At 46.8% G+C, this 230,686-nt stretch carries 209 protein-coding genes, 1 tRNA gene and 1 pseudogene (2 of these 211 cut by a window edge); 151 read left to right on the top strand and 60 right to left on the bottom strand.

The genetic code is table 11. From position 1 onward, the window contains the following. The 4 genes from EL173_RS14515 to EL173_RS14500 all read right to left on the bottom strand — a co-directional run. Positions 1 to 433 carry the 5' end (the start) of an MFS transporter gene (locus EL173_RS14515; protein WP_005690620.1) on the bottom strand. 989 nt of this gene lie to the left of the window's left edge, so 433 of the gene's 1,422 nt are visible here — the first part of the coding sequence; its start codon is at positions 431 to 433; the stop codon falls past the left edge of the window. Positions 434 to 588: 155 nt separating this feature from the next. After that, positions 589 to 1,212 carry a hydrolase gene (locus EL173_RS14510; protein WP_005690622.1) on the bottom strand — a complete coding sequence of 208 codons (624 nt, stop codon included), beginning with the start codon at positions 1,210 to 1,212 and terminating at the stop codon, positions 589 to 591. 256 nt (positions 1,213 to 1,468) lie between these two features. Further along, positions 1,469 to 1,987, bottom strand: a complete 519-nt coding sequence (locus EL173_RS14505) for a kinase (RefSeq protein ID WP_005690624.1) — start codon at positions 1,985 to 1,987, stop codon at positions 1,469 to 1,471. Beyond that, complete coding sequence (locus EL173_RS14500) at positions 1,987 to 2,451, bottom strand: NUDIX hydrolase (RefSeq protein WP_014571712.1); 465 nt, start codon at positions 2,449 to 2,451, stop codon at positions 1,987 to 1,989. Before EL173_RS14500 ends, EL173_RS14505 begins: the two co-directional genes overlap by 1 nt. A gap of 543 nt (positions 2,452 to 2,994) precedes the next feature. Between EL173_RS14500 and EL173_RS14490 the strand changes: the two genes are divergently transcribed. Next, the gene (locus tag EL173_RS14490; RefSeq protein ID WP_005690628.1) at positions 2,995 to 3,546 is read left to right on the top strand and encodes a GNAT family N-acetyltransferase; all 552 of its coding nucleotides are present in this window, start codon (positions 2,995 to 2,997) and stop codon (positions 3,544 to 3,546) included. Between the two features lie 126 nt (positions 3,547 to 3,672). On the opposite strand, the gene EL173_RS14485 is transcribed toward EL173_RS14490, so the two are convergent. Both EL173_RS14485 and EL173_RS14480 read right to left on the bottom strand, forming a co-directional pair. Further along, complete coding sequence (locus EL173_RS14485; protein WP_005685021.1) at positions 3,673 to 4,002, bottom strand: PTS lactose/cellobiose transporter subunit IIA; 330 nt, start codon at positions 4,000 to 4,002, stop codon at positions 3,673 to 3,675. Continuing rightward, entirely contained in the window at positions 4,002 to 4,331 is a 330-nt protein-coding gene (locus tag EL173_RS14480) for a PTS sugar transporter subunit IIB (protein ID WP_005712085.1), read from the bottom strand. The genes EL173_RS14485 and EL173_RS14480 overlap by 1 nt, the downstream gene beginning before the upstream one ends. Positions 4,332 to 4,545: 214 nt before the next feature. On the opposite strand from EL173_RS14480, the gene EL173_RS14475 reads away from it, so the two are divergent. The 4 genes from EL173_RS14475 (at position 4,546) to EL173_RS14460 (ending at position 8,285) form a co-directional block, all read left to right on the top strand. Next, complete coding sequence (locus EL173_RS14475; protein WP_005685019.1) at positions 4,546 to 5,256, top strand: GntR family transcriptional regulator; 711 nt, start codon at positions 4,546 to 4,548, stop codon at positions 5,254 to 5,256. Between the two features lie 90 nt (positions 5,257 to 5,346). Next, positions 5,347 to 6,708 (top strand): PTS sugar transporter subunit IIC, encoded by a 1,362-nt coding sequence (locus EL173_RS14470; RefSeq protein ID WP_005690633.1) that lies wholly within the window; start codon positions 5,347 to 5,349, stop codon positions 6,706 to 6,708. Between the two features lie 39 nt (positions 6,709 to 6,747). Next, complete coding sequence (locus tag EL173_RS14465; RefSeq protein ID WP_005685016.1) at positions 6,748 to 7,167, top strand: DUF3284 domain-containing protein; 420 nt, start codon at positions 6,748 to 6,750, stop codon at positions 7,165 to 7,167. Positions 7,168 to 7,184: 17 nt separating this feature from the next. Continuing rightward, entirely contained in the window at positions 7,185 to 8,285 is a 1,101-nt protein-coding gene (locus EL173_RS14460; RefSeq protein WP_005690636.1) for a DUF871 domain-containing protein, read from the top strand. Positions 8,286 to 8,415: 130 nt separating this feature from the next. Here the strand turns inward: EL173_RS14460 and argH are convergent, their stop codons facing one another. The 4 genes from argH to EL173_RS14440 form a co-directional block, all read right to left on the bottom strand. Then, positions 8,416 to 9,819 carry an argininosuccinate lyase gene (gene argH / locus EL173_RS14455; protein WP_005690638.1) on the bottom strand — a complete coding sequence of 468 codons (1,404 nt, stop codon included), beginning with the start codon at positions 9,817 to 9,819 and terminating at the stop codon, positions 8,416 to 8,418. Continuing rightward, a complete protein-coding gene (locus tag EL173_RS14450; RefSeq protein ID WP_005690639.1) occupies positions 9,812 to 11,032 on the bottom strand; it encodes an argininosuccinate synthase in 1,221 nt (406 codons plus the stop codon). The genes argH and EL173_RS14450 overlap by 8 nt, the downstream gene beginning before the upstream one ends. A gap of 60 nt (positions 11,033 to 11,092) precedes the next feature. After that, on the bottom strand, positions 11,093 to 12,541 hold the full coding sequence (locus EL173_RS14445; RefSeq protein ID WP_005685011.1) for an ABC transporter substrate-binding protein/permease: 1,449 nt from the start codon (positions 12,539 to 12,541) through the stop codon (positions 11,093 to 11,095). A 93-nt stretch (positions 12,542 to 12,634) separates the two neighbouring features. Further along, positions 12,635 to 13,309, bottom strand: coding sequence for an alpha/beta fold hydrolase (locus tag EL173_RS14440; protein ID WP_005690640.1), 675 nt, complete (start codon positions 13,307 to 13,309; stop codon positions 12,635 to 12,637). Positions 13,310 to 13,677: 368 nt separating this feature from the next. On the opposite strand from EL173_RS14440, the gene yycF reads away from it, so the two are divergent. From yycF to EL173_RS14385, 11 genes are all read left to right on the top strand, one after another. After that, complete coding sequence (gene yycF, locus EL173_RS14435) at positions 13,678 to 14,391, top strand: response regulator YycF (protein ID WP_005685008.1); 714 nt, start codon at positions 13,678 to 13,680, stop codon at positions 14,389 to 14,391. A 15-nt stretch (positions 14,392 to 14,406) separates the two neighbouring features. Beyond that, on the top strand, positions 14,407 to 16,317 hold the full coding sequence (gene walK / locus EL173_RS14430) for a cell wall metabolism sensor histidine kinase WalK (protein WP_005712091.1): 1,911 nt from the start codon (positions 14,407 to 14,409) through the stop codon (positions 16,315 to 16,317). Then, complete coding sequence (locus EL173_RS14425; protein ID WP_019728425.1) at positions 16,307 to 17,710, top strand: YycH family regulatory protein; 1,404 nt, start codon at positions 16,307 to 16,309, stop codon at positions 17,708 to 17,710. Before walK ends, EL173_RS14425 begins: the two co-directional genes overlap by 11 nt. Before the next feature lie 55 nt (positions 17,711 to 17,765). Then, complete coding sequence (locus EL173_RS14420; protein WP_005690644.1) at positions 17,766 to 18,563, top strand: two-component system regulatory protein YycI; 798 nt, start codon at positions 17,766 to 17,768, stop codon at positions 18,561 to 18,563. 72 nt (positions 18,564 to 18,635) lie between these two features. Continuing rightward, positions 18,636 to 19,454 carry an MBL fold metallo-hydrolase gene (locus tag EL173_RS14415; RefSeq protein WP_024305740.1) on the top strand — a complete coding sequence of 273 codons (819 nt, stop codon included), beginning with the start codon at positions 18,636 to 18,638 and terminating at the stop codon, positions 19,452 to 19,454. Positions 19,455 to 19,893: 439 nt separating this feature from the next. Next, positions 19,894 to 21,228 carry a S1C family serine protease gene (locus EL173_RS14410; protein WP_005690646.1) on the top strand — a complete coding sequence of 445 codons (1,335 nt, stop codon included), beginning with the start codon at positions 19,894 to 19,896 and terminating at the stop codon, positions 21,226 to 21,228. Between the two features lie 591 nt (positions 21,229 to 21,819). After that, on the top strand, positions 21,820 to 22,224 hold the full coding sequence (locus tag EL173_RS14405; RefSeq protein ID WP_005685001.1) for an iron-sulfur cluster biosynthesis family protein: 405 nt from the start codon (positions 21,820 to 21,822) through the stop codon (positions 22,222 to 22,224). Positions 22,225 to 22,384: 160 nt separating this feature from the next. After that, entirely contained in the window at positions 22,385 to 22,825 is a 441-nt protein-coding gene (locus EL173_RS14400) for an Hsp20/alpha crystallin family protein (RefSeq protein ID WP_005684999.1), read from the top strand. 450 nt (positions 22,826 to 23,275) lie between these two features. Then, the gene (locus EL173_RS14395; protein ID WP_005690649.1) at positions 23,276 to 25,102 is read left to right on the top strand and encodes a heavy metal translocating P-type ATPase; all 1,827 of its coding nucleotides are present in this window, start codon (positions 23,276 to 23,278) and stop codon (positions 25,100 to 25,102) included. 294 nt (positions 25,103 to 25,396) lie between these two features. Continuing rightward, positions 25,397 to 27,442 (top strand): glycosyl hydrolase 115 family protein, encoded by a 2,046-nt coding sequence (locus EL173_RS14390; protein WP_005690650.1) that lies wholly within the window; start codon positions 25,397 to 25,399, stop codon positions 27,440 to 27,442. 75 nt (positions 27,443 to 27,517) lie between these two features. Further along, positions 27,518 to 29,128, top strand: a complete 1,611-nt coding sequence (locus tag EL173_RS14385; RefSeq protein WP_005690651.1) for an MFS transporter — start codon at positions 27,518 to 27,520, stop codon at positions 29,126 to 29,128. A gap of 341 nt (positions 29,129 to 29,469) precedes the next feature. Here the strand turns inward: EL173_RS14385 and EL173_RS14380 are convergent, their stop codons facing one another. Together EL173_RS14380 and EL173_RS14375 are read right to left on the bottom strand one after the other, a co-directional pair. Then, the gene (locus tag EL173_RS14380) at positions 29,470 to 31,542 is read right to left on the bottom strand and encodes a helix-turn-helix domain-containing protein (RefSeq protein ID WP_005690652.1); all 2,073 of its coding nucleotides are present in this window, start codon (positions 31,540 to 31,542) and stop codon (positions 29,470 to 29,472) included. A 242-nt stretch (positions 31,543 to 31,784) separates the two neighbouring features. After that, positions 31,785 to 32,993, bottom strand: coding sequence for a hypothetical protein (locus EL173_RS14375; RefSeq protein WP_014571709.1), 1,209 nt, complete (start codon positions 32,991 to 32,993; stop codon positions 31,785 to 31,787). A gap of 930 nt (positions 32,994 to 33,923) precedes the next feature. Here EL173_RS14375 and EL173_RS14365 point away from each other — a divergent pair. Continuing rightward, positions 33,924 to 35,534, top strand: a complete 1,611-nt coding sequence (locus tag EL173_RS14365) for a peptide ABC transporter substrate-binding protein (protein ID WP_005690654.1) — start codon at positions 33,924 to 33,926, stop codon at positions 35,532 to 35,534. Between the two features lie 24 nt (positions 35,535 to 35,558). Next, complete coding sequence (locus EL173_RS14360) at positions 35,559 to 36,887, top strand: M20/M25/M40 family metallo-hydrolase (RefSeq protein ID WP_005690655.1); 1,329 nt, start codon at positions 35,559 to 35,561, stop codon at positions 36,885 to 36,887. A gap of 149 nt (positions 36,888 to 37,036) precedes the next feature. On the opposite strand, the gene EL173_RS14355 is transcribed toward EL173_RS14360, so the two are convergent. After that, the gene (locus tag EL173_RS14355; RefSeq protein ID WP_019728569.1) at positions 37,037 to 37,894 is read right to left on the bottom strand and encodes a hypothetical protein; all 858 of its coding nucleotides are present in this window, start codon (positions 37,892 to 37,894) and stop codon (positions 37,037 to 37,039) included. A 249-nt stretch (positions 37,895 to 38,143) separates the two neighbouring features. After that, the gene (locus EL173_RS14350) at positions 38,144 to 39,244 is read right to left on the bottom strand and encodes an SLC13 family permease (protein ID WP_005684993.1); all 1,101 of its coding nucleotides are present in this window, start codon (positions 39,242 to 39,244) and stop codon (positions 38,144 to 38,146) included. A 147-nt stretch (positions 39,245 to 39,391) separates the two neighbouring features. Between EL173_RS14350 and rlmH the strand changes: the two genes are divergently transcribed. The 9 genes from rlmH (at position 39,392) to EL173_RS14305 (ending at position 44,951) form a co-directional block, all read left to right on the top strand. Further along, positions 39,392 to 39,871, top strand: a complete 480-nt coding sequence (gene rlmH, locus EL173_RS14345) for a 23S rRNA (pseudouridine(1915)-N(3))-methyltransferase RlmH (protein WP_005684992.1) — start codon at positions 39,392 to 39,394, stop codon at positions 39,869 to 39,871. A gap of 43 nt (positions 39,872 to 39,914) precedes the next feature. Then, entirely contained in the window at positions 39,915 to 40,361 is a 447-nt protein-coding gene (locus EL173_RS14340; protein ID WP_014571706.1) for an ASCH domain-containing protein, read from the top strand. A 272-nt stretch (positions 40,362 to 40,633) separates the two neighbouring features. Further along, a complete protein-coding gene (locus EL173_RS14335; RefSeq protein ID WP_005690662.1) occupies positions 40,634 to 41,305 on the top strand; it encodes a hypothetical protein in 672 nt (223 codons plus the stop codon). 52 nt (positions 41,306 to 41,357) lie between these two features. Beyond that, the gene (locus EL173_RS14330) at positions 41,358 to 41,837 is read left to right on the top strand and encodes a GNAT family N-acetyltransferase (RefSeq protein WP_005690664.1); all 480 of its coding nucleotides are present in this window, start codon (positions 41,358 to 41,360) and stop codon (positions 41,835 to 41,837) included. Between the two features lie 62 nt (positions 41,838 to 41,899). Further along, the gene (locus EL173_RS14325) at positions 41,900 to 42,649 is read left to right on the top strand and encodes a tyrosine-protein phosphatase (RefSeq protein ID WP_005690666.1); all 750 of its coding nucleotides are present in this window, start codon (positions 41,900 to 41,902) and stop codon (positions 42,647 to 42,649) included. A gap of 13 nt (positions 42,650 to 42,662) precedes the next feature. Further along, the gene (locus EL173_RS14320) at positions 42,663 to 43,193 is read left to right on the top strand and encodes an HAD-IIIA family hydrolase (protein WP_005690668.1); all 531 of its coding nucleotides are present in this window, start codon (positions 42,663 to 42,665) and stop codon (positions 43,191 to 43,193) included. Between the two features lie 3 nt (positions 43,194 to 43,196). Further along, positions 43,197 to 43,697 (top strand): GNAT family N-acetyltransferase, encoded by a 501-nt coding sequence (locus EL173_RS14315; protein ID WP_005690670.1) that lies wholly within the window; start codon positions 43,197 to 43,199, stop codon positions 43,695 to 43,697. A 196-nt stretch (positions 43,698 to 43,893) separates the two neighbouring features. Continuing rightward, positions 43,894 to 44,517: an alpha/beta fold hydrolase gene (locus tag EL173_RS14310; RefSeq protein WP_005690671.1), complete on the top strand. Its 624-nt coding sequence runs from the start codon at positions 43,894 to 43,896 to the stop codon at positions 44,515 to 44,517. A 185-nt stretch (positions 44,518 to 44,702) separates the two neighbouring features. Further along, positions 44,703 to 44,951 carry a hypothetical protein gene (locus tag EL173_RS14305; protein ID WP_005690673.1) on the top strand — a complete coding sequence of 83 codons (249 nt, stop codon included), beginning with the start codon at positions 44,703 to 44,705 and terminating at the stop codon, positions 44,949 to 44,951. Positions 44,952 to 45,058: 107 nt separating this feature from the next. Here the strand turns inward: EL173_RS14305 and EL173_RS14300 are convergent, their stop codons facing one another. Continuing rightward, complete coding sequence (locus EL173_RS14300; RefSeq protein WP_019728568.1) at positions 45,059 to 45,388, bottom strand: hypothetical protein; 330 nt, start codon at positions 45,386 to 45,388, stop codon at positions 45,059 to 45,061. Positions 45,389 to 46,204: 816 nt separating this feature from the next. On the opposite strand from EL173_RS14300, the gene EL173_RS14295 reads away from it, so the two are divergent. From EL173_RS14295 to EL173_RS14280, 4 genes are all read left to right on the top strand, one after another. Next, entirely contained in the window at positions 46,205 to 47,818 is a 1,614-nt protein-coding gene (locus tag EL173_RS14295; RefSeq protein WP_014571705.1) for an ATP-binding cassette domain-containing protein, read from the top strand. A gap of 286 nt (positions 47,819 to 48,104) precedes the next feature. Next, on the top strand, positions 48,105 to 48,359 hold the full coding sequence (locus EL173_RS14290) for an AbrB/MazE/SpoVT family DNA-binding domain-containing protein (RefSeq protein WP_005684981.1): 255 nt from the start codon (positions 48,105 to 48,107) through the stop codon (positions 48,357 to 48,359). A gap of 278 nt (positions 48,360 to 48,637) precedes the next feature. Next, a complete protein-coding gene (locus EL173_RS14285; protein ID WP_005690679.1) occupies positions 48,638 to 48,955 on the top strand; it encodes a DMT family transporter in 318 nt (105 codons plus the stop codon). A gap of 174 nt (positions 48,956 to 49,129) precedes the next feature. Then, the gene (locus EL173_RS14280; RefSeq protein WP_005690681.1) at positions 49,130 to 49,876 is read left to right on the top strand and encodes a hypothetical protein; all 747 of its coding nucleotides are present in this window, start codon (positions 49,130 to 49,132) and stop codon (positions 49,874 to 49,876) included. A 127-nt stretch (positions 49,877 to 50,003) separates the two neighbouring features. Here the strand turns inward: EL173_RS14280 and EL173_RS14275 are convergent, their stop codons facing one another. The 3 genes from EL173_RS14275 to EL173_RS14265 all read right to left on the bottom strand — a co-directional run bounded on the left by EL173_RS14275 (position 50,004) and on the right by EL173_RS14265 (position 52,484). Then, positions 50,004 to 50,435: a MerR family transcriptional regulator gene (locus EL173_RS14275; protein ID WP_005690683.1), complete on the bottom strand. Its 432-nt coding sequence runs from the start codon at positions 50,433 to 50,435 to the stop codon at positions 50,004 to 50,006. Between the two features lie 50 nt (positions 50,436 to 50,485). Beyond that, positions 50,486 to 51,343 (bottom strand): aldo/keto reductase, encoded by an 858-nt coding sequence (locus EL173_RS14270; protein WP_005690685.1) that lies wholly within the window; start codon positions 51,341 to 51,343, stop codon positions 50,486 to 50,488. Positions 51,344 to 51,551: 208 nt separating this feature from the next. Continuing rightward, positions 51,552 to 52,484 (bottom strand): DHH family phosphoesterase, encoded by a 933-nt coding sequence (locus EL173_RS14265; protein ID WP_005690687.1) that lies wholly within the window; start codon positions 52,482 to 52,484, stop codon positions 51,552 to 51,554. A gap of 147 nt (positions 52,485 to 52,631) precedes the next feature. Between EL173_RS14265 and EL173_RS14260 the strand changes: the two genes are divergently transcribed. The 15 genes from EL173_RS14260 (at position 52,632) to EL173_RS14190 (ending at position 67,124) form a co-directional block, all read left to right on the top strand. Then, positions 52,632 to 53,699: an endonuclease/exonuclease/phosphatase family protein gene (locus EL173_RS14260; protein ID WP_014571703.1), complete on the top strand. Its 1,068-nt coding sequence runs from the start codon at positions 52,632 to 52,634 to the stop codon at positions 53,697 to 53,699. Positions 53,700 to 54,016: 317 nt separating this feature from the next. Further along, positions 54,017 to 54,847, top strand: a complete 831-nt coding sequence (locus EL173_RS14255) for a PTS mannose/fructose/sorbose/N-acetylgalactosamine transporter subunit IIC (RefSeq protein WP_005690692.1) — start codon at positions 54,017 to 54,019, stop codon at positions 54,845 to 54,847. Beyond that, positions 54,840 to 55,676, top strand: a complete 837-nt coding sequence (locus EL173_RS14250) for a PTS system mannose/fructose/sorbose family transporter subunit IID (RefSeq protein ID WP_005690694.1) — start codon at positions 54,840 to 54,842, stop codon at positions 55,674 to 55,676. Before EL173_RS14255 ends, EL173_RS14250 begins: the two co-directional genes overlap by 8 nt. 109 nt (positions 55,677 to 55,785) lie before the next feature. Further along, entirely contained in the window at positions 55,786 to 56,271 is a 486-nt protein-coding gene (locus EL173_RS14245; RefSeq protein WP_005690696.1) for a PTS sugar transporter subunit IIB, read from the top strand. Beyond that, complete coding sequence (locus tag EL173_RS14240; protein ID WP_005690698.1) at positions 56,268 to 57,215, top strand: MurR/RpiR family transcriptional regulator; 948 nt, start codon at positions 56,268 to 56,270, stop codon at positions 57,213 to 57,215. The genes EL173_RS14245 and EL173_RS14240 overlap by 4 nt, the downstream gene beginning before the upstream one ends. Then, positions 57,124 to 58,044 carry an N-acetylmuramic acid 6-phosphate etherase gene (gene murQ, locus EL173_RS14235; protein WP_015764772.1) on the top strand — a complete coding sequence of 307 codons (921 nt, stop codon included), beginning with the start codon at positions 57,124 to 57,126 and terminating at the stop codon, positions 58,042 to 58,044. Before EL173_RS14240 ends, murQ begins: the two co-directional genes overlap by 92 nt. After that, positions 58,028 to 59,053: a serine hydrolase domain-containing protein gene (locus tag EL173_RS14230; protein ID WP_005690702.1), complete on the top strand. Its 1,026-nt coding sequence runs from the start codon at positions 58,028 to 58,030 to the stop codon at positions 59,051 to 59,053. The genes murQ and EL173_RS14230 overlap by 17 nt, the downstream gene beginning before the upstream one ends. A 129-nt stretch (positions 59,054 to 59,182) precedes the next feature. Next, on the top strand, positions 59,183 to 59,968 hold the full coding sequence (locus EL173_RS14225; protein WP_005690704.1) for a serine hydrolase: 786 nt from the start codon (positions 59,183 to 59,185) through the stop codon (positions 59,966 to 59,968). Positions 59,969 to 60,128: 160 nt separating this feature from the next. Next, a complete protein-coding gene (locus EL173_RS14220) occupies positions 60,129 to 61,418 on the top strand; it encodes an MFS transporter (RefSeq protein WP_005690706.1) in 1,290 nt (429 codons plus the stop codon). 226 nt (positions 61,419 to 61,644) lie between these two features. Continuing rightward, on the top strand, positions 61,645 to 62,760 hold the full coding sequence (locus EL173_RS14215) for an ABC transporter ATP-binding protein (protein WP_005690708.1): 1,116 nt from the start codon (positions 61,645 to 61,647) through the stop codon (positions 62,758 to 62,760). Further along, positions 62,750 to 63,682 (top strand): carbohydrate ABC transporter permease, encoded by a 933-nt coding sequence (locus EL173_RS14210; RefSeq protein WP_005690710.1) that lies wholly within the window; start codon positions 62,750 to 62,752, stop codon positions 63,680 to 63,682. Before EL173_RS14215 ends, EL173_RS14210 begins: the two co-directional genes overlap by 11 nt. Continuing rightward, positions 63,679 to 64,494, top strand: a complete 816-nt coding sequence (locus EL173_RS14205; protein WP_005684959.1) for a carbohydrate ABC transporter permease — start codon at positions 63,679 to 63,681, stop codon at positions 64,492 to 64,494. The genes EL173_RS14210 and EL173_RS14205 overlap by 4 nt, the downstream gene beginning before the upstream one ends. Next, on the top strand, positions 64,491 to 65,864 hold the full coding sequence (locus EL173_RS14200) for an ABC transporter substrate-binding protein (RefSeq protein WP_005690712.1): 1,374 nt from the start codon (positions 64,491 to 64,493) through the stop codon (positions 65,862 to 65,864). Before EL173_RS14205 ends, EL173_RS14200 begins: the two co-directional genes overlap by 4 nt. Positions 65,865 to 65,958: 94 nt before the next feature. Then, positions 65,959 to 66,369, top strand: a complete 411-nt coding sequence (arsC, locus tag EL173_RS14195; RefSeq protein WP_014571700.1) for an arsenate reductase (thioredoxin) — start codon at positions 65,959 to 65,961, stop codon at positions 66,367 to 66,369. A gap of 56 nt (positions 66,370 to 66,425) precedes the next feature. Next, a complete protein-coding gene (locus EL173_RS14190; RefSeq protein ID WP_014571699.1) occupies positions 66,426 to 67,124 on the top strand; it encodes a glycerophosphodiester phosphodiesterase family protein in 699 nt (232 codons plus the stop codon). 126 nt (positions 67,125 to 67,250) lie between these two features. On the opposite strand, the gene EL173_RS14185 is transcribed toward EL173_RS14190, so the two are convergent. From EL173_RS14185 to EL173_RS14175, 3 genes are all read right to left on the bottom strand, one after another. Then, positions 67,251 to 68,684 carry a nicotinate phosphoribosyltransferase gene (locus EL173_RS14185; protein ID WP_019728566.1) on the bottom strand — a complete coding sequence of 478 codons (1,434 nt, stop codon included), beginning with the start codon at positions 68,682 to 68,684 and terminating at the stop codon, positions 67,251 to 67,253. Between the two features lie 33 nt (positions 68,685 to 68,717). After that, positions 68,718 to 69,278: a cysteine hydrolase family protein gene (locus EL173_RS14180; RefSeq protein WP_005690722.1), complete on the bottom strand. Its 561-nt coding sequence runs from the start codon at positions 69,276 to 69,278 to the stop codon at positions 68,718 to 68,720. Between the two features lie 112 nt (positions 69,279 to 69,390). Continuing rightward, entirely contained in the window at positions 69,391 to 70,101 is a 711-nt protein-coding gene (locus EL173_RS14175) for an NUDIX hydrolase (protein ID WP_014571696.1), read from the bottom strand. Between the two features lie 995 nt (positions 70,102 to 71,096). On the opposite strand from EL173_RS14175, the gene EL173_RS14170 reads away from it, so the two are divergent. From EL173_RS14170 to EL173_RS14150, 5 genes are all read left to right on the top strand, one after another. Continuing rightward, on the top strand, positions 71,097 to 76,481 hold the full coding sequence (locus EL173_RS14170; protein WP_005690728.1) for a TIM-barrel domain-containing protein: 5,385 nt from the start codon (positions 71,097 to 71,099) through the stop codon (positions 76,479 to 76,481). A gap of 330 nt (positions 76,482 to 76,811) precedes the next feature. After that, positions 76,812 to 77,381 carry a helix-turn-helix transcriptional regulator gene (locus EL173_RS14165; protein ID WP_005690730.1) on the top strand — a complete coding sequence of 190 codons (570 nt, stop codon included), beginning with the start codon at positions 76,812 to 76,814 and terminating at the stop codon, positions 77,379 to 77,381. Positions 77,382 to 77,394: 13 nt separating this feature from the next. Beyond that, positions 77,395 to 77,607 (top strand): DUF3923 family protein, encoded by a 213-nt coding sequence (locus tag EL173_RS14160; protein WP_005690732.1) that lies wholly within the window; start codon positions 77,395 to 77,397, stop codon positions 77,605 to 77,607. 125 nt (positions 77,608 to 77,732) lie between these two features. Continuing rightward, a complete protein-coding gene (locus tag EL173_RS14155) occupies positions 77,733 to 78,362 on the top strand; it encodes an NUDIX hydrolase (protein WP_014571695.1) in 630 nt (209 codons plus the stop codon). 177 nt (positions 78,363 to 78,539) lie between these two features. Beyond that, positions 78,540 to 79,040 carry a GNAT family N-acetyltransferase gene (locus EL173_RS14150; RefSeq protein WP_005690736.1) on the top strand — a complete coding sequence of 167 codons (501 nt, stop codon included), beginning with the start codon at positions 78,540 to 78,542 and terminating at the stop codon, positions 79,038 to 79,040. 65 nt (positions 79,041 to 79,105) lie between these two features. Here the strand turns inward: EL173_RS14150 and EL173_RS14145 are convergent, their stop codons facing one another. Continuing rightward, on the bottom strand, positions 79,106 to 80,140 hold the full coding sequence (locus EL173_RS14145) for an alpha-L-fucosidase (RefSeq protein ID WP_005690738.1): 1,035 nt from the start codon (positions 80,138 to 80,140) through the stop codon (positions 79,106 to 79,108). A 25-nt stretch (positions 80,141 to 80,165) separates the two neighbouring features. Then, positions 80,166 to 81,368 carry an MFS transporter gene (locus EL173_RS14140; RefSeq protein WP_005687931.1) on the bottom strand — a complete coding sequence of 401 codons (1,203 nt, stop codon included), beginning with the start codon at positions 81,366 to 81,368 and terminating at the stop codon, positions 80,166 to 80,168. A 361-nt stretch (positions 81,369 to 81,729) separates the two neighbouring features. On the opposite strand from EL173_RS14140, the gene EL173_RS14135 reads away from it, so the two are divergent. Genes EL173_RS14135 through EL173_RS14120 form a run of 4 tightly spaced genes read left to right on the top strand, consistent with a single transcriptional unit; the run spans position 81,730 to position 85,675 of the window. Beyond that, complete coding sequence (locus EL173_RS14135) at positions 81,730 to 82,449, top strand: GntR family transcriptional regulator, LSA1692 subfamily (RefSeq protein ID WP_015764770.1); 720 nt, start codon at positions 81,730 to 81,732, stop codon at positions 82,447 to 82,449. A 20-nt stretch (positions 82,450 to 82,469) separates the two neighbouring features. Continuing rightward, positions 82,470 to 83,789, top strand: a complete 1,320-nt coding sequence (locus tag EL173_RS14130; RefSeq protein ID WP_005690744.1) for a Sapep family Mn(2+)-dependent dipeptidase — start codon at positions 82,470 to 82,472, stop codon at positions 83,787 to 83,789. After that, entirely contained in the window at positions 83,786 to 84,748 is a 963-nt protein-coding gene (locus EL173_RS14125; RefSeq protein ID WP_019728563.1) for a glycosylasparaginase, read from the top strand. The genes EL173_RS14130 and EL173_RS14125 overlap by 4 nt, the downstream gene beginning before the upstream one ends. A gap of 30 nt (positions 84,749 to 84,778) precedes the next feature. Further along, entirely contained in the window at positions 84,779 to 85,675 is an 897-nt protein-coding gene (locus tag EL173_RS14120; protein ID WP_005690748.1) for an ROK family protein, read from the top strand. 200 nt (positions 85,676 to 85,875) lie between these two features. Here the strand turns inward: EL173_RS14120 and EL173_RS14115 are convergent, their stop codons facing one another. Both EL173_RS14115 and EL173_RS14110 read right to left on the bottom strand, forming a co-directional pair. After that, entirely contained in the window at positions 85,876 to 86,142 is a 267-nt protein-coding gene (locus EL173_RS14115; RefSeq protein ID WP_005690749.1) for a hypothetical protein, read from the bottom strand. 49 nt (positions 86,143 to 86,191) lie between these two features. Further along, entirely contained in the window at positions 86,192 to 90,676 is a 4,485-nt protein-coding gene (locus tag EL173_RS14110) for a S8 family serine peptidase (RefSeq protein WP_005690751.1), read from the bottom strand. Between the two features lie 855 nt (positions 90,677 to 91,531). Between EL173_RS14110 and ulaG the strand changes: the two genes are divergently transcribed. The 7 genes from ulaG to EL173_RS14070 all read left to right on the top strand — a co-directional run bounded on the left by ulaG (position 91,532) and on the right by EL173_RS14070 (position 97,762). Then, positions 91,532 to 92,602: an L-ascorbate 6-phosphate lactonase gene (gene ulaG / locus EL173_RS14105; RefSeq protein ID WP_005687773.1), complete on the top strand. Its 1,071-nt coding sequence runs from the start codon at positions 91,532 to 91,534 to the stop codon at positions 92,600 to 92,602. A 23-nt stretch (positions 92,603 to 92,625) separates the two neighbouring features. After that, positions 92,626 to 93,084 (top strand): PTS sugar transporter subunit IIA, encoded by a 459-nt coding sequence (locus EL173_RS14100; protein ID WP_005690757.1) that lies wholly within the window; start codon positions 92,626 to 92,628, stop codon positions 93,082 to 93,084. Between the two features lie 19 nt (positions 93,085 to 93,103). Next, positions 93,104 to 94,624 carry a PTS ascorbate transporter subunit IIC gene (locus EL173_RS14095; protein ID WP_005690759.1) on the top strand — a complete coding sequence of 507 codons (1,521 nt, stop codon included), beginning with the start codon at positions 93,104 to 93,106 and terminating at the stop codon, positions 94,622 to 94,624. A 72-nt stretch (positions 94,625 to 94,696) separates the two neighbouring features. Further along, positions 94,697 to 94,990: a PTS sugar transporter subunit IIB gene (locus EL173_RS14090; RefSeq protein WP_005690761.1), complete on the top strand. Its 294-nt coding sequence runs from the start codon at positions 94,697 to 94,699 to the stop codon at positions 94,988 to 94,990. Positions 94,991 to 95,201: 211 nt separating this feature from the next. Beyond that, positions 95,202 to 95,843: a 3-keto-L-gulonate-6-phosphate decarboxylase UlaD gene (locus EL173_RS14080; protein ID WP_005690763.1), complete on the top strand. Its 642-nt coding sequence runs from the start codon at positions 95,202 to 95,204 to the stop codon at positions 95,841 to 95,843. Positions 95,844 to 95,910: 67 nt separating this feature from the next. Next, complete coding sequence (locus EL173_RS14075) at positions 95,911 to 96,690, top strand: DeoR/GlpR family DNA-binding transcription regulator (RefSeq protein ID WP_005690765.1); 780 nt, start codon at positions 95,911 to 95,913, stop codon at positions 96,688 to 96,690. Between the two features lie 184 nt (positions 96,691 to 96,874). Next, positions 96,875 to 97,762 carry an L-ribulose-5-phosphate 3-epimerase gene (locus EL173_RS14070; protein ID WP_014571690.1) on the top strand — a complete coding sequence of 296 codons (888 nt, stop codon included), beginning with the start codon at positions 96,875 to 96,877 and terminating at the stop codon, positions 97,760 to 97,762. Positions 97,763 to 97,828: 66 nt separating this feature from the next. Here EL173_RS14070 and EL173_RS14065 read toward each other — a convergent pair whose 3' ends face one another. Beyond that, on the bottom strand, positions 97,829 to 98,650 hold the full coding sequence (locus EL173_RS14065; RefSeq protein ID WP_005690770.1) for a Cof-type HAD-IIB family hydrolase: 822 nt from the start codon (positions 98,648 to 98,650) through the stop codon (positions 97,829 to 97,831). A gap of 196 nt (positions 98,651 to 98,846) precedes the next feature. Between EL173_RS14065 and EL173_RS14060 the strand changes: the two genes are divergently transcribed. Next, entirely contained in the window at positions 98,847 to 99,575 is a 729-nt protein-coding gene (locus EL173_RS14060) for an L-ribulose-5-phosphate 4-epimerase (RefSeq protein WP_014571689.1), read from the top strand. 210 nt (positions 99,576 to 99,785) lie between these two features. On the opposite strand, the gene EL173_RS14055 is transcribed toward EL173_RS14060, so the two are convergent. Then, a complete protein-coding gene (locus tag EL173_RS14055; protein ID WP_005687756.1) occupies positions 99,786 to 100,046 on the bottom strand; it encodes a Txe/YoeB family addiction module toxin in 261 nt (86 codons plus the stop codon). Next, positions 100,039 to 100,308, bottom strand: coding sequence for a type II toxin-antitoxin system Phd/YefM family antitoxin (locus EL173_RS14050; protein ID WP_005687754.1), 270 nt, complete (start codon positions 100,306 to 100,308; stop codon positions 100,039 to 100,041). Before EL173_RS14050 ends, EL173_RS14055 begins: the two co-directional genes overlap by 8 nt. 195 nt (positions 100,309 to 100,503) lie before the next feature. Here EL173_RS14050 and EL173_RS14045 point away from each other — a divergent pair, with 195 nt between their 5' ends. The 20 genes and pseudogenes from EL173_RS14045 to EL173_RS13945 all read left to right on the top strand — a co-directional run bounded on the left by EL173_RS14045 (position 100,504) and on the right by EL173_RS13945 (position 118,698). Further along, positions 100,504 to 101,520 carry an IS30 family transposase gene (locus EL173_RS14045; protein WP_019728331.1) on the top strand — a complete coding sequence of 339 codons (1,017 nt, stop codon included), beginning with the start codon at positions 100,504 to 100,506 and terminating at the stop codon, positions 101,518 to 101,520. A 605-nt stretch (positions 101,521 to 102,125) separates the two neighbouring features. Next, positions 102,126 to 102,926 carry an SDR family oxidoreductase gene (locus EL173_RS14040; protein ID WP_005690776.1) on the top strand — a complete coding sequence of 267 codons (801 nt, stop codon included), beginning with the start codon at positions 102,126 to 102,128 and terminating at the stop codon, positions 102,924 to 102,926. Between the two features lie 26 nt (positions 102,927 to 102,952). Further along, a complete protein-coding gene (locus tag EL173_RS14035; RefSeq protein WP_014571687.1) occupies positions 102,953 to 104,821 on the top strand; it encodes a BglG family transcription antiterminator in 1,869 nt (622 codons plus the stop codon). After that, entirely contained in the window at positions 104,822 to 105,331 is a 510-nt protein-coding gene (locus tag EL173_RS14030) for a transcriptional regulator GutM (protein WP_005690780.1), read from the top strand. Between the two features lie 12 nt (positions 105,332 to 105,343). Beyond that, a complete protein-coding gene (srlA, locus tag EL173_RS14025) occupies positions 105,344 to 105,913 on the top strand; it encodes a PTS glucitol/sorbitol transporter subunit IIC (RefSeq protein WP_005687747.1) in 570 nt (189 codons plus the stop codon). Positions 105,914 to 105,965: 52 nt separating this feature from the next. Next, on the top strand, positions 105,966 to 107,081 hold the full coding sequence (gene srlE / locus EL173_RS14020; protein ID WP_005690782.1) for a PTS glucitol/sorbitol transporter subunit IIB: 1,116 nt from the start codon (positions 105,966 to 105,968) through the stop codon (positions 107,079 to 107,081). A gap of 27 nt (positions 107,082 to 107,108) precedes the next feature. Beyond that, on the top strand, positions 107,109 to 107,492 hold the full coding sequence (locus tag EL173_RS14015) for a PTS glucitol/sorbitol transporter subunit IIA (protein WP_005714186.1): 384 nt from the start codon (positions 107,109 to 107,111) through the stop codon (positions 107,490 to 107,492). 3 nt (positions 107,493 to 107,495) lie between these two features. Then, a complete protein-coding gene (locus EL173_RS14010) occupies positions 107,496 to 108,167 on the top strand; it encodes a transaldolase family protein (RefSeq protein ID WP_005690785.1) in 672 nt (223 codons plus the stop codon). 592 nt (positions 108,168 to 108,759) lie between these two features. Then, positions 108,760 to 110,631, top strand: coding sequence for a BglG family transcription antiterminator (locus tag EL173_RS14005; protein ID WP_014571685.1), 1,872 nt, complete (start codon positions 108,760 to 108,762; stop codon positions 110,629 to 110,631). Beyond that, entirely contained in the window at positions 110,606 to 110,962 is a 357-nt protein-coding gene (locus tag EL173_RS14000) for a PRD domain-containing protein (RefSeq protein ID WP_005690787.1), read from the top strand. Before EL173_RS14005 ends, EL173_RS14000 begins: the two co-directional genes overlap by 26 nt. Positions 110,963 to 111,048: 86 nt before the next feature. Continuing rightward, a complete protein-coding gene (locus tag EL173_RS13995) occupies positions 111,049 to 111,408 on the top strand; it encodes an SFCGS family glycine-rich protein (RefSeq protein ID WP_005687737.1) in 360 nt (119 codons plus the stop codon). A 15-nt stretch (positions 111,409 to 111,423) separates the two neighbouring features. Next, the gene (locus tag EL173_RS13990) at positions 111,424 to 111,792 is read left to right on the top strand and encodes a DUF4312 family protein (RefSeq protein ID WP_005690789.1); all 369 of its coding nucleotides are present in this window, start codon (positions 111,424 to 111,426) and stop codon (positions 111,790 to 111,792) included. Between the two features lies 1 nt (position 111,793). Then, positions 111,794 to 112,573, top strand: a complete 780-nt coding sequence (locus EL173_RS13985) for a DUF4311 domain-containing protein (RefSeq protein WP_005687733.1) — start codon at positions 111,794 to 111,796, stop codon at positions 112,571 to 112,573. Between the two features lie 14 nt (positions 112,574 to 112,587). After that, positions 112,588 to 113,283: a DUF4310 family protein gene (locus EL173_RS13980; RefSeq protein WP_005690792.1), complete on the top strand. Its 696-nt coding sequence runs from the start codon at positions 112,588 to 112,590 to the stop codon at positions 113,281 to 113,283. Between the two features lie 277 nt (positions 113,284 to 113,560). Further along, positions 113,561 to 114,682 (top strand): amidohydrolase/deacetylase family metallohydrolase, encoded by a 1,122-nt coding sequence (locus EL173_RS13970; protein ID WP_005690794.1) that lies wholly within the window; start codon positions 113,561 to 113,563, stop codon positions 114,680 to 114,682. Further along, a complete protein-coding gene (locus EL173_RS13965) occupies positions 114,679 to 115,779 on the top strand; it encodes a DgaE family pyridoxal phosphate-dependent ammonia lyase (RefSeq protein WP_005690796.1) in 1,101 nt (366 codons plus the stop codon). Before EL173_RS13970 ends, EL173_RS13965 begins: the two co-directional genes overlap by 4 nt. Before the next feature lie 14 nt (positions 115,780 to 115,793). After that, a complete protein-coding gene (gene dagF / locus EL173_RS13960; protein WP_005690798.1) occupies positions 115,794 to 116,558 on the top strand; it encodes a 2-dehydro-3-deoxy-phosphogluconate aldolase in 765 nt (254 codons plus the stop codon). 224 nt (positions 116,559 to 116,782) lie between these two features. Beyond that, the gene (locus EL173_RS13955) at positions 116,783 to 116,902 is read left to right on the top strand and encodes a putative holin-like toxin (protein ID WP_005690800.1); all 120 of its coding nucleotides are present in this window, start codon (positions 116,783 to 116,785) and stop codon (positions 116,900 to 116,902) included. Between the two features lie 499 nt (positions 116,903 to 117,401). Further along, positions 117,402 to 117,886, top strand: a pseudogene (locus tag EL173_RS13950) (PTS sugar transporter subunit IIA). 47 nt (positions 117,887 to 117,933) lie between these two features. Then, entirely contained in the window at positions 117,934 to 118,698 is a 765-nt protein-coding gene (locus tag EL173_RS13945) for a MurR/RpiR family transcriptional regulator (RefSeq protein WP_005690805.1), read from the top strand. Between the two features lie 65 nt (positions 118,699 to 118,763). Here the strand turns inward: EL173_RS13945 and EL173_RS13940 are convergent, their stop codons facing one another. Next, positions 118,764 to 119,630, bottom strand: a complete 867-nt coding sequence (locus tag EL173_RS13940) for a helix-turn-helix domain-containing protein (RefSeq protein ID WP_005690807.1) — start codon at positions 119,628 to 119,630, stop codon at positions 118,764 to 118,766. Between the two features lie 131 nt (positions 119,631 to 119,761). Between EL173_RS13940 and EL173_RS13935 the strand changes: the two genes are divergently transcribed. The 3 genes from EL173_RS13935 to EL173_RS13925 all read left to right on the top strand — a co-directional run bounded on the left by EL173_RS13935 (position 119,762) and on the right by EL173_RS13925 (position 124,594). Continuing rightward, positions 119,762 to 121,354, top strand: coding sequence for an ATP-binding cassette domain-containing protein (locus EL173_RS13935; RefSeq protein WP_005690809.1), 1,593 nt, complete (start codon positions 119,762 to 119,764; stop codon positions 121,352 to 121,354). A 238-nt stretch (positions 121,355 to 121,592) separates the two neighbouring features. Next, positions 121,593 to 123,197, top strand: a complete 1,605-nt coding sequence (locus tag EL173_RS13930; protein ID WP_005690811.1) for a PTS transporter subunit EIIC — start codon at positions 121,593 to 121,595, stop codon at positions 123,195 to 123,197. An 11-nt stretch (positions 123,198 to 123,208) separates the two neighbouring features. Further along, positions 123,209 to 124,594, top strand: coding sequence for a 6-phospho-alpha-glucosidase (locus EL173_RS13925; RefSeq protein WP_014571681.1), 1,386 nt, complete (start codon positions 123,209 to 123,211; stop codon positions 124,592 to 124,594). Between the two features lie 364 nt (positions 124,595 to 124,958). Here the strand turns inward: EL173_RS13925 and EL173_RS13920 are convergent, their stop codons facing one another. Next, a complete protein-coding gene (locus EL173_RS13920) occupies positions 124,959 to 126,035 on the bottom strand; it encodes a GntR family transcriptional regulator (protein WP_014571680.1) in 1,077 nt (358 codons plus the stop codon). 204 nt (positions 126,036 to 126,239) lie between these two features. On the opposite strand from EL173_RS13920, the gene EL173_RS13910 reads away from it, so the two are divergent. The 4 genes from EL173_RS13910 to EL173_RS13895 are packed head-to-tail and all read left to right on the top strand — an operon-like array spanning position 126,240 to position 128,823. Next, positions 126,240 to 126,647 carry a PTS sugar transporter subunit IIA gene (locus EL173_RS13910; RefSeq protein WP_005690818.1) on the top strand — a complete coding sequence of 136 codons (408 nt, stop codon included), beginning with the start codon at positions 126,240 to 126,242 and terminating at the stop codon, positions 126,645 to 126,647. 14 nt (positions 126,648 to 126,661) lie between these two features. Beyond that, on the top strand, positions 126,662 to 127,468 hold the full coding sequence (locus EL173_RS13905; protein WP_005690820.1) for a PTS mannose/fructose/sorbose/N-acetylgalactosamine transporter subunit IIC: 807 nt from the start codon (positions 126,662 to 126,664) through the stop codon (positions 127,466 to 127,468). Continuing rightward, the gene (locus EL173_RS13900) at positions 127,461 to 128,300 is read left to right on the top strand and encodes a PTS system mannose/fructose/sorbose family transporter subunit IID (protein ID WP_005690822.1); all 840 of its coding nucleotides are present in this window, start codon (positions 127,461 to 127,463) and stop codon (positions 128,298 to 128,300) included. Before EL173_RS13905 ends, EL173_RS13900 begins: the two co-directional genes overlap by 8 nt. Positions 128,301 to 128,331: 31 nt before the next feature. Then, on the top strand, positions 128,332 to 128,823 hold the full coding sequence (locus EL173_RS13895; RefSeq protein ID WP_005690823.1) for a PTS sugar transporter subunit IIB: 492 nt from the start codon (positions 128,332 to 128,334) through the stop codon (positions 128,821 to 128,823). A 64-nt stretch (positions 128,824 to 128,887) separates the two neighbouring features. Here the strand turns inward: EL173_RS13895 and EL173_RS13890 are convergent, their stop codons facing one another. After that, the gene (locus tag EL173_RS13890) at positions 128,888 to 130,303 is read right to left on the bottom strand and encodes an IS5-like element ISLrh2 family transposase (protein WP_019728464.1); all 1,416 of its coding nucleotides are present in this window, start codon (positions 130,301 to 130,303) and stop codon (positions 128,888 to 128,890) included. Between the two features lie 185 nt (positions 130,304 to 130,488). Here EL173_RS13890 and EL173_RS13885 point away from each other — a divergent pair, with 185 nt between their 5' ends. The 3 genes from EL173_RS13885 (at position 130,489) to rpiA (ending at position 136,756) form a co-directional block, all read left to right on the top strand. Further along, positions 130,489 to 132,522, top strand: a complete 2,034-nt coding sequence (locus tag EL173_RS13885; protein WP_020752314.1) for a glycoside hydrolase family 36 protein — start codon at positions 130,489 to 130,491, stop codon at positions 132,520 to 132,522. 279 nt (positions 132,523 to 132,801) lie between these two features. After that, a complete protein-coding gene (locus EL173_RS13880; protein WP_014571679.1) occupies positions 132,802 to 135,861 on the top strand; it encodes a polysaccharide lyase 8 family protein in 3,060 nt (1,019 codons plus the stop codon). Positions 135,862 to 136,066: 205 nt separating this feature from the next. Continuing rightward, positions 136,067 to 136,756: a ribose-5-phosphate isomerase RpiA gene (gene rpiA, locus EL173_RS13875; protein ID WP_014571678.1), complete on the top strand. Its 690-nt coding sequence runs from the start codon at positions 136,067 to 136,069 to the stop codon at positions 136,754 to 136,756. A gap of 116 nt (positions 136,757 to 136,872) precedes the next feature. On the opposite strand, the gene EL173_RS13870 is transcribed toward rpiA, so the two are convergent. From EL173_RS13870 to EL173_RS13850, 5 genes are all read right to left on the bottom strand, one after another. Beyond that, the gene (locus tag EL173_RS13870) at positions 136,873 to 137,892 is read right to left on the bottom strand and encodes a sugar kinase (protein ID WP_005690831.1); all 1,020 of its coding nucleotides are present in this window, start codon (positions 137,890 to 137,892) and stop codon (positions 136,873 to 136,875) included. Between the two features lie 4 nt (positions 137,893 to 137,896). Further along, positions 137,897 to 138,550: a bifunctional 2-keto-4-hydroxyglutarate aldolase/2-keto-3-deoxy-6-phosphogluconate aldolase gene (locus tag EL173_RS13865; RefSeq protein ID WP_005690832.1), complete on the bottom strand. Its 654-nt coding sequence runs from the start codon at positions 138,548 to 138,550 to the stop codon at positions 137,897 to 137,899. A 119-nt stretch (positions 138,551 to 138,669) separates the two neighbouring features. Continuing rightward, the gene (gene kduD, locus EL173_RS13860; protein WP_005690834.1) at positions 138,670 to 139,494 is read right to left on the bottom strand and encodes a 2-dehydro-3-deoxy-D-gluconate 5-dehydrogenase KduD; all 825 of its coding nucleotides are present in this window, start codon (positions 139,492 to 139,494) and stop codon (positions 138,670 to 138,672) included. Positions 139,495 to 139,527: 33 nt separating this feature from the next. Beyond that, on the bottom strand, positions 139,528 to 140,373 hold the full coding sequence (kduI, locus tag EL173_RS13855; RefSeq protein ID WP_005690836.1) for a 5-dehydro-4-deoxy-D-glucuronate isomerase: 846 nt from the start codon (positions 140,371 to 140,373) through the stop codon (positions 139,528 to 139,530). Between the two features lie 231 nt (positions 140,374 to 140,604). Then, the gene (locus EL173_RS13850) at positions 140,605 to 141,372 is read right to left on the bottom strand and encodes an IclR family transcriptional regulator (RefSeq protein WP_005690838.1); all 768 of its coding nucleotides are present in this window, start codon (positions 141,370 to 141,372) and stop codon (positions 140,605 to 140,607) included. A 223-nt stretch (positions 141,373 to 141,595) separates the two neighbouring features. Between EL173_RS13850 and EL173_RS13845 the strand changes: the two genes are divergently transcribed. The 10 genes from EL173_RS13845 to EL173_RS13800 all read left to right on the top strand — a co-directional run bounded on the left by EL173_RS13845 (position 141,596) and on the right by EL173_RS13800 (position 151,867). Beyond that, positions 141,596 to 142,426: a hypothetical protein gene (locus EL173_RS13845; protein WP_014571676.1), complete on the top strand. Its 831-nt coding sequence runs from the start codon at positions 141,596 to 141,598 to the stop codon at positions 142,424 to 142,426. After that, positions 142,423 to 143,601, top strand: a complete 1,179-nt coding sequence (locus tag EL173_RS13840) for a glycoside hydrolase family 88 protein (RefSeq protein ID WP_005690842.1) — start codon at positions 142,423 to 142,425, stop codon at positions 143,599 to 143,601. The genes EL173_RS13845 and EL173_RS13840 overlap by 4 nt, the downstream gene beginning before the upstream one ends. A 12-nt stretch (positions 143,602 to 143,613) precedes the next feature. Beyond that, complete coding sequence (locus EL173_RS13835) at positions 143,614 to 144,114, top strand: PTS sugar transporter subunit IIB (RefSeq protein WP_005690843.1); 501 nt, start codon at positions 143,614 to 143,616, stop codon at positions 144,112 to 144,114. Positions 144,115 to 144,142: 28 nt separating this feature from the next. Next, positions 144,143 to 144,955, top strand: a complete 813-nt coding sequence (locus tag EL173_RS13830) for a PTS mannose/fructose/sorbose/N-acetylgalactosamine transporter subunit IIC (protein WP_005690844.1) — start codon at positions 144,143 to 144,145, stop codon at positions 144,953 to 144,955. Then, positions 144,945 to 145,760, top strand: coding sequence for a PTS system mannose/fructose/sorbose family transporter subunit IID (locus EL173_RS13825; RefSeq protein ID WP_005714176.1), 816 nt, complete (start codon positions 144,945 to 144,947; stop codon positions 145,758 to 145,760). The genes EL173_RS13830 and EL173_RS13825 overlap by 11 nt, the downstream gene beginning before the upstream one ends. A gap of 85 nt (positions 145,761 to 145,845) precedes the next feature. Continuing rightward, the gene (locus EL173_RS13820) at positions 145,846 to 146,313 is read left to right on the top strand and encodes a PTS sugar transporter subunit IIA domain-containing protein (protein ID WP_005717674.1); all 468 of its coding nucleotides are present in this window, start codon (positions 145,846 to 145,848) and stop codon (positions 146,311 to 146,313) included. Continuing rightward, the gene (locus EL173_RS13815; protein ID WP_005690847.1) at positions 146,313 to 146,660 is read left to right on the top strand and encodes a preprotein translocase subunit YajC; all 348 of its coding nucleotides are present in this window, start codon (positions 146,313 to 146,315) and stop codon (positions 146,658 to 146,660) included. The genes EL173_RS13820 and EL173_RS13815 overlap by 1 nt, the downstream gene beginning before the upstream one ends. Continuing rightward, positions 146,599 to 148,524: a heparinase II/III family protein gene (locus EL173_RS13810; protein WP_015764761.1), complete on the top strand. Its 1,926-nt coding sequence runs from the start codon at positions 146,599 to 146,601 to the stop codon at positions 148,522 to 148,524. Before EL173_RS13815 ends, EL173_RS13810 begins: the two co-directional genes overlap by 62 nt. A 119-nt stretch (positions 148,525 to 148,643) precedes the next feature. Beyond that, complete coding sequence (locus EL173_RS13805) at positions 148,644 to 149,582, top strand: hypothetical protein (RefSeq protein WP_014571673.1); 939 nt, start codon at positions 148,644 to 148,646, stop codon at positions 149,580 to 149,582. A gap of 14 nt (positions 149,583 to 149,596) precedes the next feature. Continuing rightward, the gene (locus EL173_RS13800) at positions 149,597 to 151,867 is read left to right on the top strand and encodes an FIVAR domain-containing protein (protein WP_014571672.1); all 2,271 of its coding nucleotides are present in this window, start codon (positions 149,597 to 149,599) and stop codon (positions 151,865 to 151,867) included. A gap of 761 nt (positions 151,868 to 152,628) precedes the next feature. On the opposite strand, the gene EL173_RS13795 is transcribed toward EL173_RS13800, so the two are convergent. Continuing rightward, positions 152,629 to 154,311 carry an alpha-glucosidase gene (locus EL173_RS13795; RefSeq protein ID WP_005690857.1) on the bottom strand — a complete coding sequence of 561 codons (1,683 nt, stop codon included), beginning with the start codon at positions 154,309 to 154,311 and terminating at the stop codon, positions 152,629 to 152,631. A gap of 359 nt (positions 154,312 to 154,670) precedes the next feature. Here EL173_RS13795 and EL173_RS13790 point away from each other — a divergent pair, with 359 nt between their 5' ends. Beyond that, complete coding sequence (locus EL173_RS13790; protein WP_005686587.1) at positions 154,671 to 155,336, top strand: hypothetical protein; 666 nt, start codon at positions 154,671 to 154,673, stop codon at positions 155,334 to 155,336. A 321-nt stretch (positions 155,337 to 155,657) separates the two neighbouring features. Continuing rightward, entirely contained in the window at positions 155,658 to 156,047 is a 390-nt protein-coding gene (locus EL173_RS13785) for a YxeA family protein (protein WP_024305731.1), read from the top strand. Between the two features lie 117 nt (positions 156,048 to 156,164). Here the strand turns inward: EL173_RS13785 and EL173_RS13780 are convergent, their stop codons facing one another. Together EL173_RS13780 and EL173_RS13775 are read right to left on the bottom strand one after the other, a co-directional pair. Further along, positions 156,165 to 157,286 (bottom strand): NAD(P)-dependent alcohol dehydrogenase, encoded by a 1,122-nt coding sequence (locus tag EL173_RS13780; RefSeq protein ID WP_005686583.1) that lies wholly within the window; start codon positions 157,284 to 157,286, stop codon positions 156,165 to 156,167. Positions 157,287 to 157,478: 192 nt separating this feature from the next. Beyond that, positions 157,479 to 158,501, bottom strand: coding sequence for an AraC family transcriptional regulator (locus tag EL173_RS13775; protein ID WP_005686581.1), 1,023 nt, complete (start codon positions 158,499 to 158,501; stop codon positions 157,479 to 157,481). Positions 158,502 to 158,623: 122 nt separating this feature from the next. On the opposite strand from EL173_RS13775, the gene EL173_RS13770 reads away from it, so the two are divergent. The 6 genes from EL173_RS13770 (at position 158,624) to EL173_RS13740 (ending at position 164,612) form a co-directional block, all read left to right on the top strand. Further along, the gene (locus EL173_RS13770; RefSeq protein WP_005686579.1) at positions 158,624 to 159,976 is read left to right on the top strand and encodes an MFS transporter; all 1,353 of its coding nucleotides are present in this window, start codon (positions 158,624 to 158,626) and stop codon (positions 159,974 to 159,976) included. Between the two features lie 33 nt (positions 159,977 to 160,009). After that, complete coding sequence (gene rhaB, locus EL173_RS13765) at positions 160,010 to 161,488, top strand: rhamnulokinase (RefSeq protein WP_005690864.1); 1,479 nt, start codon at positions 160,010 to 160,012, stop codon at positions 161,486 to 161,488. Between the two features lie 2 nt (positions 161,489 to 161,490). Next, positions 161,491 to 161,805: an L-rhamnose mutarotase gene (gene rhaM, locus EL173_RS13760; protein ID WP_005714163.1), complete on the top strand. Its 315-nt coding sequence runs from the start codon at positions 161,491 to 161,493 to the stop codon at positions 161,803 to 161,805. 63 nt (positions 161,806 to 161,868) lie between these two features. Beyond that, positions 161,869 to 163,149, top strand: a complete 1,281-nt coding sequence (locus EL173_RS13755; RefSeq protein ID WP_019728362.1) for an L-rhamnose isomerase — start codon at positions 161,869 to 161,871, stop codon at positions 163,147 to 163,149. A 28-nt stretch (positions 163,150 to 163,177) separates the two neighbouring features. Further along, positions 163,178 to 164,068, top strand: coding sequence for a rhamnulose-1-phosphate aldolase (rhaD, locus tag EL173_RS13750; protein ID WP_005690869.1), 891 nt, complete (start codon positions 163,178 to 163,180; stop codon positions 164,066 to 164,068). Positions 164,069 to 164,348: 280 nt separating this feature from the next. Next, positions 164,349 to 164,612 carry a bacteriocin immunity family protein gene (locus EL173_RS13740; RefSeq protein WP_005690873.1) on the top strand — a complete coding sequence of 88 codons (264 nt, stop codon included), beginning with the start codon at positions 164,349 to 164,351 and terminating at the stop codon, positions 164,610 to 164,612. Between the two features lie 92 nt (positions 164,613 to 164,704). Here the strand turns inward: EL173_RS13740 and EL173_RS13735 are convergent, their stop codons facing one another. After that, a complete protein-coding gene (locus EL173_RS13735; RefSeq protein WP_005690875.1) occupies positions 164,705 to 165,499 on the bottom strand; it encodes a DeoR/GlpR family DNA-binding transcription regulator in 795 nt (264 codons plus the stop codon). 205 nt (positions 165,500 to 165,704) lie between these two features. Between EL173_RS13735 and EL173_RS13730 the strand changes: the two genes are divergently transcribed. From EL173_RS13730 to EL173_RS13710, 5 genes are all read left to right on the top strand, one after another. After that, positions 165,705 to 166,184: a PTS sugar transporter subunit IIA gene (locus EL173_RS13730; RefSeq protein ID WP_005712286.1), complete on the top strand. Its 480-nt coding sequence runs from the start codon at positions 165,705 to 165,707 to the stop codon at positions 166,182 to 166,184. Positions 166,185 to 166,205: 21 nt separating this feature from the next. Beyond that, positions 166,206 to 166,526, top strand: a complete 321-nt coding sequence (locus tag EL173_RS13725) for a PTS sugar transporter subunit IIB (RefSeq protein ID WP_005690878.1) — start codon at positions 166,206 to 166,208, stop codon at positions 166,524 to 166,526. A 72-nt stretch (positions 166,527 to 166,598) separates the two neighbouring features. Continuing rightward, the gene (locus EL173_RS13720) at positions 166,599 to 168,167 is read left to right on the top strand and encodes a PTS galactitol transporter subunit IIC (RefSeq protein ID WP_005690880.1); all 1,569 of its coding nucleotides are present in this window, start codon (positions 166,599 to 166,601) and stop codon (positions 168,165 to 168,167) included. Continuing rightward, on the top strand, positions 168,160 to 168,396 hold the full coding sequence (locus EL173_RS13715) for a hypothetical protein (RefSeq protein ID WP_005714162.1): 237 nt from the start codon (positions 168,160 to 168,162) through the stop codon (positions 168,394 to 168,396). Before EL173_RS13720 ends, EL173_RS13715 begins: the two co-directional genes overlap by 8 nt. Continuing rightward, positions 168,393 to 169,121 carry a class II aldolase/adducin family protein gene (locus EL173_RS13710; protein ID WP_005690883.1) on the top strand — a complete coding sequence of 243 codons (729 nt, stop codon included), beginning with the start codon at positions 168,393 to 168,395 and terminating at the stop codon, positions 169,119 to 169,121. The genes EL173_RS13715 and EL173_RS13710 overlap by 4 nt, the downstream gene beginning before the upstream one ends. A gap of 231 nt (positions 169,122 to 169,352) precedes the next feature. On the opposite strand, the gene EL173_RS13705 is transcribed toward EL173_RS13710, so the two are convergent. Continuing rightward, positions 169,353 to 170,735, bottom strand: coding sequence for a DHA2 family efflux MFS transporter permease subunit (locus EL173_RS13705; RefSeq protein ID WP_014571670.1), 1,383 nt, complete (start codon positions 170,733 to 170,735; stop codon positions 169,353 to 169,355). Positions 170,736 to 170,867: 132 nt separating this feature from the next. Here EL173_RS13705 and EL173_RS13700 point away from each other — a divergent pair, with 132 nt between their 5' ends. Further along, positions 170,868 to 171,305, top strand: a complete 438-nt coding sequence (locus EL173_RS13700) for a MarR family winged helix-turn-helix transcriptional regulator (RefSeq protein WP_005690887.1) — start codon at positions 170,868 to 170,870, stop codon at positions 171,303 to 171,305. A 62-nt stretch (positions 171,306 to 171,367) separates the two neighbouring features. Here EL173_RS13700 and lpdD read toward each other — a convergent pair whose 3' ends face one another. Continuing rightward, entirely contained in the window at positions 171,368 to 171,799 is a 432-nt protein-coding gene (lpdD, locus tag EL173_RS13695; protein WP_005690889.1) for a prenylated flavin chaperone LpdD, read from the bottom strand. Positions 171,800 to 171,828: 29 nt separating this feature from the next. Here lpdD and EL173_RS13690 point away from each other — a divergent pair, with 29 nt between their 5' ends. Next, positions 171,829 to 172,728: a LysR family transcriptional regulator gene (locus EL173_RS13690; RefSeq protein WP_014571669.1), complete on the top strand. Its 900-nt coding sequence runs from the start codon at positions 171,829 to 171,831 to the stop codon at positions 172,726 to 172,728. Between the two features lie 145 nt (positions 172,729 to 172,873). Here the strand turns inward: EL173_RS13690 and EL173_RS13685 are convergent, their stop codons facing one another. From EL173_RS13685 to EL173_RS13675, 3 genes are read right to left on the bottom strand one after another with little or no spacing between them, the layout of a single operon-like run. After that, a complete protein-coding gene (locus EL173_RS13685) occupies positions 172,874 to 174,265 on the bottom strand; it encodes an SLC13 family permease (protein ID WP_005690892.1) in 1,392 nt (463 codons plus the stop codon). Beyond that, on the bottom strand, positions 174,262 to 174,834 hold the full coding sequence (locus EL173_RS13680; RefSeq protein WP_005686513.1) for a UbiX family flavin prenyltransferase: 573 nt from the start codon (positions 174,832 to 174,834) through the stop codon (positions 174,262 to 174,264). The genes EL173_RS13685 and EL173_RS13680 overlap by 4 nt, the downstream gene beginning before the upstream one ends. A gap of 9 nt (positions 174,835 to 174,843) precedes the next feature. Next, on the bottom strand, positions 174,844 to 176,319 hold the full coding sequence (locus tag EL173_RS13675) for a UbiD family decarboxylase (RefSeq protein ID WP_005690895.1): 1,476 nt from the start codon (positions 176,317 to 176,319) through the stop codon (positions 174,844 to 174,846). Between the two features lie 562 nt (positions 176,320 to 176,881). Here EL173_RS13675 and EL173_RS13670 point away from each other — a divergent pair. Together EL173_RS13670 and glpK are read left to right on the top strand one after the other, a co-directional pair. Beyond that, the gene (locus EL173_RS13670; RefSeq protein WP_005690800.1) at positions 176,882 to 177,001 is read left to right on the top strand and encodes a putative holin-like toxin; all 120 of its coding nucleotides are present in this window, start codon (positions 176,882 to 176,884) and stop codon (positions 176,999 to 177,001) included. Between the two features lie 285 nt (positions 177,002 to 177,286). Next, positions 177,287 to 178,819 (top strand): glycerol kinase GlpK, encoded by a 1,533-nt coding sequence (glpK, locus tag EL173_RS13665; protein WP_014571668.1) that lies wholly within the window; start codon positions 177,287 to 177,289, stop codon positions 178,817 to 178,819. 61 nt (positions 178,820 to 178,880) lie between these two features. On the opposite strand, the gene EL173_RS13660 is transcribed toward glpK, so the two are convergent. After that, on the bottom strand, positions 178,881 to 179,633 hold the full coding sequence (locus tag EL173_RS13660) for a MurR/RpiR family transcriptional regulator (RefSeq protein WP_005690899.1): 753 nt from the start codon (positions 179,631 to 179,633) through the stop codon (positions 178,881 to 178,883). A 148-nt stretch (positions 179,634 to 179,781) separates the two neighbouring features. On the opposite strand from EL173_RS13660, the gene pfkB reads away from it, so the two are divergent. The 4 genes from pfkB (at position 179,782) to EL173_RS13630 (ending at position 184,091) form a co-directional block, all read left to right on the top strand. Beyond that, positions 179,782 to 180,711 (top strand): 1-phosphofructokinase, encoded by a 930-nt coding sequence (gene pfkB / locus EL173_RS13655; RefSeq protein WP_005690901.1) that lies wholly within the window; start codon positions 179,782 to 179,784, stop codon positions 180,709 to 180,711. 3 nt (positions 180,712 to 180,714) lie between these two features. Next, positions 180,715 to 182,697 (top strand): fructose-specific PTS transporter subunit EIIC, encoded by a 1,983-nt coding sequence (locus EL173_RS13650; RefSeq protein ID WP_005690903.1) that lies wholly within the window; start codon positions 180,715 to 180,717, stop codon positions 182,695 to 182,697. A gap of 194 nt (positions 182,698 to 182,891) precedes the next feature. Then, entirely contained in the window at positions 182,892 to 183,125 is a 234-nt protein-coding gene (locus tag EL173_RS15180; RefSeq protein ID WP_005690905.1) for a hypothetical protein, read from the top strand. 492 nt (positions 183,126 to 183,617) lie between these two features. Continuing rightward, a complete protein-coding gene (locus EL173_RS13630; RefSeq protein WP_005690906.1) occupies positions 183,618 to 184,091 on the top strand; it encodes a DUF7679 family protein in 474 nt (157 codons plus the stop codon). A gap of 63 nt (positions 184,092 to 184,154) precedes the next feature. Here EL173_RS13630 and EL173_RS13625 read toward each other — a convergent pair whose 3' ends face one another. Beyond that, positions 184,155 to 184,856: a DUF554 domain-containing protein gene (locus EL173_RS13625; protein ID WP_005690907.1), complete on the bottom strand. Its 702-nt coding sequence runs from the start codon at positions 184,854 to 184,856 to the stop codon at positions 184,155 to 184,157. A gap of 248 nt (positions 184,857 to 185,104) precedes the next feature. Here EL173_RS13625 and recA point away from each other — a divergent pair, with 248 nt between their 5' ends. Beyond that, positions 185,105 to 186,292 carry a recombinase RecA gene (gene recA, locus EL173_RS13620; protein WP_005688163.1) on the top strand — a complete coding sequence of 396 codons (1,188 nt, stop codon included), beginning with the start codon at positions 185,105 to 185,107 and terminating at the stop codon, positions 186,290 to 186,292. Positions 186,293 to 186,497: 205 nt separating this feature from the next. On the opposite strand, the gene EL173_RS13615 is transcribed toward recA, so the two are convergent. Next, the gene (locus EL173_RS13615; RefSeq protein WP_005688165.1) at positions 186,498 to 186,824 is read right to left on the bottom strand and encodes a hypothetical protein; all 327 of its coding nucleotides are present in this window, start codon (positions 186,822 to 186,824) and stop codon (positions 186,498 to 186,500) included. A 361-nt stretch (positions 186,825 to 187,185) separates the two neighbouring features. On the opposite strand from EL173_RS13615, the gene EL173_RS13610 reads away from it, so the two are divergent. Beyond that, a complete protein-coding gene (locus tag EL173_RS13610) occupies positions 187,186 to 187,491 on the top strand; it encodes a hypothetical protein (protein ID WP_005690910.1) in 306 nt (101 codons plus the stop codon). Positions 187,492 to 187,877: 386 nt separating this feature from the next. On the opposite strand, the gene EL173_RS13605 is transcribed toward EL173_RS13610, so the two are convergent. Then, a complete protein-coding gene (locus EL173_RS13605) occupies positions 187,878 to 189,080 on the bottom strand; it encodes an aminotransferase-like domain-containing protein (RefSeq protein WP_014571663.1) in 1,203 nt (400 codons plus the stop codon). 287 nt (positions 189,081 to 189,367) lie between these two features. Between EL173_RS13605 and EL173_RS13600 the strand changes: the two genes are divergently transcribed. Beyond that, positions 189,368 to 190,270 carry a LysR family transcriptional regulator gene (locus EL173_RS13600; protein WP_005685159.1) on the top strand — a complete coding sequence of 301 codons (903 nt, stop codon included), beginning with the start codon at positions 189,368 to 189,370 and terminating at the stop codon, positions 190,268 to 190,270. A 5-nt stretch (positions 190,271 to 190,275) separates the two neighbouring features. Here the strand turns inward: EL173_RS13600 and EL173_RS13595 are convergent, their stop codons facing one another. Beyond that, positions 190,276 to 190,758 (bottom strand): ribonuclease H family protein, encoded by a 483-nt coding sequence (locus EL173_RS13595; RefSeq protein ID WP_005685160.1) that lies wholly within the window; start codon positions 190,756 to 190,758, stop codon positions 190,276 to 190,278. A 93-nt stretch (positions 190,759 to 190,851) separates the two neighbouring features. Here EL173_RS13595 and EL173_RS13590 point away from each other — a divergent pair, with 93 nt between their 5' ends. Both EL173_RS13590 and EL173_RS13585 read left to right on the top strand, forming a co-directional pair. Then, complete coding sequence (locus tag EL173_RS13590; protein WP_005690913.1) at positions 190,852 to 191,664, top strand: Cof-type HAD-IIB family hydrolase; 813 nt, start codon at positions 190,852 to 190,854, stop codon at positions 191,662 to 191,664. Positions 191,665 to 191,707: 43 nt separating this feature from the next. Continuing rightward, on the top strand, positions 191,708 to 192,397 hold the full coding sequence (locus EL173_RS13585) for a histidine phosphatase family protein (RefSeq protein ID WP_005690914.1): 690 nt from the start codon (positions 191,708 to 191,710) through the stop codon (positions 192,395 to 192,397). On the opposite strand, the gene EL173_RS13580 is transcribed toward EL173_RS13585, so the two are convergent. Both EL173_RS13580 and EL173_RS13575 read right to left on the bottom strand, forming a co-directional pair. Further along, positions 192,394 to 193,083, bottom strand: a complete 690-nt coding sequence (locus EL173_RS13580; RefSeq protein WP_005690915.1) for a YoaK family protein — start codon at positions 193,081 to 193,083, stop codon at positions 192,394 to 192,396. The two genes, EL173_RS13585 and EL173_RS13580, sit on opposite strands and share 4 nt — an antisense overlap. Positions 193,084 to 193,372: 289 nt before the next feature. Further along, positions 193,373 to 193,636: a hypothetical protein gene (locus tag EL173_RS13575; protein ID WP_005690917.1), complete on the bottom strand. Its 264-nt coding sequence runs from the start codon at positions 193,634 to 193,636 to the stop codon at positions 193,373 to 193,375. 491 nt (positions 193,637 to 194,127) lie between these two features. On the opposite strand from EL173_RS13575, the gene EL173_RS13570 reads away from it, so the two are divergent. The 3 genes from EL173_RS13570 (at position 194,128) to EL173_RS13560 (ending at position 196,588) form a co-directional block, all read left to right on the top strand. After that, entirely contained in the window at positions 194,128 to 194,472 is a 345-nt protein-coding gene (locus tag EL173_RS13570) for a hypothetical protein (protein WP_005685172.1), read from the top strand. Positions 194,473 to 194,662: 190 nt separating this feature from the next. Then, the gene (locus tag EL173_RS13565; RefSeq protein WP_014571660.1) at positions 194,663 to 195,475 is read left to right on the top strand and encodes a Cof-type HAD-IIB family hydrolase; all 813 of its coding nucleotides are present in this window, start codon (positions 194,663 to 194,665) and stop codon (positions 195,473 to 195,475) included. 108 nt (positions 195,476 to 195,583) lie between these two features. Then, on the top strand, positions 195,584 to 196,588 hold the full coding sequence (locus EL173_RS13560) for an aldo/keto reductase (protein ID WP_005685175.1): 1,005 nt from the start codon (positions 195,584 to 195,586) through the stop codon (positions 196,586 to 196,588). Between the two features lie 109 nt (positions 196,589 to 196,697). Here the strand turns inward: EL173_RS13560 and EL173_RS13555 are convergent, their stop codons facing one another. Together EL173_RS13555 and EL173_RS13550 are read right to left on the bottom strand one after the other, a co-directional pair. After that, positions 196,698 to 199,226 carry an excinuclease ABC subunit UvrA gene (locus tag EL173_RS13555; protein ID WP_005690922.1) on the bottom strand — a complete coding sequence of 843 codons (2,529 nt, stop codon included), beginning with the start codon at positions 199,224 to 199,226 and terminating at the stop codon, positions 196,698 to 196,700. Positions 199,227 to 199,394: 168 nt separating this feature from the next. After that, on the bottom strand, positions 199,395 to 199,811 hold the full coding sequence (locus EL173_RS13550; protein WP_005714141.1) for a MarR family transcriptional regulator: 417 nt from the start codon (positions 199,809 to 199,811) through the stop codon (positions 199,395 to 199,397). A 151-nt stretch (positions 199,812 to 199,962) separates the two neighbouring features. Here EL173_RS13550 and EL173_RS13545 point away from each other — a divergent pair, with 151 nt between their 5' ends. The 4 genes from EL173_RS13545 to EL173_RS13530 all read left to right on the top strand — a co-directional run bounded on the left by EL173_RS13545 (position 199,963) and on the right by EL173_RS13530 (position 203,399). Further along, positions 199,963 to 200,607, top strand: coding sequence for an HD domain-containing protein (locus EL173_RS13545; protein ID WP_005690927.1), 645 nt, complete (start codon positions 199,963 to 199,965; stop codon positions 200,605 to 200,607). A 211-nt stretch (positions 200,608 to 200,818) separates the two neighbouring features. Further along, positions 200,819 to 202,420: an ABC transporter ATP-binding protein gene (locus EL173_RS13540; protein ID WP_014571658.1), complete on the top strand. Its 1,602-nt coding sequence runs from the start codon at positions 200,819 to 200,821 to the stop codon at positions 202,418 to 202,420. 138 nt (positions 202,421 to 202,558) lie between these two features. Continuing rightward, positions 202,559 to 202,631 (top strand) — tRNA-Thr (locus EL173_RS13535). A 120-nt stretch (positions 202,632 to 202,751) separates the two neighbouring features. Further along, the gene (locus EL173_RS13530) at positions 202,752 to 203,399 is read left to right on the top strand and encodes a CPBP family intramembrane glutamic endopeptidase (RefSeq protein WP_005685184.1); all 648 of its coding nucleotides are present in this window, start codon (positions 202,752 to 202,754) and stop codon (positions 203,397 to 203,399) included. 143 nt (positions 203,400 to 203,542) lie between these two features. On the opposite strand, the gene EL173_RS13525 is transcribed toward EL173_RS13530, so the two are convergent. After that, on the bottom strand, positions 203,543 to 204,241 hold the full coding sequence (locus tag EL173_RS13525) for an ArsR/SmtB family transcription factor (RefSeq protein WP_005690931.1): 699 nt from the start codon (positions 204,239 to 204,241) through the stop codon (positions 203,543 to 203,545). Positions 204,242 to 204,394: 153 nt separating this feature from the next. Here EL173_RS13525 and EL173_RS13520 point away from each other — a divergent pair, with 153 nt between their 5' ends. From EL173_RS13520 to EL173_RS13500, 3 genes are all read left to right on the top strand, one after another. After that, the gene (locus EL173_RS13520; RefSeq protein ID WP_005690933.1) at positions 204,395 to 205,153 is read left to right on the top strand and encodes an ABC transporter ATP-binding protein; all 759 of its coding nucleotides are present in this window, start codon (positions 204,395 to 204,397) and stop codon (positions 205,151 to 205,153) included. Further along, entirely contained in the window at positions 205,134 to 205,898 is a 765-nt protein-coding gene (locus tag EL173_RS13515; RefSeq protein WP_014571657.1) for an ABC transporter permease, read from the top strand. The genes EL173_RS13520 and EL173_RS13515 overlap by 20 nt, the downstream gene beginning before the upstream one ends. Positions 205,899 to 206,439: 541 nt before the next feature. Beyond that, positions 206,440 to 207,411 (top strand): TDT family transporter, encoded by a 972-nt coding sequence (locus EL173_RS13500; RefSeq protein WP_005690937.1) that lies wholly within the window; start codon positions 206,440 to 206,442, stop codon positions 207,409 to 207,411. A gap of 66 nt (positions 207,412 to 207,477) precedes the next feature. Here the strand turns inward: EL173_RS13500 and EL173_RS13495 are convergent, their stop codons facing one another. Together EL173_RS13495 and helD are read right to left on the bottom strand one after the other, a co-directional pair. Continuing rightward, a complete protein-coding gene (locus EL173_RS13495; protein WP_005690939.1) occupies positions 207,478 to 208,305 on the bottom strand; it encodes a LysR family transcriptional regulator in 828 nt (275 codons plus the stop codon). A gap of 123 nt (positions 208,306 to 208,428) precedes the next feature. Then, positions 208,429 to 210,717 (bottom strand): RNA polymerase recycling motor HelD, encoded by a 2,289-nt coding sequence (gene helD, locus EL173_RS13490; RefSeq protein ID WP_005690943.1) that lies wholly within the window; start codon positions 210,715 to 210,717, stop codon positions 208,429 to 208,431. A 691-nt stretch (positions 210,718 to 211,408) separates the two neighbouring features. Between helD and EL173_RS13480 the strand changes: the two genes are divergently transcribed. The 8 genes from EL173_RS13480 to EL173_RS13435 all read left to right on the top strand — a co-directional run bounded on the left by EL173_RS13480 (position 211,409) and on the right by EL173_RS13435 (position 222,417). Continuing rightward, positions 211,409 to 212,941, top strand: a complete 1,533-nt coding sequence (locus EL173_RS13480; RefSeq protein WP_005690947.1) for an ABC transporter permease/substrate-binding protein — start codon at positions 211,409 to 211,411, stop codon at positions 212,939 to 212,941. Then, positions 212,941 to 213,900 carry an ABC transporter ATP-binding protein gene (locus EL173_RS13475; protein ID WP_005690949.1) on the top strand — a complete coding sequence of 320 codons (960 nt, stop codon included), beginning with the start codon at positions 212,941 to 212,943 and terminating at the stop codon, positions 213,898 to 213,900. Before EL173_RS13480 ends, EL173_RS13475 begins: the two co-directional genes overlap by 1 nt. 5 nt (positions 213,901 to 213,905) lie before the next feature. Next, positions 213,906 to 215,231: a dihydrolipoyl dehydrogenase family protein gene (locus EL173_RS13470; protein ID WP_020752310.1), complete on the top strand. Its 1,326-nt coding sequence runs from the start codon at positions 213,906 to 213,908 to the stop codon at positions 215,229 to 215,231. Positions 215,232 to 216,112: 881 nt separating this feature from the next. Further along, complete coding sequence (locus EL173_RS13465; protein WP_005690953.1) at positions 216,113 to 217,339, top strand: MFS transporter; 1,227 nt, start codon at positions 216,113 to 216,115, stop codon at positions 217,337 to 217,339. Positions 217,340 to 217,875: 536 nt separating this feature from the next. Continuing rightward, entirely contained in the window at positions 217,876 to 218,892 is a 1,017-nt protein-coding gene (trpS, locus tag EL173_RS13460; RefSeq protein ID WP_005685198.1) for a tryptophan--tRNA ligase, read from the top strand. A gap of 152 nt (positions 218,893 to 219,044) precedes the next feature. Then, a complete protein-coding gene (locus tag EL173_RS13455; RefSeq protein WP_005685199.1) occupies positions 219,045 to 219,653 on the top strand; it encodes a LemA family protein in 609 nt (202 codons plus the stop codon). A gap of 8 nt (positions 219,654 to 219,661) precedes the next feature. Beyond that, positions 219,662 to 220,519 (top strand): TPM domain-containing protein, encoded by an 858-nt coding sequence (locus EL173_RS13450; protein WP_005690959.1) that lies wholly within the window; start codon positions 219,662 to 219,664, stop codon positions 220,517 to 220,519. A 542-nt stretch (positions 220,520 to 221,061) separates the two neighbouring features. After that, complete coding sequence (locus tag EL173_RS13435; RefSeq protein WP_005690961.1) at positions 221,062 to 222,417, top strand: MATE family efflux transporter; 1,356 nt, start codon at positions 221,062 to 221,064, stop codon at positions 222,415 to 222,417. 133 nt (positions 222,418 to 222,550) lie between these two features. On the opposite strand, the gene EL173_RS13430 is transcribed toward EL173_RS13435, so the two are convergent. The 3 genes from EL173_RS13430 to EL173_RS13420 all read right to left on the bottom strand — a co-directional run bounded on the left by EL173_RS13430 (position 222,551) and on the right by EL173_RS13420 (position 224,915). Further along, positions 222,551 to 223,045 (bottom strand): GNAT family N-acetyltransferase, encoded by a 495-nt coding sequence (locus tag EL173_RS13430; protein WP_005690965.1) that lies wholly within the window; start codon positions 223,043 to 223,045, stop codon positions 222,551 to 222,553. A gap of 18 nt (positions 223,046 to 223,063) precedes the next feature. Further along, a complete protein-coding gene (locus EL173_RS13425) occupies positions 223,064 to 223,888 on the bottom strand; it encodes a methyltransferase domain-containing protein (RefSeq protein WP_005685204.1) in 825 nt (274 codons plus the stop codon). 94 nt (positions 223,889 to 223,982) lie between these two features. Then, the gene (locus EL173_RS13420; protein WP_019728536.1) at positions 223,983 to 224,915 is read right to left on the bottom strand and encodes an aldo/keto reductase; all 933 of its coding nucleotides are present in this window, start codon (positions 224,913 to 224,915) and stop codon (positions 223,983 to 223,985) included. Positions 224,916 to 225,275: 360 nt separating this feature from the next. Between EL173_RS13420 and EL173_RS13415 the strand changes: the two genes are divergently transcribed. The 4 genes from EL173_RS13415 to EL173_RS13400 form a co-directional block, all read left to right on the top strand. Further along, positions 225,276 to 226,805, top strand: coding sequence for a Ppx/GppA phosphatase family protein (locus tag EL173_RS13415; RefSeq protein WP_015764751.1), 1,530 nt, complete (start codon positions 225,276 to 225,278; stop codon positions 226,803 to 226,805). Next, positions 226,802 to 228,964 (top strand): RNA degradosome polyphosphate kinase, encoded by a 2,163-nt coding sequence (locus EL173_RS13410; RefSeq protein ID WP_005685209.1) that lies wholly within the window; start codon positions 226,802 to 226,804, stop codon positions 228,962 to 228,964. Before EL173_RS13415 ends, EL173_RS13410 begins: the two co-directional genes overlap by 4 nt. After that, complete coding sequence (ppx, locus tag EL173_RS13405) at positions 228,961 to 229,902, top strand: exopolyphosphatase (protein WP_005690971.1); 942 nt, start codon at positions 228,961 to 228,963, stop codon at positions 229,900 to 229,902. Before EL173_RS13410 ends, ppx begins: the two co-directional genes overlap by 4 nt. Before the next feature lie 92 nt (positions 229,903 to 229,994). Beyond that, a protein-coding gene (locus EL173_RS13400) for a DUF1002 domain-containing protein (RefSeq protein ID WP_005685212.1) crosses the window boundary here: on the top strand, positions 229,995 to 230,686 show its 5' portion. It continues 292 nt past the right edge of the window; only the first 692 of its 984 coding nucleotides appear in the window; its start codon is at positions 229,995 to 229,997; its stop codon lies beyond the right edge, outside the window.

Genomic DNA, 230,686 nt, shown 5'->3' with positions numbered 1-230,686 from the left:
CAAAGGTGCTCACGACGCCCATTGCCCGACCGCGTTCCGCCAAAGCAAAGGTGGAAGTCACGATGCCATAAGTGTTCGCTAACGTCATCGCCCCACCCAGCGCCTGCACCATGCGGCCCAACATCAAAAAGTTAAAACCCAGATTAATCCCTGCCATTAAAGAGCCAAGCACAAAAGTCCCTGTGCCCCATTTGAAAATCCGGCGTTTACCAATGCGATCCCCGAGTTTACCAAAAGGCAGCAGCAAGGCACTTAAAACAATCAGATATAACGACACAGTCCATTCCATCCGGCTAGCGGAGACATGAAGGTTCTTGGCCATCAGCGGGATTGCAATGTTAACGATTGAACCGTCAAGATTCGTCATAAACGCAAAAAAGCCCAGCGCAATCAGTAACCACCAGCGTTTAGACGTGGTTGTAAGATGTTGCATATGAAATACCTCCGCGACCCACCCATTATTTATGTGGGAACGATATTTTGACTGATCTGGTTAGAACAAGGCGTATGCGAAAAGAGAAATCGGCCTTAGAGACATATTTCGTCTCTAAGACCGATTCAACCTGCAAATCCTTGTAGCACCTTAAACTAAGCGCCCAGATTGATGAAGTCGCCTGATTCAAGCATCAATTTAACAAAGTCCGGGACGGTCTCGGTTCGATTCCAGTCACGCTGCCACTCGCAAGCTAACTGGGCATTCGTGGTCAACTGGGCACCGGCTTGTTCGATGCGGCGCAATGCAGTTTCGTGCGCAATCGTTGATGTGCCACCGACTGCATCAACAACAGGAAAGACATGGAAGCCTTCTGCTAAAGCATCAAGGGTTGGAAAAGTCAGACAGGCTTCGGTCCATAAAGCTGCCATAACCAGATTCTTGCGGCCCGTTGCTTTGACTGCTTCAACAAAGTCCTGATCCTGCCACGCATTAATCGATGTTCGATCAATACTCGGCAGATCACCAAGGACTTTTTTCAGATCAGGAATCGTGTCCTTATTCCGACCGCTTTTGACGTTAACAGTTGAAAGGATGATCGGCACTTTGTAGACTTGAGCCAACTTGGCCGTCATCACCACATTTTGAATGAGCGTATGGTGATTCATCGAGCCAATCGACTCAACTTGGGTCGGTTGGTAATCAATTAAAATCAAAGCAGAATTTTCCGGGGTTAACAGCTGATCTGTCACGGGATCGCGACGTGGATAACTTGTCATGAAAAACACTCCTTAGTGGGCGTCAACTGCGAAAACGACAGCCAACAGGTAGGCGATTTAAACCCTCAGCCCAATATGCTGTTCGGTCCTTACTTGCTAGCTGCCGTACCAGTTAACGCAGTCTCATGAATGCCAATACTTACCAAGAACATCATTACGCCATCATTCTAGTCCGAAACAGACGAAAGCAGTAATATTTTGCCCTGAGGAGGTTATACAACGTCTTTAAACCAAAATTCCGAAGTGGGCTAAGGTTTCAGTCGGAATAGCGCGCTTGATCAGAGTTTCGCTTGTTAAGATCGGCCAGTATTCGACTGACGACAGTGTCTTGTGATTGATCAGCCTGAATCAAGTGCTCATTGGGGACACCCAGATAGTCATGCGGTCGAAACCACCGATGCATAGCCTCTGCGCCAAAAGCGGCTGCTTTCGGGCGGTGGGCGTGGCGTCGGAGAGTTTCGTCAAACGATAGATCAAAGTAGTAAACCAGACTTTGATCGGCAGTGTTCATGAGCGCTTTAAGCATTTGGCCATAGCGAGCCGCACTTAAGATACCCTCAACAATCACGATTTGTTGATGAGAAAACCCAAAACGGGCAATCAGATCAATCAATTCAATGTTAGGACTATTGGGCTTATCCTTCTCGGCTAACATGTCGCGACGAACAACATCTTGAGAAATTAGCAGCGAGTTAGTCAAATGCTTACGTAAGGCCTTTGCGGTGGTTGTTTTTCCACTACCTGAATTACCTCGGAGGATAATAAGTTGTTTCATCAATCGAAGTACCCCGTTTCGCCAGCAATAAAATGGGCCAATGCGGCACGATGCTGCTGATTAAAAAGCCGCGGTGCCTCGCTTGGCGCAAAGTATTGCAACTGTTCAGTTTCGTCGTTATCGGCACTAAGCTCGCCGCCTAATTGTTTCACGAGAAACACCGGACAAAGCCATTGCGCAACATCGCCATTGGGATAAGTAAGGGTGAGGTCACCATCAACCCCGAGCAAAGAAACAACCTTGACCGTTAAGTTCGTTTCTTCTTTAAACTCACGAATCATGGTCTGTGCCGGCGTTTCACCATACTCAATGGTGCCACTGATAAGACCCCATTGACCTTTAAAATCGCTACGTTGCTGAAACAAAACCCGTCCCGCTTCGTCAGTCAAAATACCAATAACCCCAGCCATAATCAGTGGCGTATGGCCAACTTTTGCACGAATCTGTTTAATATAATCTGCCAAGGGAAAACCTCCTAAAAAAAGTAAGCGCGAACCGACGCGGTTAGAAACCGGAGCATAAGTGGCCTTGGTCGTAATGGCCCGGTTTTGGCCATTACGACCAAGGTCCTTATGTGCAGGTTTCTGCGCCGGTGAGCGCGTTATGGGCGTAAACCAGAACATAAGCGGGCATAAGCGAGCTGCCCGGTTTTGGCCATTACGACCAAGGTCCTTATGTGCAGGTTTCTGCGCCGGTGAGCGCGTTATGGGCATAAACCGGAACATGAGCGGCCTTAAGCGTGACAACCGGGTTTTGGCCATTGCGCTTAAGGTCCTTACACGCAGGTTTCTGCGCCGGTGAGCGAGCACCACCTGCAGCACCCAAAACACAAATCACCAAACCTAGCTACAGCATACGCCAACCAGCCTACAGGTTAAATATGGTCTAACACCAGCACCAAATAAGTGTCATACTAAAATTTAGATTAACATAGATACAACTTGGATTATTTCCCGGGCAATAATTGTGGTATGTTGTTAACAAACATAAAAGAGGAGTGCTGAGGCATGACAGTAACGCTAAAACATTTTCAAACCGAGGATCTTGAAACGTTGTGGAAAGTTGCCTTTTCCGATCCCGATGCAGAATGGCACAAATGGAATGGACCTTACTTTAACGATAAAGTTCCGACACTGGAAGAGATGCAGGAGAATCAGGCTAATCAAACAGGGTACCAATGGGTGGCGAATCCTTTTGTCAATGGTATTTGGGTCGATGGCATTCTGGTTGGGGATGTATCTGCGCACTACGAAGATGGCGACTTGCAACGGTGGCTGGATTTAGGCATTGTGATTTACGATGAAACTTATTGGAGTAAAGGTATTGGCAAGCAGGCATTAGATCAGTGGATTGATCGTATTTTCGGACTCATTGATTTGCCACATCTGGGGATCACAACTTGGTCCGGCAACGAACGCATGATCGGCCTTGCCAAGTCTGTAGGAATGAAACAAGAAGCCCGCGTGCGGCAGGTTCGCTACTATCAGGATCGGTATTGGGATTCCGTGAAGTACGGCATCTTACGTGAGGAATGGCAAGCACAGCGTCAATCAAAGTAAAATAAAGCAAGCAAAGAGGCGACTTCAAGCGAGTCGTCTTTTTGCTTGCTTTGAATTTCTGGAGGTATCGATATATCGGAAATTAGACACAACAAATAAGCCTTTGCAGGTGACTACGGTGTGTTGTCAGGCCTCTTTTTCGGCTAACCGTTTGTACAGTGCGACAATTTCTCCGGCTAGGTCGCGGAAGGTAATGGCATTCATTAAATGATCCTGACTGTGAACCATGAGCAGGGTGACTTTGGCGTGGTCACCTTGCGCTTCAGCCGTGAGCATGCCGGTCTGGACGTTATGCGCTTCGGTGAGGAAATGATCCGATTCTTTTAGTTTATCGTCAGCCAGCTTGAAATCACCGGCCTTAGCAGCGTGAATGGCTTCAAAGGCTGAACTTTTGGCATTGCCGCCATTCATGATCAAGCCCATAACGGTTTCAAGATTTTGGTCGTCTTCTGGCATTAGGCTTCTGCTCCTTTGCTGTCATCAATGGCTTTAAGTGAAGCTTTTAACACTTTTTCACCGTTCATCAATCCGTAGTCCTGCATGTTGATGACACTAACCGGAATATCGAGGTCGCGTTTGAACTGACTTTCAAGATAACGGACTTGCGGGCCCAACATTAAGACATCTGGTTTTTCGCTTTCAAGCTTGTTGTCTGCATCAGAGGCAGCTGTAGCAAAAATATGAACCGAAAGTCCATCTTTTTCGGCGGCCTTTTGCATCCGCGTTACTAACATACTGGTTGACATACCAGCTGCACAAACTAACATGATCTTTTTTTCTGCCATAAAAATCGGCTCCTTTTTTAAAAAAATGTAATCGTTTTCCGTTTCATGTGCTATTATAATTCGTAGGTACAAATTTTACAAGCGCTTTCAGAACATTGTACCGTGCTCATTAACTTGTCAGGCTGCGGATCATGCCGTTAGCGCGCAATGGCAACTGCCCGTGGCTGATAGGTTTGAAAATAAATGAACACTTTAAGTTTGGAGGAGGACTTTGATGTATCACGATATTGCCGAACAACTCATTCAAGATATTCTGGCTGGTCAGTATCCGGTTAAGCTACCGACTGAACAGGTGTTGATGGATCGTTATCAAGCCAGCCGCAATACGATTCGGAAGGCACTGGATGTGGTATTTGCCCATGGGTTGGTTCGCCGGGTTCAAGGTAGCGGGTACTATGTCATTGATCATTCGGCTCAATCCGATGCTGTCCTCAATATGTCGATAGGCTTTGATCAGACAGCCATGGTGAAAGGCGGACCGCTGACTTCCAAAGTGGTTAAGTTTGCGCTTATCCCAGCGACAGCAGCCTTGGCGCAACGAGGAAATGTCAGCCGCGGCGATATGGTCTATCAAGTCGTGCGGTTGCGCTATTTAAAAGGGCAGTTGTACGACTTGGAAGAATCGTATTTTCCGCAAGCAATTGTGCCACATCTTTCAGCTGAGATTGCGGCGGGTTCGATCTTCACCTATTTGCGTAACACCTATGCCATGGTTGGAAGCACAACGGAAAATTATATCCAATCGCGACCATTACCAGCCGAGTATGCCGAGTTGATGGCGATGTCGGCACAGACTGATCACCTGTGCTTAGACGGGATCAACTATCTAGCTAGTGGCAAAGTCTTCAACTTTTCCCGAACTTATTTTGTTTATCCGGGTCTAACGTTGTACTACCATACGACCAATATCGATTTGAACCGGTAGTTAAAACCGAAGTTGGTTCAAATGAAATCATTATGCGCTGGTGTGCCAAGAAGCGGCCGGCGTGCTTAAAACTCAAGGAGAGTGTACAAGATGAACGGACTTATCAATTGGCTCAATAAACATGTTGTCCCAATCGCAGCGCGTATCGGATCAATCCGGTGGCTGGTGGCCTTACGTGATGCTTTTATTGCGATCATGCCAGCCATGATGGCAGGGGCGGTTTCCACCGTGCTGAACGCTTTGATTCGGGATATTCCGACTCAATTTGGCTGGACCGGTTTCGTTAACTCAATGCAGTGGCTTATCGGCATTAACGCTGTTGTCTGGACCGGAACCTTAGCTATTCTTGGTTTAATCTTCTCATTCACGTTTGGCTATCAGCTCGCGGTGCAGTACAAGGTTGAACCTGTGACGGCAGGAATCGTCACCTTGGGCACCTTCATTATGAGCTTGCCGCAAAACTTCACCATGACGTTGAAGGCCGGGCTGGCAAAAGGTGCCGTAAAAACATTGACCGATGCCGGAACGGTTGTTTCCGGTAAAGATGTCAGCATGTGGGGATTCTTCAACTTTGGCAAGTTCTTCGGGGCGTATGGTTTCTTCACCGTTATGCTGATGGGCGCGATTGCCGCAACTATTTACATCTGGTTGATGAAGAAACATATCACCATTAAAATGCCGGATTCGGTTCCACCGGCTGTTGCTAATGCGTTTACCGGGATTGTACCGGCGGCGGTTGCCTTGTACGGCGTGGGTATTATCAACTATCTGTTTACTCAATTTGGTACGACCGTGATTGAATTTATCGCTAAAGTTTTACAAGAACCTTTGTTAAGTTTGAGTCAAGGTTATGGTTCCGTGCTGATTATGACGATTTTGGTTCAAGTCTTCTGGTTCTTCGGCATCCACGGGACCAATGTATTAGGACCGGTGCTTGATAGTATTTGGTTAACGGCGCAGTTGGCGAATATCAATGCCTTTCACAAAGGCCAAGCACTGCCGTATCTGTGGACTCGCAATTCATTTGACTTATATGCGTGGATTGGTGGCGCCGGCTCAACTTTGCTGCTGCTGATTGCGATTCTGATGTTCTCAAAGCGCGATGATCAGCGTGCAGTTGCAAAGCTGTCGATTGCGCCAGGGTTCTTCAATGTCAATGAACCGGTTATGTTTGGGATGCCGATTGTGCTTGATCCCATTTACTTCATTCCGTTTATTTTGGCGCCGGTAGTGATGGTTTCCATTGCTTATGGCGCGGTAGTGAGTGGCTTGGTTTCACCGATCAAGAATCAGATTGTATGGTCGATGCCGCCATTTTTAAATGCTTTAGTTGCAACCATGGACTGGCGAGCAGCTGTGTTACAGGCGGTGAATATGATCATCGGCTTCTTAATCTATGTACCATTTGTTAAGGCGGCCAATCGAATTAAACCAGCCCAGCTTGCTGATTAACGGTTATAGGAAAAATTGTTTTAGAAAGGCGGTTTTCAGTTGAAAATTCAGATGACACTCAAGGTTCCGGCGGCGTTCATGTATGGGCAACTGATTCGCTCGGCTCAGGCGGACATCAAGGCGCACACTGGGCGAGAAGTTCTGGTGGGCAGTCTTGATGGGTTCACGTACCAGAAGAAGTGGGCGAATGGCATGACGGGGAAGCTGACGATTACGCATGCCATTGCCAATCAGCGTTACGCGTATGAACTAGACACTGACCGCGATCATTATCATGTGGATTATCAATTACGCGATCTCGGTGATCAGCAGATGCAGCTGGATTACACTGAAATCATTGAAGGCAAAACCGCAAAAGGCAAAGCTAATAATCGCACGGCCGGGTTTTTATTAAACTGGCAACGCAAACATCGCTTTAAGAAGATGTCACGGCAAATGGCAGCACAGTATTTTAACTAAGAAGGGATTCTTGTGAAATGAAACGATTAGGTATCTCGCTTTATCCGGATCAAAGCAGTTTCGAGGAGAACAAAGCCTATCTTGATCTGGCACATCGGTATGGTTACACCCGCATTTTCACCTCACTCTTGCAACTGCTGGGAGAAGATGGTGAAGATCTGTTGGCTAAGTTTCGCCAGACAATCGATTATGCCAATCAGCTTGGGTTTAAGACGATCGTTGATATTAATCCGGCGTTGTTCAAGGAGCTGAAGATTAGCTATGACGATCTGAGTTTTTTTGAAACGCTTCATGTTTGGGGACTGCGACTGGATGAAGGCTTCACCGGCGCAGAAGAAGCGCGGATGACCCGCAATCCATATGGCTTAAAAATCGAATTGAATATGAGCCATGGAACCAATTATCTTGCAAGCATCATGGCTTATGACCCTAACCGCGATAACCTAATCGGCTGTCATAACTTCTATCCGCAGGCGTTCACAGGTCTGAGTGAGGCTATCTTTACCGAATACTCCCAGCAGTACCGAGAGTATGGATTGCATACCGCCGCATTTGTGTCGTCATCCAGCGGTAAAATCGGGCCTTGGCCGCTGCATGATGGGTTGCCGACAATGGAGTCTGATCGCCATCGCAACATTGCCAGTCAAACAACGCATTTGTGTCTGACCGGCTTGATTGATGATGTGATCATCGGTAATGCTTTTGCGACTGAAGCGGAACTTAAAGCCGTTGCCGATACTTTTCTGGCGCCATACCCGATCTTGCATGCCGAAATGTTGGCAAGTATCACGCCGCTTGAAGAAAAAATAGCATTTGCCGCGCCGCATTTATATCGTGGGGATGCATCGGCGTATTTACTGCGGGATACCCAGCCTCGTATCACGTATAGCACGGCCAGTATTCCCGCCCACGACCATGGCCAACCCTTCAAACGCGGCGATATTGTGGTCGTCAACGATGCGTATGGCCGCTATAAAGGCGAGTTCCAAATCGTTTTGACACCATTTAGCGATGATGGCCAGCGGAATTTAATTGGCCATGTTGCGGCTGATGACGCAGATCTGTTAACGCTAATCAAACCGTGGTCAACGTTTAGTTTGCAAAAACGCACAAGATAATGATTGAAGTCGTTGTGTCCTTGTTGATTCAAATGTCGTAAGGAAAGCAAAATCGGTCTTAGAGCGTCTTGCCACTCTAAGACCGATTTTATTTTGTCGTGATGCACAACTTCAAATATCGTTGCTTTACTTACATGGAAGGTGCCGCGTTTTCATGATCGGCAATGATTTTCTCATCGCGGGTAACTTCTTTCAAAACGTTGCTAACCGCTGTGCCGCCAAGGGAGGTACGGCGATTGACCGCTGCTTTTGAGGTGAGTTCTGCGTAAACGTCTGCTTGGATTTGCGGTGCGGCTTCCTGAAGTTCGCTTAATGGCATTTCCTGAAGCGCCGTGCCGGTTTTGATGCCTTTTAGTACCAGCTCGCCGACAATTGCGTGGGCTTGGCGGAAAGGAACGCCCTTTGTTGCCAAGTAGTCTGCCAGCTCGGTTGCATTGCTGAAGTCATGCGTTGTGGCGGCGGCCATGCGCTGTTCATGCACCGTGAGATCACTAAGCATGCCGGTGAAAATATGCAAGGAGCCAAGGATCGTGTTATAAGCATCAAAAATCGGTTCCTTATCCTCTTGCATATCCTTGTTGTACGCCAGCGGAATGGCCTTCATGGTGGTGAGCAGCCCCATCAGCGCACCATACACGCGCCCGGTTTTGCCCCGAATCAGCTCGGCAAAATCCGGGTTTTTCTTTTGAGGCATAATCGAGCTGCCAGTGGAAAAGTCATCACCGAGTTCGATGTAATTAAACTCAAATGTTGACCACAAAATCAATTCTTCGGCCATGCGACTTAAATGCTGCATCAAAATCGCACTGTTACTGAGAAATTCCAGTGCAAAGTCGCGATCTGATACGGCGTCCAGACTGTTGTGATACAGCTGATCGAAGCCTAATTCTTGGGCCACCAGTTCGCGATCAATCGGGAAAGTCGTGCCAGCCAGTGCAGCCGCGCCTAATGGCAAGATGTCGGTGTGCTTTTGGGTAAAGTCGAAACGTTCCCAGTCGCGCTGGAACATTTCGAAATACGCCAACAAATAATGGCCATAGGTGATTGGCTGGGCGTGCTGCATGTGGGTGTAACCAGGCATGATCGTGGCGGCGTGGGCTTTTGCCTGACCAACGAGAACGGTTTGCAGGTTCGTCAAGGCCTCTTTAATAGCAGGTAGGCGATGTTTGAGCCATAGATGGAGGTCGGTCGCTACCTGATCATTGCGGGAACGAGCCGTGTGCAGCTTGCCGGCGACTGGCCCGATTTCGGCTGTCAGTAAGGCTTCCATGTTGAGATGAATATCTTCATTTTCAACGGTAAAATGCAATTTGCCTGCTGCCAGTTCTTTTTTCAGGTGATGTAAGCCAGCGGTGATCGTGTCGGCGTCGGCTTGCGGGATGATGCCGGTTTTGCCTAGCATTTTGACATGGGCTAGCGATCCTTCAAGATCCTCTTTGGCCATTTGTTGATCAAAACCGATGGATGCGCCGAATGCATCAACCCAGTGCGCGGCTTTTTCGGTGAACCGGCCGCCCCATAGCTTATCAGTCATGTTGCTTTTCCTCGGAGTGAACATGGTTGACTTGCTCAAAGACAGTGGTCGGCAGCGTCCAAAGCTTGATGAAGCCCGCGGCCGCTTCCTGATCAAAGGAATCGGCACTGGTGTAGGTTGCCAGGTCTTCATCGTAAAGTGAGTTGTGAGTGGACTGACGCGCGACTGGGACGGCACTGCCTTTGTAAAGCTTCATCTTGACGGTACCGTTGACGACGGCTTGGGTTTTATCGATGAAAGCCATCAAAGCATCGAATAAAGGTGAGATCCATTGGGCTTCGTAAATCATATTCGTCAATTTATTCTCAATGGTTGGCTTGAAGTGTTGGACATCGCGTTCGAGCGTGAGGTTTTCCAGATCGTGGTGCGCCGTCATGAGGACTGCTGCAGCCGGTGCTTCGTAGACTTCACGCGATTTAATGCCAACGAGACGATTTTCGATTTTATCAATCCGACCAATGCCATTTGCACCGGCGATTTGATTAAGCTGTTTGATCATGGCAGCCAGCGGCATGGGGTTGCCATTTAATGCTACTGGAACCCCTTGTTGAAAGGTCAGATCAAGAAAAGTCGGCTTGTCCGGCGCTGCTTCAGGGGCAACGGTCATCCCCCATGCGTCATCCGGCGCCTGATTCCAAGGATTTTCGAGAATTCCGGCTTCGTTAGCACGGCCCCAGAGATTGGCGTCGATTGAGTACGGTGACTTTTTGCCGATTGGGACTGGCACATGATGTTCTTTGGCGTAATCAATTTCTTCTTCTCGTGACCAGTGAAAATCACGAATCGGTGCTTCGATTTTCATTTCGGGATCCAAGGCGTGAATTGCGGCTTCAAAGCGAACCTGATCGTTGCCTTTACCCGTCGAACCGTGCGCAATTGCGGTGGCATTTTGGGCGTGGGCGATTTTAACCAGATGCTCGATGATTAATGGGCGTGACAACGCTGATACTAACGGATAGTCGCCTTCGTATAACGCATTGGCCTTGATGACCGGCGCAACATAGTGATCGGCGAACTCGTCTTGGGCGTCAACGACAATCGAATCAATGGCACCGACTTTAAGTGCTTTTTGTTGAATCGCGTCAAAATCCGCATCCGGTTGACCGACATTCAAGACGACCGCAATCACTTCATAACCCTTGTCCATGAGCCAAGGAATCGCAACGGATGTATCAAGACCACCTGAGTAAGCTAGTACAATTTTTTCTGTCATGAAAATATATCCTCCTTTAATAAATGTGAGCGCGTTATGGCAGGCGTGCTAAAGCAAATGTTAATTAAACCGTTTTTCAATCAGGCGTAGTAGTCGTGATAGGGTAAACGTCATGATGAAGTAAAGAATGGCGACAACGACCAGTGGCAGGAATGGCTTGAACGAGGCCCCTTGCACAACGGTACCTTCAAACATTAATTCGGTGGCACCGATAACGGACAAGACCGAACTTTCCTTAATATCGGTGACGAACTCATTGCCTAATGCCGGCCAGATGTTCTTCATCGCTTGTGGCAAAATGACGTATCGCATTGCCTGGCTTTGGTGCAGACCCAAAGACCGAGCCGCCTCGGTTTGACCGACAGGGACGGAATTGATCCCGCCACGAATGATTTCTGCAACGTATGCGCCGGAGTTGATGGCCATGGCGATCGCGCCGGCAACAAACGCGCTGAGATCTAAACCGAGAATCTGCGTACCGAAGAAGACAATGAATGCTTGAACCAACAACGGCGTGCCCCGAATAAACTCGATGTAGATGTTAGCCACCACTTTAGCCAGCCAATTGCGACTGAGTTTCATCAAGGCAAGCAGCGTGCCGATGATAGTTCCGAATAAGACTGTTAAGACCGCGAAGACCAAAGTATAAATAGCGCCGCGGATAAAGTAGTTACCGTACTTAGCCCAGAAGCCTTGATCCTGATCCTGTAGTTTGTAGGCGGCTTGCAGATAACTCTTGTATTTGGCACCTTTAACCTTGCTGATCGTCTTATTGACTTGTTTTAACAAGGCAGGCGATTGCTTGCTGACGGCGATGGCGGTTGGGGCTTTGTCAGTCGCAAAATGCGGGTCAATCACGGTTAAACTCGGTGTCCGGGCAACATAGGAGTCGGCAATGGTACTAGCCAAAACCCCGGCATCCAATTTGTTGTACGAAATTTGTGCAACCACATCATTTGCTTTATCCAGGCTCGTGACTTTTGCACCGGGCAGTTGAGTCTTGGCAAGCTGTTCCTGCGTCGTTTGCTTTTGTGCCCCTACTCGTTTTCCGGAAAAGTCGGCAATCGATTTATACTTGGCTTTATCGGCCTTGCGAATGACCATGACTTGCGTTTCATACAGGTAAGGCGTTGAAAAGTTAACCTCTTTTTCCCGTTCAGGTGTTTTGGACATACCGGAGACGATCAAATCAATCTTGCCGGTTTTTAAAGCCCCGATCAGCGCCGTGAAGTTCATTTCTTTGATTTGTAGTTTCACGCCCATGTCCTTAGCGATTTGCTTGGACATGGAAATATCTGCGCCGACGATTGTGTCAGCACCGTTAATCGTGGCGTGGAACTCCAATGGGGCGTAGTCGGCGGACAGACCAACGACTAAATAGCCGCGTTTTTGAATCGCCGCTAAGTCTTTGCTGGCAGCTGCCGTTGGAACCGGCTGATAACTGGTGAAGCCGACGATCATAGCGATCAGCGCAATGATCGCGACCGCCCAATGTTTGATTCCCCGCATATAGTTCACTCCTCATTAATGATTATGGATTGAATATATACTCATTGGAGTGAATATGCAAGTAAAATGTTAAATATACAAAAATAATTCATTTTAATCGACCGCTTGCAGTCCGGCCAGAAACGGTCTGATAAGGTGCCAAAGCTTGTGGTTGTCGCGAATATATGAGTTGTGGTTTTCGCCGGGGAGAATATGCAATTCGGCATTTTGAATCGAACTGGCAATCGTAAAAGTTTCTTTACGTGTAATCAAGTCGCGGCTGCCCGCTAGCACTAAGGTTGGCACGGTGATCCTATGCAGCATTTGCGGGGTGATTTGCGGTTCATGGAGCATCATGGCTAACTTAGGAGACGGCCGATGACCAGCGGCAATACGAAAAAGAATGCGCGAATACCAGCGTAAACCTTGAGGCGTCAGATTCGCCCCGGCAACAATCAAAGCGCCGACTTGTTCGGGATGCCGAATTGCCAGCAGCAAAGCAATAATGCCACCATCAGAAAAGCCGAGTATGATCGGCCGGGCTAACTCCAATTCAGTGATTAAAGCTGAAACGTCGGACGTCATTGCATCATAACTAAGCCGGTCCGTAGCCGAACTTTGACCGTGATCACGACTGTCCAAGGCAATCACAGTATAATGCGGGGCGAGATACGTGATTAAGTCGGCGAAGAGTGTATGATCCTCACCGTTGCCATGTAGCAATATAATCGCCGGTCCGTGGCCGCTTTTTTGATAGTAGAGCTTCAGATGATCGTGGTGGAAAAACATAAAATAACCTCCAAAAATTCATGCGTGGGGTGTTAACTTACGGTAAGTAGCGGCGGGAAGGGTACCTTGTTTCGGGATCTGGGACGGAAAGTAAGAGCTGGCGGAGCGGGGGGCTGCATCTATCACCGCGGAGTCGGATCGAAGCAGCGGAAGTCACTTAAAGCGTAGACCGAGGAAGGGATGACACTTTCCTAAACGCGCTCGCAGTCGCAGCAATCTACGTGTAAGGACCTCAAGCCTAAATGGCCAAAGCCCAGCCATTTAGGCTTAAGGCCGCTTACACTCCGATTGCTAACCGCTCCTGCTCGCGCTCTTGCTTTAAAACCGTTATACTATAGAAGTGTATCTTAAACCAAGGAGGGCCGATGATGGCGAAAAAAATCTTGGTCGTTGACGATGAGAAGCCTATCTCTGATATCGTCAAGTTTAATTTGGATAAAGAAGGCTATGATGTCGTCACTGCATATGATGGCGAAGAAGCCTTGAAGAAAGTCGAATCAGAATCACCTGATTTGATTTTACTTGATTTGATGTTACCGAAAATTGATGGGCTTGAAGTTGCCCGACAAATTCGTAAAGAACATGACACGCCGATTATTATGCTGACGGCGAAGGATTCCGAAATTGATAAAGTGTTAGGACTGGAGCTTGGGGCAGATGATTATGTTACCAAGCCGTTTTCCAATCGAGAACTTGTTGCGCGGGTGAAAGCTAACTTGCGCCGTACCTCATCAGCCAATGCTGCCGGCAGTGAGGAAGACGAAGCCAATCGTGAATTGGAAGTTGGCGATTTAACGATTCATCCGGACGCATATACGGTATCCAAACGCGGTGAGAATATCGAATTAACCCACCGCGAGTTTGAATTGCTGCATTACCTTGCCCGCCACTTGGGACAGGTTATGACCCGCGAACATCTGCTACAGACAGTTTGGGGCTATGACTACTTTGGCGATGTCCGGACTGTGGATGTGACGGTTCGCCGCCTCCGCGAAAAGATCGAAGACAATCCGTCCCATCCTGAGTGGTTGGTGACCCGACGCGGCGTAGGCTATTATTTGCGAAATCCTGACGCTGAATAATTAGGAGCACCACTGTTGAATAAAAAGATTCGCTTCTTTCAGTCAATTCACTTTAAAATCGCGATCGTCTTTATTCTTTTGCTGGTCGTGACACTGGAAATGATCGGGGCTTATTTTGTTAAGACCTTAGAGCAGCAAAACATTGAACAGTTCAAGACGAGTGTTAACGTGGACAGCTATATTCAAGATAAGCTGGCCGCGGATTTGTTGCGCACCGATACCGACAATGCCAATGACGATATTAAAAGCACCTTGAGTCAGGCAGATATTGCCAATTCGGCTGATCTACAAGTGATTGACGCAAAAGGAACGATTCGCGGTGACAGTGATATTAATGCCCAGACTAATGTTGGCCAAAAGTCAGCTAATTCCAACATTAAAAACACGTTGTACTCTGGCCAACAATACGAAGGATATGAATATCGGGAGCGTACAGGGTCGACTTATTACAAAGTTGTGCCGATTAAGAATCCGAACGCAACCGGCGACAATAATTCGGTCATTGGCGCAATTGCCATTTCAGCATCAATGGAGCAAGCCTACGATAGTATTAATAAAATCGTTGGTATTTTTCTGATTTCCAGTTTAGTCGCTGGCTTATTGGGTACGTTACTTTCCATTGTCATTAGTCGCGCGATTACCCGGCCGATTGACGAAATGAAAAAACAGGCGATTCGGATGGCTCGTGGTGACTATTCCGGCCAGGTTCGAATTTACGGGCAGGATGAACTTGGGCAGCTTGCAGTCGCCGTCAATAATCTAAGCGTGCGTGTTGAAGAAGCCCAAGAAGCCTCCGAAGCGGAACGGCGCCGGTTGGATAGCGTGTTGGCGCATATGACCGATGGCGTGATTGCTACTGATCGTCGCGGTAATGTCATCATTATTAATCAGACCGCGTTGAGTTTCCTCAATACCAAGAATGAGGATGTTATTGGTGTTTCGATTTTGAAGTTACTCAATATCGCCAAGGATTATACCTTGCGTGACTTACTTGAGCACCAGACTGAATTGTTGTTGGATTTTTCGGAGCAGCTTGATCATGATCTGATTTTGCGGGTTGATTTTAGCTTGATCCAACGCGAAACCGGCTTTATTTCGGGACTGGTCGCGGTTTTGCATGACGTAACGGAGCAGCAAAAGATTGATCGCGATCGTAAGGAATTTGTTTCCAATGTGTCACATGAATTGCGCACACCGTTGACTTCAGTGCGCAGTTATATTGAAGCGTTAAGTGATGGTGCGTGGAAAGATCCTAAGCTGGCACCGCAGTTTCTAAATGTTACGCAAGAGGAAACTGACCGGATGATTCGAATGATTAACGACTTGCTGAGTCTGTCGCGTTTAGATTCCGGTACCAGTAAGTTCAACCTTGAAACCGTCAATTTAAATGAGTTCTTCAACTATGTGTTGGATCGGTTTGACATGATGCTCAAGACGGATAACGAACACACCGGTGAGGCGCGGACTGCACAACCGTTGCCACAGCCGGATGGCCAAAAGAAGCGTTATTCGATTAAGCGGGAAATTACCCACGAAGATCTTTGGGTTGAAATCGATACAGACAAGTTCATGCAAGTGATCGATAACATCATGAATAACGCAATTAAGTATAGTCCGGATGGCGGCGTAATCACCGCGCGCCTATTCCAGACGCATGACCACGTGATTTTGTCCATCAGCGATCAAGGGTTAGGAATTCCGCGTCAGGATCTGGGTAAAATTTTCGATCGCTTCTATCGCGTTGATAAGGCACGCTCCCGCAAACAAGGCGGAACCGGTCTAGGCTTGGCGATTTCAAAAGAAGTCGTTGAAGCCTTACATGGCCGCATTTGGGTCGATTCACAAGAAGGCCGTGGCAGCACATTCTATATCTCACTGCCATACGAACCGATTACCGATGGAGGAGATGACTGGGATGAAGCTTAGTAGTTGGATTTTGCGCGTGAGTCTGATCGCCATGGTTATTTTAAGCCTCGTCTTTACGTCATTGATTTGGCGAAATCCATCGCGGCTGGAGCGCCGAAGTACATCGAACGTGCAGGTAACAACCGAAAATGATCCGAATGTTAAAAAAATGGAAGGCAACGTTTACCTGCCTAACCAAGTTTATTACACGCATCGTGGTCAAAAGCAGCTGCTATTTAAAGCCAATGCCAATATCGGCCATGAAGTTCAACAAGCAATGGCGGATTGGCATATGACGCAGGTTAAAGCGGTGGGCAAAGTCTCGCCGGCTAATTATGAAACTTACCTTGAACAAGATGGCAACTTGCAACTTATCTATCAAGACGTCATGAGTTTTAAACAGTTTGAACAGTGGTTTTTTAGCAAGCAAGATCAAATCAAAGCCTCTGATTTTCATTTTAATCGGGTTTTGGTGAACTTAGACGGTGCGGTTAAAAAACTGACCTTAATAAACGATGCCACGCGCAGGGTTTACGAAGCCAAGTTAGCCAACGTCTCACAGGATCAGCTCCAAAAGCTTGTGACGACTCAGGTTACCCGCGCTTTTCCGATTGAAGAAAAGCGGTTAGGCAATCACGAAGTTGCGTTCTTTACGCAGCCAATCAAACTGCCGCCATATGCTTATCTGATGGATCAACAAAGTGCCAATTATTATGTCTCCCTGCTAATGCCATCGAAAACCGCCAGCAATGTCGATGCACGTGAAATTGGTGATATCACGCTTTATACTGCGGGTTCAACTCGACGAATGACCGCTGATTCGGGAACTGGTGCGATTGAATTTGAAAACTATACGGCAACATTTCCTGACAGTGGCTTAACTAATTTCCTGCACGCAACCTTCAAAGGACTTAGCGATTTACAGATGACAAACCTGGCTAGTATGCGGTATTTTCAATATGATGCCAGCCGTGGTGAAGTGGTTTATAAAACCTATGCGCAAGGGTTCCCGATCTTTAATGTGGATCAAAAAGGCGACGTTACTGTTCGGTATACGCAGACGTCACAGGAGATTAATTTCTCTAATACCAATCTGACAGTGCCGATTCCTACAAATCAACCGGCACAAACCTTACCGGCAACTGCTACCGTGGTGAATCAGTTAGTGGCTGCGGGCTATCGTGCCAGTCAGATTACGGATATCCTGATTGGTTACCAGTGGACCGGTAGCAGCAATGATCAGCAAGTGGTCGATTTGCAGCCGACTTATTATGTTGAGATGAAAGGCGAATATCGGGATTATCAAAGCTGGCTGAATCATAGTAGCGATGCGTCTGCCAATGCCGCTAGTGGCCAGACTGCGACGCCGAGCAATGATGATAGTAGTGCGAGCGAATCTGAGCCAACGCAATAACGGATCTTTAACTAACTGACAAGCTAATAAACTGCTTGCTGAGGGAGGCGATTTTGTGGATTTTCGACGGATTGAATGGATCTTTCTAGTTGTGTTTGTCGGCCTGAATATTTTCCTGGGAATTAGCTATTTTCAGGCGCAGCAGGTTGACTTGGCAACGATTAAAAGTGGCGATGCGGCAACCATCACGGACATTACGCGCGATCAAATTAAGCTGCCACGTTTAAGCAAAAAGACACCCAAAGGCGATTATCTTGCAAGTCAAGCCAACTCAGCATTAACCGCGGCACACACGAACCTGGTGAAGCAGCAGGTTTCCATTAGCGAAGGCGATTATCAGGAATTGCAGGCCAATCTGGATGTGCCCATAACGTTAAAGAAGAATCAGGAACTGCGCCAGATGAAGACTTTTGTTAAAAACAATGTCTACCATGGCAAGGAGTATGAGTATGCACCGGCGCTCTCTAATGACGAACGCGTGGTGTTTGCCCAGCATCCCCAAGCCGGACTGATTTACGATCGGCGTGCGGCAGTGACATTGCATGTATCCGATAATCGTCTGGTTAGTTATACACAGACTTATCTGACCAAATTAAACATTTTGCGGGATCATTTAAGCTTGATGAGTGAACAGGATGCTGTCATTGCTTTATATCGTGACAATGATATCCCTAATAATTCGGCGATTGTGTCCACACAGTTGGCTTATAGTTACCTGCTTGATGCAAAAGGCAGTACGGTTTATGTCCCGGCTTGGTACATTGGCGTCAAGAATCGTTCGACCGGAAATGTCACGGTAAAACGTGTCAATGCGATCACTCGAACAGTTATGAAAAACCGTAATGACAGTTAAGTGGTAGAATGGACGGCAGTGAGAGCCGATTGCTTAGATCAGGCAGTTGACTAAATGGTAAAAAGTTTGGAGATGGTGATCGTGGGCGAAGATTTTGGGATGCGTGTCAGTGTCCTTGCCAGCAGCAGCTCAGGTAACGCAACCTATATTGAAACGCCTGGTCACAAGGTGTTAGTGGATGCCGGTTTGTCAGGCAAGAAAATAGAAGCACTGATGAAGAGCATCGGTCGAGATCTAACCGATGTTGACAGTGTTTTTATCACGCATGAACATAGCGATCATGTGCGTGGTGTAGGCGTGTTGGCGCGACGTTATCCGCAGCTCAACGTTTATGCGAATGCCAAGACGTTTGCAGCTTTACCAAAAAGTGTGGGCAAAATCCCTGAAGCACAGCTGCGGTTGTTTGATATGGGGACAACTTTGACGTTAGGTGACTTGGATGTGGAAAGTTTTGGCGTTTCGCATGATGCTGCCGCGCCTCAGTTTTACCAATTTCATCATGACGGCAAGGCCTTCACTATCCTAACCGACACGGGCTACGTTTCAGATCGGGTTGCCGGGACGATTCGCGATGCCGATGCGTATGTGATGGAATGCAATCACGACCTTGAAATGTTGCGGACGGGTCCGTATCCGTGGCCGTTGAAGCAACGGATTTTAAGCGATCAAGGGCACCTGTCCAATGAGGATGGTGCGGATGCCTTGATGGATGTCATCGGTTTGCGGACGAAGCGGATTTATCTGGGGCATTTATCACCGCATAACAACAATAAGCCACTGGCGCATTTAACCGTGGCGTCGTTGTTGGCACAGCAAGGTCTGGCGGTGGATCATGACTTTCATATTTATGACACTGACCCGGCAGTTGCCGACCCGTTGTTTGTTGTGTGAAGCGGTTTGAAAGCAGTTTTAGCAGTGTGGAAAAGCGGACGACTTAGATGGAAGCATGTAAGCTGGCCGGTTTTTTTGTGGGTTGGGGAGGATGCGCGTGGCAGTTTGCGCTCGTTGTAACGCGTTTACTGGTGTGGGAGTCGGAGTGTAAGGGCCTTGGTCGCAATGGGTAAGCTCGGGTCATTACGTCCGAGGCCACTAATGTTCTGATTTACGCCCATAACGCGCTCACCGGCGCAGGGATCTGCGTGTAAGGACCTCAGTCGCAATGACCAAGCCTGGGTCATCACGCCTGAGGCCACTTACACTCCGATCCCTAAACGCGCCGGTTCGCGCTCACGAAAAAATACCGATGTTGTTCATAGTTTCGTCAAAATCGTCACTTACAATAATCTTTGTAAACAGGGTGAGTTAGAATGCCCGTAAGGAGGAAACCGTTATGGATAACGGAAGTCATAACTTTCAGGAGACGCCACAGGATCAGAAGCCGCAACGGTCGGCGGAAAAACCGAAGAAGAATGGTTTGAAGCAGACTGCAATTGTTGCTGTTGTGGCTGCCTTGATTGGTGGCGGTGTTGGTGGTGGTACTGCCTATTGGGCGATCAACCATACGACAAGCCTTGGCGTGACCGACACCTCTGGTAAAGCCGGAACGACCAAGATTTCCAATGTTTCAGTCAATCAAAGCAGTGCTTCAGAGCAGGCTTTTGCAAAGGTTAAAGGCGCAGTCGTCTCAGTTGTTAACATGCAAAAGGCTGAAAGTAACAGCGATGGGCTGGATACTTTTGGCGGGCTTGAAGGCATTTTTGGCCAGGATAACCAAAATAACAGTAGTTCGAGCAGTAGTTCATCAAGTCTTGAAGAGGCCAGCGAAGGTTCTGGTGTTATTTATCAAAAGAAAGATGGCAAGGCTTATATTGTCACCAATAACCATGTGGTGAGCGGTTCGGATAAGCTTGAAGTTATTTTGAGCGATGGAACCAAACTGACAGCCAGTTTAGTCGGAACCGATTCAACGTCTGACTTGGCGGTTTTGACAATTGATGGCAGTAAGGTTAACACAGTTGCCAGCTTTGGCGACTCTAGCAAGATTGAAGCCGGGCAAACTGTCTTGGCAATCGGGTCGCCGCTGGGCTCACAATATGCTACCAGTGTGACGCAAGGGATTGTCAGTGCGAAGAGTCGTACCGTTGATGTGACCGATAGCAGTGGTAACACCACCGGACAGGCAACGGTTATTCAAACGGATGCCGCGATCAACTCAGGGAACTCAGGTGGCCCGTTGATCAATCTGTCAGGTCAGGTTATCGGAATTAATTCAATGAAGCTATCCGGAAGCTCGAGCAGCAGTTCTGAAGGAGCAACGATTGAAGGGATGGGCTTCGCGATTCCAAGTGATGAAGTCGTTTCGATCATCAATCAACTGGTCGAAAATGGTAAAGTTGTTCGGCCAGCGCTAGGCATTGAAGTGCGCGACTTGTCCACCGTTTCTGCTAGTCAGCAAAAATCCGTTTTGAAGCTACCTGAAAGTGTTACCGGTGGGGTCGTTGTCGGCGGCTTTACCAGTGGTAGCAGTGCTAAGGCGGCAGGATTGAAACAGTATGATGTCATCACTGCGCTGGATGGTGTCAGCGTCTCCAATACCGCTGCGCTACACACGCAACTGTATAAGCATAAAGTCGGCGATACCGTCAAACTGACCTTGTATCGTAAAGGTGAGCAGCAAACCGTTTCTATAAAACTTTCACAGACAACAAGTGATTTGAAGAATTAAATGATGAGAGCCTCGATTAAAAGATTCGTCTTTTGATCGAGGCTCTTTTGCTCTTTCAGCGAAATTAGTCGAAAGCGGTTTCTTCAGAATTTCACGAAAGTTTTAGCGCTAATCTGTGGAAAAGTTCAAGTAAAAGATTTGTCAAGAGTGGGTAACTTTTGCGTAAAAAGATGCCCTAGCCTGTGGATAACTCTGTGGATACTGTTCATAACTAAGATTTCCGGGTGTGAGTAAGTTGTCCACCAAACTGGGGATAACTTGTGGATAAACTTTTTTGACTTGTGACAAAACGTTTGTTCCCGGCTGCTGGAGCGGGATTAAGCGGCTGAACTTTGTGAAATCGAACAATTAAAAACTGTGGATGAACGTTGTCGAAAAATTTTTTACTTGAATTTTTTGAATCGTCTATTTAGTGTCAATGGACATACTTAATACTATATTTTGGGCCTTTAGTTTTGAACATGTGGATAACCGGTGTGGACAACCTGTTGTTTGCTGCGAAAAACTTAACATTTGACTTCGGTTGCGGAAGTGGTTACGATGAAATAGGTAAAAGAATTGTGCACAATGTATTTGAAAGGATGGTCCGTCATGAAAATCACGATTAAACCAGCTGCAGTGACGTACTTGAACGAGCACGTTGCAAAGGATCAACATTTGTTTCTGGCATTAGATGATGGCTCAAGTAAGTATTCGAAACTAGGCGGCTCCTGTGCTATTGGCAATAAGTACCAAATTGTTGTGACCAATCAGGACGACCAAGACTATGCACTGCCACTGGAAAATGATGCGGGCTTGAAGCTGACCACAGGCGATCCGGAAACCGATTATTTCGGAAGCGGCCTGACGCTTGATTTTAAAAATGCTTCGTTAGCCTTGCGTGATGATAGTGGTATTTTAGACGGTGCCGTTACCCTTAATCAGGTAACTTCAACGCCGCAAAACGATGACAAACGCCGTGAGGAAATGAAATCGCTAGGCGGCAAGATTTGTTAATGTACGATCATAATCCGCTGAACCTGTAAAACGACAAACAATCAAAATAGCAGAAAATTCAAATTAGCACTCTAACATGACGAGTGCTAATTTTTGTGTTATACTAAAGATGTTCGGAAGAGGAAGTCGTAACCTTCAAAATGAAAGGAAGTTTTCGATGATGGCTAATGATCTTATGCGGCGGAATGATTGGTTGAATGATCCATTCTTCAATGATTTGGGACGGCATATTTTTGACAGCTTTACGCCAACTCGTGGGGTTGACAACAGTCGCCTGCTGAAAACGGATATTCAGGAAAATGACGAGTCATATGTTGTGAAGGTTGATGTGCCTGGAATCGAGAAGCAAAATATCAATTTAAGCTATGACCATGATGTTCTCAGCATTGCAGTTAAACATGAGGAACAGGCTGATCATTCAGACAAGGAAGGCAATATGCTAATGTCTGAACGCAGCTATGGCCGCATGAGCCGCAGCTATCGGTTGCCAAGCGTTGATGAAGGTAAGATTAGTGCTAAAGTCAGTGATGGCGTTTTGACCATTGATTTACCAAAGATGGCAGCTGAGCAGCAGGAAGGGCATCAGATTACGATCGATTGAATCGGATCTGTTTGTCTAGTATGAATACCTTGAGGAGCCGGATCGGGAAACTGATCCGGCTCTTTTTCGAGCGTGAGCAGGGGCGCTTAGCAACAACTAGCTACCGGTCATTCGATCCTGACGAAGAAAGTAACAGCAGTAGCAGCTTCTTCAGAGCAGATGAGGTCACTGAAAACAGGAAATAAGTTCAAATTAATGATTCGTTTCGCTGTAAAAGCGTATAATAGAAGGTAAACATTTAGGATAACCGAAAAGAGAATTGTCTAGGTGAAGGCCTAGAAAACAGCTCCGAGCTAACACTTGCCATCCTTATCGTTTACTGAGTTAGCCTAGACTGAATTATATCGGTTACAGGATTTGAACGTCCAGATTATATTCGTTCTAAAAAGGGTTGCGTTTTTAAATTGTAATGGTTATAATTGGGGTACTTAGGAAAAGGGGTTGGCAACAATGAAGAAGAACTGGCAGCTTATGATGGTGCTTGTTGTGAGTGCTGTGGCGCTGGTCTTTGCGTTCATATTAAAACAGCCATTGATTGCTCAGGGACTGATTACAGTCATGGGGTCAATTATTGCTTTGATTATGTTCGGCGGCATGGTCAAGACCATTCGTTCAGGTAATTTCGGGGTTGATTTGTTAGCAATTACGGCGGTAGTCGCCACTTTGGCAGTCAGTCAGTATTGGGCAGCGATGATTGTTTTGCTGATGCTGACTGGTGGGGACGCCTTGGAAAGTTATGCTGCGACAAAAGCCAGCAGTGAACTGAAGCAGTTATTAGAAAACGCACCAACGACAGCTCATCGGTTGGTTGATGGCCACGTTGAAGATGTTGACGTTGATGCCGTTCAAGTGGGCGAGACGATTTTGGTTAAGCCTCAAGAAGTTGTTCCAGTCGATGGTACGGTTTTGGAAGGCGAGAGTTTGGTGGATGAAGCCAGTTTGACCGGTGAATCCAAACCAGTTGCCAAAAACGCAGGTAGTGACATCATGTCTGGGACGATCAACGGGGATTCGGCATTAACCGTTAAAGTTACGCAGCGAGCAGAAGACAGTCAATATCAGGGAATCATTAAACTTGTTAAGGAATCCGAAGCTCGTCCGGCTCATTTCGTCCGGATGGCAGACCGGTATGCGGTACCATTTACGTTAGTTGCTTATGTCATTGCCGGCTTGGGTTGGGTCTTATCTGGCGACCCGGTTCGGTTTGCACAGGTACTGGTTGTCGCATCGCCTTGTCCATTGATTCTGGCGGCACCGATTGCCATGGTTTCGGGTATGAGTCGCAATAGCCGTAACGGGATTATTGTGAAGTCGGGGACCACCCTTGAAAAATTGAGTGACGCTCGGACTTTCGCTTTTGATAAAACCGGAACCGTCACCCGTGGTATTTTGAAAGTCGCGACAGTTTTACCGCAGGCCGGTTTTTCCCAAGATGAGCTTTTGAATCTAGCTGCCAGTGCAGAAGGCCAATCGACCCATATCTTGGCGCGCTCGTTGACAGACGCAGTGCCAGCAGCAGATCGGCTGCCGGCAAGCGAAGTCAGTGAAGCAACTAGTTTCGGTGTTTATGCAACCGTTGACGGGCATAAGGTTAAAGTCGGCAAGGCTGAGTTCGCCGGTGCAAAAGAGACTTTGGATACAACGGCGGTTTATGTCAATGTCGATGGCCAATATGCCGGTGCCATTACCTTTTCCGACCAAATTCGGCCTGAAGCAAAAGAAACCATGACCAAATTGCACGAATTAAACGATGCCAACTTGATCATGATCTCTGGTGACCAACAATCCATTGCCGATAAGGTCGCTCGAGAAGTCGGTATTGACCAAGTGTATGCTGAGCAATTGCCGCAGCAAAAGATTGAAGTGCTGGACAATGTGCCTAAGGATGATCGTCCCGTTGTCATGGTGGGTGACGGGGTCAACGATGCACCATCGCTGGCGATTGCCGATGTTGGGATTGCCATGGGTGCACATGGCGCAACGGCTGCCAGTGAATCAGCAGACGCGGTGGTGTTACGCGATGATCTAGCAAAAGTGGCAGCAGCAACCTTGATTGCCAAAGAAACCATGGTCATTGCCAAGCAGTCAGTGCTGATCGGGATTGCGATTTGTACCGGATTGATGCTCATTGCCAGCTTCGGCGTGATTCCAACGATTATTGGCGCCATGTTGCAAGAAGTCGTCGATACGGTCACCATTTTATACGCGCTGCGGGCACGTAATGGCTTGCATCGGCAGGCGTTGGTTGATCCGGTTCGCGCAGAAGCACGTGCTTAATTAACAATTTAAGATCAAGAGATTTCAGGGTCCAATCAGATACGCGCGATATAAGCGCATCTGATTGAACCTTTTTTTGTACATAGGATGTTAAACAGTGAACAACAGTAACGAGTGCAATGGTTGCAGAAACTAGTTTATTGGAAGCGGTTACTGCAAGCGCTACAATCTTTTTGTAATTAAGGTTTTAATATATCAGTTCACAAAAGTTTCAAGACACCTCATGACAACGGGTGTTCAAGCAATTATTGAAAGCAGAAGTTTAAGTAAGTTACATGAAAGAAGGAGTTGTGTATGTCAAAAGACACCTTTGTTATTTCTAGAAAAACGGATGTTCATACCGATAATATGGCAAATCCGGTTTTAAAAAACGCTGTGGATATTTTACAAAGAGATATTCAAAAAGCAACCACTGGCGAGGCAGATGCGAATCAAATTACTTTGGTATTGAAAAAAGATGCCGATCAAAAAGTTCCTGATACGTTCACGATGCATTATGTTAGCCCACGGAAAGTTGAAATTGTTGCAGCAACGACCCGTGGCTTGATGTATGGTGCCTTAGCTGTTTCTCGTGAAGTGCTTGGAATTGATGACTTCTGGTACTTTATGGATACGCCTATTAAGAAGCAATCGACAGTTAGTTGGACCGACTTCAGTCAACATTTACCCGATTTCCAGACAAAGTATCGTGGTTGGTTCGTTAACGATGAATTGCTGGTTGCAGCTTGGCAGGATCACGATTCCAAAGATTACGTTTGGGATCGCATCTACGAAACCTTACTTCGGGTTGGCGGTAATCTTGTCGTTCCGGGGACCGATAAAGAAAGCCGTTATCATCGTAATGGAGCTCGTGACATGGGTCTTATCATCGCCCATCACCACGCTGAACCACTTGGATCGGAAATGTTTGCCCGTGTTTATCCTACCCTTGAAGCTTCTTACTTGAAATATCCTGAACTCTTTAAAAAGCTTTGGCGCGATAGCATTTTAGAACAGCGTGGGCATGAAGTGGTTTATGGATTAGGGTTCCGGGGTCAGGGCGATCGACCGTTTTGGTTGGATGATGCGTCACATCAGTGGACTGATGAGGAAAAAGCGAAAGTCATTAATGATACCATCAAACTTCAATACGATATGGTTCAAGAACTTGATCCAGGTGCGCAATGCTCAGTTAGCATTTACGGTGAATTGACGGGTTTGTTCAATAAAGGCTTGCTTAAATTGCCACAAGACGTGATTGAGATCTGGGCTGACAATGGCTATGGCAAGATGGTCTCTCGGCGGCAATGGGATGATGATCCGCGTTCACCAGTTTTGACCATTCCTAATAAGGCACACCGCGCTCGGGGTATCTACTATCATGTCACCTTCCATGATTTACAGGCATCCAGTTTCCTGACATTATTGCCAAACAGTCCGCATTTTGTGGCTGAAGAGCTTGAAAAAGTTCGCAAAGCTAAGATGGATACTTTGGAATTAATCAACGTCGGCAATGTTAAACCGCATATCTTATTTATTCGCGAAGTTGCCCGTTCATGGCGCCGAGACTATCAGGTACATAGTGAAGAAGCGATCATTAAGGACTATGTATCACATTACTATTCCGAAGCTCAAAAAGAAATTACAACGATCTACGAAGATTATTTCAAGGCACCCATCCAGTATGGCCCACACGATGACCAAAAAGCCGGCGATGAGTTCGCTACTTATCTAATCCGGAAAGTTGTCAAAGCTTGGATGGGTCATTACCCACAACTTGAAGAAATGAAATGGTTGACAGGCGATGTTTCACTCGATGATCAGCTTACCAAGGTTACAGAGTTGATTGATACAAAATACGCGGAATGGGATCGCCTGTATCGCCGAGCCGTTCAAGTTTACGCAGATATTATGGGTCAACAACCGCAGCGGCTTTTCTATAACGACATGTTGTTGGGAATTGCTGTCCACGCATGTTCACTCCATGCCTTACGTGCTAGCATTCAGGCCTACCGTCATTATCAGCAGGCAGAAATTGTCCATGCCTTCCTTGGTGCAGATGAGGCTGTGCGTGCCAATGATGAAATTATCCGTTTGCGGCGGGACAATCCATCACCAAAATGGGTGGACTTTTTCCATAATGATGCCTATTCAAACATCGAATTGAATGCAATCAAGTTACGGCGCTTGCGTTCTTATCTGCGCGTCTTAGGCGACGGGTCAGATGAGGATGTATGGGAACGTAAATATCTGATGGAGCCAGCAGATGCCCGGGTTATGTTACTTTCTAACACCCACTTGGCACTTTCGGATGATCAAATTGCTAAGAAGTTACGTGAACAACTCATTGACGAAAAGTAGTTAATTGACAAGTAAGTTCTCGGCATCCACATTTTGCCGTTAACTGTACAAACTTTATAAAAGAGGAAAAAAACAATGCAAAATAAAAAAGGCGTTGTCCACGACGGTTGGGACGAATACGCTTCTAAGAGTATTTACCATGCTCGTGGTAAGAAGATCGGAATTGGCCGATCATTAGGATTCGGTGTCTTTTCAATGTTCAGTATTTCCATGCAAGGTTTGGTTGGTGCGTGGTTGCTGTTCTTCTACACCACATTTTGTGGCTTGTCAGCTGGTCAAGGTGCGACTATCTTCCTGATTGGCCGGGTTGCCGATGCAATTGCTTCACTGGTCATGGGCAATATCTCTGATAATATTTACAAGTATAAGATCGGCCGGATGTTTGGCCGTCGCCACATCTTCATTTTGGCAGCTGCACCATCTGTCCTGTTTGCAATCACTTTATGGGTTGCCGGGATGAGTTACTGGTACTATCTGATCACCTACGTCATCACGACTGTCTTGATGTCAGTGTTACAGATTCCTTGGGAAACACTGCCAAATGAAATGACCAAGGATTACAACGAACGGACGACCCTGTCAACAACGCGGATGGTGATTGCCGGTTTGGGTAACATGTTAGCTCAATTTGTGCCAGCCCAACTGTTCCGCTTCTATCCGAAAACGTCCCCGATGCCATATCTGATTATGCAGATCATGTTCTCAGTTGTCACTTTCTTCTTGATTCTGATTACCTATAAGACAACATGGGAACACTTCGTAACCAAGAATGAAGCTAAGAAGTTAGCAGCTCAAGCGCTTGAAGATAACGGCGGTAAGAAGAGTTCACTGAAGTCAGAACTACGCAACTACTTCTCTACCTTCAAGATTAAGAGTTTCCGTACGCACATGGGAATTTATCTGAGTTCTTACTTCGCTTCGATTCTATGGTCCACCACATTTGTTTACTACATTGTCTTCGTACTTGGTAAATCAACAAGTGTATCCGGTATGTTGCAATCGTTAAGTATTGTATCTGTACCAGTTACCATTTTAGCTGGTTACATTGTGACTAAGATTTCACCACGTTCCTTGTACCTGTTTGGCTATTCCTTGATTTTAATCAGTGCTATTGACTGGGTCTTCATTGGTTTAACTAAGCCAGCCGGCATTATGATCTGGCTGATTGTTGGCACGTTGCTTTATGAAATTGGTTTGTACATCCTTTACTTTGTTCCGTGGAATGTCTTTCCGTTCATTCCTGATGTGGATACCTTGGTTACTGGTAAGAACCGTGCTGGCTTGTTTGCGTCAGTCATGGTCTTCATCAACCAGATCAGTCAAGGCCTGGCCTCAGTTGTTGCTGGATACCTGCTTGATGTTTCCGGTTTCCGCCAGTCCACAAGCGGTGCGGTTAGCCAGCCTGCAAGTGCCACAAATATGATTCTGTTTATCGTTTCTGGCGGCGTGGGCATTATGATCCTGATCGCGATGTTCTTTGCGAGCCGGTTCCACCTCAGTAAGAAGACCTTTAATGTCTTAGCCGCTGAGTTAACCCGTTTACAAAAAGGCGGCAGCATGAAGGACGTTAAGCCTGATACCAAACGCGTTTGTGAACAATTGACAGGGGTACCATACGATTCAATTGAATTCTGGCGCAGAAACGATCAGAAGACTAGCACACCTGCTGACACGTCAACTAAATAAGCGTTTGTCAGTCACAAATACCTAATTTAAGGAGGTGATGCTACCCCGAAAAAGCCATTCTTTTCACGCTTATGAATTCGCTTAGATCATCATAAATGCCTAGCAACGTCTACTCCCAGGGTTGCTAGGTTTTTTTGAATAGTCATAGTTGATAGTCGGAACAAACTTAAAAGAACGGCAAGATTGTGTTCGATTTAAAAAAGTTAAAAAGAACGTGATTATTAAAAAATCGATTCTGACAGTAGTATTTAAGCAACTTTCATACTGTCTGGATCGATTTTTGCTTAGCTGCAGAGTAATCAAACGTTGACAGACCTTGAACCAAAGCGACACCGGCTTTGTCACGAACGTAATTGATGGACAACTGTGCGAAATTGCCCTGGTGTCAAGTTTTCCTGGCGTTTAAATGCACGAATCATATAAGTTTCGGAGTTAAATCCTGCTTGTAAAGCGACTTGCAATAATGGTAGATCAGGTTGTTCGATCAGCAATTGTTTTGCCTTAATAATCCGATAGATCGTTAGAAGACGCCGCGGTGTTGTTTGATATAACTCATGAAAAGTTTGCAACATATATTGCACACTATAATTTGTCATTTCCGCAAGCTGGTCATTGGTTAGGTCTTCTTCAAAATGCTGCTGTAATAAAGTTAGAGTCTGTTCAGCTAGTTTTTGCTTGGTAGGATCAGCCTTTAAACGTGCGGTATAAGGTTTTAGCTTGGTTAAGAAATCTTGGATGATAGATGAGGCATGTTCGTCTTGGTAATGATGTTCATGACGATGGCGCATTTGGGTATGGATAAAACCCAACACTTCTGAGCCAAGGACTGGAAAGAAGATTGAATTTGAAGTGTGAATACCCGGGATCATTGCGTCAATGATCGTACCGCCAAAACTAAGATAACTGGTCTGCCAAAGGGATGTAACCGGGTGATAAGCGTAACTAGTGTGAAGATTAATGAGGATGCCTTGACCCGGTCGCAAATGAATTTGTTGGTCGCCAATGGTCAGCTCCCCTTCGCCAATGTCACTTTGCAGCCATTGGTAATAAGCACTGCCTTCAGGTCTTGCCACTGCTGATTGCGTCCAGTGATGGCCCATTTTATGAATCATAAATGCCTGTTTACTAGCGTGGTAGGTCACAGCGGCTTTAGTATCTTTATCAGTGGGGTTATCAATACTGTAACCGCTGATCGTTACATGATTACCGTCACTCCCATAGCGTCGACGCGACTTATCATACCAGTCACCGTGAATGCCCATTGCTTCAATCAATAGTTGATAATGGTCGGGTTGCTCAGTGGGTGAACGGAAACAGACCGTCTCCTCGGTCAGGATACTGTAAAAGTCTGTATAAACTTGAGATCTGATATGCCCTTCTTTATCACGAAGCGTCATTTTAGCAAAACCGCCTTGGGGACTGGTCTGTCCGGTGATCGTAATATTGGTGCCATAAAAAGAAAGGGTTACGCTAGCATCACTTGTCTGGCCAGTCCATGCCAAGGAATTAAAAGTCATCGGTTGGGCATCTTGTTCATACCAATCCCATCTTGGCCAATAATGAGGAATTGATAACTCAGTACCGTTGACCGTTAATGGTAACCAGACATGGGTGCTGTTGTTCAGGTAAGGGTAAGTGTGGCGATCACCTAAATATAAAGGAACCGTTCCCTTTGCAGTCGTGATGAGTGTGACAAAAGCGGTTTGCGAGTTGTAAGTCAATGTTCCTGATGGGCAAAATGGGCCGTGTGGTGTCCAAGGCCCGTTTAAACGGTCAGCGGTAAAATAAATATTATCGTTATGATCCCAGCTGGTTTTTTGTGATGCCAGAAAGAAATAATGATCGTTGAAGTGAAACATTGCAGGAGCCTCGGTGCCAGGAGCAATATTACTAATGACTTTAGCTTCAGCTGTTTTTCCATCAGCAGCTAGGCGATAGATGTCACCTTCATGCGTTAACAGATAATTAGTACCATCATCGTCTGTAAAACTACCGATATGCCACATGCGGATTGTTTGGTTCTCATAACGTAGCGGGCCTTGAAACTCAAACGTATCGGTTAAATGATCGGCTGTAGCATACGCCACAACCGGATCAAATGTACGTTCATCATCGGTGTGCATCAGCATGATATACTGCCCGGTTTTGGCTTGAATCACTTTGACACGGTCACCAATTCGATGCGGACCTAAAAGACCAGACGGCTGAGGAGAAAGTGCGAGACCGGTATCTTTCCAATGTTCTAAGTCGGTTGACACGTACCGTGAGAATCCGGCAAAGGTAATTGAATCAGGTTGATGATATTCACCGAATAAATAATAGTTACCATTTTCTTGAATCAAACAGCCGCCAGAAGCATTAACGACTTGTTGATGCTGATCATACCAGGGAACGCCATTGAAAATGCTTGGCACGATACTACCTCCTCGTCTTAGCTGAAGCGCGATCCTTACATTGGCGAACGCGTTATTCAGAATCTAAACATCCGAAATCATAACAAATTTAATTGCTATCTTAAGCATACGGGAAAAATAGTATAAATAAAACAACAGAACCATTAATCCCTCGTCAGTACTGATAATTGATAGATCCAGACAAAAGAAAAATGCCGTCATCCAAGTCAGATGACAGCATTTTTATGAAAACGAATGATCAATTAATTTGCTTGACTAGAAGCTTGATTGGCATTGGAACTTGGTGAAGAAGCAGCACGACTGGAACTGCTTGAAGTACCGGTACTGCTACTTTCATCGCTACCGCTACTTGAGGCACTACTGCTGCTAGCTTGACTGCCGCTATCACCGTTTGGCCCCCAAGTCCACTGGTAAGAGCCATCACTCATGGTGACTGACTTGACGGTCATGTCGTCAACAGATTTGCCTTGAACCTTAATAGCGGCGACAGCATCATCGTAAGTTTTGTAAAGGCCGCCACTAAGCACGGTTGTCAGGGGTTCAATGCTACCCGTTGAAGCAGGGGTTGATGATGACTGGCCTTGATCATCAGAAGCTGAAGTGCTGCTGCCAGCCGGGTTACTTGAGGACGGCTGGCTTGATTCAGATGGAGTTTGGCTGGAGCTGCTAGATGGCGTCTTTTGACTTGAAGCTGCAGCTGTTGTTCCTACGCCACTAGCTGGTTCGACACCACTAGCAGACGTTTGCTGGTCCGTCTGTTTGCTCTGGCTGCTTGCACTGTTTTGGCCCATCGCAATGTTTGAGTCGTTACTTTCTTGGGAATTTCTCGCTACTTGAACTAGGGGAAGAACGTTTTTGGCAAAATCCTGATTCTCAACATTTTCGACGGCATTGACGGCAAGATCAATGCTGTCGCTGCTGAGGTTTGCCTTTGGATGTTGCATATTCTGATCTTGGTATAATTTTTGAATTTGGGCAATGGCTAGCGACTTCTTGTAAAGCTGATTGACTTGTTGTTGGTAGTCAGCCGCAAATTCAGGTTTGGTATTCGCGATTGCTTTGTAAGCTGCGTTGGCACGGGAACCGTCTTCAGCAGTCTGAGCCAGATTACCGTTTTGTGTTTTTACGGTTTCTTCAATCGTCAGCATATGACTGGCAGCGTCAGCGTCCTGTTTATCTTTGAGGACAACTTTCTTCTGATCGCGATCATCCACATTCTGAGCTAATTGCTCAAGCTTGGATTGCGTAGATGTCACTGCATTCTTAGATAGGTTTTTGGCTGGAAAGGCGCGTTTCGTGGATGTGTATAGTTGGTTAGTTTGTTCCGTTGCCGCTTGGACGGCATGTTGTGTAAATGAGGTATCGATCGTATTCCGCATCCCATAGAAAACGGTCAAGTACCCTGCAATCAAGGTGCCGACCAAGACTTGGAAAATATGTTTTCGCTTCATTGATGCCACCTCCAATATCCTAATGGTACGGGCTGGACTTAACAAGACCATTGCAAACAGGTCACGAAATGGTTCTTTTTTGTTACACATTAATATAGTTGTAATATAAGGGGTTTACTAGTTGAATGCAAGTTTGGTAAGGTGAAGCAAAACTTGCGAGCCCTTGACTTTATTAACGTTGTCTAAATTTAAAAAAATTTTTTCAATATTTTGTTGTCTGGCGCTTTAGCTTAAAAAGTTTGTCAAGCTTTTTAGTTAAATATCGCTTGACAAATAACCTGACAAACGGTTAGAGTTGCAAGTAATCAAATAACCGTTCATGCAAACCTTTGAAGTGGAGATCAAGCTGATGGTGCACGCACAGAGAGCCGGCGTTGCTGAGAGTCCGGCCGAACGCAAGTCAGTAAATGGACCACTGAGGGTTCCCCCGAAAGCACCGCAAGTACGGGGAAACGTGTTGGCATACGTCAGTTGTCGCCGGGGTGTTGGCCCCGGGCTAAGCGTGATCAGAAACTGCCAAATGACACAATACCTAGGCGCAGTCTCATGATCAAACTAAGGTGGCACCGCGGGAAACCGTCCTTAACAAGAAGTTTGTTATGGACGGTTTTTTTGTGTGAGCGCGAGCCAGCGCGGTTAGGGATCGGAGTGTAAGCGGCCTCGGGCGTGATGGCCCGCCCTTGGCCATTGCGGCTGAGGTCCTTACACGCAGACTTCTGCGCTGGCGAGCGCGTTATAGAACGCAAGCCCCAACCAACCAAGTGCCCAAAATAGAACTCCCCCTCGTACACGCGGTCCACTTTACCGCAACCAAACGAAAGGCCTCTATATCAAAAAGCACCCAGCTACCCCAAGCCTCACCATCCGCACTCCCCCTCCTTCGCCTGTACCAAATTCCACCACCAAAAATACTTTCACGAGGTGTACAAAATGAAGAAGCAGCTCTCACTAGGTCTTAGTCTCCTAGGCGTCACCATCCTTTTAGCCGCATGCGGCCAGTCAGCAAAAGCAGCAACCAACCGGCGAACGCTCAACGTTGCAGTCAGCACGGAAGCCAGTTCACTTGATCCGGCTCATGCGGTTGATGCAACCAGCGGCGGGATCCTTCAGCAGATCATGACGCCGCTTTATGATCACGATCAATCCGGCAAAATCATTCCGGCAATGGCCACAAAGGTTGTTAAGCCAACCAACAATGGCAAGACCTACACGCTGACGTTACGGCGCGATGTCAAATGGAGCGATGGGACGCCTGTGACCGCCAAGGATTTTGTCTACTCACTCAAACGCATTGTTGATCCCAAGACTAAAACCGAATTCGCGTATCAATACGATGCGATCGCGAATTATCAGGATATTGTCGCTGGAAAAAAGTCGCCGGATACTTTGGGCGTTTCCGCACCTAGTAAGTACGTACTCAAGATTCAGTTGAGCCAGCCAACGCCTTATTTTTCCAGTCAGATGACCGGTTATTATCCAACCAATGAAGCTGCCGTTAAGCGTTACGGCAAGAAGTTTGGCACGGCTGCCGACAAAATTGTGACCAATGGCGCTTATAAAATTAAGCATTTTAATACGACCAGTGACAGCTGGGATTATGTCAAAGACCCGAACTTCTATGCGGCTAAGTCGGTGAAAATCAATCATGTACACGTCAATGTTTTGAAAGATTCCAGTACCGTTGATAATCTTTTCGCTACAGGCAAGCTGGATGATGCACCGTTATCAGGCAACTTGATCCAAAAAGAAGCGGACAATCCGGCATTGAGCAAAACGCCGGCTGCGAATATGAATTACCTGCAGCTCAACACCAAGAATCCGCAACTGAACAACGTCAACTTACGGCGTGCCATTTCCGCCGCCTTGGATCGCCAAGCTCTCACCAGCAAAGTTTTGCAAGATGGTTCGCAACCGGCTAAGGCATTTGCCCCTAAAGGATTGGCAACCAATCCGACGACAGGTAAAGATTTCACCAGCGATGCCAAAACACCGTTAACCTATTCACCGACGAAGGCAAAGGCCTATCTCAAAGCAGCTTTGAAGGAGCTTCATACCGACAGCATCAGCTTTACGATTCTCACTTCCGATGTTGGTACCGATAAACAAGTGGGCGAATATTTACAAAGTCAGCTCACCAAAGTCCTGCCGCAACTTAAAGTTACCGTGAATAGCTTACCGAAAATGACGCGGATTCAGCGATCATTGAATGGCAAATTCGATGCTGTCTTGATGAGCTGGAATTCAACGATTCAAGACCCCTCAGATTATCTAAACACCGCCACTGCTGATAATATTTCAAACTTTTCGAAATTTAGCGATCACGAGTATACAGCTTTAATGAATAAAGTGAATGATACCAACGGCCAAAGCGCAACCGCACGCTATCAACAAGAACTTGCTGCCAATGCCCGGGTAATTGACGTGGCCGGTTACATTCCTGTTTATCAAAGTGCCAACAGCCGCCTGATTAACACGAAAGTTGGCGGCTTGCATTACAGCATGTTGCAACCGGCTGAATATCGCTATGCATACTTCAAATAAATTAACCAGAAAGCAGGTGTCACGATGACGCTTCCCATGCAAGACTTTTTAACGCAATATCTTCGACTGCAGTCCGTTTCACTGGCGGCTGAAAATCAGATTCCCGAAACCGCAGCCTTTTTAAAGCAACAATTTACTGACCTAGGTGCCACCACCAGCCGAATTCTACGGACGGATGGTGCCAATCCGGCAGTGTATGCAGTGTTTCCCGGCCAAACAGCGGAGGCCCCGATATTACTCTTCTATAATCACTACGATGTCCAGCCGGCCGAGCCGCTGCAGCTTTGGAAAAGTGACCCGTTTGAATTGAAAATAACCGCTACTCATCTCTATGCACGCGGCATCAATGATGATAAAGGTGAATTAGCAGCGCGACTGGCAGCGATTGCCCGGTTGCAAGCACAAGGCGGGTTGCCATGTACGATTAAGTTTCTGGTTGAAGGCGGAGAAGAGCAAGGCAGTCCCCATCTTGATGACCTGCTGACTCAGTATGCCGATCTGCTTGCTTCTGATTTTTGCTTGTGGGAATCAGGTGGACGAAATGAGCAAGGTAAATTTCAAATCTCTTTGGGCGTCAAAGGCGGTGTTGCTTTTCAGATGAGTGTCAAGACCGCTGATTTCGATCTTCATTCCAGTTTCGGCGCGGTGACAGAGAATCCGGCATGGCGGCTAGTTCAGGCACTGGCAACCTTGAAAAATGCTCAGGATGAGATCACCATTCCGCATTTTCTTGATGCGATCAAACCTTTAACGGCGACCCAAAAGCAACTCATTAACCAAGCTGACTTTGATTATGCAGCCTTTGCCAAGAATTATGGGATCACCCGTCCGGCTACGGTGGCAGACGATCAGATCAAAGAAGCTCTGTATAATCGCCCTAGCTTGACCATTAACGGACTTTCAAGCGGTTATGAAGGCCCAGGCATTGGCAAAACGATTCTACCGCATACAGCTTTGGCCAAGATTGATCTGCGGCTGGTTCCGGACCAGACGCCAGCTGAGACGGTGCGACTGGTCAAAGCCGCACTCATAGCAGGCGGTTACCCGGATATTGAGGTCTCGGACTTTCTCGGCGAACCGCCATTTCGCACCGATCCTGACGACCCACGCGTGCAAACAGCGCTAGCATTGGCGCGTGACACTTATGGAGATGATGATGTCCAAGTTGAGTTAAACTCCCCTGGCAGCGGGCCAATGAAGTATTTTTATGATGTCAATCATGCGCCGATTATTTCCTGTGGCATCGGTAATGCTAACTCGACCGCGCATGGCCCAAACGAAAATGTTGCCATTGCGGATTACTTAGGATTTATCGATTATCTAACGCAACTGGTGACCGAACTAGCAGCTTAGTGACGTTCTGCATGCTGTCCGTCATAGGTCATAGCAGAAATGGCAGACAAGTGATCCAACCCTGTGATCAGGATAACGAAAAAAGCCGGGTATCGGCGCGGTGACAATTTGGTCGCGCTGGTACCCGGCTTTTTGATTTTGATACGATTTTATGGCAATTGGCCTGAGGAGCTAGCCGAACTGGCGGCTGAGTTGCTTGGCACGCTTTGACTTTGTTCAGATTCACTATTAGAAGCTGATGAAGATGTCGATTCCTGACTGCTGGTGGATGCTGACGGTGTGCTACTTGTGCTTGTCTGCGATGCGGAACTTGATTCGCCTGATGTTGATGATTCAGATGAACTGGCTTCACTCGTTGTCTGATCATCAGTTGCTGCTTGCTGGGCGGTGGCGATGATTGGCAGCATTTGGTCGGCAAACTGTTGATTATTCACATGTTCAAGGGCAGCCAAAGCGGTTTGCACTTGGGAAGCACTAAGACCGGCTTTTGGCTCCTTGAAGTCGGGATCATCAAATAAACTGGCAATCTTTGCAACCGCCGATTCCTGATCGGATAACTGTGCCACGCGTTTTTGATAGGCCTGAACAAACTCGGGCTTTTGGGTGGCAAGTTCGGATAAGGCCTGGTGTGATTCGTCTGTTAAGGTCTTTAAATCGGATAAGTTAGTGGTGGTTTGTGCAACCGCTTTTTTAACGGTCAGCATATGTTTAGCTGCATCGACATCAGCCTGGGCACTGGCAAGTTTGGCGGCGTATTCAGGTTCCGTGAGCTTTTGCCGCGCTGCGTGTAACTTGGTCGCGACCGCTTCGATCTTTTCTTGACTAAGCTGGTCTGCCGGTAATTGGTGTGCCTTATCCTTGAATAATGTGTCAACTTCTTCGGTGGCAGCTTGAACGGCTTGGGCTGATTGGGTATCAGTCCACATACTATGCATGCCGTAGAATAAGGTAAAACATCCTGCGGTCAGCGTGACGACGATGATCGAAAACAACGTCCTGCGCTTCATGGTTATCTTCCTCCTGAGTCCGCGAACGAACCGCTTCATATGCGGAAATGAAGGACGCCAGACAAAACTTTGTCTGACGCCATCGTGCGGATTAAATGCGCTTCGTTCTTTAGCAAATCCTAATTCTAGCACGTTCTTGGGGAAAAGCAATGAAAACGCATACATTTCATGTGTTATTTATTATGTAAGTGCCCAAAGACTTTTTTCCAGTGCACACTATGGTTACCTAGTGTCACGGTATCATCTATTTTAGCGAATGGTCAGCCAGTAGCCCGCACAGCCGAGAATCAATAAACCAATTAAGTTGAAGATCGTAAAGCCGACAAAAAAGCGTGCATGCGGTCGGCTGCCATAGATCATGTATTGTTTGAAGACAAGCAGATTCGCCATGGAACCAACCAGCGTTCCGACGCCGCCGATGTTGGAGCCGTAGAACAAGGCCTCGACATAACCAGTGAACCGCGCTAAAAGAACCGTTGACGGCACATTGGAGATTGCCTGACTTGTGATGATGCTGCTGAAATAAACAGACGGTTCAGAGTTGATAAGGCTGGATAGAAAATGTGTCACCCAAGGAATTTGCCGCACCACACTGACGATAATGAAGAAGCCGGCAAACGTGAGCACGACCGCATAATCAACATCTTTCATGTCTTTAGGATCCAGCGCTACGGACAACCCAATGGCTAGAATTGCACCCAGCCAAGCCGGAACGACACCAATGACGCCGGCAAAAACCACACACGCAACGGCAATGGCAAACAGGGTCGGACGCATCTGGATGTGAATATGTTCAGTCGGTACTTTTGGCACTGGGACATTACGCAAGAATAAACTCAATAGCACTAACACCAGGAAACTGCACCCCAACAGCGGAATGGACCAACTAAAGAACTGCTGGAGATCGATTTCGAATTGGTGCATCAAGAAGATATTGTGCGTATTGCCAAATGGCGTGAAGGCGCTACCAAAATTAGCGGCCATCCCGATCAAGGTTACTGGAAGAATTTCCGGCAGTTGATATTTCTTGGCTACCCGCAGATATAACGGCACCAAGGTTAAAACCGTCACGTCATTGGAAAGAAACATGCTGGCAAAAATCGCCAGAAAAATAAACCACCATGTTAACTGACGCGTGTTGTTTGCTCGCGAAGTTAACCGATAAGCCCAGTAATCAAGAATATGTAGGTGTTCGAAGATTTGAATCACCGTCATCATGGCAAGAATTGACCATAATGTGGCAAAACTTATGTCGCTTGCTTTAGGCCGTCCGATGAATAAGCTTATGACAACCAACAAGGCGGTGATCTGCAGGACCCGATCTCTGATCAGACGCTGAATAACAATCATCAATTTACCTCATTTGAAAAAACCTCAACTTGTATATTTTGCGCTAAAAACCGAACGATGACAATAGGCAAACGCCGCAAAACGTCTGGTATACTTGAAAAGGATAAGTTACCGGTTGATGAATGACGTGATAAAGGGCTGAGTTGTATGAACATTAAGATCATTGGTGTGGGTAAGCTGAAAGAGAAGTATTTTCGCGACGGCATAGCGGAGTATTTAAAACGGATGGACAAATTTGCAAAAGTTAAAATTGTCGAGGTGGCCGATGAAAAGGCGCCGGAGAATCTTTCCGAAGCCGAAATGGCAGACGTAAAAGCCAAGGAAGGCGATCGGATTTTGAATAAGATCAAAGACAAAGAATGGGTAATCGCCTTGGCCATTGAAGGTAAACAGCGACCTTCCGAAGTTTTTGCCAAAGAAATTGCCGATCTTGGTACATACGGGCATTCGGATATTACCTTCGTGATCGGCGGTTCGCTTGGCTTGTCACCAGCCGTGATGAAGCGGGCCAATGATACGCTTAGTTTCGGCAAGCTGACCATGCCGCATCAGCTAATGCGGTTAGTATTAATGGAACAGATTTACCGGGCCTTTATGATTAATATCGGCAGTCCATATCACAAATGAGCGTGAAGATCCGTCAAAGAATATGAACAGAAAGGGTTATGTGATGACACCAGAAGCGTATTTTACAAAGGCTAAGCAGGCTTTGAACCTGCCAGCACCAACGACTTTACAAAGTGCCTATCAATTCGGCGCCGAAGCAGATAAGTTGGCGGCGTTAGTCCTTGCAGGCAAAAAAACAGCAGCAGCCAGTGCGCGGGATTTGTACGCAGCAGATGAACCATTGCCTCAGGTTGGCGCTTATGGCGTGATTTTAAATGGTGCAGATGAACCGGTTTGTGTGACGTATACAGATGCGGTTGAAGTGCAGCCCTTTTTAGCTGTCAGTGCCGATCACGCTTATCGCGAAGGTGAAGGCGATCGGAGCCTGGCATATTGGCGCGCCGTTCATCTGGCATTTTTCAAAAACGAATACGCAGCAGAGGGGAAGCAGTTTGACCCGGAAACGGCGCGGATTGTGCTTGAGTCTTTTCATGTGGTGTATCCGCTTTGATGTAGCAGTATTTATTGATGCCGAAGAAAAAGTCTCCAATTGCGGAGACTTTTTCTGTACGAGTTAATAGATCTTCACAGCCGGCAGGTCCAATCTTTTGCCAGTGATGATCCCGTTATCAATCAGGCAGTTGAAGACTTGTTGGCCGAAGAACGTTGCACTTTTGGCATCAGAACATCGCTAGCAACCATAACTTTTCATTAATCGTCACCAGCTAGTCAATCCGTGTGTTAAGTTAGTAGCAACCGGGATTTTGAAAGCGAGGTGAGCTGATGCAGATGAGTGAAAAACTTGAGTTGCATGTTAAAGCGGCCATTGCCCAGGCATTAGATTCTGGGGATCATATGATTAGTTTCTATCGAGCGCGTAAAAGCCAGTCCATGTATGTGATTCTTGGCCATTCGCAGAACCAATATTTGCCGATTCGGGTCAGCAATCATCGTTCTTTCAGCGGGTTTCAAAAAGTGCCGACATTTGTCTTGCGCTCACAGGAACAATTGACGGCTGATTTGACGGCGTTCCTGAAGACGGCACCATGGCTGACCTTTTGCTATCGGGATTTTTTCGTCTTGTCACTGGTAAAATATGGGCATCACCATCGGACAACCTTTCAAATTGATGACAGCTATGCCACGTTTTCCCAAGAGTCGCAAGCGATGATCTTTTACCAGCTGATTCAGTTGGGTAAACGACCGCGCGTGATGATGAACGGGTTGTCAGCCGATCTTAATCAGGCACTTGGGCAACTGTATGGAACTGATTTAATTGGCAGCTTTACCAGTCAAAAGTCCCTTCTGATGTACCTGACAGAAGGTGGACGGCGGCTGTTGGATATTTATGCCTGCCAGTATATTGAACAATTTATGGAAGACTATCACGAAACTGACTGGCACAATTTGCAGTTGCCGGCTGCTTGCTTGGCGTCTGAACCGGATCAGGATTAAGCGGATACAAGGGGCGCATGGACACGTCAGGTTTCTGGAGGGGGATGGCAGTATGCTAAATATCAGGCGGTTTCGGTCGGAAGATGCCCAAGAAGTAGCCGCGGTTGTTGCCCAGACGCTGAGAATCTCAAATCGCGCGGATTACTCGCAAGCTTACTTAGAGGCAAGTATTCAGCGAATGAATCCGACTTTCTTCATTGAAAAGGCCAAGCAGACGCATTTTTACTTAGTGTGTGATGCGGATAAAATTGTAGGCACCGGCGCCATCGGACCTTACTGGGGCAGTGAGACGGAATTTAGCTTTTTTGACATTTTCGTGCTGCCAGCTTATCAAAAGCGTGGTATTGGAAAATTGATCATTCAGACATTGGAACATGATCCCTATTTTAAAAAGGCACATCGGGTTGAGATTCCTGCTTCGATTACTGCTGTGAACTTTTACCGCCACATGGGGTATGCGTTTAAAAATGGGGATGCAACGGTGGATGATCAACAGCTTTATCGATTGGAAAAGTTTCCGCAGCGGCATTAACACCGTTCTGTGTGAGTTGAAACTATTATCGGTTGGCGTCACAGTGAAAGGGCGGATTAGAAATGGAAAAGATTACGAATTTTCGGTCACTTGGCGGGTATCGGAATGCGAACGGGCAAGCGGTTAAAGCTGGCTTGATTTATCGTTCCGGTCAGTTGTTTGAACTGGATGAAGCGCAGGAACATTATTTAGCTAAGGATCTAGGCATCAAGCAGATTGTTGACATGCGCAGTGCCGATGAGCGTGCCCAGTTTCCGGATACCGTGTGGCCGGGCGCCGATTATGCGGTGTTGGATATTTTAAAAGACGCCACCGCTAATAATGCCAGTCTCGGCCGTATGATTACCGAGCAAGGCAGTGTCCGCGAAAATATGTTGGCAACGTATGAGCAGCTGGCAGTAAGCAGTTCGGCTCAAACTGGTTATCGCGCATTGATTCAAGCGTTATTGGTGCCAGATCGGCCAACGATTTTTCACTGTTTTGCCGGCAAGGATCGGACCGGAGTTGGCGCTGCGATTATTTTAGAAATCCTCGGTGTATCTGATCAAGACATCATGGCGGATTATCTGCGGACTAATCAGGAACGTAAAAAAGCCAACGAAGAAATTCTCGCTGGCTTAAAAAAGCAAGGGTCTGGCGAGCAGAAACTACAGGCCATTGGCGAAGCGTTAACGGTGGATGCAGCGTATTTACAGCGTTTTTTCCAGGTGGTGACAGAACATTTTGGCTCTTTTGATCAATATTTACATGAGGGGCTGCAATTGTCACCAGCTGAAATTAACCGGTTTCGCGATCTGTATTTAACGAAATGACGGTGACGATGTGATGCCGATTAAGATCGTGTTCATTGATCGTGACGGGACAATTGGAGGCGATGGTCATTTTACGCCTATTCGTCAATTTGTTCCTTTCGCAGGCAGTGTCGCGGGGATTCGCGCTTTGAAAATGGCTGGGCTTCAGGTTTTTGCTTTGACGAATCAGACAAAGATTGCTGCGGGTCAGTTGGACGAAGCAGCATTACGCCGCTCGCTTTTTAAGCTGGGATGTAGCGATGCGTTTATTTGTCCGCACGCTGAAAATGCTGGTTGTACCTGCCGAAAGCCGAAGACCGGTCTTATTGGTCAGGCTCATTTGAAATATCATTTTAAGAATCAGGAAGCGGTAATCATCGGTGACAGTTATCGGGCCGATATGCAATGTGCTGATAACGCCGGGATTCTTGGCATTCATGTTGCAACCGGTCGCGGAAGTGCTGGCCGGCAGGATGTTGTCGGGAACTATGTTGAATGTGCAGATTTGGCAGCCGCTGCAGCTTGGATTCTTCGGTACAATCAACAGGAAAAAGAGGCGAGGTAGGCAATGACCAACATTCGCATCCAAGCAGCTACACCGAACAGTGATTTTGCAGCAATTAAACAAATTTACTATACGACTTGGCAAGTGGCTTACTGGGATCTGATTCCTGCGAGCTTTTTGAAACAGCTGAGTCCGGCCAGCTGGCATCCTGAGCGCCGCTGGCAAAACACGTTCCTAGCAATTGACGACATCGCCGGTATTGTCGGCGTTTGTAGTTATGGACCGGCGCGCATGGCAGAACGTGCTGGGTGGGGTGAGCTTTACTCGATTTATGTTTTGCCAGCGTTTCAGCGGCAGCATGTTGGCGAACGCTTGCTTAACGCCGCGCTCAAGGAACTTGATGGGGCTTATTCGAATGACTATGTGCGCGTACTTGACAACAATCACGCGGCGCAAGCATTTTACCGCCGCTTTGGCTTCACTGAAACTAAGACGGTCCTTGAAGATGCGACGAAATTTGGAACGATTCGGGAACTTGTTATGGTGCGGAAGCCGGCACAGTAATCGGAGGAAAACACCTGCCTCTGCTGATAAACTGCCTATCTTTTTGCATACGCCTATCCCGAAAACGGAAGTGGGGATCTTTTTACCTACCACTCAGGGAACTTAATGGCGCGCGGGGCAGACAAAGTGTCAATCATCAGGTAGATTAGAACTATCATGCAAAAGTGATCCTAATATCATTATTGACGGAGGGCATATGGAAATTATCTTAGTTCAGGGCTTAGGGCAGTCTGCCGATGTTTGGCAACCGGTTCAAAAGCAGTTACGGGTGCCCAGTCGCACGTTTGATGTATTTGCCGGACTAACGCCAAACGACTCGCTGACATTGTCGATGCTCAATGACAAACTGGCAAGGGACTTACAAAAGAATCAAACCCCGGTTATTTTGTGCGGTTTGTCTTTGGGTGCTGTTTTAACGCTAATGCAGCTTTGCCACCCAGCCACTAAAATTGTCGGGGCCTTAGTTAGCGCACCGCAGTACTCACCGCCAAACCGATTATTGATGAAGGCGCAAGATGTGATGTTCCGATTTCAACCAGATTCGGCATTCGCTGATCTAGGTGTTACCAAATCGCAAGTACGTACCTTGACTGATTCGCTGATGCAACTTGATTTAAGGGCGAAGTTGGCAACCGTTGCCGTCCCGACCACAATCTTATACGGGTCTCGCGACTGGGCTAATCGCGGTGCAGCCAAGCGCTTGAACCGGTTAATGCCGCAAAGTCAACTTGAGGTTCTAGCAGGCGGGCATGAGTTGAACATCACCCAACCCCAAGCGTTTGCGGAGGCGATACAGCAGGTGGTTGAACGGGTAAAGTGATTTGATGATCTCTAGGAAAAAGAAGAAGCATTAATAGTTGACGTCTAGTGCGAATTGGCAGTAGATTAACGCTAGGAAAAGGATCGTGGCGCCGTTCGATACTTTTACTAGGAACTTAGCTCGCATGTCAGGTTAACAAGCCATTTGCAACAACGAGTTGGCTCGCACAATTTGAGGTGGTCACCATGATGTTCGGTGATGTCATTAACGTTTTATTTACGTCTGTTGTTATTTTATGGATCGTTAAAACCTACAAAGGCAAAATTGATCATCGCACCAAAGAACTTATCGCAATTGTGATCGGTTTGATCATCATTGGAAATCTGGCCGGGTTCCTCATTGTCCAATCCGGCAGCCGCTGGGCACTGACCTATACGCTTTCATTTGTTTTTGTTCAGTGGGTCATTCTCTGGTCTTTTGCACGGAATTTCTAAAGTGCTCGACAGGGTTTAGTTACCACAGTATTTACTGACCCCGCAGCAATTAAAAAGCAATCGCTCGTCAGTTTTTGGAGACGAGGCGATTGCTTTTTAAATACCCATTATGTCCAAGTACCTGACGCATGGATTTGATAGTGCTTTGAAAATTGTTCTTTCGTGACAACACGATGATTTGTAACGTCTAGATAATCTCCTAAATAACCGATCGAAGTGATGCCGAACATAACACCATGATCATGGAAAATATCGGCTTTTTCGTTTTGCAAGCTTGGGATCATGGGTGAATACAAACCGGCCATGACAATTCGAAGGCGATCATCTAACCACGTAAGGTAATTTTGATCAAACGCCTCTTGTACCCAATCAGGACGTTGGTTCGTCTTGCTGATTTGCCAAACCGTGGCGGGACGATTTTTGTAAAATGTCTGCATAGGATTAGACCTCACTTTAAGAAAGTTCGTTACTTCATCGGAGAATAAATGCGGGAAGACAGTATCGAATATGAAGATACTATTGATGACTCGTCGCCATATTGTAACCTGAAATAACCAGAAAAGAGAAGGAGAACGGATTGGCAGTTGTAGACTTGAACCATTTTTTTAAAGTTAAGATCAGGAGTTTACGATAAATCAACATGGGCATGTCATTCTGCAATCACAAGCTGCACGTGGATTTCGGCTTTCTTTAACTGAAATAAGTATCAAACAATTTATTGCAAGTTCAAGCTGGATTTAAATGCCGGATTTAAATCAAGTTAAGTTGAAATAATTAATTGACACCGATATTTAATGTAGTTACAATCAAATCATTAGTTATATCTAATTTGCGGTAGCGTGTTTTAAAATTAGAAGATTTTCGCAATTAATTCATCTAATTCAGCGATGGAACAGAAAGACAAAGAATGTGTGGTAATACAACATGTGGTAATACAACAATTATCACTACTTCTGTGAAGCTTTTAGCTAGGTGATTTGTCAAACATACAGAAGAGCAAATATTAAAGCATTCCAGTTCACTGCTGGACTTAGGACTGGTCAAACAGTCTTGTTGCAAACTAAGACATATTGTGTTCTAGAAAACTGAGGCTAGGATCCATAGTCAATATCATGCGGAGCGGATAGATAAGCATAAATTCTGTCCATTGCTTTAGCTTTTTTGACGACCGCTTACGGATTACGGATCACAAACCCGCTGGCGTTCAAACAGTGTAAGAGATGATATCACTTTAACGGCGCGTGGAGGCTATTATGAGAAAATACATGAATAAGCGGTCACTCTTAGTTTGTATTATATTATCTGCATTTTCAGGCTTGATGATTCCATTCAATACATGGGCCTATTCGCAAATCTTTGCATTGGTGAGCCAAAAGCGGGTAGTGGTGGTAATAGAGACAATTGGCTTCATTATTTTTGGGATGATAGCACTGTCAACGATTGACTGGCTTTATCAACGATATTTGAATAAAAATATTGCAGACTTTAATCAAAACGTCCGTGTGGGGCTTATTCAATCCAACTTTATCGAAACAAATGAGGAAGGGGTCTCTGATCGTACTTCTTTTTTAAACAATGACCTAGATTTGATCGAGAATAACTATATCCGACAAGCTTTTACGTTGGTTCAGTCAGTCTCAACGGTCCTCTTTACACTGGTAGTTGCACTTCGGGGAAGTGTGGTATTGACCATAATCTTCGTCTTATTTGGTAGCGTAACGCCTTTTATTCCTAAAATATTTAAATCTAAGATTGAGAAAAAATCTCAAAGCTGGAGTTCGGCAATGGGGAGTTACGTCACGTTCATGACAGATCTCATGCGTAATATAAACTCTGTCTTAAGTTATAATGCGCTATCCTTTTTCTTAAAGCGCGGTCAGGGCGTTATTGCAAATGGCGTCGAAAACAGACGACAACGAGACAACGTTATTGCAAATAGTAACTTTGCAGCTGAGGCGCTCGCATATACCATGACTTATATTCCTATTGGTATTGGTATAGTTATGGTGATTAAAGGGAATGTTTCTTTGGCCGGTTTTGTGGCTGTCCAGTACTCAAGTAGTTGGATTATTAACGTCTTTCTCGGTATTGCGCGGGCAAATAGCATGATGAACGCAGCACGACCTTCTATTGCAAAAATTACATCTTTTCAACCTCTTGATCCTAATTTGTTCACTTCAGCGGGCAGTACACGGACCTCGATTCCCTTCGCCACCTTAGCCATGGATGAAGTGGATTTTTCATATCATTCAGAAAATAGTCCCAGTATTCTACGTGATGTTTCGTTCCAAATTAACAGTGGCGAAAAGGTGTTACTGACAGGTCCATCTGGTGCTGGAAAATCGACTTTTATCAATATTCTCATTGGTCAAATCAAGCCACGAAAAGGCACAGTGCAACTTAAAGAAACGCAAGGAGACACCGTAGCACCATTACCCGACATGTTTGGCGTGGTGCGTCAAAGCTCAAGTATCTTTACGGATAGCATACGAATGAACTTAACATTGGGAAGAGAATTTACGGATGAACAGATTCTCATAGCACTTAAAAAAGCGGGATTATCTGAATTTGTTCGAGTTAATGGTATTGACTATATGGTTGCGGAAAATGGAACGAACTTATCAGGAGGAGAACAAAAAAGGATCGAATTAGCTCGTGCATTTTTATACAATAAGACATTCTTAGTGATTGACGAAGGTACTGCATCGCTTGATCCTAAGACTGCTGACGAAATTCATATGATTTTGCTAAATAGTCCATTAACGATTTTGGAAATCGATCATCATATTGATCCGAAGATGCAACGATTATTTAACCGCCATTTGAACTTGAGCGATGGAACAATAAGAGATGTGACTGAGGGATAGATGCTATAGTGGAATCAAGAAATTACTTACGATGAGCAGGCGGACTAATGGTAATCAGTTAGATTAGAAATATAACGGAAATCAAACCGTCGATTAATTGCTTTATGGAGAAATCCCTGGAGTTTTCTTTGTTCAGTGCCACGAGATACGGCCAAGGATTAAGCGGGTGAAACGCTCCAAGAAATAGATTAAGAGAATCAAACTATAGCGCTTACTTTTTCCTTGCCTCGTGTTAAACCTTAAATAAGGTCAGAAAAAAGTAAGAATAAAGCTAGGGGTGGCACGTATGTCTTTGTCCCATAAAAAGTTCTTAGAAGCAACCGTAACTAGCAAAGGTCAAGTAACGATACCTGCCGAAATTAGACGGCGGAGCGGTATAAAGAAGAATACCAAGGTTCGATTCAACATGATGGAAGATGGAACAGTGCAAATGCGTGTTATAAAGGGGTGTAAAATGGAAGGCAAAGAGGAATTAATTACCACCATCCAGGATCTTATGGACAAATATAAAACCGGCATTGACTATTTGAAGGATAAGTAACGTGGAATGTTTAATCGAGGAACAATTGATAGCCGTCAATGTCGTGATTCAAAAAAGGAATGGCCAAACCTCAGCGTTAATAAGCGGACAGCTTGTGTCGCGCACATCCATTTGACACCACCTAAAATATGTGAAAAGATAACTACTAATCGCAATTCAATAACCAGTCACTACCGGGTGACAGTATCGCAACCGCATTAGGTCTATGCAGCGGTTGCGGATACTGTCGCCTTTTTTATTGGGTAGCGGACCGGTTAAATGACAGGAGGAACAAGAAAATGCAGTGGTTTTATTTAGTGTTAGCAGGCGGATTTGAAGTTGTTTGGGCAACCTTTATGAAGTTATCTCACGGTTTTACGCGCTTGGGCTTTGCTTTGGCGACATTAGCCGGGATGATTCTCAGCTTTGGGTTTCTGGCATTGGCGGTGAAGCATTTACCGTTGAGTCTGGCTTATCCGGTTTGGACTGGCATTGGTGCCGTGGGATCGATTATTGTCGGGGTGATTTTATTTAAGGACCAGTTACAACCGGCGACTTGGTTTTTCATCGCCTTGTTAGTCATTGGCATCATCGGAATTAAAGTGACGAGTAGGTGAGGATTTTCACCTTTTGCGTGCTAGACTTAAACCATTAACTGGAGGTGAGGTAATGTCACCGAATCGGATTAAGCGTAGACTTCAAGTCGTTCTTCCTGAAGCCTGATAGGGGACATTGTAAATGGTGAGTTTGCGGAAACGAACGAGTCAAATTAAAAAAGGTGTGAATACGACATGAATGAAGAAGCATCGTGGCTTGAAGAAAGTCACCTAGCAATGCATGGTTGGGATTTTAGTCACTTAAAGGGTCGTTGTGAAACCGAGTCGCTGCCATGGAATTATAGTGAGTGGGTACAGCAGCATCTCCAGTCTAGTGATGAGTGGTTGGATATGGACACAGGGGGTGGCGAGCTGATGCAGACGTTTAAACACCCTGTTGCTAAAACCTCGGTCACGGAAGGCTGGCAACCCAACATTGACTTGCTGAAGCGAACCTTGGTGCCACAAGGGGTGACGCTTTATGCCGACCCGGATGGACAGATGGCGCAGGTGCCAGATCAGCATTTTGATATCGTGACCAACAGTCATGGCGGCTTGCCGATTCCGGCGATTGCTCGGGTACTTCGCTCAAAAGGGATTTTCGTTTCGCAGCAGGTGGGCGCAACTAACAATTACTCGTTGTCACGGTTTCTAGATCCCGCGTATGTACCCGCTTTTCCTGACAATAACCTTCCGCAAGTATTGACGCAATTGCAGGATCACGGGTTTGAAATCTTGAAGGCAGATGCTGCGTTTGTCAAAATGCGTTTCACGGATGTTGGTGCGATTGTTTATTATGCAACGGTTATCCCGTGGGAGTTTCCAAACTTTGACGTTAACCAGGCTATGCCAAAGCTGCATCAGCTCCAAGATATGATTGCCAGTGTCGGCAGCGTCACAACGTTTGAGGATCGGTTTATTGTTTTGGCGCGAAAAAAATAGCCAACTTTCTGCATTCGAAAGTGGCTACGGAGATGCGTTGGTTGCTTAGTCGATGTTTATCAGCGAGTCTACAAAAAATCGCGGCCAGTTGGCTAGCATTCTCTGAATAATAGTGAGAGTCAAAAAGTTAGCGTTCCCATAGCTTTTCTTGATTTTCTGCATCCCATTCACCGTTCTTGAATTTGCCGATGTGATCTTCGTAAGTGGCAATCTTATAAGCCAAAATTTTTCGTGTTTGTTGGAGTTCGACAATTTTCTCGTCAAGCTCAATAAGTTGATTTTGTAAGATTGCCTTCTGTGCAGCATCTACTTGCTTGAGTGATGAACCGTTGTTTGACTCGCGCTTTTTAGCAAGCTGCGTGAATTGCCTGAGAGCATCAATGCCCATGCCTGCGCGGCGCAGACTTCTCACTAAATAGATCCAGTTTAAATCGCGCGTTTGATAATCACGAAATCCCGATGCTGCGCGATGAACAGGCGGCACAATTCCTGTTTTTTCATAATAACGCAACGTATCTGGTGATAAATCAAATAGGTCAGCAGCTTTTTTGATATTCATAATTTTGATCACTCACTATTTTTCGATTTGTGAAGACTGGCCAATCAATCTTAGATGTCTCTTTCTTGCAAAAACTTCACAAACATATCTACCGAGTCAGGAGAGTTGTGATCAAAGAATTGACTAGTATTGGTATCCAGTGTGGCAATTTGGGCTTTATCCTCATGGGTCAAAGCAAAATCAAAAATGTCAATGTTTTGAGCCATGCGCTCAGGTTTGACAGATTTTGCAAGACTGACGATGCCGCGTTCAAAGTTCCAGCGTAAGATGACTTGTGCCGCAGACTTGCCATATTTTTTTCCAATGGTGGTTAAAGTTTTATTTGAGAAAATGCCGTCTTTCCCTTCAGCAAAAGGTGCCCATGCTTCGAGTAAAACATGACCGCGTGCTTTGGCGTTCATTAAGTCTTGCTCGCGTTGGTAGAAGGGATTGATTTCGATTTGATTGACTTGAACTGGAGCATCTTGAAAAGCCACAATATCGGCCAGACGCTCGCTATTGAAGTTTGATACGCCAATCGCGCGAATCTTTCCCGCTTTTTGGAGATCGGCCAGAGCCTTGAAAGAGCCAAAAACATCGCCATAGGGTTGGTGGAGCAGTACTAAATCCAAATAATCCGTTTGTAGTTTTGTCAGTGAGGCTTCCACGGATTTTGCAGTCGCTTCGTAACCGTAATTGCTTAACCAGATCTTGGTCGTCAGGAAAATCTTATCACGAGGGATCTTGGTTGCGGCCAAGGCTTCCCCTACCTCAGCTTCATTCATATAAGACTGTGCCGTATCAATATGCCGATAGCCGACATTCAAGGCTTCCAACACCGCCTGTTTTGTCTGACCTTGCGGAATTTGGAACACGCCAAAGCCCAGTGCGGGAATCTCGACACCGTTGTTTAATGTAAAAGTCTGCATTTATAAAATCTCTTTTCTTTTATTTGCTGCCCTTGTTATAAACCTTGGAGCGCACTCCAAAGCAAGGAAAAAGTTAAACCGAATTGTTAGTTCCTTTTGGTCACCCAAGTGCAAACTTCATTCATTCAGATGTGCTGTATTGAGGATACGTTATTCAAACCCTGAACCACAGTTAAATGAGTCGTTTGGTTCCTGATCCAAGTTGTCCTCAATCAGAAGCTAATTCCTTTTCAATTGCCTGAACTTCGGCTTCATCATCAGCCACAGCGCCACTGGCCAAGGGATGACCACCGCCGCCGTGTCGGACTGCAAGCGTATTGATCTCTTTCGTTTTTCCGCGTAATTCAACGCGATATTTGCCATCTTGGCGTTCGGTGAACACGACCCAGCGATCAATGCTGGCGAGTTTGCCGATGTTGCCAACTGCTCGCTGTTCTTCGCCATATTGCAAACCAAACTGCTGGAGGACGGATTGCGTGATGATCAACGAGCCGGCACCATTTGTAGTGATGTGGACATTTTCAAGTGCCCAACCGATGAGGCGGCCGACATTTTCCGGGAATTGATCTTCTTGGCGGCCGATTGCTGGAGCATCGATGCCGGTGGCGAGTAAGTCAGCAGCGGCACGATGGGTTTGAGCGGTGGTCAGATCGTACAGGAAGCGGCCGGTGTCGCCAATAATGCCAGCATACAGAGCTGCGGCGGCTGGTTGCGTGAGCGTCAGGCGTTGACTGTGTTGAGTCAGCAGCCACACCATTTCAGATGCACTGGAAGCGTTCGTGTCGACCCAGTTGATGGCGCCCAGCGGTTCTTCTTCCAGATGGTGGTCAATTTTAATCACCATGGCCCCGCGCTCAAAAAGCGAACCCGCCACGCGTTCACGATTGGACGTATCAATCACGACGACTAGCGCATGTTGATACGCAGCGGCGGGGACGTCTTGCTGCGGACCGATCCACGCCAGATCCGGTGCGGCTGGTCCGGCGGTGTAGATGGTTTTTTGCGGGTAGGCCGCGCGCAGTAGCAAGGTCAGTCCGGTTTGTGAGCCGATTGCATCAGGATCAGGGTTGATGTGTCGATGAATGATAATGGTCTCGAATTTTTCAAAAGCAGCAAGGATCTGTTTGATTTCGGTTGACATGTTGAGTAAGCTCCCTTGATAAAAATGTTGCGGTGACAGTCCGTTGGCGAAAATCGTTGCCTGACACTTACTTCCTTAATCGTACCGGTCTCAAGGAAAAAGACAACTGCTATAATAAATGCAAGCAAACTTATTGGAGGCGGCGGCTTGAAACGACTATTGAAATGGGTAGCGGCACTTATCGGCGTGGTGGTACTGGCAGCAGGCGGTTATTTGATCTATCTTTTTACGACTTATTATCGTTTGCCAGACGATCAAGCGTTGAAGGTTAAGCATCAGCAAAGTGCGCAGTTTAAGCCCGGACAAACCTACACAGCGATGACGTACAACATCGGCTATGGCTCCTATCCGCCCAGTTATAGTTTTTTCATGGACGGCGGTAAGTATTCGCGTGCTTATAGCCAACAAGCCGTGCGGAAAAGCATCAATGGGGTGATCAAAACCACGCAGGCGCAGCAGCCGGACATCGCTTTTTATCAGGAAATTGATCCGGATGGCGATCGCTCGCGGCATGTGAATGAAGTCGAGATGGTGACGAATGCGCAACGGCAATACGCTAACGTTTACGGCCAGAATTACGATTCGGCGTATCTGTTTTACCCGTTTAATCAACCGATCGGCAAGGCCAAGTCCGGGATTCTAACCTTGAGTAAGGCCAAAGTCGATAGCGCCCGCCGCTACAGTTTACCGGTGGACACTGACTTCAATAAAATTATCGACTTGGATCGCGCGTTCACGGCAACGAAAACCACGGTGGCAAACGGTAAGCAATTCATCATGGTGAACATCCACATGTCCGCCTTCACGCCAAATGTCAAAATCCAACAGGCACAGTTTGCCAAGTTGTTTAAATATATCAATCACGCCTATCAGCAAGGCAATTACGTCATGGTAGCAGGTGATTATAACCACCGGCTCTTGAAAAATACCGCCGAAATCTTCCACACCAAGGACCTAGACGAAACCTGGACGCATCTGTTTCCTAAGTCAAAGTTACCAGCCGGCTTTTATATCCCGACAATGGGACTGGCAGCGGCAAAGGTACCATCAGTACGCGCGTTGGACCAGCCGTATAAGCCGGGAAAAAGTTTTGTGACCTTAATTGACGGCTACATTCTGTCGCCAAATATCAAAGCGGAAAGTGTCCATGTTGTGTCGACCGGATTTCAGTATTCTGACCATAATCCGGTGGTGTTGAAGTTTCAGTTGAAGTAAAACCTCGCCAAAGTTATTGCATACGATTAAGCACGGACTATTTCCGGTTTTATAGGAAAGTAGCCCGCGCTTTTTTGTCAGTTGGCTGCTCTCTGACAAATTTGGCAATGCGTAGACTTTAACCGCATACAGTTTTCTATGGCTGTTTAACCAATGCAACGGGCTTACCAGTTGCGAATTGGTACACACAATTTTCCGTGTCCTCCTAGAAACAAAATTTCATTGTAAACTTATCTAACTCAAATACTTGAAATTGAGTTTCATCTAGCGCCATAATCAGGTTGAGCAATGAAATCTTTGTAGGGAGGGGAAACATCATGGCGATATCTGCTTTTGCACTTATTTTTCTAACCATCTATGTTGGCTTGGCACAGCTTGATGCACTCTCATTGAAGATCGGGTTATTTTCACCGGTGTTTGGTGGGGCAGTAACTGGTCTAGTCATGGGTGACTTGAAAACCGGCTTGATTGTCGGTGCGACTTTGCAGTTGGCAACGTTGGGGGTCGCTACTTATGGCGGCGCGACGATACCGGACTTTCTTTCCGGATCAATCATGGGCAGTGCGTTTGCGATTATGGCAGGACGCGGGGCTGCGTATGGGATCGGGTTGGCGATTCCGATTGGTTTGCTGCTGACCCAGATGGATATTTTAGCGCGGATGACGAATACGATTTTCCAGCATCACGCGGATAGGTTGGCGGCTAAAGGTGATTATAAAGGCGTCGAGCGTAACAATCTTTATGGTATTATCCCGTGGACGGTTTCGCGGATGTTACCGGTTTTTGTCGGCTTGTTCTTTGGCTCTGCAGTGGTCAAGGCGATCAACGCTTGGATTCCGACGTGGTTGATGACCGGTTTGAAGACGGCCGGGATTATTTTACCGGCTATGGGGATTGCAATCCTGATGCGGTACTTGCCGATTAAACGGTATTTTCCGTACTTTATTCTTGGCTTTGTGCTAATGGCTTACTTTGCGAAGTCATTCTCCTTGCTGGGCACGGCGCTGGTTGGCTTCGTCTTCGCGGCGTTACATGTCTTAGATGCTAACGAACGCAAGCACAATGGCAACGGCGGCAATGGCCCAAGTAAGCCTGATAATGGCGGTAGCGGTGATAGCGACGATGAGGAGGTCGAGATCGATGTCTGAGTTAAAATTAAGCAAGTTAACCAAAAAAGATCTTAAGCAGATTTTCATTCACAATGTTTTAGGACTACAGCTGGGCTGGAACTATGAAAAGATGCAAGGCTTGGGTTACGCCTATTCGGTCATGCCGGCACTGAAGCGTTTATACAAAGATGATCCGGCGAAAATGAAACAAGCCCTCAATATGGAAATGGGCTTCTTCAATACCACCCCGCAAATGGCACACTTGATTGTCGGTGCGGATGTGGCCTTGCAAGATCAATTGGGCATGAACGATGAAAATGAAAAAGCGATTACCGGTTTGAAAACAGGGTTGATGGGTCCGTTTGCCGGCGTTGGCGATACGATTTTTGTCGCGATTTATAATGCGATTATCTATTCTATTACGGCATATTTGGCCTTATCGAATCAACCGATTGGCCTGCTGATTCCTGTAATTGGCTGTTTGGTTATTTTATGGGTGCGGTGGAAGTTATTTAATGTCGGGCTGGCTCAAGGGACACGGTTGGCGACGACTTTTGCTGATAGCATGGCGATTTTTACGGAAGGCGCCTCGATTCTTGGTTTAACCGTTGTCGGTGCGATGATTCCTGCAGTTATCAATTACAAGCTTGATTTAACCTATAAAGTCGGCAAAGTCACGATGAATGTGCAGGATATGCTGGATAAGATCATGCCTGCTTTGATACCGCTGGCGATTGCCTTGTTCTCTTATTGGATTTTGGGACGCAAGCATATGAACTCGACTCGGCTGATTTTTGTTTTAATCCTCATCGGCATGGTTCTCGGCAACTTAGGCGCGATTTTCGGCTGGATTGGCAGCTTAGTTTAAGCATGAGGACACTTTTTAAAAGAAGATCCGCCAGCTTGTTAAGTACTAACGTGAAACGGCGATTAGCACACATGCTGAGTTCAAACGTTATGGTGAAAGGAAGATTCGAATGACAATTGTGGCAGCACGCGTTGATGAACGGATGATTCACGGCCAGGTGGCGATGGTGTGGACCAATACGGTTGGCGCTAATCGGCTCATGGTCGTCAATGATGCGGTGGTTCGTGATGACATGGCGATTCAAGGACTGAAAATCGCCCGACCTGCAGGGAAAAAGTTAGCCATTAGCTCGGTTGCCAAGGCGATTGAAAATTTGCAAAATGGCAAGTTTGCCGCTGATCAGGTTTTCGTCATTACCCGCAATATTCCGGATATGGCGAAGTTAATTGACGGTGGCGTGCCGATCACATCCTTTAATGTCGGCAATCTGTCTGAAAAGCCGGGGTCAAAGAAGATTAAGCCATCAGTGGCGTTGACTGCCGATGATATTGCGATGATTCGGCGCTTACTCAAACAAGGGATTACCATTACTGCGCAGATGGTGCCCAATGAGAGTAAGACCTCGATTGCTACTTTTATTGATAAAGTCGAATGAAGGCCCTTTTAACGAAGGTGCAAGCGCGATTGCCGCAATTAAGTCCGGTGAATCGCGCTTTGGCCGACTATGTGTTAACCGATGCCGAGGCCTTCATCGCTCAGACAACTGCGCAGATTGCCCGGGCTAGCGGCGTATCGGCAGCATCGGTGATTCGGTTTGTCCGGTTGTTTGACTATCCGGACTTGCAATCATTTAAACTCGCCTTGGTGCGGGATACGCAAGCCCCCGCGCTGACGCCGCTCGATCCGCTTGTTCAGGATGATGATGATTTGCCAACGATGATGCGAAAATTGAGTCAGACGGCGATTGCGGCGGTTCGCGATTTACCGGACGAGCTGGATCAGGCGGCGGTTCAAGAGGCAATTACCACGTTACGCCATGCGCGGCATATTTATCTTGTCGGCATGAGTGCGTCGGCGTTAGTCGCCCAGGATTTATATTTAAAACTCATCCGGGCAGGGTATCTGGCCATTTTTGACGCCGATGCGCACACGGCACTAGAGCGCGTGTATTATACAACGGCGGCTGATGCGGTGGTGGTCTTTTCCTATAGCGGGCTGACGAAAGAAGTGGTGTTGGCAGCCCAGCAAGCGCGGCGGAATCAGACGCCGGTGATTGCCGTAACGCGTGCCGAACCAAGTCCATTGCGCGATGCGGCCAGTTGCGTGATTGCCTTGCCGCCGACCGAGCCGTTGTTACGAATCGGAGCCGTGACGTCAATGTTTACGGAGACTTATGTTGCCAATATTCTTTTCCTCGGCGTGGTTCATGGTGAAATTAAGCAAACCGAGCAGAATTATCGGGCAACATCACACTTAACTGGAGCGTTGAAGATTCGAGGGGATAAATATGTCAATCGCAGACTTAACAACCGAGCAACGAAATCCCGCCAGCATGCACATCGACACCATGACGACGCCGGAAATCGTGGCGCTGATTAACCATGAGGATGCCAAAATCGCCCCGGCCATCGCTACGCAAACAGCCCAGATTGCCGCGGCGATTGATGAAGCCAGCCAGCGTTATAATCGCGGCGGGCGGTTGATTTACGCCGGTGCCGGTACATCCGGGAGGCTAGGAGTTTTGGATGCTGCGGAATTGGTACCAACTTATGGGATTCCGCCAGAACGAGCAGTGGGCTTGATTGCCGGCGGGATGGGAGCCATGTTTAAATCAGTTGAAGGCGCTGAGGATTCAGCTGAGCTTGCCGAACATGATCTTAGGAAGTTGAATCTGAATGCCAACGATACGGTCATTGGCATTGCAGCTTCCGGGCGGACCCCTTATGCCATTGGGGCGTTGACGTATGCGCAACAAGTAAAGGCGTTAGCAATATCCGTAACCTGCGTGGCCGCCAGTTTACTTGCCGACCATGCCGACATTGCCATTGCCCCCGTGGTTGGCCCGGAAGTCATTACCGGGTCAACGCGCATGAAAGCCGGAACTGCGCAGAAAATGGTGCTGAACATGCTTTCGACCGGCGTGATGATTCGGGCGGGCAAAGTTTTTGGCAATTTAATGATTGATGTGTTGCCGACTAATGCCAAACTGGTGGATCGCGCGCAACGCATTATTGCCGAAACAACTGGTGTCAGTGCGACTCGAGCGGCATCCTTACTAGAGGCAGCTGCACACAAGGTTCCGGTTGCGATCGTGATGGCCAAAACCGGTCTGGATGCTGCTGCGGCGACCCAAGTGCTGGCTGCTCATGATGGCGTGATTAGTGATGTTTTGACCGCTTGGGAGGCAGAACATGGCAAAAGTCTCTGAGTCGCAGTCGTTGTTGGCACCGATTACCGCAGCAATTCAGCAGCAGGCGGTTTGCGGTGTGGCGTTTAGTGTCGTCGGAGCGGACGAGAATGCCGTGCATTTTTTAGGCTTTCAAGGAACCGGAGCCGACCATTTGCCGCTGATGCCTCAGAATCGGTATGATCTGGCGTCGTTAACCAAAGTCGTTGGCACGACAACGCGCTTGCTGCAATTGCTGCTGGCGGGAAAAATTCAGCTGGATCAGCCGATTGGATCACTGGTCAGTGGATTGCGCTACCCACAGCTCACCATCGAACAGCTCATGTTGCACCGCAGCGGGTTACCTGCTGACGTCCCTAATGTGCACGCACTTGATCAAGCAGGGTTGATTCAGGCCGTTAAAACGATGGCGGCAGTTGTCCCGCCAGACACCACCACCCTGTATTCTGACTTGAACTTTATATTACTAGGCTGGGCAATTGCGGCGGTGGATGGGTCACTTGCCGCCAGTTTGCATCAGCATGTTTTTGCGCCTTTGGGGATGCAGGCAACCGGTTATTGTCCGCAGGCAGTGGCACCAAGCGATTTTGTGCCGACTGAAAATGTGCCAGAACGCGGTGGGGTTTTACGTGGGACGGTTCACGACCATAAAGCGTTTTTGCTTGACGGGGTTAGCGGTCACGCGGGTTTATTTTCAACGTTAGGCGATCTGACGACTTTTACCCGACTGTTGGCCGGTTTGCCAGTGTCGCATGGTGAGAAGGTTTTACCTCCGGCAGCATTTTCGTTGCTTGAGCGTTACTGTGTTGGTGGGCGGACGTTGGGCTGGCGCTGCTGGGCGCAAGGTCGCCATCAATATTGGCACACTGGGTTCACAGGTACTTCGATTGCATTTGATCGCGATACGCAGCGTGGCTTTGTTTGTTTAACCAATCGTATTTATCCGAGTCGGACGCACCGCGCTTGGTTACGCATCCGCCGGGAACTGCTGACTCAATTTTTCGGGATTGAAACTTCCTGGCCGGATTAGGTTGGGCGTTACTTGGTTGGCTCTTGGCAGGACGACCATGCGTGGGTGTATGATCGATAGTAACTTGGGTTAGTCATCACCGCTTGTCGCAAGTGATGGTGGCTGGCTTGCGATCGGAGATAATGTGAAATGGCGCATGACCACTTAATTGCACAACTTGATCAGCTGCAGCAACAGTTTGGTGAATCGCACGCTTTGTTACTTGCTGATGAGCGGCAGGTGCTTTTTGGGACGCGAACCGATGTGCTTTTCCCCGCGGCGAGTTTGATTAAGTTGGGGATCGCTGCCTATGTTAAAGCGCAGGCACAAGCCGATTCTAGCCAGTGGCAGCGGAAAGTAGTATTACCACGGCCGGTTGGCGGCGCGGGGGTACTGCGGTTCATGGCCGATTCATCCTGGTGCGTGCGCGATTTGGTGACTTTAATGTTGATGGTTTCAGATAATTTAGCGGCCAATGCTTTGTTGAAAACGTATGGGCTAACAACGGTGGAGCGATGGTTGGATCAGCAGTTTCCGGGTGCCAAATTAAACCGTTCCTTGATGCAGCCGCATACCGACAATGACAACTGGATCTCGGCTGCAGCAACGTGGCGTTTATTGCGATCCTTATTGACCCCACCGTGCCGACCAGCTGACGGTGACTGGTGTGCCCGTGCCCTGCGTCATCAACAGAATCGTACCAAGTTGCTGCTGGCACCAACCATGAAGAATTTTGTTGGCTGGACAGCGGGTAAAACTGGTGAACTGCCAAATTGTGAACATGATGCGGCTTGCTTTGCGGCTGAAGGGGAACAATTGTATGCAGTTGTTTTGACAACGTTTGATCATCAACGTGAAGCGGCCATGCGGTTTAATCAACAAGTTGGTGCGCTAATCGTGGATGACTTTCAGCAGCGCCGGAATCGACTACACTGAAAAATGAATTGAGTTGGCAGCGGCTTAAGCTCCGTCTGGACACAAGCGTCTTGTTCCATGACCTTGTGTGCAGGCGGGGTTTTATTTTTGCGAAAATTATTATAATATGATTAATAATTATTACGAAAAAATGAGGAAAATAAAGGAGTGCTGACAGCCTATGCAGGTAGCCCACGCAACCAGCCCGGTTCTGATTACAGATCGGGAATCCAATCTTCAAATTGGCAAAGATTTTACTAGCAACCTGATTGGCTCGTTGAGTGGCGGCATGTTTTCGTTTGGGATGGGGCTGATGTTGCTGAATCAAACGCACCTGGCGATCAGTTTCGGTTTATCAACAATTGTCGGGCCGCTGGTTAGTTTGCTTCTGTTTGTTCCTATGGGCAGCATTGTTGATCGTTATCCGCATCGAAGTATTTTAATCGTAAGCAATCTGGTGCGTTTGCTGGGACTAGGGCTGTTCGCGTGGGCGCTACCGGGATTTTCCGGCGTGCAAAAACTTGTTCCGGTTGTCCTTTTTGCCATTGTTGATTACATATGCAGCGATTTTAGCTCAACAGCCTATGCTGCTTCTGTCCATGAATTGGTTAATGAGCGGAAAATTCAAAAGTTAAGTTCACTAACATCCACGGCTGGCTCCATTTCCTCGATTTTTTCGCCGATGTTGGGCTTGGGACTTTACACGCTTGCCGGGTTTGAAGCCTTTATTTTCGTGGAAATGGTTTCGTCAACGGTCTCGTTTTTGATTATGCTGACGATGAAGTTTCATGTGACCAAGCGGCAGCCGACCGCGAAAAATGCTGCTGCCAGTCGGCCATTGGCAATGTTTAAACAAGGTATGGCTTATGTCAAAACGCGTCCATTGGTTAAGGGGGTCATCATGGTTGGCGTGGTTTTGAATTTTAGCTTCACCAGCGTCACGGTTGGCATGCCTTTTGTCATCACGAATACGCTGCATCTGGGCAGTGCACCGATCGGGTATCTGGAAACCGGTTCTGCTATCGGGATTTTGATTGGCAGTTTGTTTATGAGTACGATCAGCGGTGAAAAGCGGATTCGCCTTAAGATTCTCGGGCCGGTTTTAGCGGATTGTGTGCTTTTGATCGCATTAGGCGGCGTGTTTAATTTTGCCAAGACAGCCAGTGGCGTGACGATTCCCGGCACGATTCTGATGGTAGTACTAGGTTTTTTGATCGTGATTCCTAACATTGTCATTCAGGTGGAAATCCAAAAAACGGTCCCGACTTCTTTTTTGGGCCGGGTCAATACGACGTTGATGACGATCAATAATTCGGTGACCCCGGTGGCAACCTTCTTTTATACGTTCCTGTTTCAAAACATCGCGAAGAATTACCTCGTCTTTGTATACAGCGGGATTGTGGCGTTGCTTTACATGATTGCGATCACACCGCGAATCTTGCGGGTGTTCGTTCAGGAAGGCATTGAATAGTAGTGGAGAGTACTTTCGTGGAAAAGCGTTGGTGAGCGGAATAGCAGTCGTTCACCAACGCTTTTTGCATGGCTATCAGGCTGAATGTGGCCGCGGATGAAGCGTTAAATTGAAAAATTTCAAGCTGGAACGATACGTTTTACAGAATGCTTACATAATTAATACATCGCCTTGACACTGATCTTTACAAAGGCTTGGTAGTCTCAGTGTAAGGAGTTGATGAGGAATGAGTATTCGACTAGCAAATGTGTCAAAGGATTTTGGCAACACCAAAGTACTATCCGACATTTCCGTCGAGATTGAGCCTGGCGAGTTTTTTGTCATGGTTGGGCCATCTGGTTCCGGTAAAAGTACGCTGTTGCGGATGATTGCCGGTTTAACCAGTGTCACGGATGGACGGATTTATTTTAATGAACGCGATGTGACGGATTTGCCGCCAAAAGATCGCAAATTGGCGATGGTTTTCCAAAACTATGCGCTACTGCCATTCATGAACGTTGCCCAAAACGTCCGCTTCGGCTTGGAGAACCAGGATTTAACTGATGATGAAAAAAACAAGCGCGTGGATTGGGCGTTGGACTTGGTACACTTGACCGATTTGCGTGAGCGGAAACCAAAAGAGCTTTCTGGTGGGCAACAGCAGCGAGTGAGTCTGGCGCGTGCTTTGGCAACTAAGGCGCCGGTGGTTTTAATGGATGAGCCGTTGTCAAACCTTGATGCCCAGTTGCGAACCGAAATGCGTGAAGAAATTGCGCGGTTGCATCGTGAAATTGGCATGACCTTGATTTATGTTACCCACGATCAAGTCGAAGCGATGACCATGGGCGATCGGATTCTTGTGTTGGATGATGAAAAGATTCAGCAACTTGGCACCCCGCTGGACTTGTATAATCATCCTGCCAATGAATTTGTTGCCAAGTTTATCGGCAGCCCGGAAATGAATCTGCTGCCAATTACGGTTAGCGATGAAGGCGATCGCTTTAGCATTGGCGATACTTTCTGGACTGACAATGCGTTTGTCCTTCCGTTTGACTTGCCGGCTGGTTCCTATCATCTTGGCATTCGGCCGGAGAAGTTGGTACCGGTTTCGATTGCCAACCCGGATACCATTACAGCCAAGGTGAAGAGCTTGCAACAGCTTGGCAATGACACCTTGATTTTCTGCGACTTTGATGGCCAGTCATTGGTCAGTCGGGTTCCGGAACAGTTCACCGTAGCGGTTGGCGCTGAGCTTAATTTATTACTGCCGGCTAATGCCGATGAATGGCATCTCTTTAATATTGATGACGGTGAGCGGATTGCCGTGGCGCCAGTTAAGGAGGCGGCCGCTTATGGAGCTTAATAAGGAACTTAATAAATCGACTGCCAAATCGCAAGGCAAGCTTGCTGAAACGATTCGGGAAAATAATAAGCCGGCCTTTTGGTTTTTGATGCCGTCACTTCTGATCCTGACCTTATTTACTTTTTATCCCATGATCATGACGGTGTATAACAGTTTCTTTGCAACCAACATCCGCGGTGAATCGGCTAAATTCGTCGGACTGGGTAACTATCTTGATATCTTCAAGGATCCTTTATTCCTGCAGAGTTTGACGGGAACGCTAGTCTATGTCGTTGCCTTTGCTTTGGCGACCATTGTTCTTGGCGTTATTTTGGCACGTTTGGCAACGATGAAGTTACGCCGGATCAGTTGGTTCCAAACGGCATTTGCCGGTACGATGGGCACCAGTGCCGCCGCTGCTTCGATTCTCTGGCTGTTCTTATTCAATCCATCTGTCGGCCTCGCCAGTTTTGCCTTAAAAGCGATGGGCGTCACCAATGCCAATTTATTGGTTGATCCGACCGGTGCCATGATTGTCATCGTTTTAGCCAGTGTCTGGATGGCATTGGGCTTTGCCTTTTTGATTCTTCTGAGTGCGTTTCAAAGTGTGCCGCCAGAATACTATGAAGTTGCTGACATTGCTGGCTGGTCACAATTCAAGCAGACACTCAAGATTACGGTTCCGATGATTTCGCCAACCCTGTTCTTCTTGTTTGTGGTTGAAATCATTGATGGGTTCAAAATGTTTGCCCAGATTGACTTAATTACAGGCGGCGGTCCTAATAATGCCACGAATTTCCTAGCATATAAGATTTATCAAGATGCCTTTGCTTTCCACAACTTTGGAACGGCCAGTGCGGAATCCATTGTGCTAACCGTCATTATTGCCTTGGCCACTTGGGTTCAATTCCATTTCACAGAACGGAAGGTGTATTACGCATGACACATGTCAAACACGGAGCACGTTATCTTTTATTGACGGTGGTTGCAGTGATACTTTTATTCCCGATTCTGTTGGGGATTTGGGCATCGTTACTACCGACAAAAGATATTGCGGCAGGGAATTTCTTATCCACCAATATCTCGCTTAATAACTATTGGCAGGCATTTGTCACCACACCGATTATTCGCTACATGATTAACTCGTTTGTGACGGCCGGATTAATCACTATCGGCCAATTAGTTTTATGTACACTTGCTGCTTATGCCTTTGCGTTTATGAACTTCCGCTACAAAAAGCAGTTGTTCTTTGCCTTTTTGATCACCATGATGTTGCCATTTGAAGCCCAGATCATTCCTAATTTTCAGACGGTAAAAGCACTCGGCTGGCTGAACAATTATGCTGGCTTGACGATCCCGTTTTTCACCTCAGCCTTTGGGGTCTTCATGTTGCGTCAAGCCTTTTTACAGATTCCAACCGACTTGGTGGACTTTGGCAAGTATCTTGGCCTTAGCCGCTTGCAGTTTCTGTGGAAAATTGCGGTGCCGTATAGTCGCAGCATGTTGATTACCTTTTCCCTTTACACGTTTCTGACGCATTGGAACCAATACCTATGGCCGTTGATTACGACCTTCTCGGATGATTTCCGGCCAGTTCAAGTCGGCTTGAAGCAGTTACAGGCGGAAGATACGTTCGCCAACTGGGGGATGGTGATGGCCACGGCGATCATTGTGTTGTTACCAACCTTGGCATTGTTGCTCATTGGCCAGAAATTCTTCAAGCGTAATTTGAATGCAGGGGGGACGAAGGGTTGAAAACCACATATAAGAAGATTATTGCGATAGTCGCAGCGATTGTTGTTATTTTCGGACTTGGCTTTTTCTTCACCCACCAACAATCGGCCAGTGCTGCTGATAACAACGGGCGCACGACCATCACGTTTTGGCACTCGATGAATGGCCCGAATGAAAAGGTTCTGGAAGGCTTAGTCGATCAATTTAACAAGAGTCAGACCAAATACACGGTTAAGCCGATTTATGCCGGCAGTTATGAATTGTCGATTATGAAATATGCCAATACGGTCGGCAGTAATGTTTCGCCTGATTTGATTCAAAGTGACCAGGCCAACCAGTCTATGATGATCGGCTTGAATTCAACGGTACCGGTACAAAAGTTCATTGATCGTGACCATTATGATTTGAGTCAATTGTATCCAGGGGTGACAGCCGCTTATAAAATCAATGGTAAGTTAGCTTCCATGCCGTTTAACTCCTCTAGTTCGGTTATGTACTACAACCAGAGCCTATTTAAAAAGTATGGTATTCCTGATTTGCCACTGTCACCGACGTATAGCGACGTGACCAAGGCAGCGGTTGCGTTGACTCAAAAGAGTAAAGGTGCGGTCAAAGGGATGACGATGCAGATCTATGGCTGGCTGCCGGAAGAGTTGGTTGCCAATCAAAATTCACTTGTCGTCAACCACGATAACGGCCGCCAAGCGATGGCAACCAGCGCCACATTAAACTCGCCGGAAATGGTCAAAAGCATGAATTGGCTGCAAGACGTGATCAAACAAAACGCCTTCCAAAACTTTGGGACCGGATCAGCAGCTGGCAACAACCAAAGCGCGGCGTTTTTGGCGCAAAAGGTCGGCATCTTCATGCAAAGTTCCGCTATGTTAGGGCAGTTACAAACGAACGCCAAATTTAAGTACGGCGTGACCTTCACACCGCATCCGGATGGTACCAAAGCGAATGGTGTAGCGATTGGCGGCGCAAGTCTATGGATTACTAAGGACAAACCAACCGCTGTCCAAGAAGGGGCTTGGCAGTTTATGAAGTACCTAATGACGCCTAAGTCTCAAGCAACATGGCAACTCGGCACGGGCTACTTTGCGGTTAACCAAAAAGCTAACCAAGTGAAGAGTCTGGCTGATGCGATTAAGAAAAACCCTGCTTTAGCGGTTCCGATTGAACAACTGAACCAAGGTCATATCAATGCGGCCACAGCAGGTGCGTTCTTCAGCAATATCCAAGAAGAACGGCAAAATGTTGAATTGGCTATGCAACAGATTTATGGCGGTGCCGATGTTAAGAAGGCTTTAGATGAAGCGGAAGCCGATACGAATACGGCCATTTCAAAGACCAATTCCGTCAGTGGCAACCTGCTGGACTACAAGCGTTAAGTTGCCAGTTGCACCCATATTGCCCAACGACCGTAACCCGCGTATGATCAAGACAACGTTAGACATCATTATCGCAAAGGAGCTGGTCGTGATCATGCCAAAAGTCTATTTTCTCTGTACAGGGAATGCCTGTCGCAGTCAAATGGCAGAAGGTTTTGCCAAAAAATTGCTGGGGCGTCAGTGGCAGGTGAAAAGTGCCGGCATCGAAGCGCATGGCCTAAATTCACTGGCGGTTAAGGTCATGGCAGAAAAAGGCATCGATATTTCGCAACAGCAATCAAAAGTGCTCAACGAAGCCGAACTGCAGCAGGCTGATTTGATTGTGACACTTTGCGGGGATGCGCGGGATCGGTGCCCGGTGACGCCGCTAACCGTTCGCCGCTTGCATTGGCCGCTGGCGGATCCAGCAGCGGCGAGTGGTTCGCAAGAAGCGGTGTTGGCGGTTTTTCGCCAAGTCCGCGATCAGATTGAAGCTCATGTGCGGGCCTTGAAAGCAGATGCCTGATACAGCTTGGCGCAGACGGTTTTTGATCAGTAAAGTATGCGAAATGGAGGCTCATGATGACAGTAGCAATTTATGGACATCGCGGTTATCCGGCGCGTTTTCCGGAGAATAGTTTGCAAGGATTCGAATATGCCTGTGAGCATGGCATCGATGGCATTGAAACCGATGTGCAGATGAGTGCGGATGGGCATTTGGTGATCATGCATGATGAGCGCGTTGATCGCACAACAGATGGCACTGGCTGGATTGCGGATTTAACCCGGACGCAACTCAAAGGGATGCGGCTGGCCAATGGCGAACACATTCCATCGCTTCGGGAAGCATTGACGGTTTTAAGCCATTATGACGTGATGGTTAACATTGAGTTTAAAACCGGCAAGATCCGCTATCCGGGCATTGAGGCGCTGACGCAAGATTACGTTGAGCAGTTCAATATGCAGGATCGCGTCATCTACTCCTCATTCAATCACGACAGTATCAACGTCATTCATACCCTTGCGCCGAAAATGAAAACGGCGTGGTTAACGAGTCGGGTTCTAACCGGTGCCACCTTACCATCGTATTTGGAAGCCGTCCACATTGAACATTACAACAGCCACCTCAACAAAGCCCAGCGCGTCTGGACAGTTGATGATCCGCTGAAAATGAAACAACTGATGCGCGAACGTTACGTTACCGGGATCATTACCAATCGTTTTGAAGAAGCAATGGATATGCGCGACTTGGTGGCTAAGGAAGCCGAGACACCAGTTTAAGTACAGCGCAAGACTAAGTTTCATTCACGAAATTAAAAAACTGCTTTGGAAGCAATCTTGCTTTCGAAGCAGTTTTTGATTTTCATGATGGATCAAACCGAGACGCGCTTAATAACAAGTGCCTGCTTAATTTTGATGATGTTCATCAATCAGTTTCTGTTGCAAAGCGGCTAATTTCGGCGTGAGGTAAACCGGATAGAGGTCCGGGTTGACGAGCCGTTGTGTTGCTTCTGGCAGGTGGCTGAGTGCTGACCGCATATGTTTTTGAATGGTAAAAACATCAGTTGTGAGCGGCTCTTGTGCTTGAGGGAAGACCGGTTTTAATAACGGTTCGGCAGTGAAATCGCGTAAGGTGACTTGCGTTTGGGTAGCCAGCGGGTTGGCATTGACCGCGGCAATTTCTGCAGGCAGGTTTTCGTCAGCCAACGCAATGACATCCGCAAAAGCCGTTTGATCATCACGGTGATACAGGCGATAAACCTGTTTATGACTTGGTAAAGTGGTCTTTTCCCGACTGGCACTTACCTTGATTTTAGGAAGCCACTGGCCATTTACTTGCAATGCGGCCATTTTGTAAACACCGCTTAAAACCGGAGATGAGGCACTGGTGATTAACTTTTCGCCGATTCCAAAGTTGTCAATCGGTGCGCCTTCTTTGAGGAGGGACTGAATGACGGTTTCATCGAGCGCATTGGAAGCTGTGATTTTGGCATCGGGGAAACCGGCGTCATCGAGCATTTTCCGGGCTTGTTTCGCTAGCTGGGTGATGTCACCAGAGTCGATGCGGATACCAACTGGGTGATGGCCGCCTGTCTTGAGTTCCTTGAACACCGTAATCGCGTTGGGCACACCGGACTTGAGCACATCATAAGTATCGACCAGTAACGCACTGTTGTCAGGATAGACTTTAGCCCAAGCGCGAAAAGCAGAGAGCTCGTCAGGGAAAGCTTCAATCCAGCTATGGGCCATTGTTCCGGCAGCCGGGATGTTGAAGCGTTGTGCAGCCAAGACGTTGGAGGTGCTGGCACAGCCGCCAATCACAGCAGCACGCGCTCCATAAACCGAGGCATCCGGTCCTTGCGCGCGGCGGGCACCAAATTCCATAACTGGCCGTCCTTCAGCCGCGGCCGTGATGCGCCGGGCTTTGGTTGCAATGAGTGACTGGTGATTGACAATGTTGAGCAGCAGCGTTTCTAGTAGCTGGACCTGCATCAGCGGCCCTTGCACCGTTAACAACGGCTCACGTGGAAAGACGGGGGTGCCTTCTGGTAAAGCCGTCACTGTGCAAGCTAATTTCATCGTTTTTAAATAGTCTAAAAATGTATCCGAATAAAGTTTCAACGAACGCAAATATTGGATATCTGCATCCTCGAAGTGAAAGTCTCGTAACGCTTCAACAACTTGTTGCAACCCAGCGGCAATCACAAAACTGCCATGATCCGGGACATTGCGATAGAAAATATCGAAAACTGCCTGGTCTTCATGCGGTAAGGTCGCCCAATATCCATTGGCCATGGAAAATTCATAGAGATCCGTCAACATTGCTTGATTCATATTCATCTTTAAAAGCCTTCTTTATCAGTCCGTGGTTAATTAATCCGTTACTTCGGCACCCAAAACATGTGCAAAGTGGTCCAACGCCCAGTCCTGGCCAGCTGGCGTCAAGGCCGCAACTGCATTTTTATGGACGACCATTTGATAGTTGAGATTGTAAGCATCAACTGCCGTATGCAAAACGCAGATATCGGTGCAGACGCCGACTAAATGAACGGTGTCGATTTTGCGTTCACGCAGGCGCAGATCCAGCGGCGTTCCGGCAAACGCGGAGTAGCGGGTTTTATCAAACATGTTCACCCGTTCTTCATCTTTATGGGCCGCATACCAAGGCGCAAGCGAACCAAAGAACGCCCGCCCCCAAGTCCCGCGAACATTATGCGGCGGGAACAGTTTGCTTTCGGGATGATACGGATCGTGCGGTGTATGCACATCGGTTGGCAAGTAAACCCAGCCATCTTGTTGCAAAAATTCATCAGCCAAAGCGACAATGTGAGGCGCCAACACTTGCCCAGCCGCGCCACAGGTCAAAGCACCTTTATCGGCAACAAAGTCATTAGTATAGTCAATGATGAGCAGTGCTTCATTCGAATGAGCCATTCTTGAGGCTTCCTTTCTAATTAAAGTAAAACTTACTTAAACTCACGCAGTATAAAAGTACATTAGACTTTTATTTGCTGTCTACGATACGCGGGTTCAGGGTATTTTTCAACTAGGCAAGTTTAAACAATTTAGGCGGACGGCCACTGCGCGTGCGATCATGGGCAGTACCGACTTCAACAAAAAGATGCTGGTGCGTCTTTTTAAAGTTAGAGTTGTCAATGGCAGCCGCGGTCGTATTGAGAAAAGGCGCGTAAACTTCGCGTGCTTCTTTTAAGGTGAAGGTGTGGCCGAGCACTTGCAAAATACTGGGTTGATAATCAAGTTTATTGCGAATCCGACGAATAGCGACACCTAGAATCCGCGCGTGATCAAAAGCCAGATGCGCCACCTGTTGATCCAACTGAAACGTGAGCGTACCATTTTGTAACTGATAATCGTTGGCAGTGGCGCTAAAAGCAAACCACCGCGCATCGGTTGCACCATAACCCGGCCGTAACTTAGGCATTGTCGGCAGATACGTCATGTAAGTCAGCGCCAAAGCCCGCTCGCCAGGTGTGCGGGCTGGGTCCGTAAACGTGGCCAACTGCTCCGTGGATCCGCGATTGACATGCACGCCGATTTTATCGCGAATTAGCCTGATCGCCGCTGCATCGGCACTTTCACGCACACGCAAAGTCGTTTCCGGCAGGGCCCAGTAGCCGGCATAAGGATCATCCGCGCGATGAATCAATAAGATCTGCAACTGCCGGGTGGTACGCGAAAAGCTCCAGATAACGTTGGTAATGGTGATCAAAGGATGGGCAATAAATTCATCCGCCATAGCATCAATCTTCCTTTTTGTGGATAGGGTATGTACGGAGTTGATTATAGCAAAACGTGGTCGGGTTGGCTTGAGGTTGATGCACATAGGTTGGGGCGACGCTTCGTGCTAATCTCAATAAGTGATTTTCGATAGATAGATTTTGTTTGACGGCAAGCTTGATTGTCAGGTAGAATAAAGAAGGTGAAAAGAGGCCACCGGGGTGCGACCCGATGACCTCGACGCGAGTTAGAAAGACTGGTGGTAGAAGCTAGCCGTTACGGTTAGCTTCTTTTAGTATCTTGGTTGCCTTGGCGTAAACCAAGTACGCCTGGGCTAAAACCAAGATGGCCAACGCCATTTCTAGCGTAACCCAACCCTCCGATCTCTCCTCTTAGCATGGCGATCACCTCCGGAAGTTAGAATGGTGAGGGGTGCGTGCCTTGCTAAATCGCTGCCGCCAAGTTATGACGTTTACCGTCTTAACTTGGCGGTATTTTTAGTATATATGATCATTAAATACATTGAAATGATAACGGCGGTTCTTTTTAAAATGTTTTTTAATTGGTATTCATCATATTTTGGTGCTATCGAGTAGTACCATTTTATACCTTTAACTAAGGAACGCGAACTGAATCAGAGGCTACCAAGTTTCTGGTCTTTTGCGCTTATCTAAACTGGTCCGGTGGTCAACATTTTGTTGATGGTGTACTATGTGAATGAAATGAGTTCAGTTCTCATTCATATAAAATTAATAATTAAGCGCTACTAGTATAACTCTTGTTCTTAATTGTGCACCGGCAAAGCTTCGGGAAACTCGATTGCGTCAATATCTAGTTCACAGCCCTAACAATAATTTAGTTTATATTTTCTGAAAAATATTTCCAGAAAATAGATTTTCGCCACTTTTAGACAATATTTTGTGGTTGAAGTAAACAAATGAATGCGGTTACAATCCCCTTGAGTGGTACCGACCACGCGGAGGAGCCACAACAATTTTTAGGGGGAGTTTGTCGATGCACAATGGAATGAAGACAGTGAAGGATCGGCCTCGGGTGCCGCGTTCACTGTTATATAGCAGCGCAGTTTTATCATTGACTGCGACTGTCGTGTATGTCAGTAGTACGGTTCCGGTAACGGCAGCTAAGGGATCCGAACCGGCTACAAGTAGCGCGGTGAAGAAGGCCAGTACAAGCATGCTTAACATTGTGAATGTCACCAAACAAACGCATTATTTTGAAGTTACTTACTCCAACAACCTGAAGGCACGGGTGTTTATATTAGCGAACAATCAATTTCGCTTTTATGCTGATCCTTCAGGTAAATTTGCTGCGCCTGCCCAATCGGAAAAAGGGCTTAACGCAAAAATTTTTACCAAGGAAATTGATGCATCGGCAGCTAAGGTGTTTGCGGCTGCTACGCTTGATCATAACGGTGATGGGTGGACGATCAAGACCGATGCGATTGCCATTGGATTTAATCAAGCAAACGCAACACTGCAGGTTTCCAAAGGCTCAAAGGTGGTCATGGCCGAGAGTCAGCCGTTAGAAATTACCAACGATCATGCAACGCAAGTGTTAAAACGCGGCACTGACCAGTTTTTTGGCGGTGGCACGCAAAATGGTAATTTCACGTTAACAGGTAAAAATGTCAAGATTGAAAACACGGGTAATTGGGTCGATGGCGGGGTGGCGTCACCGAATCCATTTTATTGGTCAACCGCTGGCTATGGCGTGGTGCGGAACACGTTTAAACCGGGTAACTATGACTTTGGGGCTAGCGATGACGGCCAAGTAAAGACCACACACCAGGAAAATCGATTTGATGCGGTTTACTTTTTCGATGCGAAACCCTATGACCTATTGAAAGATTATTATGATTTAACGGGTGCACCGGCGATGATGCCGCGTTATGGCCTTTATGAAGCACACTTGAATGCCTATAACCGTGATACTTGGGTTCCGGTATCTGAAGGAACAAGCGGTGCGATTAAGTTTGAAGACGGCAAATATTATAAAGAATATCAGCCAGGGAAAATTCCGGCTGGCCAAAGCGGTATCAAAGAATCGTTGAACGGGGAGCTGAATAATTATCAATTTAGCGCCCGCGCCGTTATTGATCGGTATCAGAAAAATGATATGCCGCTGGGATGGTTTTTGCCAAACGATGGTTATGGTGCAGGCTATGGACAGACCGATACCTTAGCGGGCAACTTGCAAAATCTTAAGTCGTTTGCGGATTATGCGGATCAGCATGGCGTTGCAACCGGGCTGTGGACGCAACAAAACTTGTCGCCAGTTGATCCGGCCAATCCGAAACCGGATGATCGTGATTTTGCCAAGGAAGTTGCCATTGGCGTCAAAGCCCTGAAAACTGACGTGGCCTGGGTCGGGTCCGGGTATTCTTTTGGCTTAGATGGTTTGGCTAAAGCTGATGCGATGATGACGCAGGTCAAAGGCGATTCGTTGCGCCCGTTTGCGATTACGCTTGATGGCTGGGCCGGGACACAGCGGTATGCCGGCGTATGGACTGGTGATCAAACGGGTGGTCAGTGGGAGTATATTCGCTTTCATATTCCAACGTATATCGGGACCGGTTTATCCGGACAGCCATACGTAGGTTCCGATATGGACGGGATTTTTGGCGGCGGTAATCCGATCGTCAACACCCGCGATTTTCAGTGGAAAGCCTTCACGCCGATCCAGCTTAACATGGATGGCTGGGGCGCTAATCCCAAAACGCCATTCTCGTTTGATCAGCAAACAACGGCGATCAATCGTGCCTACAACAAGCAAAAGACTATGCTGATGCCTTACAACTATACGGCGTCTGCGCAAAGTGTCTTTGATGGCAAGCCAATGGTGCGCGGTCTGTTCCTTGATTATCCGAACATTCCCGAGGCGTATACCGATCTCGTCAAGTACGAATACCTCTGGGGCGATAACTTCCTTGTTGCCCCGATTTACCAAAACACGGCGGCTGATGAGAAGGGAAACGATGTGCGTAACGGCATTTACCTCCCTAACAAGCAGCAAGTTTGGGTCGATTATTACACCGGCAAGGAATATCGTGGCGGTCAGGTCTTAAACAACTTCGAAGCGCCGATTTGGAAGCTGCCGGTTTTCGTTAAAAAAGGCGCCGTGATTCCAACCACGCCCGCACACAATACGCCCAAAGCATTTGACCAAACCAAGCGGCAGTTTCAGATTTTCCCGGCGAGTGGCAAAAATGATTTTACCGTTTACGAAGATGACGGCATTTCGAAAAAGTATCTAAAAGGTGCGCATGCCCAAACCAAGGTTACCAGCGAATTGCAAAAGGATCAGTTAACCGTGAACGTTGATCCGCTGACAGGTGATTACAGCGGCTTAAATCCAGATCGAACCACTGAATTTGCCATTCGAACGAGTGGCAAGCCGGCCAAAGTTACGGCCAGTGTTGGCGGACAAACGGTTAAACTGACCGCCGTTGATAACCTTAAAGACTTTACTGCCGGCGAAAATGTTTATTTTGTTAATAAACAATATCATACGAATGATTTCTTGGATCAACTTGCAGATAAGTCGATTGACCAGAACTTTTTACAAGTTAAGCTGGAAAAAACCAATGTCAAAAGCAATGCGATTAAGCTCACCGTGGACGGTATCAATGCTACTGATGATCCAACGACTGAAGCATTACCCGAGAGCGATGAAGTAGCGGTGCCGACCGAGATTAAGCAAAATGATCAGACCACGACCGATACAACCGTGGGCATTGACTGGAAGCCGGTGAATGACGCGACAAGTTATGACGTCAAGGCAGATGGCGTTGTCTACCGCAATCTGACCAAGCCAGAATTTCTTTTGACGCCGGTGAAGAGCCAAACCAAGCATACATTCCAAGTACGCGCGGCAACGGCCAAAGCGGTTTCTAAGTGGAGTAACGAGCAGACTTTCAGTTCCAAAGATAATCCGCTGCGGCTTGCTGTCAAAATGAGCAATCCGCAAGTCACAGCGCCGATTACCGGTGTGCCTATCTGGCAAGGAAAAGACAACGCGGCCCATCTTTTTGATCAGGATCTGACTACGATGGCGCACAGCAACTGGTTCACCACGCCGCCTAAGCAATCAGCAACACCGATGACGATCACCGCAGAACTTGATGGCGTTTACGACTTGGATCATGTGACTTATGTTCCGCGTGAAGACGGCGGCAACGGTACTTTGTCAGCATTGAAAGTCGAAACCAGCCTTGATGGGATTCACTGGCATCAAGCGGGTGAAGGTAAAGGTTGGACGTGGGATGGCAAAGATAAGACGATTACTTTTGACAAAAATGAAAAAGCCCAATATGTCCGCTTTGTGATCCCTAAAGGCACAAGCCGCGGCGATTTTGTTTCAGGACGGGAATTGCTGCTGTTTAAACGGGATGGCTCAAGCAAAGCGGTGTTGGGTGATATTACCAATGACGGACGGGTGAATGAAGACGATCAAACGTCGCTTATGAACTACGCGGGCTTAACGGCCAACATTGACAGTGATTTCAACGGTTATGTTCAAAACGGCGACCTGAATCGCAATGGGGTCATTGACGCTTTTGACATCAACTATGTCATGACCAAGCTAGGCAAAACACCGGTGACGAAGCCGGATGAACAAGCACCAGCCGGAACCTTGGCGCTTGAAGCTGAAAAGCAAACGTATCTGCCTGGAGAAACGATCACCTTGAATCTGCTTGGCAAGGATCTAGCCAACGTTAACAGTCTCTTTGCCCGGGTACCGCTCACGAATCCGAATGTCGAGTTAGTCAAAGTCGAACCGACCCAAGCAACGGCCCAGATGGTTAACTTCAGCAAGACGCGAACGCACGGTGATAACAGTCGCGATCTCTATCTGATTTTTGCCAATGAAGGCCAGCAGAAGCGCTTGTCAGGCGACCAAAAGTTAGCGACCATCACGTTGCGAACGAAAACGCGCATGACAAAAGCGGCACTCAGCTTTGCGTTAAGTGATCCAATGTTAACCAATCAATGGGGTCCGGAAAGCTTGCCGCAAGCACCGGCACCGATCACCATTTTGCCAGCGGATACGAGCGCGCCGGATCAGGCTAAAGCACAATTAACCGCCTTAATTGATGGCGTTAACGCGCTCGATCCGAAGTTGTTCACCGCGGCTAGTTGGCAGGCAGTTACAGCTCAACGCGATAAAGCGAGCCAAGTTCTCAACGTTGATAACGTAACGGTTGATGCGCTCAATCAAGCTTATGCGGACCTGAAGCACGCTTTGGGAAAACTCGAGGCTGACCGCGGCGTGACTCAGGATCAGTTGAAAAAGTTAATCGAAGCGGCTGAAGCGTTAAAAGCTGACCAGTATACAGCAGAGAGCTTTGCAAAATTGACGGATGCTGTTGCTGCAGCCAAGCCAGTCTCTGCCGATGCAAATGCAACCCAAGCGCAAATTCAAGCGGCCATCCAAGCAATTAGCAATGCGTGGTTTGCACTGGAAGTGAAGCAGCAACCGCAAGTCACGACGCTGGAACAATGGGTCAAAGTAGCGGCCAATCTAAATGCTGCCGACTACACGCCAAACAGCTTTACCCAACTCACAACCGTTTTGGATGAAGCGAAAAAGGCACTAACGGATCCAACAACGTCTGCGGCGACACAGCAAAAGTTGGCCGATCAACTTCAAGGAGCCATTGACGCTTTGGTACCACGGGCCGATAAACAATCACTCGCTGCACTTGTCAAAGCGACAGAAAAACTGAAAGCTAGCGACTATACCGCAAGTTCCTATGCCAAACTGCAAACAGCTTTAAAACCGGCACGTTTGGTTCTGAGTGATCCCAATGCTGCTCAATCCGAAGTTGGAAAACAGGCCGATGCCTTAATGGCGGCAATGCTACAACTTGAAAAGCAACCGGACAAAACCGAGCTTGTCAGCCTGATCACCAAAGCAGCGGAGTTTAAAGCGAAGGCATACACTGATGCCAGTTTTGCCGACTTGAAAACAGCTTTGGCCCAAGCGCGGGCGGTTAACAAGGATTCAGAAGCATCGGTGGCCAAGGTTGAAGCCGCAGTTGCCAACCTTAAAGCCGCCATCAATCACCTGGTAAAGGCGGCACCAACGCCAGAGCCGGGTAAGGATCCTCACAATCCACCAGTGCCAACGCCGGGGCCAGGCAAAGATCCAAGTACACCATCAAATCCGGAACCAGGCATACCGCCAAAAGACAAGACGCCACAACAACATGCGGGGTTCAACGGCGAATCGGCAGACACGCACAAGTCAACTAAGAATCGCGATCAGATGCCGAATGCCGGTGATCGGGCTCAACCGGTGTTAGCTGTTCTCGGCGCAACTTTAATCGGACTGCTAGGTTACGTCAAATTGCGTCAACATCACAAGAATAACGATTAAGACGTTGCCATTTAGGCCAATAAAAGGTTGACACCGCAAATCACGGTGCCAGCCTTTTTCTTTGTGACTGTGGTTAGGAGTCGAAGCAGAAGCAGACAATCCGTGGTCACTTGCGATCTTAACGCTTATGCGTAGAAACGGACGAAGGCTCCAAGGGTTCTGATGCAAATGATATTATGATAATCTAATGATAGAAACAGATTTCCACGACCGTTATTTAAACGTTCCTGAATAATCGTAAAATGGTTTAAAACCTTGATATATCAAGTGTGCTAGCAAGTGTAGCTAGGATTTTCGTACAGGAGCCGTGTATGTTTAGGGGGGAGCAGAATGACCACTTCGGTTTTAGGCAATCACTTAAAGACGTTACGACTGACAAGACAGCTTACGCAAGCGCAAGTTGCCCACCAGCTTTTCGTTTCGCGAAAAACCGTTTCAACGTGGGAAACCGGCCGACATCAGCCAGATTTGCAAACGGTTTGTCAGCTAGCTGATTTTTACCAAATAACCGTTGACGAATTGCTGAGGCCAGTCCCATCCAAAGCCACCAAGAAAACCTCGGCGCGACCAGTCACTTTTCTGGGACCGGCGCTTGCGATCATGATTGTTGGCCGCTTGGGTTATGTTGCGCGACCGGAAATGTTATTGCTGACAGACTTTGTACTCGGCTTTTTGGGAGGTCTCTTACTAAGCTGGTGGCAGCAATGGTTAAAGCCGCAAGTCTTACATGGCCTATGCGTTTTTCTGGCAGCTGTGCTGTTCAGTCTGGCGTGGCAAAATCTATTCGCCATGGCGTTTGGGTTGCAACTTGTTTACATGGCAACTGCGATGACATTACTGCTTCCCTTAATCGGCGCTAGTTTGCAAAAACTGGGCCGTACTTTCAAAACCTTGAGATAAGGGGGCAATAGCTTTGAAACATAAGGGACTCTGGATCACGAATATCGTTTTGGCAATCGCTATCAGCGGTATCGGCATCACGATCTTGATGAGACGCGTGGATGGTGCCGGCCATGTTGAGACCGCGGCATCACGTTTAGCGGCATTAGCCGTGCTGGTCGTTTTCATTTTGATTATTGCAATTGTGGAAGGCATATACTTGTTGATCAGCAGACGCCACGGATGATTGTCAGAAGCATGAACTTAAAAAGATTGCCGGTCGTGTATCGGCAATCTTTTTAAGTTAAGCTTTCTTTGCTTTAAACCGGCATTAGCTGCAATTTTGCTACAATGATAGCAGGAGGCGAGGGCATGCCAAGCGAAGACTTGAACTTGTTATTGGGCCAACTGCAGGCTATTGCGCAGTCTGGTCGTTACTATACAAAAGATGTGTTTGATCGGGAACGTTACGATCAATTAGCGGCTATCACCAAGCAACTGATGCTGCAATTGAGCGATGCGACCCCTGAGCAAGCGCGTTTATTTGTGGATCAGGATACCGGTTATGTAACACCCAAGGTTGATGTGCGGGCAGTGACGTTTATCGAGGATCGCCTTTTGCTGGTGCAAGAGCGGGCAGGTGGCACTTGGTCGATTCCCGGCGGCTGGGCGGACTTGGGTTATAGTGCTGGTGAGATTGCGGTCAAAGAAACCCGCGAAGAAGCTGGCTTGACGGTCAAACCAACGCAACTGCTCGCGGTTTATTCGGTCCGGAAGCGTGACTATGCACCGCAAAGCACGCAGGATGTATACAAGTTTTTCATTGCCTGCCAGCCGGTGACGCAAACGTTAAAGACAGGCGTCGAAACCGAAAATGTCCGCACTTTCACCCGTGAGGAGGCGTTGGCGTTACCGTTGTCACTGCAGCGTAATTTACCGGCGGATATTGAGATGGCGTTTGCTGCCCATGCGGATGCGGGATGGATGACGCGGCTTGATTAGATGTTGTGAAGGGCGGGTAGTGCATAGCAAGGAATCATTAATAACCCCGAGATGAGAGTGTTCCCCGTGAAACATTTCGTATTTGCCCAGTTTCCGTGGAACATCACAGAGAAGCCTTGCAATTAGCTGAAAAAATACTATGATTTTGCTTAAACCTTTTCGAAAGCAGGGATGTCCATGCCAACGCCAGTTCATGAAGAAGTGATTCGTCCGATGACAGCTGCAGACGATGCACCAGTTGCCGCACTCATTCGGGAGTGTCTGAAAGCCGCCGATCTTGACCGCCCGGGTACCGTGTATTTTGATGCTGGACTGGATCACTTAAGTCAGTTTTATGCGGCAGAGCCAAAGCGGCATTACTTTGTGGCCACGCAAAATGGTCGCGTTCTCGGTGGGGTTGGCATTGCAGAGTATGACCCGACTCACGGTGTTGCTGAATTGCAAAAGTTCTATGTTCACGGTGATTTGCAAGGCCATGGCATTGGTAAGCGCCTGTTGCAGCATGCCTTGGATTACGCTCGGCAAGTCGGGTATCAGTCGGTTTATCTTGAAACTTACCATACGCTTAAAACTGCTGTTCATGTTTATCATGAGTTTGGTTTCACTGATTTACCGCGCCCACTTGTCAACGCGCAGCATCAGTTGATGGATCAGTTTTTAGTGAAGAAGCTTGCTTAGATCGAAAATAAAAATGGAACGTCTTTATTTGTGAGCCTGAGACGTTCCATTTTTTATGGTCGTATTTAGTTTAAAGCTTCATCCTCCAACGCCTTAGCCGCCAGCAAGTTCTCTTCTGCCATCATCGGCACGCGACCTAGTGGATCAAGCCCGACATTGAGCAGATAGTTAATGCCAAAATCGTTGAGGTGTTGTTTGTAGCGGAAGAGTGTGCGCGGGGTTTTCCAGTTCTGGTCGTGATAAGAAAAGCCCCATGAGTCATTGATGGTGCCAGCCGTTTCGTATAACCCCAGCGGTGACGGTTTGAAGCCGGTGATGTCGTTATAGTCGACATCGGTTTGGGTCATGGCAGCTTTGTCTTTGGGGATTTCGTTGTCGCCGAGTGAGACGAAATCATATTTGCCATTGCCTAAGCGCGAGTTGATGAGACATTTGGGCTGCAAGGCACGGACGGTATCATAAATGGTTTGGCTTTGGGCTTCGGATAGGGTCATCGGGACATCGAACCAGGCTGTGGCGATGTCACCATAGTTGGTCATGATTTCTTTGATTTGCGGGAGTATTTTTCGATTGAAGCAGCGGTCAAAATTCTTCTGTGTTTCGTCCGGGAAGTCCCAGCTGTTGTCCCAAGTGGTGCCGGCTGTTTCGAGGTCGTTTGATTTGTAGCCGCCGCCATCCGGTTCGTGCCAATCGAGGTCTTGAGAATAATAGAGCCCGAACTTGAGGCCTGCGTGATGACAGGCTTGGGCTAGTTCGGCAATCACATCGCGGTGGAACGGGGTGGCGTCGTATACGTTGTAGCGGTCAACTTGCGAGTGATACATCGCAAAGCCGTCGTGGTGTTTGGTGGTAACGACCAGATACTGCATGCCGCACTTTCTGGCAAGAGCCACGATCTGATCGGCATCAAAGTATAACGGGTTGAAGGCGGTGGCAAGTTTACCGTATTCGGCATTTGGTATTTGAAATTTGGACTGAATCCATTCTGCGTAGGCACTCGATGACTCACCGCGATATTCACCTGCCAGCAGCGAATATAATCCCCAGTGAATCATCATGCCGTATTTAGCGTGTTTAAACCAAGTAACATTGTCGTTCATAAGTAGCGCCTCCTAATCTTTGCGATCAAATGCTTAAGCGGTCTTTTTTAACGATCACCAAGTCGTAAACGGCTAACAGGATATAGAAAATGCCGCTCCACAAGATCATGGTTGCAGGGTCAGCATTGCCAATGATGCTGCCGAAGAATTGGAAGAAGTAAGGGGCGATGAGGAAGCCGATGTTGATGCCGATGATGATAATCGAAGTGGTGAAGTTCATCGACCCCTTAGGCGAATAGTGGACCATACGCGCGGTTAAGGCCGGATTGATGATTCCGTTGCAAAAACCAGCCGCCAGCACCAGTACCAACAAGGCCGGGATTGAATGGACAAACGGCACTGCCATCATCGCAAGGGCGGTCACAATATCGAAAATGGCCACGGTATACTTGCCGCACCATTTGGCAATTTTTTCAAACGCGATGCCGGAAATGATCGAGCACAGTACCAGAAAGCCGAAAATATGGGTGGCTGCGGCGGCGCTACCGACATGATTATCCACCATGTAGCTAGCGAGTTTTAGCGAAATGGCCGAGTAGAACAAGCAGACAAATAGGAAGACGATGGCCAGCTGAATGACGCCGCCGTTGGTTGTTGGCTTCACCTTGGCAGTTTCTTCGACTTCTTTACCGTTTTCCGAGACGATGTAGTCGTAGCGCTTAGGAACCAGAAACATCACTAAAATAATCGGCACCAATAAGAAAAGAAAGACTAAGTAAGTGGTGTGCCAGCTGATGTTGATCAAGAAGCCGGCGATGAAAAGCATGATGGCATCACCAATTGCGCCAACCGAATTACGCCACCCCAGCAGGCGATTCCGCGTCTCCTCAGGGAACAGATCCGTGATGTAAGACACACTGAGCGGCGTGAAAACCCCCATCCCCACGCCAAACATTGCCCGGGAAATTAAAATGGCAGGGTAGTTGAAAATAAACGCCGGGATGATGCCGAAGATCATGGAAATCGTCAGGCCGGCGATGACCGTATACTTTTTCCCGAGCAGATTAGAAACCAGGCCGCTAATCACTGTTCCAAGCAGGACGCCGCCAGTAGGGATGACGATTAGAAGTTCAACGTTGGCCCGCGAAACATCGGAAAAATATTTTTCCATCAGCGGGATAGTTCCGGAAACCGCGTTACTAACCGACATTAAGAATGAGATCGATAAGATGCCAAGCGCCAGAAGCGGCGAACGTTTGTCTTCGGGAACATGGGCAGATGACAGCATGATGACACTTCCTTTATTTAATTTTTGACGAGGTTGTGAGCAGACGCGTAAAAAGACCACTGACGAGTGAATTTAGCAGACCGGATTTTTCGCGATGATACATGGGAAAAAGGCGCTTCAAAAAATAAAACTTGTAGTATATACTATTCAGTGCATACTAAGCATAAACTGGTAGCACGTGAAAAACAAGCAAAAAATGGAAGGGCATACAATCGCAGCAGCGCGCGCAATCGTCGCAGCTGAATGAACGGCAAAAGTGGCCTTAAAGCAGCCGCTGCTTCATCCATGAACCATGACAAAATGAACGTAACGTCAACGAACCTACGAAAAGCGTTGTTAAAGAAAACGGAGGCTAAAACGAATGGCAAAATTTGAACAGGTCGCAGATGAACTAAGCCGCCGTGTGCGTGACGGGATGTACACTACCAGCCAGCGCTTACCATCTGAATATGATTTGGCTAAGGAGTTCGCAGTCAGCCGACTCACGGTGCGCAAGGCGATTGAACTACTAATTCGGCAGCAATTACTTGTGAAGTCACCGGGGAAAGGCACCTATGTCATGTCGTATACCGATAAAGTCGAAAGCGGCCGCATGGGGTTACAAGGCTTTACCGAAGCCGCGCGCGCATATGGCAAGAAGAGTCGTACCGAAGTGCTGAGTTTTGGCCCGCTGGATCCGATCCCGGAAGAAATTGCGCGCGTACTAGGACGGGATCAGCAGGCAAACAAAACCGTTGACCTGCTCGTGCGACGGCGGTTCTGGGATGAAGAACCGATGACCGTTGAGCATGTTGCAATTTGCCATGAATACATTGAAGGCTTGCAAGCACACGACTTTGAGGGCTCGCTTTTTGCCTTAATTGAAAAGCGGGTGCCGATTGCCTATTCGCATCAGGAAGTCGAAGCCGTGTTGATCGACCCGGACATGATCAAACTACTCCACGGGAAAAAAGGCGATCCGTTACTGCTCGTCCATTCCGTTACCTATACTGCCGATGCCAAGCCGATTCTTTACGACATTTCGTACTATCGCGCTGACAAATATTCGTTTAAGTCCACGTTAACGCGGGATCGGGTGTGAGTTTAAGGAAGTAAGTGCGAATGAAAAATGAAACGCTGGCAGCTTTATATGAGGCGCAACGGATGACTTTTATCCAAGCATTGCGTCACATGATGCAAATTAAAAGTGTTCGCGGGCCGCAACAAGCCGATGCGCCGTTTGGCCGGGGTCCGCGGATGGCTTTAACCACTGCGGTAGAACTGGGAAAGGCTTATGGGTTTAAAACCGGGATTGTTAATTCGGCAATGGCGTATATTCAGTGGGGTGACGATGACCAGCATTATATCGGCATCGTCGGTCACTTGGATGTGGTATACGCGGGCGAAACGGTGTGGTATTTTCCACCATACGACCTTTCGGAAAAGGCTGGCCGCTTATACGGGCGGGGAATTCTTGATAACAAAGGTCCAAGTATTGCCTGTTTATTTGCGATGAAGCTGCTCAAGGATGCCGGTTTTCAGCCTAAGCGGACGATTCGGTTGATTTTAGGCTCGGATGAAGAAAGCGGTTCGGCGGATGTCCCTTTGTATCTCGCCAAGGAAGCCCCGCCTGAGTTTGGTTTCACGCCAGACTGCAAATTTCCGGTTGTATACGGCGAACGCGGCATTGTGAATTTTAACCTGCGCACGCCCATCACCGATGATTCTCTCGACAAAGTAGCCACCATCACCGGCGACCAAGCAAGCGATCATGTGCCTGACCATCTGCAAGCAACGATCAACAACAAGCACTATACAGCCAGCGGCATTCGCGCGCCCAGCAATGCCCCAGAGTTAGGTAGAAATGCGATCACAACCTTAGCCAAGGAATTGCTAGACGAACATGCGATCCGCGGACAGTTTGCCAACTATTGCCGATGGTTGGTGCAAACGCTGGCGAACCAACACCACGGCGAAGGGCTAGGGATGGATTTTGCCGATGCCGCAAGTGGCCGATTGATTGTGACACCCTATCAGCTGCAAAAAGTCGGCTCGGTCATCAGTCTGCTTTTGGCGGTCCGCTATCCTGTGACTTATCAAGAGCATGACGTCACCCGCGCGCTGACTGCAGCCGCTTTTCCCCGCACTCAAATAACTGTGATTCGCAGCATGCCGGGGATCCTGCATGACAAAAACGATCCGCGGCTGGCAGCATTGACGCAAGCGTATGAACAGGTGACGGGGCGAGAGGGTCAACCGGTCACCACAACTGGGGCGACTTATGCACGTAAAATGCCAAACATTGTGGCATTCGGGCCTTCTTTTCCCGGTCAAAAAGGCATTGCGCATAACGCGGACGAGTGGATGGATGAGCACGATCTCAAGTTAAATATGATGATTGATATGAATGCGATGATTCGGTTAGGAGCGATGGACAAATGAACGAAACAACTTGGGGCGTGATTGCCACTTGGCGCATGGCCCACGATGGCGTGAAGAAAGCCAGCCAGCTGCTGCAAGCAAACGGCACAGCTGGGGATGCAGTGGAAGCATTGATCAAAACCGTTGAAGCATACCCTTATTACAAATCGGTCGGGTATGGCGGTTTGCCTAATGAAAATGGCGAAGTTGAAATGGATGCGGCCTTCATGGATGGCGACACTTTGGCCCAAGGCGCAGTTGCCGGCATTCATCAGGTGCTTCATGCAGTTTCGGTCGCCCGCGCGCTCAGCCATGATCATTACAACAGCTTTCTTGTCGGCCAAGGTGCCACCCAGTACGCCCAGTTAAATGGCTTCGAAATGCGAAATATGTTAACAGACCGAGCCAAAAAACGTTGGGAAAAGCGCCGGGCCGAACTCGCTGACGCCAAAATCAAACCTTACGATGGCCATGACACGGTGGGCGCTATTACGCTGGCACCAACAGGATCAATGGCCGCGGCGACCTCAACATCAGGCTTATTTATGAAACGCCCGGGTCGAGTTGGTGATTCGCCACTGTCCGGATCCGGTTTTTATGTTGACAGTGACATCGGGGGCGCCGCGGCAACCGGGTTAGGCGAAGATATCATGAAGGGCTGTCTGTCCTACGAAATCGTCCGCCGCATGGGTGAAGGCCGCACGCCGCAAGAAGCTTGCGATGAAGCGGTTTATCCGTTTATTGAAAAGTTAAAGCGCCGTTATGGTAAAGCAGGTGAATTTTCGCTCATCGCCTTAGACCGCGCCGGCAATTGGGGAGTCGCAACGAATGTGGAATTTACCTTCAGCGTCGCCACTGCCAGCCAGAAACCGGTGATCCTCATGGCAAATCCCGATCCGAATCAAACGACCACGATTACGCCAGTCACCCAAGCATGGCTGGATGCGTATGAAAAACGAATCAAGGCGCCGATTAAGTAGCAATCGCGCACTGTGGAAGAGAGGATTACCATGAAGCAGTACTTGGCAATTGACGTCGGCGGCACCTCGACCAAATATGCGTTAGTATCGGAGCAAGGCGAGCTCGCGGAGAAACATAAACAGCCGACTGCGCGCAACAGTCGGGCTGAATTTATGGCAGCCATGGCGGCGCTGATCCACCGATATCAAGGACAAATTGCTGGCGTCGGGTTGGCCTTGCCTGGCGTTGTGAATCAGCAGCAAGGCATCGTCAAAACCTGTGCTGCCCTCCCGTTTTTAGAAACAATGCCACTGGCTGCGCGACTTAAGGATGCTGCTCATTTAAACATACCGGTCGTGATCGGAAATGATGGCAATGCTGCTGCCCTAGCCGAACATTGGCAAGGCAAGCTCGCCGGCACCATCAACAGCGCCATGATCGTGCTGGGGACTGGGGTAGGAGCCGCACTGTTTTTAAACGGGACACTCTATACCGGCAGTCATGATGTCAGTGGCGAGCCGAGTTTTATGATTACCAACGGCCTCAACCCCATCACCCGCGCGCAAACTGCCGCCGGACTTTCAGCAGTCAAAACCGTCAACGCTATGGCTGCTGCCCAACACATTCGCGGCCACAATCTTGGCCCACGCGTCTTTAAAGCCCTCAAGCCCGACACACCCGCCGCTGCAATCCTAGCCACCTTCACTCAAGGCGTGGCGGCGATGATCTACAACATACAAACCGTTCTAGACCTGGAAAAGATCGTCATCGGCGGCGGGATTAGCGTCCAATCACGTGTCATCGACGAAATCCGGGCACGGGTTGCTACCTATCTGCAGGTAACGCCACTTGCAGCGAGGACGATTAAGCTTCCGGAGATTGTGGCGGCTAAGTATCGCAACGATGCGAATTTAGTTGGGGCGGTGGTGCCGCTGGTGGAACGTTAAAAAGCGTGAGGCATTGATTATGAAAAATTAGTTCATATGCAAAAGATTGGTTAATTTTTTCTCAGTTCACTTAATCCTGACGTGTTTCAAAAGAAAAAAACAGGCATCCTACCAGCCCAAAACACTGGTACAATGCCTGTTTTAATTTACAGATAAAACACATCCCAACCGAATCTACGCCTCAATGCGCTGCCATTCACTCATGGCACTTGCTTAAAATGCTCAACAGTAAGCTGAAACCCATGACGCTTGAGTACGGCAGCATAATCGGCAGGCAAAGGTTGATCAAAGCGGAAGCGAATGAGCGGCTTGATTTCACCGTTGTCTGCCCGGACGCCGAAAATATGGGCATCGCCGGGTTCGACTGGCAGACAGTCAATAACGGTTTGCTCCAGGTCACCGCGTTGTTTGGCTTGAATCAGCGCCGTTAAGAGCCGATCAAGATTTGTAATGGTGACGGGCTGCATACTCTCAACTCCTTCCTTTCCTATTCAACCTTAACCAAGATTGATTGGCTTAGACGCGCTTTTTACGTGATACGAATCCTGCCAAGCCGAGCATGCTTAGGATTGCAAGGCCAAGAACAGCCAGTGGACTTTGCGCTTCACCAGCTTGCGGCATGGTTTTGGCTGCGGCGGTTTGTTTGGTGTTCTTGCCAGTTGCAGCAGTAGTACCGGTTTTGTCTTGGCCCTTGGTGGTGTTTGTCAAATCAACGAATTTTGGTGTCGGATTGGTTTTGCCTTGCTCATCCGTTTTCGGAGTAGTGGTAGGCCCTTTAGGATTTTCCGTGCCAGTTTGATCGCCCGTGCCTGGTTTTGGCGTCGGCGTTGGCGTCTTCGGAGTTTCTGGTGTCGTTGGCGTTGTTGCCTTGGTCTTAATCACGTGGAAGATCTTGGTGACTTTATTGCCGACCATATCAACCGCGGTGATGGTGAAGTAATTGTCGCCGTCTGCTAATTGATAGGTTTGCGTGAAGGCGGCTGCACCATATGGGTTGGAAGTCGTTGACAGCGGATCAAGGTGGTTGTTGAACCCAGCTAGATTCTTCTGGTGCACGATGTTATCGCCGTTTGTGTAGAGGCGGTAGCCATTGATGTTGTCGTTAACGGTTCCGGAAACGGTGAAGGTGTCGCTGGTTGTGGTGATTTCGTAATTGCCTTTGTCATCAACCTGCAACGTATCAGCTTGCGGCATATTCAGCGTTGGGAAAATGGTGTCGAGGTAAATTTGCAGCTCGCCATACGCGGTTTGAGTCTTTTTGGACCCATCAGTGGCGGTCGAGGTCAGCCGATAGCCGATCGCTTGTTGTTCTGCGGCTTTGAATGGCACGGTAAAGCTGAACTTGCCGTCTGCACCAATCGTGACCGTCTTCGCAGGCTCGGTTGCACTGGTGACGGTTAACGTCTTGCCGGCTGGCTGATCAACATGACCGGTGATGGTTAATTGACCTGTTTTGGCATTGTAGATGTCAGCTACTTTATCGGCGCCGACCAAGGTGAAGGAATTGTCGTTGAATTTATCAAACGTCAGCCCTTCCGTTGGTTGTGCGTGGGTGGTGATTTGAGAAAAGGCACGACCACCCAATACCGGAGCGCCGCTGGTTGTTTTCACATTAGCCGCGGCTTTAGCGTTATCTTGCAGCGGTACCGCGACGTGAGGATCCTTCTGGCTGAAGTGGCCATATCCCGCGGTGCCATCTGTATCCAGGAAGACGACCATTTCATCTCCGTTAGCGCGGCCGGCTTGTTCATAGGTACCAAAATCAGCTGTTGGCGCGAGGACGGTACCCACAAAGTCGCCGTATGGAGCGGATGCGGTTAAGTTAAAGGTGACATTGCCGGTCTTCGTGTCAACTTTACCGGAGAAGACTTTACCAGTCATGGCGTCGGTGGCATAGACAATCCAATCAACGCCAGCTGGAACTTGAGCATAGGCCGTAAAGCTAGTTTGATCGGATACTGCTTGAACGAAGCCATCTGTACGCCAGTGGTTGTATGGGCCATCGCCAACTTTCCAGCTGAACTGCGGTGCCACATTGGCGGTTGTTGCTGTTGGCGTTGTTGCTTGGTGGGTACCGGTGACCGCCTGCAGCGTTTTGCTGGTTTTATTACCGGCGACATCGGTTAGCGTCAGAGTTAAACTGCCATCGCTGCTTTCAAGTGCAGCTTTTTGGGCTGCGGTGAGGTCAAAGCTCAAGGTACCATCGTTATTCTGGCCGTTGTTGTTCAGACTGACGCCATAAGCTTTGCCACCGATCTTCAACGCGATGTCACTGAACTTGGTGAAACCCGCACCTTGATCGTTGTAGTTAACGGTGACGCGACCGTTTTGATAACTCAGACCTGTCAAAGTCGGTGCAACCGTATCTACGGTGACCGGTAAATCAAAGTCCTGATTTTGCTGAGCGCCGGTGTTGTATTGTTCGGTCACCAGACGATAAGTATATTTGCCGTCTGGGGCAGTGACATATTTACCGGTTGCTTGGTCGTAAACTTTGCCATCCCAAGTGAAGGCATTTGGATCGAGACGCATATCCGTGCTCAGTCCTAAGTCAGAGTTGTAGCTATTCCCATTTTGCAGATAGGACTTGGTCGTGTTGTTTTCCTTATCCAACACGCGAACCACATGGCCTTGTGCATCTAGAATCTGGATGGTAACGGACTTGAGGTTCTGCTTGGAAAATACATATGGATAGACGGTGTCGCTGGCACCATCGCCATTGGGTGAAAATGAAACCTTTTTGTTGTCGACGTAGGTTGGAACCAGCGTCCAAGTATACTTGCCGGTTGTATCTGTGTTCACAAGGCTGCTGAGTGATGCTGAGTCGGTGACCCCTAGTGGTGTGTTGGCGCCATCAACCAAATAGCCGCCATTAAAAATGGACTCGCCGCTGTTGGCAGACGCATCAACTACCTGTTCTGTGGTGAGATCGCCATAGTAACCTAAGTACGGCACGCTGATTGTTTGCGAGGTATCGCCGGCCTTAAAGGTTAGGAAGCCTTCAACAAGCTGGTTAGCCGCGACAGTATTGTCGAGGGATAGCTTAAAGGTGACAGTCTTGGTTTCGCCAGCAGCAAGCGTGAAGTTGGCTGTGTCCGTATTCACAGTTGCACCGATGAGGGTCTTATCGTGGACGGTGTTGCCATTGCTGGTATCTTGAACTTGCGTGAGCGGACCGCCGTTGGTATCGACAACGTAATTTTGCGCGGTCTTACCATGGTTGGTCAGTGTCACGGTGAAGCTTGTGGTTTGACCAATTTTGCCTAGCGAAACCGAACCGGCGTCTTTGTTGCCTTCAGCGCTAACGGTTAGATCGCCGGCTTTGGAGACGTCGATTTGGCCAGCTCCTTGACGTCGAGGAGAGATGTAAGTATCAGGATAATTGATATCCTTCATTGGATCGGCGGCATTCATGAGCGCGAGTTTGACCGCTTTGACAAGGTCGGCTCCTTGCAGGTCAGGCCGAGTTGCTTTGATTTTTTGCATCACAAGCAAAGCCGCGCCGGCATTGTAAGGACCAGCCATGGAAGTTCCTGATTCAGTGGCATAGGTTTGGGTATTGGTCGTTGGATCGATCGCCGTGGAAATGACGTTATCACCAGGCGCGGAAATATCCGGTTTCAAGGTGTAGTCCGCCATTGGCCCCCATGATGAAAAGCCGTCCATTTCTGATTTGTCACCGGTTGCACTCTTTTCAGCTGCGACCGTCATTGCAGAAGCCGCTGCACCTGGATCGCCGATGGTTGAATCATTTTTTGGCGAGTAAGCCGTGGAGATATCATTGGACGTTTTGGAACCGATAATGCTGCCTGCGTTGGCATTGTTCCCAGCAGAAATGGAGACGAAAACACCGTGATCAGTGGCATACTGCACGGCTGCTTGTTCTTCGTCAGTGAGATCCTGCTCGGTAACGCCGATGCCTAGTGACATTTGAATGGCGTTGGCACCGAGCGTTACGGCATCGCGAATTGCGCGCGAAATATCATTAGCATTTTCATCCGCGAATTCATCGATGACCTGCATCGCAAGAATTTGTGCTTCAGGCGCCACCCCTTTTACGTAAGTGGTGGCTTTTTCATTGCCGGTTGCGCCGTCAGCGGTCGTACCGTTAGCCGCGATGATACCGGCAACGTGTTCGCCGTGGGTAGAGCCAGCCACCGTGGTCCCGGTGTTGACGCTGTCGTTATTGACGTAATCGTAAGCAAATGGAATCTTACTGTTGACGTACGACCCATAGCCTAATTTGGAAATGGCAGCTTCGGCTTTTTCTTTGGTGATGGCGGCGGTGCTGTCATCACTGAGGCGTAAGTCGTCGTGAGCCTGAACCCCTGAATCAATGACTGCGACAACCATTCCCTGGCCTTGATAGCCTTCATTCCATAAACCCTTAACGTTACCCTTAGTCAAAGTGTCTTGGTTGGCCGGTCCTGGATCGGTTGTGGTTGCGGCCGTAGATTGGGTCTTGGCGGCGTTCGTGGTTGCAGCATTGCTAGCCGGTGCGGCCGATTGCGTTGCAGCAGATGATGCCGTGGATGTTGCGCTTTTGGTTGTGGCGGTGTTAGCAGCTGGTTGCGTGTTGGCACCAGATGACGGCGTACCGGTTTGAACTTTAGTTGCTGCTGCCGGTTGCGCCTGGTTCGTTGTGCTTGCCTGTGATTGAGCCTTGGTAGCTGTCGATGGTGCGGCCTGCGACTGTGCGGTTACTTGCTTAGTCGTAGTGGTGGTTGTTGGTTGTGTCTCAGCTGTCTTATCCTTGGCATCAGCAGTGGTCGCTTGACTACTTGCCGTTGATGTCGCCGTCTGCGTCTGAGCTTGGTTGACAGGTTGCGTCGTTTTGTCTGCAGTCGGTGTCTTGGTATCAGCTGAAACCGACTGGGTGGCAGTACCGCCTAAAACAACTAAACTCGTCCCAAATGTGATAATGGCAGCCGTCATCCATCTAGATCCGGCCTTGTACATCTTATAGTGACGTTTCGCTTCGATCGTCGCATTCTTGTTCATAAACGCCCGTCCCCCTCTTAAATGGTATTAAGAAAAAATGAATCTGAAAATAAAACACCAAAATACCCAAAGAAATCACATTTTAGACAAAATAATCTCATTTCTTCTTAATAACCGCAAGCTTATAACCCCCTGCCGCCTGTGTCAAGCGCCAAATGAAAATTTCGGTCAGTGAAAACTTTTCCTGATAGTGGCGGCTAAAGTAGCGTTTTCTCGTTTGCATTTCATTGCTGCCAATCAGAACCAATGCGATAGGTAAATAAAAGTTAGGTATCCCAAAATAGTGAAGCGAAAATGAGTTGATATAACTGACGCATATTTTACTTGATCGGTAGATGGTTCCCTAGCAACCTGGGCGCTTTTGGGTGGTGGCGAAAGTAATGAAATCTTAAAGAATCGTCAAAATATTCAGAAACGGTTCGCGCCCTATTTTGCCGAATAATTTGTTTAATTTAAATTCAAATAGCGTTTAATAAATCTACTAGTAAAAGTGGATAAATTTATGCACGTAGGATGGCGGTACTGATTAGGCAATTTCCGTAGATAAAGTTTATAGATTAAATCAGGTTTAACTAAATTGTGATGTTTTTTACAGACATGGTCGCAAATTTTTCCAACGAGAATTCTGGATCGATTTTGAGGTCGGCAGTTATTTCAACATGTATTTTATGTATTTATCCAATATGAAATATGATTTGATTCATAAAAAGAAGCAGATCGTCTTTGCTAAGATGCATATAAAGTTCATAAAAGGTCATATAATCCGCAAAAGGTGCATATAGCGGTGTTGTAAGCGCAATCAATATTCCATAACATAAAAAGTGAAATCGGGAAACGAATTTAAGGAGGAACATCATGGCAGATAAGACGATCAATAACGTGACGCGTGAAGACTGGATTCTTAACACTTTTCCAGAATGGGGTACTTGGTTGAATGAAGAAATCGCGGATAAACAGGTCAAACCAGGGACTTTTTCAATGTGGTGGCTGGGATGTACCGGCATCTGGTTGAAGACGGCAGAAGCAACCAACATTTTAGTTGATATGTGGTGCGGCACTGGTAAGCGGTCACATGGTAGCGGGATGATGCGCAAAGGTCACCAGATGATGCGGATGAGCGGGGTACAGCAGATGCAGCCAAACCTGCGCAACCAGCCATTTGTGATTGACCCATTTGCCATTAAGAATGTGGACGCATTGTTTGTGAGTCATATTCATAGCGATCATCTCGACATCAACACGGCGGCAGCAGTTAATGCCAATTGCCCGGATGCAAAATTCTATGGGCCGGAAAAAGTTTGTGAAATTTGGCAAGGCTGGGGCGTTCCGGCTGAAAAGACGGTGGTTGTCAAACCGGGGGATGTTGTGACAATTGGCGAAACCAAGGTCAAAGTGCTTGAAAGTTTTGATCGGACCGCATTAGTGACCGAAGACGATCCGAATGTTCAGCTTGCGGGTAAACTGCCGCAAGATATGAACAAGATTGCCGTCAACTATCTGTTTGAAACCACGGGCGGAAATTTATACCACGCCGCAGATTCGCATTACTCCAACCTATTTGCCAAGCATGGTAACGAAAACAAAATTGACGTTGCGTTAGGGGCATACGGCGAAAATCCCCGTGGCATTACCGACAAAGTAACTTCAATTGACATTTTACGCATGGCTGAATCACTGAAGACAAAAGTCGTTATTCCGGTTCATTACGATATCTGGACAAACTTTATGGCTGACCCGAAGGAAATCGAAGCGCTATGGAAAATGCGGAAAGACCGGCTGCAATACAAGTTCAAGCCGTTTATCTGGCAAGTCGGCGGTGAATTCACTTTTCCGGATGACAAGGATCGGATGGAATTCATGTATGACCGCGGTTTCCACGATACATTCTCGGTACCAAACGATACGCCATTCCCGGCATTTCTATAAAACAGGTGAGGTGGGGATCAACAATGTTACTGAAAGACTTTTTGGGCAAGGATTTGGTCGATATTCGGCCCGAACCGGCAAAAGATTGGCAAGATGCCTTGCAACAAGCAGCCGGTAAACTGATTGAACATCAATACATTTTACCGGGTTATGTGGATGAAATTATCGGCAATGTTGAGAAAAACGGACCGTATATCGTGATTGTGCCTGGCGTTGCGATGCCGCATGCGATGGCAGAAAGTGAAAATGTTTTGGGGACGGCGATCGGGTTTGCCAAATTCCCGGCGCCAGTTGTTTTCGATCCGGCTGATCCGGAAAAACAGGCGCAATTGTTCTTTACCTTAGCAGCAAAGGATCCGGAGCAGCATTTGCAAAATATTGGAGATCTTTCCGACTTGTTAATGACGGAAGGATTGATTGACCAATTGTTGGCCGTCAATAGCGTTGATGATTTTAAGGCGATTGTTGACGCGGGGAGCTGAAGGGGAAAGGTAGCACATCATGCAGCAAATTCTAGATTTCTTAGTGAGCGTATGGGATTATTTTGCGGCAAATATTTTGACGCAACCTGCTTACATGATTGGGTTTATCGTCTTACTCGGGTACATCTTGGAACGTAAGCCATTATACGAATCCATCGCCGGCTTCCTTAAAGCGGTGATTGGCTACATGATCTTAATGGTTGGGTCTGGCGGCTTGGTCAACAGCTTCCGACCAATTCTGACCGGGTTAAAAGATCGGTTCAACTTAACGGCGACGGTGATTGACCCGTACTTCGGGCAAAACGCCGTGACAGAAGGGTTGGACAAGACATTTGGCCGAACTTTTGGCGATGTCATGTTGTTACTATTGTTTGCGTTTGTTTTCAATATTTTACTGGTACGGTTCCAGAAATGGACGAAACTGCGCGCGGTGTTTACGACAGGTAATGTGCAGGTGCAACAAGCAGCCACGGCGTTTTGGATTCTGCTGTTTTGTTTCCCGCAAATGGGCCGGATCGAAGTTTTACTCGTGATGGGCGTTGTCTTGGGACTTTACTGGGCGGTTGGTTCGAACATGACCGTGCGTTATACCCAGGATTTGACCGATGGCGGCGGGTTTGCGGTCGCGCATCAACAAATGTTCGGGATTGCCTTCGTATCGTGGCTGGCAGACAAGTTTAAGGCGCATGAAGTGAAGGCCAAGAAAAAGGCGCGGCGGCTGGAAGACATCGAACTTCCCGGCTTTCTCAAGATCTTTAATGAAAACATGGTTGCCACCGGGATCCTGATGCTATTTTTCTTCGGCATTATTATGTTGATTCTTGGCCGGGATTATTTTATCGGCGTGTTTACGGCTTCAAAAGGGGCTTCTGGTTTGGCGCCAAATGGCAGTTTCCTGTTTTATATCATGACCACATCGCTTGGATTTGCGGTTAACCTCACGATTCTGCAACTCGGGGTTCGGACCTTCGTTGGTGAACTGACGGAAAGCTTTACCGGCATTTCCGACCGGCTGTTGCCAGGTTCGGTTCCGGGGATTGACGTGGCTGCGACCTTCGCATTTGGCGAACCCAACGCCGTCACAATCGGGTTTTTGTTTGGGGCATTAGGCCAGTTTCTCGCAATCGGCGCCTTGCTCCTGTTCCATTCGCCAACGATTATCATTGCCGGCTTTATCCCGCTCTTCTTTGATAATGCAGCCTTTGGGGTCTTTGCTAACCGGCGAGCCGGGGCAAAGGCGGCGATGATCCTGCCATTCTTCAGCGGTCTGATCCAAGTCTTTGGCGCAGCGCTCATTGCCACCTGGATCGGGTTATCGAAGTTTGGCGGCTACCTCGGCATGTTCGACTGGGATACCGTATGGCCATTCTTCACGGTCTTGATGAAGATCTTGGGCATTGCCGGCATCGTGGTGGTTGTCTTTATCCTCGTCTTGATTCCCCAACTCGAATATCGGCATGATCCGAAAAACTACTTCTTAATGGTCACGGATTACGAGCAATATAAGGAAAATGTCGCAAAGAAAAAAGAAGCTCAGTAGTCTTTTCAACTCGGGTCTCGACGTAAAAAGTGAATGAGACCAAGCTAACGCAAAATATGGAGGAAAAATATCATGAAAATCTTAGTATCGTGTGCAAATGGTTCAGGGACCAGTCTGATGATGATGCGTAGTGTGCAGAAAGCCTTTAAGCGGTTGAATCTGCCAATTACCCAAATTGAACACACCAACTTGGCAGAAGGTAAAAGCACGGCTAAACAATATGACATGGTCTTCACCACCACAAACTTTGTCGATATGTTCAAAGATGCCAAGGAAAAAGGCGTTCAGGTGATTGGCGTTAAGAATGTGATGAGAGATAAAGAAGTTGAACAACGAGTGCGTGAAGATACGGATTTAGTGAAATAGTGAGCGCGAGCCGGCGCGGTTAGGGATCGGAGTGTAAGCGGCCTTGGACGTGATGGCCCGGGTTTGGCCATTGCGACCAAGGTCCTTACATGCAGATCCCTGCGCCGGGGAGCGCGTTATGACAGGCGCGAGTCGGCCGTGAGCTGGCGCCTTATCAATCATCAAATTAACAGAACAGTCATAGCAACATGGCAGACAAGGAGGAACGATTTTGGCTAAACCAAATTTACAGGTGGCTTTGGATAACAATACGTTGGAAAGTGCGTTAGGCGATATTCGCGCAGTTGGCAACATTGTCGACATTGTGGAAGCGGGCACCATTTTGATCTTGCAGGAAGGAACGATTGCGGTACGTGCGTTGCGGGCGTTGTTCCCGGATAAAGTGTTGATTGCCGATACGAAATGTGCCGATGCCGGATCGACTGTGGCCAAAAACATGGCGGATGCGGGTGCTGATTGGATGACGTGTATCTGTTCCGCAACAATTCCAACGATTCAGGCGGCCCAGAAGCAGGTTAAAGAAATTCAGATCGAATTATATGGCAACTGGACCAAAGAAGATGCTCAATCCTGGTTGGACATTGGCGTCACTCAGGCAATTTATCACCAAAGCCGCGACGCCTTGCTTTCCGGTGGCTCATGGGGTGAAAAGGATCTTGCTAAGGTGAAAATGTTGGTTGATATGGGCTTTCGGGTTTCCGTAACCGGTGGCTTGAGCGTGGACACGTTGAAGTTATTTGCAGGTGTCGATGTTTATACGTTCATTGCAGGCCGGGCGATCACTCAGGCACCTGATCCAGCCAAAGCGGCTACAGATTTCCAGAATGAAATTATTCGTATCTGGGGTAAGTAAGACGAACTGATTTTTATGATGACGCGTTCGTTAGCTTCTAAGCGCGGCGGTCTAGGTTTATGAGGTGATGATGGTGAAAAACTCGATGGTGAATGTTCAAGCACGGCGGGGGAAGATCCTAAAAGCGGTGGATCAAGGCGAGCCGGTGGTGGTAGAACAATTGGCCCGGCAGTTTGACGTTTCGATTACCACTTTGCGCCGCGACTTGAAAGCTTTGGCGGAAATGGGGCAGGTTCACTGGCATCACGGGCTGGTTGAAAAGGCTAACGTTGCAACGCCCGCCAATCATGCCTCGCGTTCCGGCATTGAACTGTTGAAGGATACGATTGCGGCTGCGGTCCCGAGCTATATTGTCAAAAACAGTACGTTATTCGTGAATTCCAGTTCGCTGTGCTGGCGGGCGATTAATCAATTGGCAACGATGCCTTTGACGATCATCACCAATAATATCCGAGCCACCGAATGTGTCCGCCATCCGGAAACTTCAATCATCCTGACCGGTGGCGAAATTCGCTACCCTAAAGAGTCGTTGGTGGGGACGGTTGCGGTTCAGATTCTTGAGACGATGCAGTCGGATTTCACGTTGATCGGCTGCGATGGTATCAGTGAAAAAGGCGGCGTCACGACTCAGAATATTTTTGAGGCTCAGGTGAATGCCACCATGATCAGGCGGACGAAACAGAAAGTGATTTGCGTGGCTGATTATCGCAAGGTCGGGGTTACCAGCAATTATCATGTTGCGGATTTGGCTGCGGTCGATGTGTTGATCACGGATAATTTTGCCAATGAAAAAGCAGTGCGTGACTTGCGCCGTCAAGGAATTGATGTTGTGCAGGTTGCTAATTAACTATTCAGAAACAGCAAGCTGGCGAAGGCCCTTAGCTTAGCCGATCCAGCCTAACAATTCGGTTGATCGGTCATGGACAAAAGGCGCCCGCCAGCTTTTTGTTGCCAAAAATAGGGGATGAGTGGGCGATATAGGCAGTTTGATGCTAACCGCGCCGGCTCGCGCTCACAAGGAGGGAACATTTGTGATTTCACTAGGAATTTACGAAAAAGCACTGCCCAGGACCGAATCTTGGGTTGAACGGTTGAAAATGGTTCGGGATTTGGGTTTCAACTTTTTGGAGTTATCGGTTGATGAAAGTGTCGAACGGTTGGCCCGGTTGGATTGGACGGCAGCGAAACGGGCGAAGGTGCGTGATGCTTGTTGGCAAACAGGGGTGCGGATCCATACATTGATGTTAAGCGGCCATCGTCGGTTTCCATTAGGCTCGGCAGACCCGGCGATCCGTGAAAAAAGTCTGACGATGTTATGTAAGGCGATTGATTTGGCTAGTGATCTGGGCGTTCGCAATGTTCAACTAGCCGGTTATGACGTTTACTATGAGCCGAAAACCTTAGCTTCACGAGAATATTTTATCGAGAACCTGAAGCGCGGTGTGGCCTATGCCGCGGCTAAAGAAGTGATGCTGGCAATTGAGACGATGGACGATCCGTTTTTGAATTCACTTTCCAAAATTAAGACGATTAAAGATGAGATTCCGAGTCCGTGGTTGCAAGCGTATCCGGATCTTGGCAACTTGTCAGCCTGGCCGGAAAACAATGTCGGTCGCGAGCTTGAACTGGGGATTGCAAACATCGTCTCGGTTCATTTGAAGGATACCCAAGCGGTGACGGCAAAAAGCAAAGGGCAATTCCGCGATGTCCCGTTTGGCGCTGGCGTGGTGGACTTTGCCGGTTGTCTGCGAACGCTAAAACGCCTTGATTACAGCGGCGCCTTTACGATCGAGATGTGGACGGAAAAGGCCGCTGATCCAATCCAAGAAGTGAAGCAGGCCAAGGACTTTTTCGATCCGCTGTTTGTGCAGGCTGGTTTTGTTCAGGAGCCGGTGGCAAAAACCAATGTCCCATCATGAAGCACCTGCTGACCTGCACACGAAAAAAGCCGCCAATTGCTTGCCGGCTTTAGACGATTCATTTAACTATAGGCGAATGGCAGTGGGGCTGATCTGGAAGTAATCGATTAAATAGTTAGCAACCCCGTCATCATCATTTGAGCCCACGGTAATGTCCGCAATTTGTTTGATTTCAGGAATCGCGTTACCCATGGCCACCCCGATGCCGGCATACTCCAGCATGTCTTTGTCATTTTCCTCATCGCCAAACGCGGCCAGTTGTTCGCGCGGGATGCGGTAAAAGTTGAGTGCGGCTTTTAAACCGTTCATCTTATTGACATTTGGCGGCAGGATTTCAAGCAGCGTGCGCCGGGATCGCGTGACGGTCAGCTGCTTGAGTGACTGGGCAGCGTCTGATGCGGCATCAATCATGGCAGGCTCGCCTGCAACCACGACTTTGAAAATCGGAAGCTTGGCCGGCACTTTACTGAACGTGGTATCGATAAACGGCATCTGCTTAGGAATCATCGTCTGATAGCTTGATTTACCAAATTCGGTGAGTGAATACACTTCATCTTCGGCAACAATATCGAGCTTAAACCCGTTTTCCTTAACGAGGTCATACACCGGCTTGATCTGTTCCTTGCTCAAGGTGTTTGCCTTAATGACGGTGTGATCACGAACTAGGCGAACCAAACCGCCGTTGAAGCAGACGCACACATCATCATTTTTGGTCACATGCAATTCGTCCAAGAAGGGCTTCAGCGTGGCAAAAGGGCGTCCCGAACAAAGAATAACGCGAATGCCTTTGCGATTCAGGTAACGAAGCACGTCGCGATTGGTGACACTGATTTCTTTATTGCTGTTCAGTAACGTGTTGTCCATATCAAGTGCAATGGCTTTGAGCATAAGTAAACTTCCTTTCCGACTTTACGTGGTTATGTCCCATTATATCAGAGTTTTTGTCTTTAAAACCGCTTTCATAGATTTTGCAAATGAAAACCTATCGTTACTTTTAAACGGTGGTGCCTAAAGCGACATGTTAAATCGGACCGCGCTGTATCACAGTAACGTGGTTGATGAATTGAGAAGGGGTGTTTTAACAATGTTAGAAAAATTGAAGCAAGAAGTTTATGCCGCTAATATGCAGTTACCAAAGTTGGATCTGGTTACCTTTACTTGGGGGAACGTCTCAGGAATTGACCGCGAGCAAGGCTTGTTTGTCATCAAGCCTTCCGGGGTCGATTACGAGGACTTAACACCTGATGACATGGTGGTGGTGAATCTTCAAGGCGAAGTTGTCGAAGGCCAGTTGAATCCTTCAAGCGACACGCCAACCCACACCGTTTTGTACAATGCCTTTCCTGACATTGGCGGAATTGTCCATACCCATTCACCGTGGGCCGTTGCATTTGCTTCGGCGCACATGGATATTCCGAATTTGAATACCACCGCGGCGGATACGTTTTATGGTGATGTGCCCATTTCGGAAGCCTTGACCCAACAAGAGATTGAAGAAGCTTACGAGGAAAATACAGGCAAGGTTATCGTCAAAACTTTCAAGGATCGCGGCATTGATCACAACGCGGTCCCCGCTGTTTTAGTCAGCCAGCATGGGCCATTCAGCTGGGGCGCGACTCCTGCAAAGGCGGTTTATAATGCCAAAGTTTTGGAAGTGATCGCCGAAATGGATTATCATGCATTGACTTTGACGCATCAGGATGTGCACTTGCCGCAGTATTTATTGGATAAACATTATTATCGGAAGCATGGGGCCAATGCGTATTACGGTCAGGACGGAGCAAAGTCGATGAGCCATGCGACAAAAGCGTGAGTGTTGGGTGAAGGCAATTTTGTTATATTATTCTGATAACCAAATATATAGATGGTAGACCCTGAACGACACAAAAAATGGATTCGCAACCGTTAAAAGTGGTGAATCCATTTTTTGCTGGCTATGAATCAGAGATATTGGATGGTGGACCGAAATAACGATGGTTGGCACTCAAAGATTGTGAATGAGCCGCAAACTTCAATATGATTGTTAACTGTAGTGAGTGCGGCAGGCGAAAATATTAATGTGGTTCTTTTCAATGCTGTAGATGATGCGATTTTCCTGATCAATCCGACGTGACCATTTTCCGGTTAGCGCATATCTAAGTGGCTCAGGTTTTCCGATGCCTTTATAAGGGTCACGGTCAATGGCTTGAATGAGTTGATTAATTCGTTTGATTGTCCGCTTGTCGTTTTGATCATGCCAATACATGTAGTCCGCCCAAGCATCATCGGTCCAGGTTTTAATCATGATCGAAGTCCGTTAACAACTCGTGCTGTTTAGCCTTTCCAGCGGCAATTTGGGCATCACCACGTTTGATTTTGGCCATCAGCTTGGGATTGCTGAGTAAATACAGGGTTTCTTCGATGGCGTCAAAATCGTGCTTGCTCATAACCACCACATTGTCATCATCATCTTTAGCGGTAACCAGTAGCGGTTCGGCGTCTTCGTTGACTTGACTCATATAATGCTTAAGGTTGCGGCGGAAATCACTATAATTCGTTGCTTCCATAACGGCACCTTACCTTTCGAAAATATTGTACAACATATTGTACGTATGAGCAACGATTGGGACGCGGCGGCAAGTGTCAACTTTTTCTCGGTTCCCCAGTTTACAATTCAAGTGCAACACCCTGACGACTAGACCATAAAGGCCATGAAGACCTATTCTTGTTAGTGCTAGCTAAACAAGAAAGCAGGAATCTTCATGACCCACTCTCAGACTAACACCCACAAGCATTACCAACAACTCAGTTTTAGCGACCGTGCTACAATTCAGGCCCTTCAGGCTGCTGGTGACACCGCGACCGTGATTGCACAGAAGCTTCATCGCAGTAAAGCGACAATCTCACGAGAAATCACGCGTGGATCTGTAACTCAGCTCGACTCGAAGCGTCACTCGCATCAAGTCTATCTTGCGGAAACTGCCCAAGCCATGCACGACCGTAAACGCGATAGAACCGGTCACTACGCCTTTCTTAAGACCGGCCGTGCGTTCTTCAAGGCTCTCGCCAGGGAGCTTACTCGTAAGCCGCGCGTACACAGCGTTGATAGCTTCGTACACTTCTATCGCGACCAGGGCAAGGCTTGCCCTTCAACGACAACTGTGTATCGCTACATCGACGCCGGGCTGCTTGAGCTAGACAACATGACACTTCCCAAGAAGCTCCGACGCCGCATCAAAGGCTATAAGAACGCCCACAAGCGCAAGAATAAGAAGATATACGGCGACTCAATCGAGTTGCGTCCTGCGGCCGTGAATGACCGCACAGGCGTGGGACATTGGGAAGGCGACTTGGTCAAAGGTATTCGCTTAGCTGATGAGCCAGCATTAATGACGCTCACAGAACGGTACAGCCGGACTGAGATCATCGTCAAGATTCCTGACTATCATGCGGGCACCTGCCTTAAAGCCTTGCAGGACACGATCGACGACTACGGGGCCAAGGAATTTGAGAGTATCACTTTTGACAATGGTTCCGAGTTTGCCAAGTTATCAGAGATTGTTGGAACCCAGATTTACTTCGCACATCCGTACTCGCCTTGGGAGCGTGGCACAAACGAGAACGCCAATGGACTGCTTAGGGAATTCTTCCCGAAAGGGAAGTCTCTCAGAGCAGTTACCCTGGTTGAAATTCAAGCAGTCCAATCCGCACTGAACCATCGTCCCAGACGTATTCTGAACTATCTTCGCCCATGCGATTACTACCGATGCATGGCGTAACAGCCTAGACCACTATCAAGAATTCGTTATCATCGTTGCACTTGACTTGAAAATTGAGGACTTTTTCTCGGTTCTACTCTAATTAAGTGATTTCCGATGCTCCGAGCTGGCTCCGCGGTGGCTGGGCTGGAACGTGGTGGGCACGACTTCGAACCCGCAAAGACCGCGGTTTCGAAGCTCGGCCTTGGTCTAAAGCGGAGAAGCCCACTCCGCTTAAGACCAATTTCACCACTGAGCCCGCCACCGCTCCGCCAGCTCTTGCTTTCTATCCTGATATTCGAACAAGGTGCCGCTTTGCACTGCTACGGGAATCGTGTAAACTAATGTGCTCGTGTTTGACACCCACATGCTCCGAGAGAAACTTTACACTAACGACGCGGCTGGTGTTGGTTTCAAGTTGCTCCATTGCTTAAACCATAACTATCACCAAAAAATAACGGCAGATGGATCTTTCGTAAGTTACGAAAGATCCATCTGCTTTTTTATAATCCTGAAACTAAACGACATGGTTCACGAATTTTCAGGGTTGATGGAAAATCACTGGATTAAGCCTAGTCGAAGAAAACGCTACCATAAAAACGAAAGATGAAAAGGAGCGATAGCATATGTCAGATTGGTTAGGCTTAGATGGTAAGACGATTGTTGTAACAGGTGGTTCATCAGGAATTGGGGCCGCGATTGTTAAAGAACTTATTCATAACGGTGCCAATGTAGTTAACGGCGATCTGAAGGAAGGCGACTTGAAAGATCCGAAGCTGACTTATGTTCATACCGATGTCACGGATCCGGAAGCGGTTGAAAATCTAGCTGTTACAGCCGAAAAAATAAACGGTGAAATCTGGGGCGTTGTCAACAATGCGGGTATCAATAAACCGCGGATTTTGGTTGACCCCAAAGACCCACATGGCAAGTATGAACTGAACGTGCCAACGTTTGAACAGATTTTCAGTGTTAATGTCAAAAGCGTGTTCTTGGTTTCTCAGGCAGTGGTGCGGCGAATGGTGAAGCAAGGCCACGGTGTCGTGGTCAATATGTCTTCTGAAGCCGGTTTGGAAGGCTCTGTTGGTCAAAGTGTTTATTCGGCAAGTAAAGGCGCGATTAACGGGTTTACGCGTTCATGGGCCAAAGAGCTGGGTAAATACAACATTCGCGTGGTCGGGGTTGCCCCGGGAATTATGGAAGCAACCGGCTTGCGAACACCAAGCTATGAAGAAGCCTTGGCGTACACGCGTGATACCACCGTTGAAGCCATTCGCGCCGGTTATCGTTCGACTTCGACTACGCCATTGGGTCGCAGTGGGAAACTCAGTGAAGTAGCGGATTTGGTGAACTACTTCTTATCGAATCGAGCAAGTTATATCACAGGCGTTACAACAAATGTGGCAGGAGGCAAGTCGCGCGGATAATCGGTAATTTGGAGGAGGTCACCTGATTGAATAGTTTGGATTATCGGCTTTTGCGTTATCTTTTGGCAAATGGTACCTCCAGCCTAGACGAATTGGCTGAAAGCGAGAATGTTTCGACACGCACGATGCAAAAATATATCCATGAACTAGGCGAGTCGTTGGGGGATGCAGCCGAAATTCGCATTAACAAAAGCGGGTACTTCCTGCATATTCTGAATTATCGAAAATTTTCACTGATTCAGTCAGGCGTGTTCAAGCAAAACATTGATAATAACGACAAGCAAAAACGGCAGGCGGAGATTCTGTTTCGGTTGATCAAAGAACGGAAATTTGTACCTATGGATGAGATTGCCGACCAGCTGACCGTGAGTCGCGGCACACTTCTAAAAGATTTAGACGCGTGTCGGCACTGGTTAAAAAATTACGATCTTGGCATTGAAAGTGCAACGAGTCGCGGCATTAAGCTGCAGGTAGGCTCAACGGTCGATTTAACGATGCTGATTTATAACCACTTATTCGACTATGTACAGGCAAGGCTTTTTGACGATAAGACTTTAGTCGCGGCGGTGATTAGCCGACTCAATGCGGCCAAGATCAAAACGAGTACCACCCAGATCTTCCAAAAGGTGATGCAAATTGTGGTTTTCCTGAAGCGTCATCACTATGAACTTAACGGCATCAGCAAGTATTACACGAACTTAATGGAAGATTCACCTTTGTTCATTAACATCATTGCGGACATTGAGGATCGGTGTCGGGTCAAGTTTAGTCAGGAAGAATATAACTTTTTGGCGTTTCCGTTTAACCTGTACGCAAATAAATTATTATCAGCAGAAAAGTTAGCCCGAAAGGTACAGGCAAATAAAGTCATTTTCGACCGAATTGCAGCTGACATTCGAACCTTGGTTGATGCCAAAATTGACTATGATCAGTTTTATCAAACGACGAAGTATCATTTGATTTTTCTGATCAATCGCGGCATTTTTCATATTTCGCCATCGGATTATTTAACCGATAAGATGCTTCAGCGGTTTCAGTTAGCGGCCGATATGGCGATGGTGATGATTGATAAGCTAGAAGAAATTTTAGGGATTCACATTGCGGATGTCGAGATTAATTATTTGACCGTTTACTTTGAAATGGCGCTGCAACATGCGGATCGGGCGCCGCTGGATCAGCCGCAAGTTGGATTCTTTTCAAGCATGGGGCAAAGCGTGTTGCAATATTTGCAAAGTCAATTGAACACCATGTTTGAATCGCAAGTCAGCATTCGGACTTTTCAGGATGAGACCGATATTCTTGCCCATCAGGATCAACTCATCATGGTTTTTACAGACCGGCCATTGGCATTCAGATTGAAAGTTCCCGTGGTCATGATTGGCGACATTTTTCGGGATCGGGTGCTTGAGACGAAGGTGCGCGCCTCGGCTGTGCAACATGAAATTGATGCTGGCCGTATTATCTGGCGGGCGCAAATCTATGACAATCAACCAGGGCAGTCGTATGAAGCTGTCTTGCGCGCGACGCTTCAGGCAGATTGCCAGGCAGGGTTGGTCGATACAGGCTTTATCGAGCGGCTCATTCAACATGAAGCCACCACCAAATTTGTGCTTGATAATGGCGCGGCGATTCCGCATGCAATTGCCGATATTGATCAGAATCGCTTGTTTCTGCATCTGAGCGTGTTGACACATGCCATCACGATTGGTGGCAAGTCCGTTAGCTATATTTTTGTCATCGGGATTCCGCGGACCTTAGGCAAAAAGGCGTTGGAAGATTTGTCCATGTTGTATGATTTGCTGTTTTTGCTGGCGGTGAATGAAACGGCGATGGCTAATCTTCAGAAAATTACAGACAGTCGCGATCCGTTAACCATTGTAACGGAGGGATTATGAATGAACATTTTGATACTAGGTATTTTCGTAGCTGCCGCCTTTTTATTGCAGGCGTTAATGGGTTATTTTCAAATTCGTAATTTTGCCCGCAATTATCATGCTGTTCGCCAGGAAGGCCGCGTCTTAATCGGCAAGAATCCACGGCGCTTTCGGCAAGGCAGTCTGATGTTGATTGGGTTGGATCACAATGATCGGATTCAGGAAATTCGGGTGATGAAAGGGTTGACCGTTTTTAGCCGGTTTCGCGAAGTCGCTCAATTTGATGGTGAGTTAGTCGCTGAAGTCGGCGCTGATTATACGGCCCTGCAGAAGCTGAGTCGGACCGAGCGTGAGTGTTTTCTGAATGCTTACCGTAATTATGTGAATTATAAAACGAATAATCTTAGTTTCGAAGATTTTGATACGAGCCGCGTCAGCATGTTTGCACTGCCGATTTTTAATGAGATCGGTCAGCGCATCAAAGCATTGCCTGATGCATTGGCGCATGTTTTTAGAAAAAATACGATCTAGGGGGATGCCATCATGCAATATATTTCTGACTTTGCCGCTGGCTTTATGAAGCTGTTTCAAACTGGCGGCAAGACGTTTATTAGTTGGATGACCAACATTGTGCCGGTTGTGCTGCTGTTGTTGGTACTGATGAATACGATTATTGCCTTTATCGGGGAAGAACGCATCGAACGGTTTGCCCAAAAAGCAAGTCGTAATGTGTTAATGCGTTATCTGGTTTTACCTTTTCTTGCGGCGTTCATGCTGGGCAATCCAATGTGTTTCACGTTGGCTCGCTTTCTGCCTGAATACTACAAGCCTAGTTATTATGCCGCCCAAGCCCAGTTTTGTCATACGAGTAATGGCGTCTTCCCGCATATCAATCCAGGTGAACTGTTTGTCTGGTTGGGGATTGCGCAAGGGGTGCAAAAACTCGGACTGAATCAAATGGATCTGGCTATTCGCTATATGTTAGTCGGGATTGTCATGAACTTTATCGGTGGCTGGATTACCGACTTCACAACTGCTTATGTTTCCAAGCAAACTGGCATTACTCTGAGCAAAACCGTTGATCTGTCTGCACGTAACGGACAAGAAGTTTAGCAGCGGTCATAGCGTGAAGTTGACGCGATTTTAAAATGAGGAGATTAGGATCATGGCTGAGAAAAAATGGCATAGCATTCAAGTCGTTAAAGGATCAGGCGGCTATGGCGGGCCGTTGACAATTACACCGACCGAACAGAAGCATAAGTTTATCTACGTGACAGGGGGTAACCGGCCAGCCATCGTGGACAAAATTGCGGAATTGACCGGGATGGAAGCCGTCGATGGATTTAAAACATCCATTCCCGAAGACGAAACGGCATTGGCGATCATTGACTGTGGCGGAACGCTGCGCTGCGGGATTTATCCGAAGAAAAACATCTTAACCATTAATGTGTTGCCCACCGGAAAATCCGGACCGCTGGCAAAATATATTGTGCCTAAATTGTATGTTTCCAATGTTGATGTGAATCAGATTACCGCATTGCCGGATGATGCTGTTCCGGATCAGGCGTTAAATGGCGTTCCATTTGACCAGCGCGGTGAAGCCGGCAAGCAGCATGCTGCCTTGGCAGAAGCAGGGGCAGCGGCAACAACGAATACAGAAGCGCAAACGGCAGCAACCGACGAGCAAGCTGCTGAAGCTCGCGAAGCCAAGTTTGACACGAACAAAACGATCACTGCCCAAATGAAAAAGCCTAACTTTATTGCCCGGATCGGAATTGGTGCCGGGAAGGTAATTGCAACTTTTAACCAAGCGGCAAAAGATTCTGTCCAGACCATGCTTAACACCGTAATTCCGTTTATGGCCTTTGTTGCGTTGCTAATCGGGATCATTCAAGGCTCGGGTTTAGGCAGTTGGTTTGCCAAACTCATGACGCCACTGGCTGGGAATGTTTTTGGCTTGATTGCGATTGGTTTTATCTGTTCCTTGCCATTCTTATCCCCGATTCTCGGACCGGGAGCGGTTATTGCCCAAGTCATTGGGACGCTGATCGGGGTTGAAATCGGCCGCGGCAACATTCAGCCGCAATATGCATTACCGGCACTGTTTGCCATTAATACGCAAAATGCGGCTGACTTCATTCCTGTTGGTTTAGGGCTTGAAGAAGCAGACTCAAAAACCGTTGAAGTCGGTGTGGTTTCAGTGTTGTATTCGCGATTCTTAAACGGGGTTCCCCGAGTCGTGGTCGCTTGGTTAGCAAGTTTTGGTTTGTATGCAAAATAAAGCAGGATTTTTAGAGAGGTGAGTGCGGTGTCGTCAGTAGCAGCAACAGTGAAATATGAAACCACCATTCTTGAAGTTGGTTCCGAAGCGCGCGGGTTTAAGGATATTAACATGGCGATTCTTTTTGGAGATGAGGCGCCTGACGCGTTGCGGTCATCCTGCTTCATTATCAAAGTGAATCAAATTCTTGAGCCGATTAAACCCGGCGATGTGATGATGTTTGGTGATCAGACTTATGCCATTACGGCGGTGGGCAACGAAGTCAATACGAACTTAGGCAATTTAGGTCACACCGCGATTGTTTTTGACGGTGCGACCACACCGGAACTGGCCGGATCACTGTACTTGGAGCAAAAGCCCTATCCGGATTTGGATGTCGGCACCGTCATTAAGGTTATGAAGGGGGAATAAGCGATGTTCATTGATACTGCCAATCTCAGCCAGATTAAGGAAATGTTGCAGTTTAACCAGTTTGAAGGCGTTACGACTAATCCTAAGTTGTTGCTTAAGGAAGGCCAGCCGCGTTTTGAACAGCTGACTAAGATTCGCGCCTTAAAGCCCGGCGTTTTATTCGTTCAGCTGGTGGGTGATACCAAGGACGAACTGTTGGCTGATTATCATGAATTGCGCCGCCGTTTTCCGGACACGGATGATACCCGAATGGCGTTTAAAGTGCCGCTGTTTGAACCGGGCTATCAGGCAATCTCTGCAATTAGGGATGAAAAGCCCGATGAATGTCTGCTGGGAACGGCCGTATATTCAACGCGCCAAGGCTTCATGGCTTGCGTTGTGGATTGCGACTATATCGCGCCATACGTGAATCGCATGGAGCAGCTCGACATTGATCCATATAAAATGATCGCCGAGACCCACAGCTTTTATCAAAGTACCGATACGCATATTAAGATCATGGGGGCAAGTTTCAAAAACGCCTCACAAGTCATGGCCGCGATCAAAGCCGGCGCCGCAAATGTGACGATCAGTTATGATATCTTCAAACAGCTGATGACAAACGCAGCTGCTAACGATGCGATTCGGGTGTTCAATGAAGAAGGACGCCAGCTTGATAAGACTGCGGGAGTTTGAGTGAAAAAGCACTAGCAAAATAGAGATGCCTCTTGTTGCCGAAAGTTGAGCAGCAGGAGGTTTTTTTGATGAACGTAAGCCGCTGTGATTAGTGACGATGAGGTGGGTTATGGCGTTTCTTGGATATGCCACCTAACTATTTATTATTTTATGTGAAGCATTCAAAAACTTGATGCGGTTTATAAATTCAAAATCAGATAACAGTTGTATTTGAGGGTGTGAGAAACATATTTTTGCATGATTAAGTTCTTAATAATGTGAAAAGTGTCTGAACCTGTCTGGGCGATTGTTCCATATCAATACAGGCATAGTCAGCGTTTACTTATCATTTTAATCCCTATACATAAGCATTTTTATAAGGGTGAAAGTTAGCGGCATGAATACAGTCTTCGTTATAATTGGAACAGACCATTTTGCCATTGTTTGCCCGATCACATGCGATTGCACGATTAATCGTGCAATGATTGCGTATTGTTTCTTTTTAGAAAGCGCTTTAAAGTGACGGTGGAGGTTGGAAATGGACGGTGTGAATGGCGTGCTGGCAGGCGTCTGGCATCGTTGTGGCAAGTGGTTTTACGAGGGGGTGAACACGTTGCAATTGAGTACTCGGCAGCGGCAAATTGTGTTGCAGTTACTGAATGCTGAAGGGGTGGTGACATCTAAGCAGTTGGCAGAAGCCGTGGCGGTCAGTATTCGCACCGTGAAGTATGACTTGGCAGATATTCGTGAATGGCTTGCATTGCACCATTCCAAACTCGAAAGCGCCCCACGAAAAGGCGTCTGGATTGAAGCAAGCGTTGAAGATCGCATGGCATTGCGCGAGAAAATCGATGAGCAGTTGGCGGATAACTATTTGGCCCCGAATGAACGGATTATCCGCATGATTCTGATTTTGGCGCAAACAGGTGACTATACGACCCAACAGCAGCTTCAAGCGCGGGTGAATGTCAGTCAAACGACCGTGAACAACGATTTAAAGAAACTGGCTGCCTTTTTGCATCAGGTGAATGTGAAGCTCACGAGTAAGAATTATTATGGCTACAAACTCACGGGGACGGAGCTGGATATTCGCCGGTTGCTGGAACGCATTATCGCTCAGCAGTTGAATCGTAAGACGTTGATGGCGGAGCTGGTGGATTGCCTCAATGCCTTGGTTGAACCGAAACGGGCGCTCGTTTTGACGAGTGAGCCGACCTTTGATCATGCGTTTAATACGATCCTGAAAGCGGCGATTCAACTGGGAAAACAGGATCAGAAAATGCCTGATCCCAGCGCTTTGATCACGACCATGATTCGGCTCGCAATCGGCATTGTGCGCCAAGGGATTAATCAGCCGGTGAATAGTTATCATCGGGTTGTGGAGCAAGGCGACAGTACCACGTTTACCGGTCAGTTGATTCTCAAAGCACTGGCGTTTTACAACCTGCCAGTTTGGGCCGACGATTTTGCTTATTACCTTGGAGCGGATGGTCAGAAGTTAACGGTGGCACAGAACGACAACTTTGTGGCTATGACGCACCGAATCATCTTGGCAGTTGGGGCGCTGGTTGATCACGATTTCAGTCACGACAGTCAACTTCAGGAAAATCTCTACCTGCACCTCAGCCAGTCGCTTGGCAAGGAGAATCAACTGCTTCAATACAGTCCGTTTACGCAGGACATCAAGCACGAATATCCGCAGTTGTTTGCAGCCATTGAAAAGACGGTGCATAAGGAGCTGGCCGCCTATCGCCCGATTTTGAACGATGCCTTTGTGGCCTTTATCGCCTTGCATTTCATGGTATCGCTCAATCGGGACAGCCAACTGAAAACGGTGCGGGTCGCTTATATTTGTGCCACCGGTATTGGGATCACCAATCTGATTCAACAGCGCGTGGCTTCGGCGATACCCAACATTGAATTGGTCGGATTTGCCTCCATTGATGATGCGCGGGCGCTGATTGCCCGCGAGCATCCTGAGCTGGTGATTAGCGTTTTCCCACTGAAGCATCTGGATGTGCAAGTCATTGAAGTCCAGCCCTTGCCAAACGCGACTGATATTGCCGCTATCCGGCGTGCGGTGGCCAAACGTTTGCAGGTGCCACTTGAACAACTCAAAGCAGAGCCGCCGGTAGTTCCGATTAAGCCTAAGCCTGATCTGGAAAAGCAGACACAACAAACAATTCTGACCATGTTCAGTCTTTATTCAGAACTCAAGCGCCAGTTGCCAACCAAGATTGACCCGTATTATGCCGATGCGTTCATGATGCACGTCTTTTTAGCTGCCCAGCGCATCATGTTTGGTAAGCAGTACCAAGGAAAACCTAATCATGACGATGCCAAATTAGCTGGCACCGTGGAACGAATTTTTACCGATCATGGCCTTGCCATCAATCGCGCGGAAGTCCATGCGATTCTTGAATATTTAAATTTAGGTCATGCTGTGTCTCAGAAGGGGGATGTCACCACTGGAAGCCGAAATTAAGCTACCTGTTGAAGTGCAAAAAATGATTGCCCAAAGCCAAGATCCACAGGCGGTTCAAGTGATTGTCAGTGACGTGATTCAGTTAGCCGAACAAGCGGAGATTCATTTTACCGCGGTTCAGTTGCAAGTGTTAACGAATCATCTGATTGAAATGATCAACCGCTCAAAGTCAGGCGAAAAGTTGCCGGCAGTCGATCCCCAAATGTTTGCGGAAGTCTCGAAAAAGTCGCTGGATTTAGCCGATCAAGTGGTTCGGCACATCGGTCATTTGGCGGATGCGGAGAAGTATGTGTTATCGATTCACTTTGAAGCGGCGCAGAACAAGATTTGAAGTGGAGATATTTTACGATTGCAATTATCTCGTGTTAACTGGCGAGGATTCTAACCGCGCCAGCTCACGCTCAGGAGGAAGATATCATGGTTAAAGTAGTTATCGCAGATCGGATGGGTAAAGGTCAAAACGTTGCTAAAGGAGTTGAAGCCGCTGGTGGTACTGCCGTTGTGGTGCCTGGTATGGGGGCGGATATGCGTTTGGGTCAGGTGATGGATAAAGAAAAAGCCGATATGGGCATTAGCTTCTGTGGTTCCGGCGGTGCGGGGGCGATTACTGCGCATACGCAATATGGATGGCCGGAACGTCATGGCATGCGCTCGATTCAAGAAGGTGTGACTGCCATCGAGGAAGGCACTAAAGTTCTCGGTTTTGGCTTTATGGATCAAGAAGCGTTGGGTAAAGCACTGGTCGAAGCGTGGAACAAGAAGTATCCCGAAGCGTAAGGAGTGCGGTTATAAATGACAGTCGTCAATGAAACCAAACATCAAGTCGTCACGGTATCTGGCAAAGGTGAAACCAAGCAGCAAGCCTTTGCAGCCGCTTTTAGCAATATCCAAAAAAAGCTGATTGGTGATACCGAAACTGCGATTTTGCGGATCGTTCCCGAAAAAGTCGAGCCGCTGAAACTGGTTAAGTCGAGTTATACGGAAAAGTTTCTGTTTTTCTTTTTTAAACGCACGCGTACCACTTATGCAGTGACACTGGCAGTGACGGTTGCAGTTACGGCGATTGACCTTGACGCTTTGGTTTTTGAAGACGTCGCGGCACCATCGCCGGATGCCATGTCATTGCCGAATCTAAAGAATATTTTGAAGGGTGTGAAATGAATTGCCAATTCTCACAATTTTATTCCAGTCCATCATTATTGGCGGATTGGTTGGTTTTGCGGCAGGGGTTGGGGCAGCACGGATGTTCACCGCGCCAAAGACACAAGCTTTGGGCGCGTTTCGAACACTGGGCGAAATGAACGCGGCAGAAGGCGATCCGGCTTCGCATTTTAGTTTCGGGTTGGGTTTCTTCTTTAATGCTTGGGCGTCAACGGTTGGGGCCGGCGCCTTTACGCAGGATATTACGCACCGTGTCATTCCGAACTGGGCGGCTGCTGGGTTACTGGTTAAAAATCGTAACGTTGAACAAACCATGCATAATCCTAAGAAAATGGGGATTGCCGGGGCGATTGCCGGCATCGTGGTCGTTGCTTTCTTGAATGTCACGTCCAGTTCGATTCCCGAATCGCTGCAAGTGACGGCGGTTAAAGTGCTTGTTCCGGCGGCGAATCAGTTGATTAACCTCGTGATGCCAATCTTATTCTGGTTGGCGGCAATTGATGCCGGTCGACGGTCAGGCCTGTTTGGAACCGTGTTTGGCGGTTTATCGGCGATGATTATGGGTAATGCGGTACCAGGGGTCGTTTTAGGCATTCTTGTCGGAAAAGGTGTTGATGAACTAGGATGGACTCGAATTACGAAATCAATTTTGGTTGCGGCCATTTTGCTTTTCGTCTTATCAGGGTTCTTCCGCGGATTCGATCTCAACTTGCTGAAGTCCTTTAACTTAAATGCACCTGACTGGTTGTCGAATATTCATAACACGTTAAGCGGAAAGTAGAGGTGGATTAACTGATGGCGGATAAACAAGCTACAGCAAATCAAGCGCCAATTGAAGAAGAATTGAGAGAAGCTGCGGATCGCGATTTCTGGCATGCAGATTGGGGCTTTGTCGCGATTGTTGCAATGATGTCGGCAGGCGTTTTTGCCGGAACATCCATGTATTTTAACTATGGCGTTGGGGCCTTCAATGAAGTGGCAATTGTGGCAATGCTGAAGGCTGGTATGACCGGTGGCTCGTATGGCGCAGCGGCGGCGTTTGGAGCGAGTTTCCTGTTTGCCCGGATTCTGGAAGGGTCACTTGTCGGCATTCTGGATCTTGGCGGTTCGATTTTGACAGGGGTCGGCATCGGCATTCCGGCGATCTTACTGTCGGTTGGCGCCAAGTCGCTGGTGTCAAACTTTGCCTTGGCGTTGTTGACTGGGGCGATTCTGGGCTTAATTATCGGGATGATCATTTTCCTGGTGCGGAAGTTCACGATTAACCAAAGCAATGCGACATTTGGTGCCGACGTTATGATGGGGGCCGGTAACCAAACTGGCCGCTTCCTTGGGCCGTTGATTATCCTCAGTGCCGTGACTGCCAGCATTCCGATTGGCATTGGCAGCACAGTCGGCGCAGCGTTGTTCTACGCTTGGAAAAAACCAATCCCAGGCGGTGCGATTATTGGCGCGATGATTATGGGATTCTTCTTCCCGGTGAAACTTTAAGAGCGTAAACTGGCGCGCTTAGAAATCGGAGCATAAGTGGCCTTAGACCGCCAATGACTGGTCTTTGGTCATTGGCGGTCTAAGGTCCTTATGTGCAGGTTTCTGCGCCAGTTTGCGCGTTTCGGAGAGTGGCGGGAGTGCAAGATTTTGGAGAGCCCGGTACACAGGAGTAACCATGTTCATGGTCAACTTTCCCCACTTGTTGACGCAATTCAGATTTCTCCAAGCGTTGCATCCAAAAATGGCTACAATCAAATCGAAAGGCAGGTAATCACTTGTGTTTGATGTCTTAATTAAGAACGGTAAAACAGAACGTGAACAGCCGATCGAGGTCGGCATTAATGGCGGCCGGATCGCTGCGGTAGCACCAAAGCTGGAAGGAGCAGGCGGTCATCAGGAAATTGACTTACACCAGCAATCCTACGTCACGGCTGGGTGGATTGACGATCATGTGCATTGCTATGAAAAGCTATCTCTGTACTATGACGATCCCGATGAAGATGGGTACAAGGCTGGCGTAACAACCGTGATCGATGCGGGATCAACCGGTGCGGACAATATTCGGAGTTTTTACGACATTACGCGCGCTAAAAAGACCAATGTTTACGCACTGATCAATATCGGTCGCACCGGTATTTTAGCGCAGGATGAGCTGGGTGACCTAGATAAAGTCAATAAGCAGGCGTTGTTTGATGCGGTTGCGGACTTACCTGATTTTATCGTCGGCATCAAGGCCCGCGAAAGCCATTCGGTGGTGATTGATAATGGCATCAAGCCACTATTGGCGGCAAGATCATATGCGGCTTTGCTCGGACATCTGCCGATTATGGTGCATGTCGGGGCCAATCCGCCTGAACTCAAAGATATTTTGCAAGCGATGGGTGCAGGAGATGTCCTGACGCATGCTTATAATGGCAAGCCGAATGGGATGATTGATGAAAACGGTGAGATCAAAGAATTCGTCTATGATGCATATGACCGTGGGGTTGTTTTCGATGTAGGCCACGGGACAGATTCGTTTAATTTTAAAACCATGCAGATTGCCCGCGATCATGGCCTTGATCCTAAGTCCTTGAGCACGGATATTTACCACCGCAATCGTGAAAATGGTCCTGTTTATGACATGGCGACGACGATGGAAAAGATGTTGCTGCTCGGCTATACCTTACCAGAAGTTATTCGGATGGTGACTTTTGCACCGGCGGACACCTTCCATCTTTTGAATAAAGGCCGGTTGCGACCAGGAAAAGATGCGGACGTGACCATTTTTAACCTAACAAAAGGTGATAAGGTATTAACGGATTCTAATGGCAACACAAAAACCGGCCAGCAACTCATCGCGCCAATTTACACAGTTGTTGGCGGGGCGGTTTACGATTTGGAGGAACAACACGCATGACAGATTATTACAGCACTTACGATTTGAAGCACGTGATCAACGCTAGCGGCAAAATGACCATTCTAGGCGTTTCCAAAGTTCCGGAGGCCGCGATTGAGGCACAGCAGTTTGGGGATACCCACTTTTTTGAAATGAAGGATTTGGTTGATAAAACTGGCGCGTACATTGCCAAAAAACTGGGAACTGAAGGCGCTGTGGTGGTGAACTCAGCGTCAGCCGGGATCGCTGAAGCCGTCGCCGGGATTATTGGTGAAGGTAGTAAGTATCATGTTTATCATCCGTTTTCTTCGCGGTATACCAAGCGTGAAATCATTTTGCCTAAGGGACAGAATGTTGATTACGGCACGCCGGAAGAAGTCATGATTGAACTCGGCGGCGGCCAGGTGGTTGAGGCCGGGTATGCCAATATGTGCACGCCGGAACATGTGGAGATGATGATTACAGCCAACACTGCGGCAATTTTCTATGTGAAAAGTCATCATGCGGTGCAAAAAAGCATGCTGACAATTCAGGAAGCCTTGGAGGTTGCTCATCGCCACGAACTTCCATTGATTCTCGATGCTGCGGCGGAAGAGGATTTGCACAAGTATGTCGAAATGGGCGTTGACGTGGTGCTGTTTTCTGGGGCCAAGGCGATTGAAGGCCCGGCATCTGGCTTGATTTTCGGCAAGGAACCATATATCGGTTGGACGAAACTGCAAGGACTTGGAATTGGCCGCGCCATGAAAATCGGCAAGGAAAATCTGCTCGGGTTTACCACCGCGCTTAGCCAGTATCTGGATCAGGGTCCAGAATCCGGTGACGCGATGAAGAAGCGGCTACACCCATTCGTGGCCGCTTTGAATGAGGTGCCACACCTGAACGTGAAGGAAGTCCAAGATGGCGCCGGCCGCCCGATTTTCCGGGCCGCGGTGACGGTAGAAGCCTCCAGTCCCAAGAATGCCAAGCAGGTTACGGCCGAACTAAAAGCAGGGGATCCGGCTATCTACACGCGCGAATATCGGGCCAATGAAGGGATCATCGAATTCGATATTCGTGCCGTTGATCAAGCGGAAATGGACCTGATCGTCAATCGTCTCAAAGAAATTCTCGCATAGAAAGGTTGTCTTCCATGAACTTAACCCCAAACTATTATAAAAATCGTGTCGCTCTAAATGTGCTCGCTGGTTCCGTCGACAATGCCAAAGACATCTATGAAGCTGCGGAAGGCCATGTGGTAGTCGGCGTTTTGACCAAGAACTACGCAACCGATGAAGCGGCGATTGAAGATATGAAAAAATATCAAGCCGTGACCGCTAATGGGTTATCGGTTGGCTTAGGCGCAGGCGACCCGAATCAAAGCGCCATGGTGAGTCGGGTTTCGCAAGTCTTGCAGCCCCAACACGTTAATCAAGTCTTCACCGGCGTTGGTACCAGTCGCGCACTTTTAGGCCAAAATGAGACCGTCATTAATGGCTTGGTCTCACCAACTGGCAAAGTCGGCATCGTTAATCTTGCCACTGGACCGAAAAGCAGCCAAAAACCGGCCGCAGAAGTTCCGGTTGAAACCGCCATTGCCCTATTGCAAGACATGGGCGGCACCAGCTTCAAGTTCTTCCCCATGGGCGGCTTGAAGCACGAAGCTGAATTCCGCGCAGTGGCCAAAGCCTGTGCCGCGGAAGGCTTTAACCTCGAACCTACTGGCGGCATCGACTTGGATAATTACGAAGCGATTCTCCAAATTGCCTTGGATGCCGGGGTTAAACAGGTCATCCCGCATATTTACAGCTCGATTATTGACAAGGCAACTGGCTTGACGCGACCGGAAGACGTGACCAAGCTGTGGGAGATGACCAAGCGTCTGGTGGATGCGAGTGAGTTGGTTGCGGCGGATTAGTGACAGAGGTTTACTTCTGACTGTGAGACTCTCTGACTGACGCATCAAGAAATACAATCCAAGCATTAAAAAACGCCTGAAATCATTGAGATTACGGGCGTTTTCATGTTTTGTATGGCATAATAAACAAGACAAGAAAGTGAATGACGGTTGGCAAATCCAACGTATTGTGAGGTGGTCGCCTATGCGCGATGATCAAAATCTATACGGAAGGAGGTGCCTAGTTGTCTGTTGCTGATGCGTTGATGCTGATGCTGGTCTTCGGTGATTTCGTATTATCGTTGATTGCGCTGATCATCACCATTATGCTGATAATACAAGACAATCAAAAAGACCGTCGCTAATCTTTTGGAGAAGATGACGGTCTTTTGATTAGTCAACTTAATGCCAACCGTCTTGAACGGTCTTGTCAGGGGAGTATCGGCAGCCACCGATGCTCCCTTTCGTGTTTTATTATAGCATGGTGCCATTGGAGGTAGCAATCCTAGACAATCAAAAAGACCGTCGCTAATCTTTTGGAGAAGATGACGGTCTTTTGATTGCAAATCTTATGTCAACCGTCTTGAACGGTCTTGTCAGGGGGAGTATCGGTCGCCACCGATGCTCCCTTTTGAGCATGGAGCTTTTGGAAATAGTACATAGTAGACAATCAAAAAGACTATCGCTAATCTTTTGACTGAAACAATGGTAGCATGCCGCAGATAGTCATCGCAATGTTTTTGCTTGGTGTATTTCTCGTTCGCAAAGAAACCGTTTACACGACTTTCTCTTTTCCTGTACAATAAAAAATAACACCCGTGAAGTTACGGGGTTTCAGTCAAATTCAGAAGGGGATGGCGATTAATGTTCGGGTTGTTCAAAAAAGAAAAGCGTGACGTTTTCACTGCACCGGTGACAGGCGAGCTAATGCTGTTGGAGGCGCTCAAAGATGGCGTTTTTCGGAAAAGATGATGGGCGATGGGTATGCAGTTGCGCCTGAAGAAGGGCTAGTTTATGCGCCAATTTCAGGCGTCATCAGCTCGGTTTTCCCGACGAAACATGCCATTGGAATTACATCCGCAGCAGGACTTGAAGTGTTGGTCCACATGGGATTGGATACGGTTGAGATGGACGGGGAACCGTTTGAGACTAAGATTGCGGCAGAGGATGAAGTTCAGGCGGGTGATGTTTTATCGCAAGTCGATATTGCTGCGATTAAAGCCTCAAATCGTGACCCGGCTGTGGTGGTTGTGTTTACAAATATGGAGAAGGTGAAAGCGTTCGATGCGATTAAAGCGGGGCCGGTTGCGCATGGCGATCAGGTTACGATATTGACGTATGCCGACTGAATATTTTCATTTGTGCAGGATTGGTTGACAAATCAGCATGACGAACAATGAAAGGATCGCTGACAATTGTGAAACTAGAAAAGCTGGTTGCGGGGAAGAGCTTGACGGAGACTGAGTTCACGGTTTTGCAGTATCTGGTAGCCAACATTGACCGTGTGTTAGATCTGGGTGTGCGCGGCGTGGCGAAAGCGAATTACACATCGGCCGCGACCGTCATGCGGTTAGCACACAAAATGGGTTATCGCGGTTTCGTAGAGATGCAGTATAAGTTGATGACGATGTTGCGCCATGGCGAGGCCGGCTCACAATCCGTTGAGGCTGCTGACGATCCGTTGCAATCAGCGGTGCTTGACCAAAATGATGTGACGACCATTCGCGCAGTGGCTCAACAAATCGCGGCGATTGAAAATCAATATTTGTACCTGTATGCGGCTGGTTTTTCAGGCGTAATTGGGCAGTATATGTTTAAAAAATTTCAGATTCTAGGTAAGCGGTGTTTCTTTTCAACTCCGGGGGATTCGGCTGCGTTGTTGGAGAATTATTTAGAGGATTTGGGATTGTTTATCGTTGTTTCAAAATCTGGCGAGACGCAGAGTGTGATTGATAAAGCGGCTTTAGTCAGCAGTCTGCCGGTTCCCGTCGTTGCTTTCACAGGCAACGCAGACAGCACTTTGGCTAAAATGGCTGATTGGACGCTTAAAGTCGCAGATGATTTCCCGCTGGATGAGGTAAATCAACGGGCATCGCTGTTTTACCCGCAGATGCTGGCCTTGTTTGAGCTGGTGATCGGCGAGGTGGAGAAACTGAATTAGCGGGTTCGGTGACAAAAGTGATGCATGACGCGGGAAGGCTGTATAAAAGTACGGCCTTTTTAGTTTCAAATATGATACACCCCAAGATCGGCTAACGCTTCTCGGAGCGAGCTGATGAACGTATCGCAGTCACCTGCATCTAAAGCGCTTAGTGCAGCGTGAATAAGCGCATGTCCCTTTTTCGATTCGCCGGTTTTTTCTAGCAGAATCCCTTTGTAGTACTTCAAAAGAATTCTTTCCAAGAGAAACGATTCCGGTAAGTCTTTTTGTTCTAAAAGGGCAACGGTTTTTAAAGCCGTCTGGATGCGATTGTGGCGGATCAAGACGGCGATGGTGTTGAGCAGGACATTGATACAGGTTTCGTATACCGTGATTAACCCAGTGTAAAGAGAGCATTTTTCTAACAGCGTCTGGGAAAAGATGACAATGGCGTCGATTGGCAACTGTGTCATAGTGTTGCCGTATAAGATCAACTCAAAGTTACCCCAGTCTTCACACTTGAATAGATAATCAGTGAGGACGTGTAGGTCGACTTTAGCGGATAAAGGTTGTTTTGCGGTTTCGGCGAGGATGCATGCGGCCATGATCCAATTGAGTTGATCGAAAAGTGATTGCGACTGTTGCCAGCGTTCGTATTGTTCATTGGCCAAACGCTTGAGCCCCGGCACGTTTTGAGCTAATGCGCACGCGGTAACTTTTTTCAGAAAGCGATTGGTATGAAGTGGCTTGAAGTGATTCATCACGATCATAAATTCATAAGGCGTGACGTAGATGGCATCCAGTAAATGAAAAAAGCGGGTCGTGGACAAATCAGAGGTGCCGTTTTCAAATTTTGAAATCATGCCTTTTGACACGACATCGTCTGCCAGTGAGCTCAGACTAATACCGCGCGCCTCACGTAAATATCTAAAAGTTGCGCCAAAGTTTTTCATAGTTAGTTACTCCCTGTTTCATTTTCGAAACACTATGATTCCTCCCCAGTTTAGCGACTAAAGTAAGCAGTATCAAGAAAACCTAGTTGTGGTGGTGTCGGGATAACGATGCTTGATAGGGGAGATAGACTATGAAGAACTTCTTAATGCAACAGCGTGGGCGGACATGTCTTAATATTGTCTGGATTATCGTTAATGTTTTGCTATATACTGGGACGTCGGTGCTATTAACATTTACCACCGATGCCGTTTTTTCCAAGAATCTGCTGGCACTGGTTGAATGGTCGGTGGTTAACTTGCTTGTCTGGATGACGTTTCTTGTCAGCAACTACTTTCAGACTGTTTTTCAGGAAAAGCTAACCCAGCGCATCTTGGTGGCGGTTCGCAGTACCATTTCGCGGAAAATCGCCGGTAAATCCTACGAACAATATCATCGGCAGACAACGGGAGAATATCTTTCAGAATACGTGAATGATGCCGGAAACATCGAGGTGAACGCGATCAAAAAGTTCTTTGCGTTGATTTCCAGCGCGGCTACCGTCCTCTTTGCGACCCTGGCACTTGCCGCCTACCACTTGCTGTTCCTGCCTGTCATCTTCGTGCTAGTCATCTTGATGTTAAAAGGACCTTCGTATTTAGAAAAATCGATGACCACTGCTACAAAACAGTTGTCAGATGGTAACGCTGCCTTTTCGAATCAACTAACCAATGTACTCAACGGGTTTGACGTATTTTCCAATGCAAATCAGCTGAGGCAATTGTGTCGGCTTGTGAAAAACGCAGCGCAAAAATATGGTCATACTAAAGTTGCTTACACGCAAACTAATACCCGAGTTTCAAATCTAATTGCCGCCTTGAGTATCTTTTGTCAGGTTATGGTGGATGTGGTCACCAGTGTACTGGCCATCTTAGGTGCGATTCCGCTTGGGGCTATTAGTTCAACTGGGAATATTGCTGCCAGCGTGTTCAACTCAATGTCGAGCCTAAGCAACGATGCCGTTCAGATTAAATCAACGCGGCCACTATTTGACAAGATTGCTGCGAGAGCGGTTAACAATGAAGCTGCCAGCGAGTCAATATCAGTCCCGACTTTTCAGCGCGCGCTAAAAATTGTGAATCTGAGTTACGCTATTGACGGCAAAAAGATTTTTGATCACCTGAATCTGATATTTAACCGCGGCGGCAAATACGCCATTGTTGGCCGCAGCGGGGTGGGTAAAAGTACCCTGCTCAAGATTTTGAATGGGCAAATTACGGATTATCACGGCCATGTTTATCTTGATCATCACGACATTCGAACACTAACCAGAGCACAGCTGACGGGAATCGGTCAGTACATTGATCAAAACGTATACTTATTTAACGACTCAGTTGAAAACAATACTGCACTTTGGCGAAAGAAAAAACATGCAGACAACTGGCTACAAAAAGCACTGAAGAAAGCACAAGTTGACTTTGTGAAATCACCCCACCAGCTGATCAAAGAAAACGGCGAAAACTTGTCAGGTGGACAAAAGCAGCGACTGGCATTGGCAAGATTCTTTTATGCACCAAAACCAATCGCTTTACTCGATGAAGGGACGTCTGCACTTGATCCAGAAACAGCCCAAGCCGTTACCAAAGCATTTCTTGATGATCCCGATACGACGCTGATTGAAGTGAGTCATCATCTTGATGCGAAGTTGCGCGCGGAGTATGACGGCGTGATTGAATTGGGGAAGTAGTGCTTGCAAACAAGTAATATTAAGGAATTATCAGACATTTAAAATGTAAAGAAAGCTGTACGCGAAAAAACGTATGGCTTTTTATCTGGCTTTCGTGAGCTGAATGGAACCTGTTCCAAGCGAGCGTAACGCGTTCCCAATGACTTTGAAAGGGTTTTCATACAACCAATACTTTGTTAAGTTTAAACCAACAACGATATCAGGTTACTAAATATACCTATCGGAGAGGTGAAAAGGGATGAAGCAAAAGGTCATGGATGGCTTACAGCGATTTTCAAAGGCAATGTTTGTGCCGGTGCTAATTCTACCGATTGCGGGTATTTTGATCGCGATCGGCAATATCTTTACGAATCAAAAATTGCTTGAAGTTGTCCCATTTATGAATAATCCAGTGACCAAGGGCTTTGGTTTGATTTTGTCGGGGTCATTGGTGTCAATTCTGACCAATCTTGGGGTGATTTTCTGTGTGGGGTTAGCGGTTGGTTTGGCGAAGAAGAAAAAAGCAGAGGCCGGATTCACGGCTTTGCTGACTTTCTTAGTTTTCATCAATGCCATGAATAAGTTTATGGAGCTGCGGGGAATTCTTTCCAAAGCTGAGAATCTTCAAGGAACCGGCCAGGCAGCGGTGCTTGGGGTTCAGATTCTGGATATGGGCGTTTTTCTGGGCATTATTCTCGGTATTACGGTTGGTTATATCCATAACAAATTTGTTGATACTGAATTCCACAGTGCATTTCAGATTTATGGTGGCAGTCGTTTTGTCTTTATTGTACTGATTCCGGTGACGGTTTTATTGGCAGTCGCACTGACCTATGTGTGGCCATTCATCCAAATGGGTATTTCCGGTTTGGGCCACGTAATTAATCAGACCGGTAACTTTGGGTTATTCCTTTATGGGTCACTGGAACGATTGCTGATTCCGACCGGCTTACACCACCTCATTTACACGCCATTTCTCTATACCTCGCTTGGTGGGGTTGAAGAAATCGGTGGTCACATTTTTGAAGGTGCCAGAAATATTTATTATGCGGAGATGGCCGATCCTGGTATTCACCTACTATCACGCTCGGTTATCTGGGATGCACGTGGTATTTCGAAAATGTTTGGTTTGATCGGCGCATGTTTAGCGATGTATCAAATGGCGAAACCGGAAAACAAGAATAAAGTCAAGGCAATCCTAATTCCTGCCGTTGTGACTTCTTTCTTAGCTGGTGTCACCGAACCAATCGAGTTTTCGTTCATGTTCATTGCCCCATTACTGTTTGTCGTTCATGCTGGGCTGAGCGGTTTGAGCATGGTCGTCTTGAACCTCCTTAACGTTCGGGCAATTGGACCAAATGGCTTCCTTGATTTTCTGCTGTATAACCTGCCACTGGGTATCGGAAAGACTCACTGGCCGATGTATATACTCGTCGGGATTGCCTTTTTCTTCATTTATTACTTTACGTTCAGGTTTTTGATTGGACGATTCAACTTGAAAACCATTGGGCGTGAGCAAGATACCGAAGAAACCAAACTTTATAGTAAAGCCGATTATCAGGCGAAGAAGCAAACGCCACCTGTACAAGTTCCCAAAGGTGCCCAAGATGTGCCAGTCGCGACCATTATTGAAGCACTTGGTGGAGCGGACAACTTTGAAAGTGTGACGAATTGTTATACCCGCTTGCGAACGGTTTTAAAAGATCCGGATCTGGTTGATGAAGCGACATTAAGGAATGTTACCGGCGCCAGTGGGGTGATCAAAAAAGGCAACAATGTCCATGTTGTCTATGGATTAGCAGTCACTAAAGTAAGAACCGCGGTGGATGCCGCATTAGGTTTCGACACAGCAGAAGTTGAATAGGAGTGTTTATGATGACCCAGACTAAGAAGTTTTCAATTGTGATTGCAGGCGGAGGCAGTACCTATACAGCAGGCATTGTCATGATGCTGCTGGAAAATGCGGATCGTTTTCCGTTACGGGCTTTGAAGCTGTACGACATTGATGAAGCCCGCCAAGCGATAATTGCCAAGGCGATTGCCATTGAATTAAAGGAAAAAGCACCTAATATCGAGTTTACTTGGACGACTGATCCCCAAACCGCCTTTACCGATGTTGACTTCTGTTTTGCACACATTCGCTCTGGTGGCTACAAGATGCGGGAACAGGATGAAAAGATTCCATTGAAGCATCACGTTGTCGGACAGGAAACCTGTGGCCCAGGTGGAATTGCCTATGGGATGCGCAGTATCGGCGACATCATTGAACTCATTGACTTTATGGAACGGTATTCACCGGATTGTTGGATGCTAAATTATTCCAATCCAGCATCGATTGTGGCCGAAGCGTGTCGCCGGCTGCGGCCAGATGCCAAAATTTTGAATATTTGCGATATGCCGGTTGGAACTCAGCGGCGGATGTCACAAATTGTTGGCTTACAACCAGAAGATTTAGAGGTGCGCTATTTTGGCATGAATCATTTTGGCTGGTGGACGAGTGTCAAGGATAAAGTCGGCCATGAATATTTACCACAGATTCGAGACTATGTAGCGCATCACGGTTATCTGACCCAAGTAGAAGTGGACACGCAGCACATGGATGCGAGTTGGCAGGCGACCCACAAAAAAGCTCAGGATCTGCTTGCGGTGGATCCTAACTATCTGCCAAATACGTACCTCAAGTATTATTTATACCCGGATTATGTTGTTGCCCATTCGGATCCTGAATACACGCGCGCTAATGAGGTTGAGGACGGTCGAGAAAAGCGTGTTTTCACGGCCGCACAAAAGATCATTGATGCGGGTACTAGCGAGGTCGGCGCGTTTCCAATCGACAGTCACGCCTCATTTATCGTGGATCTTGCCTGTGCAATTGCCTTTAATACACATGAACGCATGTTGCTCATTGTGGAAAATAATGGCGCAATCGCCAATATTGATGACGACATCATGGTGGAAGTGCCTTGTATCGTCGGAAAAGATGGTGCCGAACCGTTAACGCAAGGGAAAATTCCATTGTTTCAGCGCGGGATGATCCTCAATCAGGCGATGGTAGAGAAGCTGGTAGTGGACGGGTGGATTCATCATGATTATCAGGAACTCTGGCAGGCACTTACGCTATCGAAGACGTTGCCTAGTGCTCAAGTGGCAAAAGAAGTGCTGGATGATTTGATTGTGGCGAATCGAGAGTACTGGCCTGAACTGCGGCATGCTGATCATGAGGTTCATTTGATGAGTGAAAGTCCTGTAAGTGAAAGTTGATCTTGAGCCAAAGCGCTTTTGCTAGTGGCATGACGCGATCTGTGTAAGTACTGAATACGGTTATCAAACCATTAAGCTGTAAAAAAGCCATGCGTGAAAAAATGCATGGCTTTTTTCTTGGTTTACATGAGGTAAGAGTAGGCTATTTCAAGTGAATGCGCATGATCCTAGTCGTGGTGAAAAGAATTTTTTGCAGTGGGCGGAAAAGTTAACACTAAGCGTTATAATTACGCCTTCATATGCTTAGCGAGAACTCTTAAAAGGAGTGTCATATGCTGAGTTAAGGGGGGAAAGCATGTAATATCATTAACGTGCTAATAGTGACGGGCAAATTCGAAAGCCTTAAACTTGGTTTGAATTAGCGCTAGTCAACTCGATAAGGATATCTGGACAGACTTTTACGCTTTATCAAGTATGCGGGAAATTGTTTAGAAACTGGTTTCTCACCTGATATAGCAAGAAGGGTCTGCTGGACGAGATGAGAAACAAATGCCGGTTTGTCAAATGAGACAGTTGCGAGCGTTGGTGTTACTGTGCTGGATTGAATCGAATCTCCGAATCCAACAATCGAAACGTCTTCAGGAACACGAATACCCGCGCGTTGCAACATGGACATAACTTGTAATGCCATCCGATCATCGTGCACAACGATGGCAGTTGGTCGGAGTTCTTTATCTACATCAATAAAATGCATACGCACTCTTTCAATAACGGCTCGTAGTGACTCTGAGGATTGGTAAGTTTCCATATAAGAATTTAAAGCAACCTCAGGATGTTGCTGGTATGCACGGATAAAACCATTCATTCTTAAAACACTACGCATATCGTCTACCTGAAAGATTCCTAGTAAGCGTTTATGGCCCATTTGAATAACTTCACTTGTGACAGCCGCTTCACTGTCAGCATCCGTCAAAGAGAACAAAGGGGCAGATACTGAAGGATAGGAGGAAAATAAAAAGAATGTGAAAATCTTATTCACTTGCATTTCTCCTAATAGTTTTAAGCTTTGTGTGTTTACAGCACTTTGACTGGGTTCGATAAGTACAGCATCTGCATTTAGATCGTAAAAAGACCGTAGCGACTCATATTCCGATTGTGGTGAGTTATGAGTTTCAACCGTAAACAAAGTATAGCCTTTTTTAAAAAAAGCTGTGCTTATAGTATTTAAAAGACCGTTTTCTGTGAGATCACCAGCTGTGACTAAACCAACAGCATGCGAGAGTGTCTTTTTTTTGTACGCTTTATTTACAAAAGTACCGCCGCCTTGGACTTTATAAATGATACCTTGCTTTTGTAATTCCTCGGTTGCTTTGCGCACAGCATAACGACTGGCTCGATATTTGGCCATCAGGCTATTTTCAGTCGGTAACTGATCATCCACCAAGCCGCCTTCGCTGATGAGTGCTCGCAAATCATCTGCTATACGTTTTGAGTTGTTCATTATTTATTCGCTCATTTCTATCGAAAGGGAAATTCTCACCCTAAGATTAACGGAAAAAAAGGACTTGGTCAATGTTGGAGAAGGTGCAGAAAAACCTACCCCAAGATTCGTTCACAATTATTCGAACAAATTCCATAAATTTATTGACAAAGGTCTGATCGAAGATTACTATGAAAGCGAATTCAAAAACAAGGGAGGGCTATTATGGTCACAATTATTTTAACCAGTCATGGATCATACGCTCAAGGAATCTATGACACATTGGCATGTTTTTCAAAGGATTTAAATAATGTTCATACGCTTTGTCTGGGTGATGACAGTATTTATGACTTTAATGCCAAAGCAGAGTCATTGATAGCTTCAGTGACTGGGGATGTCTTAGTAATGGCTGATATGTTTCAAGGCACACCTTTCAAAACTTTTTATACACTTTTGCGAGACAGAAAAAACGCGAAGATTGTTGTCAATATAAGTTTTGTGGATGCTTTAACGGCGTTGTTAAATCACCAGAATGAATTGAGCTTCGTGGTTCAGCAAGTTCTTGACAATCCGGGAGTACAAGAAGTCTCGACTGGTGCGCTGATTCAAGATACCAGGCCGGACGACGAATAGGGGGAGAAGTTGTCATGCATGTAACAATCATTCAGTCAATCTTAGTTATTATATTTGGCTTCTTTATGAATTACGAACGCTGGGTTAGCGCAATTGGACTTTGGCAAGCATTACTTTGCGGTGTCATAACCGGACTTTTATGTGGGGATGTGACGACCGGACTGTATGTTGGCGGAACATTACAATTGATGACACTGGGAGTCAGCAGTTTTGGAGGCGCTTCCGTTCCTGATTATCCAGCTGCGGCAATTGTTGGAACATATCTTGCAATTGCAACGGGCATCGGTGGAAAAGTCGGGGTTACAATCGGCATCCCAGTAGCAATTGTGATGGTTCAACTAGATGTTTTGCTAAAAATGGTTAATGTTTATTTCCAACATCAAGCAGAAAAAGCGGTGGGAAATCGTAATTATAAGATGATAGGAATTTGGCAATGGATTGCTATTATCTTGACGATGTGTGAAACAGGGATCCCTATTCTCTTGACAGTTATTTTTGGTAGAGGGCTTGTTGTTACTGCGTTTCAATATGTTCCACAGTGGTTGCTTTCAGGACTTCAAGTTGCGGGTGGCTTATTGCCAGCAGTCGGGCTAGGTATCTTGTTACGGACGATGCCAGTAAAAAAACAGTGGCCAGCTTTGCTTATTGGGTTCTTACTAGTGGCATATATAAAGGTGTCTGTCCTAGGTGTAGGTTTGTTCGGCGTTGCAGCGGCATTTGTGTACTATAAATCAAAGCATCGAGTGACCACACACAATACAAAAGCACCAACGGCTTCAATTAAAGGTGGCAACGGAGAGGAGATTAGTGGTGATGAGTGATCAAAAGCAGAATTTAACAAATGCAGAAATGAGACAGGTTGAAAAGTTGCCTAGTAACATTAAACGTCGAGTGCTGACTCGCTTTGTTTTTGGTGGTGCAACGGGGTCATTAAACTATGAAAAAATGATGGCACTGGCATATTGCTACTCCGTACTTCCGGCAATGAAGTTTCTGTATCGTCAAAATCCAGATGGGTTGCAGAAGGCTTTGCAGACACAGTTGGCATTCTTCAATACAAATGGGATTATGGCACCTTTTGTAATTGGAGCCGATCTTGCAATTGAAGAAAGCCAAGGCGTTAATTCACTTCCGACAGTAACAGGGATCAAAACCAGTTTAATGGGGCCGCTCGCGGGAATAGGGGATACGCTATTACTTTCGACTCCAGGAGCTATTTTTGGTGGCATCGCGGCTTCCATGGCTGTTAAAGGAAATCCAGTTGGGGTTATTCTTTGGCTGGTTGTTATGGTTGCAATCAAGTGCTTGGTTATCCCGTTGTATAAGATGGGATATAATTCGGGCGCTAAACTTGTCACGACACTGCGAGACGAGTTAACTTCAATCACTGATGCAATTTCTGTGGTTGGGTTGATGGTAGTTGGTGCATTGATTCCAACGGTGATCAATGCAACAGTCAAAGCTAAGTATGTTGCTGGGAAATTAGTAGTGAATGGACAGCATGTGCTTGATTCGATTTTGCCGGGCATGATTCCAGTTCTATTGGTGTTACTGGTTTATTGGTTACTTGGTAAGAAGCGTATGACGCCAGTACGTATTATTCTTGTTGTGCTTGTTTTGTCGATTGCATTATCGGCAATAGGATTCTTATAGGTCGGTCGTAGAAAAAGGAGGTTCGCAAATATTGAATGATGTTGTTGATATTCGAGTTGACGATCGCTTGATTCATGGACAAGTAGCCGGACTTTGGACAAATCGACTAGCGGCTACCCGAATCATGGTCATTGATGACGAAGTTGCAAACGATAATGCTCAAAAAGAGTTGCTGAGAATGGTGGCCCCAGCGAGTGTGAATACGTCAATTATCACAGAGGAAAAAGCCTTTAATAATCTTTCAGCAAATAGGTATGCTGGTCAACGAGTTTTTGTATTAGTCAAGAGCCCACTTGTACTGAAACGACTATTTGATAGAGGATTGAAGATCCATACCATCAATTTAGGAAATGTGTCAAAACGAGACGATCGGAGGACAATACTTCCCGGAATTGCACTGAATGACAGGGAACGCGAGGCATTGTACAGTCTTATTAATCAAGGAGTTACGGTAACTGCCATCAAGACGCCAACGGATCCGCGTTTAATTGTTACCGAAAAAATGTTGAGGGGAAATGAATGACGAATTTTAAGACGCTTAAGCAATATACCTTCGGAGATACAATCTTACATTAGTGCCTGGTGATTTAGGCTGCGGTTTCTGGCCGAATTTCAGTCACTTTATAGTTGATTTGATAATGCAGGCCACCCTGTTCGACCACAATAGAAATTGGTACAGAAAAAAGCTTAAGGAGGAGGTCGATATTTGCCAATGCAATCGCGCTATCCACCGTTACCACCAAGGACTCAGCCGTTCTGGTGTTCACTAAGTCAAGCCCAAGTGAACCTTTCAAGAAGGCAAACTTGCGCTCAATGGCACCGCGACGGTTTTCCGCACTGACATCGGCTTTGCGCTGTTTCGGATCCACATGTTTGGGCTTTCGACCCAGCTTTGGCCCATTAAGTTTAATGCCTAGCTTCTTACACAGATTGATGTTATCTCGCGTGCGATAGAGAGTATCGACCAGCACCTCATCCGGATATTCACCCACTAGGTCAAAAGCATGGTCAAGCGTTACTTCAAGATCAGTGCTTTCGTTAAATGAATTGAAGTCGAAACGCTCTACATCAATCACGCCATCCAACATGGAACAGTCAATCTTGGCGCCAAACTCAACGGACTGCTTTGCCTTACCTCGCACGATTGGCCGGATATACGGCTGTTGAAGGCTAACGATGCGATTCTCGACATGGTGAGTGTGGTTCTCAAACATGAAGAGCTGCTGCTCATAGACTTGTTTAATCACTTCCAGACGCTGTGCTTGCCAATCAGTGAGCTGACCGCCTTGCGCAAGCAGTTCCGCCACATATCGCAGATCTCTTCGGATGTATTGTAGCTGAGCCTGAAGCTGTTTGCGGCGTTCCTTGTTTTGACGCCGCGGTTTCCTCGAAAAAGCGGTCCACTTACCTTTTGCTTCACGTCTGTACGTCCGCGGAATTTCCACACCTAACCCGTGGGCCAGATCTGTGACCATTTGTTCGAGATTCAAACGACTCTGGTTAAGCAGCGTTGTATCTTGGGGATACTTGATCTTGACCGGAACGGCAGTCGCATCACTAATCAAAACATGTGTCCCCTCAGGTAGATCGGCCTCCAACCGCTCGCGCGTGAAGTCATTAGTAATGTTGCGGATCAAATCTGAGATGGCTGAAAGCCGTTGGCGAAAGTGCACCAACGTTGTGTGTTCAAATGGCTTCTTAGCGCGATATTCGGGTAATCCGATGAAGTACTGATAGGCTGGTGTATCACGGATATCGTCGACAACTTGGCGGTCGGTCAGGCCTTTCTTCAACTGGATCAACGTTGCGCCATAAAGCAATCGAAATGGCTTCGCTGCTCGGCCGGTTTTTGAAGGGAACTGTAATTGGTATGCCTCTTCAAGTTTGGCCCATGGGATCAATTCTGCATATTGAACCCACTCGTTGTCCGGGCTGAGCGGTGTTCCCAGAGCGCTTCCAAAGGATTCAAGTGATAGTTGCGTTGCTTTTTGACGATAAACCATGATCAATTCCTCCGATAGGTCAGCGATAAGTGCAAGGGTAAATCCCAAAGCATAGGCATTTCGGGCAAATAAGGCTTACACTTATTATACACTTAACTATTGTCAAAGCCTATCATGAAAGTACTTTTATAGTTTTTCACCATCCACTACATTACTTGATTAACGATGCTCAAGTAGTTGAATGGATGGTCTACCCTAAAGATATGGCGAATCAAGTTGTGTTACGTCAGAACCAAAATAGCGGTTTTTCTCTCATTCAGGCGAAATTGGTCCAGGATCCGTACGACAAAAACTTCTCTAATGGATTAACTATGTTCAATTCGGCAACAAGTCGGAGCATACGCTTTGTAAAACAAGAGGAGCACTTTAGCAAGGACGAAGAAAAAATCACAACAATCTGTCGAGACAGTCACGGAAATACTTATCGACATGATGTGTCTTGGGTACCAGGATCAAAACGGCTAAAAGTAAGAGTGTCATTTACTAATACTTCAGGGCATGACCAGCAATTATCGTGGCTACCTTCAATAGTGCTAAGCAATATAAGTCCCTTCTATGAACAAGTCCCAACTGGTGTATTGGATCTTATCCGAATTCGCTCAAAGTGGGCGATGGAGGGGCGTCTGGACCAAAGACCTGTTGAATCATTCGAATTGGAGGAAAGTTGGAAGCCCTCTGGTTTGGCGCTAGTTCAAATTGCCCAATATGGAACAATGCCCGTTCGTCAATTTTTCCCATATTTGGGGTTAAAGGACAATAGATTTGATGTCACTTGGTTAATAATGCTAGAGGGAAAAGCTTCATGGCAGTTGAATGCCGCAAGACTTGATAATCGGTTAGTTCTTTTTGGAGGATTACCTGACGCTGATAACGGACATTGGTATAAAGATGTTGCAGTAGGAGAGACATACACAACACCTTTTGCCTATATTACTGTAGGACACGATGAATTACTTAAATGTAGTAGGAGATTACAAGCACCTGTGCAAGAGGATACGTTGCCAATCTTCTACAATGAATGGGGGACAACTTGGGGGCGGCCAAATGCCCATTTGATTAGTGAATCGTTGCCTCTGCTTAAGCAACATTCAATAGATGGTTATATCATTGACGCTGGCTGGTATAAGTCGAAAACATCGGATTGGGAGCAAAGTCACGGTGATTGGCAAGTTGACATGATGCGTTTTCCCGGCGGTTTTAAGCCAGTTGTGGAAGAGATTCATCAGCAGGGTATGGAGGCAGGATTATGGTTTGAAATGGAAACTGTCGGGCGTTTGAGTGAAAAATTTCAAGATACTGAGTCTTTGGTGCAAAGAAACGGGCATGTTGTAACAACATTGAAACGCCGCTTTTTGAACATGACAAATTCCAACGTACAGGCCTATCTCAACAGACATGTTTTGGAACTTCTACGTCAAAATGCGTTTGATTATTTAAAGATTGACTATAACGACAGTATGGGTGTAGCAACTGATGACGCGGAGTCTGGTGCAGAGGGACTAGAAAAAAACATTTCGGCAACGCTGAAGTTTATTGATAAGTTGCATCATGAAATACCCGGGCTTGTTATTGAGAATTGTTCTTCTGGTGGGCATCGTCTGACCCCAGCATTTATTGAGCGAACGGAACTATCCTCATTTTCGGATGCCCACGAAACACATAGCATTCCAATTATTGCTGCTAACGAGTGGCTTGTTATTCCAGCTTCCAAAAATTTGATTTGGTGCGTACTACATGCTGATGACACGCTTGAAGAAATGTATTTTCATCTAATTAGCACCTTTTTAGGACGCGTCTGCCTTTCAGGTGACATTCGGCATCTGTCAACAGATCAATGGCATGCGGTAGATCAAGCGTTGACATTTTATCGCGCTAATCAAAGATTGATTGCTCATGGACAACCATTCCGTTTTGGTTCATCAATATTAAGTTATCGTAATCCACAAGGGTATCAAGTTTGTGGTTTCACTGATAAAGAAACATTGGATGAAAGCGGGCGTCTCTTGCTAATAGTCTTTGGCTTTAATTTGTCAAACAGTGAAGATGTTGATTTGCGTTTATCGAGTCATGAGTGGCAGGTTCAAGACATCGTTGGGGCAAAGAAAATTGGACTGCAGAGCGACAAAACAAATTGGCACGGATCAATTCCGGCAAATTGTTATACAGCTAAAGCAATTACGTTTGTACGGAAAAGAGAAATTGAACATTTCCCAGCTTAACTTTTTTGTTAGTATATCTGCATGTTGTCTTTTATAAGACAGCATGTTTTTTATATGTGGTCGAGAAATAAAGCCATACTAAGCGAATGACGCAAATGAGAAAATAAAAGGATTTATTTTTCGAGGCATAGATCTCCTTGTAGCCACATCTGGCGGATACCAAGCTTTTTCGTTTGATTGCGCTTTCATATAACCGGTGATAAGCTCACAAAGGTTATTTCTTAAACAATGGTAGCTTGTAATTAGCCTTTGGGGTGTAGTTATACGAGGAGGAAGATGATGAAGCGTTGCCTATTTGGAGTTGGAGCGTTTGTTCTTGCATTAGGGATGGCGGTTGGTCTGAAGGTTCAAGCAGAAATTGACCCTGATACACGAGTTCCTAACACCGTTCAGCGTGGAAGTGTTCAAAGAACTCTTGGTCAATCTGACCAAAATGTTGACACAGGGACCAATAGAACAACGGCAGACGAGACCCAGTTCAGTTTAATGCGTTCACGATGGCGCAACCGTTTAATGGCAAGGAATCCAGACCTAAACAATCCGAATGTCAATGCGTATTTAATCGATTTAGCAGGCCAAAGCAAGACACTTTGGAATACGATGGATCGACGCCCTGATCGTAAGCGTTTGTGGGCCAAGAAGAGTTCGGATACGACATCAGCCGATTATACAACGACTTTTACTAATATAAAGTTGCTGACACTTGGTTACTACAATCCTAAGAGTGAGCAGTATCAAGACCCCGCCGTTTATCGAGCGATTCTTGATGCCATCGACTTTATGATCAACGTCAAGCAGTACAATGGAACCTTTTCAACTGGAAACTGGTGGGATTGGCAAATAGGAGCAGCTCAACAACTTGATGATACATTGATTTTGCTCTATGACGATTTACAGCAACAGGATCCTCAAAGATTGAGGAGGTTTGTTCAACCATTATTGGGTTATGCAAAAGATCCAAATATTCAGTGGCCAAAATATACGGCAACTGGGGCTAATTTGACCGATATTTCAATTTCTGTTCTTGCTAGCGGCTTATTGTTGGAAGATGATCATCGTGTCGCACTGGTTCAAGCCAATTTACCTAAAGCGATGGGACTTGTTACCGCTAAGGACGGTATTTATGCAGATGGCTCATTTATACAGCACACTTTTTTCCCGTACAATGGTAGTTATGGAAATGAGATGATCAAGGGGATTGCACGTATTTCGTCTACTCTTGTCGGAACACCATGGGCAATCAGTGAAGTTCAATTTGCTAATGTTTTTAATTTGATCGACAAAGGCTTTCTTCAACTAATGGTCAATGGGCGAATGCCGTCTATGGTCTCAGGCCGAAGTATTTCCCGCGCACCCGGCACAAATCCTGAGACTACAGAACTAGAGACAGGGAAGGAAACTTTAGCAAACTTAACCTTAATTGCTGAAGCCGCACCAGCGGGATTAAAACAAAAAATCTACCAAGCAGTGGCAACCTGGGTAGCGCAGGTGGGGGATTATTATAACTTCTTTAATAACCCTCGAGATTATGCGGCTTTAAATGGACTGAAGACAGCCCTGAGTCAAGCAACTGCACAAGAAAATGATCAAGATTCTTTGAATGTCTATGGCTCAATGGATCGTGTGATGCAGAAAACGTCAAAATACGCGGTTGGACTTGCTATGTATTCAAATCGAATTGCTAATTTCGAGTATGGTAACACTGAAAATGCTCATGCTTGGCATACGGCTGATGGGATGCTCTATTTGTATAATCGCGATTTCAATCAATTTGGTGAGGGCTACTGGACGACAGTTGATCCCTATCGATTACCTGGTACAACTGTTGACACGGCACCACTTGCAGACGGTGCCAAGTCTTCTTCTAGAAGTCCTCAGTCATGGGTCGGTGGTGCAACAGATGGGATCGTGGCAAGCGTAGGGATGGTGTTAGATAAGACAAATGAAGGTCAGAACTTAAAAGCAATGAAATCGTGGTTTTTGCTTAATGACCAAATTGTCAATCTTGGCGCGGGTATCTCTGGCACGACGAAAGCAGATATTGAAACAATCCTTGATCAACGCCAAATTGACCCACTGACAACTAAGATCACCATAGATGGACACACGTATGTAAATCAAGAAACGGCTAAAAATTGGGTGAATTTGAACACCAACGATCCGAGCAATAATGTCGGTTATATTATTGCAAAAGATAATGATCAAGTTGATATTAGTCGTGCAACAAGAACCGGTTCCTATAAGGACATCAATGGCTATTTTCCGTCTGACACTGTCTATCGTCATCATTATGTTACGTTAGCAGCTAAACATGGCTCCGCAGTTAAGGATGGCAAGTATGAATATGTGACCGTTCCAGGGGCAAGTGATTCAACAATTGCCGCCTTAGCTAAAAAACCAAAGTATCAAGTGTTGGCCAATACTAATGAAGTACAGGCGATTAAGACTCAAGACCAGATTATGGCAAATATTTGGAATAAGGCCAGTTTACTTGGTGGATTACTTGAGATTGATCAACCGGTTTCGCTTATCATAAAAGATCTCGGTGAGAATACTTACCAATTAACGGCTACCGATCCACGACAGTCTGATGACCCAATCAACTTCAATTTCAAATATCCTGTTCACATTCGCAAAAAGCAGGCAGATGGTTTTTCTGTCAATCAGGATTTGCTGACGCTTAAGACAAAAGGACTGGCCGGTGCTAGTCGTTCTGTGGTAGTTACGGTTGATGTTCCTACTGATAAGGCTGCTTTGGAGGGGTTAATCTCACATGCGGAAAATGTTAGGGCAATAGATTATACGCCTTCCAGTTATAAAAAGTTGATAACCGTGCTGGCAAGTGCAAAAGCAGTCTATGCGAATGCAGCAGCAAAACAAGTAGTTGTGGATCAAGCAAAGGCAGCGCTTGAGGATGCGTTAAAGAAATTAGTGAAAGTTGCTGATACTAGTGCACTTAAAACCGTCTTAGCCATCATTAATAAGCTTAAGGGTGAAGTATACACATCTGAGAGTTGGCAGAAGCTTCAGGATGCCTTGATATTTGGAAAAGTGACACTCAAGAATGTAGAGTCAACTCAAGAAACGGTTGATTATGCTACCAAATTGTTAGTTGAGGCGCAACGTGCTTTGATTAAAAAAGACGTTAACGAAGCAAGCAAACATGGCCAGACAACAAGACTAGGCAAGAATAGTGAAGATAGCCGTCACGATCCGGAAAAAATGCCAAACACCGGTGAGAAAGGCAACTTCATTTTCATCATAATCGGCTTTACCATTATCGTGCTGACTGGTATCGTAATGTTTGTATGCGAGAAAAGGGAGAACCAGACGAACTAGATGCAACGGGTAAATATAAGTGGTGAGTATAAAAGAATTGCAAAGCATCCGTTTATAAACTCGCAGTAGTGTCTGTTTTCTTTCGCTAATTAGCAGATTTATCGGAAAAATTGAAAACTTTAATTTGTTGTTTTCTTCACAAATCGCCATCTACACCACAATTCATATTATAATGAAGATAATAAAGCGAAAAGGATGGTTAACCATGGACCAGAATAAGTTGAAGCAAGAAGCCGCTCAACGGGCAGCAGAGTTTGTTGAAGACGGGATGACAATTGGCTTGGGAACGGGCTCGACGGTTTTTTATCTCGTTGAAGCCATTGCAAAGCGGATTAAAGAGGAGCATCTTAGTCTGAATGGTGTGGCCACAAGCATTCGGACGCGGAAACAGGCGGAGTCGTTGGGGATCCCGATGAAAGAACTGGACGGGGTTGACAAAATTGACCTCACCATTGACGGTGCCGATGAAGTCGACAAGCATTTTCAGGGTATTAAAGGCGGCGGGCGCTCACATCTGATCGAAAAAATTGTTGCGATTAATTCGGCACGTAATATTTGGATCGTGGACGAAACCAAACTGGTGGACACACTTGGAAAGTTTCCGTTGCCGCTAGAAGTGATTCCGTTTGGTAGTGGCAAGCTGTTACAGCGGTTGGCGGATGAAGGCCTGAAACCAGCTTATCGTTTGAATGAGGATGGCAGCAAAGCTTTGACGGATTCTAAGAATTACATTATCGATCTGCATCTTGGCCGGATCGAACACCCGCATTTGTTGGCAGAATGGCTCAATAAGCAGGTTGGGATTGTCGAGCACGGATTGTTCCTTGATCTGGTTAAAACGGTGGTTGTCGGAACAACGCATGGTCCGGAAATTTTGGATGCTCATCGTGGATAGAACTCAAAAACGGTATCCCCCCAAAGGTAGATACCGTTTTTTGCTACCCAATTTAACCTTTAAACGCTACTTATAAAACCTACTGCTGACGACTTTACGTAAGAAACTCCATCTTTTCAACGATTCACACCACTGCTGGTATTCATGATTGCATTGATGTCTTTGTCAGTGACGAGATTCAAATCACCACTAATAGTCAGCTTGAGGACGCTGGCGGATATAGCATAGTCGATCATTTTTTGCGGATTAAAATCTTCTATGAAACCATGAACAAGACCTGCGCCAAAAGCATCCCCAGAGGCGACACCCTCAAAAACATGCATGTTAAAAATTGGTCCCTGATATGCCGCGTCATTTTGAACGAGCAGTCCGGTCCATTGGCTCTTTTCAACTGAGTAGATGTTACGAACCACACTGGCAACTGTATGAACGTTTGGCCAGCGATTGATGACTTCGAACATGCCACGTTTAAAATCGTCAATCTGATCAATCCCAGTGGCCATGTTACCATCAAAAGCTTTAATTCCTAATGTTGCCTCAAAGTCTTCATCGTTGGCGATACAAACATTAATATAAGGCATGACCGTTTTGAAATAGGTTTGTGCTGTTTCGGCTGTCCACATTTTCCCACGGAAGTTCATGTCACAGACGACGGTTATCTTGTGATTGGCACAGTAGCGACATGCATCAAGAATGGCTTGTTGCAGTTCTGATCCGATTGCTGGTGTAATTCCGGAAAAATAAAAATAATCAACATCCTGAAGCAGAGATGGCCAGTCAAACTCAGATGCCTTGACAGTCGCAAAAGCACTTCCCGCGCGATCGTAAACGACATTTGTATTTCGGACACTAGTACCCTTTTCAAAGAAGTAAATTCCTAGACGATTACCGCCCCAAAGAATTTTGGTCGTATTGACGCCAAAGCTACGAATAGTATTCCGTGCAGTTGAACCTAATGGATTGTCAGGAAGCTTGGTCAGGTATTGCACTTGATCGCCAAGTAAAGAAAGCGATACAGCAGCATTAGCTTCTGCGCCACCATAGTTTGCCTCAAAATTGGATGCTTGAAAGATCCGTTGATGGTCAACTGGTTTGAGCCTAAGCATCGTTTCTCCAAAAGTTAGAACAGTTGGCATTTTTTCATCTCCTAGATTGTTTGATTTGATCAACTTTTTTGCGATATTTAAGAGCAGTTGCTGTGACTTGATCAAAGTTACCATGGGCAGCGGCTTCTACGAGATTTGAACCAGCACCCACAAGCGTAGCACCAGCACTAAACCAAGCTTCCATATTATCGAGAGAGACGCCGCCAGTTGGCATGATAGCAAGTGTTGGAAATGGGCCCTTCAAAGCTTGAATCATAGGCAGTCCAGCTACACTGCCTGGGAAGATTTTAACTAGGTCTACGCCGGCTTCGAGTGCCTGCTGAATTTCAGTTGGCGTGAAGACACCTGGTGTATAGGGGATAGCATAAAGATTACATATTTTTGCGACATCCGGGTTGAAACTTGGACTTACAATGAACTTTGCACCAGCAAGGATGGCTAAACGTGCAGTGACCGCATCAAGAACAGTACCTGCACCGATGACGATGCTTTTCTGAGAGTCGTACTTTTCGGTAAGTTCTTTGAGTGCCTTATCTGCATGAGGGATTGTGAATGTAAACTCAATTCCGGTAATACCTCCGGCGATAACAGCATCACAAGTTCTGATTGCAGCTTGCAGGTTTTCACCCCGGATAACGGCAACGCAGCCGGTGTTTATTAACCGGCTTAGAAAGGTGTATTTTTGCAAGGGGCCTCCTTCTTTTTTCTATAGGATAACAACGAAAGCTCCGAGATGGACAATATGCCGCCTCGGAGCTCGCGTAAATTGTCAGCTTTGTAATAGAGAGTCAAACAGTAAAGTGATGATCAGCTAACAAGGAAACCACCGTCAACAGGGATGATGGCACCATTAATGTAATTTGCGGCATCGCTTGCCAGAAAGACTGCAATCCCCATTAACTCATAGGGTTCACCCCAATGTCCCGCAGGAATACGACTAAGAATATCATCATTGCGGTTCTTATCGGCGCGCACAGGTGCTGTGTTTTCCGTCTTAATATAGCCGGGTGCAATAGCGTTAATCTGCACATTATAAGGACCCATTTCGGAAGCAAACGCCTTTGTTAAGCCGGCAACACCATGCTTACTTGCAGTATAAGAGGGAATATACTTACCGCCTTGGAACGAGAGCATGGAGCCAATATTGATGATTTTTCCTGACTTTTGTTGGGCGAATACTTTTGAAACTTCTAGAGACAAATGGTACACAGCGCTGAGATTAATCGCGATAACCTGATCCCAGTCTTTGTCTTTTGATTCTAATAATGGATTACGCCGGATCATACCCGCATTGTTGACCAAAATATCGATATGGCCCATCTGCTTTAGTGCTTCCTTAACGACTTTTTCAGCACTTCCTGGCTCAGTTAGATTAACCTCCATGAACGCAACCTTTTGACCACGTTTTTCGATTAACCGCCGTGTGTTATCCCATTCTGCTCGGCCAAAAGTTGGAATGAAAATATCCGCTCCGGCTTCTGCCATTGCAACAGCATAACCTTGACCTAATCCTGTATTTCCACCCGTAATAATTGCGACTTTACCATTAAGATTAAATTGGGTCATCTTAAAATGGTCCAGTTCTTCTTCATGTTGACGAATTTCCTCTTCAGTTTGGTGAATTTCACTCATTTTAAGCACTCCTTCAAAATTGATAACACTTGATTAGCGTAATTCATTCATTGCTACTTGATCCATGTCATCGTATGTTTGATTCTCCCCACACATTGCCCAAATGAAGGCATAGTTTGTGGTTCCAACCCCACAGTGAATGGACCAACTTGGGTTAACAACAGCTTGTTCGTTGAATAGCGTAATATGCCGTGTTTCATCCGGCTTGCCCAAAAAGTGAAAGACTCGCGTTTCTGGATCGGCAAAATTGAAATACATATATGTTTCCATGCGTCTTGCGTGCGTATGGGCCGGCATCGTATTCCAAGAAGAGCCGGGTTCTAATACGGTATATCCCATTTGTAATTGACAAGTATCCATTTGCGAAGCGTCAATATATTTGTAAATAGTTCTTTTATTGAGATGTTGCTGATCGCCCATTGGTTTCGCAAGTGCGGTAGCAAATGGCAGTTTTTTATTCGGATAGGTTTTATGTGCTGGCGTTGAAACTACGTAAAACTTCGCAGGATGGTCGCGGTCTTCCGAAGTAAAGACAACTTTTTGGGTTCCCATGCCAATGTAGTAACCATCTTGGTTGGACATGGCATCCTTCCGTCCGTCAATTGTAATTGCGCCAGCACCGCCAATATTGATGATCCCTAACTCGCGCCGTTGAAGGAAGAAATCCACACCTAATTCTGTTGATAATTTAATTTCAAGTGGTTCGTCTGTTGGCATGACACCTCCGAAAATCATTCGATCATTGTACGTATAAGTGAGTAGGATATCTCCGGGATTGAAGATCTTTTCCATCAGGAATTCGTGGCGCAACTTGGATGTGTCATAATGCTGAATATCTTCTGGACTATGTGCGTAACGTGTGACCATGCTAAAACTCAAAATGATCCCTCCAATATTTCTTATATAGAAACTTGATTTCCTTTATGCTACGACAACAATATAAAACGTTTTCAAGAAGAAGGCAAGCATCAAATTGAAAAAATTCAATTTGATGCTTGCCTTCTTGGCTTAATAAAAGGGCTGTTGAATTTGGCAGCCTTGTCGATAACTATTACCTGAGATAGTGTGGTGAAGGAAACCGAATGTGCAGTCAAATAACAGCGTTAATGGTTAAATAGCACTTTCGATTGCATGTTTTGTATCTAATAACATTCTGACAAAGGCGGAACGTCTTTCCTGAGGCATACGATATTTAGGAGCGCTAATACTAAACGCACCGTATAGTTGCCCATCACGAACAATTGACGCCCCGAGGCAGAAGACCTCCTCTTCGTTTTCTTCATTATCAACAGAAACGCCTAATTCTTTAATCGAGTTAAGGTCCTTTTGAAGCTTAGATGGTGTTGTGATCGTGTGGGGTGTCATTGGGACCATCTTAGTAGACTTGAAATAACTGTCTAAAGATTTGGACGAAAAGGTGGCAAGGATTGCTTTACCCATTGCTGAGGAATAAAGGTTCATGCTTCCACCGATCGTTGATTGTAGTTTAATGCTACGAGGGCTTTCTAGCTTTTCAACCAGGATGATCTTATTGTTTCGCTCAATACCTAGATTAATGGTCTCCTCGGTTTTGTCACGAAGGTCCTCCAAAAAAGGACGTGCAACATTGACAATGTTAAAAGTTGCTAGAGCTTTCTGCGCGTAAGGTATAAAGTGTGTTCCTAAAAAATAACGCTTAGAGTCGGTATCACGCCAGACAAAGCCAAGCGTTTCAAGTGTGCTCAGGATTTTTAAGGTTGTCGGTTTTGGCGAATGTAAACCACGACTGATATCAGATAAAGTTGGTGGATCATTTGCTGCCAACAGAAAGTCCAAGATTTCCTTGGCCTTGATTAAGACGGTTCCATATGGTTTAGACGCTTCTTTACCAGTATTCAAAGTAAAACCTCCGATTACAGTGATTTATTATTTAGAAATTTATAATCATTCTAAACGCTGCCTGTCCTAGAAAGCAATAACATATTTTTAATACCCAAGGAAAAAATATTGTGAATACGTTTACTTTTTCGTTGACAGCGGAAAGTGTGCACGCTAATATACAAGCGTAAGGTAAAGAAACAAAGTTTATTATAAAGAAACAGGAAAGGAGAAAACAGGGATATTGCTAATTTCATTGATCTCAGCTAAATCGCGAATCGACAGTGACTTGCGGTCTGACGAATCAGACGCTGAGCTGATTCTGGATCACTTATATGTGAAAGGAGATTATCTTGAGATTGCTTTTGAGCCGCAAACGTTACCTTGTTTCAGATGGATTCAGGTTGATGCGGCTTTGAGTCCTTCTCTGGTTTATTTTACACAAACTCCTTGGCGTTATCACATTCCGACAAATTATTTACGTGTGACAGAACCGGCTCATGAAAGCATCTTTCCAGAAATGGCTTTTGCCGGTCGTGAACATGTTATAAGAATTTGGCGACCTGATGTTGTTGATTTAAAGGGTGAACGCAACCTAGCGTTAAACTGTCATGATCAGGCAGCTGATATGGGCGCATTTCCTCATGCCAGTGCCAACATTGAAACGCGACATGATCCAACGTTTGCAGCTCGAAATGCCATTGATGGGTATCGGTTGAATCATCATCACGGAAAATTTCCCTATCAATCGTGGGGAATTAACCAAGACCCAAAGGCCAGTTTTGAAATTGACTTTGGGCGCAATGTCAATCTAGATCACGCAGTTATAACGCTCAGAGCTGATTTTCCACATGATAGTTACTGGAAACAAGGAACTATGACGTTTTCGGATGGTAGTCAAATGGTGATCCATTTCAGTAAGACGGATAATCAGCAAACCTTTACAATCAATAAATCAAATATCAGATCAATTCGACTTTCTGAGTTAGTCAAAGCAGAGGATGATTCGCCTTTTCCTGCACTAACCGAACTTGAAGTATATGGGAGCGAAACCTTTGAGGAGATGAAGCATTGAGAATAGAACCCTTAACAGATGCGCAGCGCTTTTTCAACGCTGGATTGGTGGATAAGCGCATGTTAACAACAGCTTTAGATAATGCAATTAAACATCTAGATTTAAACATAAAAGTAATGGGTGAAAATTTTCCTGAACCATCTACTATTCATAATCGTTATGCGCCAATGAAAAACATTGAATGGACAAGCGGTTTTTGGACGGGCATGTTATGGCTGGCATATGAATACACTGGCAGTAATCATTATCGAGAGCTGGCAGAAAAGAATGTCACTAGCTTTTCTAACCGAATTAATCAGAAGATAGCTGTTGATCATCATGATCTAGGGTTTTTGTACTCGCCTTCAGTCGTCAGCGCTTATCAATTAACAGGCAGTTCGGTCGCAAAAAGATCTGGCATTAAAGCAGCAGACCAATTATTGACTCGCTTCAATGAAAAAGGCGGCTTTATTCAAGCATGGGGGAAAAAGGGTGCTAAGGATGAAAACCGGCTGATTATTGATGCTCTACTCAATATTCCGCTTTTGTACTGGGCAACACGCGTTACTCGTGATGTTAAGTATCAACAGATTGGGGATCGACACTATCAAACGGCTTTAAAGACAGTGTTTCGATCAGATGGATCTACTTTTCATACTTATTTCTTCGATGACGACGGTAATCCGTTGCGCGGTGCGACTCGGCAAGGCTATTCAGATGATTCGGATTGGGCACGAGGCCAGGCCTGGGCAATTTATGGAACGGCGCTGCATTATTATGACACGCATGACAAGACTACTTTTGACGTTTTTAAGGCCGTTACAAACTTTTTTCTTAATCGTTTGCCGGCGGATCACGTACCATACTGGGACCTTATCTTTCAGGAGGGAAGTGATCAAAGTAGGGATTCATCTTCCGCGGCAATTGCTGTGTGTGGTATGCATGAAATGTTGAAATACATACCTGAGTCCGACCCGGACAAAAACGTTTATCGAATGGCAATGCATGCTCAGCTCAAATCTTTGATTCAAAACTATGCTGCACCATTAGACGGACAAACGGGAGAGCCTTTGCTGCTTCATGGTGTTTACTCTTGGCATTCCGGGCACGGTGTGGATGAAGGCAACCTCTGGGGCGATTACTTTTATATGGAAGCGTTGATCAGATTTTATAAAGACTGGCAATTATATTGGTAGGGGGAACTAAAGATGACAGAACCAAATATTAAGGCAGTAAGGCTTGACGAGCGACTCATTCACGGTCAAGGACGTCTCTGGATTTCTAATCTTGGCGTTAATTTAGTCATAGTTGCTAATGACGAGGTAGCTACTAGCCACATTCAGCAACAGTTAATGTCGTCGTTAATGCCGGAATCGGTCGGTATCCGTTTCTTTTCGCTCGAAGAAACGGCCAATAAAATTTTCAAAGCTTCACCGAGGCAAACGATTTTCATTATTGTTAAGACCGCTCAGGATGTTTTAACACTTGCAGAAAAAGGTGTGCCAATCACGGAACTAAATGTCGGCAATATTCATATGAAGGAAGGCAAAACGCGCCTTACGAATTTTATTTCTGTAGATGCTAGTGATCTTGAGGCTTTGAAGACACTACACATAAAATATCATGTCAATCTAAACACGCGTACAACGCCATTAGGTAACGATGTTGGGTCCGATTTTGATTTAAACGATTATGTAACTAAGCATTGAAGTCAATGAGAACTGAGGGGGAAAGAGCATGACCTATTCTATTTTGCAAGCGCTTTTGGTAGGCCTTTGGGCAGCGTTCTGCTTTGCTGGCCAACAATGGGGGATTTATACCAATCGTGCATTGTTCATATCATTCGGGATTGGTTTAATTTTGGGTGACTTACAGACGGCCGTTGTTTTTGGTGCAACCGCTGAATTAGCCTTTATGGGATTTGGTGTAGGACCTGGTGGCTCAACACCGCCTAATCCTTTGGGCCCTGGTGTTGTTGGAACTATCATGGCGATCTCGATTCAAGGCTTAAAACCAGCCGCTGCTTTATCACTTTCGTATCCGTTTGCAATTTTAATCCCATTCGTCATCACATTCATCTTTTCTGTCAATGCCAACAACCTTGCTTGGTCACGAAAGGCTATTGAAGAAGGCAAGTATCGCAAGTTTCACTTTCTTGCCAACACGACCTTGTTAGGGTTTATTCTGTTCGCTTTCTGTTTTGGCTTTGCTGCTACGTTAAGCACAAGTGCATTGAAGGTTTTTGTTCAAGCAATTCCTCAGTGGCTGATTAGTGGCTTGACTGTTGCAGGTGGTCTGCTTCCTGCCGTTGGATTTGCACTTATTATGAGCACGATGGTCAAGAAGGAATATATTCCGGCTTTAATCCTTGGTTACGTTTGTGTTGCTTACCTGAAGATGCCGGTAATCGGATTGGCATTTGCGGGTGCGGTTCTCGCCTTTAATAATTACTATAATGGACATCGCGCTAACAAAAACCAAGACCAAGGATCAAACACAAATAATGACAGTAACAACAGTGACGATGGGGGTATTGAAGATGGCATCTAGTCGAAAACCGGTTTTAACCAAAAAAGATTACTTAAATTCCATTCTCCGGTCCTATGTGTTACAAAACGCTCAAAATTACGGCACGATGCAGGGAACCGGAATGGCAAATAGCATTATGCCACAACTTCGGAAAATTTATAAAGATGATGACGCTGAGTTTAAACGAGTTACAACCTCAAATTTGGAATTTTATAACACAAATCCACAACCTTATCCATTTGTGACCAGTATTATGTTGGCTATGTATGATAGTGGCCAAGATGAAAATGATGTACGAGCGATTAAGTTCGCTTTAATGGGACCCTTGGCTGGTATTGGAGATGCACTTTCTCAGTTTGGATTAGCACCTTTGTTTAGTTCAATCTTTGCATCGCTGGCGCTTCAAGGCATGACATGGGCACCGATTCCGTTCATTCTGTGTTTGTTTGGTATCACTTTCGGAGTCCGGATGTTGATGGGCTATCTGGGATGGAAAGTAGGTACCAGCATTATTGATACCTTATCAGATCGGATGGCTGCCATTGCCGATGTTGCAAGCATGTTAGGGTTAACGGTTATTGCAGGCTTGTCAGTTTCTTTTGTAAAGGTTAACTTGGCTTGGCAATATACACAGGTTATTAAGGGAAAGACACAAGTAGTTGCAGTCCAGACAATTCTCGACAAGATTATGCCATTTATGTTGCCGATTGCGTTGACATACTTTGTTTATTGGTTGATTACAAAGAAAAAATGGACTATCTACAAGATTGTTATTCTGCTCTTTGTTGCAGGTGTCTTACTTTCGGTTCTGGGAATCTTAAAGTAGTTTATGCATTTTTCAGCCGTCAATTGTGGACGGCTGTTTTAGAAACGTTGGGTCTAGCCAAATGAAGATGGAGGATGTTGAACAAATGAATTATGCAATGGCAATTGTCGGGCACGGTCGGTACCCAGAGGGGGTTCTCTCGGCACTGAAATTATTGATTGGAACGACAGAGGGAATGACTGCCTTTAACCTAGACGAAAACACAACCCATGAACGATTTGAGCAATGCTTGAATGACTTCCTTAAAGAAAATAAGCACGCAATTATATTTGCAGATATGACTGGGGGTGCACCGCATCAGATTGTCTCCCGGCTAATCATTGAGAAAAATCAGCCACATCAATATATCATTTCAAGTGCGCCTTTAAATTTAATACTTGATCTATATGCAAAGAATATGAGTGGATTTGAGGATAATGCAATTGAGGAGACACTGCGGCACACTGTAGAACTCTCAAAGCAGCTGATTGAGATTTTGCCTGACAGAATGAAGACCAATTCCACGAAGGTACCGATTCCGAATGCCGCCCCAGATGAAGGGGATGGTATTTGATGACTTTGTGGCAAATCGTTCTGGCAATATTAGTTGTCGTAGTCTTTCTGCTGTATCTCGTTGCAATTCCACTTGCTAAGCAGCGTGCCATGAAAAAACAGGCAGCAATTGTTGATCAAATGCATGCTAATTTAAAGTTAGGTGATCAGATTGTGCTTATTGATGGCATCGTGGGCACAATTAGGGGATTGGATCAAGAAAACGTGCGCGTTGAAATTGCTGTCAACACCATCATTAATGTTAAACGTATGGGGATTGCTGGCGTGACAAAGGAGGCCAAAACGGATGGCGAAAATGACTTGGACCACGTACATTCAACAGTTGCGTCAGCATCAACACCTCACTGATCATGCGCAAAAAAATGCTGATCGATTATTGAAGAATGTCTATTTATTTGATAACCCCTATGCAATGGAGCCTACGCAAATCAGCTATACGATGGATCCGATTCAGTGGCAGAAAACGCCCAATGGTGATCCGGAATGGCTTTATATGTTGAAACGACAAGAATATTTGCTTGATCTTTTAGAAGCTTTCTATGAAACCGGCGACATGGTATATCAGAAGAAAATGAAGGCGCTGCTCTTTAGCTGGATTGAAGAAAACTTGGCATTTCCTGATACTTGGCGGACGATCGACACAGGAATACGATTGTTGAACTGGACCCCCGTGATTGCCAATCTTCTGGAGAGTCAGTTACTGACTGCGAAGGAGCGGGTGAACGTTGAAAGCGCGGTGAATACTCAAGCCGCCTATTTAAAGCAAAACTATACAGAAAAGTTTGACATCAGTAACTGGGGGATCTTGATCACTACGGGTATTTTAACCTATGCTGCTCAATTTCCAAACGTGATTGAGTCAGATATTCTTCATTGGGCTCAAAAGCGGTTTGAAGTAGAACTGGATCTTCAAGTAGACGCCCAAGGCATGCAGTGGGAGCAGTCGCCATTATATTTGCTTGAAGTTTGGCGAAGTTCACTTGCTGTTATTGCGGCACAGCAGCGGGCAGACTTATCAGTGTCGCCAATCGTATTAGCCAAAACGAAAGCGATGCACAACATGATGGCGCAGTATATCAAACCGAACTTGAAGTTGTTGCAGCAAGGGGATACTGATGCAATTAGAATTGATAGTTTGTATCAAGCTTCAGTAGCAATCCTGAAACTGCCATCAGCATTGTCGAAACAACTTGATCCTGTGTTTGACTTTGGGTTGTTAGAGTTGGCTCATGAGCAATGGCAATTAACTACTAGTGAAGCAGTTTTACCTAAACAATTCGATGCACCAATTAGCGGTAATTACTTTTGGCGCTCCGGTTGGGATAAGCAAGCAGATTATTGGCACCTTTTCAATGGTAACTTAGGCAGCGGGCATGGTCATGCAGCACTGGGACATCTTGATTTAACGATCGGTGGTCAGGATGTACTTGTTGATCCGGGTCGATACACATACGTTGATGGAACCGAACGCCGTTATTTGAAAGGGGTTACCGCACATAACACAGTGATGTTGGATCACAAAGCGTTCAGCTTACCGAAGGATTCATGGAAGTACCAATACGTCTCCAATCCCATAGCTAATCAAAGTGTGAAATTTGCTAGAGGACAGGTAGTCAAGGCGGTTTTTCTCGACCAGTCCCAAGAGGATTCGGCCATAATCACACGTTTTCTCATCGGTTTGAGCGAAGAAAGGCTGTGGCTTGCTCTTGACTTAATCAGTTATCCAGGCCAACACTCCCTACAGCGATTTTGGCAAATATCCCCACACCTTGAAGTGGCAAGAAATGGTGATGGGTATATTTTGGGAGATAGTGCCCGTTTTACTACAACAGAAAGCCAGATTAGGCAAAGCAAACAACTTTTTTCGCCACGATATAACGAGCTTCAGCATTTGACGCGACTAGAAAGTGAGACCCTTTTTCAGGATTTCACAGCCCAAGTAGCTGTATTTTCAGCCGGAGATAAAGTCGTTAAGATTACGCCAGTCTCAGCCAAGCATTCTGGTGAAGTTGAGGAAGAAGTTCCACAAAAGTTGGCATTGGGCTTTCGACTGGATTTGGGTGAAAACCGTGACTACCTAATCACTTTACAACCCGAAAATACCATTCTAGGACGTAAACTTTACTGGTTTGATGGCACTGAGGCATACGGAAGTTTGAACATTTTTTCAAGACAGGGTCACAAAGTTATCGAACATTTTCAATTGTTATAGGGCTTGTGCCTATGGATAGATTTCGGTGGACTTGATAAGTGATCATAACTCATTCGACAGAGGAGGAAAGCACAACGAAAAAAGCAGTGAGTCTAAAACTTCTTGCACTTTGTCTCTTAATGATTTTGATAGTCGGTTGCCAAACGCAAAAGGTCAAAGCAGCAGATTTAAAGGTGGCTGACACGCCTGTCCCGACAAGAATCTATCAGATGTTTTTGCAGGATGAGAAGGCCACTACTGTGAATCGTTACATCAAACAGTATCATGCAAATTATGATAAGCATTTTTGGAAAACCAAGTATAACGGCAAAACGCCTCAACAAGCAGCCCAAAATGAAGCATTGAAAAAGATTAAGCGTTTTGTGATTGAAGATAAAGCTTTGGTGAAAGCAGGGCTTATAAAAAGACCGTTTGCGGAGTTTGAAAGATACCAAAAAGAAAATCAAGCTGGGGCAAATCTTTCAGGAATAGCTGCGGCACAAAAGCAACATCAGGGTTTGATGCTAAAGCTTGAATCACAGTATGTGCAATCACATCGAAAGTCGGTAACAATTAACCAGAAAAAAGATTTTTATGCCAAATATAAAGCGAAGTACTGGTCAGTTCCCGCAATCGTGCATTATGAAGTTTTGACGTTCGATCGGGCAAAAATTAAAGATATCAACCAATTTTCGGAGAAGGTTCAGCAAATTAATGGGGAACATATTGATCTGAAGAGTATTCAAAATGATTTTGAAGAAGCTGGATTCAAAGGTCAGTATAACCAAACTGACTCGCTACATGATGATAATCAATATTACGGCGTATATTCACGCTTGGCTTCGGATCATAGTAATGAGCTAGATGTAATTTTCCCAGTCTGGATTTCTGAAGAAAAGATGGGTCTTTTGCGAATTTTTTCAACAGAAGATGGTGGATTTCAACCATTTTCTGACGTGCAAGATGATGTTGTAACTAGGCTTTTGAACGATAAGTTGCGAAGAAAAATTTCAAAGACAGTGCAACAAGTCAAGATTCATATTGATCAAGCTGCCTTGTCGAAACAAGCGTTAGGCTGAACAGGAGGACGATGATGAAGTGTTGGAAGGGTACAAAGCTATTTCTGTTGATGATATTTGTCTGCGGCTTAGCCTTTATTCTTAATGACCATCCACAGCAGGTAGTAAATGCAACGGACATACGTACATTTTATGTTTCAAATACTGGCGATGATCATAGTGACGGGTTATCAGCTAACCATCCTTGGCGATCACTAGACAAAGTAGAAAGTTCGACCTTTCAGCCAGGAGATCGCATTTTATTCGATGCTAACAGCGTGTGGAATGGACAATTAATCTTGGATGGCGCTAAAAATGGTCAAGGAGCGACTGGAAATCCAATCACAATTGGAAGTTACAATCAAGGGAATACCGGCAAGAAAGCGATCATCAACGGGCTGGGGACGACAGCCGATAAAAGTTCGTATCATGAGCGTAAGTTGAGTAACCTTAACCTGATGACCGGTACAATTGAGCTTTGGAATGCTAATAATTGGACAATATCAAATCTGGAAGTGACAAATTCAGCTGGTAGCGGTAAGCGAGATGCTATGCGTATCGGTATTCTGGTTGCTTCGGATATCAGTACGGCATATCCACAGGGAAATGATAGTCAAACCATTCAGAAAAAGTTGGCAATTTTCAAAGCATCCCACCGAACAGGGATAACCGTGGATAATAATTACGTCCATGATGTTGAAGGTGCATATCAAAGTGATCCGGTTCCTGACAATACTGGCAAAATGGTTCCAGCCGGGAAAAACTCTGGGGGGATCATCATTGTCGGCAATACTGATGCAGTCGCAAAGAATAATGTTGTAACGGATGTTTCTAACGAAGGACTCCGCAATGATGCCAACGCCTCGGTACTTCCGGGGGGATGGGATCAATATTCATTTAAAGCCAGCGCAAAGATTAATTTCCACAACAATTATATTCGCAATAGTGCCGGGGACGGCATCGTTATTAGTTCCAGTGAAAATGGGACCGCTGAATACAATACGGTTCAAGCTGCAAACAGTATGCCAAACTCAAAAAATGAAGCAGGCGTAAGCAAAAATTTTGCCGGCTTGTGGTTTATGGGTGGAGAATATAATTTTGCTCAATATAACGAAGTGTTTGACATTCCAAACCATTACTTAGATGGAGCGGCGTTTGACTTTGATGGCTTTGCATCAAAGGGTGTCTATCAATATAATTACTCGCACGACAATTCTGGCGGCTTTACATTGTTCATGGGAGATCATCAAACCGATAATGTCTTTCGCTACAACTTAAGTGTGAATGATGTTAAGAATGTACCTTCGCCTGCTCTGAACCATCTTATCTTTGTCGTTTCCGGCAAAGCAGACGGGATTGATGGCTTCCCGTTATTTGCCAACAATACATTTATCGTTGGACAGGATGTTAAGAATTTAATGATATCAAATAACGGACAAACAGGGATTCGATTTGTAAACAATTTAGTCTATGCGCCAAGCGGCAATACGCCTAAATTTGTTGTAAATCAGGATGGCACTAAGCAGCCACTTTTTACAGAGGGACGCTTGGATCACAACCTCTTTTACCCGGAGGCTTTGATGGATAATAGTCACACTGGGGAAGTTGATGCATCAAATAATATCTTTTCTGATCCCCAGTTACCAAATGTAGGTTCCATGCCTAGTGGGGTGATTCAACATGGCGATGGCAGTTTTGATTTTAGTAAGTTAGCAGGATTTGTGCCATTGGCGGGATCCCCAGCAGCAGGGGCTGGTATTAATGTCGATGCGTTAATACCGAATGATGTGAAAGCTAAGTTTCCGATTACACATGATTTTGCTGGAAAGCCTATTAATACGAACCGACCAACTATTGGCGCCTTTGAAGCAGCTTCATCTGTTACGAACGTTGATAAGGGGGCGTTAGAACGATTGATTGCTCAGGCGCTTGATGTCAAGCGGACTAATCGCTATTTGTTGGCGGGGACAACAAAAAAGCACCTGTTTGATCAGGCGCTTAATACTGCACAACAGGTGTTCAATAATCCTTATGTAAATCAAAATCAGATTGATCATTCAGTTGCTGAGCTGCAAACGACTATGAAAGGTTTAGATGGGAAAGATGTAACAAAGCATGCGCCGACAGAAGTGGTGGTAAAGAAGCAGTCGGTTGCCGGTGATAAGCGAATAAAGAAGTCGGATGAAGAACAGAGATTGCCCAAGACTGGTGAACAAACAGCATCTTTTTTACCGTCTGTTAGTATCTTGGCAGTAATGGGAATTGTTTCAGGGAGCCTATACTCGCGATTTATTAAGACAAAATGACCGTATTGAATCCCCCGTAATGAACATTACCTAGTCTGTCAGGTTAACATTTACTTCACACAAGCAAAACCCCCGCAGCCTTCACACTGCGGGGGTTTATTTATGTATTGGTCAGCCGGTGGGAGGCCGGCTGACGATTTCTACTTTGGAGGAGTAAAAATGAAAAAGTTGGGTTGGGGTTTGTATAGGAATGAGTGGGTGGCTCATTTCTATGTTGCTAATACTACAGAGCAGATGTGACGAAATTGTGACGGTGATATGGTATTTGTGTTATTCATCCAAGGTGAAAACATGATGGCATGCTAAATAGGCTTCATCGTTGGCCTTCAGCTTGATCAGCCACTGGCGCCGATGATATCCATGACTGGTTTGGCATTTGTAGGGTGGCTGCGGATAGAACTGCGGCAACTATTTAGCGTTTCTCTTTTAATGATTTATGTTATGTAACGCAACAGCACTGTTGCATAAAGAACCCCCGGGGGAGAAGAAACGGGTAAAGCGCGGTTGAGAGGTCACCGATAACGGCCAGCAACTATTGCTAATTGGCGGTGAGGCTAGTGATAACCAGTAGCAAGTTGGCTGACGGCCGTTAAAAGAGAACCGAATCAACCGGTGCCATCACGATGATTATCTTGATGTGGCCGCATCGTTACGTAATGGCAAGTAGACGCGTTCTACATGAAGATAAATCGGTGAGGACGGGATTTTGACAACCCCCAAATGAGATTCGTTGCGTTTTTTAAAGATCAAAAGTGAACTCACTATCGCTCAATGATTAAATACGCTTTAGTTTCATAAGGCCGGAGCGTGTTTTCAGCATCGTCGTCATAGTTGCTGATGAGTAGTTTGGCTGAAGGTGACAGCTTTTTGGCGATATTGCGAGTCAACGTTTGGTCGGTGAAGTTGCTGATGACGAGCAGTTCTTGATTGGCGGCCTGGCGCTGGTACATGTACACATCAGGGTCGTCTGAGTCGAGTAAGGTGTAAGCGCCGTAAACAATCAGATCGGGGTATTGTTTACGCAGCCGAATGAGTTTTTGATAAAAGAAGAAGACCGAGTCGGAATCTGCTAGTGCAGCGGTTGCGTTAATGTCCGGGTAGTTTGGGTTCACGGCTAGCCAAGGGGTGCCTGCGGTGAAGCCGGCTTGCGGCGCAGTTGACCATTGCATCGGGGTTCGAGCGTTATCGCGGGAACGACGGTGAATTCTTTTTAACATATCCTCTGGCGCAAGAGCGTGTTGCTGTTCAACAAGTTCATGCCAAGCGTTTAGGGTGTCGAGATCGCGATAATCGTGAATGGATGGAAAGGCAACGTTGGTCATGCCAAGCTCTTCACCTTGATAGATGTAAGGCGTCCCTTCCAGAAAATGCAAGGTGGCGGCGAGCATTTTGGCAGAGCGAACCCGAAAAGCCTGGCGATCGTCTCCGAAACGCGAAACAGCGCGGGCTTGATCGTGATTATCCCAATACAAACTGTTCCAAGCCTTACCGTGTAGTGCAGTTTGCCAATCGGATAGGACGCGTTTTAGATCGATTAACTGGGGATGCTTGAGTGACCACTTGCCGAATTGTGGATCGTTATCAAGGCCAACATGTTTAAACTGGAAGACCATTTCAAGCTCGTGGCGATCGAAACCAGTATATTGAAGTGCCAAGGCGGGGGTAACGCCGGGTGCCTCGCCAACTGTCATAAGATCGTGCTTGGACAAAACTGCCTTGTTCATCGCGCGTAAGTACTCGTGCACGTGCGGACCATTGGCAATTAAGCCCAGCGAGTTGCCGTTTGGCTGTTCCAAAAGGTGTGGATCATCAGCAAAAACTTCAGGCTTTGAAATTAGATTGATAACATCCATTCGAAAACCATCAATCCCTTGATCACACCACCACGTCATCATGTCAAAAACGGCCTTGCGCACGGCGGGGTTTGTCCAATTCAGATCAGGCTGTTTGACCGCAAAAAGGTGCAGATAATACTGGCCGACTTCCGGTACATACGTCCAAGCGGAGCCGCCAAAATCCGCGCGCCAGTTAGTCGGTGCATGACCATCAACAGGATCGCGCCAAATATACCAGTCATGATGGGGATCCGTGCGACTTTGCATAGCCGCTTGGAACCAAGGATGTTCGTCAGAGGTATGGTTGACGACCAGATCCATCATCATCTTCAGACCGCGGGCGTGGGCTGCTTTTAACAGTTGTTGGAAATCGGTCATGGTACCAAACTCCGGCATGATTTGTTGATAATCCGCAATGTCGTATCCGTTGTCGGCGTTGGGTGATTTGTAAATCGGGTTGAGCCAGATAACATCAGCGCCGAGTTCTTTAATGTAATCCAAATGCTGGATGATACCTTGCAAATCACCGATACCATCGCCGTTACTATCTTGAAAACTGCGGGGGTAAACCTGATAAACCACTGCTTCTTGCCACCAACTTTTGTGCATGGGAAAAGAACCTCCTTGTGAGTGAGCATGGGCCTGAATCTGAGCATCGTGGTGAGAACCAGTGCACTGCAGCCAAGCTCCTAACACACTGATTTTTGCGCAGACAAACAGACGATGATCATTAGTTTCAGTATAAAGTTTCAAACCATATGTGCAGTAAAAATGCTGTAAAGGTTTAGTTGTTTTGCCAAGCGTACTGACGAGCCGAACTATAATGTTTAAAAAGCGCCATGTTATACTTTTTCTATGAGCTAACAAAGTCGATAAGGCAGCGTAACGCCAACAATTAAGTGAGGTTTTTAAACTTGAAACAGACTAGTGAAAGCAGACGGCGTCAACGACCACCTAAGAGAAAGTGGATGGCGCCGTTAGCAGTTTTGATCCTGGGGTTGGTCATTATCGGCGGCTATTTTTATATTGCCCAACAACAAACAAAGCGTGGACTGACTGAATCGCAACAAAGCGCGATCAAAAAGGTGACCTCAAAGCAGCATGCAAGTAAAAGCAGTGCGGTCAAGCCAAGTGATATGGGGGAAAGTCGGGGGCGCAGTTCTCAGTCAACAGCTGGTAGTCAAGATTATGTTGTTGATGTTGCCAAGCTTTTGCGGGAACGTTCAGGGGCGGTTTTTACACGACAAGGCGTGAATGCGCCGACTCGGATTGAGTTGCAAGCGGACCCGCAGACAGCAAATTATCGCCTGACCATTCAGTATCAACATGCGGATGCCGTCACGATGAAAGCGACCATCCGCAATGTTGCAACTAAAACAATCAAGGTCTTCAGTGCTGACGCTGCAGGCCAAACGCGGACCGTCAAATGCAACACCGAGATTAAAGTGGGATCGTTCACCGATGAAGGGAGCCATTCGCAAACCGCAGCGAACATGATTGGAGATAAGTTTTATCTGTTTTACAACGCACACGGCACCGTCTCATTGGTGACACCGAACTATGCGGGTAATGTGGAGACAAAGGCCGACGCGGCGATTATGAATGAGTATGTTCAGGCATCGGCTGCGGAGTGATGTTTTAATACGTTGGGAGTCACCATACTTTCAAGCCTCACATAATCAGTCATATTGAAAAAATGTTTTACTAACATCAGAAATCCGGATAAAACATACCATCCAAATTAATAACATATATTGTTATAAGTGTAAGAAATCTCTTAAAAAAACAACCGAATAATTTACCGACACAACTTCCTTTGGTACTTTGACCTAAGGAGCGCCAGGACTGAATACTAGAGATAATTCGCAGTCAAGTTGCTTATTTTCAAACTTGTTAAATAGCAATGAACAGTTTCTTTCAACTTGATCAAGGTGCTTTTTGAAAACAGAAAGGAAATGCTCGGGGTGAGAAGATTAACGATTGAAACAGAGGAGACACTTTATAAAGTTGGCTTTGTGAGTGCATTGGCGGTGGTTATTGCGCTTACGCTTTGGTGGACGGTGTACAGAGATGGTGGTGTCGCCTATTATGCAAAAGTACATGAACCACGCAGCCAATTTTCGGTGACAGTTCCGGTTAATCTGCGCCAAAAATGTTACGTTTATCGAGCGTTGGCGAAAGATGCTGCTGGGCGCGGGAAGCTACTTGAGTTTAAGACGGATGAGTATGATCCCGGCCCCTTCTCTGACGGACAAATACTGCGCCTGACTTATAATACGCGCTATGGTGTGACTCATTATGAGCGAGTTTCGATCAATGAGGTTCCGCTTAAAGCCAGAGATTAATAAAACAAGGAAGACTGAACACAATAAAGCACCAGGAAACTCAGCGTTGGAGTTCCTGGTGCTTTATTATTTTGTGCTTGAATTCAAACCACAGCTAGGGCCAAGGGAAAAGATCAATTACTTACCCGGTACATAGTCTTTATCAATAATCAAAACCGGTTTAATGGTCTTGCCAGAGCGGGAGTCAGCATTGGCTTCGTTGATCTGGTCGAATTGATAGAATTTTTCGGTTTTATCAAAGTCGAACATACCTTGCTTATAGAACTCAATTAGGCGCGGTACGTCAATTTGTGGGATGGAATCGCCCATGTTGACGCCGACGATCTTCTTGTCATTGACGCAGAGGTCGTTCCAGGTATCAACGTCAATATGATGTGGCGTAACCGCGATCGTTGCGGTGGTACCACCCTGAGCCAGCATCTGGATCGTATCTTCCATCACTGCCTTGACGCCGGTTGTGTCGACAGCCCAGTCAACCCCGAGGCCACCAGTCAATTTTTTAACTGCGGCAACCGGGTCTTCGGTTTTGCTATTAACGACATCGGTTGCGCCGAGTTCTTTGGCTAATTCGAGTCGGGAATCCACAATGTCAATCGCAATCACTTTGGTGCATCCGGAGATCTTGCCCGCCATCATTGCGGCTAATCCAACGGCGCCAGTACCGGTAACCGCAATCGTATCACCAGGCTTTGGCTTGAGCGTATTCAAAACGGTTCCGGAACCTGTGACATAGCCGCAGCCAAGCGGTCCAAGCTTGCGCAAATCAAGATCTTTGTCAACTTTAACCGCATTACGTTCACGAACGACCGTGGTAGTTGTGAAGGAGCTTTGGTCGAACATGTCTGCGACCGGCTTGCCATTTTCAGTGAAGTGCGCGGAGCCATCTGGCCGGGTACCGGACAAATTGTTATGGGCGTAATTAAGACACTGGGTCGGAATACCCTTCAAGCAGTTCTTGCAGTTGCCACAGGCATAAAAGCTTAAAACAACGTGATCGCCAGGTTTGAACTGGGTGACTTCCGGGCCGACTTTTTCAACAATCCCTGAACCTTCATGGCCTAGTACGATCGGGTAGCCGATAACGGCATCCCCGATACGTAAGGCTTCGTCGGAATGGCAAATACCACTGGCGACCATATGGACTTGAAGGTCGTCAGGACCCATCGGCGCTAGTTCAACATCGTCCCGAATTTTAAAATCAGCACCTTTTTCATCAACAACGGCTGCTTTGATTTTCATTGCAATCTCTCCTTCACTTGCTCATCATTTGATTACACGTTCATTGTTTCACAATAAAGAAAATTATCAAGCGCCGTTTACAAACATCTAAGGATATGTCCCAATGTTTAACTTGACTTTTTAGTTTCACGGTGAAAGCGCTTAATGCTTTTGCGGTGCAACGGCAAAGTGTGAAACAAAAACGAAACAGATTTACAGAATTGTTAACGGTGGGTTGGTGTGATCAGGAGAAATGTAACCCGTAGTGTGCAACCGATCATCTTTAGGCGTATTGCCGAATAGCGCGTGATATTTGTGGTAAAAGAAGCTTTTATTACTGATACCGACTTCAAGACAGATCTCGCTAATGGGCTTCTTGGTGTTCTGAATCAAGCGGCGCGCATTGATGAGTCGTTCTTGCGTCAGTGCTTCGGAAAAGGTCTTGCCAACTTCTTTTGAGAACAGATTACCAAGGTAGTTTTTGTTATAAGCGTATTTATTGGCTAAATCTTCAAGCGACAAGTCCCGATAATGTTCGTGGATATCGTTAAGCAATTTGACCGCAAGCTTTTGCGATGGCGAAGGATCCTTGATGGTTGGTTGATGCCCCCGAATCAGTTCCGCTATCAGAACCGTTAACTCGGACTGAATGATCGTATCCGAAAACGCGCGCGGGCGGAAATATTCTTCAATGATGCGCTCAAGTGTGATTTGAATGTCATGAAAACCATTGCGAAACAGAACATACCGCTGCTTGGTTTTTTGCTTACGTAAATGATTAATCATGAAATCATAAAGCACACTTTGCTGACTTTGAATCTGGTTGAGGAAATCGATAGAAATATTGCGATCGCGAAACAAAATGTTGATCAGCAAATCGTTGTCGCCTAACGCATCAATGGAATGCTCACTTCCAATATCCAGTAGCAGCACGTCGCCTTGTGACAGGTGGACGCGCTGACCGTTAACCGTTTCATCAGCGTGTCCTTGCAACATATAGTTCATCTCAAAGAACTGATGGGTGTGCAAAGGATAAGGGGCATATCGATTATGTTTGCTGACATAAATGGCGTGATTGCGGAAAAAATAATCGTTTAAAACCGGGACGTTAGCCGTTTTTGATTCCCGCAAGTCAATCGCGGTTGGCGGAATGTCATCGCTAAAAACATGATGCTCTTTCTGCTTTTTTTCGACATCAGTCAAACTTTGCAACTGCTTTAAAATTGCTAATTCCATGGCACCCTCCTGTGCTTATGTTCCGATCATAATATTTATCTGACATTGTGACCATAACATGTAAGCGGTTAAATGTGAACTGTAAACGGTGACAAAAAATGAAATGTGCAGGAGGTAACACAATGGCTTCAGAGAAAAGCTCGTTGAAATCCACCATTCGTGTTTCAATCACGAATTTTCTGGATTCAGGCAGTATTGTTGCCGGTGCTAGCGGCTTGACACTGTGGACGCAGCATTTTGGACTCAGCAGTTTTCAAGTCGGCTTATTAGGCGCCTTGTCAGCCAACGCATTTGGCGCAGCGCTTGGTGCTCTCATCGGTGGGCCACTGTCTGATAAGTTTGGTCGTAAGTTGATTTACACCTATGACATGTTGGTTTATATGGTGGGCACGATCCTGGTCATGTTTGCCCTTAACTTCCCAATGTTACTGGCAGGATTTCTCGTAACTGGCTTAGCAGTCGGCGCCGGTGTTCCTGCAAGTTGGACTTATATTTCCGAAACGTCACAAGATGACAATCGAGCAAAGAATATTGGTGTATCACAGTTTGCATGGTCATTGGGACCGGCAGTTATTTTCATTCTCGGGACCGTTCTTGCACCACTTGGTCTGTTTGGTAACCGGATATTGTTCGGATTGCTGACTGTGATTGCCTTCATTGCTTGGCTCTTGCAACGTGGACTTGGTGAATCAAAAGCATGGCAGGATCAAAAGGCGTTTGAAAAGAGCTCCGGTGAAAAGTCGCATCCTTATCGCACCTTGTTCTCGAATAAAACCTCACTTAAATGGCTATGCTTCCTAGTCGGTGTTTACATGTTCTGGAACTTGGTAGCCGGCGCGATGGGCTTCTTCATGCCATATGTTTATGAAACTGCTGGCGGTCTGTCCAATCAGGAAGCCAACTTACTGCAGGCCGTGCTTTGGGTCCTCACCGCCTTGGCAACATATTTTGGATTTGCCAAGTACGGCGACAAAGCGAACCATCGAATTTTCTTCTTCGTTGGCGCCGCAATGGCCGCAGCATCTTGGATCGTATTGACCTACGCCGGCATGGCTCAGTCATGGAGCTTATGGGCGTTCGTAGCATTGTGGGGAATTAGCGCAGGAATCGGTGCCCAAGCATGGTATGCATTATGGGCAACCGAACTCTTCCCGACCCAATTCCGCGCTGGCTCACAAGGCGTGATGTTCTTCCTGGTTCGTGCCAGTGCCGGTGTTTGGTCCATTATTTTCCCGGCAATTCTCAACAGCCTCGGCTTCACCGTTGCCGGAACTTTCATGATCGGACTGCTATTAGTATCACTTGTCATTGGCACGATCTGGACGCCTAAGACGCGTGGCAAGAGTCTTGAAGAAATCACCCGCGAACAATATGGGGACAAGTTCTTAACTGACGATGAAAAGAGCAAAGCCGACCGCGACACAGCAGCAAAAGACACCGGCAGCGAGCGCGTTTCACCGCAGTCAATTAATTAACCAAACGAATGGTGTTAAAGAGAGGTGCAGCATATGAAAGCATACGTAGCAGTTGATATCGGCGCATCAAGCGGGCGGCTCATGCTGGGTGCAATTGTCGATGGTCAACTGAAACTAACTGAAGTTCATCGATTCAAAAACGGCTTCAAAAACGAAGCAGGGCATGATCGGTGGCAAATCGACCATATCATTGATGAAATTTTCGCCGGCTTGGAAAAAGTCAAAAAGATGGGCTATACCGCAGTGGACTTAGGAATTGACACTTGGGCCGTTGACTATGTCCTTGTCGGTAATGATGGCAAGAAAATGCACGATCCTGTTAGCTATCGAGATGCACGCACGAATCAGGCAGTACGGCAACTGACATCTGAGCTTCCAAAATCCTACATTTATGAAAAAACCGGCATCCAATTCCAGGACTTCAACACACTTTATCAGCTTTACACTGAAGAGCGCGATGATCTTGCTAAAGCCGATAAGATTCTGATGATCCCAGACTACATTGGTTATGTCCTGACCGGCAATGCCGTCACCGAGGTAACCAACGCCTCAACCACGCAAATGCTCAATCTGCGGCAGGGACTTTTTGATAAAGATTTACTCAAAGAAGTCAATGTTGCGCAAGATCAGTTCCCGGCATTGGTTGAATCCGGAACGCCGCTTGGCAAGATCAGTCATAAATGGCATGTGAAATACGATATTCCGGAAACCGATGTCATTACCGTCGCCACGCATGACACTGCGAGTGCGGTTGTTGGTACGCCGGGATTCGGCAATCATTGGGCCTTCTTAAGTTCCGGTACCTGGTCGCTGCTAGGGGCGGAACTCAACACTCCGGAAAATGGTCAGGATGCCTTCAAGGAAAATTACACCAATGAATGGGGCGCTTATGGTACCTATCGCTTTTTGAAGAACATCATGGGCTTGTGGATTGTGCAATGTATCAAACGCGAGCTGAACGATCAGTATAGCTTCAAAGAGTTGGCGGAAATGGCTGACAAGGTAGCGCCATTCCGCGTCTTCATTGATATCAATGACAAGCGGTTTGAAAATCCCGCTAACATGATTAAAGAACTACAGGATTATGTGGCTGAAACCGGACAGGCCAAGCTGGAAACGCCAGGTGAACTGACGCGGGCAGTTTATGAAAATTTAGCTCTTTATTATGCCAACGAGATTCACAAGCTCAGCACCATTATTGCCGATCCAATTGATACGCTGAACATCGTAGGCGGAGGTTCGAATGTAACCTTAATGAACCAACTGACAGCTGATCTCGCAAATGTCAAAGTGGTCGCGGGTCCAAGCGAGGCCACAGCAATTGGTAATCTGCTCGTTCAGATGATTACGACCGGCGCTGTTAAAGATGTTGTCGCCGGGCGCAAGCTAATTAAGGCATCGTTTGATTTGAAGACTTATGAACCGGATTCATCCGCTTATCCGGATGTATTCGCTAAATATAAGGCATTTATGAAAACAGTCAAGGTTCAGACAGCTAAGGAGGCGGTTTAGTCGTGAAGCGTATTGGGCAAGTCATGTACGTTTATCCCGATAAATACGAGGAATATGAGAAACGGCATCGCGAACTGTGGCCAGAAATGAAAGCAGCCCTGAAGGAATATGGCGCCACTAATTATTCTATCTATCTCAACAAGGCCAATGGCGAATTGTTTGCCTATCTGGAAGTGCCAGATGTTGCTAAGTACAACGAAATTGCCAATACTGACATTTGCAAGAAGTGGTGGGCGTATATGGAGCCGCTTATGAAGACCAACCCGGATAATAGTCCGGTCGCAGATGATCTCCATGAAGTGTTCCACTTGGATTGAGTCGAAGTTTAAATGCGGTAACCAGTCACAATAGATGATTTTAAATAAAGGAGCGTTTTTCACATGGTTAAACCAGAAGAAGTCGATAAGGCATATGAAGTCGCAAAACAGCGTTACGCAGAAATCGGAGTTGATACCGATGCAGCCATGAAGGAATTGGAAAAAGTACCTTTGTCCGTTCATTGCTGGCAAGGCGATGACATTCATGGGTTCCTATTCCCTAACCAGGAACTAACCGGCGGCATTGGCGTTTCCGGTAATTATCCGGGGATTGCGCGCACACCGGATGAATTAGCCGGAGATATGCACGAAGCTTTAAGCCTGATTCCCGGCAAGCATCGGGTTCAGCTGCACGCCATCTATGCGGTAACGGATAAGAAGCGCGATCTTGATACACTTGAGCCAGAAGACTTTGATTACTGGATCGACTGGGCAAAGCAAGAAGGCGTTGGTCTCGACTTTAACGGCACTTTCTTCTCCCATCCAATGGTAAAGGATAACATGACGGTTTCATCACCCGATCCCAAAGTGCGTGACTTCTGGATCCGCCACGGCAAGATCAGTCGGGAAATTTCCAACTACATTGGCGAAAAGTTAGGCAGTCAGGTTGTTAATAACTTCTGGTTACCGGATGGCTTTAAGGATAACCCAATTGACAAAAAGACCCCACGGCTGCGCTTGCTCAAAGCCTTGGACGAAATCATCAAAGATCCGCTGCCAGAAAAGAACACTATCGAATCCTTCGAAGGCAAACTGTTTGGTACCGGAATCGAATCCTACACCACTGGTTCCCACGAGTTCTATCAAAACTATGCGATCAGTCGAAACAAGTTATGGACAATTGACGCCGGACACTTCCACCCAACTGAAGATGTTTCCGACAAGTTCAGCGCCTTCTTCCCATTTGGCAAAGGGCTGTTCATGCATGTTTCCCGTCCGGTTCGTTGGGACTCTGACCACGTTGTCATCATGGACGATGCGCTGATTCGGATTACCCGGTCACTGGTTCGGGACGGTTATCTTGATCGCACGCACATCGGCCTTGACTTCTTTGACGCCACCATCAATCGGGTCGCAGCTTGGGTCGTAGGTGCCCGGGCCACCCAAAAGAGCTTGCTGCAGGCAATGCTGGCACCGATTGACCAATTGAAGAAAGACGAACTCAATGCCGACTTCACCACCCGCTTAATTGAAACCGAAGAATTGAAGTCATTCCCATTCGGCGCTGTTTGGGACAAGTTCTGCCAGGATCACAACACCCCGGTCGGCTTCGACTGGATGAACAACATTCACCAGTATGAAAAAGACGTTCAATTCAAACGCGATGCCAAGTTGGTCCACTAATTCGTCAATTCTGAAAGGAAAACGCCTAATGGATAACAAGAAACAATTTTTGAATCCCGAATATACCCAGAGCTTTGTCGAGTCACCGTATGTGGCACAAATGCGCAAAGTCACCTGGAACCTTTATCAACATGGCTGGGACGAACGCAATGGCGGTAATGTCAGCTACCGGTTAACGGCTGCTGAAATTGCCCCTTATGGCGATGTGCATGAAGTCAAGCGCAACTTGCCAATTAAGTTCGATGCCAGTGAACTGGCTGGCCAGTATTTTCTGGTCACCGGAACCGGGCGCTACTTCAAAAATGTCAAGGATTTTCCGGCCCGCGACACGGGCTTAGTGCAAATTGCTAAAGACGGCCATAGTGTTGACCTACTATGGGGCTTCAATGATGGCGGACAACCGACCAGCGAATTTCCATCCCATCTGATGACCCACATTCAACGGCTAAAGCAGGATCCAAATCAGCGCGTGGTGATGCACTGCCATCCTACCAATCTGGTTGCCATGTCCTTTACGCTGCCGCTGGAAGAGAAGCTCTTTTCCCGCATTTTGTGGAAGATGCAGGCTGAATCCATTGTGGTCTTCCCCGAAGGCATCGGCGTCTTGCCATATATGACCCCAGGCACCAACGAAATCGGTCAGGCAACCGCCCAAAAAATGGCCGACTTCCGAATCGTCATGTGGCCGCAACACGGAATCTTCGGCGCTGGCGATTCCATTGATGAAACGTATGGCTTAATTGAAACTGTTGAAAAAGCGGCGACAATCTACACCGCTATTCAGGCTCAAGGCGGCCGCATCATCAACGAAATCACGGACGAAAATCTGGAACAACTGGCCAAACGGTTTGACTTAACGCCTAATCTAGCTTTTCTTCATGGCGATTCACTTATCAGTCAGGTAACGCTAAAAGTGTAACGTTATCTGTACATGGTAGGATACCTCCTAAACACACTCTAAAGAGCCCACTGATTGTTGAAGGCAATTGGTGGGCTTTTTGGGTTGTGGATGAAAGTTGGAGGAAAGGTGCTTGTTAAAAGTGGGCGGGTTGAGAAGTCACTCAGGTATCATCCGAGCAAGATGTGTCACTTGATAATGAAGATGATAGGTGCAAAAATTAACTTAGTATTGTTCAACAAGACAATAGCAGGGTTGCACGGTCCATAGCAATGTCGCTAACCGTTTGGAGGGACCTTTTATGAAAAAGAAACCATCAGTACTGGATCAATTACCGGAACTTATCGCAGATCCCGAGACAACCGGACCTGAATTAGAAATTTTGAAACATGCAGAAATTCGACGTCAAAGAGGCAATAATGAAGAAGGAATAGCCTTTGAAATTAGAACAAAGCTTCAACCTTTAGCAATTGGACAAAAATTGTCGCCTAAAGTAGTGGATTTTCTGACTGCAATTTCAGCGCGATACCTAGGGATGGGGAACCGCGGGAACATCATCTTTTAACGATAACAAATAGACGTTAGTAAGCCCAAGTTGGTTTTACTAGCGTCTATTTTGTTTACAGCTATCAGGTATGAATAAGACAGCGAGTTGTTTCAGTCAGCCAAATGATGATGCGCTTTCGGATAAGTGAGTTGAATATGATGATCATCAAACAAATTTCCGTATTCTGGCGCGGGTTGCGTATCAGTTATAATCTCACTGATTTGATCCATATTTGTGATACGAATGTAGTCACTTTGATTGAATTTGGTTGAATCGATGCCAAGAATGACGCATTTTGCAGCATCTATCATGGCTTCTTTAACGGCTGCTTGCTCTGGGTCAGCTACATAGATACCGTCAGCATCGATCGAGCCTATTGAAAGCAGGGCAAAGTCAGGACGAAAACTTTGAATTTCGTTTATCGTCGTTGCGCCCAAAGTTGAAGCAGTTCTTGGGGCCATTTTGCCACCAAGAATAATCGTTTCGACATTGTTTAATGAATTAAATTGCATCCCCATGTTTACGTTATTGGTAATGACGTGCAAGCCGACCTGTTCGTGTAGAAGCTCGGGCAGACTGAAAAAGGTAGAACTACCATCGATAAAGAAAGCTGCTTTGCTGGGAATCTTCGCGGCAATTTGGCGACTAATGACGCGTTTAAGACGTGCGTTTTCGTTACGTCTTTTTTCATACGTAAATTCCAGATTGTTTCCTTGCAGTAACTGCACCGTACCGTAGTGCCGCCGGATGATATTGCTGTTTTCAAGCTCGATAAGGTCACGTCTCAGAGTGGACTTACTGGTGAACATTTGCTTGCTTAGTTGCGCAATACTGATCTCTGGTGTTTCGCGTAGAATCTGAATGATTTCATTCAGACGCTCGAATTTTGCTGGACTTTGTGACATTATAAACGCTCCCTCAATTGAATTTTATTGAACCGATTTGAACAGGATGAGCGGCATTTTGTGAACACTTCTCAACCTTGATGAAACCTTACAAATACTATAGACACGCGCATGAAAGCGCTTTAGCATTGAAAATGAAATAAGTTAAAAGATTCAAAAAGGTTCAAAACTTTTGGTCTAAATATTCGATTGAGGTGAGCTAGTTATGGATTATAGCACAATGATTCACAAACAGCTGATTTTCTTAAATGAAAATCAGCCAGACCGTCAGCATTTATTTCGAGCGGTTGCAGAGAAGCTTCAAGCTGCCGGATATGTAAAGAAAACCTACGAGGCAGCTTTGAATCGCCGCGAAGACGAATTTCCAACCGGCATTGTCTTTCCTGAGATATCCGTCATGTTGCCGCATGCTGATCCTGAGCATGTCATTAAACCGTTTATGGCGATTGTAAAGAACGCTCAGCCGGTTCGGGTGCTGCAGATGGGCTACAACGAGCCGGAAGATGCGACTGCCATGTTTTTCTTGGGTATTACAGATTCGAGTCAGCAGGTAGGCCTCTTACAGATTTTCATGGATTTACTACAAAATCAGGATTTTGTCGCCAAGTTTAAAGCGACAAATGACCGTGATGCGATGTATCAACTTTTTGTCGATACATTTGAAGCACAAACCACAGGGAAATAATTAAAAAGGAGCGTAAAGATCATGGCAAAAATTGTTGTTGCATGTGGATCAGGCGTTGCATCAAGTGAAGCAACTGCCAGCCGAATTAAGGATTTTTTCGAAAGTCACAATGTTAAAGGCGTATCGGTTGATGCTACTGATTTTAAGCAGTTACCGGAAGTTCTGCATAATTACGATGTCTATGTTTGGATTGCAAAACCGAATCAACAATTAGAGGAACTAGCCAAGGAAAATAATATCGCGGTTGTAAATGGTATGCCAATTTTTATGAATATGAATCCGGAAAAGTCATATAAACAAATTATTCAGGCGCTAAAAAACATGCAGGCTGCCGGAAAGTAGTTGGGTAAACGGGGACGCTAGATGTGTCAGCGTGTGGCGGCTCGTGCTCACTTTTTGAGGAGGTAGAAAACTGTGACGATCTTAAAAGATGTCGTTAATTATATTTTGAATCTTGGGGGACCGGTGTTTGTTCCGTTAATCATGCTGATTCTAGGTCTGGTTGCCGGGTTGAAGTTTAAAAAATCGATTGTGGCAGCGTTGACTTTAGGGGTTGCCTTTTCGGGGATGACCTTGGTTGTTAACTACATGATGGATGCAATTTCACCGGCTGCCAAAGCTATGTCAAAGTTGTTCCACCTAAGTTTAAACGCGATTGATGCCGGCTGGACCGGTGTTGCGGCCATCACATGGTCATATAAATCGGCATTTCTGTTTTTCCCGTTATTATTAGCGATTAACTTTGTGATGTTGACGTTTAATTGGACGAAAACATTAAACGTGGATATGTGGAACGTTTGGAACAAGATTTTCACTTATGTCGTGGTGCTTTACTTCACGCATAATGCTTTCTTTGGATTCTTGGTTGCAGGGATTCAGATTGTGTTTGAGCTCAAGGCAGGTGATATGTGGCATCGACATATTGAGGATCTGACAGGTATGCCTGGGGTAACAGTGCCGCATTTTATTACTTTGTTTGCGGTGATTCTTCAACCGTTAAATAAGTTACTTGATTTCATCCCGATTATGAATAAACCGTTTGACGCGGATGCCTTACAAAAACGTATCGGTGTTTGGGGTGACAACACGGTGATGGGTGCGTTGATCGGGGTACTGTTAGGATTTGGCGCTGGTTATTCCGTCTCCGGTTCATTGAATCTGGCAATCAAAGCCGCGACTGCCATGACGTTGTTCCCGATGATTTCTAAACTGTTTATGACGGCACTGTCACCGATTGCCGATGCGATGAGTGGCTTTATGCAGAAACACTTCAAGGGTCGTGAAGTTTATATCGGACTTGATTGGCCAATACTTGCTGGCCGGAACGAATTATGGGTGACTGTTATTATCTTGGTTCCAATCATGCTCGTCTTCGCAATGATTTTGCCGCATAATACGGTTTTGCCTTTTGCCGGCATTATTAACCTATCGTTTGTGAATGCTGCGCTGTTGCTGACAGGGGCAAACTTATTGCGAATGATCACCTTGGGCATTATCACAACACCGATTTTCCTCTATGGTGCGACTTATTTTGCGCCGGTCATTACGAACCTGGCGAAGTCAACCGGAACCGTCAAAGTTCAAGCAGGACAACAGCTTTCGTGGTCAACTTTTGAGGGACCCGATTTCCGACTCTTCTTTGCTCAAGCATTTAATGGCAAGTGGTGGGCGATTGCTTTAGCAGTTTTATGGACGTTGGGGTTCATTTGGCTATACCGTGATCAGAATAAGATCAAATTACCAAGCCAACGTTACGGCACCTTGACGACGCCTGCTGTAGCAACGACAAGTTCAACGTCAACAGCAGATAGCGCTGATGCAGATGTCGATTTAGATAATCTTAGCGGGTTGGACTTCAGCGATGCAAAGGCTTCAAATGAAAGCAAACAGTCAGCTGCTAAAAATGATGACGATTTAGACGATCTTGACGGGTTGGATTTTAGTCAGACAAGTCATAAGAAGAAGGGTGATCAAGGTGAGTAAGACCTTAGCATCTTTTCTGGTTTTCATTGATACCATCGGCGTTTCAATTGCGTTGCTTGGCGGCAGTGTTGGGCTTTGCCTCCTGATGGGCCTCGTTACCATCGTATTGTATAGCAAAGTTAATCCCGTTTTGTTCGGTGATTATGACCGCAAGCGACGCGAACGAATTAACCAACGTCGTAAAGAGTTGTTGGCTCAACGTGTAAAAAATGGAGGATTTTCAAAATGACTGAACAGTATGTATTTGAAAATGAGCGTAAGGATTTGGCAGAAGTAGCGCGCGAAATGTTTGTGCGAAAGAATACGAATGTCGCTGGTGGCAATATCAGCGTTCGTATTACCGCGGATAAAGATATTGATTATGGCAGCATTCATATTAAGGCCGGCAAAGATTATCTTATTATGACACCTACCATGATGTCAGAAGCTTGGTATGCGAAGTTACAACCGACCCAAATTCTGGTGGTTGATCTTGAGACTGGCAAACAGATTGATGGGGTTGGCCGTTTGACCCGGGAAATCAATATGCATGAAGAGGCTTATCGCGCCAATGATAAGATCCGTTGCGTTTACCATTCACATGCCGAAGAATCAATGTTTTGGGCAACTGCTGGCCTTGATATGCCAAATGTTACCGAGGTCACTGAAGAAGTCGGACCGATTCGCGTATTACCCTATGCACCGGCTTGCTCAAAAGAACTTGCCGACACTGTCTATAATGGGCTCAAAGCGGTGGGCGATGCTGCAAAGGAACACATTTTCTTGTTAAATAGCCACGGCGTTTTGATTACGTCGGAAGATTTGCATCATGCAACCGAGATTCTTGAGACGGTTGAGTGGAATGCAAAAATTGCCTATCAGCAAACGGTCTTCATGAAGCTGGGGCTGCTCGATAGTTATCAGTCTTGCGGTAAAGCGAGTGATGGGATGTTGAAAGAACAGGTACAAGCCTGAAGCTAACAACTTGTTGGCATACCATGCGCTTACGATAACTGCTTGCGCTAAGGGATTGCAAAAGAACTGAGCAGAACTTAAAAATCAAAGTTTCGGTATGTAAGCGTTTTGTCAAAAAACTCTTGTTATGTGGTAATCCCCATCATTTATGCCAACCTAAAATGCCCACAAACATTGTGCTTGTGGGCATTTTTCGTTGCGTTCTTTTTGTGAAAGCGTTAAATTTTTTGCTTATTTACCTGTGGTTTCACCACGACGTCGCCGCAACCCAAAGAAAATCGCGACATCACCAACGAGGGTTAATAGCAGGAGGAAACCAAACGCATGTTGCGAACCGATGGCAGTGTTGTGAGCAGAGGTTGAACCGGCTTGAGCCAGCGCCATGATGAGTGAGACGACCGCAGTGCCAAGTGCACCGGCGAATTGTTGTAGGGTGTTGAAGATGGCATTGCCGTCAGTGGTTTGTTCTTGGTGTAACTGAGCTTGTCCGCTTGTCATAATGTTGCCCATTGAAAAACCGGTACCTAGCATGATGAAGGCATAGCCGATCAAGACGATGACCGGGGCTGCGGTTAAGGCTTCAAGGAGTAGCCAGACAATTCCGATGAGCTGTAAGCATAGTCCGATAAAGATAGGGCGTCCAGGACCTAATTTATCGTATAGTTTACCACTCATGGGTGCCATGCATGCGCCCAGTGCCGCCCCAGGTAATAGAAGTAGGCCGGCGGTTAGGGAGCTTGTGTGGTTAACGAGTTGCAAGTAGTTGGGTAAGACAAAGGCAAACCCGACATTGACGATTTGAATGATGAGGAAGGTCGTCATGTGCAGATCAAACGGAAGATTTTTGAATAACCGTAAATTAATTAGTGGTTCTTTAACATGTAGTGAGCGCATGGTGTAGGCGCCGAGGCTTAAAATTGCAATGACGGCAAAGATCAAGGCGCGTCCGGGTTGGTGCTCGATGCTATTAAGACCAAGAATCGCGGTCGCAAAGAAAATCGCAATGAATAACCAAGCTAAAAAGTCGAGGTGAAGATGGACCGTTTCAGAGACTTGCTGGATGGAAAATAGCCCCATAATCAAAGCGGCAATCATGACGAATAGCAGGAAAATAAAGATCAGATGCCAGTTAATGTCAACCAGCACGCCACCATAAGTCGGGCCTAAAGCCGGCGCAATGGCGGTGACCAACGTCCCGATGCCCATGAGAAAACCAATTTTTTCTAACGGCGCCTGTTCCAAAATGATGTTAAACATTAAGGGGAGTGCAATCCCCGTCCCGCAGCCTTGGATTAGCCGTCCCACGAGCAAGATTGCAAAACTGTTTGCAACGCTGCACAGTGCTAACCCAAGGATGAAGAAGGCACTGGCGGTAAGAAAAAGCTGTTTAGTCGTGAAGCGTCGTTTTAAGAACCCGGAAATCGGGACGATGATTGCAACGATCAACAAATAGCCGGTTGTCAGCCATTGAATGGTTCCCGTATCGACATTAAACTGCCGCATTAAGGTCGGAAAAGTGACATTCATGGCAGTTTCAATGAGTACCCCGCAAAACGCCATCAGACCAGTGGCGAGAATCGAAAGGTATAATTTAGGTGTTACTTTTCTTGTCATAAAGACCTCCATCGTGTATAGTTCTATATCGAACTATAGCTACTATAGCGGTCTTATTTTCTGAAATCAAGGCTTAATTTTAATGTAAACGCTGACCTGAGATTTCATTGAAACCGAAAGGGGATAGACATCGTGACAGTATCGCTGGGTATTTTGGTTAAAAAATTAAACAATGACCTGCAACGTTATGCTGATCGTGAAGCTAAGCAATTGGGTCTAACACAGGTGCAAATGAGCATCATCGATTTTTTGGCACGGCAAGGCACCAAGCGGCCGTTGTATCAGACGGATGTTGAACATGAATTCAACATCCAGAAATCTTCAGCAACGGCACTGTTACAACTGATGGAGCGCAAGGAATTGATTGTTCGTGTGCCCTCCAAGCAAGATGGGCGATATAAAGCGATTCAGCTAACGGAAAAATCCCAAAAGGTAGCGGCATATATTCGGCATTTCTTTGACCAAAATGATGCTTTTTTGCGCAACGCTTTGGGAGAAGATGCGGAAGTAGTCGTCAATGCGCTTGAAAAACTGCAAACAACGATGGCGGATAAATTAGCAGATCATTGAGGGAACATCTTTGAAGACACCAACTAACGGCCATTAACGAATTCCCGGATCTGGTTGAGCGATTAGGCAGGTGATTCATCGGGACCGTAATAGTGTGGTCTTGACGTTGCAAATGTTTGATGTTTTAGCCAAGTCATTAACTCAGGCGCTAGTTTATGGCTGAGATCTAATGCAGCCTGGATTTGTACTTTGCTGATGTGATCGATGTGCAACCCAGCTAAAATGGTGCAGCTTCCGGGCAGTAATGGTTGCAGCGCTTTGGCACTTGGAAGCGCAAGTAAATCATCTTTATGAAATCTGTTATCATGACTGGGGTAGCGGATTGTTTGAATGGGTTGATCTTTGGTTAACGTGAGAACATCGCCAATATGCGGGTGGTCGCCGCCAGTAATGGTAATAAGTAGATCACGTCCGATCACAGTAACGGTGGCGATGAGGGTGACGTCAGACTGTGTCACGGTTGTCGTGTAAGTCGGGACAGGGTAGTCAGACATTTTATAGCTTCCTTTCGGTGGTGAATAAGTTGAATTTTGAGGATTTAAAAATATTTGTAGCACTGTATGAGCTTAAGAGTTTTTCCAAAGCAGCGGTGGTTTTACATCTTAGTCAATCAGCCTTGTCTAAGCGTATTCAGCATATTGAGGCTATTCTGGGAAGTAAGTTGGTGGATACTAGCAATCATCGCCGCATGCTTGTCACGGAGGCTGGTGAACGGTTTTTCTTTCACGCCAGTAAGATCTTGCACCAAGTCGAGCTCATGAACACGGATTTAAATAGTTTGAAGTCCTTGAGCAACGGTGTTTTGACGATTGGTGCCGTTCCGATTCTTGGTCAGTTTGGCATCAGTCGATTAATAAACGATTTTGCCGCTCAATTTCCGAAGCTGGCACTGCATGTGGTCGAACAGGAAGGCATTAGCATCCTCAAGCAGCTTTTGACTGGTGATTTAGATATGGCATTGCTACGTGATACACAAGCAGAGGTCCTATCAACGCGGGAATATGTCAAACTTGATCTGGCTAAAGATGAGTTGCAAGTTATTCTCGCTAAGACTAATCCATTAGCGAAACGTCCATCGCTGTCTGCAAAAGATTTAGCCGCCACAACGATTGTCAGCTTGCTAAGCGGCTCTGGTGTCTTTGAGCCGATGCAGGCGTTCTTTGCGGATCGTCATATCGCACCCAAAATCATCTTTAGCAGTCCGCATATCGAGACACTTTTGGGGATGGTCGAAGGCAGCCGCCACGTTACCTTTTTGTTCCGTCAATCTTACCAGCCGTTTGCCAATTCGAACTTTGTTGCTAAGTCATTGACGCCGAATATTTGTAGTCATTTGCAACTGGTTTATCGACGCACTAGCAATCCGGCAATTCTTAAATTTGCTGACTACTTGAGCCAGCAAGTTACCGCCGAAAAAGGTTAATGGTAACCGTGATTGTAGAATCCCAAGACGATATTTCGACTGTTGTGTAGCAGTAAGGATTTTAACGATACAGCAGTAGCCCCTAAAGAAAAATCATTTAGGAGCTACTTTGCATTGATATTGACTTTTAACAAGGGTACCGCTGTTATAAAAGTCCAGTCAGCTGGAACCAAAAGACTTCTACCAGCGCAACAATAAACATGACGGCAGTTAGCGGAATACCTAACTTCATGACATCTTTTTGCGTATAACCACCGCCAGTTTCTGGATCGGAACCGACAAGGATAGCCAGGTTATGAAACGGCAAGATGTAGTGCAAATTAACCACTGAAAAGACGATTAATGAAATTGCCAACGGATTAACCCCAAGTGACGAGGTTGCCGCGATAATGGCAGGGATTGTAATACCCATGACGGCAATAACCGAACCCATGAACATGTGAATGATCATCGCAAAAACGGTAATGACCAGTGCCAGTAAGTAGAGATTATGTGGTAAGGCTGAAGGCAGGATCGTTTGGGCAATCCATTTATTCATGCCCGTAAAATCACCCACTTGGCCAATTGCAATTGCCGAAGTCAGGAAGACCAAAACGTTGACGGGAACACCTGACCATGATTTCGCCGTCAAGACCTCACCGATAACCGGCAGACTCATCAGCAAGGCGACAATCAAAGTTAACCAGCCAACGTCAATACCAGTGATGCCACTGGTTAACCATAAACCGATGGCAATGACAAGCCAGACGATCACTCGAATTTCTTTATGCGTCATTGCCCCTTGATCGGCCTGCTTGGCTTTCAGAACATCAAGGTCAATCGTGACTTTTTTGGTTGGTTTGAAGAGGAAAAGAAAGAGCAGCATCGTGATGATCGCGGCAATGATCATCGGAACCCCCATGTAAATAAAATATTGGACAAAGTTGACGCTTTTGCCAGAATCGGCAATTGCTAAGGGGTTGAGCGATGTATCCCCGGTTAGAAAAGCACCGGAAAGAGGACAGGAAGCGGCAAAAACGGCTAGTCCAAGTTTAGCCCGATCCTGTTGTGGCATTTTGGCGCTGGTTGCCACCACATCCATCACGGACATGATCAAGAAGGCACGGGGCCAGGGATGCGGAATCAGTAAAGCAAGGATGAAGGTTAAGGCAAAGATTGAGACGATAATACCGGTCCAACTGCGAACAAATTTGATAATGAAAGCATAGGCAATACGTTCACCTAGGCCAGATTCGCGGACAGCACCGGCAATTAAATAAGCGCCCATCACTAACCACATAATTGACTTGGTCCACGATCCCGCAAATACCTGTGTCGGGGTTGCAACATTCGTCAAGATCAGCAGCATCAGATAAATACCACCAATATAAGCCGGCTGTGCAATCTGGAATGCCCACCAAACAACGGTCATTAAACTCAAAGCAAGATCCATTTGCGCTTTTTCATTGATGCCGCTCAGTGGGGCCAGGTAAACAATGAGGCCCACCGCAATGCCGATGAGAAAACCGATACTCTGTTTATTGAGAACTTTTTTCATCTTAACGACGCTCCATTCCAGCGACTAGCGGTTTCGGTTTTAATATGCAAGGCGTCTAATAGTTTCATGGTGTGATGCTCAATTAAATCCTGGATGGTTTGGGGATGCTGATAGAAAGCTGGAATAGGCGGAATGATTTGAACGCCAATGTGGGCTAGTTTAGCGAGGTTATCCAGATGAATTGGACTAAGCGGTGTTTCCCGCGGCACAATAATCAATTGCCGCTGTTCTTTAATCGTGACATCGGCTGCTCGTCCAATGAGATTATCATCAAAGCCCATCGCAATGCCCGCAATGGTTTTCATGCTTGCCGGAACAATGACCATTGCATCGGTTAAAAAACTGCCGCTTGCAATGGTTGCCCCTTGGTTTTGAACAGGATAAACATAATCCGCCAAAGCTTCGAGTTCGCTTTGTTTCATGTCGGTCTCAAGTGACAGGTTTTGCTTTGCCCAAGCACTCATCACCAAATGAACTTCGACATCAGGCAGGCGATGTAAATGCTGGAGCAGGTTAACAGCGTAAATAGTTCCGGATGCCCCGGTAATCCCTACGATAATACGTTTCAATTCAATCACCTATTTCAAATATTTTTGCCAGTCGGAAACTTTTTTAAAGGCTGCTCGTTTGAATTGATCGCGCATATCAAATGGTACGGTACCATCAATGACCGTCTTCGAACTCATTCCGCGTACCCGAATAGACTTGGGATCATATTGCGGTCGTTCTGACGGATCAAGCGGATGGTTGCGCATGCCAGGTAATACCATGATGTCCTGATCACCTTGAAAACGCGTGTTCATTGTCCAGACGACATCATTCATGTCAAAAATATCGACATCATCATCGACCAGCCAAACAGTTTTTAGTTCTTTGAATGCCGAAAAAGCGAGTAATGCAGCTTGACGTTGAATCCCTTCATCAGCTGGATTATCTTTGTGAATTTGCATGATGGTCATGAGTTTGCCGCCACCAGCTGGGGGATTGTACACATTCTTGACCTTGCCGGGGATGGCACGATCAACAAGTTGTAAAATGCTGGCTTCGGTTGGAATGCCGGCCATGGAGACATGTTCTTCACTAGGTCCGATGACACTTTGCATAATGGGATGATCGCGCCGATGGGTTACAGCCGTCACTTTAATCACTTGCAAAGCCGGATTGGCATCACCGTCATAGCCGGGAAACTCTGGCATGGCTTTGCCGGTATGGGTATTGATATCTTCTTGGATACGCGTGTTAGGCATGATATAGCCTTCCAGTGTAAATTCTGAACGCGCAATGGCTTTTTCATTGACGGTCACAGCCTGAACCAGTTGCACGGGTTCTTGGCGAATGGCTCCGGCAACTCCTAGTTCATCGTAGCCAAGCGGCGTGGTAGGCGGTTCAAAAGTGGCACCAATGGTAATGGCCGGATCCAAGCCAATGTTGATGGTCACCGGCATCGGCTTATTGGCTTTTTCATATTCTTCAGCAAAATGACCAATGTGGCGACCACCGGGCATGATATAAATACCAAGCGTATCCTTATCTTCCAAAACCATGCGATGAATCGTCACATCAGTCATTGTTTTGGCCATATTGGAACCCAAAACTACGCCGCATGTGATGTATGGGCCGGCATCTTGTGGCGTATTGGTTGGTGCTGCAACGAGTTTTCTAATGTCAAAGTCCGGGTCACTAGCCTTGGCAACGACTTCATGCGCAGGCGCTGCTGATTCTTCGACTGTAACGGGTTGAATAGGATTTAAAACCGCTTTGTTCAAGAATCGACCAAGTGTGTGATAGTCTTGGTGAAACATCTTGCCAACCCGCTTGCGACTGGCCATTAAACCGATCAAAACCCTTGTCGTTGGGAAGCCGACAACGTTGTTAAACATCATTGCCGGACCTTCCTGTGTCGGACGTTCGACCGTCCCACCGGCACCGATGTAACGATAAACGCCAGCAAGCTCTGCATCGGGATCGACTTGCACCTCTGTTTCATGATATTGCTGCGGATCCTGTTTTAGTTCATCCAATACTTTTCTTAAGTCCCAAGGTGATGCTGTCATATTAATCACTCCTAAAGGCCGGAACAGCGAACCAGCCGAATTGATTTCAAAATCTAGGCTAGTCTGGGTTGGAAACCTTTTCAATTCGAGTTTTGAATGCTGTTATGCCTGAATGGAATAAGAAAAGGACAATGACATTTTTTAATAGTTGTGATCGTTAATGACAGCTGACTTGTAAATAGTCAATATATGTAACTCGAGGCTGGTCAAAATGAATGAGTTGACAATAGGGAAAAACTAAAAGCCGGCTTGATATATTTCGGCTCTCTCCTAAAAAGAAAAATAAAACCCGCATAGATAGCCATGCAGGTTTGCAAACAGTTATTGAGATGTGCAATGACTTACCGATAATGCTAAGCGCTCCAAGAATTAAGCCTAAAACGGTGAGTCACGTTCAGTTCATTTAAAAAACGCCTGAAATCATTGAGATAGCAGGCGTTTTGACGTTTTGTATGGCATCATGAACAAGACAAGAAAGTGAATGACGGTTGGCAAATCCAACGTATTGTGAGGTGGTCGCCTATGCGTGATGATCAAAATCTATACGGAAGGAGGTGCCTAGTTGTCTGTTGCTGATGCGTTGATGCTGATGCTGGTCTTCGGTGATTTCGTATTATCGTTGATTGCGCTGATCATCACCATTATGCTGATAATACAAGACAATCAAAAAGACCGTCGCTAATCTTTTGGCTAAGATGACGGTCTTTTTGATTAGTCAAATTTAATGCCAACCGTCTTGAACGGTCTTGTCAGGGGAGTATCGGTGGACGCCGATGCTCCCTTTCGTGTTTTATTATAGCATGGTGCCATTGAAGACGGCAATATTAAGCGATCAAACGGTAAGTGCTAAAAGGACGGGATTTTAATATTGAACTTAAGCGGTTGATTTTCAAATTGTACGAACCTTAACCTCATTCACCAGTTCCTGTATACTGAAGTGAAAGCGGACACAAAGCAGGAGGTAGACATGGCAGATAGTTACATCATGGCCATTGATGAAGGCACGACCAGTACGCGCGCGGTTATTTTGGATCATGCTGGCAAGATGGTGGGCGAGGCGCAAAAGGAGTTTACCCAGTATTTTCCTAAACCGGGCTGGGTGGAGCACGATGCGAATGAGATTTGGGAAGCGGTGTTGTCGACGATTGCGGATACCTTTATTTCGTCTGGGGTGCAGCCGCGGCAAATTGCAGGACTCGGGATTACGAATCAGCGTGAAACAACGGTGATTTGGGATAAGACAACGGGGCTGCCGATTTATCATGCGATTGTGTGGCAGTCACGGCAGACCAATGCGTTGGCGGAAGCGTTGCGGCAGGCTGGTCATGGCAAAATGATTCATGAGAAGACCGGCTTGCTGATTGACGCCTATTTTTCCGCTACGAAGATTCGCTGGATTTTGGATCATGTTCCGGGAGCCCAAGAGCGCGCGGAAAATGGCGAGTTGCTGTTTGGCACGATTGATACGTGGCTGAGTTGGAAGTTATCAGGCGGCGCGATTCATGTGACGGACTACACGAATGCCAGTCGAACAATGTTATTCAACATTCATACGTTGGATTGGGATGACGAGATTTTGCAGTTGCTGCATATTCCGCGGGCCATGTTGCCTGAGGTGCGCAGTAATTCGGAAATTTACGGTACTGGCGCGGCTTATCATTTCTTCGGCAGCACGGTTCCGATTGCAGGGATGGCCGGTGACCAGCAAAGCGCCTTGTTTGGCCAGTTAGCGTTGGCGCCGGGGATGGTGAAGAATACATATGGTACTGGCTCGTTTATTGTGATGAATACAGGCGATAAGCCGAAAATGTCTGCTAATAACTTGTTGACGACGATTGCATATGGCGTGAACGGGCAGATTAATTATGCTCTGGAAGGCTCGGTGTTTGTCGCGGGCTCGGCGATTCAGTGGCTGCGCGATCAAATGGGGTTGGTGGCGCAATCGCCTGACACCCAGCAAGCAGCCGAGGCAGCCACTAGTGATGATGAGGTTTATGTGGTGCCTGCGTTTACAGGCTTAGGGGCACCGTATTGGGATGCCGAAGCACGCGGGGCAGTTTTTGGCTTGACCCGCGGGACCACTAAAGACGACTTTATTAAAGCGACGTTGCAGGCTTTGGCTTATCAAACGCGTGATGTGGTTGATACCATGTACAAGGACACGCAGATTGCCGTCCCAGCCTTACGCGTTGACGGTGGGGCAGCTCGCAATGATTACCTGATGCAGTTTCAGGCGGATATCCTGAATAAGCCTTTGGAACGAGCCGCCAATTTAGAGACGACCGCCATGGGTGCTGCCTTTTTAGCGGGGTTGGCAGTCGGCTTCTGGCAGGATACGGATGAACTTAAACAGATTTTCAAGATTGGTAAGCGGTTTGAACCTCGCATGACACCGGCGCGGCGGGAGAATTTATACGCCGGTTGGCAACAGGCTGTCGCCGCCACGCAGATGTTCAAGCACCGGCCGTTACCACGGACATCCACTGCCAATAACGAATAAGCAGAAAAAAGCAATCCCTCGTCGTATAGGCCAAAGGGATTGCTTTTTACATACCGAAGATTTAATTTTTCTGTCCCCGTTTTCGCACCACATAACTATCCAGCAAAATGCGGCTCATAACTTGTAACGGCAGACGCGAAGCCACCTCGTATTTGTCAAAATAGGCGGCTTTTGATTTATAGCCGACAAAAAGTTCATCCGCGTACTTGACGATTGAAGCTTGGGCGTTGGTCGTCAGGATGATTTGCGGAATGTCGCGGGCGGCAAGGGTTTTGGCAGCGGCGACGAGTTCCGGGGTTTCGCCGTTTAAGGTGATCGTGATGGCCACTGCATGCGGACTGATCTGACCGGCGATGGTTTGGATGATGTTGGGATCACTGAAGAATTCAGCATACTTGCCCAGCAACTGGAGCTTCAAAGTGACTTCCGAGGCGATTGATTCGGATAGGCCGCGCGCAAAAATGAGGATGATCTCGGCCTTGGCGAGTAGTTGAACCGAGTCCTCAATGACAGAAACTTTCAGATTATCAAGGGTGTTATAAACCTCAATTTGATTTTGCATAATCACTTTTTTAATTTGATCATCCACCTGATCGAGGATGCCGAATGGTTCAGTGTCGCCAATGCGTTTTAGCAAATCATGCCGAAATTCGGTGTAGCCGTTGAAGCCTTTTTTCTTCATCGTGCGCACAATGGTTGCCGGTGAGACGTTGGCCGCGACGCTTAACTGGGTGATGGATAAGTTGACGACGGTTTGTTGGTGATTCTCGATGTAATCCCAAAGATAAGCCTCTGTGGGACTGAGTGTAGCCATGAGGGTGGCCTCCTTGTTTAGTGGGGTTGATGCAGATGAAAAGCATTTTCGCTTAATCCGGAAAACGACTGAAAACAGAAAACTCTTTTCGGTTGAAAGCGGTTAACATGGTGATAAGTAAAAGAAACGACATGAAGGAGCGCTTAATGTGATTTATACCTTGACGTTAAATCCAGCAATTGATCTTTTTATTAAAACTCAGACCATGGCGCCGAATACGGTGAATCGAACGGACAGTTATGACATTCAGGCAAATGGTAAAGGCGTGAATGTGAGCTGCATCTTGAAGCGGCGCGGGGTTGATAACGTTGCGCTTGGGGTTGGCGGCGGCTTTACCCTTGATTACATTGCGGATTTTCTGACTGAGCAAGGCATTCGCAATCACTTTTACAAGGATGCCGGGTTCACGCGGATTAACGTGTTTACCCGCGTTGTCAGTGATCATAACGAGTATAAGTTAGTGAACCCCGGGCCGGAGATTAGCGCCGAAACATTAAAACAATTATACCAACAACTGACCACTCTTGGGGCTGACGATTGGCTTTGTGTTTCCGGGAGTTTTGCACGCGGCATTGAGCCGAGCTTTTTGTTGCAACTGGGAAAACTGAGCCGGGAAAATGGCTTTGCGTTGATTATCGACAGTTCGTATCCGGAAGCTGTTAAAGCCTTGGCCTATCAACCATTACTGGTGAAGCCGAATGATGCGGAGTTGATGAGTTGGTTTAACCAATCCGGAGAAGCCGACTTGGCGACGATGGTGAAGTTGGGCCACAAAGCGTTAGCGGCTGGGGCCCAAAATGTGTTGGTTTCACTCGGTGCGGCGGGAGCCTTGTTTATGAATCAGGATGTGACGCTGGTCGGAAACGCGCCAAAGATTGACGTGTTGAATACTGCCGGTGCCGGTGACACGATGCTGGGGACCTTTTTAGCGGGCCTTTATCAAAAGCAGGATCTAGCGGACACGCTGAAATTGGCGATTGCGGCGGGCAGTGATACGGCCCGGCGCGCATGGATTACGGATTTTACTGAGACGGATGAATTGTTGACGCAAATTGAGATTAAGAAACTGGAGGGTTAGCTGATGGCAAAGTATGATTTAATTGCTGCGACCGGTTGTGCGACGGGGATTGCCCATACTTATATGGCACAAGAGGCGTTAGAGCAAGCGGCTAAGAAAATGGGTTTGACCATTAAAGTCGAGACGCACGGTCAAACCGGTGTCGATGATCCACTGACGCAAGGAGAAATTGATGGGGCAAAAGGCGTTGTCATTGCTTCTGATATTGACGTTGACGCGGATCGTTTTGCCGGCAAGCCGCTGGTTAATGTGCCGGTTGCGGCCGGTATTCGCGAACCGGATAAACTGATTAAAGAGGCGTTGAGCAGCGCACCGGTTTATATGCCTAAAGGCGGTGCGGCCAAGGCTAGCGCGGATGAAAACGTTGAAACCAGTACAGCCGGAATTGGTAACAAGATTTACACCAGTTTAATGAACGGGGTTTCGCACATGCTGCCGCTGGTGGTTGCCGGTGGTGTATTGATCGCAATTTCATTTTTCTGGGGCATTTATTCGGCGGATCCTAAGAATGCTGAATACAATCAGTTCGCAGCCATGTTGAATTCGGTTGGTAGTGCAGCCATGGGACTCATGGTGCCAGTGCTGGCGGCCTATATCGGGGAAGCCGTAGCCAAACGTTCTGGCTTAATCGTCGGCATGGCGGTTGGGATGATTGCTTACAATGGCGGTCAAGGATCTGGCTTTCTTGGCGCGATTGTCGGTGGTTACATGGCCGGACTGGTCATTTTAATGTTGCAAAAAGTGTTCGCCTTCATGCCCGACAAGGAATTTCGGGGATTAAAAGCTATTTTTCTATATCCGGTACTGGGTGTCTTCATTGCCGGATCGATTATGTATCTCATCAATACCCCGATGAAAGCCTTGAATCTCGGTTTAATGGCGTGGTTAAAAGGGCTTGAAAGTTCCAGTCCGATTATTTTAGGCATTGTTGTCGGTGTCATGTGTGCGGCTGACTTTGGTGGACCAATTAATAAGGCGGCGTATCTCACTGGGACGGCATTGTTGGCTCAGGGCAATTATTTCTTCATGGCCGGCGTTTCAGCAGCCTGCATTGCGCCGCCACTGGCTACCACAATCTCGGTATTACTCAATCCCAAAGCCTACAATCGTGATGAACGCAGCGCTGGGTATGTCAATGCTTTGCTGGGTTCAACCCATATTACAGAAGGGGCGATTCCGTTCGCCGCGAAAAATCCGTTAATGAATATTCCGGCGTTCATGGTTGGCTCCGCGATTGCTGCCGTTTTAACGTATATGTCCCGGATTCAGGTTCCGGCGCCTCATGGTGGATTCATTGTTTTGCCACTGGTGAATAAGCCGGTTCTATGGGTTGCCTGGATTTTAGTCGGTGCAGCAGCATCAGGTGTGCTTTTGGCCATGATTGCCGGCCACTCTGCCAAAAAGCGCGGCGTCAAAAGCGGCGTGGTTGAAGCTGCGTTGGCAACGGAAGGGGCAGCAGATGACGTACCGGTTGCGCACGTGGCCGTTTCATCAGCTCGCAATCAACCGGCTCCAGATGCGGATCAATCCCAGCAAACTTTTGACCCTAGCGAGATTTTGAACAAAGAATACATTGAAGTCAATGTTCCTGCCAAAACGCGGGATGATGTGCTGCATTATTTGGCTAATATGGCAGTAAAAAACGACTTGGCAACTGATGCCGATGCCGTGTTCAACAAGTATGTGGCGCGTGAAAAAGAAGGCTCAACGGGGATGGAAAAAGGCATCGCCATCCCGCACGCACAAGACGCAACGATTAAACGTTCAGCGATGCTCGTGTTGCATTTGGCTCAGCCAGTCGAATGGAAAACATTTGATGGGAAGCCGGTTAATGCGGTGATTTCGTTCCTGATTCCGGAACATGATAGTGGCAGTCACTTGAAATATCTGTCGAGTACGGCGAAGTTACTGACGCATGAGGATTTTGTGAAGGCGTTTCAGGATGCGAAGACGCCGGATGCGTTGTATGAATTGTTTAAGCGGTAAGGTGTGAGTTTGTGGTAAAAAAGAAAGGCTTCCTGACGATGGTGTCGGGAGGCTTTTCTTTTTGGTGTTTCTTATGGATGAAACATTGCAGCAGGGACAGAAGTATTCTTTTTTGGGCAATTCGGTGGTTTTATTCTGCTTTCTATAACGCGCTCGCAGTCGCAGCAATCTGCGTGTAAGGACCTCAAGCCTAAATGGCCAAAGCCGGTGTTTATGGATGGAAAATTGCAGCAAGGACAGAAGTGTTTTTTTGGGGGCAATGTGGAGGTTTTATTTTGCTTTCTATAACGCGCTCGCAGTCGCAGCAATCTGCACATAAGGACCTTGAACCTAAATGGCCAAAGCCGGTGTTTATGGATGGAAAATTGCAGCAGGGACAGAAGTATTCTTTTTTGGGCAATTCGGTGGCTTTATTCTGCTTTCTATAACGCGCTCGCAGTCGCAGCAATCTGCACATAAGGACCTTGAACCTAAATGGCCAAAGACCAGCCATTTAGGTTCAAGGCCACTTATGCTCCGATTGCTAAGCGCTCCTGCTCGCGCTCACACAAAAACAGACCGCTGGGTGGGCGGTCTGTTTACTGTCTGATCGTTGGGGGACGATCGACGATTTCTACTTTGGAGGAGTAAAAATGAAAAAGTTGGGTTGGGGTTTAGGAATGAGTGGGTGGCTCATTTCTATGTTTCTTATACTACAGACAGGGTGTGAATGAATTGTGAAGGCAAATCCAACATTTTATTATGTCTTTATGGCGATTATGTTCACATTTTCCAAATCGGCTTGGAATTGCTTAAGAAGTTAGTTTGGCTGAACGTTACTTAACGAAACAAACGTTCTTCATGCAAATCCGAACATTTCGTGGTAAACTCTTCCCAACAGCTCAAGTGGCCTAAATTGGCCAAGATGATGGGGTGTTAATGTGAAGAAACAGCATATTGTGGCTCGGGTACGGCGCCCGGATGGTTTGGTTTTGGACTTTCGGCTACCCAAAGATATTACGCATGCAATCAAAGTAAGTCCGCAAACAGATTGGTTTGAGCGGTTACGCGGGGGATTGATTGTTGCACCTATGGCACCGTACGTGGGCAAGGGGAAGACGGCTTTCTTTATTGGTCGCATTGAGCGCGTCTATTATTCAAGCCGTCAGTTAAAACGCTTTACGCGCAGTCAGTTTTTGTTGCCTGATGTTTGGCGCGAACAGGATTTGCTAGAAAGTTTTACGTTTTTGCGGCACGATCACGCGTGGTTGAATCGCTTGTATATCAAAGATGATTTACGCTATTGGTATCACGATGCCAACTCGCATTTTTTGGCAAATGTTCGCGATTTGCACTGCAAGTTGGTGTATCATCGCTTTCAGAGTCGAAAACAACGACTGCTGCCGAACTTCTAAGATGGCAACAAAAAGTTCAGACAAAAAGCAGGCCATGGTGACCTGCTTTTTGTTGCGACTGACTTATGATAGAAAATATTGTCCGGTTAGAATGCCAATTAAGACTACTAGCCCAGGCAAAAGGTTGGAAATGCGGATTTTGGTGATGCCCATGAGATTCAGGCCGATACCGAGGATCATCAACCCGCCAATGGCACCAATTTCTCGAAGTGAGGTTGCCATCAACGTTTTGGGGATGAACTGGACAAGAAAGCTGGCTAACAAGGTGATGGTTCCTTGATATAAAATCACCGGGATGGCCGAAAATAAAACGCCGATGCCTAGCGAGGCGGTCATCATAATGGCCATGAAACCATCCATAACCGCCTTGGTATACAGGGTCGCATTATCACCGGACACGCCGGCTTGAATGGCCCCCAAAATGCTCATGGCACCGATGACGGCAATTAAAGTCGCGGTGACAAACCCTTCCGCAAAATGGCTGTTGTTGCGGGCGAAGCGTTCCTGCAGCTTAAGACCGAGGTGATTCATGCCGTCTTCAATATGCAACCATTCGCCCAGCAAGCCACCGAGACAGAGACTGATGATGATCACAATAAAGCTTTTGGTCTGCAACGCCATTTGAATGCCAAGCGCAAAGGTACCCAGACCCAAACTTTTCGTAATCGTGTCCTTTGCATTGGCGCTGATATTGTGCAGGATCAGCCCTAGTAAACTGCCGCCGATAATCGTTAAGCCATTAACGATTGAACCCATGAACATCATGTATTTTCCCTCACCTTTTCAAAATGCTGGTTGCTCTTAACCGAACTATCATAGCATGTTTTACGGCGATCAATAACGGCAGGTTTTTACCAATTGGTTGACTGGTTCAGGTAAAATAGAACTATAACCGTTTTAAAGTGCAGAAAAGGCGTTTCAATCACGGAAAAGACTTGCAAAAAACAAACGCGTGTTCGATAATGTAACTAGTGTATTTTGAGCGAAGTATGTACGACATTAAGGAGACAAGTATGGCGAAAAAAACGACCACAAAAGCTGATAATAAAAAGTCTGATGCCACAGATCGTGAAACCGAATTAGAAAAGGCGCTGCAAAAGATTACCAAGGCGTTCGGTGAAGGCGCGGTCATGAAGATGGGTGATCGACCGGAGTTGAAGATCGATGTGGTCTCAACCGGGATTCTGTCATTGGATCTCGCTCTTGGTGTCGGTGGCTTACCACGGGGCCGGATCGTTGAAATTTATGGACCTGAAAGTAGTGGGAAAACCACGATTGCGCTGCAGACGATTGCCGAATTACAAAAAACCGGTGGCAAGGCAGCTTATATTGACGCGGAAAATGCGATGGATCCAAAGTATGCTGCCGAGTTAGGCGTGAACATTGACGACCTTTTGCTTTCCCAACCAAATTCGGGTGAACAAGGATTGGAAATCGCCGAGATGCTGATCGAATCGGCAGCGGTTGATGTTGTCGTGATCGACTCCGTAGCCGCGCTGGTGCCAAAGGCTGAAATCGAGGGTGCAATTGGTGACAGTCACGTTGGCTTGCAAGCACGGCTGATGTCGCAGGCACTGCGAAAGATGGCCGGAACGATTAACAATACGAATACGTTGGTCATCTTCATTAACCAGTTACGTGAAAAAGTCGGCATTGTTTTTGGCAATCCGGAAGTCACCCCAGGCGGCCGGGCGCTGAAGTTTTACGCCTCTGTGCGCATTGAAGTACGCAAAGGCCAGCAGGTTAAAGATGGTAAGAATGTCGTTGGGTTTGCCAGCAAGCTCAAGGTGACCAAGAATAAGGTGGCACCGCCGTTTAAGACCGTTGAAACCACTATGTCGTTTGGGCACGGGATCGAGCACAATACTGACATGATCAACTTAGCGACTGATAAAGACAACGATCTGGACGTTATCACCAAATCAGGCTCATGGTACAACTATGGTAAGGAGCGCCTCGGCCAAGGTCTGGTCAATGCGTCTCATTATCTGGATGAGCATCCTGAAGTATCCAAGGAAATCGAAGCCAAGATCCGCGAGCAGTCCGCACCGAAGCCAAAAGAAGAGGACGAAAAGAAGGATACTGCTAAAGACGAGAAAACAACGGCTGACAAGAAGCCTGAAGAGAAACCAACAACTGACAAAAAGCCGGATGATAAGAAAGATGATCCATCCAGCTTCGGGGTTGACCGTTTAGTTTAAAATATGCGTAAACGTACTAGCCGCAACCAGACTTACACATGATGTGAGTCTGGTTGCGGCTTTTGCTTGATAGGAAAAGAGCCAAGCGATTGTTCACAAAAACTTTCATCACGGTTGCACCTATCACGGATCTTGAATTCGGGTGAACCAACAGAACAATAATACAGTCATGTCAACAAACGTTAATACACGCGCCTTTAATTGGTTATGCTTCGTTGGATTTTAGAATTTGATATTGCTTAAAGAATCTTTCCCGAGATACCACGCGTTGATTGGTTGCATCCAAGAAGTCACCTGAATCTCCGTATGCGTAAACACCCAGTGCATCAACGCCACCTCCAAGTGAACCGCTAGCAACGAACTTTAAATTCTTCTTGTTAGGTGGGGTTAACGCCCACATGAGAATACGAACCCGATTATCCAACCAATAAAGATAGTTTTGTGAGAATGCATCTTTTACCCAATCTGGCTGAGCGCCTGTTTTGGTGATTTCCCAAACATCAGCAGGTTGGCCTTTATACAATGTTTCCATGATCATTCCCCTCTCTTTGCAATTGAACGTTTATTAGTCTTTTTAAGTCAGTAAACGAGGCATAGAAAAATGGACTATAGAATCTACAGGTGCATAGTTGTCTGAAATTGGCTATAGCATATGCTGGAAAATTGTTCTCGTAAAGCATTTTGTCTTTGGAGTGTTTTAATTTTCAAAGTGACTGTTCAAGTGTCATGTTCGTCAAACAATCTTCAAAAAGCACAAGCATTATTGCTTGCCAAATCAAAAACGGCAATCTAAGATGATTGCAACCGCTCTCATGTATGCTGCATACCAAGGCACGGCCAGGGCAAGCTGTTTATTCGACACGATCAGTTCACAAATGAAGGGGTGAGCCAAAATGGAAAAGAAACAAGAACTCATTGCAAAGATGCTAGAACTGCAGCATCTTTTCGAGAAACAATCCGATGCGACATCGCAAGCTATTGTTGCAAGTATCAAACAGGCCATTGATAAGGTGGCGGATAAACGGATACAAGGAGTCAATATTGCCCCACAAGTCTTGCCAATCGGGTATTTCATTAGAGACGAAATGCGCGACCATCAGTATCAGCTCACTTTAGCGCAGCGGACGGTACTGTTTGACATGGAAGGCATGGCTGAGGCGATTGCTAATAAGTATTTCTCGGGAATACCATCGTTTTAAGCGTGAATGCTGATTTGGATGCAGGTGCCGTTGCTCCCCATAACGCGGTTGCTAGCCTAGAACCTTGTACAACCTCTCCAGGCGCAATAACCAAAGTGCCGGCCGTCATGCCCAAGGCCACTTACACTCCGATCCCTAACCGCGCCGGCTCGCGCTCATGATACAAAAACGCCCGTTGCGTATTGGCAGCGGGCGTTTTTGTGATGATTGGATGGGGGCCAATCATCTTATTTTTCTTTGGAGGAGAAAAATGAAAATTAGGTTGGGGTGTAGAGATGAGTGGGTGGCTCATTTCTATGTTTCCTATACTACTGACAAAGTGTGACGAAAGTGTGATGGTTACTTTGTCATTTTGTAAAAGTTTGAGTAGATTAAGACGAAGAAAACTAAGCTTGTTCGGCTACTAGGTGATGCTGCAACGCGGTTTTAAGTGCATCGCCTAATGCTTTGATACCAGTGTCGATCTGCTCAAGTGTCGGACCGGTGAAGTTTAGCCGTGCGCCGTTGACCTGAGCCGAAGTTGCATATAGGTTGGCGGAAGGCACATAGGAAATGTTGCTTTCCGGTAACAGATGTTGCTTCATGAAGGCACCCATGTCGAAGCCGGCTGGCATGGTGAGCCACAGGAAGAAGCCGCCATCAGGGTTGGTGAAGTGCGCTTCATCAGGAAGGTAACGATTCATCGCTGCGACCATGGCATTTTTCTTTTCGCGGTAACGATTCTGGATTTCGGTGATGTGGGCATCTAGGTCATTTTCCGCCATGTAGGCATCAATGCCGTGCATGGTCAGGTTGCTGGATTCCAAGTCGCTTCCGCCTTTTAACGCCAGTAATTCCTGCAAAAGGTCCGGTGCAGCAACGAGCCAGCCCATCCGTAAGCTTGGTGAGAGGATCTTGCTGAAGCTGCCGAGATAGACGACGCGGCCTTGCGTGTCAAATGACTTAATGGTCGGCAGCGGCTTACCATCATAGCGAAGATCGCGGTAGGGGTTGTCTTCGAGGATCATAACGTCATATTGGTTGGCGAGTCGAATCAAAGCCTTACGCTTAGCCACAGACATCACAACGCCGGTTGGATTTTGAAAATCGGGTACCGTATAGATGAACTTGACTTTGTGACTCATTAAAACGCGCTGTAAGGCATTAATGTCCATCCCATCGTCTTGCATCGGGATTTCATAATAAGTTGGCTGATAAGCATTAAAGGCGGCTAAGGCACCGAGATACGTTGGCGCTTCAACAACTAGGCCATCGCCTGAATCAAGCATGAGGCGCGCCACTAGATCGAGTCCTTGCTGAGCGCCTTGGGTCATCATGATGTTATCGGCACGAGTCGGAATGCCAGTTGCGCGCAGCCGAGCCGCAATCTTTTCGCGTAAAGGCAAGTAGCCTTGAGTGCTAGCGTATTGCAACAGTTCAGTATCGCCACTGTTAAAGCTGTGCTTAAATGCCTGATTCAGTTGTTGGGTCGGAAACAAACTCCGATCCGGGTAGCCGCCTGCAAACGAGATGACATTCGGGCCAGACGCGGCGAACAGATCTTCTAATCCGGAATTGCCGGTTTTTTGGGTACGTTTTGCGAATTTCATGATGAATCCCCTTTTGATATCGGGCGTGTAACCGAGCCTGATGCCGATCCACACGTTAATTGCGATACCGTTGTCGCGTTGGTAAAAGTTCAACCAACGTTTTCTTATTGACACTAGTGTAAAACGGCTCGTATGATTGAGTAAAGCTCAACTATTTCAGCTTAAGTTGAATTTTGTTCATGTTAAAATCAACGAACAGGCCTCAGCGTCCATTTGACAGGCATTGTGCGGCTCAAGTGACAACGCGTGTCACTTGGGCCAAGTATAAAAAAGGGAAAAGTGATAACATGGGTAATTTTTCTTATGAAGTCTTTAGTAAAGTGGTGGAACGTGGCACGTTAGCCCAAGCAGCGGCGGAATTAAATGTGACGCCGAGTGCGGTTAGCCATAGTATCAGTCAGCTGGAGACCGAGCTGGGGTTTCCACTTTTAATTCGGAATCGTACCGGCGTCACGTTGACGGAAGATGGGGCCCAGGTGCTGCCAATTATCCAAAGTATTCAGAACCTTGAAGAGCAACTGTCGCAAGTCGCCGATAACATCAATGGCGTCAATACCGGCAGAATTCGGATTGGCGCGTTTTCGTCGGTTTCGACTAACTGGCTGCCGACGATTATTCAACGGTTTAAGAAGCGCTATCCACACATTGAAATCAGTGTTATTCAAGGGACCTTCAACCGCATTGTGGAGGCGGTTCGACTAGGTACGGTTGACATGGGCTTTTCATCGCTGCCGGTTGGACCCGGGGTGGTGGTTGAGCCGTTGTTAAAAGATCCGATCTACTGCATCACACCAAAACGCTTCAAGCCTAAAAACGGCAAAACCGTGACGCAAGCCGATGTTGAGAAGCGGAATTTTATTTTGCAACAAATTGACTATGATCGTGATACCAAGAATGCGTTGGATCGTTATCATGTGTCGACCAACACGATCAACTATTCGATTGATGACCAAAGTATTCTATCCATGGTGGAATCAGGGCTGGGCTTGGGAATTTTGCCGAAGCTCGCGTTGCAGAAGCTGGTGGGGGATGTGAATGTGTATCCTTTTTCCGAACCGTTCGCGCGAACCTTGTGTTTGGTGATTAATCCGACCATCAAAAAATCACCTTCTGTCCAGCGGATGCAGCAGGTGATTCACACATTTTTGGCGGAAACTTATGGGGAAGCTTTTCTTGGCAATCAAGGGTAAAATGATCAGGTGCGATCATCCAGGCGGTCCATCGTTTGGTTCAGTGCCTCGTCAACGCGGTTGTTATTGCGGTTGGTTGCGTGGCCTTTGACTTTATGAAAGGTTACTTGATCGAAACGGTTCATTTGGTGGAGCAGTGCTTGCCATAATTCAGCATTTTTAACAGGTTTGCCGTGGTTGCGCCAACCGTTTTGCTGCCACTTGACCCACCAGCGTTGTTGCATGGTGTTGATCACATAGGCAGAATCGGAGTAAACGTCAATCGGAATATCGGTTCGTTTGATCGCCTTGAGCCCTTGAATCACCGCCATAATTTCCATATAATTATTGGTCCGACCGTAATCGCCCTCAGAGAGCATTTTTTCATGCTCACCGTAGATCAGTAATGCGGCCCACGCGCTTTTGTCGGTGGGCCGAACTGAGCCGCCTGCGTGATTGCCGGTGTTGCGATTACCGCCGTCAGTATATAGTACGATTGATTCAGCCATGATACCCTCGCTTTCTAACTATCTATTGTAGGGGAATGCGGTGGTAATGGCTATGTTTGTTTATTTAAAAAAAGATTGAAAAGAGGCTGCTGCATGGAACGTTATCTTATCGCATTGGATTTGGATGGTACGACACTCAACACTGAAGGTCAGCTGAGTGCTGGCACGATCGCGGTTTTGCGGGCGGCACAGGCAGCGGGACATTTGGTCGTGATCACGACTGGCCGGCCGGATGCGATTTCCGAACAGTTTTATGATACGTTACACTTACAGGGGCCGATGATTAATTTCAACGGCGCCTTGATTCATGTGCCGCATCAGCAGTGGCAATATGAAAAAGAAGTGACAATTCCGATTTCGGTTGCGTTATCGTTACGCCAACTCAGCCAACGCTTTACCTTTAAAGTGATGGTGGCAGAAGGTAAGCGACTATTGGTGGCTGACCGGCCTTATGCCAATATTCCCTTCTTGCCGGATCGCTTACACCCTGATGCTTTATTGGATGAGCATGGGTTGCGTCAGGCGCCGATTTCGGTCACCATGTTTATGGAAGCTAAGACGTTTGAGCCGGTTTCGCAACAAGTGGCGGCTTTGTATCCGCATTTGGCAGCCAAAACCTGGGGCGCTTGGAGTGGCGACTATACGGCGTTAGAAGTGACTAGCCGAAATACGAGCAAGTCACGGGCGTTGGCGTATGTCGCCCAGCGGTATGGCATTGATCAGGCACATATCATTGCGTTTGGCGATGATATGAATGACTTGGACATGCTGCAATTTGCCGGACATGGCGTGGCAATGAAAAATGCGCGTCCAGCCATTCTTGAAGCGGCAGACGCGCAGACACCAAGCGATAACGATCACGATGGGATGGCAGATTACTTAGCGGATTATTTAAAACTGGCTTAATGACGATGACTTGGAAATAAATGAAAATTAGGGGATTGCGATCATGACAACGCTATATCTTGTCCGTCATGGGCAAACAGAATTCAATGTGCAAAAACGGGTTCAAGGGATGGCTGACTCGGCCTTAACACCAAAAGGAATCGCGGATGCTAAGGCGCTGGGACGCGGCTTTCAACTGGCAGGGGTGCATTTTGATGCGGCGTTTGCGAGTGACTTGACGCGGGCTGTCGATACTGCACATTTTATTTTAAGTGGTTTGGGTGAACCGCTGCCGGTAACGCGACTCATGGGCTTGCGTGAAGAAAATTATGGCAAGTTCGAAGGGCAACTGGCAAATGACTTTTCGCTGGCGACGATGGGCATTGCCAACTTCCATGATGCTTTAGCCAATCGCGAAATTACGTTAGCGCAAACAGCCGATGCGGCATTTGCGGCTAATATGGATCAGCATCCAAACCCGGCAGAAACCAATCGAATGGTGCAGGAGCGGTTGGACCGAACGTTGCGGGCCATTGCCGTGGAAGCCGAGGCAAAGGGATGGGAACGCGTTTTGGTGGTGTCACACGGAACGGCAGCGTTAATGTGGTTGAACTATATCCACTACAACATTGATGGCCGCGAAATGCTGGATAATGCGAGTGTCACCAAGTTAATGTGGCTTAATGACCGCTTTCGGGTGACGGACTTCAACGATCTAAGTTTTCTGCATCATGGGCAAGAAGCGCTTGGTTAAACCGTACTTTGCGGCAATGTTTTCTGATCGCGCCAAAGCAATAGATCAATCAGAATCAACACCAGCGTAGCCCCAGCTAAGGCGTAGGTGCCGATAGCATGGGTCAGGATACCCGTGACCCCGGCACCAAGGGCAAAACTCAAGATGATCGTACCAACAGTGGCTGCGGATGCGCGGCCTTTTTGTTGTCCGCGAATAAAGCCGTCATACAGGCTCTGCGCGGCGGTGCGTAAATTACCGGTCATCATCAGTGACGTGAACGGACCACCTTTTAAGCGGCGGAACTCTTGTAGCTGGGCAGCCGCAATCACTGAAACGATAGCGCTGGCCAACAAATCCGGCAGCCACTTCCCCAGGAGGCTGACCACCAAAAGCCATACAATTTCGTAACGGAGGATCCATCGCTGTTCGGCAAGCAGTTGGGGGCGATGACTGGCGTGTAGCTGCAAGGCGCGTGCAGCCATGGTGCCAAACATAAAGGCGAGAATGGGTACTAGATAGCGAATTGCCGTGTGCCACTGTCCTTGGCCAAGATGGACGCCGAGCAAAATAACGTTACCGGTTTGTAAGCCCGCAAAGACTTCACCGTGCAACAAGTAGGTATACGCATCAAAACTGCCGGCAGCAGCAGTGAGCAAGGTGCCGATGAGCAGGCGTTCGTGAATGGGGTAAGTGGTGGTTTGCATGTTTATGGTCGCCTCGTTTGCTTACTATTTGATTTTATTCTACGCAAGTTTGACCAGCTGACAATGAAAGTGACTTTTAAGCTTAAACCGTTTTGAAGGTGATGTTTGAAATTAAGTTTGTTCTAAGCTGAAAACGGTTTGACCTTAAACAAAAAAAATCCCGGCGAGCATAGAATCTACTCGCCAGGAAAGCTTTGTTTGTTTTATGAGTTAATGACTAAGTAAATAATAACAACCAGTTTAGGCACGAGTCATGCGGCCTGAAGCTGGTTGAATGTGATCTGGGTCATTATTTTTTTCGGTCTTCTTCTGTTTCTGGTGGAAAGGCCAAGACAGTTCCGCCGCCAAGGTTTTTGGTCATAGCGTGGAAGTTTGCAACAATTTTAAAATTAAGCTCTGACGCGTTCTGACGGTCTTGATCAGCGTAGTCAGTGATCGTCAAGAGTGCCGAATTTTCGTAGACTTTTTCGATTTTACCGGTGAAAGGAGCTTCCATGTCTTCTTTAACCTGACAGACCACCGCGTCACCAAGATGTAATTTTTCTTTTTCCATAATGCCTCCAACCTTTCCTGAATTCCCAACATAAGTGGCATACTATAACAACTGTTGCTCAATATCAAGGTACAAAAGGCGGAAAGTTTCAAAAAGTTAAAAATATTTATATGTTTTTTGAACTTAGGTACTTGACTTTGATGCGTAAGGCACACCATAACGCGCCGGCTCGCGCTCTTAAACGCGTTCACAGTCGCAGAAATCTCCGTGTAAGGACCTCAGCCGCAATGGCCAAAGTCGGGCCATCACGTCTGAGGCCACTTACACTCCGATTTCTAAGCGCTCCTGTTCACGCTCTTAAACGCGCTCCCCGGCGCAGGGATCGGAATGTAAGGACCTTGGTCGCAATGGCCAAGCCCGGGCCATCACGCCCAAGGCCGCTTACATTCCGATCCCTAAGCGCGCCGGCTCGCGCTCTTCCACCAGTTTGCTTTCCAAAAGCAGGTAAAAAGTGGTTATAATGGAATAAAATAGAAAGGACGAAATTAGTCATGGCAACTAGCAACACAACGATTGATCAATTAAATGAAGCAGCACAAAAGACAGCGCTTGAGACTTTTGCTAAGTTTTACCTGAGTCGGTTCTTTGGTGACGGGCTCGATGTTTTTTCTCAACTAGATGAGCAAGGAGATTTGGCGGATATTAACCACTACCTTCTTGATAATCGCACGTTGACGCGTGAGGAGTTAACGAGTGGGTTACTGACACATCGTTCTGGCAACTTGTTGGATCTTTTGAAACAGGTCAATGTCACATTCAACGCTCAAGGGGCGCCGGAAACACCATGGGCTAAATGGTATGCCGATCAAATTGAAGGCTTGCCGCAAGGACTTTAATCAAGCGCATGAAGCTGGGTGTCATTAAGTAGCGCATTGTTTTCGGACGATTTTTAGATGGCAGGCAGATCAGGCTTAAATCAGCCATAGAGACGAATCCAGTTTCTATGGCTGATTTGGTATCATCAGCACTTTGATCTACAACGGCTAAACGGTAAGCAGCATGGTTTACAGACAAGAAAGGAACATTATGACGCAATATTTAATCGTCAGCGATATTGACGGGACATTGACTGCCAATCATCATGACGTGACCGAAAAGACAACGCAGGCAATTGCCAATGCAGTGACAGCCGGAGCAGCGTTTTACGTTGCGACTGGGCGCATGCATGCACTGGCAGAAGTGGTAGCCCATCAATTTCAACCTTATGCCAACATTATTGCGTCAAATGGTGCGGTTTATGACTTTTCCGGTGAGCGGGTCCATCATACGTTGGGTGCAGCGGCGTTGACTGCGGTTGAAGAAGTGGCAACCGATCTTGGACTCAATGCGTTGTATTTCAGCGATGACACGGTTTATTTCACCGGGACCTTGCCGCCAGCGATTGAAGCAGCAGCACGGCGGTTTGCACCGAGTTCAGTCGCGATCGAGGTGGTTGCTTTACCGTCAGCAGCGGCATTATTAACCCACGCCGCAACGATCACGAATGGCATTATTTTCGGACCGAGTGACTCACAGGCATTGGCAGCTGGCAAGACCGCATTAGAGGCACGCAACGTTTTGCATGTCTCTGCGTCTGAACACACGAATCTGGAATTGATTCCTAAGCACATTGACAAAGCCAATGCCGTGCGTGAATTACAGGCGAAAACCGGCATTGACGCTGCGCACACGATTGCTTTTGGCGATGGTTTGAACGACTTAGGGATGTTGCAAGCTGCCGGGATCAGTGTCGCAATGGGTAATGCTGTGCCTGAAGTGAAACGCGTTGCTCGGTATGTCACTGATACTAATGTGGATGACGGCGTGGCAAACTTTTTAACGGATTTCTTTGAGAAGTGAGCTTTTTCCGTAAAAAGTGGGGTTTCTGGTTGATTGTTAGCGAAACGTTTGCCACCATAGAGATGGTAAACGTTTTTATTTTGCGGTCGTTTGAGGAGGGCGTTAATGATGTATCATGCAGCAGCTGATCGTTATGAGAAAATGCCGGTTCGCCATGCCGGTAAGACAGGGTTGATGTTGCCGGTTATTTCGTTGGGATTGTGGCAGCATTATGGCAACTTGGATCCATTTGGCCCGCGACGCTCGGTGATTTTGGATGCGTTTGATCGTGGCGTTTTTCATTTTGATGTCGCTAATCATTATGGTAATGGTGATCGTGAACCGGGATTTGGCTCTAGTGAAAGGTTACTGGGGCAGATTCTGGCCACGGATTTAAAACCGTATCGAGACGAATTGGTGATTAGTACCAAGGTGGGTTATGAGATTCACCCTGGTCCGTACGGTGTCGGGACGTCGCGTAAAGCAGTTATTCAAGGCTTGAATGATTCACTCAAGCGCTTGCAGTTAGATTATGTCGATATTTACTATGCCCACCGATTTGACGATACCGTGGCCTTGGAAGAGACGGTTAATGCACTGGATCAAACGGTGCGTGACGGTAAGGCATTGTATATTGGCATTTCCAACTATGATACGAAGCAGACCAAAGAAGCAATTGCGATGTTTAAAGATCTGCACACGCCTTTTGTACTGAATCAATACAGTTACAACATGTTTAATCGCACCGCTGAAACGTCCGGCTTGATCGATGCATTAAAAGCTGATGGTGCCGGGTTGATTGCATACGGACCGTTATCAGAAGGCTTGTTATCAGATCGCTACCTAAAGGGAATTCCGGATACTTTCAAAATCCATCCAACCAACAAGGCCACTTTTGCTAAGGGCAAAGAGGCTGTGGTTAAGCAACTAAATGCGCTTAATGAAATTGCACATGATCGCGACCAGACCCTGAGTCAAATGGCCTTGGCGTGGTTGTTACGGGATCCGGTTGTCACAAGTGTGATCATTGGGACGACCTCAGTTGAACACCTTCAGGATAACCTTAAAGCAACGGAACATCTGACCTTTACTGCTGAAGAGATTCAACAAATTGATGATATTTTAAATGCTTAGTTGACGTTTGGCTGTAAAAGGCTAAGCATAAGCATTAAAAAAGGGCTTCGGAGTATTTTTTGACTCCGGAGCCGTTTTATTTTTGAGGGACAATACTTTACTGGTGCTCTCAATCCACATGAAAAGCAGCAAGATGCGCCGCCAAATATTTTGCCGTTTCTCCATGACCTTGTTTGGCAATGGCTTGCGGCGTGCCGGCTGCTATGACGTGTCCGCCTTCTGCACCGCCTTTTGGTCCGAGGTCCAAGACGTAATCAGCGTTGGCAATGACATCTAAGTCGTGCTCAATGGCAATGACGGTGGCGCCGGTTTGCAACAGTCGCTGGAACACCGCCACTAGGGTCTGAACATCAAGCGGATGCAGGCCGACAGAAGGCTCATCGAAGACAAAAAGCGTGTCTTTTTGCGAGCGTCCCATGTGGGCAACAAGTTTGAGCCGTTGCGCTTCACCACCGGATAACGTCGGCGTGCTTTCGCCAAGATGCAAATAGCCCAGACCCATATCGTGCAAGGTTTGTAAGGTGTGGACGATGGTCGGTTCGTCCTTGAAAACGGTGAGTGCTGTGTCCACATCGAGGTCAAGCAAATCCGCAATGCTCCGCTCGTGCCATTTGATTTTCAGCACTTCTGGATTGTAACGTCGGCCGTGGCAGGTGGGGCAGGTTTGTTGCATATCCGGTAGATACTGGATGTCCAGATTGATAACCCCGGTGCCGCCACAGGTTGGGCAGGCGCCGGCTTTGACATTGTAAGAAAAATGGCTGCTGGTATATTGTTTGTCCTTAGCAGCAGGTAAGCTGGCGAAAAGATGCCGCAAATGATCCAGGATATCGGTGTAGGTGGCAACCGTCGAGCGGACATTTTTGCCAACCGGCGTTGCATCAATGGCGACCACATGGCGAATGCCACCGGTTTTTAGATTGCGAACAAACGTGGGAGCAGGCTGATCTTTGGTTGCGGAAAGTGCCGGCACTAGCGCATCGAAAATCAAGGTGGACTTGCCCGCACCGGAGAACCCGGACACCACCGAGAAACAATTAATCGGAAATTGGACGTTCAGATGATGAAGATTAAACCGATTCGTGACCGTGAGCTGCAACTGCTTGGCCTTGGCAATGGCCGCACTGCCGGCTTGCGGACGGACGATTAAAGGCGTTTTGCCAGTTAAAAACGGTGCGATTAGCGAATTGGCATCGTGACTAATTTCAGCCGGGCTGCCTTGATCAAGAATCTGGCCACCGTCAGCTCCGGCACCGGGTCCGATTTCGATGATTTGATCGGCGGCATTGATGATGGCGGTGTTGTGATCGACGACGACTAACGAATTGCCTTGATCGACCAAACCATGCATGACTTCCAATAAACCGGCGACATTGGCAGCGTGCAAACCGATGGAAGGCTCATCAAGGACATAGAGAACGCCGGTTGTTTCGGTGCGCAAGGTGCGGCTAAGCTGAATACGTTGCAATTCGCCGGTTGAAAGCGAAGCAGCGGCCCGACTCAACGTGAGATAACTTAAGCCTAGATCCATGATCGGCTTGAGCAGTTGGGTCAGCTCTTTGATAATATCGTGCGCCAAGGCTTGCATGTTAGCTGGCAGCCACTGGTAAATTTTCGGAATAAAGTCAGTTAGCTGCGTGAGCGTCATGTCGCTGACTTGAGCGATATTTTGATCGACCAGATGCTGGGCTAACAGTTTGGGTGCGAATCGGCTGCCGTGGCAGGTCGGACAAACGCCGAATTCATAGAAGCGATTTAACCGTTCAATTGCCCGTTCGTTTTTGGTGGTGGCTAGCGAATCTTCAACGGCATTAAAAGCATTTTCATATTGGGCGTGATCCATGTGAAAAATCTTGCCGGTTTTGCTTGGAATGTTGATCGCGTACTTTTTACGCTGGCCGTGCCACACCTGTTCTTGCTGGTCTTCGGGTAAGTCTTGAAAAGGCGTGTCAATGTCAATACCGATTGCTTGAGCCACATAAGGCATGAAGTTACGTCCCGGAAGCCGCCATGATGCTACGGCGCCTTGGCGAATGGTCAAAGTTGGATCAGGGATGAGGCGATTGGCCGCGAGCGTCCGCGCCTGCCCCGTACCGCCACAGGTTGGGCAGGCACCGGTCGAGTTAAAAGCAAAATCTTCAGCCGCAAATGCCATAAAGTGGACACCGCATGTGGGACAGGTGATCATCCCCATGCCGCTTTCGCCATCATTAGGCAGATCCATCGCTTTGGCAATATCAAGTGTCGGCGGAACGCGGTGACCATTGGGACAAACAGGGGAGCCCAGACGCGAAAATATGAGGCGAATAACGTTGAGGGCTTCAGTTGCGGTGCCGACTGTTGAGCGAATTCCCGGAACAACAGGCCGCTGTCTGAGCGCAATGGCACTGGGAATATGTTTGACCGAATCTGCCGCAGCCGGGCTGGTTTGGCCTAAGCGTCGGCGAGTATAAGTGGACAGCGCACTCATGTAGCGGCGCATGCCTTCTGCGTACAGCACGCCCATTGCCAGCGAGCTTTTACCGGAACCGGATCGGCCGGTGATCGCAACGAGCTTATTTAAGGGAATATCGACGTTGAGATGTTTCAAATTATTCACATACGCGCCCCGAACACTGATATGATCTGGAATTGCCATTGCAACACGCTCCTTTGGCAGACAAAACGTTTCGGTGAGTCAGTTTGAAAAGGCTGATGAGTTTATTGTAACGCAGCTGAGAAAAGCATCAAATTTATCGGAATATGCCAAAAAGCCTTACGCGGTGATGCGTAAGGCGTATGCGATTTTACAAATATGGGTGACGAACTATTCTTTTACCGTGACGCCGGTTGCTTGGCTGAGCAGTTTGATGAGTTTGAGGTATTTCTTTTCACCTAACTCATTGTACAGACGCTCGAGATTGCCTAAATATTCCGGTCCCAAGTCTTCGACAGCCTTTTCGCCGGCTTCACTCAGCACGAGTTTGAAACTACGGCAGTCTTCGGGATCGGGTTGCTTGTCGAGCAGGCCGCGTTCGAGCAGTGGACCGCTTGCTTTGGTAATGGCAGCCTTGGTGACGTGCATTTCTTTGGCCAGATTCGTTGGTGTTCGAGGTGTCGAATCGGTCGCCATCCAAAAGAGCAGATTTTGTTGATTCAATGGAATGTCAGCCGTTGACACCGGTGAAAAAAGCCGATTAAATTGGTTGACCGACTGGCTGGCCGACAAATATTGCTTTTTCATCGTCATGTTCCCCCTTTTTTACATAACCTCTTTATACTTTAAGTATGAACTCTTGAGGTTAAGGGGCGCAACAATTAGGGCGGATAACTAGTTAAATTGTTCATGGCATCACATTAATTTTTGATGATTATCAGCTAAGGAGTGTTGAAACGTGATTGACTGGCAAATATTGACGGAATATGCGAAAAAAGTTTCATCGCAGGATCATAGCGGGCATGGCTTCGATCATATTGAACGGGTGGTGGCGAATGCAAAACAACTAGTAGCCAAAACAGCAGGCGTTGATGCAACGGTTGTCGTGGCTGCGGCAACCATGCATGATACTTATGACGATAAGTTGGTGGCAGATGTCGGCGCAGCAAAAGCAGCCGCCCAGCAAGCGATGGCCGCGGCCGGGTTGACGCAGGTGCAGATTCAGGCAGTGACAGAAATTATTGACCACATGTCGTTCAAAGCAAATTTAGGCAAGCATCAACCGTTATCAGTGGCAGGACAGTTGGTGCAAGATGCGGATCGGTTGGACGCGATTGGTGCGATCGGAATCGGGCGCGCGTTTATGTACGCCGGTGCGCATGGTGGTCGCATGCACGATCCGGCACTGGCACCAAGAACGACCCTGACCGCAAGCAGCTACCGGGGAAAAGACAGCACGGTTATCAATCACTTTTATGAAAAGCTGTTGAAGTTAAAGGATCAGCTCAATACATCGGCAGCCAAACAGCTTGCTGAGCATCGGCAGCAAGTGATGCTGTCATTTTTGGACGAATTTAAAGCAGAGTGGCAGGGGGAACGCTAATGGTGCGATTGTTTTTCCGAAAATGTAATGCTATTATTTGGGTATTCTAATCTTGCTCAGAAAAGACTCATAATTAAGTGAAAATTGGCTGCAACGCTTGGTGTTGGATGAAACATTGTCTGGCGATGAAGCGGTGTGCCTAATACGGACAGCATGGTGAAAACCATTATTTTCCAACTTTAAATGGGTGCTTTTAAAGGGAGGCATGGCCGTGACGTTTCGACAATATCTTTTCCGGCTTAAGTGGCGGTTTGGCGTGTTTATCCTGATGTATGGACTTGAAATTTCTGCGCTGACTGCTGTGTCAATTTTTACTGGGAATATGATTACTGCGTTGACCCAGTTTAAAGTAAATGCCTTTGTGACTGCTGCGATTGTGATGGTGGTAGCGACTATCTTTCAACTGGTGATGCAGACGCTGACCAATATTTATCAGGTGTCACTACAACGGCGGCTCAATAATGACATTCGTACCGAAATAACGAAGAGCATTGCTGCGATGCCGTTTGAACAGTACCATGCGCGGTCGGATGCGGTGTATACCTCGTGGATGACCAACGATGTCAATACGATTAATACCCAGGGACTGCGCAATGTTGGCTATCTCATTCAGGCGAGCTGGCAAGTTGTGCTTAGTATCTTTGTGCTATTGACCTATCAAGCATCGTTATTTGCCACCACCTTGGTTTGTGCAGTGCTATTGATCACGGTTCCGATGATTTATCGTAAAAAGCTAAGCGCTGCGGCGGCAAAATGGAGTCAGGAAAACGAGAAACTGACTAATCGAATTACGGATATTCTTGAAGGCTTCAATACCTTATTTATGGCGAATCGCCGTCACGTCATGGTGGATCGGGTGTTTCATGCATCGAATGCGGCCGGGCACGCACAAGTTGGGTATATTCAATTCAATATGGCCACGCAATTCTTGATTAATTTGGTGAATCTAGGCAGTCAACTTTTCCTGCTGATCCAAGCCGGATTGCTGGCATATAACCGCGTGATTCCGGTTGGGGCGGTTGTCACAATTCATTCAGTGGCCGGGACGACTTTTAGTGGCTTAACCTTGATGAGTTTTGCCCTGACCACGGTTAAATCAGTCGCACCGATTTTTGATAAGTTTGCCAAGGCGATTCCATCACCGCAAAAACCGAAAGAGCCAGTTAATGGTTTGGAAGAAGGCATTCATCTGCAGGATGTCACTTTCACCTATCCGCATCGCAAGGAGCCGGTACTTAAGGATGTGACGATGACGTTGACGGCAGGTAAGAAAATTGCCATTGTCGGACCATCCGGCCATGGGAAAACCACCTTGTTGCGACTGATTAGCGATGTGCTAGCCGATTATCAAGGGCAAATCACGTGGGACGCCCAAAACTATCAGAAGCTTGATCCGCGCTCTTTGCGGGATCAGATTACCTATATTGATCAGGCACCTTATATCTTCAACGACACCATTCGCTTTAACTTGACGCTGGGACAGCAGGTGGCTGATGATGTGTTGCAGCATGCGATTGAAGCTGCGCGGCTGACAACGTTTATGGCGCAACAGGAACAGGGACTTGATACGGTTTTGGAACATAATGGGGCAGACTTGTCAGGCGGTCAAAAACAGCGAATTGCCTTGGCGCGCGGCCTCATTCGCCAAAGCCACGTCATCATCAGTGATGAAGGCACGGCGGCACTTGATCCTAAGTCAGGACTCGCCATCGAAAAATTACTGGTATCGTTGCCCAAGACCACACTGATCATGGTGACCCATAACCTTCGTCCGGAGATTAAAGATCAGCTTGACCAGATTGTAACGGTTTGAACCCATTGACGTGGCTAACAGCTTGAAATTTGCAGTTGGAAAATGGCTTGGTGCGATATTTTTCCAAAAAGGGCTTGCGGGGAATGGCGATTTAGTGTACATTAATTAGGCAGTTGTTTTTAAACAACCAAGTCATTTGCCGTCTTAGCTCAGTCGGTAGAGCGCATCCATGGTAAGGATGAGGTCGTCGGTTCAAGCCCGATAGACGGCTGCAAATGAAATGCCTGACAGATAGTTATCTGGTCGGGCTTTTTTTATTATAAGTTGCTAGCAATGTTGTGACATCGTTATCCGTCAGTCCAAGTGACTGCCTACGAAAGGATCGTTTATTTTGCAAATCCTCCGTTCCATCATTCAAATTTTTGGCGTTATTGTCGGTTTCTTGTTCTACTCTCTGGCCGAACTTGCACTTGTTCGCAGCGAACTAACTTGGGGGATGGTCGGTGCGATCGCGGCGTTTATCATTGCATTTGGGGCATTGATTGCCGCCTTGATGGTTTGTTACCGGCGCTTATATCGCCAGCAATCGCCTTTAAAAGTTGCCCATCCCGTTGCGGTCGTCTTGCAAGGCATCGGCTTACTGCTTTTGATTCAGGTGACGAATTCACTCATTATGCAGTTAACCCATGCACCCCTGGCAGCAAATCAGAGTAATTTGATTAAGCTGGTTCACACGTATCCATGGGGAATTAAGTTGCTGGCGGTCGTCGGTGGTCCCATTGTCGAAGAATATTTATTCCGTGGTCTTTTGATGAATAGCTTTGGCTCATTGCAGAAACGTTCCTGGCAGTGGGTTAGCGTGTTGGTGAGTGCATTTGCATTTGGCTTTGCCCATGTGGCGGGGTCGCGCATTGACTACAATATTTTTATTTATGCCGCACTTGGCGCTGTCTTAGCCTGGACCTACCTGCGTACGCGGGACATGCGCTATTCAATCGGTTTGCACATACTGAATAATGCGACGATTTTATTGGTTTAAGCAGCGTGATCCTAACAACCAGCCATTGCCGCGTGAGCTTCCTTGGCTATGGGCAGATTCCGAATTGCTAAAAGCGTTAATGAATGTACAAAAGCCACCCATCATTGTTCTGCGATGGGTGGCTTTTATGCGTTCCGGTCGGTTTATTCAAATTGGCAGTTCAATTCAGTGTGTAGAAAATACTTTCCTTCTGCCGTCAGATAAAGCGCTCGTTTGGTGTTGGGATCACGTTCAACAAAAGCTTGCTTTGAAAATGCATCAAAAATGGCATTACCCAAGGCACCGCCGAGATGATGTTTTCGTTCGCTCCAGTCCAGACATTTAACGGTAAAGAGACGTTTCTTTTTTTGGACGGTTTCAAGATCAATATTCAAACCCTTTTCAAAGAAGTTCAGACCATCCGGCGTGACTTGATATGCTTGAGGTTCTTCGCTAATGAGGTGATCAGCCAAGAGTTGATCGGTAATCAAAACGCCTATTTTTCCCGCCATATGGTCGTAGCAAGAACGGAAAGTCCGCATTTTATCAACCTTAAGGGCTCTGGTTAAGGTATGGGTTGACGCTGATGGTGAAAGTGGACTGAATTGTTCGATGAGTGCGGCAACCTGATCACTCACTAAGAAGAAATAGTGAAAACGGCCGGATTTTTCCATTTTAACCCAACCGTTGTTAATGAAGTTCTGTAAGTGATAACTGGCGGTTTGAGGTTGAATGTTGGCTTCGCGGGCTATTTCTAGAAGTGTGTGACCGCGTTTATCCATGAGACTGTCTAAAACTAGCATTTTTGAGTGATTGGACAAAGCGACTGCAATCTTGGTGATGTTAGGTAATTCTTTTGCCATGAAACGAACCTCCTTATCGGCGAATAATAACCGCGCTTTAATTATTCCACATTTCGATGCGCATGGAAATGACTGCGCCCTAAAATTTAGAACAAGGGCGTTAGTTAAGCCTATGAAAAGCGATATTTGTTTCGCTAGTGGAGGTGTCCGGCTGTGAAAATTTTACAGGTTGAAAAAGTAGTTAAGCGTTATGGAAACTTTGAGGCAGTTAAAGGCATTTCACTGTCCTTGGATCGCGGGAAAACGTTAGCTGTCTTGGGACCTAATGGCGCTGGTAAATCGACAACTTTAAAAATGATTTATGCGACGACCGCCATTACTTCCGGGAAAATTTTTATCAACGGGATCGATATTGTTAAACAACCTCGATTAGCTAAAAGGACGATTGGGGTGGTTATGCAAGATGACTTACTGGACACAACGCTGACCGTTAAAGAAAATATGATCGCTCATGGTATCTTATTTGATTTAACGGTTAAAGTGGCTGCTGAAAAAGCCGAGCAATTGTTAAAGTTTGTTGGGTTGTCTCATTACCAAAATAAAGCAACAACCAGTCTGTCAGGAGGGATGCGTCGCCGCTTAGTCTTGGCGCGGGCGCTTATCAATGATCCTAAACTGATCATTCTAGATGAACCCACCACTGGGCTTGATATTCAATCAAGACATGTCTTTTGGCACCGAATCAATGATTTAAAAAAACGCGGCGTTTCCATTTTACTCACGTCGCATTATGTTGATGAAATCGAGGCGTTGGCGGACAACGTTATGATTGTTGATCATGGCGTTGCTTTAGCAGAAGCTCCTGTTAAAGAACTTCCGCTAAAGTATGGTTATGCCACGCTGGAAGAGGCTTACTTGAAAATGACAAATTTTGATGAGGGGCGGGAAGATATTGAACAAACTCAAGATTAAAGGCATCGGTCATGTGATCTATCGTGATTGGATGAGCTTCAAGAAGTTGTTTAAAATCTCTATTTTTCCTAATCTGTTTGATCCGATCCTGTATTTAGTAGCGATGGGTTTGGGTTTAGGCAGTTTTGTTGGCCAAGTAGACGGGATGCCTTACTTGAAGTTTATTACGTTAGGCTTGATTGCTGGGACGGCGATGAACGCATCCAACAATGAGAGCACGGTTAATGCCTATATCCAGATGCATTTAGACAAAACATATTATGAAATGAGCACCGGTCCGATCAGCCTGCCGGATATCATTGTCGGTCAAGCTATTTGGGCCGGTATCCGGAGCGTCATCTTCGGGACACTATTTATGCTAGTGGCGCTACTGATGGGAACCATTAGCAGTTTTTGGGCAATGTTAATTCCAATGGTTTTGTTTATTACGGGTACCCTGTTTGGATTCTTGGGACTGGCTTTCACACTGATGGCACCTAGCAGAGATTATCTGAACTATTACACGATGTTGGTTATTCAACCCATGTTTATGTTTTCCAACACGTTTTTCCCGTTGAGTCATGTGGCCAGCTGGTTGAAACAGGTTGGCTGGTTTTCGCCGTTAACCCATGCGGTGGGCCTAATTCGCGGATTAGCTGATGGTAATTTGAGTGGTCAATTGGCTAATCTGGTTTGGTTGTTCGTTGTATTGTTAATAATTGCGCTAATTCCAATCAACTTGGTCGAAAAAAAGCTTGTTTATTAAATTGATGGTCGTCCTGATGGCAAGTAACAAGTCGATAGGCGTTGGCATCAGCGAAAGGTTGATTTACCAACGCTTTTTTCTAGGGCTGATATTCGATTCATGAATATTAACGATGCAAAAGATTCATTTGGTTGATGTTAGCTGTTCTTGTTAGACTGGGGAGCATGTGATTGATTATGCGTTTGCTGGCGCAGGGATCGAAGTGTGGGGACCTTGGGTGCAATGGTCAAGGTGCGGCCATCACGCCCAAGGTCGTTTACACTCCGATCTCTAACCGCGCCAGCTCACGCTCATAACGCGCTCACCGGCGCAGAAATCTGCGTGTAAGGACCTCAGTCGCAATGGCCAAGTGCGGGCCATCACGCCTGAGGCCACTTACACTCCGACTTCTAAGCGCGCCGGTTCGCGCTCATAACGCGTTCGCTGGCGCAGGGATCTGCGTGTAAGGACCTTGGTCGCAATGGTCAAAGTGCGACCATCACGCCCAAGGCCACTTACACTCCGATCCCTAACCGCGCCAGCTCACGCTCAGGAGGATGTTATGCGTAATTTTTTAAAGCAGGTACCGTTACCCATGGCGGGGTTGACGTTGGGGTTGGCTTCGTTGGGGAATTTGTATAAATTAGCTGGTTGGCAGTTGGTTGGTGATTTGACTGGGATCGTAGCTGGGTTGTTGTTTGGATTGGTTTTGCTGAAGCTTTGTTTGACGCCGCTTCATGCTGCTGGTAGTTTGAAGGATCCGATTATTGCTTCGGTTTCGCCAACTTTTTCAATGACGCTGATGATCTTGTGCACTTACTTTGTTGCTTGGGGGATGCCGTTGCCGGTTGCGACGATTGTTTGGCTGATGGCGGTGGCGATTCACTTTGGGTTGATGATTTTCTTTGTTCTGCGGCATTTGATTTCACAACCGAAAGCATGGCGAATGATTTACCCGAGCTGGTTTGTCACGTTTGTTGGCTTGGGCGTGATTCCGGTGACCAGCAGTCAATTTGTACCGGCGCTAGGTCAGCCGCTTTTCTGGATGGCGTTGGTGATTTATGTTGCCTTGTTTCCGTTTGTGCTTCACCGGTTACGGCATGTGCCTTTGCCCGAAGCGACTCAACCATTATTAACCATTATGGCAGCCCCGGCCTCGTTGTGTCTGACCGGTTATCTGGCCAGTTTTGACCACCCTAACTTCTGGCTGGCAACAGGGATGCTGATTTTTGCGCAGAGTTTATATTTCATTACGTTGGTTAGTATTCGGCAGTATACGCGGTTGTCGTTTTACCCTAGTTTTGCGGCCTTCACGTTCCCCTTGGTCATTTCCGCCACCGCATTGACCAAATATATTGCGGCTTTTGCCCAGAATGGCACAGTGCATGATCTGATGAGTGTCCTGCAATGGGGTGAGTGGATCGCGGCAACGCTGATGCTAGTCTTTGTAACCGGTCATTATCTGCATTTTCTGCGGCGGATTCGAAAAGGGGTTAAGGCTGCTGCTCAAGACGCGCAGAAGGTTATTGAATAGTCGAAAAGGCGATGAGACAGCTTTTGTGACGTTTTTTCTGCCTTTAAACAGCATAAATCCAGCGCATCATTTTGTGGCTACCTTAGCCAGATCAATAATCTTATCCAGCATCGCTTGCTTATGCGGCCAGTGAGCACTCGGTTTCTGCAGCAGATAAAAATGTCGTTGAAACTTTTTCCCGATGGCTTGTTGCGGGGCTTCAGGCGGAGCGATGCGATCGGATAATAGCGCTTGACCCACGCCATTTTGGACCAAGGCCCGCAGCATAGCGTTGTTATTGACGGTCATCAGGTGTTTGGGTGTGATGCCGGTTGTTTGTAGGTAAGCAGTTGTGTAATAGCGCATGCCGGAACCTTCTTCGCGGGTGATCCAGGTACCGGTGGGCCAGCCCGAGACCGTGAGCTGGTCGGAACACAAGGTCGTTCTGGTAGCACCTTTAAGTGTCAATGGCTGTTCAATAAAGCCGAGATCAAGGCGCCGCGATTCCAGCTGATTCACAACCTGGAGGGAATTTAAGACGGCTACATCGAATTGTAGGTAGGGAAAAGCAGCCTTCAAATCGCGCGCTAAGCTAGGAAACAGCACGGCCGCGACACTTTGGGATATGCCGATATGTAAGGTGACCGTGGTTGTCGCCGTGGTGTTTTGCAGTGCCTGTTTGGTTTTGTCCCATTCGGCTAACATGTTGCCGCTAAAATCGTACAGAATATCAGCTGCGGCAGTTGGTACGGTGGCGCTGCGCTTGTTGCGTTCAAAAAGTGTGACATTGAGTTCGTGTTCAAGCTGCTGAATGTGGTGGGAGACGGTGGGCTGACTCGTAAAAAGATGCTCAGCCGCCAATGAAAAACTGCGAGTTTCATAGACAGCCATGAAGGTGCGTAATAAGTTAAACAATTAAATGGCCTCCGGAGTTTTTATTAAGTTTTTAAATTAAACGATGATGTTAATAAAATATCATAATAATCACGAATAAAACAAACGCCCTTGTCTTTTTGCGACAAGGGCGTTTGTGTGGCCTTAAACTCGAGCTTCCGAAGCATCGCCGGTTCGCCGATATAGATCGGTCGGCAATGCAGTAATTAATGGGCTTGGTGCATCCAACGTTACAAGTGTTAAGTGATGCAAGGCACGCGAGCAAAGGGTATAGAGAATATCGCGATCGGCTTCATTGCGGTAAGTGGTTGCGGAAATGTCCCAGCCCACAACCGCATCAAACTCAAGTCCTTTAGCCAGGTAAACCGGCAAGATGACACACCCATTTTTCAGACTGTGGTCGTTAGCAGACAGTAACGTGACCGGCGTATCGAGCTTGAGTGTGGCGTAAAGTTGTGCAGCGGTTTTGGCATCTTTGGTCAAAATGGCCACGGTACTGTCAACTGTCAGTAACCGCGTGACCGAACGCGATAAGGCAGCAGTGGCCTCCGCTGATGAAACGGTCAAAACCTCAGGCATATCTCCGGCGCGATTAAAGGCTTGAATGTGGTCGTGTTCTGGCAACAAGGCTTTGGCAAAGTTCGTAATCGGTTGGGTTGACCGGTAACTCTTGTTCAACGTAATCAAACGGATCTTATAACCGGCAAAAACGTCCTTGATTTCGTGGATGAAGTCGCTGGGCTGGTAATTACTGGTGAAGACATCTTGCTTGGCATCCCCGAGCAACGTTAATTTGGCCTTTGGAAAAGCATGTTTCAGATATAACAATTGCGCCATACTGAAATCTTGCATTTCATCAACGAACACATACTGAATCAAACTATTTTGGCCGCTGCCAGTGCTCAGGTCGCGCAGATAAAGCAAAGGAGCCGCGTCTTCTAAGCGTAAGTGATGGGCTTCAATGCCGTCGCTAAAGGCAGTGATCATCGTCTGCCAAATCGGCGCATTCACCGGGGCTGCTATCTGTGCCATGAATTGTTGATAATCCTGGAAGACGTCATAAAAATGATCATTGTACAGTGCGTCGTAAATTGGTGCGAAGGCTTTTGCAACAATGGCTTCGGAAACGAATTGTTGCTCGTCTTCTCCGGTTGCAAACTCGTGATCGGCTGTCAACGTCTCTAATTCGGTTTGGGATAAGTCAGAGACGCGCAGTTGAGCCCAGTCGTGCGTGGCTTCGTCGTGAATACGAGCGTTTAACTGTTTAATCAGTGCATTTTTGGTCGCCGTGAATTTGTCGATGGGTTTCATCAAGGTCGGTTGTGACTGATAAATATTGGCAATCGTGGTGGCAGAAAAGAAGACTTCACCATTGAATTCAACGTCAATGAAATGAGGAACACGATCCGGATCGTTGGCGTAATCGGCAATGGCTTGTAAGTAGCTAGGAGCTTCTTTAAAGCGGCGAATGGTTTCGGCTGCTTGCGGTAAACCGGCTGCATCGTGTTCGTACCGTTCAAATAAGGTTTCGACATGCAGGCCGGTAAAACGATTGGCGAGGAACTCGAACAAGGTGGCCTGACGCATATTCTTTTCACCTAGGCTTGGTAAAACCTGGGAAATGTAGTTGGCAAAAAGCCGGTTAGGAGAAAAGAGCACCATTTGGTCGGCATCCAAATCGCTGCGGCTGTGGTAAAGCAAGTAGGCAACCCGCTGGAGGACCGCACTGGTTTTGCCTGAGCCCGCGACGCCTTGAACGACTAGCAAGTCACTGGAGGTATCGCGAATGATGTCGTTTTGTTCGCGCTGAATGGTGGCGACGATGTTTTTCATATATTCGTCGGATTGGTCACCAAGCACCGATTGCAGAATCTCATCGCCTACTGTTTCGTTGGTATCAAACATGGTTTTGATGTGACCGTGTTCGATTTGAAATTGGCGCTTATTTTTCAATGTCGCGTGCTGCTCGCCAGCTGGGGTTTCATAGGTCACATCCCCCAGCGTGCCGTTATAATAGATGGAACTGATCGGGGCGCGCCAATCATAAACCAGAAAATCGCCATCTTCGTCAATGAAGGTCGCGGTGCCAATGTAAAGCGTATCCGGTTCGCCGTCTTCGTCAATGTCGATGCGGCCAAAATACGGGTTGTCTGCCAATAAAGTTAAGCGATCGCCTTCATGTTTAAGGATGGTTTCATTTTCAACCGCCCGTGCAACCATGACTTTTTGTTGCTGAACGGCGGCGTTGGTTTCCATTTGATCATCGACTTCAGTCACGTTGACTTTGGTGTTTTCGCCATATGCCCGTTCGATGCGACTGGTTTCACGGTGCGCCGCTTCGATTTGCTCATGGATGGCAGCCAACCTCGCTTTTAGTTTCGCAATGACCGCCGTGACCCGTGCCTGTTCTTCTGCTTTCGTTGCATTCTTCATAACCGGCGCTCCTCTCCGATTTAGTATGCGTGCGTTGATGTGACTAGGATCAAATCGATCGAATCCTGCACTAGCAAATGCATTATCGTGTTTAAAATAGTGTCGATAATCTTACGCCCGGTTGAGGGAAAAGTAAAGTGTACACGTTCTGGGCAAGCAAAGACAAATTTGTCTAGATGATTTCAACAGTAATATGAGACGCTTTGTTTGGAAATTAAGATAGAAAGCAAGAGCTGGCGGAGCGGTGGCGGGCTCAGTGGTGAAATTGGTCTTAAGCGGAGTGGGCTTCTCCGCTTTAGACCAAGGCCGAGCTTCGAAACCGCGGTTTTTGCGGGTTCGAAGTCGTGCCCACCACGTTCCAGCCCAGCCACCGCGGAGCCAGCTCGGAGTATCGGAGATCACTTAATTAGAATAGAGTTGAGAACAGGCTCTATCTAAAACGCAATGGCCAAAGCCCAGCCACCACGCTTAAGGCCACATACGTTCTGGTTTACGCCCATAACGCGCTCACCGGCGCAGAAGTCTGCGTGTAAGGACCTTAAGCGCAATGGCCAAAACCGGGCCATCACGCTTAAGGCCGCTTACACTCCGACTTCTAACCGCGCCGGTTCGCGCTCACTCTGCTTCATGTTGTTGCATCGGAAAACAAGGTGGTACACTTAAACATAATCACATCACACGGAGGTTCGAGATGGCTGATTTATGGCGGACGATTGCTGAGCGCCACGGTGAATTGCTAAGTGCACTGGGACAGCATATTGAAATATCACTGATTGCGCTTATTTTAGCGGTGGTAATTGCGATTCCGTTGGCGGTTTGGGTTCAGACACATGCCAAAGTCGCGGCAGTTTTGCTTCAGATTACCGGCGTGTTGCAGACGATTCCTTCATTGGCATTGCTGGGGTTATTGATTCCGTTTGTCGGGATTGGAACATTGCCGGCGATTATTGCGTTAGTGGTCTATGCGCTGCTGCCGATTTTTCAGAATACATATATCGGCCTGCGCGACATTGATCCTTCCTATGAAGAAGCGGCGGATGCATTCGGGATGAGTCGGTTGCGGAAACTATTTAAAGTCGAGTTGCCGATTGCGCTGCCGGTGATCTTGTCAGGCGTCCGGACGGCGATGGTGATGATCATTGGCACGGCGACTCTGGCAGCGTTGATTGGTGCAGGCGGGTTGGGAACCTTCATTCTTTTGGGCATTGACCGTAACGATGCCGCACTGACACTTATGGGTGCCCTTGCTGCGGCGTTATTGGCGATTGTCTTTTCGTGGTTATTGAACTTGATGCAAAAAATTAACTGGAAGCTGAGCGTCGGGGTTGTGGCGTTGGCGGTTTTCGGACTCGTCGGCACGCAGGTTTACAGCCGGGTGACTGCGCCGAAAGAAACGATCACCATTGCCGGTAAATTAGGCAGCGAACCGGATATTTTGATTCATATGTATAAGGAACTGATTCAAAAAGCCGATCCTGATGTTGGGGTCACATTGAAACCAAACTTTGGGCAAACGAGCTTCTTGTACAATGCTTTGCGAACCGATAAGATCAACTTGTACCCAGAATTTTCCGGAACGGTCTTGGCTAGTCTGACGAAACCCTCTGCAGCCCAACAGCAGCAGGTAGCGGCAGGCAAAAATAATTATCCATTAGCCAAAAAGTTGTTGGCCCGGCAAGGCTTCACTTATCTGAAACCAATGGCCTATAACAACACATACGCACTGGTGGTTAAAGCAAGTTTTGCCAAGCGTTATCAGTTGCAAACCATCAGTGATCTGGCAAAAATTGCACCATCAATTCGCGCTGGCTTTGACTTGGAATTTATTGACCGCCAAGATGGATATAAAGGCATTCAATCTCAATATGGCCTGCAATTTAAGGTGGATTCCATGGATGCCTCGTTGCGATATCAAGCATTAGATCGCGGGCAGATTAACCTGACTGATGGCTACACAACTGACGCGCAACTGCGACAGTATCATTTAGTGGCCTTGAAAGATGACAAAGGTCTGTTCCCGATTTACCGCGGGGCCCCACTCATGCGGGCCGCGTTTGCCAAGCAGCACCCACGACTGGTTGCGGCGTTAAACCGGTTAGCCAATCACATCACCGAAAAACAGATGCAGGCGATGAATTATGCCGTGAGTGTACAAAATCAAAAAGCGGCCACGGTCGCTCATCGCTATCTCGTGCAACACGGTTTGCTCAAGGAGGTGCGCTGATGGCATTGATCAGTCTGGAACACGTCACGAAGACTTATGATGACAAGCCGGTTGTCAACGATTTGAGTCTACAGGTCGATCAAGGGGAACTGTTCGTCCTGGTCGGCACATCCGGCAGTGGGAAAACCACCACGTTGAAAATGATCAATCGGCTGGTTGATCCAACGGCAGGAGTCATCAAATTTGCCGGTAAACCACTGATGGCATACAAGGTACGTGATTTGCGTTGGGATTTAGGCTATGTTTTACAGCAAATTGCATTATTTCCAACGATGACAGTTGCACAAAACATCGCGGTCATTCCGGAAATGAAAGGGTGGTCACGGCAAAAAATCCGCACGGCAACCGATGATTTATTGGCAATGGTTGACTTGCCGCCAGCCGAGTATCGTGATCGCATGCCCAGCGAGCTATCAGGTGGCCAGCAACAGCGGATTGGTATTTTGCGGGCTTTAGCATCGCGGCCGAAAGTGGTGTTGATGGATGAACCATTTTCCGCGCTTGATCCGATTTCACGGACCCAGCTTCAGGATATGTTGCTGCATTTGCATCGGGCAATGAAAACCACGGTTGTTTTTGTCACGCATGATATGGCTGAAGCGATGAAACTCGGCGACCGGATTGGCGTCATGCATAACGGTCGGCTCTTGCAGGTGGACACTCCGGAAGCAATTGCCACGCAGCCAGCCAATGATTTTGTTGCTGATCTTTTCAAAGGAGCGCAGGCAAATCAAGGGTTGCAGGTGACATTGAGTCAATTAGCACCATTTGCGGTTGAGCAATCAGCTGATCATGCAGTTGGCGGTAATTTAACGTTGGCCGAGGCGCTGCCGTTGTTGGACGCCCATGAAACATTGCGGGTCAAGAGTGACCATGGCGTTTTCGTGATTGATACGCATAGTGTGGTGGCGTATCTTGCAAGTGCATTTGTTGATCAGGACACAGAAACGAAAGGATGATCGAAATGGCGTATGATTATGACACGATTGTCATTGGTGGCGGTCCCGGTGGGTTGGCGGCTGCTTACGGACTTGCCGCCAAGCAAAGGGTGCTGGTGATTGAAAGTGATCTGTGGGGCGGTACCTGTCCCAATTACGGCTGTGATCCCAAGAAGATGCTTTATCGCGGAGTTGAAGTCAAAAATGCTGCTTTGCGGATGAACGGTTTTGGCATCAGCGGTACGGCTAAGATTGATTGGCCGTCACTCATGGCCTTTAAGCGCAGTTACACAACCGGTATTCCGGCCGGGACGCTAACCGGCCTGACACGGACTGGCATTAAAACCTTATACGGACGCGCCCAATTGCTCGGCCAACATATGGTTAAAGTCGGGTCGCAAAACGTGACCGGAGAACATATTGTCATTGCCACCGGTCATACGCCGCGTTTTCCGGATATCCCCGGTGCCAATTTGTTGAAAACCAGCCGTGATTTTCTGGACTTGGACGCATTACCGACTAGCATTGCGTTTATTGGTGCCGGTTATGTCAGTGTCGAGCTTGCTAACATTGACGCAGCGGCTGGGGCAGATGTGCATATCATTGGTCATTCCGATCGACTTTTACGTGCTTTCCCTAAAGTTGCCACAGAGGCATTGAAGCAGCTGTTGCTTAAAACCGGGATTCATTTTCACCCTAATGTTGAACTGACGAAAATCAGTCCACTGGGAACGATGACGCACTTGCATGCAGATGGGTTTGATCTCAACGTGGATATGGCAGTTACGGCGATGGGCCGAATTGCCAACGTTGCGGATTTAGGCTTGGCCAATGCTGGGATTAAATCCGACCTCCGCGGTATTCCCGTCGACGATCACTTGCGGACGGCGGTTGCCAACATTTATGCAATTGGGGATGTCAACTTAAAACCTCAACCGAAACTGACACCGGTTGCTGGCTTTGAAGGCCGCTATGTAGCCCAACAAATTCTTGGCAGTCAGGAACCGATTCATTACCCGGCGATTCCAACCATCGTCTTTGGCCCCACAGAGCTGGCTAAAGTCGGCGTGGCGCTTGAAGATGCCCTAGCCGCACCGGAGCAGTATCAGGTCACTCACAACGAGACAACCCATTGGTACACATACAATCGCATACAAGACCCGGATGCGCAGGTATGGACGATTGTCGATAAAAGCACCGGCAAACTTGCAGGCGCCGTTGTCCTCGCGAGTCTGGCGGAAGACCTCATCAATACTTTTGCCGCCGCAATTGATGCCGGGCAGGAACCTAGTGATCTCAACCGGATCTATGCTTATCCGAGTGCGCAAAGTGATTTGCAGTACTTGTTTTAATCTGCAGAAGTAGGTTTGAGGAATTCGAACGTTAAAACAAAAGGGATAGATTTAGCAATCAAGTTTGCTAGGTCTATCCTTTTTTGAGTGCTCGAGGCGGGGGCATCATTCATTGTTTCAAAATAGAAGCGTACTATTTCTTTTTTTCAAGAAATAGTACGCTTTTTGGCTTCCTTCATTTTAGTATAAATGAGCTTTAACGATTCCAGTGCCAAAGCGGAGCAATCGTAGGCCAGATGGGGCTCAGCCGTGGAAACAGCGTAGCGACCGGGCTTGGAGCGTGATGAGAGAAGTAATGTAGCGAAAGAAGGTGATGTGCGTTTGGCGGGATCCAGTCTTAGCTATATATAAGTCTTGAAACTAACTTTTATTCTTGCTGTGATCCATTCTAACGCTTGGCTACTAATAACGGTGAGATAATCTACTTGTAAAGGTTCGGCAATTGTTGCAGAATCATTATAGAAAGATTAAAAAGCGAAAATGCTCTTAATAATTAAAATAGGCACCAGCAATCAGTAGCAGTTAGACCGAACAATCTTAAGATGGGTCTCTGGAATAAGGTCAATGATGATGAGTATAGATGGGACTCCGCACATGATCATAGGGCTGTTTTTCTGTTGGCGACAGAACCGCTTCATTCTTATCAGCACAGTTTCACTTATTTTGCCTGCTGGAGAGGATCGTTGCTGGTTAGCTCTCTCTAGAAGCCCACAGGATAATAGCAAGAATGAGATACAAAAATAGTTACCCGATTAAAGCATTTAGTCTAAATTTACAATCTGAAGTTTTTCACTAAATGACGCATTTTGTGGTAAGAATTTTGAAAAGATCTAACCATTCCGTTATCCGAGGAATATCCCTATTCATTTAAGGAGAATGATATGAAGCGCATCAAGCAGATTATTTTTAGCGATTTCTTTGACACTTTAACAAATGGCGCCTTAGTTTTGTTTGCTTATTGGTACATTTATGATGTGACTCATAACCAGAACTACATTTCACTTCTGGGACTCATCTCGATGCTCGCGACTTTGTTTACTTTTATTGGGGGCTATTTTTCAGACCGAATGAACAGAATTGCATTACTGAAGATAGTTGTGCTCATTCGAATTCTAAATACTAGCTTTGGGCTTGTCATTTATTTACTGATGAATAATCCAATTCTTGGGGTGATGATGACGGTTGTGATCAACTCGGTACTTAACATTGTGTACAGTCCACTTACTGAGTCCATTGTGCCATCTATCGTGCATGACCGGGATGACTTGGTCACGGCTAATTCGTGGGTATCCATAACGAATCAACTCGCATCGGTGCTATCAGCTGGGCTGTCTGCGATCTTTATTTTCTTCGGGAATGTGGGTGCAGGATTGGTTCTGTCGTTGATCCTTTATAGCGTCTCCTATTTTCTTATTGGCCGTTTGAACAGTACACAAGCACCGGAAGCAAATCATGAGGCATCATCATCACTTTCAATTCAGACCAGTAACTTTTTTGAAGGAATCAAAATTATTCGTTCTAATACGTTAATTGCTGTCATTGTCCCGATAGCTTTAGTGACCAACTTCTGTTTCTGGACAGTTTGGCTTCTAATGCCTAAGCTGTCAATTGATATTTTTTCCGAGTTTAAGTATATGTATAATGCGGTTGATCTTGCGTTTACTGTAGGCTCGATTCTGGGAGCATTTCTGGTTAACGCCAAGCACTCAGACACAAAAATTTTTACTGCAAAAAGCTTCCCGTATTTTTTGTTTCTGCAAGGCTTCATGATATTATTGATTGGCTTTTTCAGTTTGTTGCAAAGGGGTATTTTTGGTGTGGTATTAGCTTGGCTCGGATATGGTATTTGTAATGCTACCGGCTCGATTTTATATTTTTCCACTGTCCAGCTTTCGGTACCGAACCAACATATTGGCATGGTGATCGGCGCTATTCTCACGATTTTTTCAGTTGCCAATCCGATTGCGGCGATTGCCAGTGCACCGTTGTCACACCTAGCCGCAACGCCATCCATTGTTTTGTGTTTGGGACTTGTGATGATGATCGCCGCAATACCGGTTTTTTCGAAAAAAGTAATATCAGATTTAATAAAGGTTGATGCGGATTAACTTTAATAATGCTAATGCTATTGTTAGTAAACCTCTCTTTGCGACATAAGCAACTTATCTTTTTCAGACGTAATTACCAATTTTATTATATTGCTATAAGGTTTTCTTTGCGTAAAAATCCCCGTCTGGTACACTAACCAGAGGAGGATGAACGCCATGAAAATAGTGCTTATCATTTGTATTGTGATTGCGATCGTTGCCGGATACCTTGCCAATAAGAAACGTCAGAAACAATGACAATATGGTTCATTTTCTTGTTGGCATTCGGTTGTCATTGACTTCTAGTAAAAACTTAGCTAACCTAAACCCATATTCACACAAACGATGAGTACCCTATCCAAATGGTCGCCAGAGAGTCGGCAGCGCTGAGAAGTCGATGGCCAGGGTAGGTGAAATTGGGTCGTTTGCGTTACGTTCGGTGGGTGCGCCTTAAGCCAAGAGCGGTCCGAAATTCGGACAAGTTAGGTGGTACCGCGCGCTTGCGTCCTATGTTGTCATGACATAGGACGCTTTTTTAAATTAAGGAGGAAACACGCATGGCAAAAAAAGTGATTTTGACGGGTGATCGGCCAACGGGACGGTTGCATATTGGGCATTATATTGGTTCTTTGAAGAATCGGGTTGAGCTCCAGAACTCAGGCGAATATGAGCCGTTTGTGATGATTGCCGATACCCAGGCATTAACCGATAATGCCAATGATCCAGAGAAGATTCGTCACTCGTTGTTGGAAGTGGCATTGGATTATCTGGCAGTCGGGATTGATCCGGATAAGACGACCATTTTGGTACAAAGCCAAATCCCGGCGCTTTTTGAGTTGACTGCTTATTATCTTGATTTAGTGACAGTCAATCGCTTGGAACGCAATCCGACAGTGAAGGCAGAGATTAAGCAAAAAGCGTTTGGCGACAGCGTTCCCGCGGGATTCTTTATTTATCCGGTGAGTCAGGCGGCAGATATTACCGCTTTTAAAGCTACCACGGTCCCGGTTGGCGATGATCAGGAACCGATGCTTGAACAAACACGTGAAATCGTGCGCACGTTCAATCGGACCTATCACAAAGATGTCTTAGTCGAACCAGAAGGCTACTTCCCGCCAAAAGGTCTGGGACGACTGCCGGGGATTGACGGTAACGCCAAAATGAGCAAGAGCCTGAACAATGGCATTTACCTAGCCGATGATGCTGATACTGTTCAAAAGAAGATTATGTCGATGTATACCGATCCAAATCACATTCATGTCAGCGATCCGGGTAAGGTGGAAGGCAATGTTGTCTTCACTTATTTGGATATTTTTGATCCGGACAAGGACCAGGTGGCTAAGTTGAAGGAGCAATATCAACATGGCGGCTTAGGTGATGTGAAGATCAAGCGCTACTTAATTGACGTGATGGAGGCGGTTCTTGAGCCAATTCGGACGCGGCGGGCCCACTATGCCGAAGATATGGGTGCAGTGGCCGAAATGCTTCAGCAAGGGTCGGCAAAAGCTAATGTTGTCGCGAATCAAACGCTGCAAGAAGTCCGTGATGCGATCGGCTTTAACTATTTTAAGTAGGTAATTACGTCTTAAGCCGGATGTCGAATGCAACCAACATGGTAAAATATAAAGGAAGTGGTAATTGATTACGATGCGAGTTAATAAGTTTATAACTGAAGACGACGATTAACAGTCTTATTAACGGCGCATGTACTAGAGGAGAATCCATGATGAAAACGAAACGATTAAGTCCAGTTGCAGTCACGAGCATTGTGCTTGGTGTCATTGTTGCAATCTGCCTGATTTTTGGCATTGGTACCTATAACTCGTTGGCCAAGCAGAACCAAGCAGTTGAAGCCCAGTGGAGCCAGGTTGAAAATGTGATGCAGCGGCGCGCCGATTTGGTGCCGAATCTGGTGAATGCGGTTAAAGGCCAGATGGGTCAGGAGCAAAAAGTCTTCGGCGATATTGCTGAAGCCCGGAAGTCTTATGCTAACGCCGACTCAACAACCAGCAAGGCTAAAGCCGATGATCAACTGAATAAGAGTGTTGGGACATTGATTAATGTGATCAAGGAGAACTATCCTAACCTCCAAAGCAGTAATCAGGTCAACACGCTGATGACGCAGCTTGAAGGTAGTGAAAACCGGATCTCGGTTGAACGCAAGCGTTACATTGATCAGGTTCGGGATTATAACCAAAGCGTCGTTACCTTCCCGAAGAATATCTTTGCAAGCATGATGGGACTGGGCAAGAAGGACACCTTCAAAGCTACCCCATCAGCACAGACCGTCCCGAGTGTTGATTTTTCAAGCAATAGCTCCAGTTCTGGGAAGTAGGTGGCGCCATGCGCAGGCATTTAGCGTGGTTACTAGCCGCGCTGACGGGCTTGTTGTTGTTTACCGGTGCAGCTCATCCGGTAGCAGCGGCCGAGGATCTGCCGGCACGACCAACTGACCATTACTACCTGGACCAGGATCGTTACCTTGATCAGGAAACCGAACAACTGGTTGATCAAAAGAATCGTTATTATCAAAGCACCAAACAACAGCCGCAAATTGCGGTAGCTGCACTAAAGTCTACCCACGGCGATCCATTGTCGGATTATGCACCTGATCTTTTTCAGAAATGGGGGATCGGGAAAAAAGGTACCGACAACGGCGTGTTGATTCTATACGCTGACAATAATGGTAAGCAAAATCTGCGGATCGAAGTAGGGTACGGCCTTGAAGGTGACTTGCCAGACGCTTTGGCGGGACAAATCCTCAATACGAATCTAAAAGGAATTAAATCGGGTAATAAAGCCGAACTGAATCAGGCTTTGCGCAAGGTCTTCAATGCCGTTGCGACCGTTATTGATAAAAAGTATAAATTTCCTAAGGATCAAAACACGGTCTCGGATGAAACCATGAATCGCTACCAAAATGCGGACCGAAATCGCGGTGGCAGTTTGCTAGGAAAGATTGTTGTGATCTTTCTTGTCGTTGTGGTCGTAGCAGTCATCTTCGGCGGTCGCGGCGGCGGTGGCCGTGGCGGACGGCGCCGCGATGGTGATGGCGGCTTCTGGCTATGGCTCATCCTAGATGCTTTGTTCTCTGCAGGCCGAAGAGGCGGCGGAGGCGGATTCGGCGGCTTTGGCGGCGGTTCCGGCGGTGGCTCAAGCTGGGGCGGCGGCAGCTCCGGAGGCGGCGGTGCCGATGTTTGATTGCAAATATATTTCAATTGCCAGACAGTTATTCAGCTGTCTGGCTTTTTGTGATATCGTGGGGGGATTGTAATTTAGTGAGCGCGAACAGGGCCGCTTAGAAACCGGAGTGTAAGTGGCCTTAGGCGTGATGGCCGGTCTTTGGCCATTGCGCCTAAGGTCCTTACACGCAGGTTTCTGGCCCTGTGAGCGCGTTATGGACGTAAAGTGAATCCCGTGGCCTCAGGCGTGATGGGACCGGTCTTGGCCATTGCGCCTAAGGTCCTTACACGCAGATCCCTGCGCCGGGGAGCGTGTTATGGGCGTAAAGTGGTTCGTCGTGGCCTAAAGCGTGATGGCCCGGTCTTTAGCCATTGCGTTTTAGGTCCTTACACGCAGACTTCTGCGCCGGGGAAACACATTTGGGCGAAAAAAGCTCAAAAAGCCCAAAATACAAGCCGTTCCCGTACGTCATAACCCCATAAGTTTCGATGATGCCAACCCAACATACGCGCTGACATCATCACGCAACCAGGCATGAAAGAATCTTGGAGGATAGATTGATGCGCAATTTAACAATTGGCAAACCCTTGAAACTGATCATCTTATTTACGATCCCATTGTTAATAGGGAATCTTTTTCAACAGCTTTATAGTTTTATGGACGCGCTGATTGTCGGTCGTACGATTGGCAAAGCGGCTTTGGCTGCGGTTGGTGCAACTTCGAGTATCGTCTTTTTGATTATCGGCTTTGCGCAAGGCACGACAGCTGGACTGTCAATCTTGACAGCCCAAGCATATGGAGCACGTGATTATCGGCGGGTGCGGCGTAGTTTCGGGACGAGTGTCTGGATCACGCTAGGAATTTCCGTTATTTTGACAATCGGTGCCGTGACCATGACGCGGCCGTTATTAACCGTTATGCAGACGCCGCCGGATATTATGGATGACTCGATTGCCTTTGTGCGGGTGATTTATTTTGGCATTATTGCTTCGATGAGTTTCAACTTGCTGAGTAATATGTTGCGGGCATTGGGGGACTCACGAACACCGCTGTTTTTCCTGATCATTGCGACGATTATTAACATCGTGCTGGATTTCTGGTTTATTCTGGGTTTTCATTCCGGCGTGGCGGGTGCCGGTTATGCAACTGTCAGTGCGCAGGTGATTGCGGCGTTACTGTGTTGGATCTATATTCGCATGCGGATTCCGTTGTTGGTCATTAACCGCAGCGACTTGCGCTTTGATTGGCAGGATATTGTTAAACACTTAAAAGTCGGCTTGCCAATGGGGTTCCAAATGTCGATCATTGCAATCGGTGCTGTTATCTTGCAAGTGATGCTAAACACGCTTGGTACGAATGCGGTTGCTGCCTATACTGCGGCCGGTCGGATTGATCAGCTCGCGACACTACCTTCAGCTTCGTTTGGGGTAGCGATGGCAACGTTTGCCGCGCAGAATCTCGGTGCCAAGGCTTACGGTCGAATTCGCCGCGGCGTGTATCAAACTTTGTTGGTCAATGTTGGCTTATCGTTGGTGTTGGGTGCCTTGATCATTGTCTTTAGTAAACCATTAGTCAATTTGTTTCTCGGACCGAATCAGCCCGCCGTTACCGCTTTGGCCCAAACGTATTTCCACTACAATGCCAGCATGTATTGGCTGCTAGCCATCCTATTTACCGTCCGGAACCTGCTTCAAGGATTGGGACAGACGCTGGTGCCGACTGTGGCCGGATTTTTTGAATTAGGTATGCGGGCATTTGCGGCGATTTTCCTTGTAGTACCGTTTGGCTTTGCCGGGGCATCGGCGGCCAATCCCCTGGCATGGCTTGGCAGCGTGCTTGTATTGGTCAGCTCCTACATCCGCACCATGCGGCGGATTAGACAGCAAGAAGATACGAAAACAGGGGAAAAAGCGTAGAAGTAGCCATTATGGAAAAAGTGACATGATAGAATATAAAAATCAGTTCTTCCTAAGTCAGTGGGCTGCAGGAAGAACTGATTTTTTTGGCGATTAACCTTAGTAGGAAATTTTTCGTTAGTAGGTGTCCCAATCAGCTGTTAAAATGTTTGCCGTAAATTTCCAGATCGGCTTTTCCTTCTGGTAGATCGGCAATAGCTGGTAGATGGCCCCAGTGGTCGTAGTTAAATTTCTTAAATAAACGCCGACTGGCCGAGTTGTGGCCGAAAATTCTTGCGATGATCGTTGTCAATCCGCGAGCCGGTGCTTCTTGATCCACAAACGCCAAGGCCGAACTGCCGATATGGTGACCGCGGGCAGTGATGTCCAGATACAAGCTGATTTCCGCGGTTTGATCATACGCTGCCCGGTCACTGTAAGCGGAAAGCGTTAGCCAGCCGACATTGTGATGATCAACCTGAATCATCCATGCCGGAAAATGATCATTGTGCGCTGCAAACCAATCAGCTTTTTGGTCAACAGTTTGAGGTTGCAAATCTGCTGTTGCCTGGTGCGTAGGGATGGTCTCATTATAAATGGCAACAATCTTGGGCAGATCTGCGGTGGTGGCGGGAACAAATTCGATCATGCTGACGCCTCCTATGCATTAGAACGTGATTCGACCGGTAAATGTGGGCAAACTAGCGGTACCATTATGCTGCATGGCCTCCAGCTGCGGCTTTACGCGATCACGCAAATCGGTACTAAGTTTTAGCTCGGTCAATAAAGCCTTAGTGGTGGCGATTTCCCATTTGGCATCATCTAGATCCGGACATTCTATTAGCTTGCCAGCAGTGTAGGACCATGTGTTATCATGGGCAATCTGCGCTAAGGTATCAGGCGTGATTAAAGTGCGAATGTTGGCAACATCACTAGGTGCAATCGCATAAAGTAACCCTTGAATCATCGCGGCTTGTAAGTGACCAATTTGATTAAGCGCGGTGGGGTGAAGTGACCATTCGGCAAGATCGACATAATCGCCAATGGTGCGCAGGTTTTTCAAAAGCAAGGCAAACGCATTGGCCGATGCAAAGTACCATAAACTATGCGCCATCACAATGCGGTCAAAATGTTGATTGGCAACCGGACCGAGGCTGGCGGCGAGATTGGTATCAAAGTGTACCGTCAGCCGACTTGCTAACGGCCCGTTTAACAGATGATCCCACGCTTGTCCGAGTGTGAGCGGCGCACCGTAATCGCGCGAAGCAATGTCGATCCCGGTGACATGCCCGCTGGGACCCACTTGATCTGCCAAAACCGCACTTAAGTCACCTTGACCGCAGCCGATTTCCAAGATGTTTTCGCCTGGTTGAATTTGCCAAGCGTCTGCAATTGCAATTCGGTGGGCGGTTTGACGTCGCTGAATGTCACGGGCATCCGGAGTCGGACCAAGTGCCATTAAATCTGTAATATCATCGAGTCGATTCTTCATGCGAAACTCCCTTTATAGAAAGATTAAATGTGTCAATTTTTAGGTCATTTACGAGTTGGTGTCTGATAGCTGCCAATCAGAATGGCATTTAGGCTTAAGGCAGGTCGTTACCGGCCGCAAAATAAAGATCATACCATTCTTGACGGCTTAAGGTGATATCTGCTGCCTCGGCAATCGCCCGCAGACGCGCCGGTTTGGTGGTGCCGGCAATAACCTGCACATTCGCCGGAACGCGCAAAAGCCAAGCAGCCGCGATGGCATTAGGATTGGTGGTGTATTGATCGGCTAGTTTTTGAAGCAGCGCATTTAACTTAGGAAATTGGTCATTATTGATGAAGACCCCTTCAAAGAAACCGTATTGGAACGGACTCCAAGCCTGAATGGTCATATGATGTTGTTGACTATACGGCAAAAGGCCACCATCATGATCGATGGAACGTGTATCAGCCATGTTGGTATGCATGCCGGCATCAATCATGCCAGTATGCATAAGCGAAAATTGCAGCTGATTGATGATAAGGCGTTGCGGGACAGCTTGCTGCAACAAATCGATTTGAGCAGGATTAAAGTTGGAAACGCCGAACTGACGCACCTTGCCTTCATTTTGCAGCTGAAGAAACGCCTCAGCGACTTCTTCAGGTTCCATGAGCGGATCGGGACGGTGTAGCAGTAAACTATCAACATAATCCGTTCCCAGACGCTTTAGACTTTGGTCGACAGCCGTCACCAGATGCGTTTTGGAAAAGTCATAGCGGTGCATGCTTTTGCGATCATTGATAATCCCGACTTTGGTTTGAATCAAGACTTGATCACGGGTGAAGCTCGCTTTTTTCAGTGCGTCACTGAATAACTGTTCGGCCTTACCATTACTGTAAATATCGGCGTTATCAAAGAAGTTAATTCCGACATCGTAAGCAGCATCGAGCAATTCCGTTGCGCGCGGACGATCAAGATTCGGTAGGCGCATGACGCCAAGAGCGATGGCATAAGCGTTTAAGCCGGAGCGCCCGAGATTGATCATTTTCAATTGTGAGACTTCCTTTCAGAAAGGTTTCATGATGATTTAAGACTATCACAAAAATGATGGCGCTTGCGCAAAAGATTGGGTCGTTACAATCTTTTTACGCAAATACCAATAGTTGAGGTGATGACCCCAGCGGATGCGCGCAAAACACGGATTGCGGATTGATGGCTATCTGAGAAGAAATAAATATCGCTCATTATTTATAAAAGAAATGATGGGATCTTTGGTAAACTGAAACTGCTTGAGAAAACGGCTTTGAATAAGGCTTGTCTAAAAATTCTCACAGCGGATAATAGCCGTGCTATCATGGCATTAGAACATTAATGATCTTTGGAAAATTCAGAAGAAACGGATGGAGCGGACATGGCAAACAATATACAGGGGTTCGTGATGATTGGCGCACAGTCGATTCTTTTTAGTATCACGAATCTACGGACGCTTAAGGCAATCGAGCGCGGTAAATACCCAGTTGCTATTGGTGATGATTTTTATGCTGAACATGAAATTTTACCGGAAACCGTTGATACCATTGTGCAGGCCTTTGACGCTATTGATCAGATCTTTAAAGACTATGGCGTTGCAACCGTTAATGTTTATGCCAGTACGAGCTGGGCAGAAGCGGATAATGCCGAGTTTGTTCGGGATCAGCTATACACGCGTACTGGCTGGCTCATTAAAACCACTTCTTTGTCAGAAGAGGCATTTTTCCGTACCCAGGCGATTATGGTCAAGTTTCCCCAGTTTGAAACGATTACCCAAAAAGGAACCGTGCTTATTGATATCAGTTCCGGTTCAGTCGAGTTGACGACTTTTAGTCAAGGAACGTTTGGGTTTTCACGTAACCTGTCGCTGGGACCGTTGCGGGTGTATGAAATTATGAGTGATGTTCAGCGCTCGGTAACCAATTACGTTGAGGTTATGCGTGATTATATTGACAGTCGCTTACTGGATTTTATGCGCTTATTGCCACAAGGGGTTGAATATACCAATGTGATTTTAATGGGCAGCAGCTTGTCGATTTTTCAAAACCTGATTCCAGAAGGTAAGCGGCAAGTTGAAACTGATCGTCCCGGCTTTGATTTGCTTTATGATGAAGTGACAAAAGCCTCTGACCAATATCTGGCCGATACTTATGATTTAACGTCAAATCAAACGTCATTGGTTTTACCGACAGTCCTGTTGGTTTATCGGTTGATTGAAACGTTAAACAGTCAATCAATTTGGATTTCGGATTTAAAAGCGATTGATGGTTTGGAAGTGCACGCGGCCCATGCTGGTGGCTTCAAAAAGCTGGGGTTTGATCCAGATGAAGAAATTGTCATCAGCGCTAATAATTTGGCCAAACGTTATCGGGTTGATTGTGACCACATGCAGACAACCCGTACATTTGCCTTGCAATTATTTGATCGACTCAAGAAATTACATGGGATGGGCAAGCATGAACGGCTGCTGCTAGAGGTTGCGGCAACGGTTAGTGATATTGGTAGTTACATTGAAACGCACAAACACTATGCGCATTCGAATTACATCATTAAGGCTTCTGAAATTATGGGTCTAAATGCACTGGACGTCACCATGGTCGCTACCATCACGCGCTTTCACAGTTCGGTAACCCCCCAGTCGGATTTGAAGAACTTCCCGATCATGTCGACCGAGAATCGCTTAGTTGTCGCCAAACTATCAGCCATTTTACGGGTAGCAGACAGTTTAGATGCATCGCGGCAGCAAAAGATTCAACGAATGCGCGTTTCGCTGAAGCCAGACAAAGTGGTGTTGTCGACGAAGGCCAATGATGATATTGAACTTGAACGCTGGACCTTGGCGCGTAAAGGTGAATTTTTCTCCGAGGTTTTTGGAGTAGGACTTGAGCTGAAAGGACGAAACACGTTATGAAAAAGCTTGATTTTTCGAAGCCGCGGTATTTTAATAACCGCGAACTAAGCTGGTTGGCGTTTAACGATCGGGTGTTGGAAGAAGCCCGGGATAAAAATAATCCCTTACTCGAACGGGTTCGATTTTTAGGCATCACCCAAAGTAATTTGGATGAATTCTTCAATATTCGCGTTGCATCATTGAAAAAGATGGTGACGGTTAATTACGACAAGCCTGATGCTGCAGGGATGAAGCCTCAGGAACAGCTTGATGCCATTTCAAAAACTGCTCACGAAATGGTCGAAAAACAATACAACACACTGGTACGCTCGTTGATACCAAAATTGAATGCTGTCGATATTCAGTTGCTGCATGCCAAAGACTTAACCCAAAAGCAACAGGATTTTGTGTCGGATTATTTTCACTATGAGCTTTATCCGGTATTGACGCCAATGGGAGTGGATCCAACCCGGCCCTTTCCGTTTCTCAGTAACAACAGCCTGAATTTGGCAATCCGACTTGTGCGGCCGGACGATGATGACGATAAGTCACGGTCGTTTGCGATGGTGCAGGTTCCCGATGTGTTCCCACGGGTCTTGCGGCTTCCAGGCGGTGATAACGTATTTATTTTGCTGGAAGAGGTCATTCGCATGTTTGTGGGCGAACTCTTTGTAGGCGCCGATATCAAAGAAACGGCAACTTTCCGGGTGACGCGTGATATGGATATGGACGTGGCTGAAGAAGATGCCTCTGACTTGATGAAGGAGATTCAGTCACAACTTAAGAAGCGTCAACGTGGTAAAGTGATGCGGCTGGAGATTGAAGCAGGGATGGGTAAACACCTGCGCAAACGCCTGACCAAGGCCATGAACGTCAAGGAAGAAGATGTTTACGAAATTCACGGCCCGATTGATTTGAACTTTCTCAGTAAGTTGGTTAAGCAGGTGCATGGACATAAGGAACTACTCTTTAAGCCATTTACCCCGTATATCGATCCGGCATTTAAAGACACTTCGATTTTTGATGTGATTAAAGAACGTGATGTTTTCATGCAGCATCCGTATGACAGCTTTGAGCCAGTTGTTGACTTTATTCGGGAAGCTGCTCAGGATCCGCAAGTTTTAGCTGTAAAAATGACGCTTTATCGGGTGTCGAGCAAATCACCCATTATCCGTTACCTTAAAAAAGCGGCGGAAAATGGCAAACAAGTGACTGTACTGGTGGAATTAAAAGCACGATTTGATGAAGAGAATAATGTCCACTGGGCGCAAGAACTTGAACATGCCGGCTGTCACGTTATTTACGGGTTAGTCGGATTGAAAACCCATTGCAAGCTCGCGTTAGTGGTTCGGCGTGAAGAAGATGGCATTAAGCGCTATATGCATATGGCAACCGGTAATTACAACGATGTCACCGCCCGCCTTTATACTGACATGGGTTTGTTCACCTGCAATAACGAAATTGGCGAAGATGCGTCAAACATTTTCAATATGCTATCGGGATTTTCCGAACCGCCTTATTTCCACAAGTTAGTCATTGCGCCGCTTGGCATTCGTGATTATTTAATGGATCGGGTTGACGAAGAAATCGCGGCAGCTAAGGCCGGACGCAAAGCTTTGATCCAAATGAAAATGAACTCACTGTCTGATACCGCCATGATCGAGAAGCTTTACGAAGCCTCGCATGCCGGCGTCGAAATTCATTTACTGATTCGCGGCATTTGCAATTTGAAAGTCGGAATCCCCGGTGTTTCGGATAATATTACCGTTCATTCCATTGTCGGCCAGTTACTGGAACACAGCCGCATCTATTACTTTTATGCAGACGGGCAGGAAAATGTGTATCTGTCCTCGGCAGATCTGATGAATCGGAATTTAAGCCGGCGCGTTGAATTGCTGTTTCCGATTTTGCAAGATGATATTCGGGAACGGATCATCAAGATTTTCGATATTATGTGGCATGATAACGTCAAAACGCGTATTTTACAGCCAGACAGTACCTGGACCCGGGCACAATTGCGCGGTGTGACAAAACTCAACGCTCAGGCTTACTTCATTGAACACGCTGTGGCCATGGGTGAGGCGTTACGACGTGAAGAAATTGATCAGGCACCTGAGGACTTACACGCAACCCACACGTTTATCCCAATGACAGCACCAAAGGAGGATGATGATGCATGACGCACCACTTCGCAGTCATCGATCTAGGTAGCAACTCTGCACGAATGACAATCTGGTCAATTGAGCAGGAAGTCGTTAAGCCCGTCAAACGGCTAAAAGAAATGGTGCGCTTGTCAGAAGATATGGGATCCTCCCGTATTCTGCAACCTGCCGCCATGGCGCGGACGCTCAAGGCGCTGCAAGGGTTTAAAGCCGAACTGGATAAGTACGATGACATTGATCTAAAAGCCGTGGCAACTGCTGCCGTTCGTGAGGCCAAGAATCAAAAGGACTTTCTTAAACGGGTCAAAAACGAAGCCGGTTTAACGATTAGCGTCATTCCGGGTACGCGTGAGGCAGAATACGATTTTCTGGGTGTTATCAATACGTTGCCGATTCAAAACGCCTTGATTATGGATACTGGCGGTGCTTCGACGGAATTGATTCTGGTTCAAAATCGTAAGTTGCAACACCTGGTATCGATTCCATTCGGGTCGGTTAACTTATCTGAGCGGTTTTTGAATCCTGATGTAATTTCAGCCGCCGAATATTTTGCGCTAAGCACCTTTATTCAGCAAACTTTTAATAGTGTTTGGTGGTTACGGCGCGCGCAAAACCTGCCAATTATTGCGTTGGGCGGGAGTAATCGGACCTTGGCGAAGATCGAACGGCGTAAGGAAAAATTAGCCGATTTTGAAGCCATTCACGGTTACCGTATGCCGACACAGCAGGCCAATAATATTTTTAAAGAAATTCTCAGCTCCGACCTGGCAGCCCGCGAAGCCATTCCGGGATTGTCCAAATATCGGGCTGACATTATTGTCGGCGGACTCATGCCGGTTATTTCGATGATTCGGTACCTTGATTCTGATCGCTTAACCTTTTCACAGTTTGGGTTACGTGAAGGCGCACTTTACGATCACCTGAACACCCGAGCCGTGAATCAGCGGGAACATTAATTAATCATTGCTTAAACCGAATGCTGATTTGCTGACGAGCCGCAGCAAATCAGCGATAATAGTCGTAACAACTTAAAGGACGGTTTTGAGTTATGAAAAAACTGATTAAATGGCTGGGACTAGCTGCGGCTGGGCTGGCATTGATTACAGCGGTACCACAAATCGTGCGTGCTGATGATGCCTGGACCCAGCCGGTTGCAACGCTAGGGTCTTCGCTGACAACCGACCAGAAAAACGGAACGCTGAGCACATTACAAAACGCAGCGGGCGTCTCCAATGCCACACAGTTGACGGTCAATGGTGCCACCTTGGTGAAGTATCTCAATCCCTCTGGTAGCTCGTTTACGGAAAGTTCCGGCGTGTGGTCCAGTGCCTTAGTACAAAAGACAAATAATGGCGGTATTAATGTCACCATTGTGCCGTATAACGGAACGAATAACATTACCACGATTACGGCAGATCAATACCGTAACGCCGCATTGACGGCTGGGGTCAGCAATGCTAATTTATACATCACCAGTGCGGTCAAAATCGATGGCTCCGGTGCGTTGGCGGGGGTTTATGCAGCGTTTGCCCAAAATGGCGAGAACCTGAATAACCAACAAATTAATGCCGCTCAGCAGGAAGTCAATACGCTGAGTTCGATCACGCAGGCTAATAAAGGCAAAGATGGCTATACCGACAAACAGCTGAACAATGCAGTTGCCGGAGCCAAACAGCAAATGGCTTCGCAAAGTAACAATGGGCAGCAAACCCTGTCGCAGAACCAAATTGGCAATATCGT

The organism is Lacticaseibacillus rhamnosus, assembly GCF_900636965.1.
Taxonomy (GTDB): Bacteria; Bacillota; Bacilli; order Lactobacillales; family Lactobacillaceae; genus Lacticaseibacillus; species Lacticaseibacillus rhamnosus.
The sequence above is the reverse complement of the archived record's forward strand: the minus strand, read 5'-3'. Positions and strand labels throughout refer to the sequence as shown.

Coding starts and splice junctions, on each gene's coding strand:
- EL173_RS14510 (WP_005690622.1), bottom strand. CDS start 1,212: ATGACAAGTTATCCACGTCGCGATCCCGTGACAGATCAGCTGTTAACC.
- EL173_RS14505 (WP_005690624.1), bottom strand. CDS start 1,987: ATGAAACAACTTATTATCCTCCGAGGTAATTCAGGTAGTGGAAAAACA.
- EL173_RS14490 (WP_005690628.1), top strand. CDS start 2,995: ATGACAGTAACGCTAAAACATTTTCAAACCGAGGATCTTGAAACGTTG.
- EL173_RS14485 (WP_005685021.1), bottom strand. CDS start 4,002: ATGCCAGAAGACGACCAAAATCTTGAAACCGTTATGGGCTTGATCATG.
- EL173_RS14480 (WP_005712085.1), bottom strand. CDS start 4,331: ATGGCAGAAAAAAAGATCATGTTAGTTTGTGCAGCTGGTATGTCAACC.
- EL173_RS14475 (WP_005685019.1), top strand. CDS start 4,546: ATGTATCACGATATTGCCGAACAACTCATTCAAGATATTCTGGCTGGT.
- EL173_RS14470 (WP_005690633.1), top strand. CDS start 5,347: ATGAACGGACTTATCAATTGGCTCAATAAACATGTTGTCCCAATCGCA.
- EL173_RS14460 (WP_005690636.1), top strand. CDS start 7,185: ATGAAACGATTAGGTATCTCGCTTTATCCGGATCAAAGCAGTTTCGAG.
- argH (WP_005690638.1), bottom strand. CDS start 9,819: ATGACTGATAAGCTATGGGGCGGCCGGTTCACCGAAAAAGCCGCGCAC.
- EL173_RS14450 (WP_005690639.1), bottom strand. CDS start 11,032: ATGACAGAAAAAATTGTACTAGCTTACTCAGGTGGTCTTGATACATCC.
- EL173_RS14445 (WP_005685011.1), bottom strand. CDS start 12,541: ATGCGGGGAATCAAACATTGGGCGGTCGCGATCATTGCGCTGATCGCT.
- EL173_RS14440 (WP_005690640.1), bottom strand. CDS start 13,309: ATGTTTTTCCACCACGATCATCTGAAGCTCTACTATCAAAAAAGCGGC.
- yycF (WP_005685008.1), top strand. CDS start 13,678: ATGGCGAAAAAAATCTTGGTCGTTGACGATGAGAAGCCTATCTCTGAT.
- EL173_RS14425 (WP_019728425.1), top strand. CDS start 16,307: ATGAAGCTTAGTAGTTGGATTTTGCGCGTGAGTCTGATCGCCATGGTT.
- EL173_RS14415 (WP_024305740.1), top strand. CDS start 18,636: ATGGTGATCGTGGGCGAAGATTTTGGGATGCGTGTCAGTGTCCTTGCC.
- EL173_RS14410 (WP_005690646.1), top strand. CDS start 19,894: ATGGATAACGGAAGTCATAACTTTCAGGAGACGCCACAGGATCAGAAG.
- EL173_RS14405 (WP_005685001.1), top strand. CDS start 21,820: ATGAAAATCACGATTAAACCAGCTGCAGTGACGTACTTGAACGAGCAC.
- EL173_RS14400 (WP_005684999.1), top strand. CDS start 22,385: ATGGCTAATGATCTTATGCGGCGGAATGATTGGTTGAATGATCCATTC.
- EL173_RS14395 (WP_005690649.1), top strand. CDS start 23,276: ATGAAGAAGAACTGGCAGCTTATGATGGTGCTTGTTGTGAGTGCTGTG.
- EL173_RS14390 (WP_005690650.1), top strand. CDS start 25,397: ATGTCAAAAGACACCTTTGTTATTTCTAGAAAAACGGATGTTCATACC.
- EL173_RS14385 (WP_005690651.1), top strand. CDS start 27,518: ATGCAAAATAAAAAAGGCGTTGTCCACGACGGTTGGGACGAATACGCT.
- EL173_RS14375 (WP_014571709.1), bottom strand. CDS start 32,993: ATGAAGCGAAAACATATTTTCCAAGTCTTGGTCGGCACCTTGATTGCA.
- EL173_RS14365 (WP_005690654.1), top strand. CDS start 33,924: ATGAAGAAGCAGCTCTCACTAGGTCTTAGTCTCCTAGGCGTCACCATC.
- EL173_RS14360 (WP_005690655.1), top strand. CDS start 35,559: ATGACGCTTCCCATGCAAGACTTTTTAACGCAATATCTTCGACTGCAG.
- EL173_RS14355 (WP_019728569.1), bottom strand. CDS start 37,894: ATGAAGCGCAGGACGTTGTTTTCGATCATCGTCGTCACGCTGACCGCA.
- EL173_RS14350 (WP_005684993.1), bottom strand. CDS start 39,244: ATGATTGTTATTCAGCGTCTGATCAGAGATCGGGTCCTGCAGATCACC.
- rlmH (WP_005684992.1), top strand. CDS start 39,392: ATGAACATTAAGATCATTGGTGTGGGTAAGCTGAAAGAGAAGTATTTT.
- EL173_RS14340 (WP_014571706.1), top strand. CDS start 39,915: ATGACACCAGAAGCGTATTTTACAAAGGCTAAGCAGGCTTTGAACCTG.
- EL173_RS14335 (WP_005690662.1), top strand. CDS start 40,634: ATGCAGATGAGTGAAAAACTTGAGTTGCATGTTAAAGCGGCCATTGCC.
- EL173_RS14330 (WP_005690664.1), top strand. CDS start 41,358: ATGCTAAATATCAGGCGGTTTCGGTCGGAAGATGCCCAAGAAGTAGCC.
- EL173_RS14325 (WP_005690666.1), top strand. CDS start 41,900: ATGGAAAAGATTACGAATTTTCGGTCACTTGGCGGGTATCGGAATGCG.
- EL173_RS14320 (WP_005690668.1), top strand. CDS start 42,663: ATGCCGATTAAGATCGTGTTCATTGATCGTGACGGGACAATTGGAGGC.
- EL173_RS14315 (WP_005690670.1), top strand. CDS start 43,197: ATGACCAACATTCGCATCCAAGCAGCTACACCGAACAGTGATTTTGCA.
- EL173_RS14310 (WP_005690671.1), top strand. CDS start 43,894: ATGGAAATTATCTTAGTTCAGGGCTTAGGGCAGTCTGCCGATGTTTGG.
- EL173_RS14305 (WP_005690673.1), top strand. CDS start 44,703: ATGATGTTCGGTGATGTCATTAACGTTTTATTTACGTCTGTTGTTATT.
- EL173_RS14300 (WP_019728568.1), bottom strand. CDS start 45,388: ATGCAGACATTTTACAAAAATCGTCCCGCCACGGTTTGGCAAATCAGC.
- EL173_RS14295 (WP_014571705.1), top strand. CDS start 46,205: ATGAGAAAATACATGAATAAGCGGTCACTCTTAGTTTGTATTATATTA.
- EL173_RS14290 (WP_005684981.1), top strand. CDS start 48,105: ATGTCTTTGTCCCATAAAAAGTTCTTAGAAGCAACCGTAACTAGCAAA.
- EL173_RS14285 (WP_005690679.1), top strand. CDS start 48,638: ATGCAGTGGTTTTATTTAGTGTTAGCAGGCGGATTTGAAGTTGTTTGG.
- EL173_RS14280 (WP_005690681.1), top strand. CDS start 49,130: ATGAATGAAGAAGCATCGTGGCTTGAAGAAAGTCACCTAGCAATGCAT.
- EL173_RS14275 (WP_005690683.1), bottom strand. CDS start 50,435: ATGAATATCAAAAAAGCTGCTGACCTATTTGATTTATCACCAGATACG.
- EL173_RS14270 (WP_005690685.1), bottom strand. CDS start 51,343: ATGCAGACTTTTACATTAAACAACGGTGTCGAGATTCCCGCACTGGGC.
- EL173_RS14265 (WP_005690687.1), bottom strand. CDS start 52,484: ATGTCAACCGAAATCAAACAGATCCTTGCTGCTTTTGAAAAATTCGAG.
- EL173_RS14255 (WP_005690692.1), top strand. CDS start 54,017: ATGGCGATATCTGCTTTTGCACTTATTTTTCTAACCATCTATGTTGGC.
- EL173_RS14250 (WP_005690694.1), top strand. CDS start 54,840: ATGTCTGAGTTAAAATTAAGCAAGTTAACCAAAAAAGATCTTAAGCAG.
- EL173_RS14245 (WP_005690696.1), top strand. CDS start 55,786: ATGACAATTGTGGCAGCACGCGTTGATGAACGGATGATTCACGGCCAG.
- EL173_RS14240 (WP_005690698.1), top strand. CDS start 56,268: ATGAAGGCCCTTTTAACGAAGGTGCAAGCGCGATTGCCGCAATTAAGT.
- murQ (WP_015764772.1), top strand. CDS start 57,124: ATGTCAATCGCAGACTTAACAACCGAGCAACGAAATCCCGCCAGCATG.
- EL173_RS14230 (WP_005690702.1), top strand. CDS start 58,028: ATGGCAAAAGTCTCTGAGTCGCAGTCGTTGTTGGCACCGATTACCGCA.
- EL173_RS14225 (WP_005690704.1), top strand. CDS start 59,183: ATGGCGCATGACCACTTAATTGCACAACTTGATCAGCTGCAGCAACAG.
- EL173_RS14220 (WP_005690706.1), top strand. CDS start 60,129: ATGCAGGTAGCCCACGCAACCAGCCCGGTTCTGATTACAGATCGGGAA.
- EL173_RS14215 (WP_005690708.1), top strand. CDS start 61,645: ATGAGTATTCGACTAGCAAATGTGTCAAAGGATTTTGGCAACACCAAA.
- EL173_RS14210 (WP_005690710.1), top strand. CDS start 62,750: ATGGAGCTTAATAAGGAACTTAATAAATCGACTGCCAAATCGCAAGGC.
- EL173_RS14205 (WP_005684959.1), top strand. CDS start 63,679: ATGACACATGTCAAACACGGAGCACGTTATCTTTTATTGACGGTGGTT.
- arsC (WP_014571700.1), top strand. CDS start 65,959: ATGCCAAAAGTCTATTTTCTCTGTACAGGGAATGCCTGTCGCAGTCAA.
- EL173_RS14190 (WP_014571699.1), top strand. CDS start 66,426: ATGACAGTAGCAATTTATGGACATCGCGGTTATCCGGCGCGTTTTCCG.
- EL173_RS14185 (WP_019728566.1), bottom strand. CDS start 68,684: ATGAATATGAATCAAGCAATGTTGACGGATCTCTATGAATTTTCCATG.
- EL173_RS14180 (WP_005690722.1), bottom strand. CDS start 69,278: ATGGCTCATTCGAATGAAGCACTGCTCATCATTGACTATACTAATGAC.
- EL173_RS14175 (WP_014571696.1), bottom strand. CDS start 70,101: ATGGCGGATGAATTTATTGCCCATCCTTTGATCACCATTACCAACGTT.
- EL173_RS14170 (WP_005690728.1), top strand. CDS start 71,097: ATGCACAATGGAATGAAGACAGTGAAGGATCGGCCTCGGGTGCCGCGT.
- EL173_RS14165 (WP_005690730.1), top strand. CDS start 76,812: ATGACCACTTCGGTTTTAGGCAATCACTTAAAGACGTTACGACTGACA.
- EL173_RS14155 (WP_014571695.1), top strand. CDS start 77,733: ATGCCAAGCGAAGACTTGAACTTGTTATTGGGCCAACTGCAGGCTATT.
- EL173_RS14150 (WP_005690736.1), top strand. CDS start 78,540: ATGCCAACGCCAGTTCATGAAGAAGTGATTCGTCCGATGACAGCTGCA.
- EL173_RS14145 (WP_005690738.1), bottom strand. CDS start 80,140: ATGAACGACAATGTTACTTGGTTTAAACACGCTAAATACGGCATGATG.
- EL173_RS14140 (WP_005687931.1), bottom strand. CDS start 81,368: ATGCTGTCATCTGCCCATGTTCCCGAAGACAAACGTTCGCCGCTTCTG.
- EL173_RS14135 (WP_015764770.1), top strand. CDS start 81,730: ATGGCAAAATTTGAACAGGTCGCAGATGAACTAAGCCGCCGTGTGCGT.
- EL173_RS14130 (WP_005690744.1), top strand. CDS start 82,470: ATGAAAAATGAAACGCTGGCAGCTTTATATGAGGCGCAACGGATGACT.
- EL173_RS14125 (WP_019728563.1), top strand. CDS start 83,786: ATGAACGAAACAACTTGGGGCGTGATTGCCACTTGGCGCATGGCCCAC.
- EL173_RS14120 (WP_005690748.1), top strand. CDS start 84,779: ATGAAGCAGTACTTGGCAATTGACGTCGGCGGCACCTCGACCAAATAT.
- EL173_RS14115 (WP_005690749.1), bottom strand. CDS start 86,142: ATGCAGCCCGTCACCATTACAAATCTTGATCGGCTCTTAACGGCGCTG.
- EL173_RS14110 (WP_005690751.1), bottom strand. CDS start 90,676: ATGAACAAGAATGCGACGATCGAAGCGAAACGTCACTATAAGATGTAC.
- ulaG (WP_005687773.1), top strand. CDS start 91,532: ATGGCAGATAAGACGATCAATAACGTGACGCGTGAAGACTGGATTCTT.
- EL173_RS14100 (WP_005690757.1), top strand. CDS start 92,626: ATGTTACTGAAAGACTTTTTGGGCAAGGATTTGGTCGATATTCGGCCC.
- EL173_RS14095 (WP_005690759.1), top strand. CDS start 93,104: ATGCAGCAAATTCTAGATTTCTTAGTGAGCGTATGGGATTATTTTGCG.
- EL173_RS14090 (WP_005690761.1), top strand. CDS start 94,697: ATGAAAATCTTAGTATCGTGTGCAAATGGTTCAGGGACCAGTCTGATG.
- EL173_RS14075 (WP_005690765.1), top strand. CDS start 95,911: ATGATGGTGAAAAACTCGATGGTGAATGTTCAAGCACGGCGGGGGAAG.
- EL173_RS14065 (WP_005690770.1), bottom strand. CDS start 98,650: ATGCTCAAAGCCATTGCACTTGATATGGACAACACGTTACTGAACAGC.
- EL173_RS14060 (WP_014571689.1), top strand. CDS start 98,847: ATGTTAGAAAAATTGAAGCAAGAAGTTTATGCCGCTAATATGCAGTTA.
- EL173_RS14055 (WP_005687756.1), bottom strand. CDS start 100,046: ATGATTAAAACCTGGACCGATGATGCTTGGGCGGACTACATGTATTGG.
- EL173_RS14050 (WP_005687754.1), bottom strand. CDS start 100,308: ATGGAAGCAACGAATTATAGTGATTTCCGCCGCAACCTTAAGCATTAT.
- EL173_RS14045 (WP_019728331.1), top strand. CDS start 100,504: ATGACCCACTCTCAGACTAACACCCACAAGCATTACCAACAACTCAGT.
- EL173_RS14040 (WP_005690776.1), top strand. CDS start 102,126: ATGTCAGATTGGTTAGGCTTAGATGGTAAGACGATTGTTGTAACAGGT.
- EL173_RS14030 (WP_005690780.1), top strand. CDS start 104,822: ATGAACATTTTGATACTAGGTATTTTCGTAGCTGCCGCCTTTTTATTG.
- srlA (WP_005687747.1), top strand. CDS start 105,344: ATGCAATATATTTCTGACTTTGCCGCTGGCTTTATGAAGCTGTTTCAA.
- srlE (WP_005690782.1), top strand. CDS start 105,966: ATGGCTGAGAAAAAATGGCATAGCATTCAAGTCGTTAAAGGATCAGGC.
- EL173_RS14010 (WP_005690785.1), top strand. CDS start 107,496: ATGTTCATTGATACTGCCAATCTCAGCCAGATTAAGGAAATGTTGCAG.
- EL173_RS14000 (WP_005690787.1), top strand. CDS start 110,606: ATGTCACCACTGGAAGCCGAAATTAAGCTACCTGTTGAAGTGCAAAAA.
- EL173_RS13995 (WP_005687737.1), top strand. CDS start 111,049: ATGGTTAAAGTAGTTATCGCAGATCGGATGGGTAAAGGTCAAAACGTT.
- EL173_RS13990 (WP_005690789.1), top strand. CDS start 111,424: ATGACAGTCGTCAATGAAACCAAACATCAAGTCGTCACGGTATCTGGC.
- EL173_RS13980 (WP_005690792.1), top strand. CDS start 112,588: ATGGCGGATAAACAAGCTACAGCAAATCAAGCGCCAATTGAAGAAGAA.
- EL173_RS13965 (WP_005690796.1), top strand. CDS start 114,679: ATGACAGATTATTACAGCACTTACGATTTGAAGCACGTGATCAACGCT.
- dagF (WP_005690798.1), top strand. CDS start 115,794: ATGAACTTAACCCCAAACTATTATAAAAATCGTGTCGCTCTAAATGTG.
- EL173_RS13945 (WP_005690805.1), top strand. CDS start 117,934: ATGAAAGGATCGCTGACAATTGTGAAACTAGAAAAGCTGGTTGCGGGG.
- EL173_RS13940 (WP_005690807.1), bottom strand. CDS start 119,630: ATGAAAAACTTTGGCGCAACTTTTAGATATTTACGTGAGGCGCGCGGT.
- EL173_RS13935 (WP_005690809.1), top strand. CDS start 119,762: ATGAAGAACTTCTTAATGCAACAGCGTGGGCGGACATGTCTTAATATT.
- EL173_RS13930 (WP_005690811.1), top strand. CDS start 121,593: ATGAAGCAAAAGGTCATGGATGGCTTACAGCGATTTTCAAAGGCAATG.
- EL173_RS13925 (WP_014571681.1), top strand. CDS start 123,209: ATGACCCAGACTAAGAAGTTTTCAATTGTGATTGCAGGCGGAGGCAGT.
- EL173_RS13920 (WP_014571680.1), bottom strand. CDS start 126,035: ATGAACAACTCAAAACGTATAGCAGATGATTTGCGAGCACTCATCAGC.
- EL173_RS13910 (WP_005690818.1), top strand. CDS start 126,240: ATGGTCACAATTATTTTAACCAGTCATGGATCATACGCTCAAGGAATC.
- EL173_RS13905 (WP_005690820.1), top strand. CDS start 126,662: ATGCATGTAACAATCATTCAGTCAATCTTAGTTATTATATTTGGCTTC.
- EL173_RS13900 (WP_005690822.1), top strand. CDS start 127,461: ATGAGTGATCAAAAGCAGAATTTAACAAATGCAGAAATGAGACAGGTT.
- EL173_RS13890 (WP_019728464.1), bottom strand. CDS start 130,303: ATGGTTTATCGTCAAAAAGCAACGCAACTATCACTTGAATCCTTTGGA.
- EL173_RS13885 (WP_020752314.1), top strand. CDS start 130,489: ATGGTCTACCCTAAAGATATGGCGAATCAAGTTGTGTTACGTCAGAAC.
- EL173_RS13880 (WP_014571679.1), top strand. CDS start 132,802: ATGAAGCGTTGCCTATTTGGAGTTGGAGCGTTTGTTCTTGCATTAGGG.
- rpiA (WP_014571678.1), top strand. CDS start 136,067: ATGGACCAGAATAAGTTGAAGCAAGAAGCCGCTCAACGGGCAGCAGAG.
- EL173_RS13870 (WP_005690831.1), bottom strand. CDS start 137,892: ATGCCAACTGTTCTAACTTTTGGAGAAACGATGCTTAGGCTCAAACCA.
- kduD (WP_005690834.1), bottom strand. CDS start 139,494: ATGAGTGAAATTCACCAAACTGAAGAGGAAATTCGTCAACATGAAGAA.
- EL173_RS13835 (WP_005690843.1), top strand. CDS start 143,614: ATGACAGAACCAAATATTAAGGCAGTAAGGCTTGACGAGCGACTCATT.
- EL173_RS13830 (WP_005690844.1), top strand. CDS start 144,143: ATGACCTATTCTATTTTGCAAGCGCTTTTGGTAGGCCTTTGGGCAGCG.
- EL173_RS13825 (WP_005714176.1), top strand. CDS start 144,945: ATGGCATCTAGTCGAAAACCGGTTTTAACCAAAAAAGATTACTTAAAT.
- EL173_RS13820 (WP_005717674.1), top strand. CDS start 145,846: ATGAATTATGCAATGGCAATTGTCGGGCACGGTCGGTACCCAGAGGGG.
- EL173_RS13815 (WP_005690847.1), top strand. CDS start 146,313: ATGACTTTGTGGCAAATCGTTCTGGCAATATTAGTTGTCGTAGTCTTT.
- EL173_RS13810 (WP_015764761.1), top strand. CDS start 146,599: ATGGCGAAAATGACTTGGACCACGTACATTCAACAGTTGCGTCAGCAT.
- EL173_RS13805 (WP_014571673.1), top strand. CDS start 148,644: ATGATTTTGATAGTCGGTTGCCAAACGCAAAAGGTCAAAGCAGCAGAT.
- EL173_RS13800 (WP_014571672.1), top strand. CDS start 149,597: ATGAAGTGTTGGAAGGGTACAAAGCTATTTCTGTTGATGATATTTGTC.
- EL173_RS13795 (WP_005690857.1), bottom strand. CDS start 154,311: ATGCACAAAAGTTGGTGGCAAGAAGCAGTGGTTTATCAGGTTTACCCC.
- EL173_RS13790 (WP_005686587.1), top strand. CDS start 154,671: ATGGCGCCGTTAGCAGTTTTGATCCTGGGGTTGGTCATTATCGGCGGC.
- EL173_RS13785 (WP_024305731.1), top strand. CDS start 155,658: ATGCTCGGGGTGAGAAGATTAACGATTGAAACAGAGGAGACACTTTAT.
- EL173_RS13780 (WP_005686583.1), bottom strand. CDS start 157,286: ATGAAAATCAAAGCAGCCGTTGTTGATGAAAAAGGTGCTGATTTTAAA.
- EL173_RS13775 (WP_005686581.1), bottom strand. CDS start 158,501: ATGGAATTAGCAATTTTAAAGCAGTTGCAAAGTTTGACTGATGTCGAA.
- EL173_RS13770 (WP_005686579.1), top strand. CDS start 158,624: ATGGCTTCAGAGAAAAGCTCGTTGAAATCCACCATTCGTGTTTCAATC.
- rhaB (WP_005690864.1), top strand. CDS start 160,010: ATGAAAGCATACGTAGCAGTTGATATCGGCGCATCAAGCGGGCGGCTC.
- EL173_RS13755 (WP_019728362.1), top strand. CDS start 161,869: ATGGTTAAACCAGAAGAAGTCGATAAGGCATATGAAGTCGCAAAACAG.
- rhaD (WP_005690869.1), top strand. CDS start 163,178: ATGGATAACAAGAAACAATTTTTGAATCCCGAATATACCCAGAGCTTT.
- EL173_RS13740 (WP_005690873.1), top strand. CDS start 164,349: ATGAAAAAGAAACCATCAGTACTGGATCAATTACCGGAACTTATCGCA.
- EL173_RS13735 (WP_005690875.1), bottom strand. CDS start 165,499: ATGTCACAAAGTCCAGCAAAATTCGAGCGTCTGAATGAAATCATTCAG.
- EL173_RS13730 (WP_005712286.1), top strand. CDS start 165,705: ATGGATTATAGCACAATGATTCACAAACAGCTGATTTTCTTAAATGAA.
- EL173_RS13725 (WP_005690878.1), top strand. CDS start 166,206: ATGGCAAAAATTGTTGTTGCATGTGGATCAGGCGTTGCATCAAGTGAA.
- EL173_RS13710 (WP_005690883.1), top strand. CDS start 168,393: ATGACTGAACAGTATGTATTTGAAAATGAGCGTAAGGATTTGGCAGAA.
- EL173_RS13705 (WP_014571670.1), bottom strand. CDS start 170,735: ATGACAAGAAAAGTAACACCTAAATTATACCTTTCGATTCTCGCCACT.
- lpdD (WP_005690889.1), bottom strand. CDS start 171,799: ATGTCTGACTACCCTGTCCCGACTTACACGACAACCGTGACACAGTCT.
- EL173_RS13685 (WP_005690892.1), bottom strand. CDS start 174,265: ATGAAAAAAGTTCTCAATAAACAGAGTATCGGTTTTCTCATCGGCATT.
- EL173_RS13675 (WP_005690895.1), bottom strand. CDS start 176,319: ATGACAGCATCACCTTGGGACTTAAGAAAAGTATTGGATGAACTAAAA.
- glpK (WP_014571668.1), top strand. CDS start 177,287: ATGGCAGATAGTTACATCATGGCCATTGATGAAGGCACGACCAGTACG.
- EL173_RS13660 (WP_005690899.1), bottom strand. CDS start 179,633: ATGGCTACACTCAGTCCCACAGAGGCTTATCTTTGGGATTACATCGAG.
- EL173_RS13650 (WP_005690903.1), top strand. CDS start 180,715: ATGGCAAAGTATGATTTAATTGCTGCGACCGGTTGTGCGACGGGGATT.
- EL173_RS15180 (WP_005690905.1), top strand. CDS start 182,892: ATGGCCAAAGCCGGTGTTTATGGATGGAAAATTGCAGCAAGGACAGAA.
- EL173_RS13625 (WP_005690907.1), bottom strand. CDS start 184,856: ATGATGTTCATGGGTTCAATCGTTAATGGCTTAACGATTATCGGCGGC.
- recA (WP_005688163.1), top strand. CDS start 185,105: ATGGCGAAAAAAACGACCACAAAAGCTGATAATAAAAAGTCTGATGCC.
- EL173_RS13615 (WP_005688165.1), bottom strand. CDS start 186,824: ATGGAAACATTGTATAAAGGCCAACCTGCTGATGTTTGGGAAATCACC.
- EL173_RS13610 (WP_005690910.1), top strand. CDS start 187,186: ATGGAAAAGAAACAAGAACTCATTGCAAAGATGCTAGAACTGCAGCAT.
- EL173_RS13605 (WP_014571663.1), bottom strand. CDS start 189,080: ATGAAATTCGCAAAACGTACCCAAAAAACCGGCAATTCCGGATTAGAA.
- EL173_RS13600 (WP_005685159.1), top strand. CDS start 189,368: ATGGGTAATTTTTCTTATGAAGTCTTTAGTAAAGTGGTGGAACGTGGC.
- EL173_RS13595 (WP_005685160.1), bottom strand. CDS start 190,758: ATGGCTGAATCAATCGTACTATATACTGACGGCGGTAATCGCAACACC.
- EL173_RS13590 (WP_005690913.1), top strand. CDS start 190,852: ATGGAACGTTATCTTATCGCATTGGATTTGGATGGTACGACACTCAAC.
- EL173_RS13585 (WP_005690914.1), top strand. CDS start 191,708: ATGACAACGCTATATCTTGTCCGTCATGGGCAAACAGAATTCAATGTG.
- EL173_RS13580 (WP_005690915.1), bottom strand. CDS start 193,083: ATGCAAACCACCACTTACCCCATTCACGAACGCCTGCTCATCGGCACC.
- EL173_RS13575 (WP_005690917.1), bottom strand. CDS start 193,636: ATGGAAAAAGAAAAATTACATCTTGGTGACGCGGTGGTCTGTCAGGTT.
- EL173_RS13570 (WP_005685172.1), top strand. CDS start 194,128: ATGGCAACTAGCAACACAACGATTGATCAATTAAATGAAGCAGCACAA.
- EL173_RS13565 (WP_014571660.1), top strand. CDS start 194,663: ATGACGCAATATTTAATCGTCAGCGATATTGACGGGACATTGACTGCC.
- EL173_RS13560 (WP_005685175.1), top strand. CDS start 195,584: ATGTATCATGCAGCAGCTGATCGTTATGAGAAAATGCCGGTTCGCCAT.
- EL173_RS13555 (WP_005690922.1), bottom strand. CDS start 199,226: ATGGCAATTCCAGATCATATCAGTGTTCGGGGCGCGTATGTGAATAAT.
- EL173_RS13550 (WP_005714141.1), bottom strand. CDS start 199,811: ATGAAAAAGCAATATTTGTCGGCCAGCCAGTCGGTCAACCAATTTAAT.
- EL173_RS13525 (WP_005690931.1), bottom strand. CDS start 204,241: ATGGCAAAAGAATTACCTAACATCACCAAGATTGCAGTCGCTTTGTCC.
- EL173_RS13500 (WP_005690937.1), top strand. CDS start 206,440: ATGCGTAATTTTTTAAAGCAGGTACCGTTACCCATGGCGGGGTTGACG.
- helD (WP_005690943.1), bottom strand. CDS start 210,717: ATGAAGAATGCAACGAAAGCAGAAGAACAGGCACGGGTCACGGCGGTC.
- EL173_RS13480 (WP_005690947.1), top strand. CDS start 211,409: ATGGCTGATTTATGGCGGACGATTGCTGAGCGCCACGGTGAATTGCTA.
- EL173_RS13475 (WP_005690949.1), top strand. CDS start 212,941: ATGGCATTGATCAGTCTGGAACACGTCACGAAGACTTATGATGACAAG.
- EL173_RS13470 (WP_020752310.1), top strand. CDS start 213,906: ATGGCGTATGATTATGACACGATTGTCATTGGTGGCGGTCCCGGTGGG.
- EL173_RS13465 (WP_005690953.1), top strand. CDS start 216,113: ATGAAGCGCATCAAGCAGATTATTTTTAGCGATTTCTTTGACACTTTA.
- trpS (WP_005685198.1), top strand. CDS start 217,876: ATGGCAAAAAAAGTGATTTTGACGGGTGATCGGCCAACGGGACGGTTG.
- EL173_RS13455 (WP_005685199.1), top strand. CDS start 219,045: ATGAAAACGAAACGATTAAGTCCAGTTGCAGTCACGAGCATTGTGCTT.
- EL173_RS13450 (WP_005690959.1), top strand. CDS start 219,662: ATGCGCAGGCATTTAGCGTGGTTACTAGCCGCGCTGACGGGCTTGTTG.
- EL173_RS13435 (WP_005690961.1), top strand. CDS start 221,062: ATGCGCAATTTAACAATTGGCAAACCCTTGAAACTGATCATCTTATTT.
- EL173_RS13430 (WP_005690965.1), bottom strand. CDS start 223,045: ATGATCGAATTTGTTCCCGCCACCACCGCAGATCTGCCCAAGATTGTT.
- EL173_RS13425 (WP_005685204.1), bottom strand. CDS start 223,888: ATGAAGAATCGACTCGATGATATTACAGATTTAATGGCACTTGGTCCG.
- EL173_RS13415 (WP_015764751.1), top strand. CDS start 225,276: ATGGCAAACAATATACAGGGGTTCGTGATGATTGGCGCACAGTCGATT.
- EL173_RS13410 (WP_005685209.1), top strand. CDS start 226,802: ATGAAAAAGCTTGATTTTTCGAAGCCGCGGTATTTTAATAACCGCGAA.
- ppx (WP_005690971.1), top strand. CDS start 228,961: ATGACGCACCACTTCGCAGTCATCGATCTAGGTAGCAACTCTGCACGA.